The organism is Pseudomonas vranovensis DSM 16006, from assembly GCF_000425805.1.
In the GTDB taxonomy this organism is placed as follows: Bacteria; Pseudomonadota; Gammaproteobacteria; order Pseudomonadales; family Pseudomonadaceae; genus Aquipseudomonas; species Aquipseudomonas vranovensis.
Genome location: NZ_AUED01000003.1, coordinates 56,755 through 286,799, shown reverse-complemented (window position 1 = coordinate 286,799; position 230,045 = coordinate 56,755). Strand labels below are relative to the sequence as shown.

At 61.7% G+C, this 230,045-nt stretch carries 210 protein-coding genes and 1 tRNA gene (2 of these 211 only partly in view); 94 read left to right on the top strand and 117 right to left on the bottom strand.

The window, feature by feature from the left end; all coding sequences use genetic code 11:
* The 6 genes from ydcS to H621_RS0108280 form a co-directional block, all read left to right on the top strand.
* Positions 1-249: the 3' portion of a putative ABC transporter substrate-binding protein YdcS gene (gene ydcS, locus H621_RS0108305; RefSeq protein WP_028942939.1), read on the top strand. The gene continues 903 nt to the left of window position 1, outside the view; 249 of the gene's 1,152 nt are visible here — the last part of the coding sequence; its start codon lies beyond the left edge, outside the window; its stop codon occupies positions 247-249.
* A 64-nt stretch (positions 250-313) separates the two neighbouring features.
* Entirely contained in the window at positions 314-1,354 is a 1,041-nt protein-coding gene (locus tag H621_RS0108300; RefSeq protein WP_028942938.1) for an ABC transporter ATP-binding protein, read from the top strand.
* A 1-nt stretch (position 1,355) separates the two neighbouring features.
* On the top strand, positions 1,356-2,294 hold the full coding sequence (locus tag H621_RS0108295; RefSeq protein WP_028942937.1) for an ABC transporter permease: 939 nt from the start codon (positions 1,356-1,358) through the stop codon (positions 2,292-2,294).
* The gene (locus H621_RS0108290) at positions 2,284-3,090 is read left to right on the top strand and encodes an ABC transporter permease (protein ID WP_028942936.1); all 807 of its coding nucleotides are present in this window, start codon (positions 2,284-2,286) and stop codon (positions 3,088-3,090) included. Before H621_RS0108295 ends, H621_RS0108290 begins: the two co-directional genes overlap by 11 nt.
* An 18-nt stretch (positions 3,091-3,108) precedes the next feature.
* Complete coding sequence (locus tag H621_RS0108285) at positions 3,109-4,533, top strand: gamma-aminobutyraldehyde dehydrogenase (protein ID WP_028942935.1); 1,425 nt, start codon at positions 3,109-3,111, stop codon at positions 4,531-4,533.
* A gap of 13 nt (positions 4,534-4,546) precedes the next feature.
* Entirely contained in the window at positions 4,547-6,409 is a 1,863-nt protein-coding gene (locus tag H621_RS0108280; protein WP_028942934.1) for an NAD(P)-binding protein, read from the top strand.
* Positions 6,410-6,534: 125 nt separating this feature from the next.
* Here the strand turns inward: H621_RS0108280 and H621_RS0108275 are convergent, their stop codons facing one another.
* From H621_RS0108275 to H621_RS0108265, 3 genes are all read right to left on the bottom strand, one after another.
* Positions 6,535-7,641 carry an NADH:flavin oxidoreductase/NADH oxidase gene (locus H621_RS0108275; RefSeq protein WP_028942933.1) on the bottom strand — a complete coding sequence of 369 codons (1,107 nt, stop codon included), beginning with the start codon at positions 7,639-7,641 and terminating at the stop codon, positions 6,535-6,537.
* Between the two features lie 116 nt (positions 7,642-7,757).
* Positions 7,758-9,467 (bottom strand): single-stranded-DNA-specific exonuclease RecJ, encoded by a 1,710-nt coding sequence (gene recJ / locus H621_RS0108270; RefSeq protein ID WP_028942932.1) that lies wholly within the window; start codon positions 9,465-9,467, stop codon positions 7,758-7,760.
* A 54-nt stretch (positions 9,468-9,521) separates the two neighbouring features.
* Complete coding sequence (locus tag H621_RS0108265) at positions 9,522-10,064, bottom strand: YaeQ family protein (protein WP_028942931.1); 543 nt, start codon at positions 10,062-10,064, stop codon at positions 9,522-9,524.
* Positions 10,065-10,193: 129 nt separating this feature from the next.
* Here H621_RS0108265 and H621_RS0108260 point away from each other — a divergent pair, with 129 nt between their 5' ends.
* The 3 genes from H621_RS0108260 (at position 10,194) to H621_RS0108250 (ending at position 13,071) form a co-directional block, all read left to right on the top strand.
* Positions 10,194-11,393, top strand: coding sequence for a CaiB/BaiF CoA transferase family protein (locus tag H621_RS0108260; protein WP_028942930.1), 1,200 nt, complete (start codon positions 10,194-10,196; stop codon positions 11,391-11,393).
* A gap of 74 nt (positions 11,394-11,467) precedes the next feature.
* Entirely contained in the window at positions 11,468-12,319 is an 852-nt protein-coding gene (locus tag H621_RS0108255) for a TIGR02285 family protein (protein ID WP_036989585.1), read from the top strand.
* 101 nt (positions 12,320-12,420) lie between these two features.
* On the top strand, positions 12,421-13,071 hold the full coding sequence (locus H621_RS0108250; RefSeq protein ID WP_028942928.1) for a response regulator: 651 nt from the start codon (positions 12,421-12,423) through the stop codon (positions 13,069-13,071).
* Here H621_RS0108250 and H621_RS26985 read toward each other — a convergent pair.
* From H621_RS26985 to xerD, 6 genes are all read right to left on the bottom strand, one after another.
* Complete coding sequence (locus H621_RS26985; protein ID WP_084167942.1) at positions 13,050-14,300, bottom strand: EAL domain-containing response regulator; 1,251 nt, start codon at positions 14,298-14,300, stop codon at positions 13,050-13,052. The genes H621_RS0108250 and H621_RS26985 overlap by 22 nt on opposite strands.
* An 83-nt stretch (positions 14,301-14,383) precedes the next feature.
* Entirely contained in the window at positions 14,384-17,986 is a 3,603-nt protein-coding gene (locus H621_RS0108240) for a transporter substrate-binding domain-containing protein (RefSeq protein ID WP_167332097.1), read from the bottom strand.
* 91 nt (positions 17,987-18,077) lie between these two features.
* Entirely contained in the window at positions 18,078-19,487 is a 1,410-nt protein-coding gene (gene thrC / locus H621_RS0108235) for a threonine synthase (protein WP_028942926.1), read from the bottom strand.
* A 104-nt stretch (positions 19,488-19,591) separates the two neighbouring features.
* Positions 19,592-20,896 (bottom strand): homoserine dehydrogenase, encoded by a 1,305-nt coding sequence (locus tag H621_RS0108230; RefSeq protein WP_028942925.1) that lies wholly within the window; start codon positions 20,894-20,896, stop codon positions 19,592-19,594.
* 81 nt (positions 20,897-20,977) lie between these two features.
* Complete coding sequence (gene dsbC, locus H621_RS0108225; RefSeq protein ID WP_028942924.1) at positions 20,978-21,712, bottom strand: bifunctional protein-disulfide isomerase/oxidoreductase DsbC; 735 nt, start codon at positions 21,710-21,712, stop codon at positions 20,978-20,980.
* A gap of 138 nt (positions 21,713-21,850) precedes the next feature.
* A complete protein-coding gene (xerD, locus tag H621_RS0108220) occupies positions 21,851-22,747 on the bottom strand; it encodes a site-specific tyrosine recombinase XerD (protein ID WP_028942923.1) in 897 nt (298 codons plus the stop codon).
* 77 nt (positions 22,748-22,824) lie between these two features.
* Here xerD and H621_RS0108215 point away from each other — a divergent pair, with 77 nt between their 5' ends.
* Positions 22,825-24,627, top strand: a complete 1,803-nt coding sequence (locus H621_RS0108215; RefSeq protein WP_028942922.1) for a cation:proton antiporter — start codon at positions 22,825-22,827, stop codon at positions 24,625-24,627.
* A gap of 95 nt (positions 24,628-24,722) precedes the next feature.
* Here H621_RS0108215 and H621_RS0108210 read toward each other — a convergent pair whose 3' ends face one another.
* The 6 genes from H621_RS0108210 to ffh all read right to left on the bottom strand — a co-directional run bounded on the left by H621_RS0108210 (position 24,723) and on the right by ffh (position 28,782).
* Positions 24,723-25,130 carry an acyl-CoA thioesterase gene (locus H621_RS0108210; protein ID WP_028942921.1) on the bottom strand — a complete coding sequence of 136 codons (408 nt, stop codon included), beginning with the start codon at positions 25,128-25,130 and terminating at the stop codon, positions 24,723-24,725.
* A 94-nt stretch (positions 25,131-25,224) separates the two neighbouring features.
* Positions 25,225-25,575 (bottom strand): 50S ribosomal protein L19, encoded by a 351-nt coding sequence (gene rplS, locus H621_RS0108205; RefSeq protein ID WP_010220244.1) that lies wholly within the window; start codon positions 25,573-25,575, stop codon positions 25,225-25,227.
* A 42-nt stretch (positions 25,576-25,617) separates the two neighbouring features.
* The gene (gene trmD / locus H621_RS0108200) at positions 25,618-26,370 is read right to left on the bottom strand and encodes a tRNA (guanosine(37)-N1)-methyltransferase TrmD (protein WP_028942920.1); all 753 of its coding nucleotides are present in this window, start codon (positions 26,368-26,370) and stop codon (positions 25,618-25,620) included.
* Positions 26,371-26,373: 3 nt separating this feature from the next.
* On the bottom strand, positions 26,374-26,910 hold the full coding sequence (rimM, locus tag H621_RS0108195) for a ribosome maturation factor RimM (protein ID WP_028942919.1): 537 nt from the start codon (positions 26,908-26,910) through the stop codon (positions 26,374-26,376).
* Between the two features lie 5 nt (positions 26,911-26,915).
* Entirely contained in the window at positions 26,916-27,167 is a 252-nt protein-coding gene (rpsP, locus tag H621_RS0108190) for a 30S ribosomal protein S16 (RefSeq protein ID WP_028942918.1), read from the bottom strand.
* A 238-nt stretch (positions 27,168-27,405) separates the two neighbouring features.
* Positions 27,406-28,782, bottom strand: a complete 1,377-nt coding sequence (gene ffh, locus H621_RS0108185) for a signal recognition particle protein (protein ID WP_028942917.1) — start codon at positions 28,780-28,782, stop codon at positions 27,406-27,408.
* Between the two features lie 194 nt (positions 28,783-28,976).
* Between ffh and H621_RS0108180 the strand changes: the two genes are divergently transcribed.
* The 3 genes from H621_RS0108180 (at position 28,977) to H621_RS0108170 (ending at position 32,583) form a co-directional block, all read left to right on the top strand.
* Positions 28,977-29,789: a cytochrome C assembly family protein gene (locus tag H621_RS0108180; protein ID WP_028942916.1), complete on the top strand. Its 813-nt coding sequence runs from the start codon at positions 28,977-28,979 to the stop codon at positions 29,787-29,789.
* Between the two features lie 13 nt (positions 29,790-29,802).
* The gene (locus H621_RS0108175; RefSeq protein ID WP_028942915.1) at positions 29,803-31,014 is read left to right on the top strand and encodes a transporter associated domain-containing protein; all 1,212 of its coding nucleotides are present in this window, start codon (positions 29,803-29,805) and stop codon (positions 31,012-31,014) included.
* 264 nt (positions 31,015-31,278) lie between these two features.
* Positions 31,279-32,583: an MFS transporter gene (locus H621_RS0108170; protein WP_028942914.1), complete on the top strand. Its 1,305-nt coding sequence runs from the start codon at positions 31,279-31,281 to the stop codon at positions 32,581-32,583.
* A 41-nt stretch (positions 32,584-32,624) separates the two neighbouring features.
* Here H621_RS0108170 and purT read toward each other — a convergent pair whose 3' ends face one another.
* The 5 genes from purT to H621_RS0108145 form a co-directional block, all read right to left on the bottom strand.
* Positions 32,625-33,806, bottom strand: coding sequence for a formate-dependent phosphoribosylglycinamide formyltransferase (gene purT / locus H621_RS0108165; protein ID WP_028942913.1), 1,182 nt, complete (start codon positions 33,804-33,806; stop codon positions 32,625-32,627).
* 95 nt (positions 33,807-33,901) lie between these two features.
* Positions 33,902-34,369: a VUT family protein gene (locus H621_RS0108160; protein WP_028942912.1), complete on the bottom strand. Its 468-nt coding sequence runs from the start codon at positions 34,367-34,369 to the stop codon at positions 33,902-33,904.
* 63 nt (positions 34,370-34,432) lie between these two features.
* A complete protein-coding gene (locus H621_RS0108155) occupies positions 34,433-34,639 on the bottom strand; it encodes a DUF1289 domain-containing protein (RefSeq protein WP_036989582.1) in 207 nt (68 codons plus the stop codon).
* Positions 34,639-35,163 (bottom strand): gamma carbonic anhydrase family protein, encoded by a 525-nt coding sequence (locus H621_RS0108150; RefSeq protein WP_028942910.1) that lies wholly within the window; start codon positions 35,161-35,163, stop codon positions 34,639-34,641. Before H621_RS0108150 ends, H621_RS0108155 begins: the two co-directional genes overlap by 1 nt.
* A 43-nt stretch (positions 35,164-35,206) precedes the next feature.
* Positions 35,207-35,806 carry a CoA pyrophosphatase gene (locus H621_RS0108145; RefSeq protein ID WP_028942909.1) on the bottom strand — a complete coding sequence of 200 codons (600 nt, stop codon included), beginning with the start codon at positions 35,804-35,806 and terminating at the stop codon, positions 35,207-35,209.
* Between the two features lie 133 nt (positions 35,807-35,939).
* Between H621_RS0108145 and H621_RS0108140 the strand changes: the two genes are divergently transcribed.
* From H621_RS0108140 to H621_RS0108125, 4 genes are all read left to right on the top strand, one after another.
* Complete coding sequence (locus H621_RS0108140) at positions 35,940-36,494, top strand: NUDIX hydrolase (protein WP_028942908.1); 555 nt, start codon at positions 35,940-35,942, stop codon at positions 36,492-36,494.
* Positions 36,495-36,513: 19 nt separating this feature from the next.
* Complete coding sequence (locus H621_RS0108135) at positions 36,514-37,071, top strand: L,D-transpeptidase family protein (RefSeq protein ID WP_028942907.1); 558 nt, start codon at positions 36,514-36,516, stop codon at positions 37,069-37,071.
* 157 nt (positions 37,072-37,228) lie between these two features.
* On the top strand, positions 37,229-38,923 hold the full coding sequence (locus H621_RS0108130; protein ID WP_028942906.1) for a ShlB/FhaC/HecB family hemolysin secretion/activation protein: 1,695 nt from the start codon (positions 37,229-37,231) through the stop codon (positions 38,921-38,923).
* A 25-nt stretch (positions 38,924-38,948) separates the two neighbouring features.
* Positions 38,949-43,523 carry a hemagglutinin repeat-containing protein gene (locus H621_RS0108125; RefSeq protein WP_028942905.1) on the top strand — a complete coding sequence of 1,525 codons (4,575 nt, stop codon included), beginning with the start codon at positions 38,949-38,951 and terminating at the stop codon, positions 43,521-43,523.
* Between the two features lie 59 nt (positions 43,524-43,582).
* Here H621_RS0108125 and H621_RS0108120 read toward each other — a convergent pair whose 3' ends face one another.
* The gene (locus tag H621_RS0108120) at positions 43,583-43,894 is read right to left on the bottom strand and encodes a YqfO family protein (protein WP_028942904.1); all 312 of its coding nucleotides are present in this window, start codon (positions 43,892-43,894) and stop codon (positions 43,583-43,585) included.
* 2 nt (positions 43,895-43,896) lie between these two features.
* Complete coding sequence (gene purL, locus H621_RS0108115; protein ID WP_028942903.1) at positions 43,897-47,796, bottom strand: phosphoribosylformylglycinamidine synthase; 3,900 nt, start codon at positions 47,794-47,796, stop codon at positions 43,897-43,899.
* 246 nt (positions 47,797-48,042) lie between these two features.
* On the opposite strand from purL, the gene mltF reads away from it, so the two are divergent.
* Positions 48,043-49,503 (top strand): membrane-bound lytic murein transglycosylase MltF, encoded by a 1,461-nt coding sequence (mltF, locus tag H621_RS0108110; protein ID WP_028942902.1) that lies wholly within the window; start codon positions 48,043-48,045, stop codon positions 49,501-49,503.
* Between the two features lie 146 nt (positions 49,504-49,649).
* On the opposite strand, the gene tadA is transcribed toward mltF, so the two are convergent.
* The 6 genes from tadA to H621_RS0108080 all read right to left on the bottom strand — a co-directional run bounded on the left by tadA (position 49,650) and on the right by H621_RS0108080 (position 56,279).
* Positions 49,650-50,132, bottom strand: coding sequence for a tRNA adenosine(34) deaminase TadA (gene tadA, locus H621_RS0108105; protein WP_028942901.1), 483 nt, complete (start codon positions 50,130-50,132; stop codon positions 49,650-49,652).
* Positions 50,132-51,511: a multicopper oxidase family protein gene (locus H621_RS0108100; RefSeq protein WP_028942900.1), complete on the bottom strand. Its 1,380-nt coding sequence runs from the start codon at positions 51,509-51,511 to the stop codon at positions 50,132-50,134. Before H621_RS0108100 ends, tadA begins: the two co-directional genes overlap by 1 nt.
* Before the next feature lie 198 nt (positions 51,512-51,709).
* Positions 51,710-53,287 (bottom strand): glutamine-hydrolyzing GMP synthase, encoded by a 1,578-nt coding sequence (gene guaA / locus H621_RS0108095; protein ID WP_028942899.1) that lies wholly within the window; start codon positions 53,285-53,287, stop codon positions 51,710-51,712.
* 79 nt (positions 53,288-53,366) lie between these two features.
* Positions 53,367-54,836: an IMP dehydrogenase gene (gene guaB / locus H621_RS0108090; protein WP_028942898.1), complete on the bottom strand. Its 1,470-nt coding sequence runs from the start codon at positions 54,834-54,836 to the stop codon at positions 53,367-53,369.
* 84 nt (positions 54,837-54,920) lie between these two features.
* On the bottom strand, positions 54,921-55,478 hold the full coding sequence (locus tag H621_RS0108085; RefSeq protein WP_028942897.1) for a sugar ABC transporter ATPase: 558 nt from the start codon (positions 55,476-55,478) through the stop codon (positions 54,921-54,923).
* 18 nt (positions 55,479-55,496) lie between these two features.
* Positions 55,497-56,279 (bottom strand): sulfite exporter TauE/SafE family protein, encoded by a 783-nt coding sequence (locus H621_RS0108080; RefSeq protein ID WP_028942896.1) that lies wholly within the window; start codon positions 56,277-56,279, stop codon positions 55,497-55,499.
* A gap of 105 nt (positions 56,280-56,384) precedes the next feature.
* Here H621_RS0108080 and H621_RS0108075 point away from each other — a divergent pair, with 105 nt between their 5' ends.
* The 4 genes from H621_RS0108075 to leuA all read left to right on the top strand — a co-directional run bounded on the left by H621_RS0108075 (position 56,385) and on the right by leuA (position 61,545).
* Positions 56,385-57,269 (top strand): LysR family transcriptional regulator, encoded by an 885-nt coding sequence (locus tag H621_RS0108075; RefSeq protein ID WP_028942895.1) that lies wholly within the window; start codon positions 56,385-56,387, stop codon positions 57,267-57,269.
* 83 nt (positions 57,270-57,352) lie between these two features.
* Positions 57,353-58,732 carry an exodeoxyribonuclease VII large subunit gene (xseA, locus tag H621_RS0108070; protein ID WP_036989579.1) on the top strand — a complete coding sequence of 460 codons (1,380 nt, stop codon included), beginning with the start codon at positions 57,353-57,355 and terminating at the stop codon, positions 58,730-58,732.
* A gap of 3 nt (positions 58,733-58,735) precedes the next feature.
* Complete coding sequence (locus H621_RS0108065; protein ID WP_028942893.1) at positions 58,736-59,560, top strand: M23 family metallopeptidase; 825 nt, start codon at positions 58,736-58,738, stop codon at positions 59,558-59,560.
* Between the two features lie 311 nt (positions 59,561-59,871).
* Positions 59,872-61,545, top strand: a complete 1,674-nt coding sequence (gene leuA, locus H621_RS0108060) for a 2-isopropylmalate synthase (RefSeq protein ID WP_028942892.1) — start codon at positions 59,872-59,874, stop codon at positions 61,543-61,545.
* Positions 61,546-61,683: 138 nt separating this feature from the next.
* Here leuA and H621_RS0108055 read toward each other — a convergent pair whose 3' ends face one another.
* From H621_RS0108055 to zwf, 3 genes are read right to left on the bottom strand one after another with little or no spacing between them, the layout of a single operon-like run.
* The gene (locus H621_RS0108055) at positions 61,684-62,358 is read right to left on the bottom strand and encodes a bifunctional 4-hydroxy-2-oxoglutarate aldolase/2-dehydro-3-deoxy-phosphogluconate aldolase (protein WP_028942891.1); all 675 of its coding nucleotides are present in this window, start codon (positions 62,356-62,358) and stop codon (positions 61,684-61,686) included.
* A gap of 17 nt (positions 62,359-62,375) precedes the next feature.
* Complete coding sequence (gene pgl, locus H621_RS0108050) at positions 62,376-63,089, bottom strand: 6-phosphogluconolactonase (protein ID WP_028942890.1); 714 nt, start codon at positions 63,087-63,089, stop codon at positions 62,376-62,378.
* Positions 63,076-64,545, bottom strand: coding sequence for a glucose-6-phosphate dehydrogenase (gene zwf, locus H621_RS0108045; RefSeq protein WP_028942889.1), 1,470 nt, complete (start codon positions 64,543-64,545; stop codon positions 63,076-63,078). Before zwf ends, pgl begins: the two co-directional genes overlap by 14 nt.
* A 214-nt stretch (positions 64,546-64,759) precedes the next feature.
* On the opposite strand from zwf, the gene hexR reads away from it, so the two are divergent.
* The gene (gene hexR / locus H621_RS0108040) at positions 64,760-65,620 is read left to right on the top strand and encodes a DNA-binding transcriptional regulator HexR (RefSeq protein ID WP_177431031.1); all 861 of its coding nucleotides are present in this window, start codon (positions 64,760-64,762) and stop codon (positions 65,618-65,620) included.
* Here hexR and H621_RS0108035 read toward each other — a convergent pair.
* From H621_RS0108035 to edd, 10 genes are all read right to left on the bottom strand, one after another.
* On the bottom strand, positions 65,613-66,467 hold the full coding sequence (locus H621_RS0108035; protein WP_028942887.1) for a D-hexose-6-phosphate mutarotase: 855 nt from the start codon (positions 66,465-66,467) through the stop codon (positions 65,613-65,615). The genes hexR and H621_RS0108035 overlap by 8 nt on opposite strands.
* 120 nt (positions 66,468-66,587) lie before the next feature.
* Positions 66,588-67,934, bottom strand: a complete 1,347-nt coding sequence (locus tag H621_RS0108030) for a carbohydrate porin (protein WP_028942886.1) — start codon at positions 67,932-67,934, stop codon at positions 66,588-66,590.
* Between the two features lie 52 nt (positions 67,935-67,986).
* Entirely contained in the window at positions 67,987-69,144 is a 1,158-nt protein-coding gene (locus H621_RS0108025; RefSeq protein ID WP_028942885.1) for an ABC transporter ATP-binding protein, read from the bottom strand.
* A gap of 6 nt (positions 69,145-69,150) precedes the next feature.
* The gene (locus H621_RS0108020; RefSeq protein WP_028942884.1) at positions 69,151-69,996 is read right to left on the bottom strand and encodes a carbohydrate ABC transporter permease; all 846 of its coding nucleotides are present in this window, start codon (positions 69,994-69,996) and stop codon (positions 69,151-69,153) included.
* Positions 69,989-70,897 (bottom strand): carbohydrate ABC transporter permease, encoded by a 909-nt coding sequence (locus H621_RS0108015; protein WP_028942883.1) that lies wholly within the window; start codon positions 70,895-70,897, stop codon positions 69,989-69,991. The genes H621_RS0108020 and H621_RS0108015 overlap by 8 nt, the downstream gene beginning before the upstream one ends.
* A 90-nt stretch (positions 70,898-70,987) precedes the next feature.
* Positions 70,988-72,250, bottom strand: coding sequence for an ABC transporter substrate-binding protein (locus tag H621_RS0108010; RefSeq protein WP_028942882.1), 1,263 nt, complete (start codon positions 72,248-72,250; stop codon positions 70,988-70,990).
* A 145-nt stretch (positions 72,251-72,395) separates the two neighbouring features.
* Positions 72,396-73,790, bottom strand: coding sequence for an ATP-binding protein (locus H621_RS0108005; protein ID WP_280643230.1), 1,395 nt, complete (start codon positions 73,788-73,790; stop codon positions 72,396-72,398).
* A 43-nt stretch (positions 73,791-73,833) separates the two neighbouring features.
* Entirely contained in the window at positions 73,834-74,532 is a 699-nt protein-coding gene (locus H621_RS0108000) for a response regulator (RefSeq protein ID WP_036989630.1), read from the bottom strand.
* A gap of 14 nt (positions 74,533-74,546) precedes the next feature.
* Complete coding sequence (locus H621_RS0107995; RefSeq protein WP_028942879.1) at positions 74,547-75,503, bottom strand: glucokinase; 957 nt, start codon at positions 75,501-75,503, stop codon at positions 74,547-74,549.
* Positions 75,500-77,326, bottom strand: a complete 1,827-nt coding sequence (gene edd / locus H621_RS0107990; protein WP_028942878.1) for a phosphogluconate dehydratase — start codon at positions 77,324-77,326, stop codon at positions 75,500-75,502. Before edd ends, H621_RS0107995 begins: the two co-directional genes overlap by 4 nt.
* A 268-nt stretch (positions 77,327-77,594) precedes the next feature.
* Here edd and gap point away from each other — a divergent pair, with 268 nt between their 5' ends.
* The 6 genes from gap to H621_RS0107960 all read left to right on the top strand — a co-directional run bounded on the left by gap (position 77,595) and on the right by H621_RS0107960 (position 84,351).
* Entirely contained in the window at positions 77,595-78,596 is a 1,002-nt protein-coding gene (gap, locus tag H621_RS0107985; RefSeq protein ID WP_028942877.1) for a type I glyceraldehyde-3-phosphate dehydrogenase, read from the top strand.
* 172 nt (positions 78,597-78,768) lie between these two features.
* Positions 78,769-79,287, top strand: coding sequence for an RNA polymerase sigma factor (locus H621_RS0107980; protein ID WP_028942876.1), 519 nt, complete (start codon positions 78,769-78,771; stop codon positions 79,285-79,287).
* A gap of 68 nt (positions 79,288-79,355) precedes the next feature.
* On the top strand, positions 79,356-80,318 hold the full coding sequence (locus tag H621_RS0107975; protein ID WP_028942875.1) for a FecR family protein: 963 nt from the start codon (positions 79,356-79,358) through the stop codon (positions 80,316-80,318).
* 117 nt (positions 80,319-80,435) lie between these two features.
* Positions 80,436-83,030, top strand: a complete 2,595-nt coding sequence (locus tag H621_RS0107970) for a TonB-dependent receptor (protein ID WP_028942874.1) — start codon at positions 80,436-80,438, stop codon at positions 83,028-83,030.
* 251 nt (positions 83,031-83,281) lie between these two features.
* On the top strand, positions 83,282-83,896 hold the full coding sequence (locus H621_RS0107965; protein ID WP_028942873.1) for a biliverdin-producing heme oxygenase: 615 nt from the start codon (positions 83,282-83,284) through the stop codon (positions 83,894-83,896).
* A gap of 59 nt (positions 83,897-83,955) precedes the next feature.
* On the top strand, positions 83,956-84,351 hold the full coding sequence (locus tag H621_RS0107960; RefSeq protein ID WP_028942872.1) for a YbaN family protein: 396 nt from the start codon (positions 83,956-83,958) through the stop codon (positions 84,349-84,351).
* An 84-nt stretch (positions 84,352-84,435) separates the two neighbouring features.
* Here the strand turns inward: H621_RS0107960 and arcD (H621_RS0107955) are convergent, their stop codons facing one another.
* A complete protein-coding gene (gene arcD / locus H621_RS0107955) occupies positions 84,436-85,863 on the bottom strand; it encodes an arginine-ornithine antiporter (protein ID WP_028942871.1) in 1,428 nt (475 codons plus the stop codon).
* A gap of 442 nt (positions 85,864-86,305) precedes the next feature.
* Here arcD (H621_RS0107955) and arcD (H621_RS0107950) point away from each other — a divergent pair, with 442 nt between their 5' ends.
* From arcD (H621_RS0107950) to H621_RS0107895, 12 genes are all read left to right on the top strand, one after another.
* Positions 86,306-87,733, top strand: coding sequence for an arginine-ornithine antiporter (arcD, locus tag H621_RS0107950; RefSeq protein ID WP_028942870.1), 1,428 nt, complete (start codon positions 86,306-86,308; stop codon positions 87,731-87,733).
* Positions 87,734-87,765: 32 nt separating this feature from the next.
* Positions 87,766-89,022 (top strand): arginine deiminase, encoded by a 1,257-nt coding sequence (arcA, locus tag H621_RS0107945; protein WP_028942869.1) that lies wholly within the window; start codon positions 87,766-87,768, stop codon positions 89,020-89,022.
* 69 nt (positions 89,023-89,091) lie between these two features.
* Entirely contained in the window at positions 89,092-90,102 is a 1,011-nt protein-coding gene (locus H621_RS0107940) for an ornithine carbamoyltransferase (protein ID WP_028942868.1), read from the top strand.
* 85 nt (positions 90,103-90,187) lie between these two features.
* On the top strand, positions 90,188-91,120 hold the full coding sequence (arcC, locus tag H621_RS0107935) for a carbamate kinase (RefSeq protein WP_028942867.1): 933 nt from the start codon (positions 90,188-90,190) through the stop codon (positions 91,118-91,120).
* 54 nt (positions 91,121-91,174) lie between these two features.
* Positions 91,175-91,537 (top strand): DUF5064 family protein, encoded by a 363-nt coding sequence (locus H621_RS0107930; RefSeq protein ID WP_028942866.1) that lies wholly within the window; start codon positions 91,175-91,177, stop codon positions 91,535-91,537.
* A gap of 112 nt (positions 91,538-91,649) precedes the next feature.
* Complete coding sequence (locus tag H621_RS0107925) at positions 91,650-93,158, top strand: sigma-54-dependent transcriptional regulator (protein ID WP_028942865.1); 1,509 nt, start codon at positions 91,650-91,652, stop codon at positions 93,156-93,158.
* Positions 93,159-93,448: 290 nt separating this feature from the next.
* The gene (gcvH, locus tag H621_RS0107920; RefSeq protein WP_028942864.1) at positions 93,449-93,832 is read left to right on the top strand and encodes a glycine cleavage system protein GcvH; all 384 of its coding nucleotides are present in this window, start codon (positions 93,449-93,451) and stop codon (positions 93,830-93,832) included.
* 9 nt (positions 93,833-93,841) lie between these two features.
* The gene (gcvP, locus tag H621_RS0107915) at positions 93,842-96,697 is read left to right on the top strand and encodes an aminomethyl-transferring glycine dehydrogenase (RefSeq protein ID WP_028942863.1); all 2,856 of its coding nucleotides are present in this window, start codon (positions 93,842-93,844) and stop codon (positions 96,695-96,697) included.
* An 86-nt stretch (positions 96,698-96,783) separates the two neighbouring features.
* A complete protein-coding gene (locus H621_RS0107910) occupies positions 96,784-98,160 on the top strand; it encodes an L-serine ammonia-lyase (RefSeq protein ID WP_028942862.1) in 1,377 nt (458 codons plus the stop codon).
* 28 nt (positions 98,161-98,188) lie between these two features.
* Positions 98,189-99,313 (top strand): glycine cleavage system aminomethyltransferase GcvT, encoded by a 1,125-nt coding sequence (gene gcvT / locus H621_RS0107905; RefSeq protein WP_028942861.1) that lies wholly within the window; start codon positions 98,189-98,191, stop codon positions 99,311-99,313.
* A gap of 348 nt (positions 99,314-99,661) precedes the next feature.
* Complete coding sequence (locus tag H621_RS0107900; protein ID WP_010220199.1) at positions 99,662-99,874, top strand: cold-shock protein; 213 nt, start codon at positions 99,662-99,664, stop codon at positions 99,872-99,874.
* Positions 99,875-99,969: 95 nt separating this feature from the next.
* The gene (locus tag H621_RS0107895) at positions 99,970-100,458 is read left to right on the top strand and encodes an RDD family protein (protein ID WP_028942860.1); all 489 of its coding nucleotides are present in this window, start codon (positions 99,970-99,972) and stop codon (positions 100,456-100,458) included.
* Between the two features lie 115 nt (positions 100,459-100,573).
* On the opposite strand, the gene lptG is transcribed toward H621_RS0107895, so the two are convergent.
* Together lptG and lptF are read right to left on the bottom strand one after the other, a co-directional pair.
* Positions 100,574-101,635 carry an LPS export ABC transporter permease LptG gene (lptG, locus tag H621_RS0107890; protein WP_028942859.1) on the bottom strand — a complete coding sequence of 354 codons (1,062 nt, stop codon included), beginning with the start codon at positions 101,633-101,635 and terminating at the stop codon, positions 100,574-100,576.
* Entirely contained in the window at positions 101,628-102,743 is a 1,116-nt protein-coding gene (gene lptF / locus H621_RS0107885; RefSeq protein ID WP_028942858.1) for an LPS export ABC transporter permease LptF, read from the bottom strand. The genes lptG and lptF overlap by 8 nt, the downstream gene beginning before the upstream one ends.
* A 286-nt stretch (positions 102,744-103,029) precedes the next feature.
* Here lptF and H621_RS0107880 point away from each other — a divergent pair, with 286 nt between their 5' ends.
* From H621_RS0107880 to rlmF, 5 genes are all read left to right on the top strand, one after another.
* Entirely contained in the window at positions 103,030-104,523 is a 1,494-nt protein-coding gene (locus H621_RS0107880; protein ID WP_028942857.1) for a leucyl aminopeptidase, read from the top strand.
* A gap of 51 nt (positions 104,524-104,574) precedes the next feature.
* On the top strand, positions 104,575-105,003 hold the full coding sequence (locus H621_RS0107875) for a DNA polymerase III subunit chi (protein WP_028942856.1): 429 nt from the start codon (positions 104,575-104,577) through the stop codon (positions 105,001-105,003).
* Positions 105,004-105,007: 4 nt separating this feature from the next.
* Complete coding sequence (locus H621_RS0107870; protein WP_028942855.1) at positions 105,008-105,370, top strand: hypothetical protein; 363 nt, start codon at positions 105,008-105,010, stop codon at positions 105,368-105,370.
* A gap of 149 nt (positions 105,371-105,519) precedes the next feature.
* A complete protein-coding gene (locus tag H621_RS0107865; protein WP_028942854.1) occupies positions 105,520-108,366 on the top strand; it encodes a valine--tRNA ligase in 2,847 nt (948 codons plus the stop codon).
* A 95-nt stretch (positions 108,367-108,461) separates the two neighbouring features.
* Positions 108,462-109,418: a 23S rRNA (adenine(1618)-N(6))-methyltransferase RlmF gene (rlmF, locus tag H621_RS0107860; protein WP_028942853.1), complete on the top strand. Its 957-nt coding sequence runs from the start codon at positions 108,462-108,464 to the stop codon at positions 109,416-109,418.
* A 61-nt stretch (positions 109,419-109,479) separates the two neighbouring features.
* Here the strand turns inward: rlmF and H621_RS0107855 are convergent, their stop codons facing one another.
* A complete protein-coding gene (locus tag H621_RS0107855; RefSeq protein WP_009398256.1) occupies positions 109,480-109,761 on the bottom strand; it encodes an HU family DNA-binding protein in 282 nt (93 codons plus the stop codon).
* A gap of 408 nt (positions 109,762-110,169) precedes the next feature.
* Here H621_RS0107855 and yejK point away from each other — a divergent pair, with 408 nt between their 5' ends.
* Positions 110,170-111,177: a nucleoid-associated protein YejK gene (yejK, locus tag H621_RS0107850; protein WP_028942852.1), complete on the top strand. Its 1,008-nt coding sequence runs from the start codon at positions 110,170-110,172 to the stop codon at positions 111,175-111,177.
* On the opposite strand, the gene H621_RS0107845 is transcribed toward yejK, so the two are convergent.
* From H621_RS0107845 to H621_RS0107780, 14 genes are all read right to left on the bottom strand, one after another.
* Positions 111,158-111,457, bottom strand: coding sequence for a GIY-YIG nuclease family protein (locus H621_RS0107845; RefSeq protein WP_028942851.1), 300 nt, complete (start codon positions 111,455-111,457; stop codon positions 111,158-111,160). The two genes, yejK and H621_RS0107845, sit on opposite strands and share 20 nt — an antisense overlap.
* A gap of 40 nt (positions 111,458-111,497) precedes the next feature.
* Positions 111,498-111,968 carry a nuclear transport factor 2 family protein gene (locus tag H621_RS0107840; protein ID WP_028942850.1) on the bottom strand — a complete coding sequence of 157 codons (471 nt, stop codon included), beginning with the start codon at positions 111,966-111,968 and terminating at the stop codon, positions 111,498-111,500.
* A gap of 51 nt (positions 111,969-112,019) precedes the next feature.
* Complete coding sequence (locus H621_RS0107835; RefSeq protein ID WP_028942849.1) at positions 112,020-113,303, bottom strand: CynX/NimT family MFS transporter; 1,284 nt, start codon at positions 113,301-113,303, stop codon at positions 112,020-112,022.
* Between the two features lie 15 nt (positions 113,304-113,318).
* Positions 113,319-113,969, bottom strand: coding sequence for a FadR/GntR family transcriptional regulator (locus tag H621_RS0107830; RefSeq protein WP_028942848.1), 651 nt, complete (start codon positions 113,967-113,969; stop codon positions 113,319-113,321).
* Between the two features lie 96 nt (positions 113,970-114,065).
* Positions 114,066-115,112 carry a histidinol-phosphate transaminase gene (gene hisC / locus H621_RS0107825; protein ID WP_028942847.1) on the bottom strand — a complete coding sequence of 349 codons (1,047 nt, stop codon included), beginning with the start codon at positions 115,110-115,112 and terminating at the stop codon, positions 114,066-114,068.
* Positions 115,113-115,114: 2 nt separating this feature from the next.
* Positions 115,115-116,440 carry a histidinol dehydrogenase gene (gene hisD / locus H621_RS0107820; RefSeq protein ID WP_028942846.1) on the bottom strand — a complete coding sequence of 442 codons (1,326 nt, stop codon included), beginning with the start codon at positions 116,438-116,440 and terminating at the stop codon, positions 115,115-115,117.
* 126 nt (positions 116,441-116,566) lie between these two features.
* Positions 116,567-117,202 carry an ATP phosphoribosyltransferase gene (gene hisG / locus H621_RS0107815; protein WP_028942845.1) on the bottom strand — a complete coding sequence of 212 codons (636 nt, stop codon included), beginning with the start codon at positions 117,200-117,202 and terminating at the stop codon, positions 116,567-116,569.
* Between the two features lie 105 nt (positions 117,203-117,307).
* Positions 117,308-118,573: a UDP-N-acetylglucosamine 1-carboxyvinyltransferase gene (gene murA / locus H621_RS0107810; RefSeq protein WP_028942844.1), complete on the bottom strand. Its 1,266-nt coding sequence runs from the start codon at positions 118,571-118,573 to the stop codon at positions 117,308-117,310.
* A gap of 24 nt (positions 118,574-118,597) precedes the next feature.
* Complete coding sequence (locus H621_RS0107805; RefSeq protein WP_028942843.1) at positions 118,598-118,837, bottom strand: BolA family protein; 240 nt, start codon at positions 118,835-118,837, stop codon at positions 118,598-118,600.
* Positions 118,838-118,951: 114 nt separating this feature from the next.
* Positions 118,952-119,257, bottom strand: coding sequence for an STAS domain-containing protein (locus tag H621_RS0107800; RefSeq protein WP_028942842.1), 306 nt, complete (start codon positions 119,255-119,257; stop codon positions 118,952-118,954).
* A complete protein-coding gene (locus H621_RS0107795; protein ID WP_028942841.1) occupies positions 119,254-119,901 on the bottom strand; it encodes an MlaC/ttg2D family ABC transporter substrate-binding protein in 648 nt (215 codons plus the stop codon). Before H621_RS0107795 ends, H621_RS0107800 begins: the two co-directional genes overlap by 4 nt.
* Before the next feature lie 9 nt (positions 119,902-119,910).
* The gene (gene mlaD, locus H621_RS0107790; protein ID WP_028942840.1) at positions 119,911-120,378 is read right to left on the bottom strand and encodes an outer membrane lipid asymmetry maintenance protein MlaD; all 468 of its coding nucleotides are present in this window, start codon (positions 120,376-120,378) and stop codon (positions 119,911-119,913) included.
* On the bottom strand, positions 120,378-121,175 hold the full coding sequence (mlaE, locus tag H621_RS0107785; RefSeq protein ID WP_028942839.1) for a lipid asymmetry maintenance ABC transporter permease subunit MlaE: 798 nt from the start codon (positions 121,173-121,175) through the stop codon (positions 120,378-120,380). The genes mlaD and mlaE overlap by 1 nt, the downstream gene beginning before the upstream one ends.
* Positions 121,175-121,984 carry an ATP-binding cassette domain-containing protein gene (locus H621_RS0107780; RefSeq protein ID WP_028942838.1) on the bottom strand — a complete coding sequence of 270 codons (810 nt, stop codon included), beginning with the start codon at positions 121,982-121,984 and terminating at the stop codon, positions 121,175-121,177. Before H621_RS0107780 ends, mlaE begins: the two co-directional genes overlap by 1 nt.
* 243 nt (positions 121,985-122,227) lie before the next feature.
* Here H621_RS0107780 and H621_RS0107770 point away from each other — a divergent pair, with 243 nt between their 5' ends.
* From H621_RS0107770 to H621_RS0107725, 10 genes are all read left to right on the top strand, one after another.
* Positions 122,228-123,202: a KpsF/GutQ family sugar-phosphate isomerase gene (locus tag H621_RS0107770; RefSeq protein ID WP_028942837.1), complete on the top strand. Its 975-nt coding sequence runs from the start codon at positions 122,228-122,230 to the stop codon at positions 123,200-123,202.
* The gene (locus H621_RS0107765; RefSeq protein ID WP_028942836.1) at positions 123,203-123,727 is read left to right on the top strand and encodes a KdsC family phosphatase; all 525 of its coding nucleotides are present in this window, start codon (positions 123,203-123,205) and stop codon (positions 123,725-123,727) included.
* Positions 123,728-123,735: 8 nt separating this feature from the next.
* Complete coding sequence (gene lptC / locus H621_RS0107760) at positions 123,736-124,305, top strand: LPS export ABC transporter periplasmic protein LptC (protein WP_028942835.1); 570 nt, start codon at positions 123,736-123,738, stop codon at positions 124,303-124,305.
* Positions 124,292-124,816 (top strand): lipopolysaccharide transport periplasmic protein LptA, encoded by a 525-nt coding sequence (lptA, locus tag H621_RS0107755; RefSeq protein WP_028942834.1) that lies wholly within the window; start codon positions 124,292-124,294, stop codon positions 124,814-124,816. Before lptC ends, lptA begins: the two co-directional genes overlap by 14 nt.
* Positions 124,817-125,542 carry an LPS export ABC transporter ATP-binding protein gene (lptB, locus tag H621_RS0107750; RefSeq protein ID WP_028942833.1) on the top strand — a complete coding sequence of 242 codons (726 nt, stop codon included), beginning with the start codon at positions 124,817-124,819 and terminating at the stop codon, positions 125,540-125,542.
* Positions 125,543-125,721: 179 nt separating this feature from the next.
* Positions 125,722-127,215, top strand: coding sequence for an RNA polymerase factor sigma-54 (locus H621_RS0107745; protein WP_028942832.1), 1,494 nt, complete (start codon positions 125,722-125,724; stop codon positions 127,213-127,215).
* Positions 127,216-127,296: 81 nt separating this feature from the next.
* On the top strand, positions 127,297-127,605 hold the full coding sequence (hpf, locus tag H621_RS0107740; protein WP_028942831.1) for a ribosome hibernation-promoting factor, HPF/YfiA family: 309 nt from the start codon (positions 127,297-127,299) through the stop codon (positions 127,603-127,605).
* 12 nt (positions 127,606-127,617) lie between these two features.
* Positions 127,618-128,082 carry a PTS IIA-like nitrogen regulatory protein PtsN gene (ptsN, locus tag H621_RS0107735; RefSeq protein WP_028942830.1) on the top strand — a complete coding sequence of 155 codons (465 nt, stop codon included), beginning with the start codon at positions 127,618-127,620 and terminating at the stop codon, positions 128,080-128,082.
* 3 nt (positions 128,083-128,085) lie between these two features.
* Positions 128,086-128,940 (top strand): RNase adapter RapZ, encoded by an 855-nt coding sequence (rapZ, locus tag H621_RS0107730; RefSeq protein ID WP_028942829.1) that lies wholly within the window; start codon positions 128,086-128,088, stop codon positions 128,938-128,940.
* 20 nt (positions 128,941-128,960) lie between these two features.
* Positions 128,961-129,233, top strand: coding sequence for an HPr family phosphocarrier protein (locus H621_RS0107725; RefSeq protein ID WP_028942828.1), 273 nt, complete (start codon positions 128,961-128,963; stop codon positions 129,231-129,233).
* 16 nt (positions 129,234-129,249) lie between these two features.
* Here H621_RS0107725 and H621_RS0107720 read toward each other — a convergent pair whose 3' ends face one another.
* The 6 genes from H621_RS0107720 to pmbA form a co-directional block, all read right to left on the bottom strand.
* Positions 129,250-130,143, bottom strand: a complete 894-nt coding sequence (locus H621_RS0107720; RefSeq protein ID WP_028942827.1) for a ZIP family metal transporter — start codon at positions 130,141-130,143, stop codon at positions 129,250-129,252.
* A gap of 11 nt (positions 130,144-130,154) precedes the next feature.
* Positions 130,155-130,766 carry a superoxide dismutase gene (locus tag H621_RS0107715; RefSeq protein WP_028942826.1) on the bottom strand — a complete coding sequence of 204 codons (612 nt, stop codon included), beginning with the start codon at positions 130,764-130,766 and terminating at the stop codon, positions 130,155-130,157.
* Between the two features lie 2 nt (positions 130,767-130,768).
* Entirely contained in the window at positions 130,769-131,230 is a 462-nt protein-coding gene (locus tag H621_RS0107710; protein ID WP_028942825.1) for a hypothetical protein, read from the bottom strand.
* A gap of 20 nt (positions 131,231-131,250) precedes the next feature.
* Positions 131,251-132,627, bottom strand: a complete 1,377-nt coding sequence (locus H621_RS0107705) for a class II fumarate hydratase (RefSeq protein WP_028942824.1) — start codon at positions 132,625-132,627, stop codon at positions 131,251-131,253.
* On the bottom strand, positions 132,620-133,021 hold the full coding sequence (locus tag H621_RS0107700) for a hypothetical protein (RefSeq protein WP_028942823.1): 402 nt from the start codon (positions 133,019-133,021) through the stop codon (positions 132,620-132,622). Before H621_RS0107700 ends, H621_RS0107705 begins: the two co-directional genes overlap by 8 nt.
* 188 nt (positions 133,022-133,209) lie before the next feature.
* Positions 133,210-134,556, bottom strand: coding sequence for a metalloprotease PmbA (gene pmbA / locus H621_RS0107695; protein WP_028942822.1), 1,347 nt, complete (start codon positions 134,554-134,556; stop codon positions 133,210-133,212).
* Positions 134,557-134,664: 108 nt separating this feature from the next.
* Here pmbA and yjgA point away from each other — a divergent pair, with 108 nt between their 5' ends.
* Positions 134,665-135,186: a ribosome biogenesis factor YjgA gene (gene yjgA, locus H621_RS0107690; RefSeq protein ID WP_028942821.1), complete on the top strand. Its 522-nt coding sequence runs from the start codon at positions 134,665-134,667 to the stop codon at positions 135,184-135,186.
* A gap of 42 nt (positions 135,187-135,228) precedes the next feature.
* On the opposite strand, the gene tldD is transcribed toward yjgA, so the two are convergent.
* From tldD to mreB, 8 genes are all read right to left on the bottom strand, one after another.
* Entirely contained in the window at positions 135,229-136,668 is a 1,440-nt protein-coding gene (gene tldD / locus H621_RS0107685; RefSeq protein ID WP_028942820.1) for a metalloprotease TldD, read from the bottom strand.
* A 2-nt stretch (positions 136,669-136,670) separates the two neighbouring features.
* Positions 136,671-137,522 carry a carbon-nitrogen hydrolase family protein gene (locus tag H621_RS0107680; RefSeq protein ID WP_028942819.1) on the bottom strand — a complete coding sequence of 284 codons (852 nt, stop codon included), beginning with the start codon at positions 137,520-137,522 and terminating at the stop codon, positions 136,671-136,673.
* Positions 137,523-137,536: 14 nt separating this feature from the next.
* The gene (locus H621_RS0107675) at positions 137,537-141,346 is read right to left on the bottom strand and encodes a YhdP family protein (protein WP_028942818.1); all 3,810 of its coding nucleotides are present in this window, start codon (positions 141,344-141,346) and stop codon (positions 137,537-137,539) included.
* An 88-nt stretch (positions 141,347-141,434) separates the two neighbouring features.
* Complete coding sequence (gene rng / locus H621_RS0107670; protein WP_028942817.1) at positions 141,435-142,892, bottom strand: ribonuclease G; 1,458 nt, start codon at positions 142,890-142,892, stop codon at positions 141,435-141,437.
* A gap of 80 nt (positions 142,893-142,972) precedes the next feature.
* Positions 142,973-143,578, bottom strand: coding sequence for a Maf family protein (locus H621_RS0107665; RefSeq protein WP_028942816.1), 606 nt, complete (start codon positions 143,576-143,578; stop codon positions 142,973-142,975).
* A 34-nt stretch (positions 143,579-143,612) separates the two neighbouring features.
* Entirely contained in the window at positions 143,613-144,101 is a 489-nt protein-coding gene (gene mreD / locus H621_RS0107660; RefSeq protein ID WP_028942815.1) for a rod shape-determining protein MreD, read from the bottom strand.
* The gene (gene mreC / locus H621_RS0107655; protein WP_245219039.1) at positions 144,101-145,138 is read right to left on the bottom strand and encodes a rod shape-determining protein MreC; all 1,038 of its coding nucleotides are present in this window, start codon (positions 145,136-145,138) and stop codon (positions 144,101-144,103) included. The genes mreD and mreC overlap by 1 nt, the downstream gene beginning before the upstream one ends.
* Positions 145,139-145,335: 197 nt before the next feature.
* Positions 145,336-146,373: a rod shape-determining protein MreB gene (gene mreB, locus H621_RS0107650; RefSeq protein WP_008371426.1), complete on the bottom strand. Its 1,038-nt coding sequence runs from the start codon at positions 146,371-146,373 to the stop codon at positions 145,336-145,338.
* 202 nt (positions 146,374-146,575) lie between these two features.
* Between mreB and gatC the strand changes: the two genes are divergently transcribed.
* The 6 genes from gatC (at position 146,576) to H621_RS0107620 (ending at position 151,735) form a co-directional block, all read left to right on the top strand.
* A complete protein-coding gene (gatC, locus tag H621_RS0107645) occupies positions 146,576-146,863 on the top strand; it encodes an Asp-tRNA(Asn)/Glu-tRNA(Gln) amidotransferase subunit GatC (RefSeq protein WP_028942813.1) in 288 nt (95 codons plus the stop codon).
* 16 nt (positions 146,864-146,879) lie between these two features.
* Positions 146,880-148,331, top strand: a complete 1,452-nt coding sequence (gene gatA, locus H621_RS0107640; protein ID WP_028942812.1) for an Asp-tRNA(Asn)/Glu-tRNA(Gln) amidotransferase subunit GatA — start codon at positions 146,880-146,882, stop codon at positions 148,329-148,331.
* 11 nt (positions 148,332-148,342) lie between these two features.
* Positions 148,343-149,788 (top strand): Asp-tRNA(Asn)/Glu-tRNA(Gln) amidotransferase subunit GatB, encoded by a 1,446-nt coding sequence (gatB, locus tag H621_RS0107635; RefSeq protein ID WP_028942811.1) that lies wholly within the window; start codon positions 148,343-148,345, stop codon positions 149,786-149,788.
* Between the two features lie 81 nt (positions 149,789-149,869).
* Positions 149,870-150,241: a septal ring lytic transglycosylase RlpA family protein gene (locus H621_RS0107630; RefSeq protein WP_028942810.1), complete on the top strand. Its 372-nt coding sequence runs from the start codon at positions 149,870-149,872 to the stop codon at positions 150,239-150,241.
* 62 nt (positions 150,242-150,303) lie between these two features.
* Complete coding sequence (locus tag H621_RS0107625; RefSeq protein WP_084167939.1) at positions 150,304-151,347, top strand: calcium/sodium antiporter; 1,044 nt, start codon at positions 150,304-150,306, stop codon at positions 151,345-151,347.
* A 10-nt stretch (positions 151,348-151,357) separates the two neighbouring features.
* Complete coding sequence (locus H621_RS0107620; protein ID WP_028942808.1) at positions 151,358-151,735, top strand: carboxymuconolactone decarboxylase family protein; 378 nt, start codon at positions 151,358-151,360, stop codon at positions 151,733-151,735.
* Positions 151,736-151,758: 23 nt separating this feature from the next.
* Here the strand turns inward: H621_RS0107620 and H621_RS0107615 are convergent, their stop codons facing one another.
* The 4 genes from H621_RS0107615 to H621_RS0107600 form a co-directional block, all read right to left on the bottom strand.
* Positions 151,759-153,132, bottom strand: coding sequence for an amino acid permease (locus H621_RS0107615; protein WP_028942807.1), 1,374 nt, complete (start codon positions 153,130-153,132; stop codon positions 151,759-151,761).
* 50 nt (positions 153,133-153,182) lie between these two features.
* Positions 153,183-154,124: an AEC family transporter gene (locus H621_RS0107610; protein WP_028942806.1), complete on the bottom strand. Its 942-nt coding sequence runs from the start codon at positions 154,122-154,124 to the stop codon at positions 153,183-153,185.
* Between the two features lie 206 nt (positions 154,125-154,330).
* The gene (locus tag H621_RS0107605) at positions 154,331-154,891 is read right to left on the bottom strand and encodes a response regulator transcription factor (RefSeq protein ID WP_028942805.1); all 561 of its coding nucleotides are present in this window, start codon (positions 154,889-154,891) and stop codon (positions 154,331-154,333) included.
* Positions 154,891-156,147 (bottom strand): ATP-binding protein, encoded by a 1,257-nt coding sequence (locus H621_RS0107600; protein WP_028942804.1) that lies wholly within the window; start codon positions 156,145-156,147, stop codon positions 154,891-154,893. The genes H621_RS0107605 and H621_RS0107600 overlap by 1 nt, the downstream gene beginning before the upstream one ends.
* A 203-nt stretch (positions 156,148-156,350) precedes the next feature.
* Between H621_RS0107600 and H621_RS0107595 the strand changes: the two genes are divergently transcribed.
* From H621_RS0107595 to H621_RS0107530, 13 genes are all read left to right on the top strand, one after another.
* A complete protein-coding gene (locus tag H621_RS0107595; protein WP_028942803.1) occupies positions 156,351-157,067 on the top strand; it encodes an SIMPL domain-containing protein in 717 nt (238 codons plus the stop codon).
* A gap of 307 nt (positions 157,068-157,374) precedes the next feature.
* Positions 157,375-159,000: an ABC transporter substrate-binding protein gene (locus H621_RS0107590; RefSeq protein ID WP_028942802.1), complete on the top strand. Its 1,626-nt coding sequence runs from the start codon at positions 157,375-157,377 to the stop codon at positions 158,998-159,000.
* 249 nt (positions 159,001-159,249) lie between these two features.
* Positions 159,250-160,842: an ABC transporter substrate-binding protein gene (locus H621_RS0107580; RefSeq protein ID WP_028942801.1), complete on the top strand. Its 1,593-nt coding sequence runs from the start codon at positions 159,250-159,252 to the stop codon at positions 160,840-160,842.
* Positions 160,843-161,062: 220 nt separating this feature from the next.
* Positions 161,063-162,388 (top strand): OprD family porin, encoded by a 1,326-nt coding sequence (locus H621_RS0107575; RefSeq protein ID WP_051270477.1) that lies wholly within the window; start codon positions 161,063-161,065, stop codon positions 162,386-162,388.
* A 72-nt stretch (positions 162,389-162,460) separates the two neighbouring features.
* Positions 162,461-164,056 (top strand): ABC transporter substrate-binding protein, encoded by a 1,596-nt coding sequence (locus H621_RS0107570; protein ID WP_028942799.1) that lies wholly within the window; start codon positions 162,461-162,463, stop codon positions 164,054-164,056.
* Positions 164,057-164,129: 73 nt separating this feature from the next.
* On the top strand, positions 164,130-165,140 hold the full coding sequence (locus H621_RS0107565) for an ABC transporter permease subunit (RefSeq protein ID WP_028942798.1): 1,011 nt from the start codon (positions 164,130-164,132) through the stop codon (positions 165,138-165,140).
* A 10-nt stretch (positions 165,141-165,150) separates the two neighbouring features.
* Entirely contained in the window at positions 165,151-166,080 is a 930-nt protein-coding gene (locus H621_RS0107560) for an ABC transporter permease subunit (RefSeq protein ID WP_028942797.1), read from the top strand.
* A 10-nt stretch (positions 166,081-166,090) separates the two neighbouring features.
* Positions 166,091-167,059 carry an ABC transporter ATP-binding protein gene (locus H621_RS0107555; protein WP_028942796.1) on the top strand — a complete coding sequence of 323 codons (969 nt, stop codon included), beginning with the start codon at positions 166,091-166,093 and terminating at the stop codon, positions 167,057-167,059.
* The gene (locus H621_RS0107550; protein WP_028942795.1) at positions 167,059-168,027 is read left to right on the top strand and encodes a peptide ABC transporter ATP-binding protein; all 969 of its coding nucleotides are present in this window, start codon (positions 167,059-167,061) and stop codon (positions 168,025-168,027) included. The genes H621_RS0107555 and H621_RS0107550 overlap by 1 nt, the downstream gene beginning before the upstream one ends.
* A 114-nt stretch (positions 168,028-168,141) precedes the next feature.
* Positions 168,142-168,951, top strand: coding sequence for an AraC family transcriptional regulator (locus H621_RS0107545; protein ID WP_028942794.1), 810 nt, complete (start codon positions 168,142-168,144; stop codon positions 168,949-168,951).
* Positions 168,952-169,014: 63 nt separating this feature from the next.
* Positions 169,015-170,421 (top strand): NAD(P)/FAD-dependent oxidoreductase, encoded by a 1,407-nt coding sequence (locus tag H621_RS0107540; RefSeq protein WP_028942793.1) that lies wholly within the window; start codon positions 169,015-169,017, stop codon positions 170,419-170,421.
* 31 nt (positions 170,422-170,452) lie between these two features.
* Positions 170,453-170,794: a cupin domain-containing protein gene (locus tag H621_RS0107535; protein WP_028942792.1), complete on the top strand. Its 342-nt coding sequence runs from the start codon at positions 170,453-170,455 to the stop codon at positions 170,792-170,794.
* A 54-nt stretch (positions 170,795-170,848) separates the two neighbouring features.
* Positions 170,849-171,928 (top strand): polyamine ABC transporter substrate-binding protein, encoded by a 1,080-nt coding sequence (locus H621_RS0107530; protein WP_028942791.1) that lies wholly within the window; start codon positions 170,849-170,851, stop codon positions 171,926-171,928.
* Positions 171,929-172,020: 92 nt separating this feature from the next.
* Here H621_RS0107530 and H621_RS0107525 read toward each other — a convergent pair whose 3' ends face one another.
* Together H621_RS0107525 and H621_RS0107520 are read right to left on the bottom strand one after the other, a co-directional pair.
* Positions 172,021-173,604, bottom strand: a complete 1,584-nt coding sequence (locus H621_RS0107525) for a peptide chain release factor 3 (RefSeq protein ID WP_028942790.1) — start codon at positions 173,602-173,604, stop codon at positions 172,021-172,023.
* A gap of 128 nt (positions 173,605-173,732) precedes the next feature.
* Positions 173,733-174,056 carry an XRE family transcriptional regulator gene (locus H621_RS0107520; protein ID WP_028942789.1) on the bottom strand — a complete coding sequence of 108 codons (324 nt, stop codon included), beginning with the start codon at positions 174,054-174,056 and terminating at the stop codon, positions 173,733-173,735.
* Positions 174,057-174,511: 455 nt separating this feature from the next.
* Between H621_RS0107520 and H621_RS0107515 the strand changes: the two genes are divergently transcribed.
* Genes H621_RS0107515 through H621_RS0107500 form a run of 4 tightly spaced genes read left to right on the top strand, consistent with a single transcriptional unit; the run spans position 174,512 to position 177,949 of the window.
* The gene (locus H621_RS0107515; RefSeq protein ID WP_028942788.1) at positions 174,512-175,225 is read left to right on the top strand and encodes an ABC transporter permease; all 714 of its coding nucleotides are present in this window, start codon (positions 174,512-174,514) and stop codon (positions 175,223-175,225) included.
* A 14-nt stretch (positions 175,226-175,239) separates the two neighbouring features.
* Entirely contained in the window at positions 175,240-176,148 is a 909-nt protein-coding gene (locus H621_RS0107510; RefSeq protein WP_028942787.1) for a glycine betaine ABC transporter substrate-binding protein, read from the top strand.
* Positions 176,145-176,798, top strand: coding sequence for an ABC transporter permease (locus H621_RS0107505; RefSeq protein WP_028942786.1), 654 nt, complete (start codon positions 176,145-176,147; stop codon positions 176,796-176,798). Before H621_RS0107510 ends, H621_RS0107505 begins: the two co-directional genes overlap by 4 nt.
* Complete coding sequence (locus tag H621_RS0107500; protein WP_028942785.1) at positions 176,795-177,949, top strand: osmoprotectant ABC transporter ATP-binding protein OsmV; 1,155 nt, start codon at positions 176,795-176,797, stop codon at positions 177,947-177,949. The genes H621_RS0107505 and H621_RS0107500 overlap by 4 nt, the downstream gene beginning before the upstream one ends.
* 66 nt (positions 177,950-178,015) lie before the next feature.
* Here the strand turns inward: H621_RS0107500 and H621_RS0107495 are convergent, their stop codons facing one another.
* The 3 genes from H621_RS0107495 to H621_RS0107485 all read right to left on the bottom strand — a co-directional run bounded on the left by H621_RS0107495 (position 178,016) and on the right by H621_RS0107485 (position 182,052).
* Positions 178,016-180,463 (bottom strand): TonB-dependent siderophore receptor, encoded by a 2,448-nt coding sequence (locus H621_RS0107495; RefSeq protein ID WP_028942784.1) that lies wholly within the window; start codon positions 180,461-180,463, stop codon positions 178,016-178,018.
* A gap of 108 nt (positions 180,464-180,571) precedes the next feature.
* Complete coding sequence (locus tag H621_RS0107490; protein WP_028942783.1) at positions 180,572-181,546, bottom strand: FecR family protein; 975 nt, start codon at positions 181,544-181,546, stop codon at positions 180,572-180,574.
* 17 nt (positions 181,547-181,563) lie between these two features.
* Entirely contained in the window at positions 181,564-182,052 is a 489-nt protein-coding gene (locus H621_RS0107485; protein WP_028942782.1) for an RNA polymerase sigma factor, read from the bottom strand.
* Positions 182,053-182,699: 647 nt separating this feature from the next.
* Here H621_RS0107485 and H621_RS0107480 point away from each other — a divergent pair.
* On the top strand, positions 182,700-183,863 hold the full coding sequence (locus H621_RS0107480; protein ID WP_027595561.1) for a type III PLP-dependent enzyme: 1,164 nt from the start codon (positions 182,700-182,702) through the stop codon (positions 183,861-183,863).
* An 86-nt stretch (positions 183,864-183,949) separates the two neighbouring features.
* On the opposite strand, the gene H621_RS0107475 is transcribed toward H621_RS0107480, so the two are convergent.
* On the bottom strand, positions 183,950-184,708 hold the full coding sequence (locus H621_RS0107475) for a tetratricopeptide repeat protein (protein ID WP_028942781.1): 759 nt from the start codon (positions 184,706-184,708) through the stop codon (positions 183,950-183,952).
* A 3-nt stretch (positions 184,709-184,711) separates the two neighbouring features.
* Positions 184,712-185,392 (bottom strand): Fe2+-dependent dioxygenase, encoded by a 681-nt coding sequence (locus H621_RS0107470; RefSeq protein ID WP_028942780.1) that lies wholly within the window; start codon positions 185,390-185,392, stop codon positions 184,712-184,714.
* Positions 185,393-185,612: 220 nt separating this feature from the next.
* On the opposite strand from H621_RS0107470, the gene H621_RS0107465 reads away from it, so the two are divergent.
* Positions 185,613-187,889: a TonB-dependent receptor gene (locus H621_RS0107465; RefSeq protein ID WP_028942779.1), complete on the top strand. Its 2,277-nt coding sequence runs from the start codon at positions 185,613-185,615 to the stop codon at positions 187,887-187,889.
* A 104-nt stretch (positions 187,890-187,993) separates the two neighbouring features.
* Positions 187,994-190,546: a PepSY domain-containing protein gene (locus H621_RS0107460; RefSeq protein WP_028942778.1), complete on the top strand. Its 2,553-nt coding sequence runs from the start codon at positions 187,994-187,996 to the stop codon at positions 190,544-190,546.
* Between the two features lie 61 nt (positions 190,547-190,607).
* Here the strand turns inward: H621_RS0107460 and H621_RS0107455 are convergent, their stop codons facing one another.
* The 21 genes from H621_RS0107455 to trmJ all read right to left on the bottom strand — a co-directional run bounded on the left by H621_RS0107455 (position 190,608) and on the right by trmJ (position 209,284).
* Positions 190,608-191,399: an amidohydrolase gene (locus H621_RS0107455; RefSeq protein ID WP_028942777.1), complete on the bottom strand. Its 792-nt coding sequence runs from the start codon at positions 191,397-191,399 to the stop codon at positions 190,608-190,610.
* Complete coding sequence (locus H621_RS0107450) at positions 191,387-192,535, bottom strand: pyridoxal phosphate-dependent aminotransferase (RefSeq protein ID WP_028942776.1); 1,149 nt, start codon at positions 192,533-192,535, stop codon at positions 191,387-191,389. The genes H621_RS0107455 and H621_RS0107450 overlap by 13 nt, the downstream gene beginning before the upstream one ends.
* A 199-nt stretch (positions 192,536-192,734) precedes the next feature.
* Positions 192,735-194,198: a ribosome biogenesis GTPase Der gene (gene der, locus H621_RS0107445; protein WP_028942775.1), complete on the bottom strand. Its 1,464-nt coding sequence runs from the start codon at positions 194,196-194,198 to the stop codon at positions 192,735-192,737.
* Between the two features lie 116 nt (positions 194,199-194,314).
* Positions 194,315-195,457: an outer membrane protein assembly factor BamB gene (gene bamB / locus H621_RS0107440; protein ID WP_028942774.1), complete on the bottom strand. Its 1,143-nt coding sequence runs from the start codon at positions 195,455-195,457 to the stop codon at positions 194,315-194,317.
* Positions 195,458-196,099, bottom strand: a complete 642-nt coding sequence (locus tag H621_RS0107435; RefSeq protein WP_028942773.1) for a YfgM family protein — start codon at positions 196,097-196,099, stop codon at positions 195,458-195,460.
* A gap of 39 nt (positions 196,100-196,138) precedes the next feature.
* Positions 196,139-197,428, bottom strand: a complete 1,290-nt coding sequence (gene hisS, locus H621_RS0107430) for a histidine--tRNA ligase (protein WP_028942772.1) — start codon at positions 197,426-197,428, stop codon at positions 196,139-196,141.
* Positions 197,429-197,452: 24 nt separating this feature from the next.
* Entirely contained in the window at positions 197,453-198,562 is a 1,110-nt protein-coding gene (ispG, locus tag H621_RS0107425) for a flavodoxin-dependent (E)-4-hydroxy-3-methylbut-2-enyl-diphosphate synthase (protein ID WP_028942771.1), read from the bottom strand.
* Positions 198,563-198,565: 3 nt separating this feature from the next.
* Positions 198,566-199,585 (bottom strand): RodZ domain-containing protein, encoded by a 1,020-nt coding sequence (locus tag H621_RS0107420; RefSeq protein WP_028942770.1) that lies wholly within the window; start codon positions 199,583-199,585, stop codon positions 198,566-198,568.
* Complete coding sequence (pilW, locus tag H621_RS0107415) at positions 199,585-200,343, bottom strand: type IV pilus biogenesis/stability protein PilW (RefSeq protein WP_028942769.1); 759 nt, start codon at positions 200,341-200,343, stop codon at positions 199,585-199,587. Before pilW ends, H621_RS0107420 begins: the two co-directional genes overlap by 1 nt.
* A gap of 13 nt (positions 200,344-200,356) precedes the next feature.
* Positions 200,357-201,502, bottom strand: a complete 1,146-nt coding sequence (gene rlmN / locus H621_RS0107410; RefSeq protein ID WP_028942768.1) for a dual-specificity RNA methyltransferase RlmN — start codon at positions 201,500-201,502, stop codon at positions 200,357-200,359.
* Positions 201,503-201,530: 28 nt separating this feature from the next.
* Entirely contained in the window at positions 201,531-201,956 is a 426-nt protein-coding gene (ndk, locus tag H621_RS0107405; RefSeq protein WP_028942767.1) for a nucleoside-diphosphate kinase, read from the bottom strand.
* A gap of 91 nt (positions 201,957-202,047) precedes the next feature.
* On the bottom strand, positions 202,048-202,248 hold the full coding sequence (iscX, locus tag H621_RS0107400) for a Fe-S cluster assembly protein IscX (protein ID WP_028942766.1): 201 nt from the start codon (positions 202,246-202,248) through the stop codon (positions 202,048-202,050).
* A gap of 13 nt (positions 202,249-202,261) precedes the next feature.
* Positions 202,262-202,603 carry an ISC system 2Fe-2S type ferredoxin gene (gene fdx, locus H621_RS0107395; RefSeq protein WP_028942765.1) on the bottom strand — a complete coding sequence of 114 codons (342 nt, stop codon included), beginning with the start codon at positions 202,601-202,603 and terminating at the stop codon, positions 202,262-202,264.
* Positions 202,604-202,606: 3 nt separating this feature from the next.
* A complete protein-coding gene (gene hscA, locus H621_RS0107390) occupies positions 202,607-204,469 on the bottom strand; it encodes a Fe-S protein assembly chaperone HscA (protein ID WP_028942764.1) in 1,863 nt (620 codons plus the stop codon).
* Between the two features lie 42 nt (positions 204,470-204,511).
* Positions 204,512-205,033, bottom strand: a complete 522-nt coding sequence (gene hscB / locus H621_RS0107385) for a co-chaperone HscB (RefSeq protein WP_028942763.1) — start codon at positions 205,031-205,033, stop codon at positions 204,512-204,514.
* 8 nt (positions 205,034-205,041) lie between these two features.
* Positions 205,042-205,365, bottom strand: coding sequence for an iron-sulfur cluster assembly protein IscA (gene iscA / locus H621_RS0107380; protein ID WP_028942762.1), 324 nt, complete (start codon positions 205,363-205,365; stop codon positions 205,042-205,044).
* 28 nt (positions 205,366-205,393) lie between these two features.
* Positions 205,394-205,780 carry a Fe-S cluster assembly scaffold IscU gene (iscU, locus tag H621_RS0107375; RefSeq protein WP_002552476.1) on the bottom strand — a complete coding sequence of 129 codons (387 nt, stop codon included), beginning with the start codon at positions 205,778-205,780 and terminating at the stop codon, positions 205,394-205,396.
* A gap of 46 nt (positions 205,781-205,826) precedes the next feature.
* Positions 205,827-207,041 (bottom strand): IscS subfamily cysteine desulfurase, encoded by a 1,215-nt coding sequence (locus H621_RS0107370; protein WP_028942761.1) that lies wholly within the window; start codon positions 207,039-207,041, stop codon positions 205,827-205,829.
* Between the two features lie 42 nt (positions 207,042-207,083).
* Positions 207,084-207,575: a Fe-S cluster assembly transcriptional regulator IscR gene (iscR, locus tag H621_RS0107365; protein WP_028942760.1), complete on the bottom strand. Its 492-nt coding sequence runs from the start codon at positions 207,573-207,575 to the stop codon at positions 207,084-207,086.
* A gap of 152 nt (positions 207,576-207,727) precedes the next feature.
* Entirely contained in the window at positions 207,728-208,510 is a 783-nt protein-coding gene (gene cysE, locus H621_RS0107360) for a serine O-acetyltransferase (RefSeq protein ID WP_028942759.1), read from the bottom strand.
* Positions 208,511-209,284: a tRNA (cytosine(32)/uridine(32)-2'-O)-methyltransferase TrmJ gene (gene trmJ / locus H621_RS0107355; RefSeq protein WP_028942758.1), complete on the bottom strand. Its 774-nt coding sequence runs from the start codon at positions 209,282-209,284 to the stop codon at positions 208,511-208,513.
* A 145-nt stretch (positions 209,285-209,429) separates the two neighbouring features.
* Here trmJ and suhB point away from each other — a divergent pair, with 145 nt between their 5' ends.
* The gene (gene suhB / locus H621_RS0107350; RefSeq protein WP_028942757.1) at positions 209,430-210,248 is read left to right on the top strand and encodes a type III secretion system regulator SuhB; all 819 of its coding nucleotides are present in this window, start codon (positions 209,430-209,432) and stop codon (positions 210,246-210,248) included.
* Between the two features lie 71 nt (positions 210,249-210,319).
* Here the strand turns inward: suhB and H621_RS0107345 are convergent, their stop codons facing one another.
* The 6 genes from H621_RS0107345 to queA form a co-directional block, all read right to left on the bottom strand.
* The gene (locus H621_RS0107345) at positions 210,320-210,868 is read right to left on the bottom strand and encodes a glycine zipper 2TM domain-containing protein (RefSeq protein WP_028942756.1); all 549 of its coding nucleotides are present in this window, start codon (positions 210,866-210,868) and stop codon (positions 210,320-210,322) included.
* A 120-nt stretch (positions 210,869-210,988) separates the two neighbouring features.
* A complete protein-coding gene (gene secF, locus H621_RS0107340; protein WP_028942755.1) occupies positions 210,989-211,900 on the bottom strand; it encodes a protein translocase subunit SecF in 912 nt (303 codons plus the stop codon).
* Positions 211,901-211,909: 9 nt separating this feature from the next.
* The gene (secD, locus tag H621_RS0107335; RefSeq protein WP_028942754.1) at positions 211,910-213,775 is read right to left on the bottom strand and encodes a protein translocase subunit SecD; all 1,866 of its coding nucleotides are present in this window, start codon (positions 213,773-213,775) and stop codon (positions 211,910-211,912) included.
* 63 nt (positions 213,776-213,838) lie between these two features.
* Positions 213,839-214,180 (bottom strand): preprotein translocase subunit YajC, encoded by a 342-nt coding sequence (gene yajC, locus H621_RS0107330; protein WP_028942753.1) that lies wholly within the window; start codon positions 214,178-214,180, stop codon positions 213,839-213,841.
* Positions 214,181-214,226: 46 nt separating this feature from the next.
* The gene (gene tgt, locus H621_RS0107325) at positions 214,227-215,342 is read right to left on the bottom strand and encodes a tRNA guanosine(34) transglycosylase Tgt (RefSeq protein ID WP_167332098.1); all 1,116 of its coding nucleotides are present in this window, start codon (positions 215,340-215,342) and stop codon (positions 214,227-214,229) included.
* 14 nt (positions 215,343-215,356) lie between these two features.
* Complete coding sequence (gene queA / locus H621_RS0107320) at positions 215,357-216,406, bottom strand: tRNA preQ1(34) S-adenosylmethionine ribosyltransferase-isomerase QueA (RefSeq protein ID WP_028942751.1); 1,050 nt, start codon at positions 216,404-216,406, stop codon at positions 215,357-215,359.
* Positions 216,407-216,514: 108 nt separating this feature from the next.
* Here queA and H621_RS0107315 point away from each other — a divergent pair.
* A tRNA-Leu gene (locus H621_RS0107315) sits at positions 216,515-216,599 on the top strand.
* A gap of 66 nt (positions 216,600-216,665) precedes the next feature.
* On the opposite strand, the gene sodC is transcribed toward H621_RS0107315, so the two are convergent.
* Both sodC and H621_RS0107305 read right to left on the bottom strand, forming a co-directional pair.
* On the bottom strand, positions 216,666-217,178 hold the full coding sequence (gene sodC / locus H621_RS0107310) for a superoxide dismutase family protein (RefSeq protein ID WP_028942750.1): 513 nt from the start codon (positions 217,176-217,178) through the stop codon (positions 216,666-216,668).
* Between the two features lie 193 nt (positions 217,179-217,371).
* On the bottom strand, positions 217,372-217,563 hold the full coding sequence (locus H621_RS0107305; RefSeq protein ID WP_028942749.1) for a YhfL family protein: 192 nt from the start codon (positions 217,561-217,563) through the stop codon (positions 217,372-217,374).
* 300 nt (positions 217,564-217,863) lie between these two features.
* Between H621_RS0107305 and gabP the strand changes: the two genes are divergently transcribed.
* The 7 genes from gabP to H621_RS0107270 all read left to right on the top strand — a co-directional run bounded on the left by gabP (position 217,864) and on the right by H621_RS0107270 (position 225,845).
* Complete coding sequence (gene gabP, locus H621_RS0107300; RefSeq protein WP_028942748.1) at positions 217,864-219,264, top strand: GABA permease; 1,401 nt, start codon at positions 217,864-217,866, stop codon at positions 219,262-219,264.
* 66 nt (positions 219,265-219,330) lie between these two features.
* On the top strand, positions 219,331-219,807 hold the full coding sequence (locus H621_RS0107295; protein WP_028942747.1) for a GNAT family N-acetyltransferase: 477 nt from the start codon (positions 219,331-219,333) through the stop codon (positions 219,805-219,807).
* A gap of 76 nt (positions 219,808-219,883) precedes the next feature.
* Complete coding sequence (locus H621_RS0107290; RefSeq protein WP_028942746.1) at positions 219,884-220,774, top strand: bestrophin family protein; 891 nt, start codon at positions 219,884-219,886, stop codon at positions 220,772-220,774.
* A 96-nt stretch (positions 220,775-220,870) separates the two neighbouring features.
* Complete coding sequence (locus H621_RS0107285) at positions 220,871-221,380, top strand: sigma-70 family RNA polymerase sigma factor (RefSeq protein ID WP_105641246.1); 510 nt, start codon at positions 220,871-220,873, stop codon at positions 221,378-221,380.
* Positions 221,381-221,385: 5 nt separating this feature from the next.
* Positions 221,386-222,378: a FecR domain-containing protein gene (locus H621_RS0107280; RefSeq protein ID WP_036989559.1), complete on the top strand. Its 993-nt coding sequence runs from the start codon at positions 221,386-221,388 to the stop codon at positions 222,376-222,378.
* A 112-nt stretch (positions 222,379-222,490) separates the two neighbouring features.
* A complete protein-coding gene (locus H621_RS0107275) occupies positions 222,491-225,034 on the top strand; it encodes a TonB-dependent siderophore receptor (protein WP_028942743.1) in 2,544 nt (847 codons plus the stop codon).
* A gap of 145 nt (positions 225,035-225,179) precedes the next feature.
* Positions 225,180-225,845: a hypothetical protein gene (locus H621_RS0107270; RefSeq protein WP_028942742.1), complete on the top strand. Its 666-nt coding sequence runs from the start codon at positions 225,180-225,182 to the stop codon at positions 225,843-225,845.
* A 23-nt stretch (positions 225,846-225,868) separates the two neighbouring features.
* Here the strand turns inward: H621_RS0107270 and phnE are convergent, their stop codons facing one another.
* Genes phnE through H621_RS0107250 form a run of 4 tightly spaced genes read right to left on the bottom strand, consistent with a single transcriptional unit; the run spans position 225,869 to position 229,102 of the window.
* The gene (gene phnE / locus H621_RS0107265; RefSeq protein WP_028942741.1) at positions 225,869-226,636 is read right to left on the bottom strand and encodes a phosphonate ABC transporter, permease protein PhnE; all 768 of its coding nucleotides are present in this window, start codon (positions 226,634-226,636) and stop codon (positions 225,869-225,871) included.
* Positions 226,633-227,463, bottom strand: a complete 831-nt coding sequence (locus H621_RS0107260; RefSeq protein ID WP_028942740.1) for a PhnE/PtxC family ABC transporter permease — start codon at positions 227,461-227,463, stop codon at positions 226,633-226,635. The genes phnE and H621_RS0107260 overlap by 4 nt, the downstream gene beginning before the upstream one ends.
* Positions 227,457-228,251: a phosphonate ABC transporter ATP-binding protein gene (locus H621_RS0107255; protein WP_028942739.1), complete on the bottom strand. Its 795-nt coding sequence runs from the start codon at positions 228,249-228,251 to the stop codon at positions 227,457-227,459. The genes H621_RS0107260 and H621_RS0107255 overlap by 7 nt, the downstream gene beginning before the upstream one ends.
* Positions 228,248-229,102, bottom strand: a complete 855-nt coding sequence (locus H621_RS0107250; protein ID WP_028942738.1) for a putative selenate ABC transporter substrate-binding protein — start codon at positions 229,100-229,102, stop codon at positions 228,248-228,250. Before H621_RS0107250 ends, H621_RS0107255 begins: the two co-directional genes overlap by 4 nt.
* A 122-nt stretch (positions 229,103-229,224) precedes the next feature.
* On the opposite strand from H621_RS0107250, the gene selD reads away from it, so the two are divergent.
* Positions 229,225-230,045: the 5' portion of a selenide, water dikinase SelD gene (gene selD, locus H621_RS0107245; RefSeq protein ID WP_028942737.1), read on the top strand. It continues 214 nt past the right edge of the window; only the first 821 of its 1,035 coding nucleotides appear in the window; it begins with the start codon at positions 229,225-229,227; its stop codon lies off the right edge, out of view.

The window sequence follows — 230,045 nt, the reverse complement described above, 5'->3', positions numbered from 1 at the left end:
TACAAGTGGATGGACTGGTCGCTGCAACCCAAGGTCCAGGGCGATGTGGCTGCCTGGTTCGGCTCGCTGCCAGCGGTACCGGCAGCGTGTACCGGCAGTGAGTTGCTGGGGGCAGAGGGCTGCAAGACCAATGGTTTTGACAACTTCGACAAGATCGCCTTCTGGAAGACACCACAGGCCGAGGGTGGCAAGTTCGTGCCCTATAGTCGCTGGACCCAGGACTACATTGCGATCATGGGTGGCCGTTAAGCCCCTATCGCCGGGCAAGTCGAGACATCGCCCCGCGAAAACGCGCAACTTTTCGGAGCACGCTATGACCCTTGCAGTCCAGTTCACCGAGGTATCACGCCACTTCGGCGAGGTGAAGGCCGTTGACCGGGTATCCATCGACATAGAAGACGGCGAGTTCTTCTCGATGCTCGGCCCCTCAGGCTCAGGCAAGACCACCTGCCTGCGCCTGATCGCAGGCTTCGAGCAGCCCAGCGCAGGCTCCATTCGCATTCACGGCGCCGAGGCCGCCGGCCTGCCGCCCTATCAGCGCGACGTCAATACGGTGTTCCAGGATTACGCCCTGTTCCCGCACATGAACGTGCGCGACAACGTCGCCTATGGCCTGAAGGTCAAGGGCGTCGCCAAGCAGGAGCGCTTGGCCCGCGCCGAGGAGGCCCTGGCCATGGTCGCCCTGGATGGCTACGGCCAGCGCAAGCCGGTGCAGTTGTCCGGCGGCCAGCGCCAGCGTGTGGCCCTGGCCCGGGCGCTGGTCAATCGCCCACGGGTATTGCTGCTCGACGAACCTCTCGGTGCCCTCGATTTGAAATTGCGCGAACAGATGCAGGGCGAGTTGAAAAAACTGCAGCGCCAGCTCGGCATTACCTTCATCTTCGTCACCCACGACCAGACCGAAGCCTTGTCGATGTCCGACCGGGTTGCCGTGTTCAACCGTGGCCGCATCGAGCAGGTCGATACGCCGCGCAACCTCTACATGAAGCCGGCCACCACCTTCGTCGCCGAATTCGTCGGCACCTCCAACGTGCTGCGCGGCGAGCTGGCCGTGCAGTTGAGCGGTAGCCCGCAGCCTTTCTCGATTCGCCCCGAACACATACGCCTGGGCGAACAACCTGCGACCAGCGATGACATCCAGGTCAGTGGCCTGCTGCACGACATCCAGTACCAGGGCAGTGCCACCCGCTACGAACTGAAACTGGACAGCGGCCAATTGCTTTGCGTCAGCCAGGCCAATAACCAATGGCAGGCGCAGACCGCTCCCTGGCAGACCGGCCAGCAACTGAAGGCCAGCTGGGCGCGCCAGGCCATGACAGCACTGCAGGAAACCGTGCTGCAGGAGGGGCCGTGACATGAGCCTGGACACCAGCGCCCAGGCCACATCGCCACTGCGGCGCTTCTCCAACCTGCTGTACCGGCGCCCCAATCTGTACCTGGCGCTGCTGTTGATTCCGCCGCTGATCTGGTTCGGCGCGATTTACCTGGGCTCGCTGCTGAGCCTGCTGTGGCAAGGTTTCTACACCTTCGACGACTTCACCATGGCGGTCAGCCCGGAACTGACCCTGGCCAACTTCGCCGCGCTGTTCAACCCCTCGAACTTCGACATCATCCTGCGCACCCTGAGCATGGCCATCGCCGTGTCCATCGCCAGCGCCATCCTGGCCTTCCCCATTGCCTACTACATGGCCCGCTACACCAGCGGCAAGACCAAGGCGTTTTTCTATATCGCGGTGATGATGCCGATGTGGGCCAGCTACATCGTCAAGGCCTATGCCTGGACACTGCTACTGGCCAAGGGCGGCGTGGCCCAGTGGTTCGTCCAGCACATGCACCTGGATTCGGTGCTGTTGTTCATCCTCGGTATTCCGGGAGTGGGCGGCAGCACCTTGTCGACCTCGCACCTGGGGCGCTTCCTGGTGTTCGTCTACATCTGGCTGCCATTCATGATCCTGCCGATCCAGGCCTCCCTGGAACGCTTGCCGCCCTCGCTGTTGCAAGCCTCGGCGGACCTGGGCGCCAAGCCACGGCAAACCTTCGTGCAGGTGATCCTGCCGCTGTCGGTGCCGGGAATTGCCGCGGGCTCCATCTTCACCTTCTCCCTGACCCTGGGCGATTTCATCGTGCCGCAGCTGGTCGGCCCCCCCGGTTACTTCATCGGCAGCATGGTCTACGCCCAGCAAGGCGCCATCGGCAACATGCCGATGGCCGCCGCGTTCACCCTGGTACCGATCGTGCTGATTGCCATCTACCTGTCCATCGTCAAACGCCTGGGGGCCTTCGATGCACTCTGAACGCGCGTCAATGGGGCTGCGCCTGGCGGCCTGGGGCGGGCTGGTGTTCCTGCACTTCCCGATCCTGATCATCTTCCTCTATGCCTTCAACACCGAAGATGCCGCCTTCAGCTTCCCGCCCCAGGGCTTCACCTTGAAGTGGTTCGGCGTGGCGTTCTCCCGGCCCGATGTGCTGGAGTCGATCAAACTGTCGCTGCAAGTGGCCTGCCTGGCCACGCTGATCGCCCTGGTGCTCGGCACCCTGGCCTCGGCTGCCTTGTACCGGCGCAACTTCTTCGGCAAGGAAAGCATCTCGCTGATGCTGATCCTGCCCATCGCCCTGCCCGGCATCATCACCGGTATCGCCCTGCTATCGGCCTTCAAGACCCTGGGAGTCGAGCCTGGCATCTTCACCATCGTGGTCGGCCACGCCACCTTCTGCGTGGTGATCGTCTACAACAACGTCATCGCCCGCCTGCGCCGTACCTCCCAGAACTTGATCGAAGCGTCGATGGACCTCGGTGCCGACGGCTGGCAGACCTTTCGCTACATCATCCTGCCCAACCTCGGTTCGGCCCTGCTGGCGGGTGGCATGCTGGCCTTTGCCCTGTCGTTCGATGAAATCATTGTCACCACCTTCACCGCCGGCCACGAACGAACCTTGCCGATCTGGTTGCTCAACCAGCTCAGCCGCCCACGGGATGTGCCGGTGACCAATGTGGTGGCCATGCTGGTGATGCTGGTGACCATGCTGCCCATTCTGGGCGCCTATTACCTGACCCGCGGCGGCGAAAGCGTTGCCGGCAGCGGCAAATAACGCCTGGAGGACTCAACGATGCAAACCCGACTGCTGATCAATGGCCAACTGGTGGCTGGCGATGGCCCGGCCTTGTCGGTACTGAACCCGGCCCTGGGCAGCGTGCTGGTGGACATCAACGAAGCCAGCGAGGCCCAGGTCGACGCGGCCGTGCGCACCGCCGACCACGCATTTGAAACCTGGTCGCAGACCACACCCAGAGACCGCTCATTGTTATTGCTGAAACTGGCGGACGCCATCGAGGCTCACGCTGAGGAACTGGCGCGCCTGGAGTCGGACAACTGCGGCAAGCCCTACGCTGCGGCGCTCAAGGACGAGATCCCGGCCATCGCCGACGTGTTCCGTTTCTTCGCCGGCGCCACACGCTGCCTGAGCGGCTCGGCGGCCGGTGAATACCTGCCGGGCCATACCTCGATGATCCGTCGCGACCCGCTGGGCGTGATCGCCTCGATTGCCCCCTGGAACTACCCGTTGATGATGGTCGCCTGGAAAATCGCCCCGGCGCTGGCCGCTGGCAACACGGTGGTGCTCAAACCTTCGGAGCAAACGCCGCTGACCGCGCTGCGCCTGGCCGAACTGGCTACCGACATATTTCCCCCGGGGGTGCTCAACATCCTCTTCGGCCGCGGCCCGAGCGTGGGCACCCCGCTGGTTACCCACCCGAAAGTGCGCATGGTCTCGCTGACCGGCTCCATCCCGACCGGAGCCAACATCATCGCCAGCACCGCCGACAGTGTGAAACGCATGCACATGGAACTGGGCGGCAAGGCGCCGGTGATCATCTTCGACGATGCCGATATCGATGCGGCCGTCGAAGGCATTCGCACCTTTGGCTTCTACAACGCCGGGCAAGATTGCACCGCGGCCTGCCGCCTCTACGTCCAAAGCGGCATCTACGAGCAGTTCGTGGAAAAGCTGGGCAAGGCTGTCGCCAGCCTCAAGCACGGCCTGCAGAACGACCCTGACACCGAGCTGGGCCCATTGATAACCGCGCAACATCGCGACCGGGTTGCCGCCATGGTCGAGCGCGCCATCGCCCAACCGCATATCCGCCTGGTGACTGGTGGCAAAGCAGTGCCGGGCGACGGTTACTTCTTCGAGCCGACGGTGCTGGCCGATGCCCAGCAGGATGACGAGATCGTGCAGCGCGAGGTCTTCGGCCCGGTGGTCTCGGTTACCCGCTTCGATGATGAAGCGCAGGCCCTGGCCTGGGCGAACGACTCCGACTACGGCCTGGCCTCGTCACTGTGGACGGCGGATGTCGGACGCGCCCATCGTGTTTCGGCACGCCTGCAATACGGTTGTACCTGGGTCAATACGCATTTTATGCTGGTCAGCGAAATGCCCCACGGCGGTCAGAAACTGTCTGGCTACGGCAAAGACATGTCCATGTACGGACTGGAAGACTACACCTGCATTCGGCATGTGATGTTCAAACACTAAGGTAAGGAAACCCATGGAAATTACCCGGCGCGACTTCATCAATGGAGTCGCCATCGGCATTGCAGCGGGCCTGACCCCGCTGCAACTGCTCCAGGCTGCCCAGGGCGGGCGCTACTATCCTCCGGCGCTGACCGGCTTGCGTGGTAGCCACGTCGGCGCCTTTGAAGTCGCGCACCAGATGGGCTGGGAGAAAAAAGCCTTCGCCACCGATGCCCTGCCGATCAGCGAGACCTATGACCTGGTGGTGGTCGGCGGCGGCATCAGTGGGCTGTCGGCGGCGTATTTCTATCGCCAGAAGCACCCCCAGGCAAAGATTCTGATCCTGGAAAACCACGACGACTTCGGTGGCCATGCCAAGCGCAACGAGTTCACTGCCGGCGGACGGATGATCATCGGCTATGGCGGCAGTGAAGCCTTCCAGTCACCCAACCACCTGTACAGCGCCGAGGTCAATGGCCTGCTCAAAGACCTTGGGGTAGACATCAAGCGCTTTGAAACCGCCTTCGATCGCAGCTTCTACCCGGACCTTGGACTTTCGCGCGGGGTGTTTTTCGACAAGGAGCATTTTGGCGAAGACAAACTGGTGACCGGTGACCCAACCCCCATGGTCGCCGACGATATAGCCCCCGAGCAGCTCAATGCCCGCACGGTGCGCGACTTCATCAACGACTTTCCCTTGTCCGACAGCGACCGCAAGGCTCTGGTCGACCTGCACGAAGCGCCCCGGGACTACCTCGCCGGCAAGTCCCAGGACGAAAAGACCGCCTACCTGGAGCGCACCAGCTACCAGGACTTCCTGCTCAAGGACGTCGGCCTGTCGCCCGTGGCGGTAAAGTACTTCCAGGGGCGCACCAACGATTTCATGGCCCTGAGCATCGATACCGTCGCCGCCGCCGATGCCTATTACGTTGGCTTCCCAGGCTTTGCCGCCATGGACCTGGAGCCGATCAGCGAAGAAGCCAGGGCCGAAATGGAAGAGCCCTACATCTATCACTTCCCTGATGGCAACGCCTCACTGGCGCGCCTGCTGGTGCGCAACCTGATACCTGGTGTCGCGCCGGGCACCGGCATGGAAGACATTGTCCTGGCCAACTTCGACTACAGCCAACTCGACCGCGCAGGCCAGCCAGTACGCCTGCGCCTGAACAGCACCGCAGTCAGCGTGCGCAATCAGGACGGCGCGGTGAATGTCGGCTACAGCCAGGGCGGAAAACTGACCCAGGTCCGCGGCAAGCACTGCATCCTGGCCTGCTACAACATGATGATCCCCTACCTGCTTCGCGACCTGTCGGTTGAACAGGCCCATGCCTTGAGCCAGAACGTGAAGTTCCCGCTGGTGTACACCAAGGTGATCGTGCGCAACTGGCAGGCCTTCAAGAAGCTTCGTGTACACGAGATCTATGCCGCGACCCAGCCCTATAGCCGCATCAAGCTGGATTACCCGGTAAGCATGGGTGGCTATGAGCACCCCCGCGATCCGGCGCAGCCCATTGGCCTGCACATGGTCTACGTACCCACCAGCCCCGACAGCAAGATGAACGGTCGCGACCAGGCACGCGCCGGGCGTGCACGGTTGTACGGCACCCCATTTGAAACCCTGGAGAGCCAACTGCGCGAGCAGTTGCAGCGCATGCTGGGACCTGGCGGTTTCGACCACCAACAGGACATCCTGGCAATCACCGTCAACCGTTGGCCACACGGCTATGCCTGCTTCACCAACACCCTCTATGACGACCCCGAGCAGACCGAACAATGGATGGAACTGGCGCGCAAGCCCGTGGGCAAGGTGAGCATCGCCAACTCCGATGCGGCCTGGAGTGCGTATGCCCATGCGGCCATTGACGAAGCCTGGCGCGCGGTAGGTGAGCTGGCGTAGTACGGAATCAACTGCCTTGCATAGAACCTGTGGGAGCGGGCTTGCCCTCGATCAGCCGCAGAGCGGCCGTATGTAATCCTGGCCCTCATCGCTGGCAAGCTGCCGCCCACAGGTGTCCAACCCCTTCAATCGCGCAGGTCAGACTCGTGAATCGGGTTGGCCCGGCTGGTCGCCCGCTGGTACTGGGCCGGCCAGGTGGCTTTGTTGCCCCCCAGGTCGTCATCGGCATGCAAGGGCCAGTACGGGTCACGCAGCAGTTCCCGAGCCAGGAAGATGATATCGGCCTGGGCCGTACGCAAGATGGTTTCGGCCTGCATCGGGTCGGTGATCATCCCAACCGTGCCGGTGGCGATCCCCGACTCCTCCCGCACCTTCGCCGCAAACTGGGTCTGGTACCCAGGCCCCGTGGGAATTTCGGCATTCACCGACGTCCCGCCGGACGATACATCGATCAAGTCCACACCCAGCTTTCTCAAGCGCTTGGCCAGCTCGACGGTTTCGTCCGGATTCCAGCCATCCTCGACCCAATCAGTGGCCGACAGCCGCACGAACACCGGCAACTCTTCCGGCCAGACCTCACGCACAGCCTCGGTCACCTGCAAGGTCAGGCGAACACGATTGTCAAAGCAGCTGCCGTACTCGTCACGGCGCTGGTTGCTCAGCGGCGAAAGAAACTGATGCAGTAGATAGCCATGCGCCGCATGCACCTCGACCACTTTGAAGCCAGCTTTCAACGCGCGATGCGCCGCATCGACAAAGGCCTGGATCACCTCGTCGATCTGCGCCTTGGTCATCTCGACAGGTGCGGTGTGCTGCGGATCGAAAGCAATTTTCGATGGCCCGATCGGAACCCAGCCACCCTCTTCCGGCTTGACGCTGCCCTGCTTGCCCAACCAGGGTCGATAGGTACTGGCCTTGCGCCCGGCATGGGCCAGTTGAATGCCAGGCACGGCACCCTGGGCCGTAATGAAGCGGGTAATGCGTTGCAGCGCCGGAATTTGGGCGTCGTCCCACAGGCCCAAGTCCTGGGCAGTGATCCGTCCGTCGGCAGTCACCGCCGTGGCTTCGGTGAAGATCAACCCGGCGCCCCCGACCGCGCGGCTACCCAAGTGAACCAGGTGCCAGTCATTGGCCAGGCCATCGACACTGGAATACTGGCACATGGGTGAAACGGCGATTCGGTTGGGCAGGGTCAGATGGCGCAGGGTGTAGGGCTCAAGCAGCAGGCTCATGGGGCACCTCTCAAATCAAGTGGTAAGGCTCCAGATGGTTGACCGGCCGACTACAGAATCTTCCCCGCAGGTTCTTCGACCAATCCTACTGAGCCTAGACCACTTTGCCCCTGGCCTCAGCGCGGCTCCATGTGCGCGATCATCAGTTGCACGCTTTCCTGGCCGCGGAATTCGTTGACGTCGAGCTTGTAGGCAAGCTCCACCCAACGAACCGTCGGGTTAGGCCAGACATCACGATCCACACCAAAGGCGATGCCATCGAGACGGACCGAGCCGCACTCGCTCTTGAGCACCACCTTCAAGTGTCGCTCACCCACCACTCGCTGTTCGACCAGCTGGAACACGCCATGAAACAGCGGCTCAGGGAAGTGCTGGCCCCAAGGGCCGGCTTGACGCAGGGCGCGGGCCAACTCCAGGTGAAACTCTTCGACGGCCAGGGTGCCGTCCGACAGCAGACGCCCGGTCAGGTCATCTTCTTGTAGTTGGCGACGAACTTCTTCATCGAACGCCTGGGCGAATGCCGGAAAGTTGTCGGCGGGCAGTGACAACCCGGCGGCCATGGCGTGGCCGCCGAACTTGCTGATCAACTGCGGATAACGCGCCGCCACCGCATCCAGTGCGTCGCGAATATGAAAACCGGGCACCGAACGCGCCGACCCCTTGAGCATGCCCTCGCCTGCGTCGGCAAAAGCGATGGTAGGCCGGTGATAGCGCTCCTTGAGGCGCGAGGCCAGGATACCGATCACTCCCTGGTGCCAGTCCGGCTCGAACAGGCACAAGCCAAACGGCATCGACTCCAGCGGCAGGTCCTTGAGCTGGGCCAGCGCCTCGCGTTGCATGCCCTGCTCGATAGACTTGCGATCCTGATTGAGATCGTCCAGTTGCCCGGCCATTTCCCGGGCCAGGCCAGGGTCGTCGCTGAGCAGGCATTCGATACCCAGGCTCATGTCATCCAGACGCCCGGCGGCGTTGAGGCGGGGGCCGAGGATAAAGCCAAGGTCCGTGGAGGTGATGCGGGCATGATCGCGCCGCGCCACTTCCAGAATCGCCTTGAGCCCTGGACGGGCGCGCCCGGCACGGATCCGCTCCAGCCCCTGATGCACCAGGATGCGGTTGTTGGCATCCAGTGGTACCACGTCGGCCACACTGCCCAGGGCCACCAGGTCGAGCAACTCACCGATGTTCGGCTGCGGCCGGCTGTCGTAGTGACCCAGGCTGCGCAAGCGTGCGCGCAACGCCATCAGCACGTAGAAGATCACCCCCACTCCGGCCAGGGCCTTGCTGGCAAAGGTACAGCCCGGCTGGTTGGGGTTGACGATGGCATCGGCGGCAGGCAGCTCGTTGCCAGGCAAATGGTGATCGGTCACCAACACCTTGAGCCCGGCGGCCTTGGCTGCGGCCACGCCTTCGACGCTGGAGATACCGTTATCCACGGTAATCAACAGCTGTGGCTGGCGCTCCAGGGCCACCTGAACGATTTCCGGGGTCAGGCCGTAGCCGTACTCGAAACGATTGGGAACCAGGTAATCGACATGGGCAGCGCCCAGCAGGCGCAAGCCCAGCACGCCAACGGTGCTGGCCGTCGCGCCATCGGCATCGAAGTCACCGACGATCAGGATGCGCTGGCGCTGCGTCAGCGCCTCGATCAGCAGGTCGACCGCCACCTCGATACCCTTGAGCTGCTGGTAAGGCAGCAGGCGCGCCAGGCTCTTGTCCAGTTCATCGGCCGATTGCACGCCGCGCGCGGCATACAGGCGAGTCAGCAAGGGCGGCAGATCACCAAGAAACGGCAAGGTGGAGGGCAGCGGGCGGGGTTCGATGCGCATGGGGCGAAGGGGCTTCTCGTGAATCAGGAGTGGACGGCTGTGTGCGAGGCGGCCTTAGCCGCGATCACCCAGGAGCCATTCGAGCTGGACTTCGTGCTGGCCGCGATCATCGGTGACGAAGATCGTGCCTTCACTGATCATCACATCCCACTTGATCGAACGTGGCATGTCGGTGGCCAGGGTCTCGAGGACGTCCTGGGGCACGGCGGCGATATTAAGGTTCTTCAGGCCCTTGACCGCACCGACCACCTTGGTCTCCCACACCCGCAGGCTGCCGTAGGCGAGCAGGCTGGTGCGCTCAGTGCGGCGCGAGCACCAGGTCAAGCGCTCGGCATCGGGTTGACCGACCTCGATCCAGTGCAGGATGCGGTCGTCCAGGCTCTTTTCCCACAGTGCAGCCTCGTCCACATCCGACAGACCACGTCCGAACGACAGCTGCTCGTTGTACCACAGGGCGTAAGCCAACAAGCGTACGGCCATGCGCTCTTCGGTTTCCGAAGGATGGCGGGCAATGGTTTGCTTGACGCTTTCGTACACACCGCGATCGAGATCGGTGAGGTTCAGTTCAAATTTGTAGGTCGTGGACGGCTGGGCCATGGTGAGCATCTTGCGGCAAGAAAAGTCGCCCAGTCTAACCGATCCTGGCAATCCTTGCCCCGCAGCAGTATCTGAGCGCGCCTGCGTATGATAAAAACGGGGGCTCTGACCTGCCGCCACGGATGCCCCATGTCTACGCCCAGCAAACCTCTCGCCGGCCTCAAAGTCATCGAACTCGGCACCCTGATCGCCGGTCCGTTCGCCTCGCGCATCTGCGCCGAATTCGGTGCCCAGGTGATCAAGATCGAGTCCCCCGACGGCGGCGACCCGTTGCGAAAATGGCGCAAGCTGTATGAGGGCACATCGCTGTGGTGGTTCGTCCAGGCCCGCAACAAGCAGTCATTGACGCTCAACCTCAAGCACCCTGAAGGGATCGAGATCCTCAAGAAGCTGTTGGCCGACGCCGATATCCTGATCGAGAACTTTCGTCCCGGCGTGCTGGAAAAACTCGGCCTGGGCTGGGAGACCCTGCACGCGCTGAACCCGAAACTGGTGATGGTACGCCTGTCGGGTTTCGGCCAGACCGGCCCGATGAAGGACCAGCCCGGCTTTGGTGCCGTAGGCGAGTCCATGGGCGGGCTGCGCTACATCACCGGTTTCGAGGATCGCCCGCCGGTACGCACGGGGATCTCCATCGGCGACTCGATTGCAGCGCTGTGGGGCGTGATTGGTGCGTTGATGGCCTTGCGTCATCGAGAGGTCAACGGCGGTGAAGGCCAGGTGGTGGATGTCGCCTTGTACGAGGCGATCTTCGCCATGATGGAGAGCATGGTGCCGGAGTTCGACGTGTTCGGCTTTATCCGCGAGCGCACTGGCAATATCATGCCCGGGATCACGCCCTCCTCGATCCATACCAGTGCCGATGGCAAGCACGTGCAGATCGGCGCCAACGGCGATGCAATCTTCAAGCGTTTCATGCAGGCCATTGGCCGCCCGGACCTGGCGGACGATCCGCAACTGGCCAGCAACGATGGTCGCGACTTGCGCCGCGACGAGTTGTACGGGGTGATCGACCGCTGGGCCCACACCCTGCCGCTGGATGACCTGATGCAAGTGCTCAACGACGCCCAGGTGCCGGCCAGCCGTATCTACAGCGCCGAAGACATGTTCAGCGACCCGCAGTTCCTTGCCCGCGAAATGTTCCTGCAGGCCAAACTGCCGGACGGCAAGCCCTTCAAGATGCCTGGCATCGTACCCAAGCTGTCGCAGACGCCAGGTTCCAGCGAGTGGGTGGGGCCGGAGCTTGGCGCCCATACCGAGCAGCTGCTCGGTGAGTTGGGCTACGACGCCCTGCGAATCGCTCGCTTGCGTGAACAAGGGGCTGTCTAGACCACCGTGCTCAACCCTGCTCCCGGCTCGACGGCGGAGACTCGCAAATGATCAAGTGCAGGCACCGCACCTTAATGGCGATGCTGCTGTGCAGCCTGCTGGGCAGTAGCCTTCCGGGCGTTGTCTGGGCCAAGGAACGGTTGATATGGCTACTGCGCGACCTGCCCCCGCTGACCATTTACGAAGGCGAGCGCAAAGGCCAGGGCGTGATCGACCAACTGCTGCCCATGCTGATCGAGAACATGCCCGAATACGATCACAGCATCGTCCGGGTCAACCGCGCACGCGGCATACAGATGCTGCAGGAGCGCAGTTTCACCTGTGATCCAACCCTGCTGTGGACGGCCGACCGTGCCCGCTACGTGTACTATTCTGTGCCTAGCCTGGGCATGCTCAGCAGCGGCCTCGTCGCTCGCCAGCACGATCAGGCACTATTGGCGCCCTTCATCAAGGATCAGCAGATAGACCTGCAAGCGGTACTCAGCAGCACCTCACTCAAGCTGGGTGTCGTCGCCGAACGCAGCTACAGCCCCCCGGTCGATGCCCTGCTCAAGACGCTGCCCAGCAATACGCTCAGTCGCCATTACGGCAATGATGCGGCCACCAACCTGCTGCAAATGCAACAGCGCGGACGCCTGCAGCTATTGCTCGGCTATTGGCCCGAGGTCCGCTACATGCTTGCGCAACAAGGTTGGTCGGCAGATGACTATCGGTTCTATCCGCTCAAGGGCGCGGCCCCCTATCAGTTCATCCATGTAGGATGCTCCGATACACCGCTGGGTCGTGAAGCCGTCACCCATATCGATCAACTCCTGCAGCCTCTGCGTCGCACTGTCCTGCCCAGGCTTTATGCCCAGTGGCTGGACCCTGACCTGCGCGAGCACTACCTGCAGGACAGCCAGCAGTTTTTCAACGATCAGCCTTGAGCCTTGTCAGTTGCCACGCCGACAGGGGTATCTGCATATCCGGCGTGACCTCGTGGCGCAGCAGTGCTTCACTTGGCAAAGAACATCGAGCGGAGCCAACTTTGAGTACATCCCCCACCCGTGACCTGCGCATAATCCTTGCGGACGATCATCCGATCTTTCGCATTGGCTTGCGGGCTGTGCTGGAACAGATACCTGGCGTGCAGGTGGTTGCTGAAGCTGGCAGCCCCCAGCAACTGATGGAGCATCTGCAGCATATGGCGTGCGATTTGCTGGTCACTGACTTCATGATGCCGGTCGAACAGCAGAACGACGGACTGAAACTGTTGGAGCAGATTCGCCGACACTTTCCGCAGTTGCCCATCCTGGTGGTGACCATGCTCAACAATGCCGGCCTGTTTCGCGCCATGCTCGCCCTGGGGGTAAAGGGGCTGCTGAGCAAGGCGAGCCTCGCCCAGGAACTGCCTCAGGCCATTCGAGGCATACCACGGGGCACGACGTACCTGGCAACCTCGGTCGAGCAATTGCTGTTGCAGGAAGGCGACCGTATCGGCGCCCCCCAGGCCCTGTCACCCAAGGAGCTGGAAGTCTCCCGCCTGCTCGCCGCCGGCCACACCGTGAACGAGATCGCCGTCCTGCTCAATCGCAGCAAGAAAACCGTCAGTACGCAGAAGATCAATGCCATGCGCAAGCTGGGTATAGCCAACGACGCGGCGTTGTTTCTCTACCTTCAGGCGCAGGGCTTGAGCTGACCGGCGGGCTGTGCCGGGCCGCTCAGGGGCGTGCCAGTACGGTTGCGATCATTCATCCATTGCTCAAGCTCGGCCTCCGGCATCGGTCGGGCAAAGAAGTAGCCTTGCATGACCGGACGCCCCAGCGCCTTGATCGCCAGTAGATCATCGACCGTCTCCACGCCTTCGACCACCACACTCAATTCCATGCGCCGGGCCATCATCAGAGCACCAGCCACCACGGCGGCCTTCTTGCCGTCCTGGGCCATGCCGCGGACAAATTCGCTGGGGAGTTTCAACTCACTGAACGGTAGCTCCAGCAGACGCTGCAGGTTGGAAACACCGGTACCAAAATCATCAATGGACAGTTGGCAACCGAGAATGCGCAGGTGCAGCAGCTCTTCGAGCTGCTGGTAATCCAGCGCGCAGCTGTGGGTCTCGACAATTTCCAGGGTCAATGCGCTGGCCGGTACGCCATGACACTCCAGCGCGACGGCAACCAGTGCGCCGAAGTCTTCACGCGCCAGCAGCTGCGGTGCGATGTTCACCGCCACCGGCAAGGCCTGGCCAGTTCTTGAACGGTGTCGAGCACTGAGCGCCAGTGCCTGTTCCAGTACATGCAGGCTCAAGGTGTCGAGCAGATCGGCCCGCTCGATCGCCGGAAAGAACTGGGCCGGAGAAAGCACCCCAAGGACGGGATGGTGCCAGCGAACCAAGGCTTCGACGCCGACCACCTGGCCATCGAAACTGACCTTGGGTTGATAATGCGCGATCCATTGGTCCTGGCTGCGGGCCAGTTCGGTCTCCGACAATGCCTGCAACTCGGGGAACTGTGCCACCGGGGTGACCTTGGGTGGTTCGCTGCCATGCTCCACATAACGCAGCAGCACTTGATGCAGCACGACGTTGCTGGCCATTTTCTGGAAGCCCCCCAGTACGTTCAGGCCCAATTGCCGCGCCAGGTCACCGACGCTGTCGATCACGCATTGTTCGGCGCTGCTATGAATGATCAAAGCAGTGGCCAGCTTGTTGTCCGCCAGGTGCCGGATCATGGCCAAGCCATCGGCGCCCTCGAGCTGCAAGTCACAGATGGCGATGTCGACCGGGCCACGACGCGCCAGGGCCTGGGTGGCATCCTCCACCGACTCGGCCGTCAGCACATCGAAAATACCGATGGCATTGAGCATCTGATGCAGGGCCATCAACTGAAATGGATGGTCCTCCAGAATCAAGACTTTCAAAGATCGCATGTACCCTTCCCCGCAGTAGCCGACATGTGCGATAGCACGGGCTACTCTAGCCAAAGAGCGTTCGGCGACCCATCAGATAAGTCCTAAAGCGCGGGTCGAATCCTAAACAATTCGGCCTCCACGTCACCCTGAAGCTGGAGTAGCACGCGCTGCAATGTCGACCAGGCTTGCTGCGTTGTCTCGGGCTGTTGCCCGTGTCGGGCCATCCCCAGATCGGAACAGGCACGGGCCAGGCCCAATGCATCGACCAGGCAGGCGACCCCTTCGAGCCGATGCAGCGATGCCCTGATACGTTCCCAGTCCAGGTGCGCAACCGCCTCGGCGAGTTGCCCTTGCTCGTCTTGAAGGTTCTTTTGCAACTCTTCAAGCATGCGCAGCATTACCGCGTTGTTGGCCTGGGTCATCTGCTGCAGCGCTTCGATCCGGAAGCTGCAAGGCGGTGCCAGCGCGTCGATCAACGCAGACAAGCGGTCCAGCGAGACCGGCTTGACCAGCAGCTCATCCATACCGGCATCCAGGCAACGTGCGCGTTCTTCTTTCATCGCGTTGGCAGTGCAGCCAACGATCGGAATGGGCGGTCGCAGTAGCTGGGCTTCCCGTTGCCGTATGGTGCGAGTCAATGCACAACCACTCATTCCGGGCATGTTGCAATCGCTCAACAACACGTCGAAGCGTTCGGCCTGCCAAGCCTCCAGTGCAGCCTGGCCAGAGTCGACTGCCAGCACCCGGTGGCCGAGAAACTCAAGCTGCTGGCTGAGGACCATGCGGCTGGCAGAGAGGTCGTCGACGACCAGTATCCTTCGCGCCGGCCCTGCCTGACGCTGAACCTGCACCGCCGCCGATGCATTCTGTGCCTCGGCCACAGGCTCGAGGACCAGCATGACCCTGACCTCGGTCCCTTCGCCGGGCACACTGTGCAAGGTGATAGTGCCCCCCATCAGCTCCACCAGTTGCCGACAGATACTCAAGCCCAGGCCCGAACCGCCGTACTGCGCGGCAGACTGTGCGCTGGCCTGGACAAACGGTGTGAACAACTCGGTCTGTTGCTGCGCGCTGATGCCGATACCGCTGTCGCGCACGCTCAGGCACACGCCGACGCCTTGTGGCAGCAGCGCGCTGGTTCGCGTGACCTGCAGGATGACGTGTCCTTCATGGGTAAACTTCAATGCGTTGCCCAGCACATTGACCAGCACCTGGCGCAAGCGCAACGGATCGAACCAATACGTCCCCTGGGCGTCATCCGCCACCTGTAGCCGCAGGTCCAGCCCTTGTGCCTGAGCCTGGGCGCGAAACAGCGCGATGACACGCTCCACGAACGGCCGCAACGCCGTGGCCTGCTGCGCCAGTTGCAGGCTACCGGCCTCGATCCGCGCAAGGTCCAGACTGTCGCCGATCAGGGCGATCAGTTCGCTGGCCGACTGGTGAGCAGTCTCAAGCCCCGGCGAAGGTGCGGCACCGTTGGCCAGTGCGGTTTCGCGCTCAAGCTCCAGCAAGCCGATAATCACTGCCATCGGTGTGCGTATCTCATGGCTCATGGTGGTCAGGAACGCACTTTTCGCCAGGTTGGCCTGCTCGGCCTGCTGACGGGCCTCCACCAGGTCTGCTTCCAACTGCTTGCGTTCAGTGATGTCGATCCAGCCGCCGAGCAACCCCTGCAACTGGCCGTCGGCGCGGTAGAACGGCACGGTCCACTGGTAGGCATCGATGCGCTGCCCGTGATACTCGATGCGGCGGTCGGCAAACACCGGCTTGGGGTCTTTCAGCAGGCCCAAGTAGTCGGCATGCAGTTGAACAGCCAGCTCTGGCGGGATCACGTCGATGTCGGTCAGGCGCCGCCCCTTGACGTCCGCCAGGTGCAACGAAAAAGCCTGTTCATAGCTCTTGTTGCAGGTGATCAGGCGCCCTTCCAGGTCCCTGACATAGATCGGATTGGGAATGCCGTCGAGCAAGGCGCGTTTGAAGGCCAACTGATCGTTGAGTGCCTCCTCGGCCCTCTCGCGCTGACTGATCTGGGCGCGCAGACGGCTGCTCCAGATCAGCGAAACAAGTGCAAACAACAGCGCCGCGGCCACGGCCCAGTAGACCCAGGGCGCAATGCGTTGCCAGGCCGGTGCCGGTGGGGCCAGTGCCCCCAGCCACTTCATGCGCATGGCGCGCAGTTCGGCGACAGGGAAGGCTTCCAGGGCCTTGTTGAGGATGCTCTCGAGCTCCGGCGCGCTGCGCCGTACCGAAAATCGGTCTGGTGCCCACTTGCCATCGACCCCGCGCCCAACCTTCAGGACCGGGTCATTGCCCAGAATGCTGTACGCCCCGACCTCACTGTCGATGGTCGCCACCGCTTCGCCATTGCGTACTTTCTCTCGCGCCTGCTCCAGGGAGTCCACCCGCAGCAGTCGAACCTCGGGATACTCCTCTCGGATACTGCTTTCCAGCGCGTGCTGGGCAGGGAGCGCCAGTGTCTGCCCAGCCAATTCGCCCAGCGACGCCAGCCCCAGGTGCGACTGCCGCACGACGAACACCCAGCTCTGTCCTCCCAGGGAATGGGTGAAGTCCAGGAACTCCCGTCGCTCCGGGGTTTCACTCAATGTGGTACTCATGTCCGCGTGGCCGCTCCTGAGCAGGTCCAGGCTCTGGGCGATCGACGAGGACGGCGCATACACGAACTGCAGCCCGGTCAGTTGCGCAACGGTTGCCAGGACATCACTGTTCAGGCCCACCCACGCGCCCTGGCGATTTCGAAACAGGTAGGGTGGGTACTGACTGCCCACCACCGTGACCGTTGGATGCCGCGCGATCCAGTCACGCTCCTCAGCCGTCAGCTCGACACGCTGGTGAGCCACATCCGAACCCAGGCCCGAGGTCCAGCGCCCGAGGATCTCGCGCCGCACCGGCGCATCGAGACTGGCCAGCGCCTGGTTCAACATCGCCTTCAACGGCTGATCGTCAGCCCGCACGGCGAATGCGAATCCGATCGGCGGCAAGGCACTGGGGCCAACGACTTGCAGCCCCAGGAACGGACGCAGCGCATTGTAGGCCCGCACGATGATCTCGTTGCCGATAAAGGCGTCGACCTCCCCCTGGTTGAGCGCCTCCAGGGCGCTGCTGAGCGTGGGTGCAAGAATCACCTGGCTTTCGGGATAGACGCGATGCATCACCCGGGTATCGGCATAGCCGTCAAGCAACACGATCTTCAACCCGGCCAGCGAGGTCGGTGGCATGGAAGCACCGCCGCGCACCACCACCATGGAGCGGTCAGGGATGTAGTCCTCGGTGAACGCCAGGCCCGCCACGCTACGTTCAAAGCCATTGGCGCTGGTCAGCACATCGATCACACCATTGTGCAAGGCCTGGATTGCCTCCTCACGCCTGGCGAACGCCAGCACCTGTGTCGTCACGCCCAGGCGCCGGGCAACCAGGCTGAGGTAGTCGGCACTGATCCCCTGGTAGCGATTGCGGTCGATGGTGATGTCGACCGGCTCGTAATCGGCAAAGGAAATACCGACCCGCAAGGTTCGCTCAGGGCCCAGCCATTGCTGCTGCGCAGGGGTCAGCTGCATCGGCTCAAGGTCGGTGAAGGGCGGCACCAGGGTAAAGGGCAGGCTCTGTGCAGCATGGACCCAACTGCCCACGCATAGCCACAGCAAGCAACCCAGCAAAAGCCCCACGGCATGACGTCCTGTACTCATTGATACTCCTGATCCATTGCGGCCGGCCTAAGCCAGTGTAGAAACGAAAAAGCCCGTCTGAGACGGGCTTTTTCGAAGGCCTATCGGTCTGTTACAGCGGTTTGCCGCGGTTGCCGTGCTGGCTGACGAAGGCTTGTACGGCCTTGAGGTCGTTGGCCAGCACCGTGCATTTCTCTTCCCGGGTGAACAGGTCGCTCAGGTGGGCAGGCAGCTCCAGAGCCTTGCCGACGCCGGCTTTTTCCACCGCTTCCGGGAACTTGACCGGGTGGGCGGTACCCAGCACTACCATTGGCGTGTCGAGGCTGCGGCGACATTCGCGCGCGGCCTTGACGCCGATGGCGGTATGCGGGTCGAGCACTTCGCCGGTCTGGGCGAAGACTTCGGCGATGGTCTCGCAGGTTTGTGCGTCATCGACGGCCAGCGAATCGAACAGCTTGCGTGCTTCGGTCCAGCGGTCCTGCTCGACGCTGAAGCCGCCGCCCTGCTTGAAATTGTCCATCAGCCCGGCGATTGCCGCGCCGTTGCGACCGTGCAGGTCGAACAGCAGGCGCTCGAAGTTCGACGAGACCATGATGTCCATCGACGGCGACAGGGTCGCGTGCAGGGTTTCCTTGACGTACTGGTTGCCGCTCATGAAGCGGTGCAGGATGTCGTTGCGGTTGGTGGCAACGATCAGTTGGCTGATCGGCAAGCCCATGTTGCGCGCCAGGTAACCGGCGAAAATATCGCCGAAGTTGCCGGTCGGTACCGAGAACGCCACCGAACGCGCCGGGCCACCCAGCTGCAGGGCTGCATGGAAGTAGTAGACGATCTGGGCCATGATCCGCGCCCAGTTGATCGAGTTCACTGCCACCAGGCGAGTGCCCTTGAGGAAGCCCTGGTCGGCAAAGCTGGCCTTGACCATTTCCTGGCAGTCGTCGAAGTTGCCTTCGATGGCGATGTTGTGGATGTTCTCGCCGAAGATGGTAGTCATCTGGCGGCGCTGAACTTCCGATACACGCTGGTGCGGGTGCAGAATGAAGATGTCGACGTTGTCGCAACGGCGGCAACCCTCGATGGCAGCCGAACCGGTATCACCGCTGGTGGCACCGATGATCACCACGCGCTCGCCGCGCTTGGCCAGCACGTGGTCGAGCAGGCGACCGAGCAGCTGCAGGGCAAAGTCCTTGAACGCCAGGGTCGGGCCGTGGAACAGCTCCAGCACCCATTCGTTGCTGTTCAACTGACGCAGCGGTGCGACCGCAGCGTGGGCGAACTCGCCGTAGGTTTCTTCGAGGATTTTCTTGAAGTCGGCATCGGCAATGCTGCCGGTGACAAACGGGCGCATCACCCGGAAAGCCAGCTCGTGATACGGCAGGCCAGCCCAGGAAGCGATCTCTTCCTGGGTGAAACGCGGCAGGTTTTCCGGCACGTACAAACCGCCGTCGCTGGCAAGGCCTGCCAGCAGCACATCTTCGAAATTCAGGGCCGGAGCCTGGCCACGAGTACTGATATATCGCATGGGTACAAACCTTCGGTTTGAGCTACAAGCTACAAGCTACAAGCTGCACGTCACCGCGATCCGGTTTTGACTTGCAGCTTGGCGCTTACCACTTGCAACTATTGTCAATTCAGTTGTTCGACGCGGATACGCACCACGTTGCCGACCACATCCTGCAGGGCTTCCAAGGCGGTGATGGCATCGTTCATTCGCTGCTCGACCACGCGATGGGTCAGCAGGATCATCGGTACCAGGCCGTCTTGCTCTTCGACTTCTTTCTGCATGATCGATTCGATATTGATACCGCGCTCCGAGAGGATGCTCGCCACCTGGGCCAGCACGCCCGGGTGATCCTTGGCCTGGATCCGCAGGTAGTAGGCGGTTTCGCAGGCGTCGATCGGCAGGATCGGGTGGGCTGACAGCGAATCTGGCTGGAAGGCCAGGTGCGGCACGCGGTTCTCCGGGTCGGAGGTCATGGCACGCACCACGTCCACCAGGTCGGCAACCACCGAGGACGCGGTCGGTTCCATACCGGCGCCAGCACCGTAGAACAGCGTGGAGCCTGCGGCATCGCCGTTGACCATGACGGCATTCATCACACCGTTGACGTTGGCGATCAGGCGGTCGGCCGGGATCAGCGTCGGATGGACGCGCAGCTCGATGCCATTGGCGGTACTGCGGGCCACGCCCAGGTGCTTGATGCGGTAGCCCAGCGCCTCGGCGTAGTTCACGTCGGCGGTGGTCAGCTGCGTGATGCCTTCGGTGTAGGCCTTGTCGAACTGCAGCGGAATACCAAAGGCGATGGAGGCCAGGATGGTCAGCTTGTGCGCGGCATCGATACCTTCGACGTCGAAGGTCGGATCGGCTTCGGCATAACCCAGGGCCTGGGCTTCGGCCAGGACATCGGGGAAAGCTCGGCCTTTTTCACGCATTTCGGTGAGGATGAAGTTGCCGGTACCGTTGATGATCCCCGCCACCCAGTTGATTCGGTTGGCCGACAGGCCTTCGCGGATCGCCTTGATCACCGGGATGCCGCCGGCCACGGCCGCTTCGAAGGCGACGATGACGCCCTTCTCGCGGGCCTTGGCGAAAATCTCGTTGCCATGCACCGCAATCAGCGCCTTGTTGGCGGTGACCACGTGCTTGCCGTTGTCGATGGCCTTGAGCACCAGCTCGCGGGCAATGGTGTAGCCGCCGATCAGCTCGATGACAATGTCGATTTCCGGGTTCGTTGCGACCTCGAATACATCAGCGGTAATGGGGGTACCGGCAATCTGGCAATTCGGGTTTGGCGAACGCATGGCAATCTGTGCCACTTCGATACCACGCCCGGCACGGCGGGCGATCTCCTCGGCGTTACGCTGAAGTACATTGAAGGTACCGCCACCGACGGTCCCCAACCCACAGATGCCTACTTTGACCGGTTTCACTGTGAACTCCCCATTGAACGAACGACGCGCGGCCGTTCGTGAAATCAGCCGTCTCCCCATGGTGACGGCTGGCTTGTTGAATTATTTATTGCCGGCCAGTGCCAGCTTGGCCACTTGTGGCGCCGGTTGATAACCCGGGATCACCTGGCCGTCCTCGAGGACGATGGCCGGGGTACCGTTGACACCGATCGACTGGCCCAGCTGGAATTGCTTGCTGACCGGGTTGGCGCACTTGGCAGCCTTGATTTCCTTGCCGTCGATCATTTTGTCCAGGGCGGCCTTGCGGTCGCTGGAGCACCAGACGGCTTGCAACTGTTCATCACCCGGGGAGCCGAGGCCCTGGCGCGGGAAGGCAACGTAGCGCACTTCGATACCGCGGCGGTTTAGCTCAGGAACTTCGGCATGCAGCTTGTGGCAGTACGGGCAGGTCGTGTCGGTAAACACGGTAATGTGCGATTTGGTTTCGCCCTTGGCAGGATAAACCACCATCTCGGCAGCTGGAATAGCGTTGATGCTCTTGGCGATAGCCTGACGTTCGGCTTTTTCAGTCAGGTTGACCGGTTTGCCGTCCTGGATCTGGAACAGATAGCCCTGCACCACGAACTGGCCGTCGGCGCTTGCATACAGAACACGACCGCCTTCGAGCTTGACCTCATACAGGCCATTCAACGGACTTGAGGCAACGCTTGCAACCGGTACACCCAGCTCAAGCGATTGCAAGGTCTTGCGGATGGTCTGCTCGGCGGTGTCGGCAGCGGCGGCAAAAGTGCTGACCAGCGCCAGGGTGGCGGTGGCGATAAACTGGGTCACGCGCATGGGAACTCCTGAAGGCGGGCAAGGGGCCGCAATGGAACACACGTCCTGAAAAAACGGCGTTCGGGCGAGCCTCGATGCAAACCGGTCAAGCCTACCACATCATGTCCGCGCCAAGCGCCCCCGGCGACGCAAGCACCATCAACCACGCGGGTGATGTTTTGCGTGCAGTTCCTGCAGCCGCGCCCGGGCCACGTGGGTGTAGATCTGCGTGGTGGAAAGGTCGCTATGACCCAGCAGCATTTGCACCACCCGCAGGTCGGCACCGTGATTGAGCAGATGGGTAGCGAAGGCGTGACGCAAGGTATGCGGCGACAGGCTTTTATCGATTCCGGCGACCTGGGCCTGGTGCTTGATCCGGTGCCAGAAGGTCTGGCGGGTCATCTGCTCGCCGCGCTGACTGGGAAACAGCACGTCGCTGGGGCGCCCGCCGAGCATGTCGTTGCGCCCGTCGCGCAGGTAGCGCTCCAACCACACCACGGCTTCCTCGCCCATGGGTACCAGGCGCTCCTTGCTGCCCTTGCCCATCACCCGCAGCACGCCCTGGCGCAAGTTGACCTGATCCAGGGTCAGGCTTACCAGTTCGGTCACCCGAAGGCCGCAGGCGTACAGCACCTCAAGCATGGCGCGGTCGCGCTGGCCGATCGGCTCGCCCAGATCGGGTGCTTGCAACAGGGCTTCGACATCCTCCTCGGACAACGACTTGGGCAAAGGCCGCCCCAGTTGCGGCATCTCGACCTGCAGGGTGGGATCGACGGCAATCAGCTTTTCGCGCAGCAGATAGCGGTAGAAGCCACGCACCCCGGAGAGAAAGCGCGCAGTGGAGCGAGGCTTGTAACCCTGCTCCAGGCGCCAGGCCAGGTGATCGAGGATCAGGTCGCGCCCGGCGTCGGGCAAATGGACGGCACGTTCCTGCAACCAGCCGTTGAACAAAGCCAGGTCGCTGCGATAAGACTCGCGGGTGTTGTCGGCCAGGCCTTTTTCCAGCCACAGGGCATCGAGGAACTGGTCGATCAGGGGATGCTCTAGTGCGGGCATGACAACTCGGTGGGCAGCAGACAAAAATAATGAATTGCCGCTAGTCTTCCACAACATGGAAGGCATAGGGAGCCCGAATGAACGAACAACAGATATTGCTGACTTTCGGTGGCATCGGCGCCGCCGCCCTTGCCTGCCAATGGCTGGCCTGGCGCCTGAAGCTGCCGGCGATTCTATTCCTGCTGCTGAGCGGCATATTGGCAGGCCCCATCCTGGGCTGGCTCGACCCTCAACACATGTTCGGACCACTGCTGATGCCCCTGGTGTCGCTGGCGGTGGCGCTTATCCTGTTTGAAGGCAGCCTCACCCTGCACCTGTCGCAGTGGCGCGAAATTGGAACGGTGGTCCATCGCATGGTGACCATCGGCGCACTGTCGACCTGGGTGATCATCACCCTGGCCACTCACTGGCTGCTGGGCTTCGACTGGATGCTGGCAACCCTGTTCGGCACCCTGACCCTGGTCACGGGCCCCACCGTGATCGTGCCGATGTTGCGGGTGGTGCGACCCAAATCGACCATCGCCAACATCCTGCGCTGGGAAGGCATCGTCATCGATCCGATCGGCGCGTTGCTGGCGGTGGTGGTGTACAGCTTCATCATCGCCAGCGCCGCCGGCAACGGCCTGAGCCAGAGCCTGATGACCTTTGCCGGAGTAATTCTGTGCGGTAGTGCGTTCGGCGCTGCCGGCGGCTGGATCCTGGGCCAGGTGATGCGCGAGCAATGGCTGCCCGAATACCTGCATAACCTGGCGTCCCTGGCAGCGGTGCTGGGCATTTTCATCGCCTCCAACCAGGTCACCCACGAATCCGGGCTGCTGGCGGTGACCATCATGGGCATGTGGCTGGCCAATATGAAGGGCGTGGATGTACGACAGATCCTGCACTTCAAGGAAAACCTCAGCGTGCTGCTGATTTCCGGGCTGTTCATCCTCCTGGCTGCGCGCCTGGACCTGAATGCCCTGATCGGCCTTGGCCCGGCGGTGCTGGCTCTGCTACTGGTGATCCAGCTGATCGCCCGGCCACTGAACGTCGCCCTCTCGACCTGGGGGTCGAACCTGAACTGGCGTGAACGCGCCCTGCTGAGCTGGATCGCCCCCCGCGGAATCGTTGCGGCCGCGGTGTCGGCGATCTTCGCCATCCGCCTGCATGAGGCCGGCCACGAAGGTGCCCTGCTGCTGGTACCGCTGACCTTCGCCGTGATCATCGGCACCGTGGTACTGCAAAGCGCCACGGCCCGGCCACTGGCACGCCTCCTGAAGGTGGCGGAACCTGCGCCCAGCGGCTTTCTGATCGTGGGCGCCAACCCGCCGGCCCGTGCCATCGGCAAGGCCCTGCAGCAATTGGACTGTCGGGTGCTGCTGACCGATTCGAGTTGGGAAAACATCCGCGCGGCGCGCATGGAGGGCCTGCCGACCTATTTTGGCAACCCGGCATCACAGCATGCCGACGCCCACCTGGACCTCGTCGGGCTTGGGCACTTGCTCGGGCTATCGCCGTCCGGCGAACTGAACACGCTGGCTTGCGCACGTTTTCGTCATGACTTTGGCCATGGCAGGCTGTTCGTGCTGGCCAGCGGGCTGGAAGCCAGGCGCAGCGACAAGCATCGGGCCAGTGACGAGCACCGCGGGCACGTGCTGGGTAGCCAGGCACTGACCTATACCCAACTGGCCAACCTGCTGACCAAGGGCGCCGAGCTGTACAGCACCCACCTGACCGAGGGGTTTGGCTGGGAGGACTACCAGGCCCTGCACGATGACCGGGCGACGTTGCTGTTTGCCCGCGACAGCAGTGGCTGGGTGCATGTATTCGGGCCTGACAGCGTGCTCAAGCCCGAGGCGGGATGGACGGTGGTGGCGTTGATCGAGCCTGCGAACGAATGATCACTGCAGGAGCGGGCTTGCCCCACGATGCGATGTAACAGCTGGATGCGCATAGTGGGGCAAGTCGAGACGTCGCACCGCCGCTCCTACACAGTTCAGAAGCCTGGCAACACCGGCACTGGACGCTTGTCTTCATCAATCGCGACAAAGCTGAACAGGCCATGGATGGCCTTCTCGCGGCTGTCGCAGCTCATGCTCTCGACATAGACCTCAACCTCGACCTTGAGGCTGGTGTTGCCCACGGCAGCCACCCGGCCGACCAGCTCGACAATCGAGCCGGCGGCAATCGGGTGCTTGAAGTCGATCCGATCGGTCGACACGGTTACCAGTGGCAACCGGCAAAAACGCGTAGCGGCGATGAACGACACTTCGTCCATCCAGGCCAGGGCGGTGCCGCCGAACAGGGTGTTGTGGTGATTGGTGGTGGACGGGAACACTGCCTTGGTCACGCGGGTTACCGACAATTCGGTACGGCGTTCGATTTCTTGCTCTCTGGAACTCATAAACTCACATCAAAAACAAAAGTGCAGACAACAAAAAAGCAGCCCGAAGGCTGCTTTTTTCGCATGGTGGCCGTAGCCACCGGTCAAACTGTCATCAGGACAGTTTTTCCTTGATGCGAGCGGCTTTACCGGACAGGTCGCGCAGGTAGTACAGCTTGGCTTTACGCACGTCACCACGACGTTTCACGGCCAGGCTGTCGATTTGCGGGCTGTAGGTCTGGAAAGTACGCTCAACGCCAACACCGTTGGAGATCTTGCGAACAGTGAAAGCACTGTTCAGACCACGGTTACGCTTGGCGATTACAACGCCTTCGAAAGCCTGCAGACGCGAACGATCGCCTTCCTTCACTTTCACCTGAACGACGATGGTGTCGCCCGGGGCAAAGGTCGGGATCTCTTTGGACATCTGCTCAGCTTCGATCTGCTGAATGATTTTGTTGGTCATGCTGTGCTCCTAAGGTAAATCGTCGGATCTACCATCGATACGTTAACTATCGTCCCGCTCCCGGAGGTACTCCGCGAGCAGCTTCTTCTCTTCTCCAGAAAGTGAGCGACTTTCCAGAAGATCGGCGCGTCGTTCATAGGTCCGCCCAAGGGACTGCTGTAAACGCCATCGCCGGATGTGTGCATGGTTGCCACTAAGCAACACGTCGGGAACACGCTGATCCGCATACACCTCCGGTCGGGTGTAGTGCGGGCAATCGAGCAGACCATCGGTAAAGGAGTCTTCCTCCGCCGAGTCCGCATGCCCTAAAGCTCCGGGCAGCAGTCGCGTAACCGCATCAATCAGAACCATCGCCGGCAGCTCGCCGCCAGACAATACATAGTCCCCAATCGACCACTCTTCATCGACATGAGCCTCGATAAAACGCTCGTCGATGCCTTCATAACGACCGGCTATCAGAATCAACGATTCATGCTTCACCAGGTCTTTGACCGCCGACTGATCCAGCTTGCGGCCTTGCGGCGAGAGGTAAATAACCTTCGCCTTTCCCCCGGTTGCCTGCCTGGCGTCAACCAGTGCATCTTCCAGAGGCTTGATCTTCATCACCATGCCCGGACCACCGCCAAACGGCCGATCATCCACCGTGTGGTGACGATCTGTGGTGTAGTCCCGCGGGTTCCAGCAGGTCAGTTGCAACAACCCCTGCTTTACCGCACGGCTGGTAATGCCGTACTCACTGATGGCCGAGAACATCTCGGGGAACAACGTAATGACGTCTACGCGCAGGCTAGCCATTGCTTAGAAGTCCGCGTCCCATTCCACCCTCATCTCGCCTGCAGCCAGGTCGATCTTCAACACGCATTGCTCTGTATAGGGCAACAGGCGCTCTCGATCATCCAGACTACCCGCGCAGGGCTTTACCACCATTACATCGTTCGCGCCGGTCTCCAACAGGTGATCAACCTTGCCGAACAGCTGTTCGTCCTGGTTGATGACGTTCAGACCTACCAACTGGTACCAGTAGTACTCGTCGCTAGGCAGGTTGGGCAAAAGGCTTCGCGAGATACAAATCTCATAACCGCTCAGAAGACGAGCTTCATCACGATCATCAAGGCCTTTGAGCTTGGCGACCAGGTCCTTTTGAGTGGATCGGCCACTGACCAGCTCTACCTGTTTTACCTTCCCTTCGTGCCGAAGCGTCCAGTGACGGTAATCCAACAGGTTTTCAATCGGATCGGTAAAGGAAAAGACCTTCACCTCGCCGCGAACGCCGTGAACCGAAAAAATCTTGCCGACAACGATCAGGTCGTCAGCTTTTTCTGGCGTCGCGTTCATACTGTTCAGGCAGCAGCCTTGGCAGCATCTTTCAGCAGTTTTGCAACGCGCTCGGATGGCTGTGCGCCAACGCTCAGCCAGTGAGCAACGCGGTCTTGCTTAACGGACAGACGAACTTCCTGGCCACGAGCGATAGGGTTGAAGAAACCAACCTGCTCGATGTGCGAACCGGTAACTGGGTTACGCGAGTCAGTCACGGTCAGGGTGTAAAATGGGCGCTTTTTGGAGCCGCCACGGGCAAGACGGATGGTTAGCATTGAACATCGTTCCTGTAGTCGGTGCTGCAAATCATAATGCACAGCGGGCACACGGGTGCCCGAAAGGCCGCATATTCTCAAGGAATACACGGACATTTGCAAATGCCTTTTTACGCACGGTAAAAACGCCTGCCTGCTGATCTGCGGTTTGCGCTGCCTCATATATAAGGCAGCAGTGGTCCCGCCGAAGCGGGGATCCGGTCGTCGGCACTTTTATATGCCAACGACCTGAATGGGTTTACAGCTTGGGCATGCCGCCGCCGGGCATCATGCCACCCAGGCCGCGCATCATTTTGGCCATGCCGCCCTTGGCAGAAAACTTCTTCATCATCTTCTGCATCTGCTTGTGCTGCTTGATCAAGCGACCGATGTCCTGCACCTGGGTGCCGGAACCCATGGCGATTCGGCGCTTGCGCGAACCACTGATCAGTTCAGGGTCACGACGCTCGGCCGGAGTCATGGAGTTGATGATCGCTTCCATCTGCTTGAACTGCTTCTCGGCGGCGCCCTGGGCATTGCCCATCTGTGCAAGGTTGACCCCACCGATGCTTGGCAGCTTGTCCATCAGGCCACCGAGGCCGCCCATGTTCTTCATCTGCTGCAGCTGGTCACGGAAGTCTTCGAGGTCGAAGCCCTTGCCCTTCTTCAGCTTCTTGGCCAGTTTGTCGGCCTTTTCCTTGTCGAGGGTCTGTTCGGCCTGCTCGATCAGGCTAAGTACGTCGCCCATGCCCAGGATGCGCGAAGCGATACGGTCGGGATGGAACGGCTCGAGGGCCTCGCTCTTTTCACCCATACCGATGAACTTGATCGGCTTGCCGGTGATGGCACGCACCGACAGTGCGGCACCGCCACGGGCGTCGCCGTCGACCTTGGTCAGGATCACGCCGGTCAGCGGCAGTGCCTCGCCAAACGCCTTGGCGGTGTTGGCGGCATCCTGGCCGGTCATGGCGTCGACCACGAACAGCGTCTCGATCGGCTTGACCGCGGCGTGCAGGTCCTTGATCTCGCTCATCATCTCGGCGTCGATGTGCAGACGACCGGCGGTATCGACGATGACCACGTCGATGAACTTGAGCTTGGCTTCACGGATCGCCGCTTCAGCGATGGCTACTGGCTTCTGGCTGATATCGGACGGGAAGAAGGTAACGCCGATGTCGCCCGCCAGGGTTTCGAGCTGTTTGATGGCCGCCGGACGGTACACGTCGGCCGACACTACCATCACCGACTTCTTCTTGCGCTCCTTGAGGAAGCGCGCCAGCTTGCCGGCGGTAGTGGTCTTGCCCGCACCCTGCAGACCGGCCATCAGGACCACGGCCGGCGGTGCGGTATTGAGCGCCAGGTCTTCGTTGGCGGCGCCCATCAGGCCTTCGAGTTCAGCCTGGACGATCTTCACGAACGCCTGGCCCGGGGTCAGGCTGCGCGACACCTCAGTGCCGACTGCACGTTCCTTGACCTTGTTGACGAAATCCTTGACCACCGGCAGGGCGACGTCAGCCTCGAGCAACGCCATGCGCACTTCGCGCAGGGTGTCTTTGATGTTGTCTTCGGTCAGCTTGGCCTTGCCGGTGACATGGCGCAGCGTCTGTGACAGACGGTCGGTCAGGTTTTCAAACATGGTGATCCTTTCAGGCTCTTCAGAACCGAGGTTTATCAGCTGCCTCTGGCATTTGGGCGGGCCTTGGGCAGGGGCAGGTCGGCGATTATAACCAAGACTCGGGCCAGCGCGCACCTTACGTCGGCTCGCGGTCTTCCTTGGCAGGCGCGTTGTATGCCAAACTCATCCTCTTTCGGGCTTGCCTAACAGGACTTATGCTCCCTTTGTCACCCAGCTTGCTTCCCAATCTGATCGCCGCCTGCCTGTATGCCGCCGCGACCTTCTATCATGGCTCCCGCCTGGCGCAAGGCGCCAAGGCCGACAAGCGCCTGCTCGGGCTGCTCGGCGCACTGGCGGTCATCGCCCAGGGTACCGCGCTGTTCTGGCAGCTGCTGACGCCACTGGGCCTGAGCCTGGACTTCTTCAGCGCTGCCAGCCTGATCGCCACGGCCGTCATTGCCCTGACCCTGCTGGCCTGCCTGCGCATCCCGGTGGAAAACCTGCTGTTGCTGCTATTCCCGCTGGGCATGGCCACGGCCCTGATCGCGCAGTTCGCCCCTTCGGGCACCGTGCCGCTGATCAACGAAGAGCCCGGCATTCTCGCGCATATCCTGCTGTCGATCCTGGCGTACGGGATGTTCACCATTGCCGTGTTCCAGGCCTTGCTGCTGCTGGTGCAGGATCACCAACTCAAACACAAGCACCCCTCGGGCCTGATCCGCAACTTCCCGCCCCTGCAAACCATGGAGAGCCTCCTGTTCGGCTTCCTCTGGACAGGTTGGGGCCTGCTGTCGCTGTCGCTGATTTCCGGCTGGCTGTTCCTCGACAACTTGTTCGCCCAACACCTGGTGCACAAAACCCTGCTTGCCTGCGTGGCCTGGATCGTCTTCAGCGTCCTGCTGTGGGGCCGTACCCGCCTGGGCTGGCGCGGCCACAAGGCAATCCGCTGGACCCTGGCCGGCTTCTGCCTGCTGATGCTGGCCTACTTCGGCAGCAAGCTGGTACGCGAATTCATCCTGCATATCTGACGGGCACGGGTAAATGGACGATCTGCCGTTAGCACCGTTACTCGGCGTACTGGCACTGGCACTGCTCTGGTCGGCCCTGTTTACCGCCGTGGATGCTGCCCAGCAGTCCCTCAATGGTGCTCGGCGCAACGGCCAGACCGACGCGCACCCCGAACTCAAGGTCGCCCCCCAGGCCCTGGTACTCTGCTCCACCCTGGGCAAACTGCTGGTACTGGCCCTGGCCTGCCTGCTGGGGCAGCGCTACAACGGCGAGCACGGTTTCTGGCTCGCCGGCCTTGGCGCCACCACATTGCTGCTGGTGTTCGCCGAATACCTGCCGCGACAATTGGCCCGACGCAATCCACCCGCCTTCATCACCCTGGGCAACACCCTGCTCAAGGTCCCGCTCACGCTGCTCCAGCCTGTGGCCTGGCTACTCGATGGCTGCGCGCGGGTGGTGTTGCGTCCGTTCCGGGTCCAGCCCCATGCCGTTGCGCTGCACGAGCAGGACAGCGACGACGACCTCGATGAAGACCCCCAGGCAGATCATCGCCTGAACCTGCCCGAAAGCCTGCTGGCCCTGGACAAGATCACCGTCAACGACATCCTGGTACCGCGCAACGATGTCGATGGTGTGAACCTCGACGACTCGATTGAGCAGATCATCGAGCAACTGATCATCAGCCGCCACACCCGCCTGCCGGTCTATCACAGCGACATCAATCAAGTCGAAGCCATCCTCAATACCAAGCTGATCAGCCACCTGCTGCCCAAGGCCGAGCTGACCCGTGAAACCCTGCATGCAGCCTGCTACGAACCCTATTTCGTGCCGGAAAGCACCCCCTTGCAGCTGCAACTGCTCAACTTTCACAAGCAGCAGCGGCGCCTGGGCGTTGTCGTCGATGAATACGGCGAGGTACAGGGCATCGTTACCCTGGAAGACATTCTCGAAGAAATTGTCGGCGAATTCGAAGACGAACACGGCCTGGACAACCCGCACATCCACCCGCAGGCAGACGGGCGCTATGTGATCGAAGGCAACGTGTCGATCCGTGAGCTGAACCGCAACCTGGGCTGGCACTTGCCAAGCGACGGCCCCAAGACTCTCAACGGCCTGGTCACCGAAGCGCTGGAAAGCATTCCGGAAAGCGCGGTGTGCCTGAAGATCGGCCGTTATCGCCTGGAAATTCTTGAAACCGAAGACAATTGCGCCAGCCGCATACTGGCCTGGACCGTGACTCGCTAGCTATACTCCCGCTACGCTTACCCAGCCCAGCCGTCTCGCCCGCTACCCGCATCCGGCGTCTCTCGGCCAGTCCGCACGACTGAATACCGCGCGCAAAACCTGCACTGCTTCACACCCCGAACAGTGCCCGCGCCCGCCCCTATCCCCCACGGGCGTATGCTCAGTCACGCGACCAACAACAATTCGCTTCGTTGCCGCTGCCAACGCCTACCCACCCTGCCGGTGGTAACGCCTACGGAGCACTCGACTGTCAGGGATAATCGCATGACAACCAGTAGCACCTACTCCGAAACGGAACAGGCCAGCCCCGGCAACTCGCCGGCCCGGGTGGCGACCGCCAGCTTCATCGGTACCGCCATCGAGTTCTATGACTTCTACGTCTATGCCACCGCTGCTGCCCTGGTCATCGGCCCGGTATTCTTCCCGCAGACCTCGGGTACCGCGCAGATGCTCTCGGCTTTCCTCACCTTCGGCATCGCCTTTCTGGCCAGGCCTCTGGGCTCGGCATTGTTCGGCCACTTCGGTGACCGCATCGGGCGCAAGTCCACTCTGGTGGCCTCGCTGCTGCTGATGGGGGTGTGTACCACGCTGATCGGTGTGCTGCCCGGCTACGACAGCATCGGAGCCTGGGCGCCGATCCTGCTTTGCGTGCTGCGCTTCGGCCAGGGCCTGGGCCTGGGCGGGGAATGGGGCGGCGCCGCGCTGCTGGCGACTGAAAACGCGCCCAAGGGCAAACGCGCCTGGTTCGGCATGTTCCCGCAACTGGGGCCTTCGATCGGTTTCCTGGCGGCCAACGGCCTGTTCCTGACCCTGGCCATGGTGCTGACCGACGAACAGTTTCGCGAGTGGGGCTGGCGGATCCCGTTCCTGCTCAGCGCTGCGCTGGTCATTGTCGGCCTGTATGTGCGCCTGAAGCTTGAAGAAACCCCGGTATTCGCCAAGGCCGTGGCCCGTCACGAGCGAGTGAAAATGCCGGTGGTCGAGCTCTTCTCACAGTACTGGATGCCGGTGCTGCTGGGCGCTTCGGCCATGGTGGTGTGCTACGCGCTGTTCTACATCTCCACCGTGTTCTCGCTCAGCTATGGCGTCTCGACCCTGGGCTACAGTCGCGAAACCTTCCTGGGCCTGTTGTGCTTTGCCGTGCTGTTCATGGCCCTGGCAACGCCATTGTCGGCCTGGCTCAGCGACCGCTACGGGCGCAAGCCGGTGCTGATCGTCGGTGCGGTACTGGCGATACTCTCGGGCTTTACCATGCAACCACTGCTGACCTCGGGCTCCACCGCGGGTGTGGCGCTGTTCCTGGCCATCGAGCTGTTCCTGATGGGCGTGACATTTGCGCCGATGGGCGCGTTGCTGCCCGAGCTGTTTCCGACCCATGTTCGTTACACCGGGGCGTCAGCGGCCTATAACCTGGGCGGCATTGTCGGGGCCTCGGCGGCACCGTTCTTTGCCCAGAAGCTGGTAGCGATGGGGGGGTTGAGCTGGGTGGGGGGCTACGTGTCGGCGGCGGCTGTATTGAGCCTGATCGCTGTACTGTGCCTTAAAGAAACGCGGCATTCGGAGCTCTGAAATGATCGCGGGGCAAGTCAAGACGTTGCCCCGCGATGGGTTTAAAGCTCTACCTGAACAGCCTGCGAAGCACGGGTCGCCTTGGCCCGTGCCGCCTCGATCGACTCGTCACGCGCCAGGCACACGCCCATGCGACGCTGGCCATTGACCTCGGGTTTGCCGAACAAGCGAATGGCCGTGTCCGGCTCGCTCAGGGCAACACCCAGGCTGGCGAAGGCGGTCTGTTGCGACTGACCTTCCACCAGGATAACTGCCGAAGCCGACGGGCCGAACTGGCGAATCAGCGGAATCGGCAGGCCCAGGATCGCCCTCGCATGCAGGGCGAACTGCGACAGGTCCTGCGAGATCAGGGTCACCAGGCCGGTGTCGTGGGGGCGCGGTGAAACTTCGCTGAACCACACCTGATCACCCTTGATGAACAACTCCACGCCAAACAGGCCACGACCACCCAGGGCCTCGGTGACCGCCTTGGCCACGCGCTCGGACTCGGCCAGGGCCACCGTGCTCATGGCCTGGGGCTGCCACGACTCTTGATAGTCGCCCTTCTCCTGGCGATGCCCGACCGGCGCGCAGAAGGTAGTGCCGCCAACATGGCGCACGGTCAGCAGGGTGATTTCGTAGTCGAAATCGATAAAACCTTCGATGATCACCCGGCCCTTGCCAGCGCGACCGCCTTCCTGGGCATAGTCCCAGGCCTTCTGCACGTCATCGGCATTCTTGAGCAGGCTCTGGCCCTTGCCCGATGAGCTCATCACCGGCTTGACCACACAAGGGAAACCGAGGTCTTCGACCGCCTTCGCGTAGTCCTCGAAGGTATCGGCGAAATGGTACGGCGAGGTCGGCAGCTCCAGCTCTTCAGCGGCCAGGCGACGAATGCCTTCGCGATTCATGGTCAGTTGCGTGGCGCGGGCCGTCGGCACCACGTTGAAGCCTTCGTTTTCCAGCTCCACCAGGGTTGCGGTGGCGATGGCTTCGATTTCCGGGACGATGAAGTGCGGCTTTTCAGCCTCGATGACCGCACGCAGCGCGGCGCCGTCGAGCATGTTGATCACGTGGCTGCGATGGGCGACCTGCATGGCCGGGGCATCGGCGTAACGGTCCACGGCAATCACTTCGACACCCAGGCGTTGCAGCTCGATCACCACTTCCTTGCCCAGCTCGCCACAGCCACAGAGCAGTACACGGGTCGCGGTCGGCGACAATGGGGTTCCGATACGAGTCATCTCAGGTCCTCAGAGGGAAGGATTCCAGGCTGCCCCGTATTCGGTGCAACCTGGTGAAAAGGAGCGCCATTTTACATGAACCGGGCCCCGGGGCCTCAGCCGGCGATGGCACGCTTGCGCAAGCGCCAGGCCATGATCAGCCAGACGGCGGTCACGCCGGCAAACTTGGACGCCAGGGCGGTGCCGACCACAGCCGGGGTCAAGGCACCGATCATGCCGAAGAAAATAAAGGTGTCGATGGGGATGCTCAGTGCCGAGCTCAACCACAGACGGTCGTGCAGTGGCCGCTTGGTGATACTGAACACCAGCCAGTCGATCAGTTCCGAGACGGCGAAGGCCGTTGCGCTGGCCAAGGCAATGGCAGGCTCGGAAGTGATATACGAGAGCACCAGGGCAACCAGCATGGCGACCAACGCGCCGTGGCCGAAGCGGGTTTGCACCATGTCGCGCAGGATGAACACCAGCCCGCCCCAGGCGGACCAGATGACGTCCAGGTGCGGGGCGCTGGAAAAGGCGTAGTTGATCAGCACAACGCTGCTGATATAGGCAATCAGAAAGGGCATGGGGTCGACCGTTTGGCAAGCGCTACAGGGTACTTGAGCGGCTGCCTGCGGCCAAGTACCGGATCAGGCGCTGCCAACGTTGAGGATCAGTCCGGCGGCCACCGCGCGCTCGTGGCACAGTTTCAACACCTGACGGCGCTCGCTATTGTCCATCCGCCCCCAACGGGTGATTTCAGCCGCGCTGCGCTGACAGCCGGTGCAGATGTCGTCCTCGTCCAGGGCGCAGATGTGTACGCAGGGTGAGGCGACCGGGCGTTCGAGACTGCTCATCAATCCTCCTGCAGGGCCAGGTCGCGCGCGTAGCGCTCGGCGTTGTGTACGTAATGCGCAGCGCTGGCCTCGAGCATTTTCTTTTGCGCTTCAGTCAGTTCGCGTACCACCTTGCCTGGCGAGCCCATTACCAGCGAACCGTCGGGAATCTCCTTGCCTTCGGGAATCAGCGCATTCGCGCCGATAATGCAGTACTTGCCGATTCGGGCGCCATTGAGGACGACTGCATTGATGCCGACCAGGCTGTAGTCGCCCACGGTGCAGCCGTGGAGCATGGCGTTGTGACCAACAGTGACACTCTTGCCCAGCGTCAGCGGCACGCCCATGTCGGTGTGCATCACTGTGCCGTCCTGTACGTTGCTGTTCTCACCAATGTCGATCAGTTCGTTGTCGCCGCGCAGCACCGCGCCAAACCAGACACTGGCCCCCGCCTGCAGGCGCACCTTGCCGATCAGCGTGGCATTGGGTGCCACCCAGCTGTTGGGATGGGTTTCGACGCACAGGTCGCCCAGACGGTATTTCATGCGTGGTTCCTCACGGTGCGGCAATGGTGGCGGGTGTGCCCGCTCAAATTGGAATGAAGCGTTCAGGCGGTTGGTGCAGGTTGATGCGGGCATCGTAAAGCAAGTTGACCAGCTCGACGATCATGATCGCCGACAACCCCCAGATCTTGTACTCACCATAACGGTAGCTGGGCACATACCAGCTGCGGCCCTGGTAATCGATGCGATGGGTGTGGTCACGCGGGTCCTGGCGGAAGAACTCCAGCGGCACGGTAAAGACCGCGGCGATTTCGGCATCGTTGGCCTGGTACTCGACAAAATCGGGAATCAGGCCGACAAAAGGTGTGACTTTAAGCCCATGCAGCGAGATCAGCGGGCTCAAGGGGCCTATGATTTCCACCAATCCTGGCGGCAGGCCAATCTCTTCCTCGGCCTCGCGCAGGGCGGTAAACACCAGGTCAGGGTCTTCCGGATCGCGGCGCCCACCGGGGAAGGCGACTTCGCCACCATGGGTCGACAGGCCCTTGGCGCGCAGGGTCAATACCAATTCAGGCTCTTCGCTGCGGGTAATGGGCAATAAGACGGCGGCCTCGGGAAAACGACGATCGGTTTCCAGGGTGTCGGGCCTATGACTGCTCACACGGCGAAGTAGCTCGTCCAGCATTGCTCTCTCTCGATTCCAAAGCCTGTCCTGCATGATGCACCAAAGCCGCGAACCGCCCAAGCCCCGAGGTGATCCGGCTTGCAGCCACGGTGACAGTGGCGCCAAGATAGGCGCAACCTACAGGAATAAAAGCATGAAATTCTGCAGTGCGTGCGGCAAACCGGTGATTCAGCGCATTCCCGAGGGCGACACCCGCCTGCGCTATGTCTGCGATCACTGCCAGACCATCCATTACCAGAACCCCAACATCGTTGCCGGCGTGCTGCCGACCCATGGCAGCCGGGTGCTGCTGTGCCGCCGCGCCATCGAGCCGCGCCGGGGTTACTGGACCCTGCCCGCCGGGTTCATGGAGAACGGCGAAACCGTGGAGCAAGCCGCCCGTCGCGAAACCGTCGAGGAAGCCTGTGCACGAGTCGGGTCGATGTGCCTCTACCAACTGTTCGACCTGCCGCACATCAACCAGGTGCACGTGTTCTTTCGCGCCGAACTTGCCGACCTGGACTTTGCCGTCGGGGTCGAGAGCCTGGAAGTGCGACTTTTCGATGAAAGTGAGATTCCGTGGGACGAGCTGGCTTTCAGGACCGTGAGTCGTACCCTAGAATGCTATTATCGTGACCGCATCGAGCAGCGCTATCCGATTGGCAACGAATGTCTGTCGCCATTGCTCATTTCGTCACTCAACACCTAGTTTTCAGGGATATCGTTTCATGCGCTGGTTGTTTGCCCTTTTCTGCCTCAGTGTGGCTTCGGTGTCCCAGGCAGCGTTTACCGAAACCATCGTGACCAAGCCTATTGAAAAGGTCGCGCCCTCGCCTCTCCAACTAAAACCCGCAACCACTGCGCAGATCGACAAGATCCTGGTGCTCAAGTCCGAGCGTCGCCTGCAACTGATCAGTGGCGGCGCCCCGCTCAAGACCTATCGCATCTCCTTGGGCAAGCAGCCCAAGGGGCCCAAGTTGCGCGAAGGCGACAAGCGCACGCCAGAAGGTTTCTACTGGATCGACTGGCGCAAGGAGAGCGACCGCTACAACCTGGCGATGCACGTGTCCTACCCGAACATCAGCGATTCGGCGCGGGCCCGACGCGAAGGCGTGCCACCCGGTGGCATGATCATGATCCATGGCACGCCACTCGATGAAGAGTACCCCGAAGAGGTATTCCACACCCTGGACTGGACTGAAGGCTGCATCGCCATGACCAACCGCGACATGCGCGAAGTGTGGAACATGGTGCCGGACGGCACGATGATCGAAATTCGCCCCTGACAGAACGTCCTACATTCCGGCGCATTGCGCCGGAAGCTCCTCACAAAAGCCTATCTTCCCACCTACCCGCCATCCGGCGCGGGAGTGCATCCAGACAAATAGCAGCGTCCTTAACATCCAGCTGGCCGGATAACCCGCCACGCCTGGACGCCAGCCTATGCCCCGCTCACGCCGCATCCCGTTTCGAACCTTTGCCCTGGTCATGGCGGGCGCCCTGTTGTGGGTCGATCAATCGGCTGCGGCAGATGGCATACCGGTCATGCAGCACCTGCGTGAGCAGCGCCTGCAACAGGAACAACTGGAGCAGTTTCAGCGCCTGCGCACACTGCTGCGGACCGACGACGCCCCCACACAGCCACACACCGCACCGTCCATCGAGCAAGCCCCTGTCGCCTGCTGGCCGCTGAGCGGGATACGCCTGGCGGGCAATCAGCAACTGTCATTGGCGGATCTCGCCCCTGCCCTGCAACCGCTGATCGAACCCTGCATGAGTCCGGCACAGGTCAATCGATTGCTCAAGGCCATCACCCAGCGCTATGTAGATGCCGGTTACCTCACCAGCCGACCCTACCTGAACAGCCGCCCGCAAGCGGGCGGCACGCTGGACATCGTCATCGTCGAAGGCTTCGTCGAGTCCATCGAGCTGAGCAACCCCGACTTGCCGCTGTCGCTGCGCAGCGCCTTCCCGTCCCTGCTCGGCCAGCCGCTGCGCCTGGACGAACTGGAACAGGGCCTGGACCAGCTCAATCGGCTCAAGGCCTTCGACCTGGTCGCCGACCTACTGCCCGGCAGCGTCGAAGGCGCGACCCGGGTACTGATCACGCCGCGCCAGCTCGGTAACCGCTGGCACCTGGGCAGCAACATCGACAACAGGGGCAGCAAAGCGACCGGACGCCAGCGCCTGGGCCTGGGCGTGGGCCTGGACAGCCCGCTTGAACTCAACGACTTCATGCAGCTGTCAGTCAACTCCACGCTCAAGACCGGCTCAAGCTACAGCCGCGGTTACGGTCTGTACTACAGCATTCCCTACGGCCCCTGGCACTACGCCCTGAGCCTCAATCAGCTGCAGTACCAGGCGCAATTGCCTGGCAAGCGCCTGTACAGCAGCGGCCAGAGTGCGTTTTTCAGCCTGGGGCTGGAGCGAAACCTGTGGCGCAACCAGCAAGGCTTGCTCAGCACCAGTTGGCGCCTTGAGCACAAGCGCCTGGACAATCGCCTGGCCGACTATCGCCTGCCCCTGCAGAGCCCGACCCTCACCAGCCTGGAGGCCGGCCTGAACCTGCTATGGCTGGATGACGGTCTGTGGACCGCCTACCTGGGTCTTTCCCAAGGCCTGGACTGGCTCGGCGCCGACCGTACCCAGCGCTTGCGCAATAGCCCCCAGCCGCAGTTTCGCAAGTACCGCGCCAACCTGCTGCACCTGCGGCAAGGCCTCGATCCCGACTGGCCCTGGCGCTGGCAGAGCGAGCTGAACCTGCAATACAGCCCCGACTCCTTGCCTGCCGTCGAACAACAACAAGTGACTGACCACACTGCCGTGCGCGGTTTTCGCCAACAGGTGGTCGCCGGTGCCAGCGCCGCCGTCTGGCGCAACAGCCTGAGCCAGCCGTTGCCGCTGGACCTGCCCCACGGCCTGGTGCTTCGTCCTGCCCTTGGCGTTGACCTGGGCTGGGGCAAATACGACCACGGCAGCACATCACAACGACTGGCCGGCGCCTACGCAGGCCTTGAACTGAGCGTGCCGGGCAGCCAGCTCAAACTCGACTACCAACGCGCACTCCATGCCAGCGGGCAACGTCGCCAAGGCCTAGAACCCGGTTTCTGGCTGCTGGAGTGGATCCTGAACATCTGATGTCACAACCAAAAAAAGAGAGACCATGATGTACACCACACCCACCCCTCCAGCCCCTGCGTGGCTGACGCCCAATCATCTGCGCTGGATGATTGCCGTCAGCCTCCTTGCTCCCTACATGACCCTTGCCGATAACGGCCTGCAGGCCACTGCCGGCCCAGGCGGTAGCCCCGTGATCTCAAACGGCCATGGTGTACCAGTCATCGACATCGTGCCCCCCAACGGAAGTGGCCTGTCGCACAACCAGTTCCTGGACTACAACGTCAACACACCCGGCGTGGTGCTCAACAACGCCCTCCAGGCCGGGCAGTCGCAACTGGCCGGCGCCCTGGCGGCCAACTCGCAATTCCAGGGCCAGGCGGCCTCGACCATTCTTGCCGAAGTCATCAGTAGGAACGCCTCGCGCATCGAGGGGCCCCAGGAGATCTTCGGTCGACCCGCCGACTACATCCTGGCCAACCCCAATGGCATCACCCTCAACGGCGGCAGCTTTATCAACACTACCCGGGCGGGGTTCCTGGTCGGCAATGTCGTAATCGATGGGCAAAGCATCAAACTGCTCGACACCCGCAACGCCAACGGCAGCCTGCAGGTTCTCGAGGGCGGCCAGCGCAACTTGGAGGGCGCCCTCGACCTGATTGCCCCACGCATCGAGACCAAAGGACCACTCACTGCCCGCGATACGCTGCACCTGACGGCGGGACGCAACCTGATTCGCAACAGCGATCAACGACTGCTCGAACACCTGGCGTCCCCCGATGGCAGCATCGATGCCCGTCTGCTCGGTGCCATGCAGGCCGGCCGTATCCGCATCGTCAGCACGGCCGAGGGCGCCGGCGTCAACGTGGGCTCGCGCCAGGTCATCGGCCGTGACGGTATCGAGATCCATTCGGCGGGCGCCCTGCAGCTCCTCGGCAACGCCACACAACCCGGCCTGCTCAACGCCGAACACGGTGCCGTGACCCTGACCGCCGCACAGGATCTTGGCCTGAACGCCGTGAACGTCAAGGCGCAGCAGATCCAGGCCAAGGCCGGCAAGAACCTGAACCTTGATGCCCAGACCCGGGAAAGCCTGAAGAAAGACAACGACAAATATGCAAAAAAATGGTGGTTCGTCACTACCGAAACCTATAACCGCGACACCACGCGCACCGATCGCAAACAGACCGGCGTCGAACTACACGCAAGCCAGGGCATTGCCCTGGAAGCCGGACAGAACATGAACCTGGTAGCCGCAAAGGTGAATACCGACGGTGAACTCAAGGTCAAGGCCGACAACTCACTGACCCTCACAGCTGGCATCGAAAGCCGTCAGGTCGATGAGAAGATCCGCCATCGCAAGTACCTCTGGCGCGGCGACAAGGACAGCAGCAGCTATGAAGAAAGCGCCAAGGCCAGCAGCTTGACCGGTAGGAAAATTGCCCTCGAGTCGGGCGGCGCTACGCGAATACTGGGTAGCAAGGTCATCAGCCCGGGGGATGTCACACTCAAGGCCAGCAGCCTGGAGGTGGCCGAAGTCGCCCTCAAGAGTAGCCAGGCCAGCAAAGACTACCGGGGCGACCTGGTGTCCGGCACCTTCTTTGGCAAGAACGGCAAGACCGAGGGCAAGGGCAACAAAGCCAGTGGCAGTGCGATTCAGGCCGACAGGGCATTGACCGTGGAGGCAGATGACGTGCAAATCAGGGGTTCGAAGGTCAAGAGCAAGGGCGACGCCCTGTTGGTCAGCGAAAAGGCCCAACTGTCGATTGAAACGGCCAGCAACGAGGCCAGCCTCAGCCAACGCGAAGACGATAAAAAACTATTCGGCCTGATAGGCCGCACCACGGAGCGCCAGGAACAACGCAAGGATGTGCTGATCAGCGATGTGTCTTCCGACAGCAACGTGCGCCTGGCCAGTGCCGACGAAATTCGTGTGATTGGCTCAAAACTCGAAGCCGGCAAGCAATTGCAGCTCAAGGCGCAGAAAGACATCACCATCAGCGCCGCCGAACAGCAAGAATCCGTACATTCCAAGCAACAAGACAGAGGCTTCACCGCCAGTGCCAACCAGACCCAGGATGCGGTTGACGGCAAACCTGACTCCCACCAGTACAACGCTTCGGTAGGCTACAACGTCAGCACGGACGACACTCAAAAATCCAACAGAACACACGTCGCCAGCAAGCTCAGCGGTGGTCAGGTGCAACTCATCAGCCAAAGCGATGTATCCGTCAACGGCTCCCAGGTCTCTGCCAATGCCGATGACGTAGAGATCGACGCCAAGAACCTGAACCTGACGGCTGCCCACAACGAGCAATCCAATACGACCAGCACCACGCACAGCGGGGGCGGGCTTAGGCTCACTGGCGGCATGGATGCGGTGGGCAGCGCCTTTGAGGGCTATCACAAGCAACAGGTCAAGGAAGAGACACGCACCCAGCCCCAGGTCAGCAGCCTTGCCTCCAGCCAAAACGTGAAGATCAACACCGGCAAGTTGGTCACTGAAGCCGCCAAGATCAAAGCCGATCAAAGCTTGATAGTGAACGCCGGCAACATTGAGAACCGCGCACAGGCCGATACTCTCAGCAGCAAACTGACCGACAAGAACTGGCAGGCAAGCCTGGGGGCGAGCGTTGTTTATCGTGACATTACCCGGCCGATTGAAAAGCTCGCCAAAGGTGAGGAAGGCAATCGCTTCCAGCAGGCAGGTGTCGAGGATTCACTGGCCCCGCCTACCCTGGGCACCGATATTGATGCGAAGCATCTGAACCGCGAAGAGGTCCATCAAACCACCACCGCCCAAGTGACCGAGCTGACTGGCGGTGCCGTCAAGATCAAGGCCACCACCATTGCAGATACCGGTACCCACTACAGGGCGGAGAAAGACGCGCTGTCAATCGAGGCGCAATCCCATCACCTGGCCGCTGCCTATGACAGCAGCCACAGCAGTCTTGATCGACTGGATGTCGAGGCGGGTATGCGGGTCGAAACCAGCACTGGCAGTGACATCAACCTGCGCCTTGCAGGTAAAGGTGGGCGCCTGCGGACTGATGAGAACACTCAAACGGCGCGACCGGGGAGCCTCTACGGGAAGACCGGCATCCAGGTACAGCTTGGCAGTGACGGTTTCTACGAAGGCACCCCCCTGAATGCCGGTGACGGCTCATTGAAGCTGGAGGCCGCAGGCGACTTGCGCTTGACCCAGGCCCAGGACCAACAACTTGCGCACCTGAACGAGCTCAAAGGCGACGCCTGGGCCAAGGGCGGTAACAGCCCTGCAGGCAAGGGAATGGAATTTCGCGGCTACCTGGACCAGAAAGCGAGCGACCGTGCTGACACCCAGGGCCGGGCGGCGCAAATCGATGCCAAGGGCGATGTACTGCTCAAGTCCGGCCGCACCCTGGAGCTGATCGGCACCAACATCGGCAGCAGGACCCACAAAATAGGCAGTATTACGCTGGACGCCGGTGGTCCCCTGCTGGTCAGGGCGGCCACCGACACCCATCGAGCCCAGGGCAACAGCCTGGGAGGTGGTTTGGAGCTGCTTGGTAAAACTTCTGCTGACGGCAAGGGCGGTGGCTTGGGAGGTCATATCGGTGCAGGACGCATCGACGAGACCAGCACTTCCGCTACCGGCGCCCAATGGTTTGCCACCAATAAAATGGCCATCACCAGTAGCGACCACCAGGACGATGCCGTGCATCTGCAGGGCGTGAACGTCACCGCAGACAAGGTGCTCATTAATGCCGTCAACGGCGGCATCGCGATCGAGGCCTCCAGCAGCACTGAGCACTACAACAACCTCGACTTGACGGCAGGCGCTGGTTTCAACGCCATGCCGGGTGCCACGAAAGACGAAGACAAACGAGGCCTGTACGGCCGCTTCCAGGGACTTATCGATCAGCGTGACAACCTTGCGTACCAGAACAGCCAATGGCGCGCTCAACAGATCACGCTCAACAGCCTCGCCGACACACGCCTGGAAGGCGTACGCATGGAAGGCGTACGCATGGAGGCGGGAATGATTGATGGCGATATAGGTGCAGACCTGCGCGTGGCCAGCGTTCAGGACCGGATCAATACCGTGAAGGTGGAGCTCGACGCCCGCCTTAGCAAGGAGAAAAATCCACAGGGCTACCTAAATGCCACCAAAGCCTTTGCCGGCCCGCTCGGCGGCAAAGTTGAGAATGCCGTCGGACCGACGGCGCAGAAAGTCGATCCGGGCCTGTCGCCCACATTGACCTTCAAGCTTGAAAACACCCAGATCGAATCGGTGGCCAGCCAAAGTACGCTCAGTGGTCACGATGGCATCAACCTGAACGTCGCAGGCGCCACCGAACTGTCCGGCGCCCGGCTTCAGACAGCCAAGGGTAAGGTTGAGCTGGGTTCAAGCCCAGTCACCCAACGAACGCTCACCGGCCGTGACCACCGACGCGACGTGGGCATCAACGCCTCCAACGCGCCGGTGGACCTGGTCACCGGCTTGATCGAAGCCTACAAGCCCGGCAACAGCAGCACCAGCGACGAAACGCCGGTTGACCTGGGACTGGTTCGTACTAGTGGCCACGACCGCACCACAACCGTGACATCGAGCATCCACCAGCCTGGCAATCGCCAATAATCCACAGGCACAAAAAAGCCGCGACCGGCTCAACACCGGTCACGGCTTTTTCAGTGGCTTCAGAAGTCTGCGAGTAGCCAGACCTCATAAGCCGGAGTCTCGTAAGGATGGCTCTGCTTGAGCGCAGCGACCACCGACGCAATCAATGCGTCGGCCACCACCAGCTCCACCCGCCACTCTTCGACCTGCTCGACCATGCCGGCTTGCCCGATGAATGGCTGGCTGCCGTCCAACGGGCGGAACTGACCCTGGCCCAACACCTGCCAGGCGCAGCAATCGTAGTCGCCGATGCGTCCGCCGCCAGCGGCGAACACAGAGGCCTTGACCTCCTCCACATGGCTGGGCGGGACGAAGAAGGCGAGCTTGTACACCCTTAGTTCACCCAGACCCGCGCGTTGCGGAACATGCGCATCCACGCCGCGTCTTCGTTCCAGTCATCCGGACGCCAGGAGTTCTGCACGGCACGGAAGACCCGCTCAGGGTGCGGCATCATGATGGTGACGCGGCCGTCGCGGCTGGTAAGACCGGTGATCCCGCGCGGCGAACCGTTCGGGTTGGCCGGGTAGGTCTCGGTAACCTTGCCGTGATTGTCGACGAAGCGCAGGGCCACGCAACCGGACAGGTCGGCTTCAAGCAGGGCTTCCTGGCTGGCGAACTCGGCATGGCCTTCACCGTGGGCGATAGCGATCGGCATGCGTGAACCGGCCATGCCCTGCAGGAAGATCGAGTTCGACTTCTGCACCTCGACCATGGCCACACGGGCTTCGAACTGCTCGGAACGGTTGCGCACGAAGTGCGGCCAGAACTCGCTGCCGGGAACCAGCTCGTGCAGGTTGGACATCATCTGGCAACCATTGCACACACCCAGGGTGAAGCTGTCGGTACGCTCGAAGAAGCCCTGGAAGGCGTCGCGGGCACGGCTGTTGAACAGCGCAGACTTGGCCCAGCCTTCACCGGCACCCAGTACGTCGCCGTACGAGAAGCCACCGCAGGCCACCAGGCCCTTGAACGCGTTGAGGTCAACGCGACCGGCGAGAATATCGCTCATGTGTACGTCGATGGCGTTGAAACCGGCGCGGTCGAAGGCGGCTGCCATTTCGACCTGACCGTTGACACCCTGCTCACGCAGTACCGCCACCTGGGGACGCACGCCCTTCTTGATGTACGGCGCCGCGATATTGTCGTTGACGTCGAAGCCAAGCTTGACCGACAGGCCCGGGTTGTCTTCTTCGAGCAGGACGTCGAATTCCTGGTCGGCGCATTCGGCGTTGTCGCGCAGGCGCTGGATCTTGTAGCTGGTTTCAGCCCACTGGCGCTGCAGCAGACGACGGTCGCCCTTGAACAGCTCCTCACCGGCCAGCTTGATCAGCACTTCGCCGTTATTGATCGGCTGGCCGATCACTGCGACGCAGTCTTCACCAAGGCCGGCAGCGCTGAACTGTGCCAGGACGTCCGGGGTAGCGTCCTGGCGCACCTGGATCACTGCACCCAGCTCTTCGTTGAAGAGAATGGCAGCGATTTTCTCGCGCTTGCTGGTCAGGGTGTCGAGCTCCAGCTCCAGACCACAATGACCGGCAAAGGCCATTTCCAGCACGGTGGTCATCAGGCCACCGTCGGAACGGTCGTGGTAGGCCAGCAGGTGACCGTCGGCATTCAGGCCCTGGATAACGGCGAAGAAGGCCTTGAGGTCTTCGGCGTCGTCGACGTCCGGCGCCTGGCTGCCGAGCTTGCCATGGGTCTGGGCCAGGATCGAGGCGCCCATGCGGTTCTTGCCGCGGCCAAGGTCGATCAGGATCAGATCGGTCTCGCCCTTGTCCATGCGCAGCTCAGGGGTCAGGGTCTTGCGGATGTCGGTGACCGGTGCGAAGCCGGTGACGATCAGCGACAGCGGCGAGGTGACGGATTTTTCCGCGCCCTCTTCGCTCCAGCGGGTCTTCATCGACATGGAGTCCTTGCCCACCGGAATGGTCAGGCCCAGCTCGGGGCACAGTTCCATGCCCACGGCCTTGACGGTGTCGTACAGACGCGCGTCTTCGCCCGGGTGACCGGCAGCGGACATCCAGTTGGCCGACAGCTTGATGTCGGACAGTTTTTCGATATGCGAGGCGGCCATGTTGGTCAGCGTCTCGCCGATGGCCATGCGGCCCGAAGCCGGGGCGTCGAGCAAGGCCAGCGGGGTACGCTCGCCCATGGCCATGGCTTCACCGGTGTAGACGTCGAAACTGGTGGCGGTGACGGCGACATCAGCCACAGGCACCTGCCAAGGGCCGACCATCTGGTCGCGGGCAACCAGGCCGGTGATGCTGCGGTCGCCGATGGTGATCAGGAAGCTCTTGCTGGCAACTGCCGGGTGACGCAGCACGCGCTCGACGGAGTCTTGCAGCTCCAGGGTGCTTGGGTCGAAATCGTCGCCCAGCTCCGCTTCGCGGGTAACCGAACGGTGCATGCGCGGCGGCTTGCCCAACAGTACGTCAAGCGGCATGTCCACCGGGCTGTTGCCGAAGTGGCTGTCGGTAACGGTCAGGTGTGGCTCGGCAGTCGCTTCGCCAACGACAGCAAACGGGCAGCGTTCGCGCTCGCAGATGGCCTGGAAGCGCTCGAAGTCGGCCGCGTCGACCGCCAGGACGTAACGCTCCTGGGATTCGTTGCTCCATATCTCGTGCGGGGCCATGCCCGGCTCGTCGTTGGGTACGTTGCGCAGCTCGAAGCGGCCACCGCGGCCACCGTCGTTGACCAGCTCAGGGAAAGCGTTGGAGATACCGCCCGCGCCGACGTCGTGGATGAAGGCGATCGGGTTGTTGTCGCCCAACTGCCAGCAACGGTCGATGACCTCCTGGCAGCGGCGCTCCATTTCCGGGTTCTCGCGCTGCACCGAGGCGAAGTCCAGGTCAGCGGAGCTGGCGCCGGTGTCTACCGACGAGGCCGCACCGCCACCCAGGCCGATCAGCATGGCCGGGCCACCGAGGACGATCAGCTTGGCGCCGACGGTGATCTCGGCCTTCTGGACGTGATCTTCACGGATGTTGCCCATGCCGCCAGCGAGCATGATCGGCTTGTGGTAGCCGCGCACTTCTTCGCCGTGGGGAGTGTTGATCGACTGTTCGAAGGTACGGAAGTAGCCGGTCAGCGCCGGACGTCCGAACTCGTTGTTGAACGCCGCGCCGCCGAGCGGACCTTCGATCATGATATCCAGGGCGTTGACGATGCGGTCAGGCTTGCCGTAGGCCTGTTCCCATGGCTGTTCGAAGCCCGGGATGTTCAGGTTGGAGACGGTGAAGCCGGTCAGGCCGGCTTTTGGCTTGGCGCCACGGCCGGTTGCACCTTCGTCGCGGATTTCGCCACCCGAACCGGTGGACGCGCCGGAGAACGGCGAGATGGCGGTCGGGTGGTTGTGGGTCTCGACCTTCATCAGGATATGCACCGGCTCCTGCACCGCACCGTACTGGCGGGTCTCAGGGTTCGGGAAGAAGCGCCCGGCGACGTTACCGACGATCACCGAAGCGTTGTCCTTGTAAGCGGACAGCACACCTTCGCTGTGCATCTGGTAGGTGTTCTTGATCATGCCAAACAGGCTTTTTTCCTGGCTCTGGCCGTCGATATCCCAACTGGCGTTGAAGATCTTGTGACGGCAGTGCTCGGAGTTGGCCTGGGCGAACATCATCAGCTCGATGTCGTTGGGGTTGCGCTTGAGCCCCTGGAAGGCGGCGACCAGGTAGTCGATCTCGTCTTCGGCCAGGGCCAGGCCCAAGTCGACGTTGGCCTTTTCCAGTGCGGCGCGACCGCCGCCAAGGATGTCCACGGAGGTCATCGGCTTGGGCTGGGCATGGCTGAACAGGCCGGCGGCGTCTTCAAGCTTGGTCAGCACCATCTGGGTCATGCGGTCGTGCAATACGTCGGTGACGTTGGCTGCATCGGCGTCGCTCAGTTGGCCGGTGACATAGAACGCAATACCGCGTTCCAGACGACGGATATTTTCCAGGCCGCAGTTGTGGGCGATGTCGCTGGCCTTGCTCGACCAGGGCGAGATGGTGCCGAATCGCGGCATAACCAGGAACAGACGCCCGGTCGGCTCCTGTACCGGTACGCTTGGGCCGTACTTGAGCAAGCGCGCAAGCACGTGCTGTTGGTCGGCGGTCAGCTCGCCGTCAACCTCGGCGAAATGAGCGAATTCAGCATACAAACCACTAACAGCGGGGACTTTCTGGCTCAATTGCTCGAGTAATTTACCGTGGCGAAAGGCAGAAAGGGCAGGAGCGCCGCGCAGGATCAACATCGTCGGGACAGCCTCAGGAAGGGGGTGTGCTTAGAGGCCGTGCATTCTAGCCTAAATCCGATGATTCCGGCACCCGGAACACAGCATTCTGACGCGGCCGCATGTCGGCGGAACAAACCGGACTTGGGGGTCAAAAAAACCACGCAAACGTAGTAACCTGCCACCCACTATCGTAAAGACCGCTAGCAGACAAGCTATCGGTTGTCGAGATATGGCGGGGCCGGTCCTTTGCGTATACTGCAAGCTATGTTCGCCCATACCGCTTTGCGCCAGCGCTGCGCCAGATGGCTCATCGCAACCGGACTCTTCCTGATGCTCGGTGCTTGTGTTGAAAAACCAAGCACGCTGGAGCGCGTCAAGGAGGACGGCGTGCTGCGCGTGATCACCCGCAACAGCCCCGCCACCTACTTCCAGGATCGCAACGGTGAAACCGGCTTCGAGTACGAGCTGGTCAAGCGCTTTGCCGATGACCTTGGCGTGGAACTGAAAGTCGAGACCGCCGACAACCTCGACGAGCTGTTCGACCAGCTCGGCAAGCCGTCCGGCCCGGTCCTGGCAGCAGCGGGCCTGGTCAGCAGCGAACAGCGCAAGTCCCAGGTACGCTTCTCCCACCCTTACCTGGAAGTAACCCCACAGATCATCTACCGCAACGGCCGCTCACGCCCCACCGACGCCAAGGACCTGATCGGCAAGAAGATCATGGTGCTCAAGGGCAGTACCCACGCCGAGCAACTGGCGGAACTCAAAAAGCAATATCCCGCCCTGGAATACGAAGAGTCCGATGCCGTTGAAGTAGTCGACCTGCTGCGCATGGTCGATGAAGGCCAGATCGACCTGACCCTGGTCGACTCCAACGAGCTGGCGATGAACCAGGTGTATTTCCCCAAGGTGCGGGTGGCCTTCGACCTGGGTGATGCCCGCGACCAACGCTGGGCAGTGGCTGCCGGGGAAGACAACAGCCTGCTCAACGAGATCAACGAATTTCTCGACAAGGTGCAGAAAAATGGCACCCTGCAGCGCCTCAAAGACCGCTACTACGGCCATGTCGATGTGCTGGGCTATGTGGGCGCCTACACCTTCGCCCAGCACTTGCAGCAACGCCTGCCCCGCTACGAGAAGCACTTCAAGGAATACGCCAAGAAAGAACAGGTCGACTGGCGCCTGCTGGCCGCCATCGGCTACCAGGAATCGATGTGGCAGGCTGAAGTCACCTCCAAGACCGGCGTACGTGGCCTGATGATGCTGACCCAGCGCACCGCCCAGGCCATGGGCGTTTCCAACCGACTGGACCCGGTGCAAAGCATTCGTGGCGGGGCCAAGTACTTCATGTACGTCAAATCCCTGCTCGACGACGATATCAAGGAACCTGACCGCACCTGGTTTGCCCTGGCAGCTTATAACGTGGGTGGTGGACACCTGGACGATGCCCGCAAGCTGGCCAAGCGTGAAGGCCTGAACCCGAACAAGTGGCTGGACGTGAAGAAAATGCTGCCGCGCCTGTCACAGAAGCAGTGGTACACCAAGACCCGCTACGGCTACGCCCGGGGCGGCGAGCCGGTGCATTTCGTGGCCAACATTCGTCGTTACTACGACATCCTCACCTGGGTGACCCAACCTCAGCTTGAAGGCACCCAGGTGGCCGAAGGTAGCCTGCACATGCCAGGCGTCGACAAGACCAAGCCACCAGAGCCCTCCCCGCCGCTTTAGGAAAAAGTCACGACCGCTGCGCGGCCGATCTCAGCCTCGTTCCTCGGCAGCGGCTACAAATTGTAAAGCCTGACCCCGTAGCCGCTGGCGATAGCCAGCGATCGACCGCAAAGCGGTCGCGATTCAAACAACCGATCCCTACCCATTCAGGACTTTGCCCGACGCGCCCTGAAGAACTCCGACAGAATCGCCCCACACTCCTCGGCCAGTACTCCCCCCTCGAACATCACCCGGTGGTTGAGAAACCCCTGGGTGAAGAACTGTCCCTGGCTCTGTATCACGCCCGCCTTGGGCTCCAGGGCACCGTAGACCACCCGAGCGATGCGCGAGTGAACGATCAGCCCGGCACACATGCTGCAGGGCTCCAGGGTGACGTAGAGGGTGCTACCCGGCAGCCGGTAGTTGCTGGCCGCCTGGGCTGCAGCCCGAATGGCGACCATTTCGGCATGGGCGCTGGGATCGCTGCCGCTGATCGGGCAGTTGAAGCCGCGACCGACGACCTGGCCATGCTGCACCAGCACAGCCCCCACGGGCACCTCGCCCATGGCAGCCCCTTGGGCAGCCAGGTCCAGGGCCAGGCGCATGAATTCCTGATCGCGGCTGCGATCAATGATGAGCGGCTGACGCATCACACCACCTCGATCGCAGCCATCAGGCCGGTTTCCATGTGGTCGATCACGTGGCAATGGAACATCCAGGTGCCCGGGTTATCCGCCACCAGCGCGACCTGGGCACGCTCGTTCTTGCCCAGCAGATAGGTGTCGGTGAACCACGGCTCTTCGATTTTGTGCCGATTGGAGGCGATCACCTTGAAACTCATGCCATGCAGGTGGATCGGATGCTGGTACTGGGTCATGTTCTTCAGTTCGAAGATATAGCTCTTGCCCTTCTTGAGCGTGGCGATCGGGCGGTCGGCGCAGGTCTTGTCGGTGATGTCCCAGGCCTTGCCGTTGATCTGCCACAGGCTCGGTGGCGCACCGTTGTCGGTGTTCACCGACACCGACCCCACCCACTCGAAATTGAAATTGAGCTTCTCGGCATTGGCCAGGTCCGGCTCGGCCACCGGGTTGGCCGGCAGCGCTGGCGGCCAGTCACCCGGGGCTTCGTTGCTGGCCACCGAACGCAGGGTGCCCAGGCGCACGGAGCCATCGCGCAGGGAGATTTCCTCACCCGCAGGCGGCATCTTGATTGCCAGGCAGATTCGCATGCCCGGACCCAGCCAGTAGGCCTTGCCGAGGGGGCGCGGGGTCACAGGGTTGCCATCGAGCGCATACACCTTGGCCTCGAAGTTGCCCTTGAGGTTGATCCGGTAGGTCAGGGTGTTGTCCAGATTGAGCAGGCGCACCCGCACGATCTGCCCGGCCGGCATATCGACCACCGCATTGGGTTGGCCATTGATGGTGATCAGTCGCCCGGCCGTGCCGCCGCGTGCTGCCTCGCGGGGAATACTGAACGGCAGGTAATTGCCCTGCTCGTCCACGTGCCAGTTCTTCAGGCTCAGGGTGCGCTCGTGCTTGAAGCCGGTGGGCTCGCGCTCCTCGACGATCAGCGGCCCCACCAACCCACGGCCCAGCTCCTCGGAACTGTTCACATGAGGGTGGTACCAATAGCTGCCAGCGTCAGGCACGCGGAATTTGTAGTCGAAATACTCACCCGGCAGCACCGGCAGTTGCGAAACATACGGCACCCCGTCCATCTCCAGCGGCAGGCGGATGCCGTGCCAGTGAATCGTGGTCGCTACCGGCAGGTGGTTGATGAAGCGTACCCGCAGCCAGTCACCTTGCCGCGCCCGCAGCTCGGTCCCCGGTGCCGACGGACCAAAGGCCCAGGCTTCGGTGTTGAAACCGGGCACCAGCTCCACATCCAACGGCGCGGCGATCAACTCGTAGTCGTGCCCGGCATTCGGATCGGGACGACCCAGCCAGTAGCGAGCCGCGCCTCCAGCGCCCAGGCCGATCGCCACCAGGCCGCTCAGGCCTCCGAGAATTTGTCGCCGGGTAAAAGACATGCAGCAGGTACCTCGTAATGCCAGGAACAACATGCCGGCACTCATGCGGCCGGCGATGAAGGGCGAATACGATACACCTGCAATTGAGAAAGATTAAGTGAAGAGTTGCCGCAGGCACTGGCTGCGCGGACGGGGACTGCAGCAAAAAAAACGCCATGCCCCCGAAGGGACATGGCGTTTCTCAACCGGCGGGCGGGATCATTCCCACTCGATGGTCGCTGGCGGCTTGCTCGACACGTCGTAGGTGACGCGAGAGATGCCTTCGATTTCGTTGATGATCCGGCCGCTGACGGTTTCCAGCAGCTCGTAAGGCAGGTGCGCCCAACGTGCGGTCATGAAGTCGATGGTTTCTACCGCACGCAGGGCCACGACCCAGGCGTATCGACGGCCGTCACCGACCACGCCCACCGATTTCACCGGCTGGAACACCACAAACGCCTGGCTGACCTTGTGGTACCAGTCGGCCTTGCGCAGTTCTTCGATGAAGATGTGGTCGGCGCGACGCAGCAGGTCGGCGTATTCCTTCTTCACTTCACCAAGGATACGTACACCCAGGCCCGGGCCCGGGAACGGGTGACGGTAGACCATGTCGTACGGCAGGCCCAGCTCCAGACCAAGGCGGCGGACCTCGTCCTTGAACAGCTCGCGCAGCGGCTCGACCAGCTTGAGGTTCATCTCTTCCGGCAGGCCACCGACGTTGTGGTGCGACTTGATCACGTGAGCCTTGCCGCTCTTGGCGCCAGCCGACTCGATCACGTCAGGGTAGATGGTGCCCTGGGCCAGGTACTTGATGTTCTCGAGCTTGTTCGACTCGGCATCGAACACGTCGATGAAAGTGCGACCGATGATCTTGCGCTTCTTCTCTGGGTCGGCTTCGCCGGCCAGGTTGTTCAGGAACTGCTCTTCGGCGTTGGCACGGATCACCTTGACGCCCATGTTCTCGGCGAACATGGCCATCACTTGCTCGCCTTCGTGCAAGCGCAGCAGGCCGTTGTCGACAAAGACACAGGTCAACTGGTCGCCGATGGCCTTGTGCAGCAGGGCTGCAACCACCGAGGAGTCAACGCCGCCGGACAGGCCCAGCAGTACGTTGTCGGTGCCGACCTGGGCGCGGATCTGGGCAATGGCGTCTTCAGCGATGTGCGACGGGGTCCACAGGGCTTCGCAGCCGCAGATGTCGAGGATGAAGCGCGAGAGGATGCGACCACCCTGCTTGGTGTGGGTCACTTCCGGGTGGAACTGCACGCCGTAGTAGCCACGGGTGTCGTCGGCCATGCCGGCGATCGGGCAGCTCGGAGTGCTGGCCAGGATGTGGAAATCTTCGGGGATGCGGGTGACCTTGTCACCGTGGCTCATCCACACGTCAAGGCCGAGGACGCCGTCGGCGTCGACGTGGTCTTCGATACCGTCCAGCAGGCGGCTCTTGCCGACTACGTCAACGCGGGCATAGCCGAATTCGCGCAACTCGGAGCCTTCTACCTTGCCGCCCAGTTGCTCGGCCATGGTCTGCATGCCGTAGCAAATGCCGAATACCGGTACGCCCAGGTCCCAGACGGCCTGCGGGGCACGTGGGCTGTTGGCTTCGTGCACGGACTCGGGGCCGCCGGCGAGGATGATGCCGCGCGGAGCAAATTCGCGAATCGCTTCGTCGTCCATGTCAAACGGGTGCAGTTCGCAGTACACGCCGATCTCGCGCACGCGGCGGGCAATCAGCTGGGTGTACTGGGAACCGAAGTCGAGGATCAGGATTCGGTGAGCGTGAATGTCGAGGGCCATGACTCAATCTCGTCAGTGGAAATCGGAAACGACGCGGGGCTGTCGATAACAGCCCCGCTAGCAAGTGTTGCCTGAAGCATCAACCTACGCGGTAGTTTGGCGCTTCTTTGGTGATCTGTACGTCATGTACGTGGGACTCGGCCATGCCGGCACCAGTAATACGAACGAATTCAGGCTTGGTACGCATCTCTTCGATGTTGGCGCTGCCGGTGTAACCCATCGAGGAACGCAGGCCACCCATCAGTTGGTGGATGATCGCGGTCAGGGTGCCCTTGTACGGCACACGGCCTTCGATACCTTCCGGCACCAGTTTCTCGGCACCGGCCGAGGAGTCCTGGAAGTAACGGTCCGAAGATCCCTGGGCCTGGGACATCGCGCCCAGCGAACCCATGCCGCGATAAGCCTTGTACGAACGGCCCTGGAACAGTTCGATCTCGCCCGGCGCTTCTTCGGTACCGGCGAACATCGAGCCCATCATCACGGCCGAGGCACCGGCAACGATGGCCTTGGACAGGTCACCGGAGAAACGAATGCCACCGTCGGCGATCAGCGGGATGCCCGTGCCTTCGAGTGCCGCGGCAACATTGGCGATGGCGCTGATCTGCGGAACGCCGACACCGGCGACGATACGGGTGGTGCAGATCGAGCCTGGGCCGATACCGACCTTGACCGCGTCGGCGCCGGCTTCGGCCAGGGCCTTGGCAGCGGCGCCGGTGGCGATGTTGCCGCCGATGACCTGAACCTGCGGGAAGTTCTCCTTGACCCAGCGAACGCGGTCGATCACACCCTTGGAGTGACCGTGGGCGGTGTCGACCACCACCACGTCAACACCGGCGGCAACCAGGGCCGAAACGCGGTCAGCGGTGTCTTTACCGGTACCGACGGCAGCGCCGACGCGCAGACGACCTTGATCGTCCTTGCTGGCCAGCGGGTAGGCCTTGGCTTTTTCGATGTCGTTGACGGTCATCATGCCCTTGAGGGCGAACTTGTCGTCGACGATCAGGACGCGCTCGATGCGGTGCTTGTGCAGCAGCTCGCGAGCTTCGTTCTTGTCGGCGCCTTCCATGACCGTGACCAGGCGCTCTTTAGGCGTCATCACTTCACGGACGCTGGCGTCCAGGCGGCTTTCGAAACGTACGTCGCGAGAGGTGACGATACCGACCAGGTCGCCGTTGTGCAGCACCGGTACGCCAGAGATGTTGTTCTGGCTGGTCAGTTCGAACAGGTCACGAACGGTGGCGTCGGCCTCGATGGTGATCGGGTCCTTGACCACGCCGGCTTCGAACTTCTTGACCTTGCGCACTTCGGCAGCTTGCTGCTCGATGGTCATGTTCTTGTGGATAATGCCGATGCCGCCTTCCTGGGCCATGGCAATGGCCAGACGGGCTTCGGTCACGGTATCCATGGCGGCGGAAACCAACGGAATGTTCAGCTCGATGCCACGGGTCAAACGGGTCTTGAGACTGACTTCATTGGGTAGCACCTCTGAATAACCAGGCACTAGGAGAATGTCGTCGAAGGTCAGGGCTTCTTGGCTGATACGCAGCATCGCGGGGGCTCCCGGGCGGGAAAATGGAAGCGCGCCATTATACTCATCCAGAGCCCTTCGCTCAATGCAAAGATGGCCCTTCGGTCAGTTGCCTGCGCGCGCTACCTGCACCACGGCCACCGGCTGGTCCAGCCAGTCGGCGAAGTCGTCGAGAAAAGCCTGCTTGAAACCTGCCGCGCTCCAGTTGTTGAAGATGAATCCCAGGTTGGAAAAGGCGCAGGGCTGCAGGAACAGAAAACCGTTGATGTCGTCCTCATGACCGCACAACGGGCAGATGAAGTTGTCGGTCTGCCCGGGCATCCACTCCTCGAGGCTTTCAAACAGCGCCACGCCTACTTCCTTGCGGCATTCGGCGCAGCCGGCTTCTTCGAGAAAGCCTTCAAGTGGCGTATAGATGCAGCGCTTGGTGATGACCTCAAGACCATTGATCGGCTGACCGAACGGCAGCAGTTCCGGGCGCTCCACCACCTTGCGCGCACCGTCGGCAATCGCATACGCCATGCGATTGCCGGTACTGCCGCAGGTGCTCAGTTGCTCCTCGATGACCTTCTCGCGCACCAGCCAGCGCAGGATCGCCCGGGCGCGGGGCTCATGCACAGGAACGGTGGAGATCTTCGGGACAATGATGCTCTGGGTAATCATGACGGCAGCCAAACATGCTCAAAGCCGCCAGTTTACCTCACTCAGGTAGCGACCGATCAGGGCAATGCCACTGCACAGCACCAACCAGGTCACCAGGCGCACAAAGGTTTCGCGAGGCATGTCCAGGGTCAGGCGACGCGCCAGCCACAGCCCTGCCGCCATCATCGGCACCAGCATCAATGCCAGCAGTAACACGGCACCATCGGCATACACGCCAGCCAGCAGGAACAAGCCCAGGCGAACCACGGTACTGCAACTGATCAGCGCACTCTGGGTCGCCCGCGCCTGCTCGACCGACGCCACACGGGCATTGAGATAAAGCGCATAGAGAAAGCCGCCGCTGCCGAACAAGGCTCCGAACAACCCACCCGCCACACCGGCCGGCACCGACCAGCCCGCCGGCAGGCGCTTGGGCCGAGCCTTTACCGCCAGGCTATAGAGTGCATAAGCGCTGACGAACACACCCATCAATAGCAGCAGCACATCTGACTTGAGCCGAAGCAGGAACACCACTCCCAGGCTGCAACCAATCGCCATGCAGGGCAGCAAGCGCAGCAGCTCGGCGCGCACCACCGCGTTGCGCGAGGGCAACCATTTGCCGAAGGCGGCCACGAAATCCAGCAGCACCAGCAGTGGAATGATCTGAGACAAGGGCATGAAATGGATCAGCACAGGGCCGGCAACCAATGCCGTACCGAATCCTGCAATACCAAAAACAATGTAGGCCGCGCCTGTCCCTAACGCGATGAACACCCAGTCAAACGTGCTAAACGGCAATTGCGCCAGTAAGGTCGAAAACATGGCAGGTTCAGTCCTTGATCAATTCCAGGTCACTTTAGCCATCCACAAGCCATGCCGACCAATATGCAATATCCTCACTAGACATCTTGAAACGGCATAGCTCAGATGACCACTACCCGCCAACTGCGTTACTTCGTCGAAATCGCCGAATGCGGCAGTTTCAGCGCCGCCGCCGAGCGCCTGTATATCGCTCAGTCCGCCCTGAGCCGACAGATCAAGGAACTGGAAACGCAGCTCGACACCCTGCTGTTCGAGCGCACCGCCCGCCAGCCACGCCTGACCGCCGCGGGCCAGGCGTTCCTGCCACGGGCACGCAGCTTGCTGAGCGATCTGGAAAAGGCCGAGCGCCTGGCCCGGGAGATCGGCCAGGGCATGCGTGGCAGCCTGCGCCTGAACCACTCCAGCACGGTGCCCCTCAGTGGTCGATTGCTTGCCAGGCTCGGCAGCTATCTGCACGACAACCCCGGGGTCAGCATGGAGATTGCCCAGCAGTCCTCGGAAGGGCAACTTGAAGCGCTGGCCGAAGGCCGCCTGGAGTTTGGCCTGCTGCGCTTGCCGGTGCTGCGCCAGCACGAAGGCTTGTGTGTGCAACCGCTGTTCGAGGAGCCGTTATTGTTGGCAGTGGCCGAGAATCATCCGCTTGCCGGGGAACGCAGCGTGTGCCTGGCACAGTTGCGTGAAGAGGCCTTCATTTCCATCCCTCATCGTCAGCGTGGCGGGTTGAGCTACCTGTCTGCCGAGCTGTGCATGCGCGAGGGATTCTTCCCCAGGGCGGCGCGAGTGGTGTCGCGCAAAACCACGCAACTGCAACTGATCCAGGCCGGATTCGGAGTGGCACTGCTGCCGCGCTGCATGCAGGACATTGCGCCGGCGGCTGTGAGGTTCGTGGCGCTGGCCGATGAGGATTGCAGCAGCACGGTGGCGCTGGCCTATCGGCGGGATGCCGGAGCGCTGGTGCAAGGCTTCTTGAGCCATATGCACAACGGGTAGGCGCGGGCTTGCCCCGCGATCACGCTCGGTGAGTCACATCGCATCGCGGGACAAGCCCGCTCCTACACTTTATGATGCCGCCCATGATCAAAGACCCCTTCGAAAGACTCGGTCTGGACCGCGAAGTCCTCACCGTCAGCCAACTCAACGGCCGCGCCCGGGTGCTGCTCGAGGACGTATTCCGCAATGTCTGGGTCGAAGGCGAGATCTCCAACCTCGCCCGCCCGGCCTCCGGCCACGTCTATTTCACCCTCAAGGACAGCGGTGCCCAGGTGCGCTGTGCACTGTTCCGCCAGAATGCCGCGCGGGTTCGTCAGGCCCTGCGCGATGGCCTGGCGGTCAAGGTGCGCGGCAAGGTGTCGTTGTTTGAAGGTCGCGGCGACTACCAGTTGATTCTCGACACCGTCGAGCCTGCGGGTGATGGCGCGCTGCGCCTGGCCTTTGAGGCGCTGAAGGAAAAGCTTGGCGCCGAAGGTTTGTTCAGCTCTGAAAACAAGGTAGCCCTGCCCGCCCATCCACAGCGCATCGGCATCGTCAGTTCGCCCACGGGCGCGGTGATCCGCGACATCATCAGTGTGTTCCGCCGCCGCGCGCCACAGGTCGAACTCACCCTGATCCCCACGGCCGTCCAGGGCCGCGAAGCGATCAACCAGATCGTTCGCGCCTTGCAACTGGCCGACAGCCGCGGCTTCGACGCGCTGATCCTGGCCCGTGGCGGCGGCTCGCTGGAAGACCTCTGGTGCTTCAACGAGGAAGCCGTGGCCCGGGCCATTGCTGCCTGCGTCACGCCCATCGTCAGCGCCGTGGGCCATGAAACCGATGTATCGATCAGTGATTTTGTCGCCGACGTTCGCGCCCCTACGCCTTCGGCCGCGGCCGAATTGCTGGCCCCCGACAGCAGCGACCTGCAGCGTCGTATCGACAGCCTCAAGCGTCGCCTGCTGCTGCGCATCCAGAGCCGCCTGGCCCATGACCGCCTGCGCCTGGACAGCCTCACCCGACGCCTGCGTCACCCAGGTGAACGGCTGCGCCAACAGGCCCAGCGCCTGGACGACCTGGACATGCGCCTGCGCCGGGCCTTCGAGCAACGCCTGAACCAGCGCCGCGAGCGCCTGGCCCGTCTCGATACGCGCCTGGCCGCCCAGCATCCCGGACGCACCCTGGCCCTGCTCAAGCAGCGCCTCGACAGCCTGGCCGAACGCCTGCCACGGGCCATGCGCGAAACGCTCAAGGATCGCCGCCAGCGCCTGCAGGCCCAGGTCCAGACCCTGCACGTGGTAAGCCCGCTGGCAACCCTCGGTCGCGGCTACAGCATCCTGCTCGACGAGCGCGGCCAGGCCATTCGCAACGCCGAGCAGACCCGCAACGGCCAACGCCTGACCGCCCGCCTGGGCGATGGCGAGCTGCAGGTGCGGGTCGAAGACAATCACCTGACCCCGGTCACGCTCTCTCTCCTGGATTGAACCATGCCCCGTCTGTTTGCCCCGCTGTTACTGCTGTGCCTGATGTTCGTCGGCAGCGCCCAAGCCAGCTACATCACCCGCCAACTGAACAAGCCCGTACCCGGTGGCGTTGCGGTCATCAACCTCGGGCCGGCCACCCAGGCGCCCAGTGCGCGCTTTGATGGCAAGCCGGTGCTGGTGGTCAAGGAACAGGACACCTGGCTGGCCATCGTCGGCCTGCCCCTGACCCAGAAGCCTGGCCCGGCGCAGCTCACCGAGGGCGCACGGACCCTGAGCTTCACGGTCGGCAGCAAGAAGTACCCCGAGCAGCGCATCACCTTGAAGAACAAGCGCCAGGTCAACCCCGACCCGGCCGACCTCAAGCGCATCGAAGTCGAGCTTGCCGAGCAGCTCAAGGCCTACCGCAGTTTCAGCCCCAACCTGCCGAGCAACCTGATCCTCGACAAGCCGGTCAGTGGTCCGCTGTCGAGCAAGTTCGGCGTGCGCCGCTTCTTCAATGGCGAGGAACGCAACCCCCATGCCGGCCTGGACTTCGCCGTGCCGGCCGGCACCCCGATCAAGACGCCGGCCAACGGCAAGGTGATCCTGGTCGGCAATTACTTCTTCAACGGCAACACCGTGTTCGTCGACCATGGCCAGGGCTTTATCAGCATGTTCTGCCATATGTCGAAGATCGACGTTAAACCAGGGCAGCTGCTCAGCCGTGGCGCCGTGGTCGGCAAGGTCGGCTCCACCGGGCGCGCCACAGGCCCGCACATGCACTGGAACGTCAGCCTCAACGATGCGCGGGTAGACCCGGCAATTTTCATCGGCGCCTTCCAGCCCTGACACCTGGCTTGCGCCATTCAAAAAGACCGCGCAACAGGCGCGGTCTTTTTATTTAAAGCCAGCCATAAAATCTCGATAAATTCTGCTTTTTAAGCATTTCTCTCAATTTTTTTTCAAGGCTTGTCATCTTCAGGTCCACTGGTTAGGGTTGAAGCCATGAAGACCTTTCAAACCCTCATCCTGCTTCGTCAACATCGCAGCCTCTGCCTGGTCAGTGCACGACTACCAAGCTGAATCGCGTCGCCTCGCCCTTTCATCTCGATTTCATTCGGCGGGCCCCTTTCCAGGCCGCACATTCAAGGATTGCTTTCATGACCATGCTCAAAGACCCTTCGAAAAAATACAGCGCCTTCCCTACCGTCAACTTGCCTGACCGTACCTGGCCATCGAAGACCATCACCCAGGCGCCAATCTGGTGCAGCTCCGACCTGCGCGACGGTAACCAGTCGCTGATCGAGCCGATGGATGCGGTAAAGAAGCTGCGTTTCTGGAAAACCCTGGTCAGCGTCGGCGTGAAAGAAATCGAAGCCTCGTTCCCATCGGCCTCGCAAACCGATTTCGACTTCGTGCGCACCCTGATCGAAGACGGTCACATCCCTGACGACACCACCATCCAGGTGTTGACCCAGGCCCGTGAAGACCTCATCGCCCGCACCTTCGAGTCCCTGCGCGGTGCCAAAAAGGCCATCGTCCACCTGTACAACGCCACCAGCCCGTCGTTCCGCCGCATTGTCTTCAACCAGGACAAACAAGGCGTGAAGGACATCGCGGTGAACGCGGCCAAATTGTTCGTCAAATATGCCGCCCAGCAGCCTGAAACACAGTGGACTTTCCAGTACTCGCCTGAAACCTTCAGCGCCACCGAACTGGAGTTCGCCAAGGAAGTCTGCGACGCCGTGATCGAGGTGTGGAACCCGACGCCCGAGCACAAGATCATCCTCAACCTGCCGGCCACCGTCGAAGTCTCGACGCCGAACATCTACGCCGACCAGATCGAGTGGTTCGGCCGCAACGTCAGCCGCCGCGACAGCGTGATCATCAGCCTGCACACCCACAACGACCGTGGCACCGGCGTAGCCGCCACCGAGCTTGGCCTGATGGCCGGCGCCGACCGCGTCGAAGGCTGCCTGTTCGGCAACGGCGAACGTACCGGCAATGTCGACCTGGTGACCCTGGCGTTGAACCTCTACACCCAGGGTGTGAACCCTGAGCTGGACTTCTCCGACATCGACGGCGTGCGCAAAGTGGTCGAGGAATGCAACCAGATTCCGGTGCACCCACGTCATCCGTATGTCGGTGACCTGGTCCACACCGCGTTCTCCGGCTCGCACCAGGACGCCATCCGCAAGGGCTTCACCCAGCAAAAAGAAGACACCAAGTGGGAAGTGCCGTACTTGCCGATCGACCCGGCCGACATCGGCCGCAGCTACGAGGCAGTGATCCGCGTCAACAGCCAGTCGGGCAAGGGCGGTATCACCTACCTGCTCGAACAGGAATACGGCATCAGCCTGCCGCGCCGCATGCAGATCGAATTCAGCCAGGTGGTGCAGGGTGAAACCGACCGCCTGGGCCTGGAGATGACTGCCCAGCAGATCTACAACTTGCTGCACCGCGAGTACTTGCAGGCCAACGCCCCGTACGCGCTGGTCAGCCATCGCCTGCAGGAAGAGAACGGCAACAGCAAGGTCGAAGTGGAAGTGTCGAGCGAAGGCGAGACCACCCTGCACTGGCGCGGCAAGGGCAATGGTGCCCTCGAAGCCTTGGTCGCCGGCCTGCCGGTTGCCGTGGAAATCATGGACTACAACGAGCATGCCATCGGCGCGGGCACCAACGCCAAGGCGGCGGCCTACATCGAACTGCGTGTGGCCGGTGGTCGTCCGGTGCATGGTGTGGGCATCGATGAAAACATCACCACCGCCAGCTTCAAGGCACTGTTCAGCGCCCTGAACCGCTCGTTGAGCCAGCAGGCTGCCAAAGCCGCCTGACCTTGACTAACGTAATCGCGGGGCAAGCCCGCTCCTGCTAGCAGGAGCGGGCTTGCCCCGCGACCGTTTCTGCAGGCCAAAAAAAACGGTGCGCCGACCAAGCGCACCGTAAAGCCGTGTAGCACACAACGATTCAGTTCAGTCCAGCAGCGCCAATGCCTCAGCGCTGCAGGCTTCGATCCTTGCCCAGTCGCCATTCTTGATCCAGCCGCTGTCGAGCATCCAGGTTCCGCCCACGCACATCACATTGGCCAAGGCCATGTAGTTGCGCACATTGCTCGGGTTGACCCCACCGGTCGGGCAGAAGCGCACATCGCCGAACGGCCCGGCGAATGCCTTGATCGCCGCCACGCCGCCGCTGATCTCCGCCGGGAACAGCTTGAAGCGCCGATAACCCAGGGCATAGCCCATCATCAGCTCCGAGGGCGTACTGATCCCCGGGAGCAAGGGCAGCCGGCTCTGCACGCCCGCGTCCAGAATGTCCGGGGTGATGCCCGGGGTGACCACGAATTGCGCGCCCGCCGCTTCAACGGCGGCGAACATCTTGCGATCCAGCACGGTACCGGCACCCACGCACAGTTCCGGGCGCTGCTCGCGCAACACCTCGATAGCCTTGAGACCGTGTTGCGAACGCAGGGTCACTTCCAGGGTCTTGATACCACCGGCCGCCAGGGCGTCCGCCAAGGGCAGGATGTCTGCCTCGCGGGCAATGGTGATCACCGGCAGGATGCGCGCCTGGGTGCAGATCTGATCGATCCGGGCAATTTTGTCGGCCATGGAATCTCCCGGCTGTTTCAGTTCAAGCGTGGTCATGACGGCAGGTCCTTGGCTCATGGGCACCAGTAAATTTCCAGAGGGTCGTGTAAAAACGCACGTATCGGCATCTCGGCCAAATCAGTGCCATCCAGCGCGGCGCGCAGGGTAGCGAGTTTGCCCGGGCCTTGCACGGACAGTGCAGTGAAGCCGGCACGGGCAAGCAGCGAACGAGTCATGCTCAGGCGCTGATGCGGCACGCTCGGTGCCAGCATTGGCAGGCAGCGACGCTTGCCGTGCAGGTCCAGGCCTTCGGTCAGGTTGGGGCTGCCAGGGAACAGCGAGGCGGTATGGCCATCGTCACCCATGCCCAGCACCAGCACGTCGATACCCCGCAGCGCGGCAAGCGCCTGATCGGCTTCCAGCGCAGCCGCCTCAAGGCTTTCAGCAGCACGGTAAAGACCGAGGAATCGGGCGCTGGCCACCTTGCCAACCAGCAGGTAGCGCTTGAGCAGGCCAGCATTGCTGTCGGCATGTTCGACGGGTACCCAGCGCTCGTCGGCCAGCGTGATCAGCACCTTGGACCACTCCAGCGGTTGCTTGCCCAGCGCCTCGAAGAACGCCACCGGACTACGTCCGCCCGACACCACGAGTGTCGCTTCACCCTGACGGGCAATGGCTGCACGCAGCTGCTCGGCAACGACCTTGGCAAGCCCTGCGGCCAGCGCCGGCGCTGCGTTGAATTCATGCACCGTCACAGTTGCCGGCAGCTTCAGTTCAGATATCGCCATACCACGACCTCCCGTCACGGGTAATCAATGCAATCGAGCTCATCGGCCCCCAGGAGCCGGCGGCATAGGGTTTGGGCGCATCGCCGGCGGCTTTCCAACCGGCGATCAGCTGATCGCACCACTTCCACGCGTATTCGATTTCATCCTTGCGTACAAACAGGTTCTGGTTGCCACGCATCACTTCCAGCAACAGGCGCTCATAGGCATCGGGGATCCGTGCGCTGCGCCAGGTGTCGGAAAAATTCAATTGCAAAGGCCCGCTGCGTAGTTGCATGCCTTTATCCAGGCCCTGCTCCTTGGTCATCACCCGCAGGGAAATACCTTCGTCCGGCTGCAGGCGGATAATCAACTTGTTACCGATCTGCAAACGCTGTTCCGGGGCGAAGATGTAGTGCGGTGTTTCCTTGAAATGGATAACGATCTGCGACAGCTTCTGCGGCATGCGCTTGCCTGTGCGCAGGTAGAACGGCACACCGGCCCAGCGCCAGTTGCGGATATCGGCGCGCAGGGCGACGAACGTCTCGGTGTCGCTCTGGGCATTGGCGTTGTCTTCTTCCAGGTAACCGGGCACCGACTTGCCTTCGCTGTAGCCGGCAATGTACTGGCCGCGCACTACACGGGTGCTCAAGCCTTCACCCGTGATCGGTGCCAGGGCCTTGAGAACCTTGACTTTCTCGTTGCGGATGCTGTCGGCCGACAGGTCGCTGGGCGGGTCCATCGCGATCAGACACAACAGCTGCAGCAGGTGGTTCTGGATCATGTCGCGCAGTTGCCCGGCCTTGTCGAAATAGCCCCAGCGCCCCTCGATACCAACCTTCTCGGCCACGGTAATCTCAACGTGGGAGATGGAGTTCTGGTTCCACTGGGTTTCGAACAGGCTGTTGGCAAAGCGCAGGGCGATCAGGTTCTGCACCGTCTCTTTGCCCAGGTAATGGTCTATGCGATAAACGCGATTCTCGGGAAAATACTGGGCAACCGCATCGTTGACCCGGCGCGACGACTCAAGGTCATGGCCAATGGGCTTTTCCAGTACCACCCGGGTGCGGTCGGTGAGACCCGCCTTGTCGAGGTTCTCGCAAATACCGCCGTACACCGCTGCCGGCGTTGCGAAATAAGCGATCAACTGGGTGTCGGCATCGACCTGCTCGGCCAGCGCCTGGTAGTCCTCGGCCTTGAGAAAGTCCACATGCACATAGCTAAGGCGCGACAGAAAACGCTGCAGGACGGGAAATTCGATCTGCCCGGCCGGCACGAACGCCTTCAGGTGCGACTCGATCGAGGCCAGGTGTTGTTCAGCGCCGCCCGGTTCGCGGGCCAGCGCCAGCACGCGGGTGTCGGCGTGCAGCAAGTCGGCACGGTCGAGCTGGTAGAGCGCCGGAAACAGCTTGCGCAAGGCCAGGTCGCCCAGGGCGCCAAACAGGGCAAAGGTGCAAGGTTCAACGCTGATCGCAGCCATGATGTATGTTCTTTTATCAAGTTGACGTAGAAATACCGTTTCCAACCCCAGTTTTCAAGGGGTAATGTAGTAAAAACCACAACATTTTGCCCAGTGGACAGATTCAAGTGGTGTGCCTTCCATGCCATCAGTACGATAGGCCACCGTGTCAAAAGCCCGCTGCCATCACCAGCCGGCTGCCTTATCGACCCAAGGACATATACCCATGGACCGTGTGCGAAACCTCCTGGAGCAGATCCAGGGCCGCCTCGAAGAACTGAACAAAGCCGAACGCAAAGTCGCCGAAGTCATCCTGCTCAACCCCCAGCAAGCCACCCGCTTCAGCATTGCCGCGCTGGCCCAGGCCGCCAAGGTCAGCGAGCCGACCGTCAACCGTTTTTGCCGCTCGTTCGGCGTCAGCGGCTACCCCGAGCTGAAGCTGCAGCTGGCACAGAGCCTGGCCAGCGGCGCGGCCTATGTCAGCCGGGCTGTGGAAGCCGACGATGATCCGGCCTCCTACACCCAGAAGATCTTCGGCAGCGCCATCGCCTCGTTGGACAGCGCCTGCCAGCAACTCGATCCGCAGTTGATCAGCCGTGCCGTCGACATGCTGATCCAGGCCCGCCAGATCCATTTCTTCGGCCTCGGCGCCTCGGCCCCGGTAGCCCTGGATGCCCAGCATAAATTCTTCCGCTTCAATCTCGCCGTCTCCGCCCACGCCGATGTGCTGATGCAGCGCATGCTGGCCTCGGTAGCCCATACCGGCGAGCTGTTCGTGATCATCTCCTACACCGGCCGCACCCGCGAGCTGGTGGAAGTGGCGCGCCTGGCCCGGGAAAACGGTGCCTCGGTACTCGGCCTGACCGCTGCCGACTCACCCCTGGCCAAAGCCTGCAGCCTGAGCCTGAACATCCCACTACCCGAAGACACCGACATCTATATGCCGATGACGTCGCGCATCATTCAACTGACCGTGCTCGACGTATTGGCCACCGGCATGACCCTGCGCCGCGGCGTGGACTTCCAGCCGCACCTGCGCAAGATCAAGGAAAGCCTCAACGCCAGCCGCTACCCGATCGACGACGAACTCAACTGAGCAGGTGCGCCTGCAACCGCAGGTGCGCCTGTTCACCCGGCGCCAGGCTCAGGCTGTCACTGCTGCCGCTGGCCGCCTCGACACAGACGAACCCCAAGGTTTCACTGCCGCTGACGCCCATCAAGGGCCGGCTGCCCGGATGCCAGACCACGGTGTCTTCGCTGTCCCCGGTGTCGATACACAATTGACGCTGCCAGGCCGGGTCGTGCAGTTGCACGGTGGCCGCATTGGGAAACACTCGCTGACAGCCGCCGTGTACCTTCAACGCGCCTTTCTGGCGACAGGCCTGGCGGTTCAAACGGTCGTAACCCTCAATGTTCTCTAGCCCAGATAGCGCTATCTCAGAAACGTCACTAATACGCCAGTAAGCCAGCAGAGCATGACTCAACTGACAAGGCTGGCTGTCTTGATGTTCGGTACTAAGTTGCAATTCCATGCGCTGACCCAGGCGCGCCGAGAGGTTCACCTGCCAGTCCCACAACTGCAGGCGCCAGTTGAGGGTCACGCCCTCCTCATCTTCGCTGCTGTCGATCAGCTTCCAGTCGAGCAAACGCGCCCAACCGTGGGCCGGCCACATGTCTTCGCTGGGGTGACGGCCATACCAGGGCCAGCACACCGGCACACCGCCGCGGATGGCGCCAACCTGGGGCCACTGCGCCGCACACCAGAGCCACGGACGCTCGCCGGTTGGCTGGAAGTGCAACAACTGCGCACCCTGGCGACTAAAAGCCGCCTGGCACCGGGGGTGATCGATGACCAGCACATCGCGCTGCTGGTAACGCTCCCACTCGAAGGTCGGCCTGGGCCGTTGCGAGGTAAAGAAGCGATGGAGCGGGTGCTCGGGCATGGCGTGGAAACTCTTGTTGTTAGTGAGGGCCTCGTCGCAGGGGCAAGCCCCCTCCTACCGTAGGAGCGGGCTTGCCCCGCGATGCGGCCGCAATATGGCGTAAATTTACAACATATTGCCTCAGAACGACGACTGAATCTTCAATCCCGCGACCAGCGCGTTGTCCACCTCATCCACGCCACCCGGGCGCTTGACGTACTGCAGGTTCGGCCGCACGGTCAGCCAGTTAGTCACATGGAAACCGTAATAGAGCTCGGCGTTGTATTCGGTTTCCTGGATCGGGACAAAATTGGGGTTGTCGTAATCGCTGATACCGCTCTGCTGATTGAGCAGTTCGGCCCGGTCTTTCACATCATCGTTGACATGAATGCGTGCCACGCCAAAGCCGATGTCATCCTTGGGCCGCGAATCAAACGCACCTTTGTAGACCAAGCCCACCTGCTGGTAGTTGTCGACCACGTTGGTGGCCTTGTCGTGCACGGTGAAGTTGGCAAACAGACTCAGGCCACGGCTGGCGTCGCCGTTGTGCGCGGTGACCTGCTGCTGGGCCACGACCCACCAGCCGTGCTTGCTGGAATGGGACTTGAAGTCGTTGCCGGTAATAGCCTGGGGCTGGCCGTTCACGTCCTCGTACACATCGTCGGCCTTGGCGGTGCTGTAGTAGTAGCCCAGGCGGTACTCGCCCGGCAGTTCGTTGACCTTGGGCGACCACACCAGCTCCACCGGCAGGATCATGCCCTTGGTGCCGCTGCCGCTGAGTTTGAAACCATTGCCGGTCTCAAGGTTGGAAGGGTTCTGCTCGTACACGCCAACCTGGGCGAAGAACTCGGGGGTGATGTTGTATTTGACCCGCAGCGCCCATTGACTCACCGGCCAGTTGTACCAGATGCCGCCCACCCAGTTGCCCACCTGGGAGCCACAGAACGCCAGGTTCTGGAAGTCGCAGGGAAAGCTGTTGAAGTCCTCGCCCTCGCCGAAACGGCCGAATTTGACATCCAGCGCACCATCGAAGTACTGCTGCTTGATCCACATCTGGGTCAGGCGCCAGGTCTGGCCGCGCCCCCACACCTCCTGCACCGAACTGAACTGGCCGGCGCGTGGGTCACTGATGCGGTCATTGGACAGGTTGCGCCCGCTGCGCTCGGTGATCGCCAACTTGAATTCGGCATCATGCCAACCAAGGATCTTCTCCAGGTCCAGGTGCGCGCCGAGGGCGAACTGGTCGCTGTAGCGCGCTGTCTTGTCGTCGTTGTAGCCACCATCGAGGTTGCCGGCCACTTCACCGACGTAGTCCAGGGTGAAGTCGTAACCCTTCTCCAGAAGCTCGGTACGCGTACCGCCCCAGTCGCCGCTCATCCATTTCGACTCCGGTGCAAAGGCACCGGCAGCCTGCGCGCCACCGCTTGCCCCCAGCGCTGCCAGCAGGGTCAAGGAACCCAGCGGCAAGATGTGTTTGAAGTGATCCATCCCTTGTTTCCTCGTTTTATTGTTCTCGATGGGTTTACGCTCTACTACGAATTCAGCGGCCCTTGAACTGGGCCACGTTGCCTTTGCCTGCCTGCTGCGGCTCGGCCCTCACCCCCAGGCGCTCACCCGTGGCGGCATCGAACAACAGCACCCGCGCCGGATCGAACTGCAGGTTCAAGGTGTCACCAACCCGGGTCGGTACATCCGGCGCCAGACGGCAGCACACCTTGGTCTGGTTGAGCGTGACGAACACCAGCAGGTCGGGGCCGGTAGGCTCGGTGATCTGCACCTGGGCACGAATACCCGGCAAGCCATTGGCCTGGGCCGGCGCCAGGGCGATCTGCTCGGGACGAATGCCAAGGATCACGTCACGTTCCTCAAGGCCCGCATCACTGATCCCCAAGGGTAGTTCGCATCGGGCCTGGCCACTGTCGAGCAAGGCCTGCAGGCGGCCATCCTTGCGTTGCAGTCGCAGGGGAATGAAGTTCATCGGCGGCGAGCCGATGAAGCTTGCGACAAACAGGTTGGCCGGATCGTTGTAGATCTGTTGCGGCGTTCCGAACTGCTGGATCAGGCCATCCTTCATCACCGCCACCTTGTCACCCAGGGTCATGGCCTCGATCTGGTCGTGGGTGACGTACACCGTGGTGGTCTTGAGGCGCTGGTGCATCAGCTTGATCTCGGTGCGCATCTCCACTCGCAGCTTGGCGTCGAGGTTGGACAGCGGCTCGTCGAACAGGTAGATCTTCGGCCGCCGCGCCAGCGCCCGGCCCATGGCCACCCGCTGTTGCTGGCCACCGGAGAGCTGGCCGGGCTTGCGCATGAGCAGGTGCTCGATCTGCAGCAGCTTCGCCACCCGCGCCACCTCTTCGTCGATGGCTGCCGCCGGCATCTTGCGCATCTTCAGGCCGAAGGCGATGTTGTCACGCACGTTCATGGTCGGGTACAGCGCATACGACTGGAACACCATGGCTATGTCGCGGTCCTTGGGGCTCATGCCGCTGATGTCGGCGTCGTCCACCAGGATCGCTCCACCCGTGATCTGTTCGAGCCCTGCGATACAGTTCATCAGGGTCGATTTGCCGCAACCGGAAGGCCCCACGAGGATCAGGAACTCTCCCGCATCGATCAACAGGTCGATATGCTTCAAGGTATCCGGCAGACCACTGCCGTAGGTCTTGTTGACGTTGCGCAGCTCAAGCGTTGCCATAGTGATTCACCCCTTGACCGCGCCGGCCGTGAGCCCGCGCAGGAAATACTTGCCAGCCAGCACATAGACCAACAGGGTCGGTAACCCGGCGATCATCGCCGCCGCCATGTCGACGTTGTATTCCTTGACCCCGGTGCTGGTGTTGACCAGGTTGTTCAGGGCCACGGTGATCGGCTGGGCATCGCCACTGGCGAAGACCACACCGAAGAGAAAATCGTTCCAGATCTGGGTGAACTGCCAGATCAGGCAGACCATGATGATCGGCACCGACATCGGCAGCAGGATCCGCCCGAAAATGGTGAAGAACCCTGCCCCATCCAGCCGCGCCGCCCGCACCAGGGCATCCGGGACGCTGCAGTAGTAGTTGCGGAAAAACAGCGTGGTAAAGGCCAGGCCATAGACGATGTGTACCAGCACAAGGCCCGTGGTGGTGCTGGCCAGCCCCAGCTTGCCGAGAGTGAACGAGGCCGGCAGCAGCACGGTCTGGAACGGCAGGAAACAACCGAACAGCAACAACCCGAAGAACAGTTGCGAACCGCGAAAGCGCCACATCGACAGCACATAGCCATTCAAGGCGCCCAGCAGGGTCGAGATCACCACGGCTGGCACGGTAATCTTCACCGAGTTCCAGAAGTAGCCACCGACGATGTCCCAGGCCTTGATCCAGCCAATCCCGGTGATCATCTCGGGCCAGCTCAGCAGGTTGCCGGTGCGGATGTCCTCTGGTGACTTGAAGCTGGTCAGCAGCATGACAATCAGCGGAACCAGGTACAGCGCGCAGGCCAGCAGCAGCGTCGAGTAGATCGCCAGGCGGCTGAAGGAAAGCGAGCGAGGAGCCAGGGATCTAGTCATGGCGCTTGTTCCTCAGTTCCGAATACAGGTAAGGCACCAGGATCGACAGGATTGCGCCGAGCATCAGGATCGCGCTGGCCGAGCCCATGCCCATCTGCCCACGGCTGAAGGTGAAGGAATACATGAACATTGCCGGCAGGTCCGAGGCATAACCCGGGCCACCTGCGGTCATCGCCGCGACCAGGTCGAAACTCTTGATGGCGATATGCGCAAGAATCATCAGCGCACTGAAGAACACCGGGCGCAGGCTCGGCAGCACAATGCGCAGGTAGATGCTCGGCAGGCTCGCACCATCGACCTGCGCGGCGCGGATGATCGACTGATCGACACTGCGCAACCCCGCCAGGAACAGTGCCATGACAAAGCCCGAGGCCTGCCACACTGCAGCGATAACCAGGCAGTAGACGACCCGATCAGGGTCCACCAGCCAGTCCAGGCGAAAGCCCTCCCAACCCCAGTCGCGCAGCATCTTGTCCAGGCCCAGGCCTGGATTGAGCAACCACTTCCAGGCGGTGCCGGTGACAATCATCGACAGCGCCATCGGGTACAAGTACACGGTGCGGATAAACCCTTCGCGGCGGATGCGCTGGTCGAGCAACACCGCCAGCAGCACGCCGATCACCAGGCTGATGACGATGAACAGGCCGCCGAACACCAGCAGGTTCTTGCTCGCCACCCACCAGCGGTCGTTCTCCATCAGACGCGCATACTGCGCCAGACCCACCCACTTGTAGCTGGGCATGAAGCTCGAGTTGGTGAACGACAGGATGAAGGTCCAGAGGATGTAGCCGTAGAAGCCCACCAGAACGATCAGCATGCTCGGCGCCAGCACCAGTTTCGGTAGCCAGCGCTGCAGGGCGTCGAGGGGGGAGGCCTTGTTGATTGTGGCAACAGTGCTCATCGGAAGTATCTCGTATGGGGTGTTTCGCGGGGCAAGCCCGCTCCTACAAAGAAGTGTGGGAGCAGGGCTTGCGCCGCGATCAGGCCAGATTCACTTGGCCGACTTGATCGCCGAATTCAGTTGTTTGACCGCCGTTGCGGGGTCCGCTTTCGGGTCATTGAGGAAGTTGGTCACCACATCGAAGATCGCCCCCTGCACTGCCAGGGAAGTCGCCATGTTGTGGGCCATGCTCGGCTGCAGGCCATCGCCCTTCTCGGCCTCCTTGAAGTCCTGCGCCGACTTCTGGGTACAGGCATCGAATTGGCTCATGTCCATGTCCTGGCGTACCGGCAGCGAGCCCTTGTTCTGGTTGAACACGGTCTGGAACTGCGGCTCCAGGGCGACCTTGGCCAGGTCGTTCTGGGCCCTGATGTCGTTCTCGTTCTTGAGTTTGAACATCGCCAGCGAGTCGATGTTGTAGGCAAAACTGCCCTGGGTGCCGGGAAAGGCCACGCACTCGTAATCCTTGCCCGCCACCTTGCCGGCAGCGGTCCACTCGCTCTTGGCCCAGTCGCCCATGATCTGCATGCCGGCCTTGCCGCTGATGACCTCGGCAGCGGCAATGTTCCAGTCACGCCCGGCCCGGTTGGGGTCCATGTAGGTGCCCAGGCGTTGCAAGGTCTTGAACACCTCGACCATCTTCTCGCCGGTCAGGGTGCTTTCGTCCAGTTCGACAAAGGCGGCGTAATAATCCTTCGGCCCCAGGATGCTCAAGGCCAGGTCCTCGAACACGGTGCTGTCCTGCCAGGGCTGCCCGCCATGGGCCAGGGGAGTGAAACCGGCAGCCTTGAGCTTGTCGGCGGCGGCGAAGAGTTCGTCAAGGGTGGTGGGCACCTTGGCACCGGCCTTTGCAAACACCTGGGGGTTGATCCACAGCCAGTTGACTCGGTGGATGTTTACCGGCACGGCCACGTAGTGACCGTCGTACTTCATGATCTCGGCCACCTTCCGGGGCAGCAGCGCATCCCAGTTGTTGGCCTTGGAGACGTCATCGAGTTCAGTCAGCAAACCCAGTGCGCCCCACTCCTGGATATCCGGGCCTTTGATCTGTGCGGCGGCCGGTGGATTGCCGGAGATCGCGCGCGTCTTGAGCACGGTCATGGCAGCGGCCCCGCCGCCACCGGCCACGGCGTTGTCCTTCCACACGAAGCCGTCTTTCTGCACCTGCGCCTTGAGCGTTTCGACGGCTTTGGCTTCGCCGCCGGAGGTCCACCAATGCAGCACTTCAACCGTACCGGCATCGGCGGCAACAGCGCTCAGGGGCAACAAGGAGGCAAGGGAAATGACAGCGGCGAGACGATTGATCGCATTCATTGAGGGCAAACCTTTTCTTGTTGTTATGCAGGTGCAAGTCATGCTGCTTGCGCTTGCATCGGAGTCTAAACAGAGGTTGATCGAGGGGACGTAACGAAGGGATGCGCGAATGTCACCAACTGGTGACATTCGCCTGGCCAGCGGCTCAGTCACCGCTGCGCGGCAAGCTCAAGGTCACGCGCAAGCCGCCTTCGCGCAGGTTGCGCATGCTCACCTCACCGCCATGGCTGTGAGCGATATTGCGCGCGATACCCAGGCCCAGGCCGTAGCCCTGTTGCTGGCCCGCCAGGCGAAAATGCGGTTCGAACACTTGCTCCAGGCGTTGCTCGGGCACTCCAGGGCCTTCATCGTCGACCTGCAGAACGAACCCACTGCCGCTGTCGATCACCCGCAGGTGCGCACGCTCACCATACTTCAAGGCGTTGTCGATCAGGTTGCCCATGCAGCGCTTGAGCGCCAGCGGCTTGCCCGGATAGGGCGCCATCGCTCGTCCTTCCAGGGTGATCCTGCCGCTGCTCAGGTACGGCTCGACCAGGCACTCCAGCACCTGGTTCAGGTCGATGCGCTCGATGTTCTCGTGGATGTCGGTGTCTTTCACACATTGCAGCGCACCCTTGACCAGCATTTCCAGTTCATCTAGGTCGCGGCTGAACTTGGCCTGCACGGCCTCGTCATCGAGCAACTCGACGCGCAGGCGCAGGCGGGTGATTGGCGTACGCAAGTCATGGGAGATAGCACTGAACAACTGACTGCGCTCGGTCAGGTAGCGACTGATACGCTCGCGCATGGCATTGAAGGCACGCCCCACCTCCTCTACCTCGCTGCCGCCACCTTCGGTGACCGGCTCGACATCCGCCCCCAGCGACATCTCCCGCGCAGCCAGGGCCAGACGCTTGAGCGGGCGGCTCTGCCAATGCACCAGCAAGCCGATGAACAACAGCAGGAAGAAGCTGGTCAGGAGAATGAACCAGACCTGCTGGGCTGGCAGTTCCTGCTCCTCAAGGCTGGTGTAGGGTTCAGGCAGCAGCGAGGCGATGTACAGCCACTCGCCTTCGCCCAGGTGAATCTGCATCACCAGCACCGGCGGATTGATCGGCTCCAGGGTCAAGGCATAGTGCGCCCAGGAGCGCGGCAGTTCATCGAGTTTCAGGCCGCTGTTGAAGATACGCAGATCCTGAGGACTGACAAACTTCACCGAGATTTCCAGTTGCTGGCCCAGTCGCTGGTGCAGCACCTCATCGACGGCGGTGATCACCGCCTGTTTGCGCACAGTCGAAGGTAGCTCCTGCATCTCCAGGGGTTTGTCATTGAGCGAGACCACAAAACGGGTGCCGCCCATGTTGCGCAACTGGTCCAGCACCATGGGCCGGTAGGCCACCGGCAGCGAGCGAAAATAGCTGACACTGGCGCTCATCGAGTGGGCCAGGCTGCGGGCACTGGCCACCAGTCCTTCCAGTTGGCTGGCGCGCAATTGCGACAGCCAGATCAGGCTCGACAGGCCCTGGGCCAGCAGCACCACCAGCAAGGTCAACAGCAGCATGCGCCCCAGCAGCGAGCGCGGCAGTGGCAGACGCCGGCGCCGCTCAGTGCGCGGGCGCAACGCTGGCCGCCAGCAGGTAACCGCTGCCGCGAATGGTGCGTATCAGCCGCGGCGGCTTGTCAGTGTCGCGCAGGCGCTGGCGCAGGCGGCTGACAGCCATGTCGACGATACGGTCCAGGGGCATGGGTTCGCGCCCGCGGGTGGCGTTGCCGATGGTGTCGCGGTCGAGGATCTGTTGCGGGTTATCGAGAAACAGTTTGAGCAAGGCGAAGTCGGCACCAGAGAGAATTACCTCCTCGCCGTCGCGATGAAACAAGCGGTGGCTGATCGTATCCAGGCGCCACTCGTCAAAGGCCAATACATCGCCCCCGTTGCGCTCCTGGCCGAACCCGGCCCGGCGCAGCAAGGCCTTGATGCGCGCCAGCAATTCGCGTGGGCTGAAGGGTTTGCCCAGGTAGTCATCGGCGCCCAACTCCAGGCCGATCACCCGGTCGGCCTCATCGGAGCTGGCGGTCAACATAATGATCGGCACCTGGGCCAGACGCCCATGCTGGCGCACCCAGCGACACAGGCTGAAGCCGTCTTCATCGGGCAGCATGACGTCGAGAATCACCAGGTCCCACTCGCCGCTATCCAGGGCCTGGCGAAAACCGCGACCGTCGGAGGCGGCAGTGACCTGGAAACCGGCACGGCTGAGGTAAGTGTGCAACAGCTCGCGAATCTCCTGATCGTCGTCGACCATCAGTATCGACTTACTCACGCGTTGACTCCTTCCAGAGCCACGCCTGCGCCGAGCAATCCGGAGAATTCCGCCGTCACCAGCCACACCGGCACGTTCTTGAAGTAACCGCTCATGCAGCCCTTGTCGGCAAAGCTTTCGGCAAACCCGCTGCGCAAGAACAGCTCGGCGAATCGCGGGATCACACCACCAACAATGTAAACACCGCCACGCCCACCCAAGGTAAGTACATTATTGCCCGCCACACGCCCCAGAAAGCGGCAGAACTGCTCGATAACCGCCAACGCCACGGGATCGCCCGCGAGGGCCGCATCGGTAATCGCCGCCGGACTCTGCAGTGTTGCCTGCTGCCCGTCCAGCGCGCAGACAGCCTGGTACAAGCGCAACAGGCCACCGCCACTGAGCACAGTCTCGGCACTGACGTGCCCTGTCTCGAGGGCAATCTGCTGGTGGATCTGCGCCTCACGCGGGGTACTCACCGGCAGATCGACATGCCCGCCCTCCCCGGGCAAGGCCATCCAGCGGCCGTCACCCAGGGCCAGCAAAGTGCCCACGCCCAGCCCCGTACCCGGGCCGATCACCACCGCCGGGCGCCCGGCATCGGCAACACCCGCACATACCTCGCGGCACTCGTCGGCCTGCAACCGGGTCATGCCCAGGGCCATGGCGGTGAAGTCGTTGATCAGTAGCAGTTGTTTGACCTGCAGGGCCCTGCAGAACGCCTGGCGACTGAGCCGCCAGTGGTTGTTGGTGAAGCGAAACTCATCACCGCTCACAGGCCCGGCCACCGCCAGGCAGACGGCCTCGAGCTCGCCCCTGGCCAGGCCCTGGGCCGCCAGGTAGGCGCCAATGGCCTGCTCCGGGCTGGTGTAGTCGGCGGTGGCAAACACCTGCACCGAATGCATGGCGTTGTTTTCCCAGAGGGCGAAGCGTGCGTTGGTACCGCCGATATCACCGACCAGGGCGCGCTTCATTTGAGCGTCTCCAGCGCCGAGGTGAAGGCGCTGGCGCCTTGCTCGGCCGGGCTCAGGGCCATGCGCAGGAAGCCGAACAGTTCACGGCCACAGCCCAGGTCGTTACCGCTGGGCGCCGCGGAAATTTCCCGGTCGGCGAGGGTCGCGGCGTCGAGTTTCACCGTCAGGGTGCCGGCAACGCCGTCGACCCGTACGATATCGCCATCGCGTACCCGCGCCAGCGGCCCGCCGTCAAAGGCTTCGGGGCACACATGTATGGCCGCCGGGATTTTCCCCGAAGCACCCGACATACGCCCATCGGTCACCAACGCCACCTTGAAGCCGCGGTCCTGCAGCACGCCCAGGAACGGAGTCATCTTGTGCAGTTCGGGCATGCCGTTGCAGCGTGGGCCTTGAAAGCGCATCACCGCAACAAAATCACATTCCAGTTCACCCGCCTGGAAGGCATCGGCCAGTGCCTGCTGGTCGTGGAATACGCGCGCCGGCGCTTCGACAACCTGGTGTTCAGGGGCCACGGCGGAGACTTTCATCACACCACGGCCCAGGTTGCCTTCCATCACCCGCAGACCGCCTTCAGGCGAGAACGGTCGCGCGACCGGACGCAGAATGGCTTCATCCAGGCTCGCCTGCGGACCTTCGCGCCACACCAGCTTGCCCTCCTGCAGGAACGGCTCCTGGGTATAACGACGCAGGCCATGACCGGCCACGGTGTTGACGTCTTCGTGCAGCAACCCGGCGTCGAGCAGTTCGCGAATCAGAAACGCCATGCCGCCCGCCGCCTGGAAGTGGTTGATGTCGGCCTTGCCGTTTGGATACACATGGGACAGGGTCGGCACCACCTCTGACAGCTCGGCCATGTCCTGCCAGGTGAGCTGGATCCCGGCTGCCTGAGCAATCGCCGGCATGTGCAGGGTGTGGTTGGTCGAACCACCCGTGGCGTGCAGGGCGACGATGGAGTTGACCAGGGACTTCTCGTCGACAATCTCGCCCAGCGGCATGAAGTCGCCGCTGGCCTTGGTCATGCGCGTGACCTGTTGCGCCGCCTCGATGGTCAGGGCATCGCGCAGCGGCGTGTACGGGTTGACGAACGAGGCACCCGGCAGGTGCAGGCCCATCACTTCCATCAACAACTGGTTGGTGTTGGCGGTGCCATAAAAGGTACAGGTGCCAGGGCTGTGGTAGGACTTCATTTCCGACTCCAGCAACTCCTCGCGGCTGGCCTTGCCCTCGGCATAGCGCTGGCGCACGTCGGCCTTCTGCTTATTGGAAATACCCGAGGGCATCGGCCCGCCCGGCACGAAAATCGTCGGCAGGTGACCAAAGCGCAGCGCGCCCATCAACAGGCCGGGCACAATCTTGTCGCAGATGCCCAGCATCAATGCGGCATCGAACATGTTGTGCGACAGGGCGATGGCGGTGGACATGGCGATCACTTCGCGGCTGGCGATACCCAGCTCCATGCCCGGTTCGCCCTGCGTGACGCCGTCGCACATGGCCGGCACACCGCCGGCGAACTGGCCAACCGAACCAATGTCGCGCAGTGCCTGCTTGATCTGTTCGGGGTAGTGCTCGTAGGGCTGGTGGGCCGAGAGCATATCGTTGTAGGCCGAGACGATGGCGACGTTGGCCGCATTCATCATCCGCAGGCTGTTTTTGTCCTGGGTGCCACAGCCCGCCACACCGTGGGCGAAATTGGCGCATTGCAGCTTGGCGCGCATCGGCCCGTCGCTGGCAGCGCCGCGAATCAACTGCAAGTAGCGTTCGCGGGTGGGACGACTGCGGTCGATCAGCCGTTGGGTGACCTCAAGAATGCGCGGATGCATGTACTGGACTCCAGGCTATCGGTGATTGCGACCTCTGCGGCCGTTTCCCTTATCCGCAATCGCCACCTAGGCTCAAAGGCAGGGGCGAGTGTCGAGGGAGGGACGGCTTGGCCGATCGCTCGTTGTAGATTGAACAAAATACTGCCAGCAAAAAGGCTTGTTTTCTATTTTTTTACGAATAATCTTGTAATTCCAACAACAAAATCAGATGCAGTGAAGCAATTCTTCATTTGCCACGGGCTTAACCCGGTCTGCCAGAGGTAGCTCCATGACCCTTCGCATCGCAATCAATGGCTTTGGCCGCATTGGCCGCAACATCCTCCGCGCACTCTATACCCAAGGCTACCGCCAGGACCTGCAGGTCGTCGCGATCAATGACCTGGGTGACAGCGCGATCAATGCCCATCTGCTCAAGTACGACAGCGTCCACGGCATCTTTGCTGCCGACGTCGAATCCGATCATGAAAGCCTGACCGTCAATGGCGACCGCATTGCTGTCAGTGCCATCCGCAACCCGGCGGAACTGCCGTGGAAAGCCGAAGCCATTGATGTGGTATTCGAGTGCACCGGGCTATTCACCGATCGCGCCAAGGCAGCCGCCCATCTTACTGCCGGGGCGGGCAAAGTCATTATCTCGGCACCGGCCAAGGGTGCCGATGCGACCATTGTGTATGGCGTCAACCACGATATCTTGCGGGCCGGCCACCAGATCATCTCGGCTGCCTCTTGCACCACCAACTGCCTGGCGCCCCTGGCTCAGGTGCTGCACCGCGAACTGGGCATCGAGCAAGGGTTGATGACCACCATTCATGCCTACACCAATGACCAGAGCCTGACCGACGTCTACCACAGCGACCCGTTCCGTGCGCGCTCGGCCACCCAGTCGATGATTCCGAGCAAGACCGGTGCGGCCGAGGCCGTGGGGCTGGTGCTGCCGGAACTGGCGGGCAAACTGACGGGCATGGCAGTGCGCGTACCGGTGATCAACGTATCGCTGGTGGACCTGACCGTGAACCTTGCGCGCGAGACCACTGCCGACGAGGTCAACGCCCTGTTCAAGGAGGCCAGCCGACACTCCAGGGTGCTGGGCTACAACAGCCTGCCGCTGGTGTCGTGCGACTTCAACCACAACCCGCTGTCGTCGATTTTCGACGCCAACCACACCCGCACCAGCGGCCGCATGCTCAAGGTGCTGGCCTGGTATGACAACGAATGGGGTTTCTCCAACCGCATGCTGGATAACTGCCTGGCGCTGTGCAGCGCCCGATAGAACAGGCGCGCGGCAGGAGCGGGCTTGCCCGCGGCCCACCCTTCCAGACCACACGGATTCGGTGGCTGGAATGGCCCCTCGCGGGGCAAGTCCGCTCCTGCAGGCATTACAGACTTGACCTATGCAAAGATGATAAGCATTATCATTCGCTTCGCATTGCTCGGGTATCACTGTGAGCCAGTCCCAGTTCAACACTGTATTTCTCGCCCAGCGAGTCAGCCTGCTGCGCACCCTGCAACGCATGGTTGATAACCCGAGCACCGCCGAAGACCTGCTGCAAGAGACCTACCTGCGCGTCACCCGTGCCCTCGGCGAGCGCCCCATCGAGCACCTTGAGCCTTTTGTTTTCCAGACCGCCCGCAACCTGGCGCTGGACCATTTGCGCGCGCGCCGCGCCCAGGCTCGCAACCTGGTCGATGATGTGCCCGAACAAATTCTGCACAACGTCGCCGCCCCCAGCAGCAGCGCCGAAGACGCCGCCCACGCCGAACAACTGCTCAAGCGCCTGAGTGTCAGCCTCGGCCAGTTGACCCCACGCCAGCAGCGTATTTTCATTCTCAGCCGATTGCACGGCGCCAGTTACCTGGAGATCGCCGAGCAGCTCAACGTTTCCGCCAGTACAGTCCAGAAGGAACTGAAACTGATCATGGCCATCTGTGTAGGTGTCGCCAATCGCCTGAACCGCGACTGACGGTGGGTTGCCAGCGCTGCCATAACGCTTGATCATAAATACAACGACAAGACCTTCCAGGACTCTCCGTGACCGATAGCGCCCCTCATCGCCCTTCGCCGCCAGACTCGGCTGCCTGCGACAGTGCCATGGACCAGGCCCTGGACTGGTTGATCCGCCTGCAATGCGCCACGCCTGAAGACACCCTCGCCTTTGAAGCCTGGCTCGAGGCCGACCCGGCCAATGCCCAGGCTTATGTCGAAGCCGAAGCCCTATGGCAGGGCGACACGCTACGCCAGGCCGCTGCCCAGATTGCCCAGACCAATCGCCCTTCGCGCCTGGCCCGCCTGCGTCCGCACTGGAAGCCGCTGGCAGCTGCCGCTGTGTTGCTGGTCGGGGTTTTCACCGTGGGCAATGTACCGATACGCCTGCAAGCCGATCACCTGACCGTGGTCGGCGAGCGCCAGCGACTGCAACTCGAAGACGGCTCGAAGGTGTTGCTCAACACCAACTCGGCTTTCTCCAGCGATATCGACAATCGCCAGCGCGTCGCCCGCCTCTACCAGGGCGAAGCGTTCTTCGAGGTACCCGCCGGCATGGCCCAACCGTTTGAACTGCAAGCCGGCCCCTTGCGTGCCAGCGTGCGCGACAGCGACTTTGCCGTGCGCTACCTCAACGGCGAGGCCCAGGTCCGCGTGCAGCGTGGCGATATCGACCTGCGCGCCAGCAGCGACCAGCACATCCGCCTGTCCAGCGGCGACAGCATCCGCATCGGTCCCAACGGCTTTGGCCAGCGCGAGCGGGTCGATCCGCAAAAAGACCTGGCCTGGGTCCACGGCCGGCTGATTTTCGAAAACTGCCCACTTGAGCAGGTGCTGGCTGAAATCCGCCGCTATTACCCAGGCATGATCATCTCGCGCAACGAGCGCCTGGAGCAGGTCGCGATCACCGGCAACTACCGCCTGGATCAACCGATCGAGACCTTGCGCGCCCTGGCCCACATCACGTCGGCCCAGTTGCACGAGTTCCCCGCCGTGGTCATTCTCAACTGATCTGCAATTATTTTTACGCGATTCCCTGAACCGAAACGTCTCGTTATAGCCAATGCAACTGATTCTTATTTTTGAATCGGCCATACCTATAACTTCGCGCGACAGGGAGCGCTTTCGATGTCCACTGGTTCTACTCGTCGGTCTTCAGACACTTCTCGTAAACCCGGCCTGCAGCGTTGCACGCTCTCCCTGTTGACCCTGGCGTTGCTCACCAGCGGCGCCTGCAGCTTGCCGGCCCTGGCCGCCGAACCTGCCCAGGCAACTGCGCCGCGCATGGGTGACTACCGCTTTGCCATTGCCCAGCAACCGCTGGTATCGGCCCTCAATGCCTTTACCACCGTTACCGGCTGGCAGGTCGGCCTGTCTGCCGAACTGGCCGAAGGCGTAGCCTCGCCAGGCGTTCAGGGCTCTCTCAAGCCCGAGGCTGCGCTCAAGCGACTGCTGGCCGGCACCGGCCTGAACTATCGCACCCTGGGCAGCGGCAACGTGGTGATCGAGCGCAGCACCTCCAACGTCATCGCCCTGCAGCAGATCACGGTCAGCGCCACCCGTAGCGCCCAGGACATCAGCCAGGTACCGAGCACCGTCAGCGTACATACCCGCGAACAACTGGACCGCCAGAACGTCAACGACATCAAGGAACTGGTGCGCTACGAACCGGGCGTCTCGGTCAGTGGCACCGGCCAGCGCAGTGGCCTGAACGGCTACAACATCCGCGGTATCGACGGTGAGCGAGTACTGACCCAGATCGACGGCGTGTCGATCCCCGACAGCTTCTTCTTCGGCCCCTACGCCCAGACCCAGCGCAACTACGTCGACCCCGAAATCGTCAAGCGCGTGGAAATTCTTCGTGGCCCGGCCTCGGTGCTGTACGGCAGCAACGCCATCGGCGGTGCTGTGAGCTACTTCACCCTCGACCCCGACGACATCATCAAGCCCGGCAAGGATGTCGGCGCACGCCTGAAGACCGGCTACAGCTCGGCCGACGAAAGCTGGTTGAATTCAGCCACCGTCGCCGGCCGCCAGGGCGACTTCGACGGCCTGCTGCACCTGAGCCAGCGCAATGGCCATGAGACCGAGTCCTACGGTGGCCACGGCGGTACCGGCCTCGAGCGCACCGAAGCCAACCCCGAAGATGTGCGCACCACCAACATCCTGGCCAAGGCCGGCTGGAACTACGCCGACGATTCGCGCCTGGCGTTCACCTATGAAAAGTACAAGGATGACCGCGACCTGGAGCAGAAGAGCGCCGTCGGCGGGCCGTTCATCCCGGGCTTCGGTGCCATGAACTCATACCGCGACCGCACCGGCAACGACGTGGTGACCCGCGAGCGCTTCGGCATCAACCATGAGTTCGCCCTGGGCAGCCTGCTGGCCGACAATGTGAAGTGGAGCCTGAACTACCAGATCGGCAAGACCGACCAGCGCACCGATGAAATCTACTTTGCCTCCGGCCGCCAGGTAGCCCGTGACCGCAAGACCACCTACAAGGACCGCCAGTGGGTCTTCGACGCACAGCTGGACAAAGCCTTCAGCGTCGGTGAAACCGAGCACTTGCTGACCTACGGCACCACCCTGAAGAACGAAAAGGTCACGGGCTCGCGCAGCGGCACCGGCACCTGCCTGAACGTCGGTGGTGCGTGCCGCGCCATCGGCCAGATCAGCGTCAACGACAGCCAGGCACTGGTCAGCGACTTCCCGGACCCGACCGTCAACACCTACAGCCTGTTTGCCCAGGACGAGATACGCTGGAACCAATGGACCTTCCTGCCGGGTGTGCGCTACGACTACACCCAGCTCAAGCCGCACATGACCGACGAATTCCTGCGCGGTATCGGTGCGTCGAGCACTGACCCGGTGGACGATGACGAGAAAACCTGGAACCGGGTATCGCCCAAGTTCGGCGTAACCTACGCCTTCGACGACAACTACACCTGGTATGGCCAGTACGCCGAAGGTTTCCGCACCCCCACCGCGAAGTCGCTGTATGGCCGCTTTGAGAACCCGGGCCTGGGCTACAGCGTGCGCGGCAATTCCGACCTTGAGCCGGAAAAGAGCAAGAGCTACGAGACCGGCCTGCGCGGCAACTTCGACGCCGGCAATTTCGACGTGGCGGTGTTCTATAACAAGTATCGCGACTTCATCAACGAAGACGCCGTGCAGGGCAGCAACCTGGGCCAGACCTTCGAGGCCAACAACATCAAGCACGCCACCATCAAGGGTGCCGAGTTCAAGGGCCGCCTGAACCTGGACCACTTCGGTGCCGCGCAAGGTCTCTATACCCAGGGCTCGATCGCCTACGCCCGTGGTCGCAACGACGACACCGGCCAACCGCTCAACAGCGTCAACCCGCTGACCGCCGTGATGGGCCTGGGCTACGAGCAGGAGCAGTACGGCGCGTTGCTGAGCTGGACCCTGGTCAAGCGCAAGGACCGTGTCGACGACACCACCTTCTTCGCCCCCGACGGTGCCAGCCAGCAGTTCCGCACTCCCGGCTACGGCGTGCTCGACCTTGCCGGCTTCTACAAGGTCACCGACGACATCACCGTCAACGCCGGCCTGTACAACCTGACCGACAAAAAATACTGGCAGTGGGATGACGTGCGCGGCTACGACGGCCTGGGTGAAGCGGCGGTGACCTCGCCGGCCAACCTGGATCGCCTGACCATGCCAGGGCGCAATTTCGCCATCAACCTGGTCTGGGACATTTAGTAGAGGTTTCGCAGGCCAGTGCATCCAGCAATCCTGATGGTGCCTGGAATACGGCCGCTGCGCGGCCGATCGCAGCCTCGTTTCTCGCCAGCGGCTACAGATTTACCGATGTAGCCGCTGGCGACAGCCTGCGATCGACCGCGCAGCGGTCGTGGTTCAAGACAGGCCTCCCTAGGGGTGAGGTTTTTTTACTGTCGCGCGTCTTCTGTTTCGTCTAGTCACTAGGCACGCCCACTTCGCAAGGAATCACCATGACCGCCGCAACCACCACCGAACGCGCCAGCCTGCGTTCGCAACGCCTCAACCAGCTGACCCATGCCCCGCATACCGAGCTGGATGCACTGGTCAAATCCCATGCCCCATTCGAGACCCGCGAAAGCTTCGCCCGTTTCGTGGTGGCCCAGTACCTGTTCCAGAACGAACTCAAGGCGCTGTACACCAACCCTGAGTTGACCGCCATCGTCCCCGACCTGGCCGAACGCTGCCGTGCCGAACAGGCTGCCCTCGACCTGGCCGACCTGGACACCGTCATTCCTGACGCCTTCCCGGGTGCGGTGCAAAGCCCGAGCCTGGGTGAAGCCATGGGCTGGATCTTCGTCTCCGAAGGCTCCAAGCTCGGCGCCGCCTTCCTGATCAAGCGTGCAGTTGGACTGGGCCTGTCGGATACTTTCGGCGCTCGTCACCTGGGCGAACCGGCCGGTGGCCGTGCCGAAGGCTGGAAACAATTCACCCGCATCCTCGACGGCCTGGAACTGAGCCCGGAAGAAGAAGCCAAGGCCGAACAAGGCGCCGTGGCTGCCTTCGAGCGCTTCACCGAGTTGCTCAAACATGCCTACGCGACTGCGCCTAAAGCCGAACTGGCCTGATGCACCGTACCCGGTTACCCTCGTGGTAACCGGGCCTTGCCCGTGCACCTGAAAAGCCCATGACCCGCCCTGCCGCCTCCAAACTCTCGCGCCTGCTGTTTGGCCTTCTGGCCTACGTCAGCCTGGCCATCGGCCTGGTCGCCATCGTCGTGCCCGGACTGCCCACCACCGAGTTCATCCTGCTTGCCGCCTGGGCTGCCACCCGCAGTTCTCCGCGCCTGAGCGCCTGGCTGGAGAACCACCGGTTGTTCGGCCCGATCCTGCATAACTGGCGCAACGGCAAGGTCATCCAGCGACGCGCCAAGCTCAGCGCCACCGCCAGCATGGTGCTGTGTGCAACAGTGATGCTGGTGTTCCTGGACCACGGTTGGCCGGTATTCCTGGCCATTGGCGGCATGGCCCTGGGCAACCTGTGGATCTGGTCGCGACCCGAAGCAGCCCCTGAACAGTGCTAAAAGTGACGGTGTTGCCCAGACTTTGTGGGAGGCGGATTTGCCGGCGATCGACCGCAAAGCGGTCGTAACTCGGCGAATCCATTTCTACAGGGTGAGCATTCCGCTATAGAGCGAATACGCCGCCAACACAGCCCCCGCCAGCACTGCAGCAAAAATCACTTTCTCCCAGTGGGTGAACAGCGACTGTCCCTGCTCGTGCTTGGCCCGGGCAAACAGGATCACGCCCGGCGCATACAACAGTGCCGACAACAGCAAGTACTTCAAGCCCCCGGCGTAAAGCAGCCAGACCGCATACACCAGGGCGATGGCGGCAATCACCAGGTCCTTGCGCCGTGCGCCAGGGCTCCCTCCATACGACTCTCCCCGCACCGCCAGCAGCACGGCATACGCGGCCGACCACAGGTACGGCACCAGGATCATCGAGGAAGCCAGGTAAATAAGGCTGGTGTAGGTGCCCGCCGAAAACAGTGTGATCAGCAGGAACAGCTGAATCATGATGTTGGTCAGCCACAGCGCATTGGACGGCACATGGTTGGCGTTTTCATGGGCCAGAAAACGCGGCATGGTCTGGTCACGAGCCGTGGCAAACAGGATCTCGGCACACAGCAATGCCCACGACAACAATGCCCCGAGCAACGAAATCGCCAGGCCGATGCTGATCAGCAATGCCCCCCACGGCCCGACGATGTGCTCCAGCACCGACGCCAGCGACGGGTTCTGCAATGCCGCCAGCTCTGGCTGGGTCATGACGCCCAGCGACAGGACGTTGACCATCACCAGCAAGGCCAGCACGCCGATGAAGCCGATCACCGTGGCCTTGCCCACGTCCGAGCGCTTCTGCGCACGCCCCGAGTACACGCTGGCACCTTCGATACCGATGAACACGAATACCGTCACCAGCATCATATTGCGCACCTGATCGAGCACGCTGCCGAATTTCGGGTTGCTCAAGCCCCAGATGTCACGGGTGAAGATATCGGCGCGAAAGGCCACGGCGGCAATCACGATGAACATCACCAGCGGCACGATCTTGGCCACGGTGGTCACCTGGTTGATGAACGCTGCTTCCTTGATGCCACGCAGCACCAGAAAATGCACTGCCCACAGCAGCAATGAAGCACAGGCAATGGCGATCGGCGTGTTGCCCTCGCCAAACACCGGAAAGTAAAAGCCCAGGGTGCTGAACAGCAGCACGAAGTAACCCACGTTGCCCAGCCAGGCGCTGATCCAGTAGCCCCAGGCAGATGAAAATCCCATGTAGTCGCCAAAACCGGCCTTGGCGTAGGCGTAGACCCCCGAGTCGAGCTCCGGCTTGCGGTTGGCCAGGGTCTGGAACACAAATGCCAGGGCCAGCATACCGACCGCCGTGATCCCCCAACCGATCAATACAGCGCCAACGTCAGCGCGGGCAGCCATGTTCTGCGGCAGGGAAAAAATCCCGCCGCCGATCATCGAGCCGACCACCAGCGCGATCAACGCGCCAAGGCGCAGTTTTTGTCCTGATTCGGACATGCAGATCCCCTCTCTGTCTCGTCTTTGTAACCTCAGGGCGGCACCCTGAGTTAAATAAAGCAGGTACGTTCGCGTTTATATGTTATTGGCCTTTAAGACTATAGCGCTCATAACTATGACGTCTATGCCAGACGAACTATTTGGTGAGTTTTGTGCACTATCTCCACCGCTTCAAGGTAATAAGAAAAATTCTCGCTAAAAATTTGCTAAACCTGTGAAACGGACTAGCTTCAAATCTCGCAGCCTGTCAGAGCGAATGCTCTAAATCACCATGGAGGTGCCAGTGCGCAAGGCTTGCAGTATTGCCGTCGGCATACTCCGGGAGGCTCTTTCAGTCGATGAACTGCAATGGAATGTCCCCATGAACTGACCTGAATCAGCTTATGACTTCGCCGCTGGATTTACTCTAGCGTCATCTCTTCTCCCGGTACGGAGTTATTCAATGTCAGACGCTCCCGGAAAACTACGACTCGGTGCCCTGGTTGCACTTGTCGTCGGCTCGATGATCGGCGGCGGTATCTTTTCGCTGCCACAAAATATGGCTGCCAGTGCCGATGTCGGCGCTGTTCTGATCGGCTGGGGTATCACCGCCATCGGCATGCTGACCCTGGCATTTGTGTTCCAGACCCTGGCCAACCGAAAGCCGGACCTTGATGGCGGGGTGTATGCCTACGCCAAGGCCGGCTTTGGCGATTACATGGGCTTCTCCTCGGCCTGGGGCTACTGGATCAGTGCCTGGCTGGGCAACGTGGGCTACTTCGTCCTGTTGTTCAGTACCCTGGGGTACTTCTTCCCGATCTTTGGCGAGGGCAACACCCCGGCGGCCATCATCGGCGCCTCGGTATTGCTGTGGGCCGTACACTTCCTGGTACTGCGCGGCATCAAGGAGGCGGCCTTCATCAACCTGGTCACCACCGTGGCCAAGGTCGTGCCACTGGCACTGTTCATCCTGATCGCCCTGTTCGCCTTCAAACTGGACATCTTCACCGCTGACATCTGGGGCACCATGAACCCGGACCTGGGCAGCGTGATGAACCAGGTGCGCAACATGATGCTGGTCACCGTCTGGGTGTTCATCGGCATCGAAGGCGCGAGCATCTTCTCGGCACGGGCCGAAAAACGCTCGGACGTGGGCAAGGCCACCGTGATCGGCTTTATCACCGTGCTGCTGTTCCTGGTACTGGTGAACGTGCTGTCGCTGGGCATCATGACTCAGCCTGAGCTGGCCAAACTGCAGAACCCTTCGATGGCAGCCGTGCTTGAGCACGTGGTCGGCCACTGGGGTGCAGTGCTGATCAGCGTCGGCCTGATCATCTCGCTGCTCGGTGCCCTGCTCTCCTGGGTACTGTTGTGCGCCGAGATCATGTTCGCCGCTGCCAAAGACCACACCATGCCGGAGTTCCTGCGCCGCGAGAACGCCAACCATGTGCCGGCCAACGCCCTGTGGCTGACCAACGCCATGGTGCAGATCTTCCTGGTCATCACCCTGTTCTCGGCCAGTACCTACCTGTCGCTGATCTACCTCGCCACCTCGATGATCCTGGTGCCTTACCTCTGGTCGGCGGCCTATGCCTTCCTGCTGGCATGGCGTAGCGAAACCTATGAACAAGCCCTGGCCGAACGCAAGAAAGACCTGATCATCGGCGGCATCGCCCTGGTCTACGCGATCTGGCTGCTGTACGCCGGTGGCGTCAAATACCTGCTGCTCTCGGCCCTGCTCTATGCCCCTGGCGTGATCCTGTTCGCCAAGGCCAAGCGCGAGATCGGCCAACCCATCTTTACCAACGTGGAGAAACTGCTTTTCGCCGCCGTGGTAGTAGGCGCCCTGGTGGCTGCCTATGGTCTCTACGACGGCTTCCTGACTCTGTAACCCCCGTATTCGAAACTTGGAGGAAATGAACCATGTCCACGGAAAAAGTTAAGTACGGCGTACATTCCGAAGCCGGCAAACTGCGCAAAGTAATGGTCTGCTCCCCTGGCCTGGCGCACCAGCGCCTGACGCCGAGCAACTGCGACGAGCTGCTGTTCGACGACGTCATCTGGGTCAACCAGGCCAAGCGCGACCACTTCGATTTCGTCACCAAAATGCGCGAGCGCGGCATCGAAGTGCTGGAGATGCACAACCTGCTGACCGACATCGTCGCGCAACCTGAAGCACTGAAATGGATCCTGGACCGCAAGATCACTTCGGACACCGTCGGTGTCGGCCTGACCAACGAAGTGCGCAGCTGGCTCGAAGGCCTGGAACCACGTCATCTGGCCGAGTTCCTGATCGGCGGCGTGGCCGGTGAAGACCTGCCGGAGAGCGAAGGCTCCGGTGTCATCAAGATGTACCGCGACTACCTGGGCCATTCCAGCTTCCTGCTGGACCCGCTGCCCAACACCCAGTTCACTCGCGACACCACGTGCTGGATCTACGGCGGCGTAACGCTCAACCCGATGTACTGGCCGGCGCGACGTCAGGAAACCCTGCTGACCACCGCCATCTACAAGTTCCACCCCGAGTTCACCGGTGCCGACTTTGAAGTCTGGTACGGCGACCCTGACCAGGACCACGGCAAGGCCACTCTCGAAGGCGGCGACGTCATGCCGATCGGCAACGGCGTGGTACTGATCGGTATGGGTGAGCGCACCTCGCGCCAGGCCATCGGCCAACTGGCGCAATCGCTGTTCGCCAAAGGCGCTGTCGAGAAAGTCGTCGTCGCCGGCCTGCCGAAGTCCCGTGCAGCGATGCACCTGGACACCGTATTCAGCTTCTGCGATCGCGACCTGGTCACTGTCTTCCCTGAAGTGGTCAAGGAAATCGTACCGTTCGTCATCCGTCCAGACAGCAGCAAGCCGTATGGCATGGACGTGCGTCGCGAAAACAAAACCTTCATCGAAGTGGTGGCCGAGTCCCTCAACCTGAAGAAACTGCGCGTCGTCGAAACCGGTGGCAACAGCTTTGCCGCCGAACGCGAGCAGTGGGATGACGGCAACAACGTGGTGGCCGTGGAGCCTGGCGTGGTCATCGGTTACGACCGCAACACCTACACCAACACCCTGCTGCGCAAGGCCGGTATCGAGGTCATCACCATCAGCGCCGGCGAACTGGGCCGGGGCCGGGGCGGCGGTCACTGCATGACCTGCCCAATCGTTCGTGACCCTATCGACTACTAAACGACCATCAACCCGGCCGCACCTACCCGGTGCCGGCCGGGCCGATCACCGCATCCAAGGAGAATCATCATGGCGTTCAACATCCACAACCGTAACCTGCTGAGCCTGGAACACCACACCCCTCGCGAGTTGCGCTACCTGCTGGACCTGTCCCGCGACCTGAAACGTGCCAAGTACACCGGCACCGAGCAGCAGCACCTCAAAGGCAACAACATTGCGCTGATTTTCGAGAAAACCTCGACCCGCACCCGTTGCGCCTTTGAAGTGGCCGCCTACGACCAGGGCGCCAACGTCACCTACATCGACCCCAACTCCTCGCAGATCGGCCACAAAGAAAGCATGAAGGACACCGCCCGTGTCCTGGGCCGCATGTACGACGCCATCGAATACCGTGGCTTCAAGCAGGAAATCGTCGAAGAGCTGGCCAAGTTCGCAGGCGTTCCCGTATTCAACGGACTGACCGACGAATACCACCCGACCCAGATGATCGCCGACGTGCTGACCATGCGTGAGCACGCCGACAAGCCAATCCACGAGATCAGCTACGTCTACTTGGGCGACGCCCGCAACAACATGGGCAACTCGCTGCTGCTGGTCGGTTCCAAGCTGGGCATGGACGTGCGTATCTGCGCCCCCAAAGCCCTGTGGCCCCATGACGACCTGGTCGCACGTTGCAAGAAATACGCGGAAGAAAGTGGCGCACGCATCACCCTGACCGAAGACCCGAAAGCCGCGGTCAAGGGGGTCGACTTCATCCACACCGACGTCTGGGTATCGATGGGCGAGCCGGTTGAAGCCTGGGCCGAGCGTATCCAGCAACTGCTGCCCTACCAGGTCAACGCCGAGCTGATGAAAGCCACCGGCAACCCACGGACCAAGTTCATGCACTGCCTGCCTGCGTTCCACAACTCCGACACCAAGGTCGGCAAGCAGATCGCCGAGCAGTACCCGAACCTGGCCAACGGTATCGAAGTCACCGACGACGTGTTCGAGTCCCCAGCCTGCATCGCCTTCGAGCAAGCGGAGAACCGCATGCACACCATCAAGGCGATTCTGGTTTCGACCCTCGCTGACTTGTAATCCTGTGGGAGCGGGCGTGCCCCACGAAAGCTTTATCGCGGGGCACGCCCGCTCCTACACCCCCCTTTGCTAGAAGGAATCCATCATGCGTATCGTTGTTGCATTGGGCGGTAACGCCCTGCTGCGCCGTGGCGAACCCATGACTGCGGACAATCAGCGCGCCAATATCCGCATCGCCGCCGAGCAGATCGCCAAGATCCATCCGGGCAACGAACTGGTCATTGCCCACGGCAACGGCCCGCAAGTCGGCCTGCTGTCGCTGCAAGCGCAATCCTACAAGCCGGACGAAGCCTATCCACTGGACGTGCTCGGTGCTGAAACCGAAGGCATGATCGGCTACATCATCGAACAGGAACTGGGCAACCTGCTCGAGTTCGAAGTGCCGTTCGCAACGCTCCTGACCCAGGTTGAAGTCGATGGCAAGGACCCGGCCTTTCAGGACCCGACCAAGTTCATCGGCCCGGTCTACAGCAAGGAAGACGCCGAGCGCCTGGCCAAGGAAAAGGGCTGGGTCGTCAAACCCGACGGTGACAAGTACCGCCGAGTGGTCGCCAGCCCACGTCCAAAACGCATTTTTGAAATCCGTCCGATCACCTGGCTGCTGGAAAAGAAAACCGTGGTGATCTGCGCCGGCGGTGGTGGTATCCCGACCATGTACGACGAGAGCGGCAAGAAGCTCAGCGGCGTGGAAGCGGTGATCGACAAAGACCTGTGCTCGTCCTTGCTGGCCCAGGAGCTCAAGTCCGATCTGCTGGTGATCGCCACCGACGTCAATGCGGCTTATATCGACTGGGGCAAACCGACCCAGAAGGCCGTCGCCGAGGCTCACCCTGACGAATTGGAACGCCTGGGCTTTGCCGCTGGTTCCATGGGCCCGAAAGTCCAGGCCGCCTGCGAGTTTGCCCGCAACACCGGCAAGGTCGCGGTGATTGGCTCGCTGGCTGACATCGAAGATATCGTCAAAGGTACTGCCGGTACCCGTGTCAGCACGGCCAAACCTGGAATAAGCTACCGTTGATGCAGTTGGGCGGACTGAAGGTCCGCCCGTTTCAACCTTCCAGAGGAGCCCGCCATGGCCCAGTTCACCCCCGGTCACCTGCATATCGAGCGTCATGCCCTGACCAAGGACGACGTCAGCTACGACCTGAACATCGACTACGAAGTTGCCACCGACCCCAAGGAAGGCAAGGGCATGCAGTTCAAAATGCACGGCTCGATCCAGGGCAAGGACATGAGTGAGTCGTTCTTCCTGCCCAAGGAGCAGGCATACAACTTCGCCAGCAACGTGACCAAGATTGCCGAGAAGTACGGCATCCCCAAGGCCTATAGCAGCATTGGCTCGGTACACAAGCACTACGACGCCATGTTCGAGGACGTCCGCGTACAGCTGAACATGAAATCCGGCGATCCGATCAAACCGGAACATTTCGAGTAAGTTTGCGAATTCGTCGCGGGGCAAGCCCGCTCCTACAGTGTAGGAGCGGGCTTGCCCCGCGATTCGTCTGCACAGCATACTCCCCGCCTTCGTAAGCCTTGACCCCTCCCCCATGCGCATCCACGTCAGCTTCATCGACCGCGTTGGCATCACCCAGGAAGTGCTGGCCCTGCTCGGCGCCCGCAACCTCAACCTGGACGCGGTGGAGATGGTCCCACCCAATGTCTATATCGACGCCCCGACCCTCAGCCCCCATGTACTTGAAGAGCTGCACGACGCCTTGTTGAACGTGCATGGCGTGCAGTCTGTACGGGTCGTGGACATTCTCCCTGGCCAACGCCGCCACCTGCAGCTCGATGCCCTGCTCGCCGCCATGAGCGACCCGGTGCTGGCACTGGACAGCGCCGGCCACGTGCTGCTGGCCAACCCGGCGCTGGTAGACCTGTGCGGCCAGGAGCCCTCCGATCGCTCGGTGGTCGACCTGTTCGACGACCCTGGCCTGCTCGAAGCGCTGATCGAGCAAGGGTTTCGCCTGCCCATGCGCGAAGTGGTGCTCAATGGCCAGACGCTGTTGCTCGACGCCACCCCCATCACCAACGCCGGTGGCCTGCTGACGCTGTACCAGCCCAACCGTATCGGCGAGCGGCTCTCGGCCCTGCACCACGATCACGCTGAGGGTTTTGATGCCCTGCTTGGCGACTCACCACCGATCCGCACCCTCAAGGCCCGCGCCCTGCGCGTCGCAGCCCTGGATGCGCCGTTGCTGATTCATGGCGAGACCGGCACCGGCAAGGAACTGGTGGCCCGCGCCTGCCACGCCATCAGTAGCCGTCACAGCGCGCCATTCCTGGCGCTGAACTGCGCGGCGCTGCCGGAGAACCTCGCCGAAAGCGAGCTGTTCGGCTACGCACCCGGTGCCTTCACCGGCGCTCAGCGTGGCGGCAAGCCGGGGCTGATGGAACTGGCCAACCAGGGCACCGTGTTTCTAGACGAGATCGGCGAAATGTCGCCCTACCTGCAAGCCAAGCTGCTGCGCTTTCTCAACGACGGCAGCTTTCGCCGGGTGGGAGGCGATCGCGAGGTCAAGGTCAACGTTCGTATCCTCAGCGCCACTCATCGCGACCTGGAAAAAATGGTCGCCGAGGGCACCTTCCGCGAAGACCTGTTCTACCGCCTCAACGTGCTCAACCTGCAAGTGCCGCCCCTGCGTGAGCGCGGCCAGGACATCCTCCTGCTGGCCGGCTACTTCATGCAGCAGGCCTGCACCCAGATCCAGCGACCACTGTGCCGCCTGACGGCGGGCACCTACCCGGCACTGCTGGGCAACCGCTGGCCGGGCAATGTGCGCCAGCTGCAGAACGTGATTTTCCGTGCTGCCGCGATCTGTGAAGGCAACCTGGTGGACATCGGCGACCTGGACATCGCCGGCACCTCGGTAGCCCGTGAACACGACGGCGAGGTCGATAGCCTCGAGCAGGCAATGGAAGACTACGAACGCAGCCTGCTGCAGAAGCTCTACACCCGCTACCCGTCCACCCGCCAGCTGGCCAGCAGGCTGCAAACCTCCCACACCGCCATCGCCCATCGCCTGCGCAAGTACGGCATCCCGACCCGATCCTGAATACGCAGGTCGACCGTACTGAAAACGATACAGCGTAACGATATCAATACAGTCGAGTTTCAACGCCGTAGTGCAAGGGTTTGATCCCTTTAAGCTTTTTTTATCACCCCAGGCTGTAGCGATTTCGTTACAGACTGGGATTTCTTGCGTTCAAGATATTTTATAACTAGCTGATTTATAACGATATTTTATAAATGGCCGCGTTATTGCTAATGGATTACTCATTCCAGTGCTCAGCGCCGTTCCTGAGCCATGTCCACTGCCGCCCCCTGCGGCCCCGAGGAGTTTCCATGAGCGAGTTGCGTTTTACCGAAGATCACGAATGGCTGCGTACGGAAGCCGACGGCAGCGTCACCGTCGGAATTACCGCCTTCGCCCAGAATGCCCTGGGTGATGTGGTCTATGTGCAACTGCCGGAGCTGCAAAACTACGACCAGGGCGCCGAAGCCTCCACCGTCGAGTCGGTAAAGGCCGCGAGCGGCGTGTACATGCCCCTGAGCGGTGAAGTAGTGGCTGTCAATGAACAGCTCGAAGCCAACCCTGAGCTGGTCAACGAAGACCCGCTGGGAGAAGGCTGGTTCTTCCGTTTCATCCCGGCCCAAGCCGGCGCCGTCGAGCAACTGCTCGACCAGGACGCCTACGACCGCCTGATCAAAGCCAACGCTGACGCCTGAGGACTCGCCATGACCATCTACCTCGGCACTGCCAACGAATTCATTGCTCGTCACATCGGCCCGCGCCAGGCCGACGAGCAACACATGCTCGCCACCCTGGGCTTTGACTCCCTGGAAGCCATGAGCGCCGCCGTCATCCCTGACAGCATCAAGGGCACCAGCGTGCTGGAGCTCGGCGCTGGCCAGAGCGAAGCCGATGCCCTGGCCTCGCTCAAGGCCATCGCCGGCAATAACCAACTGTTCAAGAGCTTCATTGGCCAGGGTTACTACAACTGCCATACCCCGGCGCCGATCCTGCGCAACCTGCTGGAAAACCCGGCCTGGTATACCGCCTACACCCCGTACCAGCCTGAAATTTCCCAGGGCCGCCTGGAAGCGCTGCTAAACTTCCAGACCCTGATCAGCGACCTCACCGGCCTGCCGATCGCCAACGCCTCCCTGCTCGACGAGGCCACCGCCGCTGCCGAAGCCATGACCTTCTGCAAGCGCCTGAGCAAGAACAAGGGCAGCCACGCCTTCTTCGCCTCGGTGCATTGCCACCCGCAAACCCTGGACGTGCTGCGTACCCGTGCCGAGCCACTGGGTATCGAAGTGGTCGTGGGTGACGAGCGCGAGCTGGACGATGTCAGCGCATTCTTCGGCGCACTGCTGCAGTACCCGGCCAGCAGCGGCGAAGTCTTCGACTACCGCGAGCTGGTCGAGCGCTTCCACGGCGCCAACGCCCTGGTGGCGGTCGCCGCCGACCTGCTGGCCCTGACCCTGCTGACCCCACCAGGCGAGTTCGGTGCAGACGTCGCCATCGGCAGCGCCCAGCGCTTCGGTGTACCGCTGGGCTTTGGTGGTCCGCACGCGGCCTACTTCTCTACCCGCGATGCGTTCAAGCGCGACATGCCGGGCCGCCTGGTCGGCGTGTCCATCGACCGCTTCGGCAAAACGGCCCTGCGCCTGGCCATGCAGACCCGCGAGCAACACATCCGCCGCGAAAAGGCCACCAGCAACATCTGCACCGCGCAGGTGCTGCTGGCCAACATCGCCAGCATGTACGCCGTGTACCACGGCCCGCAGGGCCTGAAGCAGATCGCCCAGCGCACCCATGCCCTGACCGCCATTCTCAAGGCCGGTCTCGAGCAACTGGGCGTCGACGTCGAAGTAGAAGCCTTCTTCGATACCCTGACCCTGGCCACGGGCGACGCCACCGCCGCCCTGCACGACAAGGCCCGCACCCAGCGCCTGAACCTGCGCCAGATCGATGCCCAGCGCCTGGGTCTGTCACTGGATGAAACCAGCACCCAGGCTGACGTCGAGGCCCTGTGGCAACTGTTCGCCGACGGCCAGACTGCCCCGGATTTCAGCGACCTGGCCAACGGCGTCCAGGCCCGGTTGCCTGCCGCTCTGCTGCGCCAGTCGGCCATCCTCGAACACCCGGTGTTCAACCGCTACCACAGCGAAACCGAACTGATGCGCTACCTGCGCAAACTGGCCGACAAGGACCTGGCCCTGGACCGCACCATGATCCCGCTGGGTTCGTGCACCATGAAGCTCAACGCCGCCAGCGAAATGATCCCGGTGACCTGGGCCGAGTTCGGCAATCTGCACCCGTTCGCACCTGCCGAGCAAAGCCAGGGCTACCAGCAACTGACCAACGAGCTGGAAGCCATGCTCTGCGCCGCCACCGGCTACGACGCCGTGTCGCTGCAGCCCAACGCCGGCTCCCAGGGTGAATACGCCGGCCTGCTGGCCATCCGCGCCTATCACCAGAGCCGTGGCGATGCCCGCCGCGACATCTGCCTGATCCCATCCTCGGCCCACGGTACCAACCCGGCCACCGCCCACATGGCTGGCATGCGTGTAGTGGTGACCGCCTGTGACGCCCGCGGCAACGTCGATATCGACGACCTGCGCGCCAAAGCCATCGAGCACCGTGAACACCTCGCCGCGCTGATGATCACCTACCCATCGACCCACGGCGTGTTTGAGGAAGCCATCGGCGAGATCTGCGCGATCATCCACGACAACGGCGGCCAGGTGTACATCGACGGCGCCAACATGAACGCCATGGTCGGCCTGTGCGCCCCTGGCAAGTTCGGTGGCGACGTCTCGCACCTGAACCTGCACAAGACCTTCTGCATTCCCCACGGCGGTGGCGGCCCGGGTGTCGGCCCGATCGGCGTCAAGTCGCACCTGGCACCGTTCCTGCCAGGCCACGGTCATATGGAGAACAAACAGGGCGCGGTCTGCGCAGCGCCATTCGGCAGCGCCAGCATCCTGCCGATCACCTGGATGTACATCCGCATGATGGGCGGTGCCGGCCTCAAGCGCGCCTCGCAAATGGCGATCCTCAACGCCAACTACATCGCCCGCCGCCTGGAAGAGCACTATCCTGTGTTGTACACCGGCAGCAACGGCCTGGTCGCACACGAGTGCATCCTCGACCTGCGTCCACTCAAGGACAGCAGCGGCATCAGCGTCGACGACGTGGCCAAGCGCCTGATCGACTTCGGTTTCCACGCCCCGACCATGTCATTCCCGGTGGCCGGTACGCTGATGATCGAACCGACCGAAAGTGAGTCCAAGGAAGAACTGGACCGTTTCTGCGACGCGATGATCCGCATCCGCGAAGAAATTCGCGCAGTGGAAAACGGCAGCCTGGACAAGGACGACAACCCGCTGAAGAACGCACCACACACCGCCGCTGAAATCGCCGGCGAGTGGAGCCACCCGTACAGCCGCGAACAAGCGGTGTACCCGCTGGCCACCCTGGTTGAAGGCAAGTACTGGCCACCGGTCGGTCGTGTCGACAACGTCTTCGGCGACCGTAACCTGGTCTGCGCCTGCCCGTCGATCGAGAGCTATCAGGACGTCTGAGTCCTGATAGCGGGGCAAGCCCGCTCCTACCCGGTAGGAGCAGGCTCGCCCCGCGATGGCTTCCCACCCAACACGAGGGTACGACCATGTCACTGAGCGTTTTCGACCTGTTCAAGATCGGCATCGGCCCCTCCAGCTCCCATACCGTCGGCCCCATGCGTGCCGCCGCGCGCTTTGCCGAAGGGCTGCGCCGCGACGATCTGCTCAAGGCTACGGTCAGCGTCAAGGCCGAGCTGTACGGCTCGCTCGGCGCCACCGGCAAGGGCCACGGCAGCGACAAGGCCGTGCTGCTCGGGCTTGAAGGCGAACATCCCGACAGCGTCGACACCGAAAGCATTCCTGCCCGCCTGCAGGCTATCCGCAGCAGTGGAAGGCTCAGGTTGCTGGGTGAACACGAGATCGAATTCATCGAGAAGCAGCACCTGGCGATGATTCGCAAACCCCTGGCCTACCACCCCAACGGCATGATCTTTCGCGCCTTTGACACCGCGGGCTTGCAGATTCGTAGCCGCGAGTACTATTCGGTGGGCGGAGGCTTTGTCGTCGATGAAGACGCCGCCGGTGCCGACCGCATTGTCGAAGACAGCACCGTACTGCCCTACCCGTTCAAGACCGCCAAGGAACTGCTCGGCCATTGCGCCGCACAGAACCTTGCAATCAGCCAGGTGATGCTGGCCAACGAGGCGGCCTGGCGACCGGAGAGCGAAACCCGCAGCGGCCTGTTGCACATCTGGCAAGTGATGCAGGACTGCGTCGCCGCCGGCTGTCGCAACGAAGGCATCCTGCCGGGCGGGCTCAAGGTCAAACGTCGAGCGGCAGCGTTGTATCGCCAGTTATGCAGCAACCCGGAAGCCAGCCTGCGCGATGCTCTCTCGGTGCTGGACTGGGTCAACCTGTACGCCCTGGCGGTGAACGAAGAGAACGCCTTTGGCGGGCGCGTGGTCACTGCGCCCACCAACGGCGCCGCCGGCATCGTTCCGGCCGTGTTGCACTACTACATGCGCTTTATCACCGGAGCCAATGAAGATGGCGTGGTGCGCTTTCTCCTCACCGCGGCCGCCATCGGCATTCTCTACAAAGAAAACGCCTCGATCTCCGGTGCCGAAGTCGGCTGCCAGGGCGAAGTGGGCGTGGCTTGTTCGATGGCCGCCGGCGCCCTGTGCGAGGTCATGGGCGGCACGGTGCAGCAGGTCGAGAACGCCGCCGAAATCGGCATGGAACACAACCTGGGCCTGACCTGCGACCCGATTGGCGGGTTGGTCCAGGTGCCCTGCATCGAGCGCAACGCCATGGGTTCGGTCAAGGCCATCAATGCGGTGCGCATGGCGCTGCGGGGAGACGGCCAGCACTTCGTCTCCCTCGACAAGGTCATTCGTACCATGCGCCAGACCGGCGCCGACATGAAAAGCAAATACAAGGAGACCGCCCGCGGCGGTCTGGCCGTCAACATCATCGAATGCTGACACCCTCTCACGCACCAAGGAGTCATCAATGTCCACCGAAACACTGCAAAAGACCCCGCTGCACGCCCTGCACCTTGAACTGGGCGCGCGCATGGTGCCGTTCGCCGGCTACGACATGCCGGTGCAGTACCCGCTTGGGGTCATGAAGGAACATCTGCATACCCGTGAACAGGCCGGGTTGTTCGATGTCTCTCACATGGGCCAGATCCGCCTTCAGGGTGCCGGCGCCGCCAAGGCCCTGGAAACCCTGGTACCGGTGGACATCATCGATCTGCCCGTGGGCATGCAACGCTACGCGATGTTCACCAATGAACACGGTGGCATCCTCGATGACCTGATGGTTGCCAACCTGGGCAACGACGAATTGTTCCTGGTGGTCAACGCCGCCTGCAAGCACCAGGACCTGGCGCACCTGCAAAAGTACATCGGCGAGCACTGCCAGATCGTGCCACTGTTCGAGGAACGCGCCCTGCTGGCCTTGCAAGGCCCGGCGGCGGTAAAGGTGCTGGAGCGCCTGGCGCCCGCGGTTGCGAAGATGACCTTCATGCAGTTCCAGCCCGTGCAACTGCTGGGTGCGGACTGCTTTGTCAGCCGCTCGGGCTACACCGGCGAAGACGGTTTCGAGATTTCGGTACCGGCCGACCAGGCCGAAGCACTTGCCCGTCGCCTGCTGGCCGAACCGGAAGTGGCAGCCATTGGTCTGGGGGCTCGCGACTCCCTTCGCCTGGAAGCCGGCCTGTGCCTCTACGGCCATGACATGAACGCGCAGACCACCCCAATCGAGGCGAGCCTGTTGTGGGCCATCTCCAAGGTGCGACGCGCCGATGGTGGCCGTGCCGGTGGCTTCCCGGGTGCCGAGCAGATCTTCGCCCAACAGCAAAATGGCGTTGCACGCAAACGCGTCGGCCTGCTGCCACAGGAACGTACGCCGGTGCGTGAAGAGGCCGAGATTGTCGATGAGGCCGGTACTGTTATCGGCAAAGTATGCAGCGGTGGTTTTGGCCCGACATTGGCAGGCCCCGTGGCAATGGGATATGTCGATAGCGCATATACCGCAGTCGATACCCCGGTATGGGCCATCGTGCGTGGCAAGCGTGTTGCAATGAAAGTCAGCAAGATGCCATTCGTTGCGCAGCGCTACTACCGCGGCTGAATCGTTAGTTGAAACTTTGTGTCATAGTGCGTTCGGGTTTTCGAATTCGAACGCGTTTTATAACTTTCGAAAAGCATCGCGGCATGGTCTGGAATGAGCCGGAAAAAATCGACCGAACGGACGCTAAAAGGTAGAGCGGGAGCGGCTTTGAGGGCTTGTTTTTGCCGACAGAGTTAGCGTAGAGTCACTGCACTGTGTTTGCATGGGTCGCTATGGTTCGTGACCTGGGCAGTAGCGCTGAGATTGCTACAACCCGTTCGACGTCTCTTACTTTCCTGCAACCCAGCCCAGTACTCTTTCATTTGGAAGAAGCTGTTACTAATTCTAAGTTTCAAAGGAAATAAGACAATGTCCCAACGTCAGAGCGGTACCGTCAAGTGGTTTAACGACGAGAAAGGTTTTGGTTTCATCACTCCAGAAAGCGGTCCGGATCTGTTCGTACACTTCCGCGCTATCCAGGGTAACGGCTTCAAGAGCCTGAAAGAAGGCCAGAAAGTCACCTTCATCGCCGTGCAGGGCCAGAAAGGCATGCAGGCTGACGAAGTTATCGCGGAAGCCTGATTCCCGATATAAAAAGCCCCTGCTGGCAACAGCAGGGGCTTTTTTGTGCGCGCAATTCCGTAGAATGGGCGTTTTGCGCAAGGAGGGCCCCGCGTATGCCCAAGCCGTTGTTACAGCCCCAGGGCGACTTCCCCGCCGTTGGCCTCGGTCGGCGCCTGGCGGCCATGTTCTATGACTTCCTGCTGTGTACTGCACTGCTGATCGTGACCGCTGGCATCTACAAGATGATCCAGATGGCAATCATCGGCGAAACGCGCATGCGTGCCATGACCGACGCCGGCGCCCTGGATGGCGACCCGTTGCTGTCGACGGTGCTGGTGTTCGTCCTGTTCGGCTTCTTCGCCAAGTTCTGGACCCACGGTGGCCAGACCCTGGGCATGCAGGTGTGGGGCATCCGCGTGCAGAATGCCGATGGCAGCGCCATCAGCTTGTGGCAAGCCCTGTTGCGCTTTGTGGTCGCGATTGCCTCGTGGTTGTGCCTGGGGCTGGGTTTTATCTGGTCGTTGTTCGACAAGCGCCAGCGCAGCTGGCATGACATCTACTCCGACACCCAACTGGTACGCGTCCCCAAACGCACCAAATAACCACTGTAGGAACGGGCGTGCCCCGCGATAGCGATCTTCCTGATATTCCGCTATCGCGGGGCAAGCCCGCACCAACGGGCACAAAAAAGCCGACCCTTGGGTCGGCTTTTTTGTGCTATCCAGCGCGTCTCAACATCCACCAGCCGGCGCCGGCGCAGATTGCCGCCGGGATCACCACTGCCAGCAGCGGCGGGAAGCCGAACACCTGGCTCGATGGCCCCAGCAGGTCCTGGGCGATGCGGAATACAAAGCCCACCAGCACGCCGGTGAACACACGCTGGCCCAGGGTTACCGAACGCAACGGGCCGAAGATGAAAGAGATGGCCATCAACACCAGCGCCGCCGTCACCATCGGCTGCAGGACCTTGGTCCAGAACGCCAGCCAATAGCGGGCATTGTTCAGGCCCTGGTCGGACAGGTAGTGGATGTAGTCCCACAGGCCCGTGATCGACAGCGACTCAGGCGCCAGCACCACGGTATTGAGCAGTTGCGGCGTGACGGTTACATCCCAGCGCTCTGCCGGTGCCTTGACCACTTCGGTGTGATCGCCACGGAAGTGGGTGGTGGTCACGTCGCTCAGCTGCCAATGGTCGTCCTGGTACTGCGCCCGGCGGGCAAAGCTGGAGGTGACCAGGTGACGCTCGTTATCGAAGCGATAGCGGGTGACGCCATACAGCAGGCCATTGGGCTGCACGGAGTTGATGTGTACGAACTCCTCGCCCTGGCGGTGCCACATGCCACGCTTGGAACTCTGTGCCTCACCACTGCCCTGGGCCAGCGAACGATCGGCCTGGGCCTTGTTCTCGGTCACAGGGGCTACGTATTCGCCGATCAGGATACCAGCCAGCATCAGCACCAGCATCGGCTTCATGACCGCCCAGACGATCCGCCCGATGGACACACCGGCAGCGCGCATGATGGTCAACTCGCTGCTGCTGGCCAGGCTGCCCAGGCCGATCAGGCAGCCGATCAACGCCGCCATCGGCAGCATGTCGTAGAGCCGGCGCGGTGCCGTCAGCAAGACAAAATTGCCGGCATCCATCAGGGTGTAGCTGTCGCTGATGTCGCCCATTTCGTCGATGAAGGCGAACAGCGAGGCCAGGCCCAGGATGATCCCGAGCACGGCAAGAATGGCCACCAGGACGCTCTTGCCGATGTAGCGGTCGAGCTTAACCATGGGCCACCTCCGCACGGCGAGCGGCACGCTTGAGGCGCATCGGCTCCCAGTACATCAAGCCCAGGCCGATGAACAGGAACAGCCCGTGGACCCACCAGATACCCAGGCCGATCGGCAGCTTGCCTTTCTCCAGGGCGCCACGCACGGCAATCAGCATTGTCAGGTACGCCATATACAGAAGAATCGCCGGCAGCAGCTTGAGGAAGCGGCCCTGGCGCGGGTTGACCCGCGACAGCGGCACTGCCATCAGGGTCACGATGAACACCAGCAGCGGCAGCGACAGGCGCCATTGCAGCTCGGCACGCTCGCGCAGGCCGTCGTGGCCGATCAGATCGGAAGTCGGGATCGCCTCGCGGTCAGTGATTTCTTCGCTGACCTCAGGCTTGGGCAGCAACACGCCATAGGTGTCGTACTTGATCGCGCGGTAGTCGGCCTGGCCTGGGTTGCCATCGTAGCGGTAGCCGTTTTCCAGGATCAGGTAGCGATTGCCGTCGGCACCGACTTCTTGCCGGCCCTTCTCGGCGACCAGTACCGAGGGCGCACGCTCCTTGGTCTTGTCTTCGGAGAAGCGCTTCTCGGAAATGAACACGCCGCCCAGGTTGCCGCGGTCTTCGGACAACTGCTCGGTGTAGGTGACCCGCGTGCCGTCGCGCAAGGTCTGGAATCGCCCTGGCACCAGGGTGTCGAATTCGGTCAGGGCATCCTGCTGGTTGATGATCTGGGCGACCTTGGTCACGCCCTGAGGCGCCAGGCCCAGGCTCAGCCAAGCCACCAGCAAAGCCACCAGTGCCGCAGGCGCCATGGTCATGCGCAGCAGGCGCTGCTGGCTCATGCCGGTCGCCGAGAGCACGGTCATCTCGCTTTCCAGGTAGAGCCGGCCATAGGCCAGGAGAATCCCGAGGAACAGCCCCAGCGGCAGGATCAATTGAAGGAAGCCCGGCAGGCGATACCCCATGATCAGGAACAGCACACCCGGATCGAGGATGCCCTGGGCCGCCTGGGCCAGGTACTTGATGAAGCGCCCGCTCATGATGATGACCAACAGCACGGCGCTGACGGCACTCAGGGTCACCAGGACCTCACGGGACAGATAACGGAAGACGATCAAACCAGACACTCCTGGGTTGTCAGGCTCGGACAGCCGAACAAGGAATACATAACTGCCAAGATAGTTACCGGCTCGCCAATGCGAACCTGGATAAAAGTTGGCGCATTATCCTGTGATTGGCCGTGCCTGTCACTTGGCGGCTTGCAATGCTTCATATCGGGGTTGTCAGGGCAGTCCATGCAGGCTCAAACTGGCAGCTTTATCACTGGCACGCGACCACGCGGCCAGCTCGCTTACTGCGCCTGCACAGACAGCGCGCATAGACAGATCATTCGGGGACCCTGACATGGAACTGGTTGTAAAGAGCGTAGCCGCTGCATCCTTGAAAACCGCAACGCTGGTGCTCACTGTCGGTGAAGGCCGCAAGCTCGGCGCCACCGCCAAAGCTGTGGACGAAGCCAGTGCCGGTGCCCTGAGTGCCGTACTCAAGCGCGGCGACCTGGCCGGCAAGGTTGGTCAGACCCTGCTGCTGCAAGGCCTGGCCAACCTCAAGGCCGAACGCGTGCTGCTGGTGGGTGTCGGCAAAGAAGCCGAACTGGGTGATCGCAGCTGGCGCAAAGTGGTATCCAGCGTGCTGGCGGTGCTCAAGGGCCTGAACGGCAGCGACGCGGTACTGGCCCTCGATGACGTCGCCGTCACTGGCCGCGATGCCTTCTATGGCAAGACGCGCCTGCTGGCCGAGAGCCTGCTCGACGGTGAATATGTCTTCGATCAGTTCAAGAGCCAGAAAGCCGAACCCCGTGCCCTGAAGAAAATCACCCTGCTGGCCGACAAGGCCGGTGCCGGCGAAGTCGAACGTGCCCTCAAGCATGCCCGCGCCATTGCCGCTGGCATGCGCTTCACCCGCGACCTGGGCAACCTGCCCCCGAACGTCTGCCACCCAAGCTACCTGGCCGAACAGGCCAAGGGCCTGGGCAAGGCCTACAAGGGCCTGAAGGTCGAAGTGCTGGACGAGAAGAAAATCAAGGAACTGGGCATGGGCGCGTTCTACGCCGTTGGCCAGGGCAGCGACCAGCCACCACGCCTGATCGTGATGAGCCACCAGGGCGGCAAGAAGTCCGAGAAACCGTTCGTACTGGTGGGCAAGGGCATCACCTTCGACACCGGCGGCATCAGCCTCAAGCCCGGCGCCGGCATGGATGAGATGAAGTACGACATGGGCGGTGCCGCCAGCGTCTTCGGCACCCTGCGCGCCGTGCTCGAACTGCAACTGCCGATCAACCTGGTGTGCCTGCTGGCCTGTGCCGAGAACATGCCGAGCGGCGGCGCCACCCGTCCAGGCGACATCGTCACCACCATGAGCGGCCAGACCGTCGAAATCCTCAACACCGACGCCGAAGGCCGCCTGGTACTGTGCGACACCCTCACCTACGCCGAGCGCTTCAAGCCCCAGGCCGTGATCGACATCGCCACCCTGACCGGTGCCTGCATTGTCGCCCTGGGCAGCCACACGTCGGGCCTGATGGGCAACAACGATGAGCTGGTCGGCCAACTGCTCGACGCCGGCAAGCGTGCCGACGACCGCGCCTGGCAGCTGCCGCTGTTCGACGAGTACCAGGAACAGCTCGACAGCCCGTTCGCCGACATCGCCAACATCGGTGGGCCAAAGGCCGGCACCATCACTGCCGGCTGCTTCCTGTCACGGTTCGCCAAGGCCTACAACTGGGCCCACCTGGACATCGCCGGCACGGCCTGGATCAGCGGCGGCAAGGACAAGGGCGCCACTGGCCGTCCGGTCCCGCTGCTGACCCAGTACCTGCTCGATCGCGCCAACGCCTGAGTGACAGCCGGGCGGTTGCGTCTTCGGACGTAATCGCCCGGCAGGCTGACCATGAGCAAAGTCGATTTCTATATTCTGCCCAGCGACGCGCCCTCGGCGCGCCTGGATTTCGCCTGCAAGCTCTGCGACAAGGCCTGGCGCCTTGGCCACAGGGTTTACCTGCACTGCAGCGATGCCGCCCAGCGCGATGAACTGGACGCGCGCCTGTGGGCCTTCAAGGGCGAGGCCTTCGTGCCCCACAGCCCGGCCGAAGACGACCCGCAAGGCAGTGTGGCCCTCGGCCTTGGCGACGACGCCGGCAGCCATCAGGACCTGTTGATCAACCTGGACCTGAAGGTACCGCCGTTCGCCGCGCGCTTTGCCCGTATTGCCGAGATCGTGGTCGAGGAGCCGACGATTCGTCTGGCTGCCCGAGAGAGTTACCGTTTCTACCGCGAACAGGGCTATGCTCTGCAGAATCACCGCTTACAGCGACTCTGAGACGATGGATAAACCCACTGCCCTGCCCCAATCCGCACACCTGCTGGACGACCTCGAGTCGATTCGCCAGTTGCTGGGCGACGAATCCCTTGAGCCACCGCTGCTGACCGATACCGTCGAGGAGCAAATCCCGCTGTTGCTCGAAGAAGCCATCGTGCCGCCAGCTCCTGCTGCTGCCCCGGTAGTGGCTGACGACCCACAGGCTCGCCGCCAGGAAACCCTGCTGCACCTGGACACCGAGTTGCGTGCCGCCGCGCAGTTGATCATGCAAGATGTGATCAACGACTTTACCCCGCACATCGAGAACGAAATCAAGCGTCGTCTCGATGCTCGCCTGGAGCGGCTGCTCGGCCAGCTTCCAGAGTGAATCGCGGGGCAAGGCCGCTCCTGCCCGGTAGGAGCGGCCTTGCCCCGCGATGTTTTTGCCTCCTGCCATCACCTCGCTCTACGCCCCGGCCCTTATCCCCGTTATACTTACCGGCTTTCCTGAATAAATGCCTAAGGGTCCCGCCGCGCATGGATAAGACCTACCAGCCGCACGCAATTGAAACTTCCTGGTACAACACCTGGGAGTCCGAGAATTATTTCGCCCCGCAAGGCGCGGGCGATTCCTACACCATCATGATTCCGCCGCCGAACGTCACCGGCAGCCTGCACATGGGTCATGGTTTCAACAACGCGATCATGGACGCCCTGATCCGTTTCCGCCGCATGCAGGGTCGCAACACCCTGTGGCAGCCAGGTACCGACCACGCCGGTATCGCCACCCAGATGCTGGTCGAGCGTCAGCTCGAAGCCAAAGGCCAGAACCGCCACGACCTGGGTCGCGAAAAATTCCTGGAAAAGGTCTGGGAGTGGAAGGATCAGTCGGGTGGCAACATCAGCCGCCAGATCCGCCGCCTGGGCTCGTCGGTCGACTGGAGCCGCGAGCGCTTCACCATGGACGATGGCCTGTCTGAAGCTGTCAAGGAAGCCTTCGTGCGCCTGCATGAAGACGGCCTGATCTACCGCGGCAAGCGCCTGGTCAACTGGGACACCAAGCTGCACACGGCGATTTCCGACCTCGAAGTGGAAAACCACGACGAAAAAGGCCACCTGTGGAACCTGCGCTACCCGCTGGCTGACGGCGCCAAGACCGCCGACGGCAAAGACTACCTGATCGTTGCCACTACCCGCCCGGAAACCATGCTCGGCGACGCAGCGGTGGCTGTGAATCCCGAAGACGAGCGCTACAAGGCGCTGATCGGCAAGTTCGTCGAGCTGCCGCTGGTTGGCCGCCGCATCCCGATCATCGGCGACGACTACTGCGACCCCGAGTTCGGCACCGGCTGCGTGAAGATCACCCCGGCCCACGACTTCAATGACTATGAAGTCGGCAAGCGTCACAACCTGCCGCTGCTGAACATCTTCGACAAGAACGCCTTCGTGCTGCCGGCAGCCCAGGTGTTCAACCTCGACGGCAGCGTCAACGAAAGCGTCGACGCCACCCTGCCCGCGCAGTATGCAGGCCTGGACCGCTTCGTCGCGCGCAAGCAGATCGTTGCCGACTTCGACGCCGCGGGCCTGCTGGTCAGCGTCGACGACCACGCCCTGAAGGTACCGAAGGGCGACCGCTCCGGCACCGTCATCGAGCCTTGGCTGACCGACCAGTGGTACGTGTCGACCAAACCGCTGGCCGAGCCTGCCATCGCCGCCGTTGAAGACGGTCGTATCCAGTTCGTGCCTAAACAGTACGAGAACATGTACTTCTCCTGGATGCGCGATATCCAGGACTGGTGCATCAGCCGCCAGCTGTGGTGGGGCCACCGCATTCCGGCCTGGTACGACGAGTCGGGCAAGGTCTATGTCGGGCGCAGCGAAGAAGAAGTCCGCGCCAAGCACAACCTGGGTGCCGACGTGGTCCTGAACCAGGACAACGACGTTCTCGACACCTGGTTCAGCTCGGGCCTGTGGACCTTCTCGACCCTGGGCTGGCCACAGCAGACCGAGTTCCTCAAGACCTTCCACTCCACCGACGTGCTAGTCACCGGTTTCGATATCATTTTCTTCTGGGTCGCCCGGATGATCATGCTCACCATGCACCTGGTGAAGAATGAAGACGGCACCCCGCAGGTTCCGTTCAAGACCGTGTACGTTCACGGCCTGGTCCGCGACGGCCAGGGCCAGAAGATGTCCAAGTCCAAGGGCAACGTCCTTGACCCGCTGGACATCGTCGACGGCATTACCCTGGACGAGCTGCTGGAAAAACGCACCAGTGGCCTGATGCAGCCCAAGCTCGCCGAGAAAATCGCCAAGCAGACCAAGGCCGAGTTCCCCGAAGGCATTGCCAGCTACGGCACCGACGCCCTGCGCTTTACCTTCTGCTCCCTCGCCTCCACCGGGCGCGACATCAAGTTCGACATGGGCCGTGTCGAGGGCTACCGCAACTTCTGCAACAAGATCTGGAACGCCGCCCGCTACGTCCTGGACAAAGGTGAAGACTGCGGCCAGAACGGCGAAGCCTACGAGCTGTCGCTGGCTGATCGCTGGATCATCTCCCAACTGCAGCGCACCGAAGCCGAGGTGACCCGCCAGTTGGAACAGTTCCGCTTCGACCTGGCCGCCCAGGCGCTCTACGAGTTCATCTGGAACCAGTACTGCGACTGGTACCTGGAGCTATCCAAGCCGGTACTGTGGGACGAGAACGCCCCGGTCGAGCGCGCCCGTGGCACCCGCCGCACCCTGGTACGCGTACTGGAAGTGGCCCTGCGCCTGGCGCACCCGTTCATGCCGTTCATCACCGAAGAAATCTGGCAGCGCCTGGCGCCGCTGGCCGGTGCCGAAGGCAAGACCATCATGCTGCAGCCATGGCCGGTGGCCAATGAAAGCCGCATCGATGCCGCTGCCGAAGGCGATATCGAATGGCTCAAGGAACTGATGCTCGGCGTGCGCAACATTCGCGGCGAGATGAACATCGGCCCGGGCAAGCCCCTGCAACTGTTCCTCAAGAACGCCAGTGCCGAAGACCAGCGTCGCCTGCAGGAGAACGAAGCGCTGCTCAAGAAGCTGGCGAAGATCGAGTCCTTCACCGTGCTGGGCGAGCAGGACGAAGCACCGCTGAGCGCCACCGCACTGGTTGGCGACCTGCAAGTGCTGGTGCCGATGGCCGGCCTGATCGACAAGGACGCGGAGCTGGCACGCCTGAACAAGGAAATCCAGCGCCTGCAGGGCGAAGTCCAGCGCGTGGGCGGCAAGCTGTCCAACGCCGCTTTCGTCGACAAGGCTCCGCCGGCGGTGATTGACAAGGAACGCGCCAAGCTGGCTGAGGCCGAACAGGCCCTGGCCAACTTCACCGAGCAGCATGCGCGGATCGCTGCGCTGTAACGATCGCTGATCTCAGTGATGCCATCGCGGGTCAAGCCCGCTCCTGCACCAGCAGGAGCGGGCTTGACCCGCGATGCTTTCCACCGGACACCACGATGACCACACCCGACAAACCGACCCTGCATCCGCGCAACCGCCACCAGGGCCGCTACAACTTTCCCGAGCTGATCAAGAGCAGCCCCGAGCTGGGCCAGTTCATGATCACCAACCCCCACGGCAAGCCCAGCATCGACTTTGCCAACCCCGAAGCCGTACGGGTATTCAACCGTGCCTTGCTCAAGGCCCAGTACGGCATTCAGCACTGGGACATTCCGGCCGACTACCTGTGCCCGCCCATTCCCGGGCGCGCCGACTACATCCATGTGCTGGCCGACCTGCTGGCCGAAGAAAACGGCGGTGAAATACCACGAGGCTCCCAGGTGCGGGCACTGGATATCGGCGTAGGCGCCAACTGCATCTACCCACTGCTGGGCCACAGCGACTACCGCTGGCGCTTCCTGGGCTCCGATATCGACCCCACGGCCCTCGCCGCCGCCAAGGCCATCGTCCAGGCCAACGGCCTGGACAAGGCCATCAGCCTGCGCCAGCAAGGTAATCGCAAACACATCCTGCTAGGCCTGCTCAAAGACGACGAGCGCTACGACCTGACCTTGTGCAACCCGCCCTTCCATGCCTCCCGCGAGGAAGCCACGCGTGGTAGCCAGCGCAAGTGGCGTGCCCTGGGCAAGGCCGACCCCAAGCGCAAGCTGCCGGTGCTGAACTTTGGCGGGCAGAACAACGAGCTTTGGTGCGAAGGCGGCGAGATCCGCTTCGTCAGCCAACTGGTGACAGAGAGCGCGACCTTGGGCCAGCAGGTGCTGTGGTTCACCTCGTTGGTGTCCAAAGCGTCCAACCTACCTGGCATCCAGGCCGTCCTGAAGAAGGCGGGTGCGCAGGTGGTGCGTATCGTCGAGATGGGCCAGGGGCAGAAGCAGAGCCGTATGGTGGCCTGGACCTTCCAGGATCAAGCGTCCCGCCACACATGGCGCCAAACCCGCTGGACACCCCGGTAGGAGCGGGCAAAAAAAACCGCGTCCGGATGAACCGGACGCGGTTTTTTGTAGCTGCTTACAATTACTTGTTTACAGCGTCGGTCAGCACTTTGGCTGGCACGAACTTGACGACTTTCTTGGCAGCGATTTCGATGGCAGCGCCAGTCGAAGGGTTGCGGCCGGTACGGGCAGGACGCTCGGTGATTTTCAGTTTACCAATGCCTGGCAGTGTGATTTCGCTGCCATTTTCCAGTTGATCAGCAACGATCTGACCCAGTTGCTCCAGAGCGTTACGCGCGGTGGTTTTCGGCGCGTCGATAGCTTCGGCGATGTCGGCGATCAGTTGGTCTTTGGTCAATGCCATGGTGGTGTTCCTTCCCTATCAAATTCAGTGAGTATGCAGAGTGCTACGTCAGTCATCGAGCCAGACCTGCGGGGGAACCGGCGGTCCGGTGTTACAGCCACGTCAATCGCGTATGTAGATACGCAAAACGGCGTTTGGTTCGACGTGACGCAAGCGGTCTGCCAGCAATGCGCCACACACGGGGCGCAAGACCGGGCAAAACTACCACAGGAATAGATAAATATCCGCCTCTGGCAGGGCAAATGTGCAGGTTTTTCGGGGGTTTGCGCGAAAAAACGCAAAAAATTGAACAAAAAACGAACAACCGCCATTTCTGCCAACAACTGGCCGCAGAATCACCCTTGGGCTGAGGTACACTTGGCAGCTTTGCAACGCGGCCTGCACCGCCCATTTTCAACCGAGAATCCCATGCCGATCCGTCATTGCATCGTCCACCTGATCGACAAGAAGCCCGATGGCAGCCCCGCTGTGCTGCACGCACGCGACTCGGAACTGACCGAGTCCAGCGCCATCGAAAACCTCCTGGCCGACCTCAACAACAGCTACAACGCCAAGCAAGGCAAAGCCTGGGGCTTCTTCCACGCAGAATCGGGTGCCCACCCGTTCAGCGGCTGGCTCAAGGAGTACCTGGATGCAGGCAGCACCTTCACTGCCTTCAGCCGGGTCGCCGTCGAGCACCTGCAAAAACTGATGGAAGAATCCAACCTGTCGGTCGGCGGCCATGTCTTGTTCGCCCACTATCAGCAAGGCATGACCGAGTACCTGGCCATCGCCCTGCTGCACCACAGCGAAGGGGTAGCGGTAAACGCCGAACTGGACGTCACGCCGTCCCGTCACCTGGACCTGGGCCAGTTGCACCTGGCGGCCCGCATCAACCTGTCCGAATGGCAGAACAACAAGGCCTCCAAGCAGTACATCTCCTTTATCAAGGGCAAGAACGGCAAGAAGGTCTCGGAGTACTTCCGTGACTTCATCGGCTGCCAGGAAGGCGTCGACGGCCCCGGCGAAACACGCACCTTGCTCAAGGCCTTCAGCGACTTCGTCGAAAGTGAAGACCTGCCCGAAGAGGCCGCCCGGGAGAAAACCCAGACCCTGGTCGATTATGCCACCAGCCAGACAAAGGCCGGTGAGCCAGTGACCCTTGAAGAGCTCTCGGGGCTGATCGATGAAGACCGTCCACGCGCCTTCTACGAGCACATCCGCAACAAGGACTACGGCCTGTCGCCGGAAATCCCGGCCGACAAACGCACCCTGAACCAGTTCCGCCGCTTCACCGGCCGTGCCGAGGGACTGTCGATCAGCTTTGAAGCACACCTGCTGGGCTCGAAAATCGAATACGACGAAGAAGCCGGCACGTTGATCATCAAGGGCTTGCCGACACAGCTGACCGATCAGCTCAAGCGTCGCAAGGACTGATCGAGTTGTAGGAGGCCACCAGGGCTTCCTTGGCACCTTTGCGCAACTTCTTCACCAAGCGTTCCTGGCGCAAGGCTTCGGCCTTGCTGGGCCAGGCTTCGATATACACCAGCGCCACGGCCGGGCTGGTACTGAAATAGCGCGCCCCCTGCCCCTTTTGATGGGCGATGAAACGTCGTTGCGGATCATCGCTGATACCACAATAGAGCGAGCCATTGGCGGCCCGTACCAGATAGAGGTACCAGGATTTTGCAGGTGAATCGGCAGTGGCTTGGGTCACGGTGCTGTCTAGTGAACGGCAAAGCCGACAGCTTACCCGTTCAGCGCCCGGCCTGAAACGCACGCAAGCCTTTCAATGCCTGCTGGCGGACCTTGCCTTGTACCAGCGGTGTCCAGCCCAGTAATAGTCCCTTGATACCCAGTGCCTGTCGCGACCAGCGCCACAGGTCAAAGCGGTCGTGATGCTCACAGATCCTGCCGTCACGAACGACAAATCGCGCCTGGATATCGTTGATCACAACTCGGCCAGTCTGACTGAACAGGTAGGTGGCGACCCAGTGGGCGCTGCCGGTTCGCTCATCGGCACGCACGGCGTCGAAGGTCAGGGAGAAGTCCTTGGCGCGAGTGGTGAGCATGCGCCACATATCGCCGGCATCCTTGCCACGCAAGGTTCCGAAGGCTGGATCACTGAAGACGATGTCATCGCTGTAGCAGGCCACCATGGCCTCGGCGTCGAGGCGTTGGAAGGCCTGGTAGAAACGCGTGATCAGGGCGTTGTTGGCATCGCTCATGAGGCGGGTCCATTACCGAGGGAACAGACCCGCACAATAGCATCTGGCAGGTCAGACGCGCTCGCTGACCACCTGCACGTGCAGACTGCGCCCGGCCTTCAAGCCGAAGGCGATAGCACCGATACCCACCAGCGCGAAAATCCAGCCAACGGCTTCCCAGCCGCCGGTCAGGTCATGCACCAGGCCGACCGCGAACGGCCCCAGGGAAGCCAGGGTGTAGCCCACGCCCTGGGCCATGCTCGACAGGTTGGCAGCGACATGCGCGTCCTTTGAGCGCAGCACAATCAAGGTCAAGGCCAGGGCGAAACTGCCACCCTGCCCCAGCCCTAGAATGATTGCCCAACCCCACAGACCCTCGAGTGGTGCATACAGGCAACCGAACAGGCCCGCCAGCACCAACACCATAACGCCGACGATGGCGATGCGCTGATCCTTGCCACGGGTTGCCAACCAGGGGGCAGCCAGCGAGCTGATCAATTGCACAATCACTGAACCTGACAGCACCAGGCCAGCCTGGGTCGGGGTCAGGCCGCGGCCGATCAGGATCGATGGAAGCCAGCCAAACACAATGTAGGCCAGCGACGACTGCAGGCCCATGTACAGCGTCACCTGCCAGGCCAGCGGATCGCGCAACAGGCCACGCACCCGATAGGCGACATGGTGTGCGCCGTGCCCTTCACGCGCCTGGGGCAACCAGATCAAGGCGGCCAGCAGCGCCGGAATCAACCAGAAACCCAACCCCAGGGACCAGCTGTCGCCCAGGTGCTGGCTCAGCGGCACGGTAGCGCCAGCGGCAAGCGCTGCCCCCAGGCACAATGCCATGGTGTAGACGCCCGTGAGGGTGCCAGCGTGCTGCGGGAAATCGCGCTTGACGATCCCTGGCAGCAATACGCCTACCACGCCGATACTGGCCCCGGCCATGATGGTGCCGAGGAACAACCCGGTACTGCCAAAGGCACTGCGCACCGCAATCCCGAGCGCCAGTACCAGAAGAATGCCGAGGACCACCCGCTCACTACCAAAACGACGCGCCAGTACCGGCGCCAATGGCGCGAACAGTCCCAGGCACAGTACCGGCAAGGTGGTCAGCAAGCCGGCCGCAGAAGCACTCAGCCCAAGGCTCTCGGAGACCTGGTTGAGCAACGGTGCCATGCTCGACAGCGCCGGGCGCAGGTTCAGCGCCACCAGCACCAAACCCACCAGCAACAGCCAAGGGCGCTTGAGCAGCACCGGCTGGTGTTGTACCTGTTCATCGTCGGCCTCGGCGTCGATCAGCAGTTCTTCAAGCTCCGGTCCCTGGGTCGGTGGAACATTTCGGGAAGTGTCATGGGCCATGGCAGTCTCGCAAAGTCAGGATTCGTTGATCAGGGTTCGGCTCAGGGCCTTGGCCGTGTCCGAATCGCGTTGTTCGATAGCGTCGAGAATCTGCCCATGCAGGTCGAAGACCGACTGACAGCGCGGCGCGTGGGAAAGGTTGTGGTGCAAGGTGGCCGCCACCACTCCGGAAAAATAGCGGTACAACTCGCTCAAGGCCGGGTTGTGTGCGGCATCCACCATGCGCTGGTGAAACACCAGGTCGCAGCTGATGTAGCGCTCCAGATCGTCGTGATAGTGCGCGCTGCTATGTTCAAGGGCCTCACGCAGGCCTTTGAGGTCTTCGTCTGTACGGCGCAGGGCGGCAAGGCCGATAGCTTCGGCTTCAAGGATATGCCGCGCCTCACGGGCCTGTGCCAGGTCGCAGCGCGACAGTGCCTGCAGCGCCCGCAACGGATCAACCGCAGTACGCAGGTAGCTACCGTCACCCTGGCGCACCTCGACCAGACCACTGAACGCCAGCACCCGCATGGCTTCGCGAACAGTGTTGCGGCTGATGCCAAGCTCGGTTGCCAATTCAGGTTCGGTAGGCAGGCGCTGGCCAACGGCCCAGGCGCCATGGGCGATGCGTTCGCGTAATTGGTCGACGGCTTGTTCGACCAGGGATCGTTTGCTGAGTAATGTCATGACATCCAATCATCGGATGAATTATCTGGAAATACAATCGCGGGACAACCCCGCCCCCACAGTGGCTGTGTGGGAGCGGGCTTGTCCCGCGGTCATTCAGTTCAATGCATCAAGCAACGCTTGGTTCTGCTCCTGCGTACCGATGGTGATACGCAGGAACTGGGCAATGCGCGCCTGCTTGAAATGGCGCACGATCACGCCTTGCTCGCGCAGTTTGGCTGCCAGTTCACCCGCATCGTGTTGCGGGTGACGCGTGAAAATGAAGTTGGCCGCCGAAGGCAGCACTTCAAAGCCACGTGCGGTCAACTCGCCAACCAGCGCATCACGGCTGTCGATCACCTTGCGGCAGGTGTCTTCAAAGTAGGCGCGATCCTGGAAGGCCGCAGCCGCACCGACAATCGCCATGCGATCGAGCGGGTAGGAGTTGAAGCTGTTCTTGATCCGCTCCAGCGCCTCGATCAGGTCCGGGTGCCCGACTGCCAGACCAACCCGCAGCCCGGCCAGCGAGCGCGACTTGGACAGTGTCTGGGTCACCAGCAAGTTGTCATAGCGATCCACCAGGCTGATCGCCGTCTGCCCACCGAAGTCGATATAAGCCTCATCGACCACCACGACCGACTCCGGGCTGGCCTTGAGCAGTTGCTCGATGGCCTCCAGCGCCAACAGGCAGCCGGTCGGTGCGTTGGGGTTGGGAAAGATGATGCCACCATTGGGCCTGGCGTAGTCTTCGACGCGGATCTGGAACTGCTCGTCCAGCGCCACCTGCTCGAAAGGGATGCCATACAGACCGCAGTAAACCGGATAGAAGCTGTAGCTGATGTCCGGGAACAACAACGGCGCACCGTGCTGGAACAGGCCGTGGAAAATGTGCGCCAGCACCTCGTCCGAGCCGTTGCCCAGGAATACCTGGTTCCCTTTGACCCCGTAGTAGTCCGCCACCGCCTGCTTGAGCAGGTCGCTGTTCGGGTCCGGGTACAGGCGCAGGTTATCGTTCAGCTCGCCACGCATGGCCTCCAGCGCCTTGGGTGAGGGGCCATAGGGGTTCTCGTTGGTGTTGAGCTTGACCAGTTTGGCCAGCTTGGGCTGCTCGCCCGGCACGTAAGGCACCAGGTCCTTGACGAAGGGGCTCCAGAATTTACTCATGTTCAGTTCCCCTTCTTGTCAGCAACGATGCGGTATTCAGCGCTGCGGGCGTGGGCGGTGAGCGATTCACCACGGGCCAGGACCGACGCGGTGCGCCCCAGTTCGGAAGCCCCCTGCTCGGAGCAGAAGATGATCGAAGAGCGCTTCTGGAAGTCATAGACCCCCAGTGGTGACGAGAAGCGTGCGGTCCCCGAGGTGGGCAGCACGTGGTTTGGACCGGCGCAGTAGTCGCCCAGGGCTTCGCTGGTGTGGCGACCCATGAAGATCGCGCCGGCGTGGCGGATCTGCGGCAGCCAGGCCTGTGGGTCAGCCACCGATAGCTCCAGGTGCTCTGGCGCGATACGGTTGGCCACCTCCATTGCCTGCTGCATGTCGCGCACCTGGATCAGCGCGCCACGGCCATTGATCGAAGTCTTGATGATCTCGGCACGTTCCATGGTCGGCAGCAGTTTGTCGATGCTGGCCGCAACCTTGTCGAGGAACGCGACATCCGGGCTGACCAGGATCGCCTGGGCATCTTCGTCGTGTTCGGCCTGGGAGAACAGGTCCATGGCGATCCAGTCCGGGTCGGTCTGGCCGTCACACACCACGAGGATTTCCGAAGGACCGGCGATCATGTCGATACCCACCTGACCAAACACATGGCGCTTGGCAGTGGCGACGTAGATGTTGCCCGGCCCGACCACCTTGTCGACCTGCGGCACGCTTTCGGTGCCATAGGCCAGAGCGGCCACCGCCTGGGCGCCACCGATGGTAAAGACGCGATCGACCCCGGCGATGCACGCCGCGGCGAGTACCAGCTCGTTGATCTCGCCCCGCGGGGTCGGCACCACCATCACAACTTCACCCACGCCGGCCACCTTGGCCGGAATGGCGTTCATCAGCACCGACGAAGGATAGGAGGCCTTGCCCCCCGGCACGTACAGGCCAGCACGGTCCAGCGGGGTGACTTTCTGGCCCAGCACCGTGCCGTCGGCTTCCGTGTAGGTCCAGGAATCCTGCTTCTGGCGCTCGTGGTAGCCGCGCACGCGATCGGCGGCTTTTTCCAGGGCTTCGCGCTGGGCCGGGGTGATGCGAGTCAACGCCAGCTCCAGGCGCTCGCGCCCCAGGATCAGGTCGTCAATGGACTTGGCGTCAACCCCGTCGAAACGCTGGGTGAACTCCACCAATGCAGTATCACCGCGCTCGCGCACGGCCTTGATGATGTCCAGCACACGCTGGTTGACCGCGTCGTCAGACACGCTTTCCCAGCTCAGCAGATGATCCAGATGTCGGGCGAAATCCGGGTCGGCGGCATTGAGTCGGGCAATTGCAGTGGACGCGGTCATAGCGAGGGCCTCAATTAATGGCGAATGCTCAGGCACCCTAAGCTACCAGTCGATCCGCGCGGGCACCTGAGAAAATTGGCTATGACGCGGATAGACGGGCGCGACAGCGAAGGTCGCGCGCAGAAGTCAGCCGCGGTGTCGCGATTCGACAGCCTGGCGCAGGGTGTCGATCAGGCTCTGGATGCGGGCGTGCTGCATCTTCATCGAAGCCTTGTTGACCACCAGCCGGGAGCTGATGGTGGCAATCAGCTCCTGGGGTTCCAGGCCGTTGGCACGCAGGGTGTTGCCGGTATCGACAACGTCGATGATCTTGTCGGCCAGGCCAATCAGTGGCGCCAGCTCCATCGAGCCGTAGAGCTTGATGATGTCGACTTGACGACCCTGCTCGGCATAGTAGCGCTTGGCGACGTTGACGAACTTAGTCGCAACGCGCAGGCGCCCCTTGGGCTCGGCCGCGCCGATGGCACCGGCAGTCATGAGCTTGCACTGGGCGATCTGCAGGTCCAGGGGCTCGTACAGGCCCTGGCCGCCGTACTCCATCAACACGTCCTTGCCAGCCACACCCAGATCGGCGGCGCCATGCTCGACATAGGTCGGCACATCGGTAGCCCGCACGATCAGCAGGCGCACATCGTCCTGGGTCGTCGGGATGATCAGTTTGCGGCTCTTGTCCGGGTTCTCGGTCGGCACGATACCGGCCTCAGCCAGCAACGGCAGGGTATCGTCGAGAATCCGACCCTTGGATAGCGCGATGGTCAACATGGGAAACGTCGGTCCTTATGCGGCTACAGCCGGTCGGACCCAGGGGCCCGACCGCGTTCAATTCGGTGCAGCAATTGGCTGGCGCGTCCCTGCGCCGACTACAGACTAGCCCGGTACGCGACGGATCTTGGCGCCCAGCATCTGCAGTTTTTCCTCGATGCATTCGTAACCACGGTCGATGTGGTAGATACGATCGATCAGGGTATCGCCTTCGGCAACCAGTGCCGACAGTACCAGGCTGGCCGAGGCCCGCAGGTCGGTGGCCATCACTGGCGCACCCTTGAGGGTCTTGGTACCGGTGACGATGGCAGTGTTGCCTTCGACCTGGATCAGCGCGCCCATGCGGTGCATTTCGTACACGTGCATGAAACGGTTTTCGAAGATCGTCTCGATCACAGCGCCCGTGCCTTCGGCAATGGCATTGAGCGAGATGAACTGCGCCTGCATGTCGGTCGGGAACGCCGGGTACGGAGCGGTACGCAGGTTAACGGCCTTTGGCCGCTTGCCGTGCATGTCGAGCTCGATCCAGTCTTCACCGGTGGTGATTTCGGCGCCGGCTTCCTTGAGCTTTTCAAGGACAGCTTCAAGGATGGTCGGATCGGTGTCCTTGACCTTGACCCGGCCACCGGTGACCGCTGCCGCAACCAGGTAGGTACCGGTCTCGATACGGTCAGGCATGACGCGGTAGGTTGCCGAACCCAGGCGCTCGACGCCGTCGATGGTGATGGTGTCGGTACCGGCGCCCTGGATCTTGGCACCCATGGCGATCAGGAAGTTGGCCAGGTCGACCACTTCCGGCTCGCGCGCGGCGTTCTGCAGTACGCTGCGGCCCTTGGCCAGGGCAGCGGCCATCATGATGTTCTCGGTACCGGTCACGCTGACGGTATCGAAGAAGAAGTGCGCACCGCGCAGGCCGCCTTCAGGGGCCTTCGCCTTGATGTAGCCGCCTTCGACTTCGATCTTCGCGCCCATGGCTTCCAGGCCACGGATGTGCAGGTCGACCGGACGCGAACCAATGGCGCAACCGCCAGGCAGGGCAACTTCAGCCTCGCCAAAGCGGGCAACCATCGGGCCCAGCACCAGGATCGAGGCACGCATGGTTTTCACCAGCTCGTACGGCGCGACCAGGGTCTTGATGGTACGAGGGTCGATTTCCACCGAGAGTTTTTCGTCGATCACAGGCTCGATGCCCATGCGCCCGAACAACTCGATCATGGTGGTGATGTCGTGCAGGTGCGGCAGGTTGCCGACCGTTACCGGGCCATCGCAGAGCAGGGTTGCCGAGAGAATCGGCAGCGCCGCGTTCTTGGCACCGGAAATGCGGATCTCGCCATCAAGACGAACGCCGCCAGTAATAATCAGTTTGTCCATTTCTGTCTCGCCGCCAATTTAGGCTCAGTTGCGCTCAGCCCAGGCTGCGCTGCTGAAAAATTTCATGGTTACCGCATGGATGCTGCCATCAGTGATCCACGGATTAAGATGAGCATAGATCTGCTGCTGACGCTTGACCGGGCTCAAGGCCGCCAATTCGTCGCTGATCACGTTCAACTGGAAGTTGCAGCCTTCGCCTTCAACTTCGACCCGGGTTCCCGGCAACTTTTCTTCAAGGAAGTTCTTAACTTCTACGGCCTGCATGCTCAACCTCAATCGGCGCCCAGTGCGCGCGGGTCGGCCATGATACAAAAAAGCCCCTCGCCTGCGAACCCCGTAATCGAGGACTCTGACAGAGGGGCCATCATCATCGGGCAGTCACTGCCCCGCCAGTACTTCATCGAGGTCGTAAACCTCGGCGATTTCACGCATGTCCTGAGGCATCGCGCGCACCTCGACGGCCTTGCCGGCCGCCTTGGCATCACGCATGAACGCCAGCAGCAGGGACAACCCGACACTGCTGGACTTCTCGACCTTGGAGCAATCGAGCACCAGCGTCGCACCCTTGCTCGACGCGATCAGCGCCTTGCCCTGCTTGCGCAACGCCGGCCCCGTACGGTAGTCCAGTACGCCAGCGAGGCCGAGTACACCGTCCTCGCTCAGGGTGATGGTGCTATCGATCATTGCGTTTGCTTCTCGGTTTCTTGCTCGGCAGTTTCCTTGGCCTTGGCCACTTCGCCGGCCCAGCCGTCGATGGTCTTGTCCAGGTTATTGCCGTTGCGCTGCATGGCATCGGCGAACTGATCGCGGAACAGCTTGCCGATGTTGATGCCGTTGACGATCACGTTACGCACTTTCCACTCGCCGTCGAGCTTGGTCAGCGTGTAGGAAACCGGATAGATGGCACCATTATTGCCCTTGACGGTCATGTCGACGCTGGCACGGTCGTTGCCGTCCATTTTCTCCGCGCCTACGGTGATACCCTGGTTGTTGTACTCAAGCAAGGCATTGCCATAGAACTGCATCAGGCTGCGCTTGAAGTTCTCCTGGAAGCGCTGCATCTGCTCCGGAGTGGCTTTTCGCGAGTACTTGACCGTCATGATGCTGCGAGAGATGCCGTCGGCATCGACCACAGGCCCCAGGTTGGCATTGAGCGCGTCGTAGAACGCGCTTGGATTGGACTTGTATTGCTCCTTGTTGGCCTTCAGGTCAGCCAGCAATTGGGTAGTCGTACCCTGTATCACTTCTTTGGGCGACTGTGCGGCCACCGCCATCAATGGCAGCGCCGCCAGCAGAACCAGCAAGCCGCGTCGCAGGATAGAGATCATGGAAACTCCTTATTTAGCTTCTTTGCCAACAGTATTGAGCAGGAACTTGCCAATCAGATCTTCCAGTACCAGCGCCGACTGGGTGTCGTGGATAGTTGCACCATCCTTGAGCACCGCGTCATCGCCGCCAACGCTGATACCGATGTACTTCTCGCCGAGCAAACCCGCGGTGAGGATAGAGGCAGTGGAATCGGTAGGCAGGTTGTCTACACGTTTTTCCAGTTGCAACGTCACCCGACCGGTATAGGTATCACGGTCCAGATCGATGGCCGTGACCTTGCCGATGGTCACACCAGCCATGGTCACTTTAGCTCTGACCGTCAAACCGGCGATATTGTCGAAGTAGGCATAAACTTTATAGGTGTCGCTGCTCGGACTGGCAGACAGGCCGCTGACGCGCAATGCCAACAACAGCAGCGCCAGGATCCCGGCCAGGAGGAACAGGCCAACACCGATTTCCAGGGTGCGGTTTTGCATCAGAAATCTCCAAACATCAAGGCGGTCAGAATAAAGTCCAGACCCAGGACTGCCAATGAGGCATAGACCACGGTCTTGGTGGTGGCACGACTGATCCCCTCTGAGGTGGGCTCACAGTCATAGCCCTGGAATACGGCAATCCAGGTGACGACAAAGGCAAAAACCAGGCTTTTGATGACACCGTTGAGTACGTCATCGGTGAACGACACGCTGTTTTGCATGTTGGCCCAGAACGAGCCGTCATAGACGCCCAGCCAGTCAACCGCCACCCAGGAACCACCCCAGATACCGACCACGCTGAAAATCAGCGCCAGCAACGGCAACGAGATGAAACCGGCCCACAGGCGCGGGGCAACGATGTACTTGAGTGGGTCGACGCCGATCATTTCCAGGCTGGAAAGTTGTTCGGTCGACTTCATGTTGCCGATTTCGGCGGTCAGTGCCGAACCTGCTCGACCGGCGAACAGCAGCGCTGTGACGACCGGCCCCAGCTCGCGCAGCAAGGTCAGCGCAACCATCTGCCCCACGGCCTGCTCCGAGCCGTACTTGGCCAGGATGCTGAACCCCTGCAAGGCCAGCACCATCCCGATGAATACCCCCGAGACGACAATGATCGCCAGCGACAGCACGCCGACCGAATAGAGTTGCTTGACCAATAATTGAAAACCGCCACCGATCCCACCGCGCCCCACCAGTGCATGCACCAGGAACAGGCAGGAACGGCCGAGTACGGCCAGCACGTCGATGGCCGAACGGCCGAATCGACGAATGCGTTCGAGCAAGGATTTTCTGCGCATCAACGCTTCCCCAGAAGATCGGCGCGGTAATCAGGCGCAGGAAAGTGAAAGGGCACAGGGCCATCCGGATCGCCCTTCATGAACTGGCGAATGCGCGGGTTATCGGAGCCCATCAGCTCGTCCGGCGTGCCCTGGCCCAGTACCTGCCCGTCACCAACGACGTAAATGTAGTCGGCAATACTGGCGGTCTCGGCCAGATCGTGGGACACCACGATGCTGGTGATACCCAAGGCGTCATTGAGCAGGCGGATCAGGCGCACCAGAACCCCCATGGCAATAGGGTCCTGCCCCACAAAAGGCTCGTCGTACATGAGGATCTGCGGGTCCAGGGCAATGGCCCGGGCCAGCGCGACACGGCGCTTCATGCCACCTGAGAGTTCGTCCGGCATCAGCTCGATGGCACCGCGCAGGCCAACGGCCTGCAGCTTCATCAGTACGATGTCGCGGATCATCTCGTCGGACAGCTGGGTATGCACCCGCAACGGGAACGCCACGTTCTCGAACACATCGAGATCGGTGAACAACGCGCCGCTCTGGAACAACACACCCATTTGCTTGCGCGCATCGAACAAGTCGCCACGCGATAACGTGGGCAGGTTCTGCCCGCCGACCCAGACCTCGCCGCTGGCAGGCCGCAACTGGGCCCCCATCAGACGCAGCAATGTGGTCTTGCCACACCCCGAAGGCCCCATGATCCCGGTAACCTTGCCCCGCGGAATGCGTATATCGACATTATTGAAGATGCTGCGCGTACCGCGCTTGAAGGACACGCCCTTCAACTCGACCGCGTAGGCGTTATCAACGCTCATCTAGACTCCTTGCGATGCAGCCTTCTCACTCAGACGCGCGCCCCCTTCATGGAGGCACGCACGTCCCAAGCGGGCCGAACAGGCGGCGAACTATAGCACCGCTGATAGCAGCGCCCCAAGGCCGCCGCAGCGCTCGTTCAGCTATGGTTAAGCTAGATCGCGGTCTGTTTGACAATCACAAGGTGAGGGTTTTGCGCATTGTCGCTATAATCGGCGCCTTTCATCAGGCAATCGTTTTCCGCCATGAGCCAATCCAGCGAGCTGATTCAATCCGCGCAGCGCACTATCCGCCTTGAAGTAAAGGCGGTAGAGGGCCTGCTGGCCCACATCGACGCCGATTTCGTCAAAGCCTGCGAGCTGATCCAGGCCTGCAAGGGGCGCGTCGTCGTGGTTGGAATGGGCAAGTCCGGTCATATCGGCAGAAAAATTGCCGCCACCCTCGCCAGCACCGGCACGCCATCGTTTTTCGTCCACCCGGCCGAAGCCAGCCATGGTGACATGGGCATGATCACCCGCGAAGACGTGATCCTGGCGCTGTCCAACTCGGGCTCCACCGCCGAAATCGTTACCTTGCTGCCGCTGATCAAGCGCCTGGGCATCCAGCTCATCAGCATGACCGGCAACCCTGATTCAGCACTGGCCAAGGCCGCCGAAGTGAATCTGGACGCCCGTGTCGAGCAGGAAGCCTGCCCGCTGAACCTGGCGCCCACGTCTTCGACCACCGCGGCACTGGTACTGGGGGACGCACTGGCGATCGCCCTGCTTGAAGCCCGTGGATTCACCGCCGAAGACTTCGCGTTTTCGCACCCCGGTGGCGCCCTGGGCCGCCGCCTGCTGCTCAAGGTCGAGAACGTCATGCACGCGGGCGATGAACTGCCCAAGGTAGCGCGCGGCATCCTGCTCAAGGACGCGCTACTTGAAATGTCTCGCAAAGGTTTGGGCATGACCGTCGTCGTTGAACCCGACGGACGGCTTGCCGGTATTTTCACTGACGGCGACCTTCGCCGCAGCCTCGATCGCAACATCGACGTACACAAGACCTTGATCGACGAGGTCATGACCCTCCACGGCAAGACGGCTCGCGCAGAAATGCTTGCCGCCGAAGCCCTGAAGATCATGGAAGACCACAAGATCAACGCCCTGGTGGTGGTCGACAACGACGAACGCCCTATCGGCGCGCTCAACATGCATGACTTGCTGCGCGCTGGAGTGATGTAGATGACCAACGACCTGATGCACCGCGGCAAGGCCATCAAGCTGGCTGTTTTCGACGTTGACGGCGTACTGACCGATGGCCGCCTGTATTTCCTCGAGGACGGCAGCGAATTCAAGACCTTCAACACCCTCGACGGCCACGGCATCAAGATGCTCATGGCGTCGGGCGTGACCACGGCAATCATCAGCGGACGCAAGACTCCGGTGGTGGAGCGACGCGCCAAGAACCTCGGCATCCCTCACCTGTATCAGGGACGGGAAGATAAATTGGTGGTTTTGGACGAGCTTCTCGGCCAGCTCAACCTAAGCTATGAGCAAGTGGCCTATCTGGGTGACGACCTGCCCGACCTGCCGGTGATCCGTCGCGTCGGCCTGGGCATGGCAGTAGCCAACGCCGCAGCGTTCGTTCGCGAACACGCCCACGGTGTCACCCTTGCCCGCGGCGGTGAAGGCGCTGCCCGTGAATTCTGCGAGCTGATCCTGCAAGCCCAGGGCAATCTTGACGCCGCCAACGCCCATTACCTGTAGAGCGACAAATGTTCAAAAAAATCCGCACCATTGCGCTGTTCAGTGTGATTGCCGCGTTGCTGGTAGCCGTCGGCTACTGGAACATCGGCCCCGAGAGCTTTCTCGACAAACCGGTGGCCACTGTCGATGAAAACGCCATCGACTACTACGCAACCAACGCCCACAGCGTGCAGTTCCTGCCTGACGGCAAGCTGCAATATGAAATGACGGCCGACAAGGTCGAACACCTCAAGGTCAGCGAAGTGACCTTGCTGACCAAGCCGGACCTGCAGATGTACCGTGGTACCACATTCCCCTGGCACGTTCAGAGCGAGAAAGGCGAAGTGAACCCGGACGGCAGCGAAGTAGAACTGATCGACTCGGTACGGATTGCCCGCACCGACGAAAAGAATCGCACGACCATTATTACCACCACGCGCATGACCGTGTTCCCACAGAAGCAATATGCGCAAACCGAGCAAGCCGTTAGAATCGACGGCGCCGGTGGCGTGACTACGGGTAACGGAATGAAAGCGTATTTGAAAGACGGCAGGATGGACCTGCTGTCCAACGTAAGAGGACAGTATGAGGCTCGTTAAAACCCTCCCCTTTTTGCTCAGCCTGAGCGCAGCACTGGGAAGCGCGAGCGCCTGGGCCCTGCCGACCGACCGTAACCAGCCAATTCGCATCCAGGCCGACAACGCGCACCTGGACGACAAGAAAGGCGTCGCCACCTATACCGGAGACGTCATCATCACCCAGGGCTCGATGATGATCAAAGGCAACACCGTGACCATCACCCGCGCCGACTCCGGCGACATCGACGTCGTGACTTCGGTGGGCAACCTCGCCTACTTCGAGCAACAGCAGAGCGCCGACAAGCCGGACAAGATGAAAGGCTGGGCCGTCACTATCCAGTACCAGTCGCAAAAAGAACTGGTTGTACTGACCGATCGCGCCAAGGTGGAAAACGAAGGCAACACCACCGAAGGAGAGAAGATCGTCTACAACACCAAGTCCCAGGTAGCGACCGCCGGCCGTGGCAGCAACGTCACCACGCCACGCCAACGCATCGACATGGTGATCCAGCCGAAGAAGAAGGCCGAGTAAATGGCAACCCTCAAAGCCCAGCACCTGGCCAAGAGCTACAAAAGCCGTCAGGTAGTACGTGACGTCAGCCTGTCTATCGACAGCGGCCAGATCGTCGGCCTGCTCGGCCCTAACGGCGCCGGCAAGACCACCTGCTTCTACATGATCGTCGGACTGGTCCAGGCCGACCAGGGACGCGTCCTGATCGACGACCTGGATGTCAGCCACCAGCCGATGCACGGGCGTGCCCGTGCCGGCATCGGCTACCTGCCCCAGGAGGCATCGATCTTTCGCAAGCTGTCGGTGGCCGACAACATCATGGCGATCCTCGAAACCCGCAAGGAGCTCGATGCCGCCGGACGCCGCAAGGAGCTGGAAAGCCTGCTGCAGGAATTCCACATCAGCCATATTCGCGACAACCTCGGCATGAGCCTTTCCGGGGGCGAGCGGCGACGCGTGGAAATCGCCCGGGCACTGGCCACGGCCCCGAAGTTCATCCTGCTCGACGAACCCTTTGCCGGTGTCGACCCGATTTCGGTCGGCGACATCAAGCAGATCATCCACCACCTCAAGGCCAAAGGCATTGGCGTGCTGATCACCGACCATAACGTTCGGGAAACTCTGGATATCTGCGAAACCGCCTACATCGTCAATGATGGCCAACTGATCGCCGAAGGCGATGCGCAGACCATCCTGGCCAACGATCTGGTTAAAGAGGTCTACCTGGGCCACGAGTTCCGCTTGTAAGTTCGAAGCAGCACAGCGTTTGCCATGGGCCGCTGAACCGGCGAAATGCGGCATATTTGTTACCGCACCCTAGGCAAACGCTTCAACTTCAGGCATATAATTTGCTTAAAGTTGGCGCTTCGGTGCCCTTGTAGTGGATGGCGCATGTGCGCCGGCAAATAAGGTGTTAAGCCCCTGCCATGAAACCATCGCTCGTCCTAAGAATGGGCCAGCAACTGACGATGACCCCGCAGTTGCAACAGGCCATCCGTCTGCTCCAGCTATCTACCCTTGATCTCCAGCAGGAGATCCAGGAAGCGCTGGAGTCGAACCCGATGCTCGAACGCCAGGAAGAAGGCGACGATTTCGACAACAGCGACCCGATGGCCGATAACGCCGAAAGCAAGCCTGTCGCCGAAACCCAGGACACCAGCTTCCAGGAAACCACGCAAACAGTGGACAACCTCGAAGAGGGCGAGTGGAGCGAACGCATCCCCAATGAACTGCCAGTCGACACGGCCTGGGAAGACATCTACCAGACCAGCGCCAGCAGCCTGCCCAGCAATGACGATGACGAGTGGGACTTCACCACCCGTACTTCGGTCGGTGAAAGCCTGCAGAGCCACCTGCTCTGGCAGTTGAACCTGGCGCCGATGTCCGACACCGACCGGTTGATCGCCGTGACGCTGATCGACTGCATCAACAACCAGGGCTACCTGGACGAGACACTCGAAGAAGTCTGCGAATCCTTCGATCCCGAGCTGGATATCGAGCTCGATGAAGTCGAGGCCGTACTGCATCGCATCCAGCAATTCGAACCCGCCGGCATCGGCGCGCGCAACCTCGGCGAATGCCTGCTGTTGCAACTGCGCCAACTGCCTGCCACGACGCCGTGGATGGCCGAGGCGCAGCGCCTGGTCAGCGACTATATCGACCTGCTCGGCAGCCGCGACTACAGCCAGCTGATGCGCCGCATGAAGCTCAAGGAAGACGAGTTGCGCCAGGTGATCGAACTGGTCCAGAGCCTCAACCCGCGCCCCGGTTCGCAGATCGAGTCCAGCGAGCCCGAGTACGTTGTCCCGGACGTGATCGTACGCAAGGACAACGAACGCTGGCTGGTCGAGCTGAACCAGGAAGCCGTCCCGCGCCTGCGGGTCAACCCGCAGTACGCAGGCTTCGTCCGTCGTGCCGACACCAGTGCCGACAACACCTTCATGCGCAATCAGTTGCAGGAAGCCCGCTGGTTCATCAAGAGCCTGCAGAGCCGCAACGAGACCCTGATGAAGGTCGCCACCCAGATCGTCGAGCATCAACGGGGCTTTCTCGACCACGGCGACGAAGCGATGAAGCCGCTGGTGCTGCACGACATCGCCGAAGCGGTAGGCATGCACGAGTCGACGATTTCCCGGGTAACCACCCAGAAATACATGCATACCCCACGGGGCATTTACGAGCTGAAGTACTTTTTCTCCAGCCACGTGAGTACCTCCGAAGGCGGCGAATGCTCGTCCACAGCCATCCGCGCGATCATCAAAAAACTGGTTGCAGCTGAAAATCAGAAAAAGCCATTGAGTGACAGCAAGATCGCTGGTTTACTGGAGGCACAAGGCATCCAGGTAGCCCGTCGCACCGTCGCCAAGTACCGCGAGTCCCTCGGCATTGCACCGTCGAGCGAGCGCAAGCGATTGATGTAACGGCCCCTGAGGTGTGCCATCGCAGTTCAGTGGCAGGCGCAACACCTGCCTCTTATGCACCGGCAACAAAGGAGAAGCTGTATGCAAGTCAATATCAGTGGACAGCATGTAGAAGTCACTCAGCCCCTGCGTGAGTATGTCGAACAGAAACTGAAGCGACTGGAGGGGCACTTCGACAAGATTACCAATGTGACGGTAATCATGAAGGTCGAGAAGCTGCAGCAGAAAATCGAAGCAACGCTGTTTATTCCCGGCGGCGAAGTTGTTGCAAATGCCGAACACACAGACATGTATGCAGCGATCGATGCCTTGACTGACAAGCTCGACCGCCAACTGAAAAAACACAAGGAAAAACAGCAAAGCCTGCTGCAAGGTGCAGCGGCCCGCTGATCCCCCTCATCCATGATCCGACTTGAAACCATCCTGACCCCCGGCCGTTCCCTTGTGAACGTGCCGGGCGGCAGTAAAAAGCGCGTCCTCCAGGAAATCGCCACCCTGATCGACCGGGAAGTTACCGACCTGGAGATGCAGGACGTATTTGAAAGCCTGTTTGCCCGGGAGAAACTCGGGTCAACCGGGTTTGGCAATGGCATTGCCATTCCACACTGCCGCCTCAAAGGCTGCTCATCGCCTATCAGCGCCCTGATACACCTGGAAGCACCGATCGACTACGACGCCATTGATGGCGCGCCAGTCGACTTGCTGTTTGTCCTGCTGGTTCCGGAGGCGGCTACCGATGCGCACCTGGAATTGCTGCGCCAGATCGCAAGCATGCTCGACCGCAAGGACGTACGTGACCGGCTACGCGCCGCCAACAGCAGCGAAGCCCTGTACCAGGTCGTACTGGACGCACAGAACGAGCATTGATATATGCGCTTGATCATCGTCAGCGGCCGGTCTGGCTCCGGCAAGAGTACTGCCCTCGCTGTCCTTGAGGACAACGGCTACTACTGTATCGACAACCTGCCCGCCGGGTTGTTGCCCCAACTGGCCGAGAACGCCCTGATCAATACCGAGCTGATGCAGCCCAAGGTGGCCGTATCGATCGATGCCCGCAACCTGCCCAGCCACCTGTCGCGCTTCCCGGAATTACTGGAAGAGGCGCGCGGTCGTCATATCCAGTGTGATGTGCTGTACCTGGATGCCGACGAAGACACACTGCTCAAGCGCTTCTCGGAAACCCGCCGCCGTCACCCGTTGACCAACGCCAACCGTTCCCTGGCCGAAGCCATCAAGGACGAAACCGAGCTGCTGGGCCCTATCGCCGACCTCGCCGACCTTAAAATCGACACCACCAACCTGAACCTGTATCAGCTGCGTGATTCGATCAAGCTGCGCCTGCTCAACCAGCCGGAACCCGGGACTGCCTTCCTCGTCGAATCCTTCGGTTTCAAGCGGGGCATGCCGATTGACGCCGACCTGGTGTTCGACGTGCGCTGCCTGCCCAATCCCTACTGGAAGCCGGAGCTGCGCGAGCACTCGGGTCTGGAGCAACCGGTCATCGACTATCTCGCGGCCCAGCCCGATGTCGAGGAGATGTTCCAGGATATCTCCAGCTACCTGCTCAAATGGCTGCCGCGCTTTGCTGCCAGCAATCGCGCCTATGTCACCATTGCCATTGGCTGCACCGGTGGACACCACCGCTCGGTTTACCTGACCGAGCGCCTGGGCCAGTTGTTGCAACAATCCTTGAAGAACGTCCAGGTCCGCCACCGCGACCTCTAGCCCACAGGACTACCGCCGCGATGCCTGCTCGTGAGATCACCATCATCAACAAGCTGGGGCTGCATGCCCGGGCTGCTGCAAAATTCGTTGGCGTGGCTGGACGCTTCCCCTGCACGGTGCGTGTAGGTCGTGCGCCCGACAAACTGATCGATGGCAAAAGCATCATGGCCGTAATGATGTTGGCGGCTGGAAAAGGTACCCAGGTGCATCTACATACCGAAGGCGAAGACGAGGACGCAGCACTCACAGCACTGGTCGAGCTGATCAACAACTATTTTGACGAGGGCGAGTGATCGCCCTCGTTTTCGTTCAAGACAACGCCGTGTCCATCACCATCATCAGGCAGAAGCCAATGCACAGTCCCAGGCTTGCCAGGCGATGATGGCCGTTGCTGCGTGATTCAGGGATGATCTCCTGAGTCACCACCAGCAACATTGCTCCGGCGGCACACGCCAGCCCCAATGGCAGCAAGAGCTCTGCCACCGTTACCAGCCAGGCGCACAACAGAGCCGCCACCGGCTCGACCAGCCCGGACGCCGCGCCGATCAAAAACGCCTTGAACCGCCCCATTCCCGCCCCGGCGAGCACCAGGGCGATGACCAGGCCTTCAGGCACATCCTGCAGTGCAATACCCATGGCCAGGCTGTCGGCATCTGGCATACCACCGCCAGCTGACACGCCAATAGCCATGCCTTCGGGAATGTTGTGGGCAATGATGGCAATGACGAATACCCAGATCCGTGCAGCTATCACCGGTTGCTGAGCACTTCCCACCAGGGCTTCCGGCGACCCGCCGGAAACCTTGAGATCAACCAGGTACAGGCAAAATGCGCCAAACAGCAGGCCGAAGCTGATCAGCCCGCCCGCTCCCCACTTGTTCAACCCGATAGCCTGGGCCGCATCCAGCCCTGGAATGATCAGCGAGAAGGCCGTGGCCGCCAGCATTACACCGGCACCGAAACCCAACAAGGTATCGGCCAGGGCAACCGCCATGCTGCGGATCACCAGCACCGGCACTGCACCCAGCGCCGTACCCAGCGCGCACAGGGCACCACCCTCGAGCGCGCGCATCATGCGCGGCTCAAGGTCCAGCCAGGCGATTCCCTGCGCCATAAGCAAGGCACAACCGACCAGCAACAGCAGCGTACCGAGGGCCAGGCGAAACAGGCGCACGCCACTGATGGACATCACATCCGTAGGCATACCGGTACGACTCACACCAGGGCGGCTACGTAGCGACGTTCGACTTCGGACCAGTCGATCACGCTGTAGAAGGCATTGATGTATTCAGGTCGGCGATTCTGGTACAGCAAGTAGTAGGCATGTTCCCACACGTCCAACCCAAGGATCGGTGTGTTTCCATTCATCAACGGGCTGTCCTGGTTGCCGCTGCTTTCCACCATGAGCTTTTTCTCAGGTGTCACGCTGAGCCAGGCCCAACCGCTGCCAAAACGGGTCAGGGCTGCCTTGGTGAAAGCATCCTTGAAGGCCTCGAAACCGCCCAGCTGTTCATCAATGGCCTTGGCCACCGCACCCTGCGGCAGACCACCGCCTTTGGGCGACATGATCGTCCAGAACAACGAATGGTTGGCATGCCCGCCACCCTGGTTGATCACAGCCGCCTGCAGCGGTTGCGGCAACTGCTTGACTGCCGCTACCAGTTTTTCTACTGGCCACTCGGCCCACTCGGTGCCTTCGACAGCTGCGTTCAGATTGTTGATGTAGGTCTGGTGGTGCTTGCTGTGGTGAATCTGCATGGTCTGGGTGTCGATGTGCGGCTCAAGCGCATCGTAGGCGTAAGGCAAGGCAGGCAAGGTATAAGGCATGTTCAATGGATTCCGTAGTGGTGAGCCGACGACCCGGCACTTTCCTGACCGGCCATAACCACCGGCTGCGGGCCATGGCTATGGAGCAGGCGTTCGGTACGCGGGTACTGGCCGTACTCGCTGATGAAGTTCAAAAGCTCGGTGTAAGTCTTGCTGCTGTGACGTAGCGCCGCTTCGCGCAGCGCCGGTGCCAGGCGTTGGTCCTGCATGGCCTGCAACAACCGCTGATGGATCGCGCAGAGGTACTCCGCGCTTTCCTGAGGTTGGTTCAGGCGCAAGTGCAGGTCCGCCAGGTTGTGATGAGCGATGACGCACACGGCCACCGCTTCATCGGCGTCATGCCAGCGCTCGAACAACACCTGGGCCAGGGCCAGGGCCTGCAGATACAACTCGCGGGCATCAACCAGCTCGCCCTGATCGAACAGGCGATTGGCGATTTCGGTGGTGCGCTTCCAGTGCTGCATGACAAACCTCCAGTGCGGTATCAGATACCGCCAGCAGTGAGTTTTTCCGGGTCCAGCAGCACTTCCAGCTGGCTGCGCGGCAGGTCGGTGTGCTCCAGGGCGACCTCGATGATCGGCCGCCCCTGCTTGTAGGCGGTCTTGGCAATCTCGGCAGCCTTCTGGTAGCCGATGATCGGGTTCAACGCAGTCACCAGGATCGGGTTGCGCGCCAGGGCTTCCTTGAGCTTGGGTTCGTTGACCTTGAAGCTGGCAATCGCCTTGTCGGCCAACAGGCGGCTGACGTTGGCCATCAACTCGATGCTGCTGAGCAGGTTCTGGGCAATGATCGGCAGCATCACATTGAGTTCGAAGTTGCCCGACTGGCCGGCAACGGCGATGGTCGCGTCGTTGCCGATAACCTGGGCGGCAACCATGGCAGTGGCCTCCGGAATCACCGGATTGACCTTGCCCGGCATGATCGAGGAGCCGGGCTGCAAGCCTTCAAGCTCGATCTCGCCCAGGCCCGCCAATGGCCCCGAGTTCATCCAGCGCAGGTCGTTGGCGATCTTCATCAGCGCCACCGCAGTGGTTTTAAGCTGACCGGAAAGTGCCACGGCGGTGTCCTGGGAGCCGATCAGGGCGAACAGGTTCTGCCCGGGTGTGAACGGTACCTTGGCCAGGCCGCTGAGCTGCTGACTGAAGCGCGCAGCAAACTCTGGATGGGCGTTGATACCGGTACCCACCGCCGTGCCGCCCTGGGCCAGGGACTGCAAGGCCGGCAGGGTGGCCTCGATGTGGCCGATGGCGCCGTTGATCTGGGCGGCCCAACCGCCCAGCACCTGGCTCATGCGTACCGGCATGGCGTCCATCAGGTGGGTGCGGCCAGTCTTGATGAACGGATGCACGGCCTCGGCCTTTTGCTCGATCACCTGTACCAGGTGCTTGAGCGCCGGCAGCAATTGTTCGTGCAGGGCCAGTGCGGCGCTGACATGGATAGTGGTCGGAATGATGTCGTTGCTGCTCTGGCCACAATTGACGTGGTCGTTCGGGTTGACCTTGTCGCCCAGAATCCGGGTGGCCAGTGTGGCAATCACTTCGTTGGCGTTCATGTTCGAGCTGGTGCCGGAACCGGTCTGGTAGATATCCACCGGGAAGTGCTGGATGAAGTCGCCAGCCAACAGCTGTTCCACCGCCTTGACGATGGCCGTGCCCTGCCCTTCTTCCAGTTGCTTGAGTTCGATGTTGGCCTTGGCTGCGGCGGCCTTGGCCAGCAGCAGGGCGCGAATGAACTGCGTGGGCATGCGCTGCTGGCTGATCGGGAAGTTGCTCACCGCGCGCTGGGTCTGGGCACCGTACAGGGCCTCGGCCGGCACCTGCAGTTCACCCATGCTGTCACGCTCGATTCGGGTATTACTCATCATCAAGTCCTTGCATCAGTTCAGCGAAAGAAACAGAAGGCAGCAGCGTGCAGTTCGCCAATTGCAATGCGTAAGGCTGCCAGCGCTGGCCATGCTCGCAACCATCGAGCTTGCGCAGCTGCAATAGCGGCTTCCAGGCCTGGTCCAGGCACAGGCAGCGCCAATGCCAAGGCAGCATGCGATCGCAGGCGGTATCCAGGAGCAGGCGGAAAGAGGTCAAGGCGACGGTCCAGGCAGAGGTGTCGGTGCAACACACCAGATATCGACCCTCGGCCAGGTAGTGTTCGATCAAGCGCGGTTCGTCCGGCTCCATCGCGCAACGGATACGACGACTGAGCCAGCGCCAGTTTTCGAGGTAGGGCAATTCGTGAAGGACGGGTTTCATGAACATCATCGCCTAGATAATGATATTCATTATTAAGTGATAATCAGAATCAGTTCAAGGTTGGCGAAAAAGAAAAACAAAAAAGCCCGACGCATGGGTCGGGCCTCAAATTGATATTTCCTGCAGGAGTGGGCTTGACCCGCCATCACATCTCGTCAGCGACATCGCATCGCGAGGCAAGCCTCTCCTACCTTCGGTCAGCTACCGGCAACGGTCATCCGTTCGATCAGAACGGAACCCGTATGAATGTTGCTGCGGGTTTCAAGATCATTACCGATCGCGACAATCTGCTGGAACATGTCCTTCATATTCCCGGCGATCGTTACCTCCTGGACTGCAAACTGGATCTCGCCGTTCTCAACCCAATACCCCGCCGCGCCACGAGAATAATCGCCGGTCACCATGTTCAAACCGTGTCCCATCAACTCGGTCACCAACAAACCGCGGCCCATGCGTCGAATCAATGCTGCCTGGTCTTCCACGCCATGAGTCACATACAGGTTGTGCACACCACCGGCGTTGGCGGTGCTCGGCAGGCCCAACTTGCGGCCGGAATAGGTACCCAGCACATAGGACACCAACTCACCTTTTTCGACGAACGGCTTGGCATAGGTCGCCAGGCCGTCACCATCGAATGCCGCACTGCCCAATGCACGCTGCAGGTGTGGACGCTCGTCGAGGGTCAACCAGCTGGGAAACAGGCGCTGCCCCATGGCCCCATCGAGGAACGAGGACTTGCGATACAGGTTGCCGCCCGAGATCGCCGACAGAAAGCTACCGAACAGGCCGCCGGCAAGTTCAGCCGAAAACAGCACGGGCACCTCGCAAGTGGGAACCGGGCGCGCGCCCAGGCGGCTGGCCGCCCGTTGTGCGGCGCGCTGGCCGATGCTGCGCGGGTCGGCCAGCAATTCGCCCTGGCGATTGACGTCGTACCAGTAGTCGCGCTGCATCTGCCCGTCAGCCTCAGCAATCATCACACAGCTCAGGCTGTGACGGGTGGAGGCATAGCCGCCGACGAAGCCATGGCTGTTGCCGTAAACCCGGCAGCCCTGGTGGGTATTGAGGGTTGTGCCATCGGCGTTCTTGATCCGGGCATCGGCCTCGAAGGCTGCCGCCTCACAGGCCAGGGCCTTCTCGATTGCTTGCTCGGGAGTAATGTCCCAGGCGTGATACAAGTCGAAATCCGGCAAGTCCCGCGCCATCAGGGCAGGGTCGGCAAGCCCCGCGCATTCGTCTTCAGACGTGTGCTTGGCGATTGCCAACGCTGCAGCGACCGTCTCGCGAATCGCCTCGGCGCCGCTGGCCGAGGTACTGGCCGAGCCTTTGCGCTGGCCCACATACAAGGTGATGCCGAACCCCTGGTCGCGGTTGAACTCGACGGTTTCCACTTCGCGCTGGCGCACCGAGGTCGACAGCCCCTGCTCCAGCGACACCGCCACTTCACAGGCGCTGGCGCCCTGGCGCCTGGCTTCGGCGATGATCTGTTCGACCTGTTCCTGCAACGCCGGCAGGGCCTGTGGACCTACGCTCTGGTCTGCACTCATGGTTTTCTCCACTCAAATTCTGCGTTCGGCGAGGGTCTTGCTACGACCGGGCCGGACAAGCGGCCCCCGACTGGTTATCATGGCGGCGATTCTCAGCGGACTGCCCCCATGGTTGATTCTTACGACAACGCCTTTGATGGCGAAAAAAGCAAAACCCAGGTCAAGCGCGAGATGCAGGCGCTGGTCGATATGGGCGAGCGTCTCACTACGCTCAAGCCCGACACCCTGGCCAAACTGCCCTTGACCGACGAACTGCGCTCGGCACTTGAAGAGCACAAGAAGCACACGGCAAACGAGGCCAAACGGCGACATCGGTCGTTCATCGGCAAGCTGATGCGCGACCAGGACATCGAGGCCATCACTGCGCTTCTTGACCAACTCGACGCGTCCTCCCGCCAGTACAACGAGCGTTTCCACAACCTCGAACGCTGGCGCGACCGGCTGATCGATGGCACCGACGAAGTCCTGGAGAAATTTGTCCAGGAGTACGCCGAGGCGGATCGACAGCAACTGCGCTCGCTGATCCGGCAGGCCCAGCACGAGCTGAAGACCAACAAGACGCCTACCGCCAGCCGCAAGATCTTCAAATACATCCGCGAACTCGACGAAACCCAACGCGGCCTGCGTTGATCTTCGCAACCGGGCAGGCGCCCTGCCCGCCCGGTGTCATTTTCATGCGCCCGTGCCACCCACGGTGATCGCATCGATCTTCAGGGTCGGCTGGCCAACGCCAACCGGTACCGACTGACCGTCCTTGCCGCAGGTACCCACACCGCTGTCCAGGGACAGGTCATTACCGACCATCGACACCCGACTCATGGCTTCCGGACCGTTGCCGATCAGGGTCGCGCCCTTGACGGGAGCGGTAATCTTGCCGTCTTCGATCAGGTAGGCCTCGCTGGTGGAGAACACGAACTTGCCGCTGGTGATATCCACCTGGCCACCGCCGAGGTTGGCGCAGTAGATGCCTTTTTTCACCGAGGCGATGATTTCCGCCGGATCGCTGTCGCCTGCGCGCATGTAGGTGTTGGTCATGCGCGGCATTGGCAGGTGCGCATAAGACTCACGACGCCCGTTGCCGGTGACGGCCATGCCCATCAGGCGAGCATTGAGCTTGTCCTGCATGTAGCCCTTGAGGATGCCGTTCTCGATCAGGGTGGTGCATTCAGTCGGGGTGCCCTCGTCATCCACGCTCAACGAACCGCGGCGACCCTCCAGGGTGCCGTCATCAACGATGGTGCACAGGCTGGACGCAACCTTCTCGCCCATATGGCCACTGTAGGCCGAACTGCCCTTGCGATTGAAGTCACCTTCAAGGCCGTGGCCGACGGCCTCATGCAACAGCACGCCAGACCAGCCTGACCCCAGTACCACAGGCAGGGTGCCTGCCGGCGCTGGAATGGCTTCGAGGTTGACCAGCGCCTGGCGCAACGCTTCACGGGCAAAGCCCATGACCCGTTCATCGGTGAAATAGCGGTAGTCGGTACGGCCGCCCCCCCCGTGGCCGCCGCGCTCCCGCCGGCCATTCTGCTCGACGATCACGCTGACGTTGAAACGCACCAGAGGACGCACATCGGCAGCCAGGCTGCCATCGGCGGCGGCAATCAGGATGCGTTCCCAGACCCCGGCCATGCTCACAGTGACCTGCTGGATACGCGGGTCCAGCGCACGGGTGGCTGCGTCGACACGCTTGAGCAGCTCGACTTTTTCGGCACGGCTGATCACTTCGAGCGGGTTATCGGCGCCATAGAGTTGCGTGACGTCCTGGCTCTTGAACGCCTGGACACTGCCATTCTGCCCCGCACGGGAGATCGAGCGCGCCGCACGGGCTGCCGAGGTCAGGGCTTCGAGGTTGATGGCGTTGCTGTAGGCAAAACCGGTTTTCTCGCCTGACTGGGCCCGTACGCCCACGCCCTGGTCGAGATTGAAACTGCCTTCTTTGACAATCCCGTCTTCGAGTGCCCAGGACTCGGAAATCTGCCCCTGGAAATACAGGTCGGCCGCATCGATGCCCGGCCCGGCCAACTCGCCCAGTACCGACTGCAGGCTGTCGAGGGTCAATCCCCCTGGCGCCAGCAGGTGCTCGCTGACAGTGGATAACATCTCGCTCATAGTCACTCCGAGGTGTGCGCAGGCCGCAAAGCGTCCTGCGAGAAAAAGCGCCGGTGCAACGCCACCGGCATCCGCGCCCGAATGGACGCCTGTTCGCTGCTGTCGCGTTCACCCAGCAGCACCGCTTCGCCGCTGTCCTGTTCGGCGACGATCCGCCCCCAGGGATCGACGATGGCGGCATGACCATAAGTTTCCCGTGGTCCCGGGTGTGTTCCGCCCTGGGCAGCGGCCAGCACATAGCATTGGGTTTCGATCGCCCGGGCACGTATCAACACTTCCCAGTGCGCCGCCCCGGTCACTGCGGTAAACGCCGCAGGCGCGCTGATCAGCTCGGCACCGGCCTGGCGCAAGACACTGTACAGCTCCGGGAAGCGCAGGTCGTAGCACACGCTCAAGCCCAGCCGCCCCACGGGGGTGTCAGCCACCACCACCTGACTGCCATGGGCATAGTCATCAGACTCCCGATAACGGCCACGGTTGTCGGCCACATCGACATCGAACAAGTGCAGCTTGTCGTATCGGGCCACGGTGTCGCCATGTTCGTCGATCAACAGTGAACAGGCATGGGACTTGGCTTCAGGCTGACCGACAGGCGGCAAAGGAATGGTACCGGCCACCACCCATAACTTGAGGTCGCGGGCGGTCTGTTTCAACCAGGGCAGGATCGGCCCTTCTCCCGTGGCTTCGGCGCGCCCGATGGCGGCGCTGTCGCGACGCCCCATGGCGGCAAAATTCTCCGGCAACACGGCCAGCCGGGCGCCACCTGCCGCGGCTTGTTCAAGCAAATGCCTGGCGTGTACCAAGTTGGCCTGAACATCGCTCTGGCTGACCATCTGGATCACCGCTGACTTCATGCACGCTCCTGGCTTCACTTCTCGAAAGGCTTCACAAAGCTGATTTTAGGCTCTTTCCACGGACCTTCGATGCGATAGTGAACGCTGGCATAGCGGGCTACGCGGTCGCCAAGCAGGCGGTCAACGAGAAACAGCGCACCACCGACCGCCGGCGCGCCGACAATCAGGGCAGCCAACGGCAAGTTATTGGTCACCGGCAGCGTGACCTGCAGATTGGCATCGACCCGGTCGCGGACCATGTCGAGCGTGCCATCGAGCTCAAGGTTGCTCGATGGACCGGTCAGGGTAATGGGCTCGCGGGTCACGTACACCCCTTCGCTGGCTACCAGCAGCCCTTTGACCCGGTCATAGCTCAAGCCTTTGTCGACCAGGTCGGAGAAGTCCAGCCGCAGGCGCCGGCCGATCGAGTTGAAGTTGAGCAGGCCAAACACCCGCAGCGCCTGGGCGCCGCCCTCGACCTCGACGAACTGCCCCTTGCGCAACGCCGCATCGAGACTGCCGGAGAATCGACCCAGCCCCACCCAGGCGGGTGAACCCGGCCAGCGGCCGTCGACATCCAGACGAAAATCGCGACTGGTAACGGTCGGGGCGAAATTCCAGGCCTTGAGCACGTCGGCCAGGTTCTTACCTTCCAGACGGCCCTTGTACCAGCTGCTGCTTGCACCCGGGGCGCCCTCCCAGCCCGCATTGCCATCAATGATCAGGCCCTTGAGGCTCAAGTCCAGATCGTTCAGGGCAATCCCCTTGGCCGTGGAACGCACCTTCAGGGCAACACTGCCCAGCAGGTCATCTCCGCGAAACAGCTTGTCGATGGTCAGGTCGATGGAGGGGATTTTACGCGGGTCGATATCGGCCATCGGATCGGGGGCGTTGGGCGAAGCAATTTCGGCAGGATCAGCGGCTGGCAGGTGGATGGTCTGCAGGTTGACCACCATCGGAGCACCCTTGGCGTCGGGAATACGTGCGTTGCCGATAACCTCTCTACTGTCCAGGCGCAGCGCCCAGTTGTTGCTGTTGCGGTCCAGGCGTACCACGGCCTGGTTCAAGGTCAGCCCGCCACCTTGCAGCTTGCCGATGCTCAGGTCAGCACCGCGTAGCAACTGGCGGGCATTACCGCTCGGATCATTGCCGGCCAGTCCGCCCAGCTGTTGCTGCCAAGGCTTGAGGTCAAGCTCGGCCAGCCGTCCACGGACGCTCACTCCCTGGCCGGACGGCAGTTGTGGATTGCCGCCACCGAACAGCAGTTCGCCGCGCCCTTGGTCGAGTTTGTCCATGGGAGCGGCGTAAATCAGGCTGGCAACATTGGCGTAACTGGCGCCAAATCGCCGCTCGGCCCCTTGCAAGGTCATGGTGAACTGGCTGTCTCGGGTTTCATCTGCCGTTTTGCCAATGGGCGCAGGCAGATTGATTGCCAGGCCCTTGAGGCTGGAGTCGACCTTCAGCTCATTGTCGCGGCTCCCCAGCTTCAGCTGCAGTTGGTAGGGCAGATCGCCGGCTATCGGCAAGGTCTGCGTGACCTTCAGCCAGTCGGTCAGCGCCTTGAGTGCAACCTGACCCTTGGCTTCTATGCGGCTTTGTATCTCGCCTGGCTTACCTTCGGCAAAAATCTGCGCGGTCATCGGTTTGTCGAACACTCTGGCACTGATGTTCTGACCGCTGAGCCCCTTGTTGTAATCGAAGCGGAAGGCACCCTTGAGCTGTTTCAACTCAAGCACCGGAGCCGCAATTTTCAGGCGGGCATCGTTGGTGTCGAAATCCACGACCACCTTAGGGTGCTCGCCCTTGGCCAGGGGAATATCCAGCTTCAGCTTGCCCTTGAGGCCGCCCTGCCCCTCCCAGCCCGCAAACATCGCCGCGGTACCGATCGGTGCCTCCTGGAGGATTTTCAAGCCATCGCCCAGGCCTCCATCGAAGCCCCCATCCAGATACATGTGGCTGTTCTGGCCGCTGGGAACATGGGGGATGTTGACCTGCACGTCATTCACTTGGGTATCGAGCAGTTGGCCACGCTTGGCAGTGATCCTCACGCCATTGTCGTCGATATACACGTCACCATCGACCTTCTGGACCTGTGGCCAACCTGGCTGGAAGTCCAGCGCGGCATCATGCACCTTGAAGAACAGGCTGATACTGCGCGCCTGCTCCGCGGCACCATGATTGAGCGAACCTTGATACTGGAAATAACCCTCATCGACCGCGCCTTTGAGAATGGCGGTGCGCAACCATTCATCAAGGGCCGGGCTCAGTACCTCCGGCAGGTACTTGGCGGTGTATCGCCCATCACCCTCGACCAGGCCGACGCGCAGGTCCATGTAGTCTTCCTGCCCCTCTTCAAACAGCAGGCGAATGAGAAAATCACCGGCAATCTTGCCCTCTTCGCCCAGTACCTTCAGGTAGGGCGCGATCAGGGTGAAGCCGTCCTGATCCAGGCGCCAGGTCAGGCGCGCGTTGGCTTTCTGGTATTGCCAAGGTTTGGCGAAGATCGGATACAGGTGCAGCATGAAGGCATCGGTATCCAGGCGCAGTTCGCCATGCCCCAGGTCACCGCTGACACTGCCGCTGACATTCCCCGCCGCCGGGGCACCGTGGTAGGCGTTGAAGCCGATTCGCTCCAGATTGGCGGCAAAATTCAAGCGCTGATCGCCAGCAGCCTTGGGGCGAACATCTACCAGCACATTGCGCAAACTCCCGGTGACTTTCAGCCCCTGGACCACGGCCATGGCCCGTTCCGGCAAAGGTGCCAGAGATTCGACCAGGGGTGTGAGCGGGGTCAGGTTCAGGCGGTCTGCCTGGATTTTCCAGGTTTCCTCGACGCCCTCACTCGCGGCGACCTGATTCAATTGCAGGTGCGACTCCCAGCGCGTTTTGCCCAGGCTCATGGCCAGGGAGTCGAGTTTCACATCGAAACCGTGTGCCTGGCGCTGGAACCAGCCATTGAGCGCTACGTTTTCCACCTTGGCCTCTTCGCGGCCGGTATAAGCACCCCGCAACTGCGGCGCGTTTAGACGTACCGTGGCGTTTTGCAGTTGCCCCTTGCCCCAGTTCAGCCAGAACTCGCCGCCGGCCTTGAGCTCCTTGGCTTGCCATTGACCCAGCAAACGGGGCGGCACCCAGCGCGCCCAATCGCTCTGGGGCAGGCTGAGGTAGGCTTCGACTTCACCGTCACGCCAGTGGGCTGCACGGACACGACTGCGCAGACTCATCGCCACGGGTTGGCCGTCAGGCAAGGTCAGGCGTGCGTCCAGACGCTGGCGTACGCTGCCGGTCTGCAGGCCAACGTTGACATAGGTGAGGGTCATGGGGTCGCGCTGGAACGGCTCGAGGGTGACCTGGCTGTCGACGATCGTGACCTTCGACACCACCTGCATACGCTGCAGCAGTTGCTCAGGGTCCAGAGGCTGGTCATCGGTTTTCGGCAGACCATCAAGTGCCCAGGCGCCGTTTTCATCTTCGTGCAGGCTCAGGTGCAAGCCACCGACTTCGAGATTGGCCAGGCGCACCTGACGCTCGGTCAGGCTGGCCCACAGGTCTGGAACCACTTTGACGCCGTCCAGGCGCAACGCCGTTGTGCCCTCGCCAACCTGGATGTCATTGACCAGCAGCACCGGTGCCAAGCCACTCCAGCGCCCTTCCAGGCTGCCGATGTGCACGGGCAAGCCCAAGGCCTGCTCGGCCTTGTCTTCAACTTCAGCGCGGTATTCGGCTACCAGGGGCACCAGCTGTCGGCCAAGGCTGACATACAGCGCCACCAGCACAGCCAGCAAGGCACAGATCCCCAGGCCCCAGCGGGTCATGGCGCCTAGAACGCGCATCAGACGTTCCATGGCAATGGCCCTCCAAGTCGTGCCTTAACTATGGCCGCAACCGGGCGCTTTGCCACCCGGCCTTGCGGCCAGGTGCAATCAGACTGCGTCAGAGCAGCACCACATCGTATTGTTCCTGGGAATACATGGACTCGACCTGAAAGCGGATGGTTCGTCCGATGAAGGTTTCAAGCTCGGCGACGTTCCCCGACTCCTCATCCAGCAGGCGATCCACCACCTTTTGATTGGCCAGCACTCTATAGCCTTCGGCCTGGTAGGCACGGGCTTCGCGAAGGATTTCGCGGAAAATCTCGTAACAAACTGTCTCGGGAGTTTTCAGCTTGCCGCGACCCTGGCAGCACAGGCACGGCTCACACAACACCTGCTCCAGGCTTTCACGGGTGCGCTTGCGCGTCATCTGCACCAGGCCCAGCTCGGTGATGCCGATGATGTTGGTCTTGGCGTGATCGCGTTCCAGCTGCTTTTCCAGGGTGCGCAGCACCTGGCGCTGGTGCTCCTCATCTTCCATGTCGATGAAGTCGATGATGATGATCCCGCCGATGTTGCGCAGGCGAAGCTGCCGGGCGATGGCGGTGGCCGCTTCCAGGTTGGTCTTGAAGATGGTCTCTTCAAGGTTGCGGTGCCCGACAAAAGCGCCGGTGTTGACGTCGATGGTGGTCATCGCTTCAGCCGGATCGACCACCAGGTAGCCGCCGGATTTGAGCGGTACCTTGCGCTCCAGGGCGCGCTGGATCTCGTCTTCCACACCATAGAGATCGAAGATCGGCCGCTCGCCCGGATAGTGCTCCAGGCGATCGGCGATTTCCGGCATCAGTTCGGCGACGAACTGCGTGGTCTTCTGGAAGGTTTCCCGGGAGTCGATGCGGATTTTCTCGATCTTCGGGTTGACCAGGTCGCGCAACGTGCGCAGGGCCAGGCCCAGGTCTTCGTAGATTTCCGTTGGCGCGCCGACGGTCTTGATCTGGGCGCCGATCTGGTCCCAGAGCCTGCGCAGGTAGCGGATATCCATCAGGATCTCGTCGGCACCGGCACCTTCGGCCGCAGTCCGCAAGATAAAGCCCCCTGCGTCCTGGATGTTCTCCTGGGCCACGCAGTCGGTAACCACCTGCTTGAGGCGTTCCCGTTCGGCTTCGTCTTCGATCTTCAGGGAAATACCAACGTGGCTGGTGCGCGGCATATACACCAGGTAACGCGAGGGAATCGACAGTTGCGTGGTCAGCCGCGCGCCTTTGGAGCCAATCGGATCCTTGGTGACCTGCACCACCAGGCTCTGGCCTTCATGCACCAGGGCACTGATGCTCTCCACGGCCGAGCCTTCGCGCTGGGAAATTTCCGAGGCGTGGATGAAGGCGGCGCGGTCCAGGCCGATGTCGACAAATGCAGCCTGCATTCCAGGCAGCACACGAACCACCTTGCCCTTGTAGATGTTGCCGACAATGCCGCGCCGCTGGGTACGCTCTACATGCACTTCCTGAAGAACACCGTTCTCCACCACCGCCACGCGTGATTCCATCGGTGTGATATTGATCAGAATCTCTTCACTCATGGCAGGCTCTCGTCAAAGGACTTCAGTAATGATGGATCGCTCGCAGGCGACTGGCTAGCAGCTGTCCGGTGTGTCCTCGCTCAACGGGCCGACAACGGTTGCCAGCAAGGAATGGCGAATTGGCTGAGCAGCTCGGCAGTTTCACTCAAGGGTAAACCGACCACCGCTGAATAACTGCCTTCGATTCGCTGCACGAACACCGCGCCCAGACCCTGAATCGCGTAGCTGCCTGCCTTGTCCAGCGGCTCGCCGCTGTCCCAGTAGGCCTGTGCTTCTTGTTGGGTAATGTGACGAAACCGAACCTGGCTGGCAACGCAGACACTCAGGCAACGCTCCCGGTCGGCAACCGCCACGGCGGTCAGTACCTGATGTTCGCGGCCGGACAAGGCCGCCAGCATGGCCAGAGCATCCTCACGGTCGGCGGGCTTGCCCAGAATGCGTCCGTCCAATACCACTGCGGTGTCGGCGCCCAGGACGGCAAACGTTCCGTCCGTGGCCGGGCCTGCCAAGGAGGCCATGCCGGCTGCGGCCTTGTCCCGCGCCAGGCGTTCGACATAGGCAGGCGCGGCTTCGCCCGACAAAGGGCTTTCGTCGATCGAAGCGCTCAACGCAGTAAATGGAATGCCGATCTGGGTCAGCAACTCACGGCGGCGGGGTGAACCAGAGGCCAGGTACAGCAGGGTCATCGTGACTTCTCCCTGTCAACGTCGGGTAGCGGGCTCAGTTGATACCCAGGCGCAATCGCAGTCCGCGCAGGCCATAACTGACCCACGGCCAGAGCAAAGCGCTGATGACCGCCGACCAGATCAGCGCCAGGGTCGGCAGACGATTGCCGGTCAGGGCGCTAAGCCACAGTTGCACCAGCTGTGCCAGACCGAAGATCACCAGGATCACCAGGCTTTGCTGCCACATCGGGAACATCCGCAGGCGTTGCTGCAACGACAGCACCAGGAAGGTAATCAAGGTCAGGACCAGGGCGTTCTGCCCCAGCAAGGTGCCGTACAACACGTCCTCGGCAAGGCCCAGGACAAATGCAGTGGTCATGCCGACTTTATGTGGCAGGGCCAGGGTCCAGAAGGCCAACAGCAGCGCCAGCCACATCGGCCGGAACACCTCCATGAACTGCGGCAACGGCGAAACGCTGAGCAGCAGGCCAACGACAAAGGTCAGCCAGACCACCCAGCCGTTTCGGCTGCGAGTACTTACCATCAGTTTCTCTCCCGGGAAGGGGGTGCCGCAGTGCCGCTGGCCGCTGCCGGCGTTGCTGCGGGCGCTGCCGTTGCAGGCGCCGCTGTCGGTGCCACGTTGGCAGGCGTTGCCGGGGTGCTAGTGGCCGCGGGTGCAGGTGCAGTTGGAGTCGCGCCGGGCGCAACCGGCTCGGTGGCCCCGGGCAGACCTTGTCGATCTGCGGCTTCCTGGGCCATCGCGGCATCGCTCGCGCGCTGCTCGGGGGTGCGGCTGTCGGTGAACACCAGCAACAGGTAGCGGCTGCGATTGAGTGCAGCGGTGGGGATGGCCCGGACAATGGCGAACGGCTGCCCGGAGTCGTGGATCACTTCCTTGACCGTGGCCACCGGATAACCGGCCGGAAAACGCTGCCCCAGGCCAGAACTGACCAACAGGTCGCCTTCCTTGATGTCGGCGGTGTCGGCGACATGGCGCAGTTCCAGGCGCTCGGGATTACCGGTACCACTGGCGATGGCCCGCAAACCGTTGCGATTGACCTGCACAGGAATACTGTGGGTGGTATCGGTCAGCAGCAGGACGCGAGCGGTATAGGGCATCAGCTCCACCACCTGCCCCATCAGGCCACGGGCATCGAGCACCGGCTGGCCCAGGACCACGCCGTCACGCTCGCCCTTGTTGATCAGGATACGGTGGGTGAACGGGTTGGGGTCGACACCGATCAACTCGGCGACCTCGACCTTCTCATTGACCAATGCCGAGGAGTTGAGCAACTCGCGCAGGCGCACGTTCTGCTCGGTCAAGGCCGCGAGCTTCTGCACGCGCCCTTGCATCAGCAAGGCTTCGGTCTTGAGTTTTTCGTTCTCGGCGATCAGCTCGGTACGGCTGCCGAACTGGCCGGCGATACCCTGCCACAGGCTCTGCGGCAAGTCGGTGATGTGGTACGACTCCATCAGGACCAGTCCCATCTGGCTGCGCACCGGTTTGAGCAGGGTGAAGCGCGCATCGACCACCATCAGGGTGATCGACAGCACAACCAGCACCAGCAGGCGTACGCCCAGCGAAGGGCCCTTGGCGAAAAGCGGTTTAATGGGCCGCTCCTCGTGGACGACTATTCAAGAGGTCATTCATACGGCAATGCACCGGCCTGCTTGTGGATTGACGGAAAATGACGCCCACACGGACGTCAGCCCAGCACATACAGGTAGCACTGTGGGCACTACCTGTAAACCGGGGCGGCATGTTTGCTGCAGCCAGCTTATTCGCTGGAGAGCAGGTCCATGGTGTGTTTGTCCATCATTTCCAGGGCGCGACCGCCGCCACGGGCGACACAGGTCAGCGGGTCTTCGGCAACGATGACCGGCAGGCCGGTTTCCTGGGCCAGCAGCTTGTCCAGGTCGCGCAGCAGTGCGCCACCACCGGTCAGCACCAGGCCACGCTCGGCGATGTCCGAGGCGAGTTCCGGCGGCGACTGCTCCAGGGCGCTCTTGACCGCCTGGACGATAGTTGCCAGCGACTCTTGCAGGGCTTCGAGCACTTCGTTGGAGTTCAGGGTGAAGGCACGTGGCACACCCTCGGCGAGGTTACGGCCGCGAACATCGACTTCACGGACTTCGCCACCCGGATAGGCAGTACCGATTTCCTGCTTGATGCGCTCGGCGGTGGATTCGCCGATCAGGCTGCCGTAGTTGCGGCGCACGTAGGTCACGATCGCTTCGTCGAAACGGTCGCCGCCCACCCGTACGGATTCGGCATAGACCACACCATTCAGGGAGATCAGCGCAATTTCAGTGGTGCCGCCACCGATATCGACGACCATCGAACCGCGGGCTTCCTCGACCGGCAGGCCGGCACCGATGGCGGCGGCCATTGGCTCTTCGATCAGGAACACTTCGCGGGCGCCGGCGCCCAGCGCCGACTCACGAATGGCACGACGCTCGACCTGGGTCGATTTGCACGGCACGCAGATCAGCACCCGAGGGCTAGGCTGCAGGAAGCTGTTCTCGTGAACCTTGTTGATAAAATACTGCAGCATTTTTTCGCAGACGCTGAAGTCGGCGATCACGCCGTCCTTCATCGGACGAATGGCAGCAATGTTGCCAGGTGTACGGCCCAACATGCGCTTGGCTTCAGTACCGACAGCGACGACACTTTTCTGGTTGCCGTGAGTACGAATGGCCACAACCGATGGCTCATTCAGGACGATACCGCGCTCACGCACGTAAATAAGGGTGTTGGCAGTGCCCAGGTCGATGGAAAGATCGCTGGAAAACATGCCACGCAGTTTCTTGAACATGGGAAAGTGACCCTAGGCAACGCGTGGGTAAAAAAGTGCGGCAAACTCTAACAACGGCGGGGATTTTGGGCAAGGCGCCAATATGTTAAATTGGCAGTTTTTCCGAGCAAGCCAGCACACGATCGCGGCCTTATGACCGTAAATCTGTCAGCATGTTCCTCATCGCGGACCAATTCCGTTTTTGTTTCCCCAGGAGATCCCCATGGCGCTTGAACGCTGCGACGTGGAAAAGATCGCTCATCTGGCCCGATTGGGCCTCAATGAAGGCGATTTGCCACGCACTACCGATGCCCTGAACAGTATTCTGGGACTGGTCGACCAGATGCAAGCGGTCGACACCACTGGCATCGAGCCATTGGCCCACCCACTTGAAGCCAGTCAGCGCCTGCGCGCCGATGTGGTAACAGAAAGTAACCAGCGCGAATCCTACCAGGCCATCGCCCCGGCGACCGAAAACGGCCTGTACCTGGTTCCGAAAGTCATCGAGTAAGGGAATAGAGCCTGCCATGCATCAACTGACCCTGGCCGAGATCGCCCGCGGACTCGCCGACAAGAAATTCTCTTCCGAAGAGCTGACCCAGAGCCTGCTGGCGCGGATCAAGCAGCTCGATCCGCAGCTGAACAGCTTCATCAGTGTCACCGACGAACTGGCCCTGAGCCAGGCCCGTGCTGCCGACGCCCGTCGCGCCGCCGGTGAAACCGGTGCCCTGCTCGGCGCCCCGCTGGCGCACAAGGACCTGTTCTGCACCGAGGGCGTACGCACCAGTTGCGGCTCGAAGATGCTCGACAACTTCACGGCGCCCTACGACGCCACCGTGGTTGCCAAGCTGGCCGAAGCCGGCACCGTGACCCTGGGCAAGACCAACATGGACGAGTTCGCCATGGGCTCGGCCAACGAGTCGAGCCACTACGGCGCGGTCAAGAACCCGTGGAACCTCGAGCACGTTCCCGGCGGTTCGTCCGGTGGTTCGGCTGCGGCCGTCGCCGCGCGCCTGCTGCCAGCTGCCACCGGCACCGACACTGGCGGTTCCATTCGCCAGCCCGCCGCCCTGACCAACCTCACTGGCCTGAAACCGACGTACGGTCGGGTTTCGCGCTGGGGCATGATCGCCTACGCCTCCAGCCTCGACCAGGGCGGCCCGATGGCCCGCACGGCCGAAGACTGCGCATTGATGCTGCAAGCGATGGCCGGCTTCGACGCCAAGGACTCCACCAGCATCGACGAGCCCGTCCCGGACTACAGCGCCAGCCTGAATAGCTCGCTGCAAGGCCTGCGCATCGGCCTGCCGAAGGAATACTTCGGCGCAGGCCTGGACCCGCGCATCGCCGAGCTGGTCCAGGCCAGCGTCAAGGCGCTGGAAAACCAGGGTGCCGTGATCAAGGAAATCAGCCTGCCGAACATGCAGCACGCCATCGCCGCGTACTATGTGATCGCCCCGGCCGAAGCCTCCTCCAACCTGTCGCGTTTCGACGGCGTGCGCTTCGGCTACCGCTGCGAGAGTCCGGCCGACCTGACCGACCTGTACAAACGCTCCCGTGGCGAGGGTTTCGGCAGCGAAGTGCAACGCCGGATCATGGTCGGTACCTACGCCCTGTCGGCTGGCTACTACGACGCCTACTACCTGAAGGCACAGAAGATCCGCCGCCTGATCAAGAACGACTTCATGGCCGCCTTTGAAGACGTCGACGTGATCATGGGCCCGACCACGCCAAACCTGGCCTGGAAAATCGGCGCCAAGAACAACGATCCGGTCGCCGCGTACCTGGAAGACATCTACACCATCACCGCCAACCTCGCGGGCCTGCCGGGCCTGTCGATGCCAGCCGGTTTTGTCGATGGCCTGCCGGTTGGCGTGCAACTGCTGGCCCCGTATTTCCAGGAAGGCCGCCTGCTCAACGTCGCGCACCGCTATCAGCAAGTCACTGACTGGCACACTCGCGCACCTAACGGCTTCTGAGGGATCACCACATGCAATGGGAAGTTGTCATCGGGTTGGAGATTCATACCCAGCTCGCCACCCAGTCGAAGATTTTCTCCGGCAGCGCCACCACGTTCGGCTCCGAGCCCAACACCCAGGCCAGCCTGATCGACCTGGGCATGCCCGGCGTACTGCCGGTGCTCAACCAGGAAGCAGTGCGCATGGCCTGCATGTTCGGTCTGGCGATTGACGCCGAGATCGGCCATCACAACGTGTTTGCGCGCAAGAACTACTTCTACCCCGACCTGCCCAAGGGCTACCAGATCAGCCAGATGGAGCTGCCGATCGTCGGCAAGGGCCACCTGGACATCGCCCTGGAAGACGGTACCGTCAAGCGCATCGGCATTACCCGTGCGCACCTCGAAGAGGATGCCGGCAAGAGCCTGCACGAAGACTTCAGCGGTTCGACCGGTATCGACCTGAACCGTGCCGGCACTCCGCTGCTGGAAATCGTCTCCGAGCCCGAGATGCGTAGCGCCAAGGAAGCCGTGGCCTACGTCAAGGCCATCCACGCCCTGGTGCGTTACCTGGGCATCTGCGACGGCAACATGGCCGAAGGCTCGCTGCGTTGCGACTGCAACGTCTCGATCCGACCAAAAGGCCAGGTCGAGTTCGGCACCCGCTGCGAGATCAAGAACGTCAACTCGTTCCGCTTCATCGAGCGCGCGATCAACAGCGAGATCCAGCGCCAGATCGAACTGATCGAAGACGGCGGCAAGGTCACCCAGGAAACCCGCCTGTACGACCCGAACAAAGACGAAACCCGTTCCATGCGCAGCAAGGAAGAAGCCAACGACTACCGTTACTTCCCCGACCCGGACCTGCTGCCGGTCGTGATCGAAGGCGCCTACCTCGACACCATCCGCGCCACCCTGCCGGAACTGCCACCGCAAAAGCGCGAGCGTTTCCAGAGCCAGTTCGGCCTCTCTGCCTACGATGCCAACGTGCTGGCCTCCAGCCGCGAGCAAGCCGACTACTTCGAGCAGGTGGTCAGCGTGTGCGGCGATGCCAAGCTTGCCGCCAACTGGGTCATGGTCGAGCTGGGCAGCCTGCTCAACAAGCTCGGTCTCGAGATCGACCAGGCGCCGGTCAGTGCCGAACATCTGGGCGGTATGCTCAAGCGCATCCTCGACAACACCATCAGCGGCAAGATCGCCAAGGTCGTGTTCGAGAAGATGGCCGCCGGTGAAGGCGATGCCGACCAGATCATCGAAGCCGAAGGCCTCAAGCAGGTCACCGACAGCGGTGCAATCGAGAAGGTCCTGGACGAAGTGCTGGCGGCCAATGCCGAGCAGGTCGAGCAGTACCGCGCCGCCGATGAGGCCAAGCGCGGCAAGATGTTCGGCTTCTTCGTCGGCCAGGCCATGAAGGCCTCCAAAGGCAAGGCCAACCCGCAGCAAGTGAACCAATTGCTCAAGAGCAAGCTCGAAGGTTAATTGCTGATCGCGGGCAAGCCCGCTCCTACCTGTAGGAGTGGGCTTGCCCGCGATGGCCACACCCCCGGAGCACTTGCATACATGTGGCGTCCCCTCAGCGCACTCGCGCTCTTTGCCCTGCTGGCCGGCTGCGCCAGCCACGATATCGATCCCCGCGGTTACGACAAGACCGGCACCGCCTCCTATTACGGCTCCCGACACCACGGTAAACGCACTGCCAGTGGCGAGCCCTTCAACAAGAACGCCATGACCGCTGCCCACCGCAGCCTGCCCTTCGGCACCCGGGTCAAGGTCACCAACCTGAAAAACGATCGCACGGTCGTGGTACGCATCAATGACCGCGGCCCGCACACCCGTGGCCGGTTGATTGACCTGTCTCAGGCCGCCGCAGAAAAACTGGGCATGATCCGTAGCGGAACGGCGCGTGTACGGGTACAAAGTCTCAGCGACTGATCCTGTAACGGAGTACGACCATTTTCGACCTGGCCGCTTTACCCACCTTCAGCCTGCTGCAACTGAGCTTCGGCCTGCTGTTGCTGATCGCCGGTGCCGAACTGCTGGTGCGCGCCGCCTTGCGCCTGGCCGCCAGCCTGCAGGTACGCCCGTTGATCATCGGCTTGAGCCTGGTGGCCTTCGGCAGCAGCGCACCGCAACTGACCGTCAGCCTCCAGGCCGCCTATACCGGCGCACCGGATGTGGCGGTGGGCAGCGTGGTCGGCAGCAACATCTTCAACATCCTCGTCACCCTGGGCCTGGCTGCGCTGATCATTCCGCTGCGCGTCTCGCGCCAACTGGTGCGCCTGGACATCCCCCTGATGATCGGCGCCAGCCTGCTGGTCTATCTGCTGGCCCTCAACGAACTGCTCGGACGCCTGGAAGGTGCGCTGCTACTGGCAGGCCTGGTGGGCTACCTGGCAATCCTCTGGCATCAGTCGCGTCACTATGCTCGTACCTACCCTGCCCCCGGCCCACGGCCGCAGCAAGGTGGCGGGTTCTGGATCACCAGCCTTCTGATGATGCTCACGGGCCTGGGCTTGCTCAGCCTTGCCGGGCACCTGTTGCTGGAGGCCGCCGTGGAAGTGGCGGTGGACCTTGGACTGTCGGAGCGGGTGATCGGCCTGACGGTCGTGGCGGTCTGCACCTCGCTACCGGAGCTGGCGACATCGCTGATCGCGGCCCTGCGGGGTGAACGGGAGATCGCCGTGGGCAACGTGATCGGCAGCAACCTCTTCAACCTGCTGGCGGTGCTCGGCCTGACTGCCCTGATTGCGCCCGAGCCCTTGTCCATTTCGCCCAATGCCCTGGATTTCGACCTACCGGTGATGCTTGGCGTCGCCGCCTTGAGCCTCCCGGTGTTCTACTCGGGTTACCGGGTCACCCGCGCCGAAGGTCTGGTGTTTCTCGGTTTGTACCTGGCCTATGGACTGCACGTGGTGGCCTTCACCACGGGCATGCCGTTGGCCACCCGCCTGGAAAAACTGATGCTGTTCTATGCACTGCCAGCGCTGGGAGCCTGCTTGCTGTACACGACCCTGCGCGCCTGGCGCCGCCAACACTAAGGAAAACAACATGGGCGACAACAACAAAACCGGTGAACAAGTCCGCCGCCAGGTCATGGGCGATGCCTTCGTCGATCGTGCGCTGGGCAATGCCACCGACTTCACCCAGCCGCTGCAGGACTTCGTCAACGAACACGCCTGGGGCAGCGTCTGGAGCCGTGAAGGGCTGCCGCTGAAAACCCGCAGCCTGATCACCCTGGCTGCCTTGACCGCGCTCAAGTGCCCGCAAGAACTCAAGGGCCACGTGCGCGGCGCCCTGAACAACGGTTGCACCGTCGAAGAGATTCGTGAAGCGCTGCTGCACTGCGCGGTGTACGCCGGCGTGCCGGCGGCCATCGACGCGTTTCGCGCCGCCCAGGAGGTGATCGACAGCTACCAGCAAGACTGATCGATCACCCCGCGCCCGGGCCGTCAGTCGGCAGCGACGGCGGCCTTGTGGCCCTTCTTCTTCAGCCAGAAGGCCACGCCCAGTACCGCCAGCCATACTGGAATCAGCAGCACCGAAATGCGGATGCCGGGAGTCAGGTACATGATCACCAGGATCAGGGCCAGGAAGGCCAGGCACACATAGTTGGTCAGCGGGTAGCCCCAGCTCTTGTAGAACGTGGTTTCGCCAGCTGCCTGCTTGGCGCGGCGGAACTTCAGGTGGGTGATGCTGATGATCCCCCAGTTGATCACCAGCGACGACACCACCAGCGCCATCAGCAAGCCGAACGCTTCAGCCGGCATCAGGTAGTTGATCACCACACACAATCCCGTCGCCAGCGCCGAGATCCCCAGGGCCGCCAGGGGCACACCACGAGCGTTGACCTTGAGCAGGCTCTTGGGCGCATCGCCCTGCACCGCAAGGCCGAACAGCATGCGGCTGTTGCAGTACACGCAGCTGTTGTAGACCGACAGGGCCGCCGTCAGCACGACCAGGTTGAGGATCGTCGCGACCAGGTTGCTGTCCAGCGCATGAAAGATCATCACGAAGGGGCTGCCCCCCTGCACTACCTTCTGCCACGGGTACAGCGACAGCAGCACAGCCAGCGCGCCGATGTAGAAAATCAGGATGCGGTAGATCACCTGGTTGGTGGCGCGCGGAATGCTGTACTTGGGGTTGTCGGCCTCGGCGGCGGTAATCCCCACCAGTTCCAGGCCGCCAAAGGAAAACATGATCACGGCCAGGGCCATCATCAGGCCACTGACGCCGTTGGGGAAGAAGCCGCCGAACTGCCAGAGGTTGGCAACGCTGGCATCCGGGCCGCCGTTGCCGCTGATCAACAGATAGCCACCAAAGGCAATCATGCTGACGATGGCCACCACCTTGATCAGGGCGAACCAGAACTCCATCTCGCCGTAGACTTTCACCTGGCTGAGGTTAATCAAGTTGATCACGACAAAGAAGATCGCCGCCGTGGCCCACGTCGGAAAACCCGGCCACCAGTACTGGATGTAGATCCCCACGGCCGTCAGTTCGGCCATGCCCACCAGCACATACAGCACCCAGTAGTTCCAGCCCGACATGAACCCGGCGAACTCGCTCCAGTAGCGATGGGCAAAGTGACTGAAGGTGCCGGACACCGGCTCCTCGACCACCATCTCACCCAGCTGGCGCATGATGAAAAAAGCGATCAGGCCTGCAATCGCATAGCCCAGCAGCACCGAAGGGCCCGCCAGCTGGATGGTCTGGGCAATCCCCAGGAACAGGCCTGTACCGATGGCACCACCGAGTGCGATCAACTGGATATGGCGATTCTTCAACCCGCGGTGCAACCGCTCTGGGGTGATCTCGTCTTGCATGAAGTGTCCTCTGAGGGGGAGGCAGTGTTGGAATTATTTTCTTACAGAATCTAGATCCAACCGCCCCACTGCAAGAAAAAGATGCCGATATTGGTGGTAATGGCGGCCATCAGGGTGGTTATGACGATGATTGCCGCCGCCAGCTCGTGGTTGCCATTGGTCGACCTCGCCATTACATAGCTGGCCGCCGCCGTAGGGCTGCCGAAGTACAGGAACAAGATGCCCAGCTCCGCTCCACGAAACCCCCACAGCCAGGCACCCAGGGTAGCCAACAGGGGCAACCACACCATCTTCAACAGGCTGACACTGACCGCCAGCCCCCCGCTTTGACGCAATGACGCCAGCGACAGGGTACCGCCGATACAGATCAGTGCCAGGGGCAGCGTCATCTGCGCCAGATAGTCACCGGAGGTCAGCAACCAGTTCGGCAGGGCCACCTGCCCATAAGCCAGCACCGCCGCCAGCAGCACACTGATGATCAGTGGATTGCGCAGGATGCTCTTGCAGATGCTCCATGGATCGGACTTGGCGCTCGGGCTGTACACCGCCAATACCACCACCGAAAGGGAGTTGTAGAGCAGGATCACCAGGCCCGCGAGGACCGCGCCCAGCGAAATGCCGTAATCGCCATACATACTCGCCGCCAGCGCCAGGCCGATGACCCCGTTATTGCCACGGAATGCGCCCTGGGTGTAGATGCCACGGTCTGCACGGGGGCAGCGCCAGATCGCCAGGCCCCATGCCAGGCCGAATCCGATCAGGGTGGCAAGGGCAAAGTAGATCAACAACCCAGGCTGGACTGCAGTGGTCAGGTCAGCGTGGTAGATCCCCAGGAACAACAATGCCGGCATGCAGACATTGAAGACCAGGGCCGAAGCCGTGTGGATGAAGCCGTCGTTGATGGCATTGATGCGCTTGAGCAGCACGCCCATGAACAACATGGCAAAGACCGGCGCCGTGATGTTCAGCGTCTGGAGAAAGAGGGCGAGCATGCAGGGCGGTCCCGGTGGCTGTCGTTAGGGGGCTAATGATACGCCTGCGCCGCCGGATAAATCGATTGCGGGGCGAGCTCGCTGCACGCTCGATCACAGGCTGTCGGCAGCGGCTACACCGGCGATCTGTAGCCGCTGCCGAGGAACGAGACTGCAATCGACGGAGCAGCAGCCGCCAGGTGGGGCTTGCCCCGCGATTTCAGGGGTTAACGCCGAACCGGCCGCTTCTGCAGTTTGCGCTGCAAGGTACGCCGGTGCATGCCCAGGGCCCGGGCGGTGGCGGAGATATTGCCCTCGTGCTCGGTCAGCACGCGCTGGATGTGCTCCCACTGCAGGCGGTCGACCGACATCGGGTTTTCCGGCACCAGGCTGTCCAGATCGGCATGCTCGGACAGCAATGCCGCCAGCACATCATCGGCATCGGCTGGTTTGCACAGGTAGTTGCAGGCACCGCGCTTGATGGCCTCGACGGCCGTGGCGATGCTCGAGTAACCGGTGAGGATCACCACGCGCATTTCCGGATCGAGCTCCAGGAGCTTGGGCAGCAACACCAGACCCGAGTCGCCGTCCATCTTCAGGTCCAGGGTGGCGTAGTCAGGCACATCCTGCTGGGCCAGTACCAACCCTTCTTCGGCGGAACTGGCCGTACTCACGCGAAAGCCGCGGCGACTCATGGCCCGGGCCATGACCCGGGTAAAGGTGGCGTCGTCATCTACCAGCAACAGGTGTGGCAGCTCTTCGCCTTCAACCTGAATTTCATCACTCATCACACATCTCCTCGCGCGTCACGCGGCAGGCGCAGCTCGGTGAGCGTACCGCCCTCTTCATGACTATAGAGTTTTACCGAGCCGCCAGCACGGGTCACGCTGGCCTTGCTCAAGAACAGGCCAAGGCCGAAGCCCTTGCCCTTGGTGGTAAAGAAGGGTTTGCCGATGGACTCGGCAATGGCCACCGGCACGCCCGGGCCGTGGTCACGGATGCTGATGACCATGTCCTGGGCATCCCAGTCCAGGCGCACTTCAAGCTCGTCGGGGCAGGCATCGGCTGCATTGTTCAGCAGGTTCAGCAACGCCTGGGTGAGGTCGGGTGGCGGCGCCAGGCGCGGCACACTGCCCTGGCCCAGGCGCTGGAAGCGATAACTGGCCTCGGGGCGCATCAGGTGCCAGCGGTTGAGGGCTTCATCCAGCCAGGCGGTCACTTCCTGGTCCTCGACGGCCATGCGCCGATTGGCTTCAGCGGCACGCACCAGGTTCTGCAGGGTTTCCTTGCACAGCTTGACCTGGTCCTGAAGCACCGCCAGGTCTTCCTGCAGCAGTGGGTCGTGGTGGTCCTGGCGCATTTCCTTGATCAGCACGCTCATGGTTGCCAGGGGTGTACCCAGCTCGTGGGCGGCACCGGCAGCCTGGGTCGCCACGGCCAGCAGTTGCTCGTCACGCAGGCCCTCCTCACGTCGCTCGGCGCGCAGTTGCTCCTGGCGGCGCAGCTCTTCGGCCATCTTGGCTGCGAAAAAGGTGATCACCGCAGCGGCCAGGGCGATGCTCAGCCACATGCCGTAGACCTGCATCTTTTCCCGTGCCATGGGGAAGGTTTCCAACGGATAGAACTGCACCAGCAACAGGCTGTAGGCAGCCAGGGCAATACCGGAAAGAATCAGCGAATAGACCCAGGGCAACGTCACCGCAGCAATCGCCAGCGGCACCAGGTAATAGGAGACGAAGGGGTTGGTGGAGCCACCCGAGTAGTAGAGCAAGGCACTGTGAATCAGCAGGTCGCAGGCCAGCTGGAAGGCGTACTCGAGCTCCGTGACCGGCAACGACAGGCGCAGGCGCAATGCCGTGAAGGCACACAGTAGTGACGACAGACCCAGGGTGATTACCAGCGACAACCAGGGCAGCGGCAGCAGGTCGGTCCAGTAGGCAACACCTACTGAGCCTGCCTGGGCGGCCAGCACCAGGATGCGGATGAAGGTCAGGCGCCAGAGGTTCTGGCGAGTGGCGGACAACATTTGTACGGGGGCGAGCATGAGCTCTCCTGATGAGTGCTCCAGGGCGAATCGTGGCGAGTATACCGAAGCTGCAGGCGCGGCTGCTGACATGCGGCAAAGCGCCACACTTTTTTACACAACAATGATGGCCTTTTTGAACCTCACTGCACTCTTGCCAGTCTCATGGGCCATGCGTGGAATGGAGCTCCCAGCGCCCACGCCTTTTTTTCAAGGAGTCATACATGCTCAACCCTCGTCGTAGCGCCGCCCTCGTGATGGCCACCAGCCTGCTCGCCAGCCTTCCGGCACTGGCCGAGGCGCCCCGTTACAACCAGATCTCGCTGCGCGCCGAAGTCAGCAAGGAAGTGGCTCGCGACCTGATGATCGTGACCCTGTACAGCGAAGCGCAGAACACCGACCCGGGCAAGCTGGCCAACGAAATTACCGAGACCATGAACAAGGCGGTGAAGCAGGCCCGTGAAGTCAAGGAAGTGAAGATCAGCCAGGGCAGCCGCAACAGCTACCCGATCTACGACAACAAGGGGCAGAAAATCACCGGCTGGCGCGAGCGTGCCGAACTGCGCCTGGAAAGCGCCGACTTCCCTGCCCTGTCCAAACTGACCGGTGAGCTGCTGCAACAACTGAAAATGGGTGGCATGGACTTCTCCATCGCGCCAGCCACACGCAAATCCAGTGAGGACGAGCTGCTCAAGGACGCGGTCAATGCCTTCAAGACCCGCGCTCAACTGGCCACCGAGGCCCTGGGCGGCAAGGGCTACAAAGTGGTCAACTTGAACCTCAACAGCAGCGGCTACCCGCATCCCTATGCCCGCAGCGCCCCAATGATGATGAAAGCCAGCATGGATGCCGAAGGCGCCGCGCCAAGCCCGGACATCGAGGCGGGCACCAGCCAGGTCAGCCTGAGCGCCGACGGCACCATCGAAGTTCAAATGCCCTGAGCCACGCCTATGCTCTACCGCGGCAGTTTCGGCTGCCGCGATGGCCACACCCGACAACACGCGCACCATCCTGGTGCTTGGCGTGAATCAATCTGCGCACAACGTCTTCGAAACAATCTGAAATACCCACTCGCAAACGATCAACTCCGTAAAATTTACACGGATGCGACATTCCTGTACGTCCGTCCCACTCTTTGTTGTCACACATCCTTTTGACTGTTGCATTGGGTACAGGGCCTGCATAAGTATCCGCAGTACGGCTCACAAGGCCCCCTCAAAATCAAAAATGACAACAAATGAGGCCACCATGCTCAAACACGCGGTCATTCCGTTCCTGGTCGGCGCAGGCTTGCTTGCCGGCGCACCCTCAGCCCTCGCGGCGACTAACCTGGTGTTTTGCTCAGAAGGCAGCCCGGCCGGATTCGATCCCGGCCAATACACCACCGGAACCGACTTCGATGCCTCAGCCGAGACAGTCTTCAACCGCCTGAGCCAGTTCGAACGTGGCGGCACTGCGGTCATCCCGGGCCTTGCGACCCGCTGGGACATCTCCGACGATGGCCTGACCTACACCTTCCACCTGCGTGAAGGCGTCAAGTTCCACACCACCGACTTCTTCAAGCCGACGCGCGAATTCAACGCCGACGACATCCTGTTCACCTTCAACCGCATGCTCGACAAGGACATGCCGTTCCGCAAGGCCTACCCCACCGAGTTCCCTTACTTCACCGACATGGGCATGGACAAGAACATTGCCAAGGTGGAGAAGCTCGACGACCACACCGTCAAGTTCACCCTCAATGAAGTCGATGCCGCGTTCATCCAGAACATGGCCATGAGCTTCGCCTCGATCCAGTCGGCCGAGTACGCCGACCAGTTGCTCAAGCAGGGCAAGGCCGCCGATATCAACCAGAAGCCGATCGGTACCGGCCCGTTCGTGTTCAGCAAGTACCAGAAAGACGCGCAGATCCGCTTCAAGGGCAACAAGGAATACTGGCAACCCGAGGACGTGAAGATCGACAACCTGATTTTCGCCATCACCACCGACGCCTCGGTACGCATGCAAAAGCTCAAGAAGAATGAGTGTCAGGTCACCCTCTTCCCGCGCCCGGCCGACATCGAATCGCTCAAGGCAGACCCAAACCTGAAGATGCCTGACCAGCCCGGCTTCAACCTGGGCTACATCGCCTACAACGTGATGGACAAGATCAAAGGCAGCAATGAGCCCAACCCCATGGCCCAGCTCAAAGTCCGCCAGGCGCTGGACATGGCGGTGAACAAGCAGCAGATCATCAATTCGGTATACCAGGGCGCCGGCCAACTGGCCGTCAACGCCATGCCGCCAACCCAATGGTCGTACGACACCACCATCAAGGACACCCAGTACGATCCGGAGAAAGCCAAGCAGTTGCTCAAGGAAGCTGGCGTCAAGGAAGGCACCGAGATCACGCTCTGGGCCATGCCGGTGCAACGCCCCTACAACCCCAATGCCAAGTTGATGGCAGAAATGCTGCAGTCCGACTGGGCCAAGATCGGCATCAAGGCCAAGATTGTCAGCTACGAGTGGGGCGAGTACATCAAGCGCTCCAAGGGTGGTGAGAACGGCGCCATGCTGATCGGCTGGAGCGGTGACAACGGTGACCCGGACAACTGGCTGGGTACCCTGTATGGCTGTGATGCGATCAACGGCAACAACTTCTCCAAATGGTGCGACCCCGAGTACGACAAGCTGATCAAGCAAGCCAAGGCCACCTCTGACCAGGCCAAGCGTACCGAGCTGTACAAACAAGCCCAGCAGCGCCTCAAGACCCAAGTGCCGATCACGCCGATCGCTCACTCCACGGTGTATCAGCCCATGCGCAAAAACGTGGAGGACTTCAAGATCAGCCCGTTTGCCTTGAACTCCTTCTACGGCGTCAGCGTGTCCAAGTAGCAGCCACTGGCGGCCGCTGTGCAGCACCTTCCGGTGTGCGCAACGGCCTGATGCTGGCCTGGCAGGTCAAGCGCAAGCGCATCGACACGGGAACGTCGGTGCCGCTTTGCGCGGACCTCCTGTACGCCCTCGCGTAACCCCCTTTGCAGCAACGCTTCGATGCCATTTGGCGTCGCGGCATTGCCGTATGTGCCGCCCGAGGACGTGCGCCCCGGACCGCTCAAAAACAACAAGAGATAAGGGATCGTCATGCGCCATACCCCGTTTTTTGCAGCACTGCTGGGCCTGGGCCTGCTCACCCAGGCACCCATGAGCCAGGCCAGGAACCTGGTGTTCTGCTCCGAAGGCAGCCCCGCCGGCTTCGACACCGCCCAATACACCAGCTCCACCGACAACGATGCCGCCGAGCCGATCTACAACCGCCTGGTGGAATTCGAGCGAGGCGCCACGGCCGTCAAACCGGCCTTGGCCAAAAGCTGGGAAGTGTCACCCGACGGGCTGACCTACACCTTCCAATTGCGCGAAGGCGTGAGGTTCCACAGCAACAAGGACTTCAAGCCCACGCGTGAACTCAACGCCGACGACGTGCTGTTCACCTTCAGTCGGATGCTTGATCGAGAGCACCCGTTTCGCAAGGTCTACCCCACCGAGTTTCCCTACTTCGTCGGCATGAGCCTGGACAAGAACATTGCCCGGGTCGAGAAGACCGGCCCGATGACCGTGGAATTCACCCTCAACAGCGTCGATGCCGCCTTTGTACAGAACCTGGCGATGAGTTTTGCCGCCATCCTCTCGGCCGAGTATGCCGACTACCTGATGACCTCCGGACGCCCCAGCGACATCAACCAGAAACCGATCGGCACCGGCCCGTTCGTGTTCCAGCGCTACCAGAAGGACTCGCAGATCCGCTATCGCGGCAACAAGGACTATTGGAACCCCGACCAGGTAAAGCTCGACCAGCTGATTTTCTCGATCAACACCGACCCGTCGGTGCGCATCCAGAAGCTGCGCAAGAACGAATGCCAGGTCACCGTGCATCCACGCCCGGCTGACCTGGAGGCACTCAAGGCCGACCAGAAGCTCCAGGTCATCGAAAAGCCCGGCTTCAACCTGGGCTACATCGCCTACAATGTGCAACACAAACCCTTCGACCAATTGCAGGTACGCCAGGCCATGGACATGGCGGTGAACAAACCGGCCATTGTCCAGGCGGTCTACCAGCATGCCGGGCAACTGGCTGTCGGCAGCATGCCACCCACCCAGTGGTCGTATGACGACAGCATCGAGGATGCCGGCTACAACCCGGACAAGGCCCGCGAACTGCTCCGGGCAGCCGGGGTCAAGGAAGGTACCGAAATCACCCTGTGGGCCATGCCTGTACAAAGGCCCTACAATCCCAATGCCAAGTTGATGGCCGAAATGCTCCAGGCCGACTGGGGCAAGGTCGGCCTGAAGGTCAAGATTGTCAGCTACGAGTGGGGCGAATACCTCAAGCGCACCAAGGACGGTGAGCACGATATCTCGCTGATCGGCTGGACCGGCGACAACGGCGACCCGGACAACTGGCTGGGCACCCTGTACAGCTGTGACGCGATCGGCAGTAACAACTATTCCATGTGGTGCGACCCGCAGTACGACGCACTGGTCAAGCAAGCCAAGACCGTCACCGACCGCGAGCAACGCACTGTGCTCTATCGACAGGCTCAGCAGCGCCTCAAGCAGCAGGTGCCCATCACCCCGATCGCGCACTCGACGGTCAACCAACCGCTCAGTGCCAAGGTCGAGGACTTCAAGGTAAGCCCATTCGGGCGCAACGTCTTTTCCGGCGTCAGCATCCACTAATCCCTGCCATGGCCAAAGGCGTGCGATCCACGCCTTCGGCCCTGTGCAGCCTGGATCTGCCCGATGGCGATCGGGCAAACGTTTGCAACCCCTGTTCCACCGCAAAAGCGCCCAACCCACAAGGCCAGGCGCTCACAAAAAAAAGAAGAAGAAAGGGAGCTTTACCTTGAGACGATCTACCACTGCAGTTCTCGCCTTGTCCCTCACAGGCCTGTCCGTCATGGCCCAGGCTGAACCCGCCAGCCAGGACTTTGTCCCGGTCAGTGTCAAAGACACCAGTGCCCAGAGTCAGGCCAGCGGCTTTATCGAAGGCCAGAGCCTGTCCGGTACTACCCGCAACTGGTACGCCCGCGAACGCGCCACCCGTGCGCCACTGTGGAAGTACTACAAAAGTGACGGCACGCGCCACGACACCCACAGCCGCGACAACTGGGTCCAGGGCACCATCCTCAACTACAGCTCGGGCTTTACCGAAGGCGCCATCGGTTTCGCCACCGAAGTCGCTGCCTACAACGCCATTGCGCTGGAACAGGGGCGCGCGGCCGTCGCCGGCCCCAACAACCGCACCCTCACCCACAGCGACGGCGATGTCATCGGCCAGTGGAGCAAGATGGGCCTGGCCAACGTCAAGGCGCGAGTGTCCAACACCACCCTGACCGCCGGCCGCCAGTCGATGGATACACCGGTCATCGCCTACATCGGCAACCGCGCCCTGCCCTCGAGTTTCCAAGGGGTGAGCGTTCACAGTGAAGAATTCGACAACCTGTCGTTCGACGCCGGGACCTTTGACCGCGTATCACCGCGAACCGAGCAGAGCCTGAGCAAGTTCCGCTCCGAGTACGCCGCCAACGGCTCAGAAACCGATCGCATCAGCATGATCGGCCTCAACTATCAGCCACTGCGCAGCCTGAAAACCAGCCTGTACGCCTCCAAGGTCGAAGACTTCTGGAACCAGTACTACTTCGGCGCCAACCATGAACTGGGCGACAGCGCAGTGTTGAGCCTGACCACCGGCCTCAACTACTACAAGACCAAGGATGAAGGCCGAAGCGAACTCGGTGAAATCGACAACGACACCTACAGCCTGTCGCTGGGCCTGACCCATCAGGCGCACAGCCTGTCCTTCTCGTACCAGCAGGTGAACGGCAACGAGTACTTCGACTACCTGCATGAAACCAACGCCATCTTCCTGGCCAACTCCCTGCTCTCGGACTTCAACGGCCCGAACGAGAAATCCATGCAGATCGCCTATGGCTTGAACATGGCCCAGTACGGCGTGCCGGGTCTCAAGTTCAACCTGTACAACGCCCGCGGCTGGGGCATCGATGGCACCCACTACCGCGGTACTGGCTACGACGTGCAAGGCCAGGATGGCGAAACGCACTACGAGTGGGGTATCGGCACCAGCTATGCCGTGCAGAGCGGTGCGCTCAAGGACACCACCATCCGCGCCACCTACACCGCCCACCGGGCCAGCAAGGCCCAGGCCGACGGTAGCCTGGACGAGCTGCGGATCGTGACCACCATTCCCTTCAACATTCTCTGACGGCTGGCCATGGCCGGTTCACCGAACCGGCCATGGCGACTACGCTGGCTAAATTGATAGCCGGGAGGTTTCATGAAACTGCTACCGCTACAGGCTGCCCTGGCAGCCGTCCTGTTGAGCACTGCGGCGGGGCTTTCGGCCAAGCCGCTGGTGGTGTGTACCGAGGCCAGTCCGGAAGGCTTCGACATCGTCCAGTACACAACGGCCGTGACGGCCGACGCCTCGGCCGAAACCGTCTTCAACCGCCTGGTCGACTTCAAGCCCGGCACCACCGAGATCCAGCCAGCCCTGGCCGAGCGCTGGGAGATCAGCCCGGACGGGCTGACCTACACCTTCCACTTGCGTGAAGGGGTGAAGTTCCATACCACCGACTACTTCACCCCTACCCGGGCAATGAATGCCGACGATGTGCTGTGGAGTTTCCGGCGTCAGCTGGACCCGAACCATCCGTGGCACAACAAGACCAGCGTCGGCTTCCCCTACTTCGAGAGCATGGGCTTCAAGGCACTGCTCAAGAGCGTCGAGAAAACCGACGATCATACCGTGGTATTCACCCTCACCCGCCCCGAGGCGCCGTTCCTGCCTGACCTGGCCATGGCCTTTACTTCGATCTACTCCGCCGAGTACGGCGACCAGTTACTCAGGGCCGGCAAGACCGCCGACCTCAACAGCAAGCCCATTGGCACCGGCCCGTTCATCTTCCAGCGCTACAACAAGGACGCCCAGGTCCGCTACAAGCCCAACCCCGACTACTTTCGCGGCAAGCCGCCGGCCGATGCGCTGATCTTCGCCATCGCCAGCGACAACAACGTGCGCCTGCAGAAGCTCAAGGCCAACGAATGCCAGGTGGCGCTCTACCCCAAGCCTGACGACATCCCCAGCATCAAGGCCGACCCCAAATTGAAAGTGGCCGAGATGGAAGCGCTGACCACCGGCTATATCTCGCTCAACACCCAGCACCAGTACCTGAGCGACGTGCGCGTGCGCAAAGCCATCAACATGGCCTTCGACCGCAAGGTTCACGTCGAACAGCTGTTCGGCAAAGGCAATGCGCTGGTGGGCGTCAACCCTTACCCACCCACCCTGATGGGCTACAACACCGCCAACCAGAACCCGCCGCGCGACCTGGACAAAGCCCGCGCCCTGCTCAAGGAGGCCGGCGTGCCGGAAGGTACGGTACTGACCCTGTTCACCCGCAACGGCGGCGGCCCGACCAACCCCAACCCGCGCCTGAGCGCCGAAATGCTCCAGGCGGACCTGGCCAAAATCGGCTTGAAGGTCGACATCCGCGTGATGGAATGGGCCGAAATGCTGCGCCGCGCCAAGAACGGCGAAGCCGACATGGTGTCGGCAGGCTGGGCCGGCGACAACGGTGACCCGGACAACTTCCTTACCCCGCTGCTCAGTTGTGATGCCGTAAAAAGCGGGGAGAACTATGCACGCTGGTGCAATCAGGCATTCCAGGCGTTGATCGACAAAGCCCGCACCGTGACCGACACGGACGAGCGCGCAGCGCTCTATGTAAAGGCGCTGGCGGTGTACGATGAAGACCAACCGTGGATCAGCATGGCGCATCCGAAGATGTTCACCGCCATGCGCAACAACGTTGAGGGCTACCACATCAACCCCCTCACCAATAACAACTTCGCCACCACCCAGGTGAAGTAGAACAAGAACGACCGCCAGCCCCTACCCGGTTGCTGGCGGGCTTGCCTGACAGGCTGATGAGGTACACCAGAAGATGTTTAGTTTTATTGCCCGGCGCCTGGGACTCTTGATCCCGACCTTTTTCGGCATCACCTTGCTGACCTTTGCGCTCATACGCCTGATACCGGGAGACCCGGTAGAAGTGATGATGGGTGAGCGCCGGGTCGACCCCGAAATGCACGCCCAGGCCATGGAACGCCTTGGCTTGAACAAACCGCTGCCCGAGCAGTACCTGGACTACATCGGCAAACTGGCACAGGGCGACCTGGGTGAGTCGCTGCGTACCCGCGAAAGCGTCTGGCACGAGTTCCTCGCCCTGTTCCCGGCTACTTTGGAACTGGCCCTGGCGGCACTGTTCTTCGCGGGTATCGTCGGCCTGCTGGCCGGGGTGATTGCCGCCCTCAAGCGTGGCTCGCTGTTCGATCACGGGGTCATGGGGATATCCCTGGCCGGCTACTCGATGCCGATCTTCTGGTGGGGCCTGATCCTGATCATGTTCTTCTCGGTGAGCCTGGGCTGGACCCCGGTTTCCGGGCGCATCGACCTGCTTTACGACATCGAGCCGAAAACCGGCTTCATGCTCATCGATACTCTGCTCAGCGATGAAGAAGGCGCCTTCAAGGATGCCGTCATGCACTTGATCCTGCCGGCCATCGTGCTCGGTACTATCCCGCTGGCAGTGATCGCCCGGATGACCCGCTCCTCGATGCTCGAAGTGTTGCGCGAAGACTATATTCGTACGGCCAGGGCCAAGGGCCTGTCGCCTGCCCGCGTGGTATTCGTGCATGGCCTGCGCAATGCGCTGATCCCGGTGCTCACGGTATTCGGCCTGCAGGTCGGTACCTTGCTGGCGGGCGCGGTACTTACCGAAACCATCTTCTCCTGGCCGGGCATCGGCAAATGGCTGATCGAAGCCATCGGCGCTCGTGACTACCCCGTGGTACAGAACGGCATCCTGTTGATTGCCTGCCTGGTGATCCTGGTCAACTTCGTCGTGGACATCCTCTACGGCCTGGCCAACCCACGCATCCGTCATCAGCGCTGAGGGCCATGTCATGACTACCCCACTTGCAAAATCCGTTACCACGTCCGCCACCGCCGTCGACCAGAGCCTGCTCTATCCCTCGCCGTACAAGGAGTTCTGGCACGCGTTCTCGCGCAACAAGGGCGCCGTGGCCGGGCTGATGTTCATGAGCCTGATCGTGTTCTGCGCGCTGTTTGCACCCTGGGTGGCACCGCACAATCCCAGCGAGCAATACCGCGACTTCCTGCTGACCCCGCCGGTATGGCTCGAAGGCGGCAACTGGCAGTTCATCCTGGGTACCGACGAGCTGGGCCGCGACCTGCTCTCACGGTTGATCCAGGGTTCGCGCCTGTCGCTGCTGATCGGCCTGTCTTCGGTGGTGATCTCACTGATTCCGGGGATCTTCCTGGGCCTGTTGGCCGGGTTCTTCCCGCGTATCCTCGGTCCTTCGATCATGCGCCTGATGGACGTGATGCTGGCCCTGCCCTCACTGCTGCTGGCGGTGGCCATCGTCGCCATCCTCGGCCCAGGCCTGATCAACACCGTGATCGCCATCGCCATCGTCTCGTTGCCCTCCTATGTGCGCCTGACTCGCGCCGCGGTAATGGGCGAACTGAACCGTGACTACGTCACCGCCGCACGCCTGGCCGGTGCCAGCCTGCCACGCCTGATGTTCGTCACCGTGCTGCCCAACTGCATGGCGCCGCTGATCGTCCAGGCCACCTTGAGCTTCTCCTCGGCGATCCTCGATGCTGCGGCCCTGGGCTTCCTCGGCCTGGGCGTGCAGCCGCCGACCCCTGAGTGGGGCACCATGCTGGCCTCGGCCCGCGACTACATCGAACGCGCCTGGTGGGTAGTGAGCCTGCCTGGCCTGACCATTTTGCTCAGCGTGCTGGCAATCAACCTGATGGGCGACGGACTGCGCGATGCGCTGGACCCGAAACTCAAGAATGCCGCCTGAGGAGATCGCCATGTCACTTCTGCAAATCAAGAACCTCAATGTGCGCTTTGGCGACGCCAACGCGGTGCCAGTGGTCGATGGGCTGGACCTGAGCGTCGACGAGGGCGAGGTCCTGGCCATCGTCGGCGAATCGGGCTCGGGCAAATCGGTGACCATGATGGCGCTGATGGGCCTGATCGATGCTCCCGGGCGCATCACCGCCGACGCCCTGACGTTCGACGGCACCAACATGCTTACCCTCAGCGGCCGCCAGCGGCGCAAGGTGGTGGGCAAGGATATGGCCATGGTCTTCCAGGACCCGATGACCGCCCTCAACCCCAGCTACACCGTGGGCTTCCAGATCGAGGAAGTCCTGCGCCAGCACCTGGGCCTGCGCGGCAAGGCGGCTCGCCAGCGCGCCCTGGAGCTGCTCAAGAAAGTCGAGATCCCGGCAGCCGAAAGCCGCCTGGATGCCTACCCCCACCAACTCTCCGGTGGCATGAGCCAGCGCGTGGCCATTGCCATGGCCATCGCCGGCGAGCCCAAGCTACTGATCGCCGATGAACCGACTACCGCCCTGGACGTGACTATCCAGGCGCAGATCATGGAGCTGCTGCTCAACCTGCAAAAAGAACAGAACATGGCCCTGATCCTGATCACCCATGACCTGGCCGTGGTTGCCGAGACCGCCAAGCGGGTCTGCGTGATGTATGCAGGCCAGGCCGTGGAAGTCGGCCAGGTGCCGGAGCTGTTCGATGTACCCGCCCACCCCTACAGCGAAGCGCTGCTGGCAGCGATCCCCGAGCACAGCGAAGGCGCCGAACGCCTGGCCACCCTGCCCGGTATCGTCCCGGGCCGCTACGACCGCCCGCAAGGCTGCCTGCTGTCGCCGCGTTGCCCATATGTACAGGACAACTGCCGCCGGCAACGCCCGAGTCTCGATCCCCAGGCCTATAGCCAGGTCCGTTGTTTCTACCCGCTGAACCAGGAGGTGGCGTAATGACCGTCGTTCTTACCGCCCGTGAACTGACACGTCACTACGAAGTCTCCCGTGGCCTGTTCAAGGGTCATGCCCTGGTGCGCGCACTCAACGGCGTGTCGTTCGAGCTTGAGGCTGGCAAGACCCTGGCCGTGGTCGGCGAGTCCGGCTGTGGCAAGTCGACCCTGGCCCGTGCCCTGACCCTGATCGAGGAGCCCTCCTCGGGCTCGCTGAAAATTGCCGGGCAGGAAGTGGCCGGGGCCAACAAGGCCGAGCGCAAGCAACTGCGCAAGGATGTGCAGATGGTCTTCCAGAGCCCCTATGCCTCGCTCAACCCGCGGCAGAAGATCGGCGACCAGCTGGCAGAACCGCTGCTGATCAACACCACGCTGTCCAAGGCCGAGCGCCGCGAAAAGGTCCAGGCCATGATGCAACAGGTCGGCCTGCGCCCGGAGCACTACCAGCGCTACCCGCACATGTTCTCCGGGGGGCAGCGCCAGCGCATCGCCCTGGCGCGGGCGATGATGCTGCAGCCCAAGGTACTGGTGGCCGATGAACCGACCTCGGCGCTGGACGTATCGATCCAGGCCCAGGTGCTGAACCTGTTCATGGACCTGCAGAAGGAGTTCAACACCGCCTATGTGTTCATCTCCCACAACCTGGCAGTAGTGCGCCATGTGGCCGACCAGGTGCTGGTGATGTACCTGGGTCGGCCGGCCGAGATGGGGCCCAAGGAGGACATCTACAACAAGCCCCTGCACCCGTACACCCAGGCGCTGCTGTCGGCCACCCCGACCATCCACCCCGACCCGCTCAAGCCGAAGATCAAGATCGCCGGTGAGCTGCCCAACCCGCTGGACCCGCCGCCGGGTTGCGCCTTCCACAAGCGCTGCCCGTATGCCACCGAGCGCTGTTCGGCCGAGGAGCCGGCGTTCCGGCAGGTAGGCACGCGGCAAGTTGCCTGCCACTACGCCGAGCAGTTCCTGTAGAAGCGGGCCTTGCCCCGCGAGAGCGATGTCACTGACACACCGCTATCGCGGGGCAAGGCTCGCTCCCACTGCTCCCCACTTGACCGGCGAACCACCGCCCATCACTATCGATACATGATCCCCGACCCTATCTCCGACGGCCCGGAACAGACACCGGAAACAGCCACCACCGTGCTGCGTTATCACCTGTGCTGGAAGCATCGCGACCTGGACGGGGTAATGGCCTTGTATCACCCCGATATCCAGTACAACGACTACTTCCAGAACCGCGTACTGCACTTCGATGAGTTGCGTGAATATGTACGCGTGAGCATGCCGCGCGAAGTCGATGAGGATATCGTCCACAGCGACCGCATCCGCGTCGATGGCTGCACCGCATTCATCCAGTACCAGGTCACCCTGCGCGGCGGCGAGGGGCTGGTCGCCTTCCAGTCCAGCGAGGCCATCACCGTGCGCGACGGCCTGGTCTGGCGGGTCAACGAATACGCCTCGCTGGTGCGCGAAGCCAAGCCAGAATCCAGCCCGGGCGATGCGCGCCCGACCATGAGCCGCCTGGGGCTGTCACCCCGGCAACTGAGCTCCATGGCCCAGGACCTGGAGCAGTACTTCCAGCGCCAGCAACCCTACCTCGACCCCGAACTCGACCTGCAACGCGTCGCCCGCGAGAGTGGCTACAGCCGCAACCAGATTTCCTACCTGCTCAACCAGGTGCTGGGCCAGAGCTTCTACCGCTACGTCAACCAGGCACGCCTGCATCACTTGCTCAACGGCCTGGAGCAAGCGCCCGCCACCAGCAAGATCGACGACTTGGCCTTTGCCGCCGGTTTCAATTCGCTCTCGGCGTTCTACAAGTGTTTTCGCCAGCACACCGGGCTCTCGCCCAAGGCCTGGGTGAAGCAGAATTCTCTGCGTGCACGCAGCTAAGACAACACCCCCCGCCAGCTTCTAGGATCGCCACAGACCGTAACGGATGTGGAGCCGAACACAATGCAGCCCTGGCGCAAGATCAGCCTTTGGATGGACCAGCTGGATGAGACACTGAGCACGCGTCCGGCCTTGCACCAGGACCTGGACGTGGATGTCTGCATCATCGGCGCCGGCTACACCGGGCTGTGGACCGCCTACTACCTCAAGCTGCACGCCCCGCACCTGGACATCGCCATTGTCGAGGCCAACATCGCAGGCTTTGGCGCCTCCGGTCGCAATGGCGGCTGGCTGATGGGCAATATGCTCGGTGAAGACCGCTTGCTGGCCGCCAGTTCCCCCTTGCAGCGGCGCGCCTCCTACGACCTGCTACATGGCATTCCCGATGAAGTGCAGCGTGTACTGACGCTCGAAGGCATCGACTGCGACTACCGCAAAGGCGGCGTGCTGTATTGCGCGGCACGCTACCCTGAGCAGGAAACCACCCTGCGCAGCTACCTCGACAAACTCTACAAGCAAGGCTTGACCGAAGCCGACTACCGCTGGATGAGCCCGGCGCAACTGGCCGCCCAGCTGCGTATCAGCAAACCCTACGGCGCCATTTTCAATCCCAATGTCGCCACCATCCAGCCGGCCAAACTGGTGCGTGGCCTGGCCCGCACCGTGGAACGCATGGGCGTGCGCCTGTACGAAAACAGCCCGGTGACCGACTGGCGCGCTGGCGAGGTGCGCACCGCACAGGCACGCATCAAATGCCAATGGCTGGTACCGGCGGTCGAAGGCTACTCGGTCAACCTGCCGCCACTTGGGCATTACCAGATGCCGGTGCAGAGCCTGCTGGTGGCCACCGAACCGCTGCCAGAACACGTCTGGGAAAAGATAGGCCTGAACCAGGGCCAGGCGTTCAGTGAAAACAGCCGCCAGGTCACCTACGGCCAGCGCAGCGCCGACAACCGCCTGGTGTTCGGCGCCCGTGGCGGCTACCGCTTTGCTGGCCGGCTGCGGGAAAACTTCGACCTGACCGAAAGCGAAATCGAGCTGCGTCGCTACTTGTTCGGCGAGCTGTTCCCGCAGCTCAAGGACATCGCCATTACCCACGCCTGGGGTGGCAACCTGGGCATGGCCCGGCGCTTCCAGCCGCACATGCTCTGTGACCGCAAGCAAGGCATCGCCCTGGCCGGTGGCTACGGTGGCGAAGGCGTAGGCGCCAGCGCACTGGGTGGGCGCACCCTGGCCGAGCTGATTCTGGAGCGGCGCAGCGAGTTGACCGAGCAACCCTGGGTTCACCCCGACAGCACCCTGTCCAGCCTCAAGGGCTGGGAGCCCGAGCCCTGTCGCTGGCTGGGCTACAACGCCATCATCAAGAGTTTCGTCCATGAGGACCAGACCCTCGCCAACCCTGCCAGCGCTCCTTGGCGCCGGCGCCTGGCCAGCGGCGTGGCGGACTTCATGGAAGGTTTCATGCACTGACTTTTCGTTCCCCCTGAACAGGACCACTGGTATGAGCATTACCCAGTTCAAGAACACCGACACTGCCGTGCTGCAAGAATCCAATCCGGTTGCCGTGCCGCTCGGCGAGCCGGTGTCGATTGCCTCGGTGACCGCCGTCGAGCGCAGCGATGGCGTCGAAACCGGCATCTGGGAATGCACCCCGGGCCGCTGGCGCCGGCAGATCGTCCAGCAGGAGTTCTGTCACTTCATCAAAGGCCGCTGCACCTTCACCCCTGACGGTGGTGAACCGCTGACCATCGAAGCCGGCGACGCTGTCATGCTGCCGGCAAACAGCACCGGGATCTGGGACATCGAAGAAACCGTGCGCAAAACCTATGTACTGATTTTCTGATCATTCGATCGCCTGCCTCCTTCGATAAAAACAGACAAAGCAAGGAATCCAGACATGCGCCCATTGCTCTTCGCACCCCTCTTGCTGGCGGCGTCCTTCGCCCAGGCGGCCGATTCGGTGAAAATCTACAACTGGTCCAGCTACATTGCCCCGGACACCTTGAAGAACTTCCAGCAAGCCAGCGGCATCGTGCCGACCTACGACGTGTTCGACAGCAACGAAACCCTCGACGGCAAGCTGATGACCGGCAACTCCGGTTACGACGTGGTGTTTCCCTCCAACCACTTCATGGCCCGGCAAATCCAGGGCAAAGCGCTGAAAAAGCTCGACAAGAGCCAACTGCCCAACTGGCAGAACCTCAACCCGGTGCTGCTCAAGGCCCTGGAAGTGAACGACCCGGGCAACCAGTACGGCTTCCCGTACCTGTGGGGCAGTACCGGCATCGGCTACAACATCGACAAGGTCAAGGCGGTGCTGGGCGACAATGCACCGGTGGATTCCTGGGACCTGATCTTCAAGCCCGAGTACATCAGCAAGCTCAAGAGCTGCGGCGTCGCGGTGCTGGACAACGGCCCCGAACTGCTGCCGATTGCCCTGCACTACCTGGGCCTGCCGCACCACAGCCAGGACCCGAAGGACTACGAAAAAGCCAAGGAACTGCTGATGAAGGTGCGCCCGTACATCAGCTACTTCCATTCGTCCAAGTACACGGGTGACCTGGCCAATGGCGATATCTGTGTGGTGGTGGGTTTCTCCGGCGACGTTCTGCAGGCCAAGAACCGTGCAGAAGAAGCCAAGAACGGCGTGAACGTGGGTTACTCGATTCCCAAGGAAGGCGCACCGATGTGGTTCGACATGGTTGCCATGCCGGCCGACGCACCGAACGAGAAAGCGGGTTACGCCTACATGAATTACCTGCTGCAGCCAGAGGTGATGGCCAACATCAGCAACCATGTGCAGTACGCCAACGGCAACCTCAAGGCTGACACCCTCGTGGACCCGGCCCTGAAGGCCAACACCATGATCTACCCGAGCGACGAAATGCTCGGCAAGCTGTATGCGCTGGAGGCAATGCCGGCCAAGATCGACCGCATTCGCACGCGACTCTGGACCAGTATCAAGGCAGGGAACTGAAATGATCGCGGGGCAAGTCGAGACGTCGCACCGCCGCTCCTACCGTAGGAGCGGCGGTGCGACGTCTCGACTTGCCCCGCGATGCTTACAACTTAGTGATGTTCGCGAGTGGCGCGGAACTTCACATCCGGCCAGCGCTCTTCCATCAGCGCCAGGTTGACCCGGGTCGGGGCCAGGTAGGTCAGGTGACCACCGCCGTCGATGGCCAGGTTTTCCACGGCCTTGTTCTTGAATTCCTCAAGCTTCTTCTTGTCGTCACAGCTGATCCAGCGCGCGGACCAGACCGTGATCGGCTCGTAGGCGCATTCGACCTTGTATTCTTCCTTCAGGCGGCTGGCGACCACATCGAACTGCAGCACACCGACGGCGCCGAGGATAATGTCGTTGCTGCGCTCGGGGAAGAACACCTGGGTCGCACCCTCTTCGGCCAACTGCTGCAGGCCCTGGCGCAATTGCTTGGACTTGAGCGGATCCTTCAGGCGCACGCGGCGGAACAGTTCCGGCGCAAAGTGCGGGATACCGGTGAAGCCCAGGGCTTCGCCTTCGGTGAAGGTGTCGCCGATCTGGATGGTGCCGTGGTTGTGCAGACCGATGATGTCGCCCGCCCAGGCTTCTTCCAGCTGCTCACGCTCGGAGGAGAAGAACGTCAACGCGTCGCCGATGCGCAGGTCCTTGCCGGTGCGCACGTGGCGCATCTTCATGCCCTTTTCGTAGCGGCCGGAACAGATACGCATGAAGGCGATACGGTCGCGGTGCTTGGGGTCCATGTTCGCCTGGATCTTGAACACGAAGCCGCTGAACTTCTCTTCGGTCGGCTCGACGCTGCGCTCGTTGGCAACCCGTGGCAGTGGCCGTGGTGCCCAGTCGACCACGGCATCGAGTACATGATCGACACCGAAGTTGCCCAGGGCGGTACCGAAGAACACCGGCGTCAGCTCGCCGCGCATGAACTCGCCCTGGTCGAATTCGTGGCAGGCGCCCTGTACCAGTTCCAGTTGCTCGAGGAAGCGATCGTACTCATCACCCAGGTGGGCGCGGGCTTCGTCGGAGTCGAGCTTCTCGATGATCTTCACCTCGGTACGCTCGTGGCCGTGGCCCGGGGTGTAGACGATGATGTAATCGCCAGAGAGGTGGTAAACACCCTTGAAATCGCGGTAGCAACCAATCGGCCAGGTGATCGGCGCGGCCTTGATCTTCAGGACTGCTTCGATTTCGTCGAGCAGCTCGATCGGGTCGCGGATGTCACGGTCGAGTTTGTTGATGAAGCTGACGATCGGCGTATCACGCAGACGGCACACGTCCATCAGGGCGATGGTCCGTGGCTCGACCCCTTTACCGCCGTCGAGCACCATCAGTGCCGAGTCGACCGCGGTCAGGGTGCGGTAGGTATCTTCAGAGAAGTCTTCGTGGCCCGGGGTGTCGAGCAGGTTGATCATGTGCTCGCGATAGGGGAACTGCATCACCGAGGTAGTGATGGAGATACCACGCTGCTTCTCCATTTCCATCCAGTCGGAGGTGGCATGGCGGTCGGACTTTCGCGATTTCACCGTACCGGCGACGGCAATGGCCTTGCCCATCAGCAGGAGCTTTTCGGTGATGGTGGTCTTACCCGCATCGGGGTGGGAAATGATGGCGAAGGTGCGGCGTTTCGCGACTTCGGCGGCCTGGTTGGTCATGGGAAATCGCCTGGCAGGTGATTCAAAAAGGGCCAGTATCATACCCGAAGTCGCACCGGGACCAAAGTCCGTGCTCCGGACGGTCGTTCAATACGCTTTGCACGGCAAGCTGATCGGAATGACGACTATCACTCTGGTTCGAGGTCGCGAAAACCCTGGAGCAGGACAGGCTCACGACCAGGTATCCGCGCAACAAGCTCCAGTGTCCCCCCCATGGCTTCGATGTAGCCACGCAAGGTGGAAATGAGCATATCGGTGCGCTTCTCGACCTTGGACACATTTGCCTGCTTGATCTCGAGAAGATCGGCCATGGCCTCTTGAGTGAGATGCAACTCTTTGCGCAAGGCTTGCAGAGTCATGTGGTGCTGGATCACTTCATGGCCGCGCTGTTCGATCTTCTGTCTACGCCCTTGTGGGAGCGAATTCATCACCTGATCAAGTGACTTGCCCATTGCTTTACTCTCCTGGCACATGAACATTGACGCTTTGCATGAACATACCCTTAAGAGACTATCCCCTGAAGAGAATATTTTTTCGCCACTCATCCGGCTCCGATCAATACATCACCGAAGCGCCAAATACCGGGGCTTTGCGCACGATGCCCCTGAACGTTTCGTCGGCATTTTCTGCCTCACTGCAGTTCCGTCTGGGCAATGAACACTGGCCAAATGCCGCTTCAGATGGGAACCTTTACGGCTGTGGAGGCGTCCACTCCCCTGATTCGCAATCGGTTTTTACCATTCGTCAGGGGTAGTTTCACCGGCAACACGAGCCTGACGAGGCTTCGCTTATGGCGTGTTTCGCTCCGCTCTCGGACAGCGCGCTGCTTATCGCGATCACACTGCCTGCCGCCTGGAATGGTGGCCGCCACGGGAGTGTGCTCGCCGACAACAAAAGGAGTCCGCCTGTGGCTAAAAGCTATGGCAAGGGGCTGATGGGATGTGCCTTTGTGCTCGTCATCCTGGCCCTGCTGATCCACTGGATCGGCATTGATACGATCGCGCACTATCGCGCCGATCTATGGTTCTACCTGCAAGCACACCTGATGCTGGTGTTGCTCTCGATGGTGGCGGCCTTGGCCGTGGGTATACCCGCTGGCATTGCCTTGAGTCGACCGCACAGGGTCGACCGCGCCGAACGTTTCATGCAGTTTTTCAACATTGGCAACACCATCCCCCCCCTGGCCGTTCTGGCCATTGCCCTGAGTTTCCTGGGCATTGGCGCAGGCCCTGCGATCTTCGCGTTATTCCTCGCCTCCCTCCTGCCTATCGTGCGCAACACATACGAAGGCCTTAAAAACGTTCCCGCCTCGCTCAAGGAAACTGCCACCGGTATCGGCATGACGCCCCGTCAGTGCCTATGGCGTGTCGAGCTGCCCAACGCCGTGCCAATCATCGTCGGCGGTGTACGAGTAGCCCTGGCGATCAACGTCGGCACCGCGCCACTGTCGTTCCTGATCGGTGCCAACAGCCTCGGCAGCCTGATCTTCCCCGGCATTGCCCTGAACAATCAGCCGCAATTGCTGCTGGGCGCTGCCTGCACCGCCCTGCTTGCCCTGTTGCTTGACGCCCTGGTGGCCCAAGGCAGCCGGCGTTGGCTCGAACGCGGCCTGGCCCACTAAGCGAAGGAACTCCAATGAAAAGAATCGCCTTGTTACTGGGCGCGGCCCTGCTGTTCTCGGGATTTGCCCAGGCCGCCACAAAACCTGTGATTCGCCTCGGCGCGCGGGTGTTCACCGAACAGACTGTGCTGGCGGAAATCACCGCGCGGTACCTCAACCAGAACGGTTTTGATGTACGCATCACCGGCGGCCTGGGCAGCAACCTGGCCCGCAGTGCCCATGAAACCGGCCAGTTGGATATGGTCTGGGAATACACCGGGGTTTCGCTGGTGTCCTACAACCACATTGAAGAGCGCATGCCCAGCGCTGCGGCTACTTACGCCAAGGTCAAGGAACTGGATGCGAAGAAAGACCTGATCTGGCTGGCACCCTCGAAGTTCAGCAACACCTACGCCCTGGCCCTGCCACGCAACGTCGCCGAGCAGTACCCCCAGGTGACCAACATCAGCCAGTTGAACCAGGTGCTGCGCGATGAGCGCGAACGCAACCATGTGGTGGCCCTGGACACCGAGTTCGCCAACCGCCCCGATGGCCTGGTCGGCCTCACCGAAACCTATGACCTGCAACTGACCCGCCGCAACATTCGCCAGATGGACGCCGGCCTGGTCTACACCGCGCTGCGCAACGGCCAGGTGTTCAGCGGCCTGGTCTACACCACAGACGGCCGCCTCAGCGCCTTCGACCTCAAACTGCTCGACGACGACAAGCACTACTTCCCCGACTACACCGCAGCACCGGTGGTACGCAAGGAAGTGCTGGACGCCCACCCGCAATTGGCCACCCTGCTCAAGCCGCTGGCCGAGCAACTGGACGATGAAACCATGCGCCAGCTCAACGCCAAGGTCGACGTCGAGCACCAGAGCCCCGGCAAGGTTGCCGACGAATACCTGCGCCAGCACCCACCTGCACAGGAGCAGCCATGAATATGCTCGATACCTTCGTTCACCTGGACTGGGCCCAGGTCCTGCACCTGACCTGGCAGCACATCACTCTGGTCGGCATCGCGGTCAGCCTGGCCATTCTGATCGGTGTGCCATTGGGCATCCTGATGACCCGTTTCCCGGCCCTGGCCGGCCCCCTGCAGGCCAGCGCCACGGTGCTGTTGACCATCCCCTCGATCGCCCTGTTCGGCCTGCTGCTGCCGTTCTATTCCAAGTTTGGCCAGGGGCTTGGCCCCTTGCCGGCGATTACCGCGGTGTTCCTTTATTCACTGCTGCCGATCCTGCGCAACACCTACCTGGCGCTGACCAACGTCGAGCCCGGTATCCGTGAGGCCGCGCGCGGCATCGGCATGACCTTCGGCCAGCGCCTGCGCATGGTCGAACTGCCCATCGCGGTACCGGTGATTCTCGCCGGCGTTCGCACCGCCGTGGTGATGAACATCGGCGTCATGACCATCGCCGCGACCATCGGTGCCGGTGGCCTGGGCGTCCTCATCCTTACTTCCATCAGCCGCAGCGACATGTCGATGCTGCTGGTCGGCGCCGTACTGGTGAGCCTGCTGGCCATCATCGCCGACCTGCTGCTGCAAATCCTGCAACGTGCCCTGACTCCAGAAGGACTGCGCAAATGATCGAACTCCAGAACCTGAGCAAGACCTTTCACGCCAATGGCAAAGACGTCAAAGCCGTCGACTCCGTAAGCCTGACCGTCAACGAAGGCGAGATCTGTGTGTTCCTCGGCCCGTCCGGCTGCGGCAAGAGCACCACGCTTAAAATGATCAACCGCCTGATCGCGCCAACTTCCGGCAAGGTGCTGATCAATGGCGAAGACACCACCGGCCTGGATGAAGTGACCCTGCGTCGACGTATCGGCTATGTGATCCAGCAGATCGGCCTGTTCCCCAACATGACCATCGAGGAAAACATCACGGTGGTCCCGCGCCTGCTGGGCTGGGACAAGCAGAAGTGCCATGACCGCGCCCGCGAGTTGATGAGCATGATCAAGCTCGAACCCAAGCAGTACCTGCAACGCTACCCACGGGAACTCTCCGGCGGCCAGCAACAGCGCATCGGCGTGATCCGCGCCCTGGCGGCCGAAGCACCGCTGCTGCTGATGGACGAACCCTTCGGCGCGGTCGACCCGATCAACCGCGAGATGATCCAGAACGAATTCTTTGAAATGCAGCGAGCGTTGAACAAGACCGTGATCATGGTCAGCCACGACATCGACGAGGCCATCAAGCTGGGCGACAAGATCGCGATTTTCCGCGCTGGCAAATTGATCCAGCTCGACCACCCCGACACCCTGCTGGCCCACCCGGCCGATGACTTTGTCAGCAACTTCGTTGGCCAGGACAGCACCCTCAAGCGCCTGTTGCTGGTACGCGCCGAAGATGCCGCCGACAATGCGCCGTCGGTGAGCCCCTCCACACCGGTGGCTGAAGCGCTGGAACTGATGGACGAAAGCGACCGCCGCAACGTCGTGGTCACTGACGGACAGAACAAGGCCCTGGGGTATGTGCGCCGTCGTGACCTGCACCGTCAGCAGGGCACCTGTGCCGACTTCCTGCGCACCTTCAATGCCACGGCTTCGCACGATGAGCACTTGCGTATCCTGCTGTCGCGAATGTACGAGTTCAACCGTTCGTGGTTGCCGGTGCTCGATGCCGAACAGGTGTTTCTGGGGGAGGTAACGCAGGAGTCGATTGCCGCCTACCTGAGTTCCGGACGCTCGCGCGGGGGCAAGACCAGCATCGTGTCACCGGCTGAAGCCGTCGCCTGATGCGGAAGCCATTGCGGGGCAAGCCCGCTCCTATGCACTAGGAGCGGGCTTGCCCCGCGATCTGGTTCAGAACCCTACACTGGCCTGCACATAGAAGGTGCGCGGTTCGCCCAGGTACAACCCCGCGTTGTTGTCGCTGGAACGGGTGTAGTACTGCTTGTCGAAGATGTTCTTCACCCCCGCCGCCAGCTTCAGGTTCGACAGTTCCTTGCCGAAGTCATAGCCGCCCCGCGTCGCCCAGGTGACATAACCCGGAATGTCGCCGTACTGACCATCGGCACTCGGTTCGGTGATGTAGTTGCCATTGAAGCTGCCATCGGCATTCATCCCGGTACCCGGAGCGCGCTGCTTGGATTGGGCGTAGGCGTCCAGGTTCCAGGTCCAGCGGTTGATTTCATAACGCAGCCCGGCGTTGACGACCTGGCGTGAATAGAACGGCAGGTCACGTCCCTTGAAGCCCGGAATCTCGCCCTCATAGGTGGCGCGGGTATAAGTGAACCCGGCATTGGCGCTCAGCCCCTGCAAGCGCGGATCGAGACCCGACAGGTCGTAGTGCATGGAGGCTTCAATACCCTGGTGCTTGGTAGCGCCCAGGTTGGTCCAGCCAATGTCGTTGCTGATGTATTGCAGCTCGTCATCAAAGTCGATGTAGAACGCCGTCAGCTCGCCACCCCAGGTGCCGTTGTTGTAACGGGTCCCCACTTCGTAGGTCTTGGCTTTTTCCGGTTCCAGGCCATTGGCGGTCTGGTCGCCTGTACCGCCCTGGCCCAGCTGGAAATACTGCAGGCTGCCGAACGAGGTTTCGTAGTTGGCGAACAGCTTCCACTCATCCGACAGGTGATACATCACGCTCAGCGCCGGCAGCGGTTCGTTGCTGGTGATGCTGCGGTTCTTCTCCTGCACAGGTACACCGTTGGCACCCAGTACCGGGCGATCGCGCCAGTCGGTGTTGATGTGCTCGAACCGGATGCCCGGGGTGATGGTCCAGTTGCCGACGTCGATCTTGTCATCGATGTAGTAGGCGCTGGCCTCGGTACCGCCGGTACGGTCCTGGAACACGTGGCCGTCTGAAGTCGGTGTCACGGTCGGCACGTTGTCGATCAGCGCCAGGCGGGTCGACTGCTCGTGCATCGCTTCTTTCAGGTAGCGATAGCCGACGCTGACTTCCTGGGTGGTCGGGCCGGCGAAGAAGATCCGCGACAGGCGCGGCTCGATAGCGAACACGTGGTAGGTGCGCGGGTAGGACGATAGGGTCTTCTGGTCGCGGGCGGCAATGGTGCTGCCACGGAAGCTGTCGGTGTAGTAGGTCTGGACCTCGAACTGGGTCACGTCGTCGATCTGGCGCAGGTACTTGAACGAGACGTCCTTGCGGCGGCCGCTGAAGTCGTCGTAGTCGCGGTCGGACTGGTACGGATCGTCATCGAACTGCACCTGGGTCAGGCCGCCGGGCATATCGGCCTTGGCGTCGTAGTAGTGAAAGTTCAGCCAGAACTCGTCACTGTCGGTGACCGCCCAATGGGTCTTGAGCAGCACGTCATCGATGTCGTTGCCGTTGTTGCTGCTGCGATAGCCGTTGCCGTTCACGCCGGAATACAACAGCGCCGCGCCCAGGCCGTTGTCTGCAGTGCCGCCGAGGAACGCCGACTCGATGTGCTTCCAGCCACCGTGACGGGAGGTTTCCATCGTAGTGGAAAGCTCGCCAGTGGCTTTTTCTGGAATCGCCCGGGTCACGAAGTTGATCACACCGCCCACGTTCTGCGGCCCGTAACGTACCGAGCCGGCCCCACGCACCACGTCGATGCTGTCGAGGTTGCCCGACGAAATCGGCGCCATCGACAGTTGCGGCTGACCGTAGGGGGCGAAGGCTGCCGGGATACCGTCGATGAGCACGGTGGAGCGTGGCGACAGGCGCGAGGTCAGGCCGCGCACACCGACGTTCAGGGCGATATCACTGCCGCCGGTGCCGTTGGAGTCCTGCACCTGCACGCCAGGAATGCCACGCAGCACATCACGCACGTTCATCGCACCCTGCTCGACCATCGCCTCGCGCCGCACCACGGTTCGGGCCCCCGGGTGGTTCTGCACCACAGTTTCGTCAGCATTGCCGAGCCAGTCACCGACCACCTTGACGTCGGTCGGGGCCAGTTCGAGGCTACCGGTGTTGAGGGTGCCTGCGCTTTGTACAGGCTTGAGCACCACGGTGCCCTGGGACATCTCGTAGGTCAGTCCGCTCCCTTGCAGCAAGGTTTCCAGGGCCTGCTCCGGTGCCAGATTGCCAGACACTGCCGGCGCCTGCTTGCCGGCCACCCGTTCCGGGCTGAAGAACAACTGCAGCGAGGTCTGCTGCCCCAACTGGCTCAGGGCCGACGCCAGCGGCTGGGCCTGGACCTGGATGCTGGTCACTGGCTGGTCGGCATAGCTACTGGCGATACCGCCGCTGACGGCCAGGGCCAGGGCCAGCGGCAACCAGCGGGAACGGGAGGCAGAACGCGGGGAAAACTTGTTGTTGTTCACGTCGTCGAGTAATCCTGAAGGTCCGGATAAGTGCCATCTGCATGCAAATGGAAATGCTTGGCAGTTGCAGTTGGCCAGGAAGACGAACAACTGGAAAAAAACCTGAATTTATTTTGCGATTATTTCGCTGGAGCCGTCGGCGAGGGTCTTGATGGCCACCGGCAGGATGCTCGGCAAGGCGCGCAGCAGGGCGTCGGTGTCGTCACTGCTGAAGGTGCTGCTCAGGCGCAGGGAAGCAACTTTGCCCGGCGCAACGCGCAGCGGCTGGGCCCGGTAACGGGACACCTCTTCGACCACTTCACTCAAGGGTGCATCGTTGAACACCAGCTTGCCCTTGCGCCAGGCCGTAAGCGCGGCAGCGTCCACGGCGTAAGGCTCGGCGACCTTGCCCTGGGCGTCGACCTGTGAACCGAGCCCGGCTGTCAGCAGCGCGTGACTGGCGTCGCGACCCTGGACCTTGACCGAGCCCTGCTCCACAGCCACACGGGTGCGGGTCGGGTCCAGGCGCACATCAAAGCGCGTACCGGTGACGGTCACCGTACCGTTGCCGGCGCTCACCACGAAAGGCCGATCGGTGTCGTGGGCGACGTTGAACATCACCTCGCCTGCCGTGAGTTCGATGCGCCGAACACCGGCGCTGAAATCGACCTTCAGTTCGGTGCGTCCGTTGAGTTCCAGTTCCGAACCGTCCGGCAGGCTCAACTGGCGGCGCTCGCCCAGGGCTGTGTGCAACTGGTCCTGGAAATTGAGCTGATGGTGCTGCCAGCCGAACCAGCCAAGCCCCACGGCAGCAACCGCGACACATGCGGCCAGCGCCTGATGGAGAAAACGCCGGCGCGGCATCGCGCGCACCGGATCAGCCTGGCACAACACCTCGAGACGCCCACGCGGAATCACGTCGGCGGCGCTCCAGAGCTTGGTGAGCTGATCGTATTCATATCGGTGCTGGGGGTGCTGCGCCAGCCAGGTCGCCAGTAGCGCCTGCTGGTCCTGGGCCAGTGCGCCGTCACAACTGCGGGCAAACCACTGCGCCGCCTGCTCGCGCACGGCCTCGATGCCACACGGGCACGCCTGCTGATTCATGAAAACATTCGCCTGATTCATCTCGTTGACACATCCAGGTGCTCACGCAGATGCCGGAGCGTGCGGATCATATACTTTTCGACCATGTTCTTGGTCAAGCCCATGCGGTCGGCGATCTCCGCCTGGGTCAGGCCTTCGAGCTTCTGCCAGACGAACACCCGACGGCAATTGAGCGGCAGTTGCGCCAGGGCGCGCTCCACGCTGTCGGCCAGCTCAATGGCATGCATATAGGCCTCCGGGTCGCCATGGGCGTCGGCGCCAGGCGCGAAGGTGTCCTGCTCCAGGGCCTGGCGCCGGTCTTCACGGCGGTAGCCATCGACGGCAATGTTGCGCGCTGTCTGGTGCAGGTAGGCGCGCGGCTGCTCGACCCCGGCCTGGTCATTTTCCAGCACCCGGACAAAGGCATCATGAGCCAGATCCTCGGCTTGCTGGCGATTGCGCAACTTGCGCGTCCAGGTGCCGATCAGTTCATGGTAGTGGTCGAGAAAGCCTTTGTGTCGCGACACGATGCGGGAGTTACGCCAGGCAATGGGGGAAGGCGCGAATAGTAATGTTTCTTATTAAGCGCAGCAATCGAAGATCTTGACCGCCGACGAAGTGTGAACGCGTAAAAATGAGTGAGGCTGGCGCATCTCGTTGCAGCTGTCAGGCCGAAAAAAAATATGAACGGCCGGGGATTTTCGACATCAAGCAGACAGGTGCCAAAATGCGTTTTTCCGAGGCCCTTTGGCGGCTAACTTCGTCGATCATGTGGCTCATGGACCCGTGAGCAGACTAACCACAAAATCCCCGCGCATACGGGTATTTTTAACGCTTTTGTCATCAAATTGAACATCTACTGTTTACCTGGGTCGGTAGCAAAGTGACTGGCCGAAACGCGGCGACAGACGTGTGCAAAATCGCGACATTTTTTGTTGATCTTGAGCCCCTCAGGTCCTAAAGTTCGCGCCGAACGTCCATGCTGGAAACGATCCATCCGGCTCAAGTACTGACGACGAGACAGCAAGGTCACCCGTAGCTCGCTTCAACAGGCACGGTTGACCTTTTTGCTTTCGGCGACATGCCTTGGGAAGTAGGCGAACCAAAGTGGGGATACGGAGGGCGTTCAGTTGCAGCCACTTATTTTTTCAGTTTGCCCATGGAGTCCCTAAGCATGTCGATTCAGGTCGAAGACTACTTCGCGCGCGATACCTTTCAAAAAATGAAAGCCTTCGCCGACAAGCAAGAAACCCCGTTCGTACTCATCGACACCCAGATGATCAGCCAGGCCTACGACGACCTGCGCGCGGGTTTTGAATTCGCCAAGGTCTACTACGCGGTCAAGGCCAACCCTGCCGTGGAGATCATCGACCTGCTCAAGGAAAAGGGCTCGAGCTTCGACATCGCCTCGATCTACGAACTGGACAAGGTCATGGACCGTGGTGTGAGCGCCGACCGCATCAGCTACGGCAACACCATCAAGAAATCCAAGGACATCCGCTACTTCTACGAGAAGGGCGTGCGCCTGTATGCCACCGACTCCGAAGCCGACCTGCGCAACATTGCCAAGGCCGCACCGGGTTCGAAAGTCTACGTGCGTATCCTCACCGAAGGCTCGACCACTGCCGACTGGCCACTGTCGCGCAAGTTCGGCTGCCAGACCGACATGGCCATGGACCTGCTGATCCTGGCCCGTGACCTGGGCCTGGTGCCTTACGGCATTTCCTTCCACGTTGGCTCCCAGCAGCGCGATATCAGCGTCTGGGACGCAGCCATCGCCAAGGTCAAGGTGATCTTCGAGCGCCTGAAAGAAGAAGACGGCATCGAACTCAAGCTGATCAACATGGGTGGGGGCTTCCCGGCCAACTACATCACCCGCACCAACAGCCTGGAAACCTACGCTGAAGAAATCATCCGCTTCCTCAAGGAAGACTTCGGTGACGACCTGCCGGAAATCATCCTTGAGCCGGGCCGCTCGCTGATCGCCAACGCCGGCATCCTGGTCAGTGAAGTGGTGCTGGTGGCGCGCAAGTCGCGCACCGCTGTCGAGCGCTGGGTCTACACCGACGTGGGCAAGTTCTCGGGCCTGATCGAAACCATGGACGAATCGATCAAGTTCCCGATCTGGACCGAGAAGAAAGGCGAGATGGAGGAAGTGGTGATTGCAGGCCCGACCTGCGACAGCGCCGACATCATGTACGAGCACTACAAATACGGCCTGCCGCTGAACCTGGCCATCGGTGACCGCCTGTACTGGCTGTCGACCGGTGCCTATACCACCAGCTACAGCGCCGTGGAATTCAATGGCTTCCCGCCGCTGAAAGCCTACTACCTGTAAGGGCTGTACCGGGCTGCCTTGCAGCCCGACGCGGGGCCAACGGTTACCTGAAGAAGGTTTCAGGTAACCGTTGGCCCCTCTTGCATTCAGGCGAGCGCTTCGAGCCGCGCCAGCCGCGCCCGGTAGTCCACTGCCAGGGCACGGATCTCGGGCTCTCCGGCCTGCTCCAGCGCCGGGCCCGCCACCCTCAGGAAATTCACGTTGCCGGCTGCCAGTGCCCGCTGCAGCCATGCCAGCGCGTCGTGCGTTCGCCCTTGTGCGGCCAGCACGCCGGCGTGACTGAACTGCCCGCGAAAATCCCCGGCTTCGGCCGAACGCTGGTACCAGCGCTGCGCACCCGCCACATCGAGCGGGCAATGCTGGCCTTCTTCCAGATAACGCCCCAGCAGGTTCATTGACTTGGCATGCCCCAGTTCGGCCGCCTGCCGATAACAGGCCAGCGCTGCCAGGTTGTCCCTGGCCACCCCGCGCCCGGTCGCCAGCAGGTTGGCGTAGTTGTACAGGCCCCAATCCAGACCAGCCTGGGCCGCCTGACGATAATGACGCGCAGCCTCGGCCTGGTCGACGCCTCCGCCCCAGCCATGCTCAAGGCAGCGCCCCAGCATGTTGGTGGCCATGGCACTGCCGCCATTGGCCGCGATGGCGAACCAGCGCCGCGCCAGGGCCGGGTCTTTTTCGATACCGCGTCCGTCCAGCAGGATCTGCCCCAGCAACACCTGGGCTTCAACGATCCCCTGCCCGGCTGCCGCCAGCAAGGCCTGCGCCGCCTTGGCGGGGCTGTGCTCGAGCATCTGGGCGAATTGGTCGCTGTCCAGTTCCTGGCGGTTGCGCAACTCGAACGGCATGACTCAGACCTCGACCCAGCGACGCAACAGGTTGTGGTAGGTGCCGGTGAGCTGGATCAACGCCGGATGATCGGGCATGTCAGTGCCGAGCTGCTGGATGGCATTGTCCATTTCGAACAGCAGGGCACGCTGGCTGTCCTCGCGCACCAGGCTCTGGGTCCAGAAGAACGCGGCATAGCGCTCGCCACGGGTGACGGGGTTGACCTTGTGCAGGCTGGTGCCCGGGTACAGCACCAGATCGCCTGCCGCCAGTTTGACCTGCTGCACGCCGTAGGTGTCCTGGATAACCAGTTCGCCGCCGTCATAGTCCTCGGGGTTGCTCAAGAACAGCGTCGACGACAAGTCGGTGCGCACCCGCTCGTGGCTGCCCCGAGGCTGGCGCAGCGCATTGTCGATGTGAAAGCCGAAGTTGCCGCCTTCTCGGTAGCAATTGATCAACGGCGGGAAGACCTTGTGCGGCAGCGCCGCCGACATGAACTGCGGGTGCTGCCACAGGCGCTCGATCAGGGCGGTGCCGACTTCCTTGGCCAGCGGGTGGCCTTCGGGCAATTGCAGGTTGTGCTTGGCCTTGGCCGACTGGTAGCCGGCGGTGATCTTACCGTCTGCCCATTCGGTCTGCTCCAGCGCCTCGCGGATACGCGTGACTTCCTCGGTAGTAAACAACCCGGAAATATGTAGCAGCATGGCGCAGGCACCTGAAGGCGGAAAAGACGTCAATGATATTGATTCCCATTGACTGACTACAAGCCCTTTCGGCAGCGGGGACGTTTCAGCACGTAGAAACAGTTAGATACAAATTGTAAAGATTGTAAATCCGGCGCAATTGGCAATGCTTCTCAATTGTTACTCATATTTGTTTACATTATATTTCGCGGCCTGAATTTCCTGGGGAAGGGGACTACCAATGCCGCGTCACTATGTGCCAACCGCTGTCAGTTCACCACGCTTGCTCGCCTCCGCCATTGGCGTGGCACTCACCGCCACTTCGGCCGCCCACATGGCCTACGCCGCCGAAGAAGCGCCCGCCAAGAACGGCGCCATCGCCCTGGACGCAACCAGCGTTACCGGTGAAGCGCAAGAGAGCACCGACTACAAGGTTGAACGCGCGTCGTCACAGAAGTACACCGCGCCACTGGTAGACACCCCTCGCTCGATCACCGTCATCCCGCAGCAAGTGCTCAAGGACACCGGCGCTGTTTCGTTGCAGGACGCCCTGCGTACTGTCCCTGGCGTCACGTTCGGCGCAGGCGAAGGCGGCAACCCTCAAGGTGACCGTCCGTTCATTCGTGGCTTCGATGCCCAAGGCGATACCTTCCTCGATGGCGTACGCGACACCGGCGCACAAACCCGCGAAATCTTCGCCGTAGAGTCCATCGAAGTCAGTAAAGGGCCAAACTCCGCAATGGGTGGTCGTGGTGCGGCAGGCGGTAGCCTCAACCTCGTGAGCAAAGCGCCGAAACAAGGCGACTTTCTCAACGGCGGCTTTACCTATGGCTCCGACCAGACCCGTCGCTACACCCTGGATGTCAACCGCCAGTTCCTCGACAGCGCCGCGTTCCGCCTGAACCTGATGAGTCATGAGCAGAACGTTGCCGGTCGTGATGCGATCAACTACGACCGTTGGGGTGTTGCCCCCTCGTTGACCTTCGGCTTGGGAACGCCAACCCGGGTCAACCTGAACTACTACCACATGGAAAGTAACGACTTGCCGGATTCGGGCATTCCATATGGCTACAAGCTGCCAGGCGCCAACGCTGCCCACGATCACGACAAGCCGACCGACGGCGGCGACAGCAGCAATTTCTATGGCCTGAAGGATCGCGACTTCCGCAAGACCCGTGCGGATATCAGCACCTTCTCCATCGAGCATGACCTCAATGACTCGATGACCATCAAGAACACCCTCCGCCACGGCAGCACCAGCCAGGACTACGTCCTGACCCAACCTGACGACAGCGCCCACAACGTCAGCCAGTTCGGTACCGTTTGGCGCCGTGCCAACTCCCGTATCAGCAACACCTCCACCACCACCAACCAGACCGATCTGTTTGGAGAGTTCCAGGCACTGGGTTTCAAACACAGCTACTCGACTGGTGTTGAATACAGCCGTGAAGACACAATGGTGAGCGGCTACACCGTCACGCCGAACAGCAAGCTGACCTGCAACCCTGGCACCGCACCGACGTGCACCTCGCTGTCCAATCCGAACCCGAACGATCCGTGGACCGGTTCGGTGGCGCGCAACTACGCCAGCGTGACCGACACCGAGTCCACCACCCGGGCAGCCTATGTCTTTGACACGATCGAACTCGACCCGCAGTGGCTGCTGAACCTGGGCACCCGTTATGACTCGTTCAAGACTGAGGCCGATAGCTCCACCACAGGCGAAGCCAGCAACAACTCGCACTTCTGGAGCTGGCAGGCTGGCCTGGTCTGGAAACCGGCCGACAACGGCAGTATCTATGCCTCCTTCGCCACATCGGCAACCCCACCCGGTGGCGTGACTGATGGCGTCGACAGCAACCCGAACACGCCAGGCAACAGCACTCTGGTCAGCGACCTGGAGCCGGAAACCACCAAGAACTACGAACTGGGCACCAAATGGGACCTGTTCCACGAGCGCCTGTCGTTGACCGCGGCGATCTTCCGCACTGAGAAAGAGAACACCCGCGTCCTGGTTGCCAACAACACCTATGAGAACTCAGGAACCACACGAGTGGACGGTATCGAACTGGGTGCCAGCGGCAAACTGACTGACAAGTGGCAAGTGTTTGCAGGCTACAGCTACCTCAAGAGCGAAGCCGTTGACCCGGGTGAAGCGGGTAACCGCAACGCCCAGCTGACCGGCGGCCCGAATCCGGCCAAAGGAAATGAGTTGCCGAACACACCGAAGAACAGCTTCACCCTGTGGTCGACCTACAACGTGACCGACAAGCTCACCCTGGGAGGCGGCGCCTTCTATGTCGACGATGTCTGGGGTGACCTGAACAACACGGTCTACGTACCGTCCTATGTACGCTACGACGCCATGGCCAGCTACAAGCTGACCAAAAACGTCGACCTGCAGCTCAACGTGCAGAACCTGACCGACGAAACCTACTACGACAAGGCCTACGGCGCGCACTTTGCCAACCAGGCTGCCGGGCGCACTGCCCTGCTGACCACCAGCGTTCACTTCTAAGCACGCTGATCGGCAAGCCCCGTTCACTTAGGTGATCGGGGCTTTCGTATATCAAGGCATAATGCGCGTCGCATTCGCATTTGCGACAAGACAAGGTGATTGATGTGGTGAAAAAATCCCTGTTCCAACTGCACTGGTTCTTCGGGATCACGGCAGGCCTGGTGCTGGCCCTGATGGGCATTACCGGGGCCATCTGGTCGTTTCAGGACGAACTGCTGCGCCTGGTCAATCCGGATGTACTCAAGGTCGAAGTACGCCAGGAAGGCGTACTGCCGCCGGCAGAGCTGGTGCGCAGGATCGAGAACGAGCAAGGGGACAAAGTCGCCATGCTCTGGGTCGATGTGCGCAACGACAACGCTGCGCGGGTGTTCTTTACCCCACCGCCCGGCGAACGTCGTGGCCTGATGCGCTACGCCGACCCTTACACAGGCAAGCTGCAAGGCGATGTCGCGGGCCAGGGTTTCTTCGACCTGATGCTGCGACTGCACCGTTTCCTGGCCATGGGCGACACCGGTCGGCAGATCACTGGCGCCTGTACGCTGATGCTGATTTTCTTCTGCCTCTCGGGCCTGTACCTTCGCTGGCCGCGCAAGGCGCTGAACTGGCGTACCTGGCTGACCCTGGACTGGGCCAAGAAAGGGCGCGCGTTCAACTGGGACCTGCATGCGGTGGCCGGTACCTGGTGCCTGCTGTTCTATCTATTGTTCGCCCTCACCGGCCTGTTCTGGTCGTACGAGTGGTACCGCGAGGGCCTGAACAAACTGCTGGCCGATCAACCTGCCGCAGGACAGCAGCACAAGCGTGGCGAAGGCCGCGGACGCCCTGGCGGCGCACCGGCCAAGGATGCCAAGCCGCTGGTGGTCGACTACGACGCGATCTGGACCAGCCTGCAAGCCGCTGCAGGGCCGGGCCTTGTGACCTACAACCTGCGCCTGCCGCCAGCCGGTGGGCAACCAGCAACGCTGTTCTACCTGCTCGACAGTGCCGAGCATGAACGTGCCTTCAACACCCTGACCCTTGACCCTGCCAACGGCCAGGTGAGCAAGCATGATCGCTACACCGACAAGTCGTTCAAGGCTCAATTGCTGGCCAGCGTCTACGCCCTGCACGTCGGCAGTTACTTCGGCCTGACCGGCCGAATCATTGTCACCATTGCCAGCCTGACCATGCCGCTGTTCTTCTTCACCGGCTGGCTGTTGTACCTCGACCGTCGGCGCAAGAAACGCCAGGTGCGGGCTGCGCGCAGCGGCCTGGTCGCCTCGAATGGCTCGGATAAAGGCTGGCTGGTTGGCTTCGCCAGCCAAAGTGGCTTTGCCGAACAACTGGCCTGGCAAAGCGCCGGCCAATTGCAGGCGGCCGGCTTGCCGGTGCAGGTGCGGCCGTTGGCCGAGCTGACTGAAAACGACCTCAACCGGGCTGAACGCGCGGTGTTCGTGGTCAGCACCTTCGGTGACGGCGAAGCGCCGGACAGCGCCCGCGGCTTCGAGCGCAAGGTGCTCGGGCAGCCCTGGGCCCTGGACAACCTCAACTACGCCCTGCTCGCCCTGGGCGATCGCCAGTACCCGCACTTCTGCGGCTTCGCCCGCCGCTTGCAGGCCTGGCTTGCCGAACGTGGCGCCACCAGCGCCTTCGCCTCGGTGGAAGTCGACAGCGCCGACCCGGCCGCCCTGCAGCAATGGCAACAGCACCTGGCCCAACTGACTGGCAGCAAGCCGCCAGCCACGTGGAAAGCCCCGGAGTTTGCCAACTGGACCCTGGTGAGCCGCGCGCTGATGAACCCGGGCAGCCAAGGCTCGGCTGTGTACCTGCTGGGGCTCAAGCCCGAGCAGCCAGAGCGCTGGGATGCGGGTGACCTGGTAGAGATCCTGCCACGCAACAGCCCTGACAGCCTGGACCTGTTCCTGCGCGGGCTGGGCCTGGACGGCAACGCGCCGGTCGAGGTCGAAGGGCTGCAGGAAACGCTGGTTCAGGCACTGGGCAGCCGTCAGTTGCCCAAAAACCGCGGGCACCTGGTCGGCCTGCATGCCCAGGCGCTGGTTGATGCGCTGATTCCACTGGCGGCACGGGAATACTCGATTGCCTCCATCGCCAGCGATGGCGTGCTGGAGCTGATCGTGCGCCAGGAATGTCATCCCGATGGCAGCCTGGGGCTTGGCTCCGGTTGGCTGACCGAGCATCTGGCGCTGGGCAACAGCGTCAGCCTGCGCCTGCGTCGCAACAGTGGCTTCCACCTGCCGGCGCCGACAACGCCGATGATCCTGATTGGCAATGGCACCGGTATTGCCGGGTTGCGCAGCCTGCTCAAGGGTCGGATTACGGCGAGCGAGCAACGCAACTGGCTGCTGTTTGGTGAGCGCAACCAGGCCCACGACTACTTGTGTGGCAACGAGCTGGGGCGTTGGTTGCGCAGTGGTGATCTGGCCCAACTGGACCTGGCGTTCTCACGGGATCAGGCGCACAAGGTGTATGTTCAGGACCGCTTGCGTGAGCAGGCCAGCGACTTGCGCCGCTGGCTCGATGAGGGTGCCTCGATCTACATCTGCGGCAGCCTGCAGGGCATGGCCAGTGGGGTGGACGAGGTGCTGAACGAAGTACTCGGGGCCGTGGAAGTGGAACGTTTGATCGAGCGTGGGCGATATCGGCGGGATGTGTATTGAAGCCTTCGCGGGGCAAGCCCGCTCCTACGGTGTGTAGGAGCGGGCTTGCCCCGCGAAACGCTCAATGCAGATCGAAAGTATCAGCATCCAGGTTGGCCGGGAACCGCGTGCGGTACGCAGCCAGGTCAGCGGCGCTCAGCACGGCCGTGAACACCCCATCCGCTTCCCCTGCACTGAGCAGGCTCTCCCCCTGGAAATCCAGCACCTGGCTGTCGCCGGTATAGGCAAAGCCCTTGCCGTCCGTGCCCACCCGGTTTACCGCCGCCACATAACACAGGTTTTCGATACCGCGCGCCGGCAGCAGACGATTCCAGTGCTGGCGACGGGCTGCAGGCCAGTTGGCGGTATACAGCAGCAAGTCGGTGTCTTGGGCATCACGGCTCCACACCGGGAAGCGCAGGTCGTAACAGATCAGCGGACGCACCCGCCAGCCCTTGATTTCAAACTGCACCTGGCGCTCGCCCGGGGTGTAATGCTTGTGCTCGCCGGCCATGCGGAACAGGTGCCGCTTGTCGTAGAACAGGATCTCGCCGTCAGGACGCGCCCACAGCAGGCGGTTGCGATGGCTGCCGTCGGCGGCCTGGATGATCACGCTGCCGGTGACCACCGCATCGAGCTTCTTGGCCTGGCTCTTGAGCCATTTGTAGGTCGGACCGTTTTCCGGTTCGGCCAGCGCCTCTGAATCCATGGAAAATCCGGTGGTGAACATCTCCGGCAGGATGATCAGGTCGGCACCACGAGCCTGCTCCAGCAAACTCTCGAAATGTTCGTAGTTGGCCAGGCGGTCCTGCCACGCCAGGGTTGTCTGCACCAGGGCCACTTTCAGGTTGGGCAGTTCACTCAGATCGCGCATAGCTTCTCCGCTGCCTGACGCAGCGTCTCCTCGCGTTTTGCAAAACACAGGCGCACAAGGCGCTGCTCGGGGATGGGTTGCTGGTAGAACACCGACACCGGGATAGTGGCGACACCGTGTTCACGGGTCAGCCACAGCGACATCTCGACGTCGTTCAGGTCCGGGCGAATGGCTGAATAGTCGACCAGCTGAAAATAGGTTCCGGCGGTACGGGTGAAGGTGAAGCGCGAAGGCTCCAGCAAGTCGCAGAACAGATCGCGCTTGGCCTGGTAGAACGCCGGCAACTCCTCGACATGCTCTGGGTGCGCGGCCATGAAGTCGGCCAACGCCCATTGCAACGGGGTCACGCCACAGAAGTTGACGTACTGGTGGACCTTGCGCAGCTCGGCGCTCAGGGCTGGCGGCGCTACCACATAGCCAGTCTTCCAGCCGGTAACGTGATAGGTCTTGCCGAACGAACTCACTACAAAGGCACGTTGGTACAGCGCCTCGATGGCCAGCACGCTGGCGTGCTGCACGCCGTCGAACACCAAGTGCTCGTACACCTCGTCGCTGATCAGGTAGATATCCCGATCGGAGATCAACAGCGCCAGCTTTTCCAGGTCGTCCCGGCTGATCAGCGCACCGCTGGGGTTGTGCGGCGAGTTGAGGATGATCATCCGCGTGCGCAGGCTCAGGGCGTCGGTGAGCTTCTGCCAATCGATCTTGAAGTCACCGTCGCTGAGCTGCACATGGATGCAGCGGCCACCGGCCAGTTCAACCGATGGCTCGTAGCTGTCGTAGCTGGGGTCGAAAACAATGACTTCGTCACCGGCGCGAATGACTGCATGGATGGCACAGAAGATCGCTTCGGTAGCACCGGGGGTGATAGTGATTTCATGGTCGGCATCGACACTCACGCCATAGCTGCGGGCGATCTTGGTCGCCACCTGCTGGCGCAGGGCAGGCAAGCCGGTCATCGGGCAATATTGATTGTGGCCGGCACTGATCGCCCGGCCTGCCGCATCGAGCAGGGCCTGGGGGCCGTTGAAATCGGGAAAACCCTGGGACAGGTTCAAGGCGCCGGTTTGCGCGGCGAGCTGGGACATGGTGGTAAAGATGGTCGTGCCGACGTTCGGCAACTTGCTGCTGATCATGGAGCCCTCTTTCCTGCAATCTTCCGGCTCGAGGCGGCGCGGTCAGAGACCGAGCATAGCGGATTGAGTGGTCAGGAAAAAGGTTGTAACAGTCGCAGGCCTTCCCGGCAGCCCATCGCTGGCAAGCCAGCTCCCACAGGTCGGTAAACATCAAACCTGTGGGAGCTGGCTTGCCAGCGAATGAGGCCCGAAAGCCAGGTCAGCGTTTGTCTTTACGCTTCTTCTCGGCTTTCTTGTGGTGCGACATCAAGCGACGCTTCTTGTTGACCTGGCGGTCGGTCAAGGTGTTCTTGTTGCCTTCGTACGGGTTGTCGCTGCCCTTGTACTCGATGCGGATCGGCGTACCGACCAGCTTGAGCACTCGGCGATAGGTGTTTTCCAGGTAACGCGAGTAGGACTTGGGTACCTTCTCGACCTGGTTGCCGTGAATCACGATGATCGGCGGGTTCGCCCCGCCCAGGTGGGCGTAGCGCAGCTTGATCCGGCGGCTGTTGACCATCGGTGGCTGGTGCTCGCTGACTGCGTCTTCGAGGATCTGCGTCAGGCGGCTGGTTGGCCAGCGGGTAACCGCCGACTTGAACGAGTTCTGAACCGACTGGTACAGGTTGCCCACGCCAGTGCCATGCAGCGCCGAGATGAAGTGAATGTCGGCGAAGTCTACGAAGAACAACCGGCGCTCAAGCTCGGTCTTCACGTAGTCGCGCTCGCTCGGCTGCATGCCGTCCCACTTGTTCAGGGCGATGACAATGGCGCGACCGGCTTCCAGGGCAAAGCCAAGCAGGTTCAAGTCATGGTCAACCACACCTTCGCGGGCGTCCATGACGAAGATCACCACGTTGGCGTCCTTGATCGCCTGCAGGGTTTTCACCACCGAGAACTTTTCGACTTCCTCGTGGATCTTGCCGCGCTTGCGCACACCAGCGGTGTCGATCAGCGTGTACTTCTCTTCGTTACGCTCGAAGGGAATGTAGATACTGTCGCGGGTAGTACCCGGCTGGTCATAGACGATCACCCGGTCTTCACCGAGCATGCGGTTGACCAGGGTCGACTTGCCAACGTTCGGGCGGCCGATGATGGCGATCTTGATGCCATCTTTCTCGCTCGGGCCAGGGATACGCACCGCTTCTTCGCCTTCGGCGACGTTGGTGTCGATCTCTTCCTCTTCCTTGTCGCGCGGGAACTCGCTCAACACCGCTTCAAGCAGGTTGTTGACGCCACGGCCCTGGGCACCGGCGACGCCAATGGCGTTGCCCATGCCCAGTGGCGAGAACTCGGCGATGGCCATCTGCGGATCGATGTTGTCGATCTTGTTGGCCACCAGGAACGAGCGCTTGTTGCGCTTGCGCAAGTGCTCGGAAATCATCTGGTCAGCGGCAGTCAGGCCGGCACGCGCGTCCACCAGGAACAGCACCACATCGGCTTCTTCGATGGCCAGCAGCGACTGCTCGGCCATTTTTTCGTCCATGCCGTGCTCGTCACCGGAAATACCACCGGTGTCGACCAGGATGTACGAACGGCCTTGCCAGCGCGCTTCACCGTACTGACGGTCACGGGTCAGCCCGGACAGGTCGCCGACGATAGCGTCGCGGGTCCTGGTCAGGCGGTTGAACATGGTGGATTTACCGACGTTCGGTCGGCCCACCAGGGCGATTACGGGAACCATGCGGCTCTCCACTTCATAAATTCAAAAAATACAAAGGCCGCTGCACTGCAGCGGCCGGAGTTCGGGCGGCACCCGAAGTGCCGCAGCCCGAGGCCTGCAAGGCCTCAAGCATAGCCTCAGCGGATGGTCAGCGCCTCGAGCTTGCCGCTGTTGCCGTACACATAGATGGTGTCACCCACCACCAGCGGACGGGCGCGCAGGCCATCGCTGTCGATACGCTCACGACCGACGAAGCGACCGTCGACCTGGCTGAGCAGGTGCAGGTAGCCTTCCAGGTCACCTACTGCAACATAGCTTGAGAACACTTCCGGCGCCGACAGCTGGCGACGAGCCAGCGAATCGTTGCTCCACAGCGCGCTGGACGAACGCTCGTCGATGCCTTCCACGGTGCCCGAAGCCAGGCTCACGTAGACATTGCCAAAGCCCTGGGCCACACCGGTGTAGCTGGAAGCATCACGCTGCCACATCACACGGCCGCTTTCCAGGTCAAGGCCGGCAACACGGCCCTGGTAGCTGGCTACATACAGGGTGCCGCCAGACAGCAACAGACCGCCGTCGATATCGACAACGCGATCAAGCTCCGAGCGACCTTGCGGGATGGCAACGCGTTGTTCCCACACGGGCACGCCGTTCTGGGTGTCCAGTGCGACGACCTTGCCAGTCGACAGGCCAGCGATGGCCAGGCGATTGGTCACGATCGGCGCACCAGTACCACGCAGGGTCAGTACTGCCGGGGTGCTTTCGTAGATCCAGCGACGGTCACCGGTGCTGGCGTCCAGGCCAATTACGCGGTCATCCTGGGTCTGTACCACCACCACGTCACCGTTGGTGGCAGGCGGAGCCAGTACTTCACTGGTCACCCGCGAACGCCAGCGCTGTTCACCGGTGGTGGCATCCAGGGCAATGACTTCACCCTTGAGGGTGCCGAGCATGACCATGCCATAACCTACGCCAACAGCGCCGGAAACAGGCAACTCGAGCTCTTTCTTCCAGACCACGTCGCCGGTATTGCGATCAAGGGCCATTACCACGCCAGTGACATCGGCGGCGTAGATGCGGTCGTTCTCGATCGCCGGGACCAGCATGTTGAAGGTTTCGCCCTGACCGTCACCGATCGAGCGGCTCCACTGCTTCTTCAGGACCACCTCTTCGGTGAAACTGGTGAGCTCAGCCGGAGGCAATTCCTTTTTGCTGTTGCTGCTGCAACCCACGGCCAGAAGGGCCAGGGTCAGCACTGCTGCATGTTTCCAACCGATCACTTACGCATCCCCTTTGGCCAGGTCGTCGAGCTTGAGTTGCAGGCCACCGATCGCAGCGTCGTCAGACAGCGCGGCCTTGGCTTTTTCGTAAGCGGCATGCGCATCGGCAGCACGACCCAGTTGCACCAGCAGATCGCCCTTGAGCTCTTCGCGGCTGGCCAGGAACGCCTTGTCAGCGTCGCCTTCAAGCAGTTTCAGGGCTTCGTCGACCTTGTTCTGGGCAGCCAGGACACGGGCCAGGCGCTGACGGGCGATTTCACCCAGGGTGGCATCGGCCGGTTTGTCCATCACCGACTTGAGTTCGGCTGCGGCATCGTCCAGCTTGCCGGCCTCGACCGCGACCTTGGCCACGAACAGGCTGCCGTACTGGGCATAAGCGCTGCCGCCAAACTCGTTCTTGAGCTTGCCCGACAACTCGGCAACCTTGGCCGCATCCGGCTCGCCGCTTGGCGTCAAGGTGGTTTCCAGCAGGGCCTGATAGAGGTTCGAGGCGCCTTGCGACTGGTTGCCCTGGTACTTCTGGAAGGCTTGCCAGCCAAACACTATTACCAGTGCCAGCAGGCCGCCGGTTACCAGTGGCTTGCCGTTACGCTGCCACCAGTCCTTGAATGCCGCCAGCTGTTCATCATCGGTACTCGACACCCCAATACTCCTTTTCACCAAATCGGCTGTTGACCCGCTTCACGCCTGCGCGAGGGAAGCTTCCAGGTGCTCTGCCAGAGCATCCCAGGTAATGTTTTGTTGTTCGCCCTGGCCACGCAGGGGTTTGAAACCTACCACTTGTTGCGCCAGTTCGTCGTCCCCCAGGATCAAGGCGAACAGAGCTGCGCTCTTGTCGGCCTTCTTGAACTGGCTCTTGAAGCTGCCACCACCGGCATTGACCTGCAGGCGCAGGTTCGGCAAGCGATCACGCAGACGCTCGGCCAGGGCCAGGCCAGCCAGCTCCGCCTGCTCGCCGAAGGCGCACAGGTAGACATCGACCTGGCGGTTGATCGACTCGGGAATCTGCCCCAGGGTTTCAAGCAGCAGGATCAGACGCTCGATACCCATGGCGAAGCCAACGCCCGGGGTCGGCTTGCCGCCCATTTGCTCGACCAGGCCATCGTAGCGCCCGCCGGCACAGACAGTGCCCTGGGAGCCAAGCTTGTCGGTGACCCACTCGAATACGGTCTTGCTGTAATAGTCCAGGCCACGTACCAGCTTGGTATTGATCACGAATGGAATGCCGGCCGCATCCAGACGCGCCTTCAGGCCTTCGAAGTGAACACGGGACTCTTCGTCCAGGTAGTCTTCGAGTTTCGGCGCATCGACCAGCACCGCCTGGGTATTGGCGTCCTTGGTATCGAGGATGCGCAGCGGGTTGGTCTTCAGGCGACGCTGGCTGTCTTCGTCCAGCTGGTCCAGACGCGCCGAGAGGAACTCGACCAGCGCATCACGGTAGCGGGCCCGGGCTTCGCTGGTGCCCAGGCTGTTGAGTTCGAGCTTGACCGCATCACGGATTCCCAGCAGTTTCCACAGGCGCCAGGTCAGTACGATCAGCTCGGCGTCGATGTCCGGACCGTCGAGGTTGAACACCTCGAGGCCGATCTGGTGGAACTGGCGATAACGGCCTTTCTGCGGACGCTCATGGCGGAACATCTGGCCGATGTACCAGAGCTTCTGCACCTGGCCGCCGCCACTGATACCGTGTTCGAGCACGGCGCGCACACAGGCCGCGGTACCTTCCGGACGCAGGGTCAGGGAGTCGCCGTTACGGTCGGTAAAGGTGTACATCTCTTTTTCGACGATGTCGGTGACTTCACCAATCGAGCGTTTGAACAGTTCGGTGAACTCGACGATAGGCGTGCGGATCTGGCGGTAGCCATAGGAATCCAGCAGGCCTGCCACGGTGCTTTCGAAATAGCGCCACAGCGGCGTCTGCTCGGGCAGGATGTCATTCATGCCACGGATGGCTTGCAGCGATTTGCTCACGAAAAATCCTTACGAATCTGGGTGTCAGCCACGGGCGATCAAGGCCGCGTCGGCTTCGGCCTTTTCGGCCGCTTTCTGGCGGATGAGCTTTTCCAGCTCATCGACCAGGTTGTCATTGCTCAGCTTCTGCGATGGTTTGCCATCGATGTAGATCAGGTTCGGCGTGCCGCCGGTCAGCCCCACATGGGCTTCCTTGGCTTCACCGGGGCCATTGACCACACAGCCGATCACGGCCACGTCCAGCGGAACCAGCAGGTCTTCCAGGCGACCTTCAAGCTCGTTCATGGTCTTGACCACATCGAAGTTCTGCCGCGAGCAGCTCGGGCAGGCGATGAAGTTGATACCACGCGAACGCAAGTGCAGGGACTTGAGGATGTCGTAACCGACCTTGACCTCTTCGACCGGGTCTGCCGCCAGGGAGATGCGAATAGTATCGCCAATCCCTTCGGCAAGCAGCATACCGAGGCCGACCGCGGATTTCACCGTGCCAGAACGCAGGCCACCGGCTTCGGTGATGCCCAGGTGCAGCGGCTGGATGATCTGCTTGGCCAGCAGGCGGTAGGCTTCGACGGCCATGAACACGTCGGAGGCCTTTACGCTGACCTTGAAGTCCTGGAAATCCAGGCGATCGAGGTGCTCGACGTGGCGCATGGCCGACTCGACCAATGCTGCCGGGGTCGGCTCGCCATACTTTTTCTGCAGGTCTTTTTCCAGGGAACCGGCGTTGACGCCGATGCGGATCGGAATGCCACGGTCGCGGGCGGCATCGACCACCGCGCGAACGCGGTCTTCACGACCGATGTTGCCCGGATTGATGCGCAGGCAGTCGACACCCAGCTCAGCCACACGCAAGGCGATGCGGTAATCGAAGTGGATGTCGGCAACCAGCGGAACGCTGACCTGCTGCTTGATGCGGCCGAAGGCTTCGGCGGCGTCCATGTCCGGCACCGAGACGCGCACGATGTCGACGCCGGCATCGACCAGGCGGTTGATCTGCGCCACGGTAGCGGCGACGTCATTGGTGTCGGTGTTGGTCATGCTCTGGACCGCGATGGGTGCATCGCCGCCGACAGGCACATTTCCAACCCAGATTTTCCGGGATTCGCGACGCTTGATCGGAGATTCGCCGTGCATGACTTATTGCCCCAACTTCAGGCGAGCAGTCTCGCCACTGGTGAACGGCGCAAGGTCGACGGCCTGACCGTTGTAGCTGAGCTGCACGCCCCGGGCAAAGCCCAGGCGTACCGCGAACGGCGGTTTGCCGCTCAGCTGCAGGCTGTCGCCCTTGCGCTTGATGGCGCTGAACAGCACCTTGCCATTGCCGTCGGTGACCGAAGTCCAGCAATCGGCGATGAATTGCATGTGTACCTGGCCGCTGCCGGCAGCGACCGGGGCTGCGGCGGCAGGCGCCGGAGTTGCGGCGGGAGCGCTGGCAACCACTGCAGGCGCTACCGGTGTCGCAGGAACGGGCGCAGGCGCTTGAGCGGGTGCAGGAACCACGGCAGCCGGAGCAGAGGGTACAGGTACTGCCGGGCTGCCGGCAGCTTCAGGCGCAGGCGCCTGAGCGGCTTGATCGGCCGGCGTGGCAGCCTGGTCCAGGTTCAGCGGAGTGGTTTCCGGCTCCTGGCCGGCATTGACAGCCTGATCCTCAGGCTCATCCAGGGGGTGGATCTGGGTAGTACCGTCGGCGCTTTCGACTTCGACATGCTCAAGGGCCATGTTGACCAGGTCCTTGCTGCGCTGGCTGCTTTGATCCTGCCACCAGAAGAAGCCGCCACCGATCACCACTACCAGCATCAATAGGCTGACAATACGCAGGATGTTATGGGAAAGGCGTACAGGTTCTTCGATACGGCCAAGGGCATGCACGTCGCTGCCCTGGGCGTGGGTGCCGGTACACTGGTCGAAGGCCAGCACCAGGGCGGCCTGGTCCATGTCCAGCAATTTGGCATAAGCGCGGATGTAGCCACGGGCAAAGGTGTGCCCGGGTAGCTTGTCGAAGGCGCCGGATTCAAGATTGTTCAGGGAACTCACGGTCAGGTTGAGTTTGCGGGCCACTTCGGCCTGCGACCAGTCCCTGCTCTCGCGGGCCTGACGCAAAGTCTCACCTGGATTCTCGCGAGTCGCTGCTGCTACTTCGGGATGCGCCGCTTTCATCATTGCTCCGACAGGTATTGCTGATATTCCGGCGTACCGGGATAAAGTCGTTGTAATTGCAGGCCCAGATCGGCGGCCTTGTTCCGTTCTTCGAAGACGTTGGCCAGGCGACTGCCCAGCAACAGGCTGCGGGCACTGTGGTCGCTCAGCTGGCTGAAACGATCGTAGTAGTCACGGGCTGGCACATAATGCCTGTCTTCGTAAGACAACTCAGCCATTTCGAGCAACGCATGCGGTTGCTGCTGGTTGAGTCGCAAAGCTTTTACCAGGTGTTGCTGCGCCTGATCACGCTGGCCGAGCCTCAAGGCGGTCAGGCCAAGGCTCTCGAACACCCGGGAACGCTCAGGATACAGCGTATCGGCCGCTGCTTGGGCAAACATCTGCTGCGCCTGCGCGTATTGGCCCCGAGCATAAAGGAAACTGCCGTAGTTATTACGGATCCGCGTATCGTCCGGGCGACTGACCAGCGCCTTGCGATAGTGTGTCTCAGCCAGTTCTGGCTCATCTTCAGCCTGATACACCAAAGCCAGGGCAGCGTTGGCGGCGGCATCCTGGCTATTGAGATCAAGCGCTTTTTTCAGTGGCCCCTTGGCCTGTTCGGTCAAACCTTGTTGCAAATAACCCAGCCCGAGCTGCACATAGGCCTGTCCTGCATGGACCCTGCCCTCGCGACTGGCCAGCGTGTCCGAACTCCCGCCGGACACGCAGCCTGCAAGCAGGGCGAGCGACAGGATCGACAGCGCGGCGCGCAAGGTCATGGAGGTCCTCTCTTCAGTTCCGTACAGCGCTTTCTTGCACATCGCCGTCAGCGTTCAGCTGACGCACGGCGAGTAGGCGTTCGCTGCGACGGGTGCGGTCCATCACCTGACCTACCAGTTGGCCGCACGCCGCGTCGATGTCTTCACCACGGGTGGTGCGCACCGTCACGTTGTAACCGGCGTGATGCAAGTGATCCTGGAAACGGCGGATGGCGTTGTTGCTCGGACGCTCGTAACCGGAATGCGGGAACGGGTTGAACGGGATCAGGTTGATCTTGCACGGAACGTCCTTGAGCAGCTCGGCCATTTCCACGGCGTGTTCGAGCTTGTCGTTGACGTCCTTGAGCAAGGTGTACTCGATGGTCAGTACGCGCTTTTCGCCCAGCTGCGACATGTAGTTCATGCACGCTGCAAGCAATACCTTGAGCGGGTACTTCTTGTTGATCGGCACCAGTTCGTTGCGCAGCGCATCGTTCGGCGCGTGCAGCGACAGGGCCAGGGAAACGTCGATGTGCTTGGCCAGCTCTTCGATCATCGGCACCACGCCGGAAGTGGACAGGGTCACCCGGCGCTTGGAAATGCCATAGCCGAGGTCGTCCATCATCAGGTGCATGGCTGCGACCACGTTGTCGAAGTTCAGCAGCGGCTCGCCCATGCCCATCATCACCACGTTGGTGATGGCACGGTCGATCTTGGCAGGCACAGTGCCGAACGACTTGTTGGCAATCCACACCTGGCCGATGACTTCGGCGGCGGTGAGGTTGCTGTTGAATCCTTGCTTGCCGGTGGAGCAGAAACTGCAGTCCAGGGCGCAACCGGCCTGGGACGAGACACACAACGTGCCACGCTTGCCCTGGGGGATGTACACGGTCTCGACGCAACTGCCGGACGCCACGCGCACCACCCATTTACGGGTGCCGTCGGTGGAGATGTCCTCGCTGACCACTTCCGGACCGCGAACCTCGGCAACTTCCTTGAGCTTTTCACGCAAGGCCTTGCCGACGTTGGTCATGGCGTCGAAATCATCGACGCCAAAGTGGTGAATCCATTTCATTACCTGACCGGCACGGAAACGCTTCTCCCCGATAGAGTCGAAGAATTTTTCCATTTCCGGCTGGGTCAGCCCCAACAGGTTAGTTTTGCCAGTCGATGTCGTCATGGATTCACCCTCACCCGTAAGCTTTCGCTTAGCGAGTGGTTACCTCGGTAGCTGCGAAGAAGTAAGCGATTTCGCGAGCAGCGGCAGCTTCGGAGTCCGAACCGTGAACGGCGTTGGCGTCGATCGACTCGGCGAAGTCGGCACGGATGGTGCCTGGAGCAGCTTCTTTAGGGTTGGTAGCGCCCATCAGCTCACGGTTCAGAGCGATGGCGTTTTCGCCTTCCAGAACCTGAACAACAACTGGACCGGAGGTCATGAAAGCAACCAGGTCACCGAAGAAACCGCGCTCTTTGTGCTCAGCGTAGAAGCCTTCAGCTTCGGCTTTGGACAGTTGCTTGATTTTCGAAGCAACGATGCGCAGGCCAGCGTCTTCGAAGCGAGTGGTGATCTTGCCGATCACGTTCTTGGCAACGGCGTCAGGCTTGATGATGGAGAAAGTACGTTGAACAGCCATGGTGTAACTCCAGAAACGTTGAGTGAAGCGAAAAATTAAACCCGCGAATTATACGCGGGTTCCGGGGGATTGCCTAACCTGCCGAGCGCGCTCAGTCGGCTTCTTCGATCCAGGCCGCCTGGATGGCTTCGAGAACCTTCTCGCCGCCACGCTGCGGATCGTCACTGAATTCCGGCAATGCCAGCACCCACTGGTGCAGATCGACGAAGTTCACATAACGAGGATCGACTTCCGGCTTGCTTTCGGCAAGCTGGATTGCAATTTCAAGTACATCAACCCATTTCAGGCTCATGTCGGCTCCAGGATCAATGCGGCGCTTCGGCTGCGTGGTTGAGCGAATACTTCGGAATCTCGACAGTGATGTCTTCGGTTCCGACCTTGGCCTGGCAGGTCAGGCGCGAGGTAGGCTCCAGGCCCCAGGCGCGGTCCAGGTAGTCCTCTTCCAGCTCGTCGGCTTCATTGAGCGAGTTGAAGCCTTCGCGAATCACGCAGTGGCACGTGGTGCAAGCGCAGACACCACCGCAGGCGCTTTCGATCTCGATGTGGTTATCGTGCGCCACTTCAAGAATGGACTTACCTGTCTCAGCCTCCACCACCATGCCATCCGGGCAGAACTTCTCGTGGGGCAGAAAAATCACCTGCGGCATCAGTTATTCCTCGATCTCATTCAGGTTGCGCCCGGCCAACGCGGCTTTTACCGTCGAATCAAGGCGACGGGCGGCAAAGGCATCGGTCACCTGCGACAGACGCTTGGTCTGTTGCTCGATGGCTGCGCCATCGGTGCCGTTGATCAAATCACGCAAGTCTTGCATTTGTTGTTCGATAGCCAGGCGCTCTTCGGCGTCCAGCAGCCGGTCGCCATCGGCGTCCAGCGCGCCCTGCACAGCTTCAAGCAGGCGCTCGGCGTCGACCTGGTGCTCGCGCAACTGGCGCGCCACCTTGTCAAAACCTGCGTGCTCGAAAGAATCCTTGAGCATGCGGGTAATTTCGCCGTCGGTCAGGCCGTAGGAAGGCTTGACCTGAATACTCGACTCGACGCCCGACCCCAGCTCGCGCGCCGAAACGCTGAGCAGACCATCGGCATCGACCTGGAAGGTGACACGGATCTTCGCGGCACCGGCGACCATCGCAGGGATGCCACGCAGCTCGAAGCGCGCCAGGGAGCGGCAATCGCTGATCAGCTCGCGCTCACCCTGCAGCACATGAATCATCATGGCCGACTGGCCATCCTTGTAAGTGGTGAACTCCTGGGCGCGGGCAACCGGTATGGTGGTGTTACGCGGAATCACCTTCTCCATCAGCCCACCCATGGTCTCAAGCCCAAGGGACAGGGGGATCACGTCGAGCAGCAGCAGTTCGCCACCATCGCGGCGATTGCCGGCCAGGGTATCGGCCTGGATTGCCGCGCCAATGGCAACCACCTGATCGGGGTCGATATCGGTCAGCGGCGTACGGCCAAACAGGGCGCCTACGGCCTCACGTACACGCGGCACACGGGTCGAACCACCGACCATGACCACTGCCGCAACTTCTTCGAGCTCGACACCGCTGTCACGCACGGCGCGACGGCAGGCCTTGAGACTGCGGGCTACCAATGGTTCGATCAGGGCATCGAATGCAGTGCGGGTCAGCTCGGCCTGCCAGTCGCCGTAAGCGACAGTGACCGCGTCAGCGTCGGTCAGGGCTTCCTTGGCGGCGCAAGCGGCTTGCAACAGCTGGCGCTGGGCTCCCGGATCAAGATCCGAAGACAGACCGGCCTGCTCGACAATCCAGCTGGCGATGGCATGGTCGAAATCATCGCCGCCCAGGGCGCTGTCGCCACCGGTGGCAAGCACTTCAAACACGCCGCCGGTCAAGCGCAGGATGGAAATATCGAAGGTACCGCCGCCCAGGTCGTAAATGGCCACCAGGCCTTCAGCGTTCTGGTCCAGGCCATAGGCCACGGCTGCAGCAGTCGGCTCGTTGAGCAGGCGCAGCACGTTCAACCCGGCCAGACGCGCGGCATCCTTGGTAGCCTGGCGCTGGGCGTCGTCGAAATAGGCCGGCACGGTGATTACCGCGCCCACCAACTCGCCACCCAGGGTTTCTTCAGCGCGCTGACGCAGCACCTTGAGGATATCGGCCGAGACTTCCACCGGGCTTTTCGGGCCCTGCACGGTGTCGATGAACGGCATGTGCGACTCACCGCCGACAAAGCGGTACGGCAGTTGCTCACCCAGTTGCTTGACGTCTGCCAGGCCACGGCCCATCAGGCGCTTGACCGACAGCACGGTATTGAGTGGGTCGCTGGATGCGGCGTCACGCGCTACCTGACCGACATCGATGTGGTCGGCATGGTAACGCACGGCCGAAGGCAGGATGACCCGACCTTGAGCGTCGGGCAGGGGCTCGCTGCGGCCGCTGCGCAATGCTGCGACCAGGGAGTTGGTGGTGCCAAGGTCAATCCCCACCGCCAGGCGACGCTGGTGCGGTTGAGGGCTCTGACCGGGTTCGGCGATCTGCAGTAGGGCCATGCTTATCTGAATACCAGGGGCGCCGCCAGGAGCAGCGCCGAGTTAATCGTCGAGGCGCTCTTCCAGCTGGCGCACTTCGTAGGCGAGCTTGTCGAGAAACTGCATGCGGCGCATCAGGCGCTCGGCCTGTTCGCGCTGCGCAGGATCGTTCCAGCAGGCGGCGAAATCCTCGTTGAGCGCTTCCTGGGCGGTTTTCAAGCGACGCTTGAACACGGCGACACCATCGAGGTCGGCACTGTCCTGGAGGTCTTCGAGCTCTTCGCGCAATTGCATCTGCTGCAGCAGGAACTCGGGATCATGGACGGTGACTTCCTGCGGCACTTCATGGCCGCCGATCGCCAACAGGTAGCGGGCACGCCGGGGCGCGCTCTTTAGCGTCTGGTAGGCCTCGTTCAGCGCAGCCGAACGTTCGAGCGCTATGCGCTGTTCACGTTCGGAGGCATCGGCGAAGCGATCCGGGTGGACCTCACGGGCCAGCTCGCGATAGCGAACGGCCAGTTTATCAAGGTCCAGACGGAAGCCAGGTTGCAGGTCAAACAGGGCGAAATGACAAGGAGTACCCACGCGCAGCCTCAGACGTTGAAGCTTTCGCCGCAGCCACACTCACCGCGCACGTTGGGGTTGTTGAACTTGAAGCCTTCGTTCAACCCTTCCTTGACGAAATCGAGCTCGGTACCGTCGAGGTAGGCCAGGCTCTTGGGATCAATGATCACCTTCTCGCCGTGGCTTTCGAAGACCTGGTCTTCGGCGTCTGGCTGATCAACGAACTCCAGCACATAGGCCAGACCCGAGCAGCCGGTGGTACGAACGCCCAAGCGAATGCCAAGACCCTTGCCGCGTCCGTCGAGAGAGCGCCGCACGTGGTTGGCGGCGGCTTCTGTCATGCTGATAGCCATCGAGACTCCTTACCTGCAACAGGCGAACTTAGAGCAAACCTTTCTTCTGCTTGTAATCGCGTACAGCCGCCTTGATGGCGTCTTCGGCGAGTACCGAGCAGTGGATTTTGACCGGCGGCAACGCCAGTTCTTCGGCCAGCTGGGTGTTCTTGATGGTTTCGGCTTCGTCCAGGGTCTTGCCCTTCATCCACTCGGTGGCCAGGGAGCTGGAGGCAATGGCCGAACCACAGCCGTAAGTCTTGAACTTGGCGTCTTCGATGACACCCTGCTCGTTGACCTTGATTTGCAGGCGCATCACGTCGCCGCACGCTGGAGCGCCGACCATGCCGGTCCCGACATCCGGATCCTCGGCATTCATCTTGCCGACGTTGCGTGGGTTTTCGTAATGGTCGATGACCTTTTCACTGTATGCCATGGTGCAATTCCTTCCTCATCAGAGAGCCGCTCTTGCCGGCGACTACTTAGTGCGCAGCCCACTCGATCTTGGAGATGTCGACGCCGTCTTTGTACATATCCCACAGCGGCGACAATTCGCGCAGCTTGGTCACGGCCTCGCAAACTTTCTGCGCGGCGTAGTCGATTTCTTCTTCGGTGGTGAAACGACCGAAGGTGAAGCGGATCGAGCTGTGAGCCAGCTCGTCGTTACGGCCCAGAGCGCGCAGTACGTAGGACGGCTCAAGCGAAGCCGAGGTACACGCCGAACCGGACGACACTGCCAGGTCCTTGAGGGCCATGATCAGCGATTCGCCTTCAACGTAGTTGAAGCTCAGGTTCAGGTTGTGCGGGATACGCGCGGTCATGCTGCCGTTGATGTACAGCTCTTCAAGACCTTCGACCTGCTTGTAGAAGCGGTCGCTCAGGGCCTTGATACGGACGTTCTCGCTGGCCATCTGCTCTTTGGCGATGGCGAACGCTTCACCCATGCCGACGATCTGGTGGGTCGCCAGGGTGCCCGAACGCATGCCGCGCTCGTGACCGCCGCCGTGCATGGTGGCTTCCAGACGCACGCGAGGCTTGCGGCTTACGTACAGCGCGCCGATGCCTTTAGGGCCGTAGGTTTTGTGTGCGGAGAAGGACATCAGGTCGACTTTCAGCTTCTGCAGGTCGATTTCGACCTTGCCGGTGGACTGAGCAGCGTCGACGTGGAACATGACGCCGCGAGCGCGGGTCAGCTCGCCGATGGCAGCGATGTCGTTGATGGTGCCGATTTCGTTGTTCACATGCATGATCGACACCAGGATGGTGTCATCACGCAGGGCAGCTTCAACCATGGCCGGGGTGATCAGGCCATCGGCGCCCGGCTCGATGTAGGTAACCTCGAAGCCTTCACGCTCCAGCTGGCGTGTGCTGTCGAGGACAGCCTTGTGCTCGATCTTGGAGGTGATCAGGTGCTTGCCCTTGGTGCCGTAGAAGTGCGCAACGCCCTTGATTGCCAGGTTGTCGGACTCGGTTGCACCACTGGTCCAGACAATTTCACGCGGATCGGCGTTGACCAGGTCAGCGACCTGGCGGCGAGCGTTCTCAACTGCTTCTTCGGCTTTCCAGCCAAAGACGTGGGAGCGCGACGCCGGGTTACCGAAGTTCCCGTCGACCAGCAGGCAGTCGCTCATCTTCTGGGCAACGCGTGGGTCGACCGGAGTGGTCGCGGAGTAATCGAGGTAGATCGGCAACTTCATTGAATATCTCCTATCAGGCGGTCGCGCCGCGCGTCGAAACGGTCATTCGACGGCTGACGTCTCAATCTTGTCCAGCTGCGGTGCCCGGCTTGCGATACGTCGCAGGTCCTGGCGCTGGGCGACTTCTTGCACCTCACGGCGAGTAACAAGGTCAGCCAGGCTGATACCGCTGAGGAATTCGTGAATCTGCTGGCTCAGGTCGCACCACAAGTGGTGGGTAAGGCAGGTGTCGCCGGCGTGGCAATCACCCAGGCCCTGACAGCGTGTTGCGTCGACCGATTCGTTAACCGCATCGATGACCTGTGCGACCTGAATGCTCTCCATGCTTCGCGACAGCTGATAGCCGCCGCCAGGGCCGCGCACGCTGGATACCAGGCTGCTGCGGCGCAGCTTTGCAAAAAGCTGCTCCAGATAAGAAAGGGAGATGCCTTGGCGCTCGGAAATGTCGGCCAGAGACACCGGCCCATGCTGCGCGTGCAACGCCAGATCAAGCATGGCGGTCACGGCGTATCGGCCTTTTGTAGTCAGTCGCATGGCTAGTAGGTACCACGGGGTTACGGAATGGGAGCGAGTATGCTATTCCCGAGCATTTAAGTCAACTATAAGACCTAGTGCTTTAGTCGGGATTGCCGCGGGAAGGCGGCGGAATCATAGCAAACGAAAGGGCGTATGCGCACGCCCTTCTGTCAATGCGTCGGTGTGTCGCTGCGCGCCTCGCCCTTGACCTCGGCGAAGTCCTCTTGACGCAGGGCCGGCAGCTCCTTGGCACAGTAGTCACTGCCAAGGTTCTTCAGCGCACCGCACATGTCTTCCAGCCGCCCGTCCACCGCCTGCAGGTGATCAAGCAACTGACCGATGGCGCGCGCCACCGGGTCAGGCATGTCTTCACTGACGCCATAGGCATCAAAACCAATCTTCTCGGCCATTGCCTTGCGCTTGGCTTCGACTTCGGCGTCGGTCTTGACGATGATCCGCCCCGGAATACCTACCGCAGTGGCGCCTGCGGGCACCGCCTTGGTGACCACGGCGTTGGAGCCGATCTTGGCCCCGGCACCCACGGTGAACGGGCCCAGCACCTTCGCGCCGGCACCGACGACGACACCATCTTCAAGCGTCGGGTGACGCTTGCCTTTGTTCCAGCTGGTGCCGCCCAGGGTCACGCCCTGGTAAAGCGTGACGTCGTCACCGATCTCGGCGGTTTCACCGATGACAATTCCCATGCCGTGGTCGATGAAAAAACGCCGCCCGACCTTGGCACCGGGATGAATCTCGATACCGGTCATCCAGCGCCCGAAGTTCGATACCAGTCGCGCCAGCCACTTCCAATCGCGCTTCCACAGCGAATGCGCCGCCCGATGCAGCCAGATCGCATGCATGCCCGGGTAGCAGGTCAGCACTTCAAAGGCATTGCGCGCCGCCGGGTCACGGTGGAAAACGCCCTGGATATCTTCACGCAGACGCTCGAACATCTATTGATCCTTGCGTTTATGCGGCTCGCCCCGGGCCACTTTCTGGGTTTCGGTGAGGATGCCGCGCAAAATACTCATTTCCGAACGATTGACCGAGCTGCGCCCATACAGGCGACGTAAACGCGGCATCAGGTGCTTGGGCTTTTCGGGGTCGAGGAAGCCGATGTCCACCAGGGTTTTCTCCAGGTGTTCATAGAACAACTCCATTTCATCCATGGTCGCCAGCTCGCTGCTGCGCACCGACGTCACTTCGAATTTTTCCACCTTGGACGGCTGGCCTTCGGCTGCCAGCCAGGCCATGCGCACCTCATAAGCCAGCACCTGCACGGCCGCCGCCAGGTTCAGCGAGCTGAAATCCGGATTGGAGGGGATATGCACATGGAAATGACAGCGCTGCAGCTCTTCGTTGGTCAGGCCGGCGTATTCACGCCCGAACACCAACGCAATTTCCTGACCCTGGGCTGCGTGCTCGATGGTTTTGCTGCCGCACTCGCGCGGATCGACCAACGGCCACGGGATACGCCGATCCCGGGCGCTGGTACCGAGCACCAGGTTGCAGCCGGCCAACGCCTCTTCGAGGGTCGCGACCACTTGCGCTCCCGCAAGCACGTCATCGGCGCCCGAGGCTCGGGCATCCGCCTCATGGGACGGGAAATCCAGCGGGTCGACCAGCACCAGGCGCGACAAGCCCATGTTTTTCATGGCACGCGCAGCGCCGCCGATATTGCCGGGGTGGCTGGTATTGACCAGAACAACACGAATATTTTGCAGCAAGGCGAGCGCTCACAGACATGGAAATAAGGGAGCAAATCTTACAGAACCGACCAACATTACGCTACGAAAGCAAATGACACACTTCTTCGCGCGAAGTTTTCTGCTAGAATGTTCGGCTTTCTTTAACGACCCAGGTGAAACGTCCATGCAGCCCATGCTGAATATCGCGCTGCGCGCCGCCCGCAGCGCCAGTGAACTGATTTTCCGCTCCATCGAGCGCCTGGATAGCATCAAGGTTGATGAAAAAGACGCCAAGGATTACGTGTCCGAAGTCGACCGTGCTGCCGAGCAAAGCATCATCAACGCTCTGCGCAAGGCCTACCCGAACCACTCCATCTACGGCGAAGAGACCGGCCTGCACGCTGGCAGCGGCGAAGAAGGCAAGGACTACCTGTGGATCATCGATCCTCTGGACGGCACCACCAACTTCCTGCGTGGCGTTCCGCACTTCGCTGTCAGCATCGCCTGCAAATACCGTGGCCGCCTTGAGCACGCCGTGGTACTGGACCCTGTCCGCCAGGAAGAATTCACCGCCAGCCGTGGCCGTGGCGCCCAGCTGAACGGCCGCCGCCTGCGCGTCAGCCCACGCACCAGCCTGGAAGGCGCACTGCTGGGCACCGGCTTCCCGTTCCGCGACAACCAGATGGCTGACCTGGACAACTACCTGGGCATGTTCCGCGCCCTGGTTGGCCAGACCGCCGGCATCCGCCGCGCCGGCGCTGCCAGCCTGGACCTGGCTTACGTCGCCGCCGGTCGCTTCGATGCCTTCTGGGAATCGGGCCTGTCGGAATGGGACATGGCCGCAGGCGCCCTGCTGATTCAGGAAGCTGGCGGCCTGGTGAGCGACTTCACCGGCGGTCATGACTTCCTCGAGAAGGGCCACATCGTCGCCGGCAACACCAAGTGCTTCAAGGCCGTCCTGACTGCTATCCAGCCGCACCTGCCTGCCTCGATCAAGCGTTAAGCTTCGATCGGGCACAAAAAAAGCACCCTTCGGGGTGCTTTTTTGTGGACTCCATCCCTGGAACAGGGAGATTACTGCCCGGACTCCGCCTGGCTCAACACCAGCTTGCCCTCTTTATCCAGCGGGATCTGCGAACCTGGGTCACGGTCCATACGAACCTGGCCAATCTTGTCGCCAATCGAATACTTCACGTCATAACCCACCACCTTCTCGCTCAGGTCGTTGACCGTGTTGCAGCGGGTCTGAGTGGTGGTGTAGGTATCACGCTCCTGCATGCCTTCCTGCACCTTGTTACCGGCATAGCCGCCACCGACCGCGCCGGCCACCGTGGCAATTTTCTTGCCCGTGCCGCCACCAATCTGGTTACCCAGCAAACCACCTGCCACTGCCCCCAGCACAGTACCGGCAATCTGATGCTGATCCTTCACCGGCGCCTGACGCGTGACAGTGACATCCTTGCAGACTTCGCGTGGCGTCTTGACGGTCTGCTTGACCGGCTGCACAGCCACAACCTCGGCGTACTCCGGCCCGCTTTTGACCAGGCTGTAGGTGGCCACAGCACCTCCGGCGGTAACACCGACAGCACCCAGAACCGCACCCACCAGCATTGACTTGTTCACGTGAACCTCCTGATCGTACCCGCGGGACATAGCCCGCCTTCTCCCTGCCTTGGAGCATAAAAAAAGGCGCGAGTTCAATGCTCGCGCCTTCTTCTACGACAAACAGCGTGGGAAAAGCCCTTACGGGCGGTCGTCCACACCTTCTGCCTTGACCGGTGGAATCAGGTCTTCGCTGCTCAGGTTCAGCCAGATCAGCACTACGTTGGCGATGTAGATCGACGAGTAGGTACCCGCCATGACACCAATGAACAGCGCCAGCGAGAAGCCCCACAGGTTGTCACCCCCGAAGAACAGCAGCGCAGCGATGGCCAGCAAGGTGGAGACCGAGGTTGCCACGGTACGCAGCAGGGTCTGGGTGGTCGAGATGTTGATGTTCTCGATCAGCGAAGCCTTGCGCAATACACGGAAGTTCTCGCGCACCCGATCGAACACGACGATGGTGTCGTTGAGCGAGTAGCCGATGATCGCCAGCACCGCTGCCAGCACCGTCAGGTCGAAGGTGATCTGGAAGAACGACAGGATACCCAGGGTCACGACCACGTCGTGGACCAGCGAGAGAATCGCACCCAAGGCGAATTTCCACTGAAAGCGGAAGGCCAGGTACAGCATGATGCCGCCCAGAGCCAACAGCATGCCCAGGCCACCCTGGTCACGCAGCTCCTCGCCGACCTGGGGCCCCACGAACTCGACACGCTTGACCACGGCCGGGTTGTCGGTACTGACCTTCTGCAGGGCTTCGGAAACGCGGTTGCCCAGCATCGGGTCATCGCCCGGCATACGCACCAGCAGGTCGGTGGTTGCACCGAAGCTCTGCACCACAGCGTCCTGGAAGCCGGCCTTGACCAACTCCTCACGCACCTGGCCGAGGTTGGCCGGACGCTCGTAGGTCAGCTCGATGAGCGTACCGCCGGTAAAGTCCAGGCCAAAATTGAGCCCTTTATAGAACCAGCTGAACAGCGCCAGTACGGTAAGAAGCAGGGTGACGCCGAACGCAAAGTTGCGCACACCCATGAAGTTAATGGTACGTAACATGGCAGCCCCTTAAACCCACAACTTCTTGATATCACGCCCACCGCAGGTCAGGTTGACCATTGCGCGGGTAACCATGACGGCCGTGAACATCGAGGTGAAAATCCCGAGGGACATGGTAACTGCGAAGCCTTTGACCGGACCGGTACCCATGGCGAACAGGATGCCGCCCACCAGCAGGGTGGTCAGGTTGGCGTCGACAATCGCGGTGTAGGCACGGTTGAAGCCTTCGTGGATAGCGCGCTGCACCGACATGCCATTGGCCAGCTCTTCGCGAATCCGCGAGAAGATCAGCACGTTGGCGTCGACCGCCATACCCATGGTCAGGACGATACCGGCGATGCCCGGCAGGGTCAGGGTTGCCCCCAGCAGCGACATCAGCGCCAGCAGCATGACCATGTTACCGGCCAGGGCCATAGTGGCGATCAGACCAAAGAAACGGTAGATAGCCATGATGAACAGGGAGACGAACAGCATGCCCCACAGGGAAGCATCGATACCCTTGGTGATGTTGTCGGCACCCAGGCTCGGGCCAATGGTGCGCTCTTCAGCGAAGTACATCGGGGCAGCGAGGCCACCGGCACGCAGCAGCAGGGCCAGCTCTGAGGACTCACCCTGGCCGTTCAGGCCGGTGATGCGGAACTGGCTGCCCAGTGGCGACTGGATGGTTGCCAGGCTGATGATGCGTTTTTCTTCAGTGAAGGTCTGGACAGCGACGTCCTTTTCGACACCATCGACCATCTGCTTCACATAGCGAGTAGTCGGGCGCTGCTCGATGAAGATCACCGCCATGCTGCGACCGACGTTGCTGCGCGTTGCGCGACTCATCAGTTCGCCACCGTGGCCATCCAGGCGGATGTTCACTTGCGGGCGACCCTGCTCGTCGAAGCTTGCCTGGGCGTCGGTAACCTGGTCACCGGTGATGATCAGGCCACGCTCGACAGCGGCCGAACGACCGCCCTCACGGAACTCGAAGGTTTCGGTAGTGGCTTTGGAAGCGCCCGGCTCGGCACCCAGACGGAACTCCAGGTTGGCGGTCTTGCCCAGGATACGCTTGGCTTCGGCAGTGTCCTGCACGCCTGGCAGCTCCACCACGATGCGGTTGGCACCCTGGCGCTGTACCAGCGGCTCGGCAACACCCAGCTCGTTGACCCGGTTACGGACCGTGGTCAAGTTCTGCTTGATCGAGTATTCACGGATTTCCGCGACCTTGGCCGGGGTAATCGCCAGACGCAGCACCGACAGGCCATTGCGCTCGGTGGTGGTCAGCTCGAAATCATTGAAATTCTTGCGGATCAGGCTGCGAGCCTGTTCGCGGGAGGCTTCATCGGAGAAGCCCAACTGAATGTCGCCATCTTGCTGCGGCAGGCTGCGATAACGCACACGCTCTTTACGCAACAGGCTTTTGACTTCGCCTTCGTAGACTTTCAGGCGGGCCGACATGGCCTTGTCCATGTCCACTTCCAGCAGGAAGTGCACACCACCGGAAAGGTCCAGACCCAGCTTCATCGGGCTTGCACCCAGGTTGCGCAGCCATTGCGGGGTGGTCGGGGCCAGGTTCAACGCTACAACGTAGTCATCACCCAGCGCCTTGCGCACGACATCCTTGGCTGGCAGTTGGTCTTCCTGCTTGGTCAGGCGCAGCAGTGCACCCCTGCCCTTTTCGCCCAGGCTTGCAGCCTTGACCTGGATACCGGCGTCGACGAGCGCCTTGCTCGCGCGGTCCAGATCCGCCTGAGTGACCTGCAGCGCCGTGCTGGCACCACTGACCTGAACGGCCGGATCATCAGGATAAAGGTTGGGAGCGGAATAAATAAAACCGATCGCCAGTACCGCCACGATCAATAGGTATTTCCACAGAGGGTATTTGTTCAGCATCACGCCGCCCGTTCAAGACGCGGGGCGCCTTGCGCGCCCCGTCGATTGGTAAAAAACTGAAACTTAGATCGCTTTGAGCGTACCTTTAGGCAGGGTCGCGGCAACGGCGCCCTTCTGGAACTTCAGTTCGACGTTGTCGGATACTTCCAGTACCACGAAGTCGTCGGCCACTTTGACGATCTTGCCGGCGATGCCGCCGTTGGTGACCACTTCATCACCTTTTTGCAGGTTGCTCAGCAGGTTCTTCTGCTCTTTGGCGCGTTTGGCCTGTGGACGCCAGATCATCAGGTAGAAGATGACCAGGAAACCGACCAGGAAAATCCACTCGAAGCCAGTACCGGCAGGGCCGGCGGCAGCGGCTGGGGCAGCGGCGTCCGCGTAAGCGGCGGGGATCAGAAAGCTCATTTAGCACTCCAGTTGCATTCAGTACTTGTTAGGGATCGACAGAACATCAGTCCAAGGGCGGCACAGGCAGCCCGCGCTTGGCGTAAAAGGCATCGACAAAGGCGGCCAATGTACCTTGTTGAATAGCCTCGCGTAAACCAGCCATCAAACGCTGGTAATGGCGCAAGTTATGGATCGTATTCAACATACTGCCCAACATTTCGCCGCACTTGTCCAGGTGATGCAAATAAGCACGGGAGAAGTTCTGGCAGGTGTAGCAGTCACAGGTTGGGTCCAGTGGCGAATCATCATGGCGATGGAACGCGTTACGGATTTTCAGCACGCCGGTATCGACAAACAGATGGCCGTTGCGCGCGTTGCGCGTAGGCATCACGCAATCGAACATGTCGACGCCGCGGCGCACACCCTCAACGAGATCTTCCGGCTTGCCTACCCCCATAAGGTAACGAGGTTTGTCAGCCGGCATCATGCCCGGCAGGTAATCCAGCACCTTGATCATCTCGTGCTTGGGCTCGCCCACCGACAGGCCACCAATGGCCAGCCCATCGAAGCCGATCTTCTCCAGACCTTCGAGCGAGCGCATGCGCAGGTTCTGGTGCATGCCGCCCTGAACGATACCGAACAGCGCCGCAGTGCTGTCGCCGTGGGCGCTCTTCGAGCGCTGGGCCCAGCGCAGCGACAACTCCATCGAGACACGGGCAACGTCTTCATCGGCCGGGTACGGGGTGCATTCGTCGAAGATCATCACCACGTCCGAACCCAGGTCACGCTGGACCTGCATCGACTCCTCGGGGCCCATGAACACCTTGGAGCCATCGACCGGCGAGGCGAAGGTCACGCCCTCCTCCTTGATCTTGCGCATGGCGCCCAGGCTGAACACCTGGAAGCCACCGGAGTCGGTGAGGATCGGGCCTTGCCACTTCATGAAATCGTGCAGGTCGCCGTGGGCCTTGATTACCTCGGTGCCCGGGCGCAGCCACAGGTGGAAGGTATTGCCCAGGATCATGTGCGCGCCGATGGCCTCGATGTCCCGGGGCAGCATGCCCTTGACCGTGCCATAGGTACCCACCGGCATGAACGCCGGGGTCTCGACCACACCACGGGGGAACGTCAGGCGACCACGACGGGCCTTGCCGTCGGTGGCCAGCAACTCGAAGGACATACGACAGGTGCGACTCATGCTTGATCCTCGGGGCCACGCGGCGCCGGATTGCGGGTGATGAACATGGCATCACCGTAACTGAAGAAGCGGTACCCGTTTTCGACTGCCGCCGCGTAGGCAGCCATGGTCTCGGGGTAACCGGCGAAGGCCGAAACCAGCATCAGCAGCGTGGATTCAGGCAGGTGGAAGTTGGTGACCAGGGCATCGACCACATGAAACGGCCGGCCCGGGAAGATAAAGATGTCGGTATCACCGCTGAACGCCTTGAGCACACCATCGCGGGCTGCGCTTTCCAACGAACGCACGCTGGTGGTGCCCACGGCAATCACCCGCCCACCGCGGGCACGGCAGGCGGCCACGGCGTCGACCACGTCCTGGCCGACCTCGAGCCACTCTTTATGCATGTGGTGGTCTTCGATGCGCTCGACCCGCACCGGCTGGAAGGTGCCAGCGCCGACGTGCAAGGTGACAAAGGCGGTTTCCACGCCCTTGGCGGTGATCTTCGCCATCAATTCTTCATCGAAGTGCAGCCCGGCGGTGGGCGCGGCTACGGCACCGGCGCGTTGCGCATAGACCGTCTGATAGCGCTCGCGATCGGCGCCCTCGTCGGGGCGGTCGATATAAGGTGGCAGCGGCATATGCCCGACACGGTCGAGCAGCGGCAGCACGTCTTCGGCAAAGCGCAGTTCGAACAACGTGTCGTGACGGGCAACCATCTCAGCCTCGCCACCACCATCGATGAGGATCTGCGTACCCGGCTTGGGCGACTTGCTCGAACGCACATGGGCCAGCACCCGATGGCTGTCCAGCACACGCTCGACCAGGATTTCCAGCTTGCCGCCACTGGCCTTCTGGCCGAACAGGCGCGCGGGAATCACCCGGGTATTGTTGAACACCATCAGGTCGCCCGGGCGCAGGTGCTCGAGCAGGTCGGTGAACTGGCGATGAGCCAGTGCCCCGCTCGGCCCGTCCAGGGTCAACAGCCGGCTGCTATGGCGCTGCGCCAGCGGATGGCGAGCGATCAGGGAATCAGGGAGCTCAAAGGAAAAATCGGCGACGCGCATGATGGTGTTCGGTTCGACAGGGCCGCAAAGTTTAGCCGAAAAGACAAAAATTGACTATGAAACCTGATTGACCAACGGTAGGCACCTCTTTATACTCCGCCGCCACAAGCCCTGATGGCGGAATTGGTAGACGCGGCGGATTCAAAATCCGTTTTCGAAAGGAGTGGGAGTTCGAGTCTCCCTCGGGGCACCAAACGCATGAAAAAGCCGACTTCAACGTCGGCTTTTTTGTGGGCGCGATTTGTCGCTCACGAACCCATCAGCGCACTACCCCGCACGCAATTCGCGCCCCGCCGCCACCCAGTTCCTGAGGGTGATCACTATGGTTATCACCCCCGGCATGTACCATCAACGCGTGGCCCTCGAACTCATCCATTTTGAGTCGTGGCGCCAGTACCTGGTTAGTTGCCTTGCCATCGCCACCCACGTAGAGGGCAGGCAGGTCGCCTTTATGACCGCTGTCGTCATAGGGCCCTTTGTGCGCCTTGGTCTTGTCAGGGTCCCAGTGCCCTGCCGCTCCACCGGCTGGCGTGCTCTTGCCATCGACCAGCGCCGGCTCGCAGGATGGTTTTTCATGAAGATGAAAGCCATGCACACCCGACGGCAGGTCGCGCAGGTCAGGTGTCAACAATGTGCCATAGCGACTTTGCTCAAGGGTGATAGCGCCTATAGGCTTGGCGCTTCCATCGGCGTTCACCAGGGCGATTTCCACTGTCTGGGCCTGCGCGACGCCTGCAGCGATCATCAAGGCCGTGAAACAAAGTACTTTCATGGTAGAGCTCCATTGTCTGGCCGTGGAACCCAAGCGTCCCACCTTTCCTGTGGAGCCCGACCAACCCTGCGGGTTCCATTTTCCGAGCCGCCGGCGCACGCGCTGTTCGGCCATAAACAAAAACCCCCTGCTACTTCCGTAGCAGGGGGCCTTGGACTAAACCGAAAAGGGTCCAGTCAGTACCGCTCTAAAATTACTGCTGTTGTGGCAGCTTATCGATAGGACCGCAGCCACCAATAACTTTAGATACCGAAACCGAAGGGTGGAACAGGTAGTCGTAAGAGCAATTCTTTTGCTGGTTGTACACCTGGCCAGTGCAGCCGGACAGCAGAGCAACACCAGAAACCATGGCAGTAGCGACCGCTACCTTGAACAGCTTTTTCATACAAAAATCCTTTAATTTATGAAGCGCCCCCTTAATGGAAGCGGCGCGATTATACACAAATCAATCGTTTGTACCTCCCGGACTGTCCACGTTGTGCTTCAGCGCTGCAACTGCGCGACTTGCCCTCCCCCCCGCAACTTCAACTTTCTCCATGTCGCGATCGGACCCGATTGGGGCGCGCTCGACAAACCGGCCAGTTAATACACCTAGGTAATGTGGCCTGGCCTTTGGGAAGGAGTGATGTTCGCCTAATCGTCAGTCAGCACGTCCCAAGATCAAACAACAAAGAGAATAAGCACAATGATCAGTCCGGGCTCCGAAGATACGAAAGGTCAGCTGGCGCAAGGGTTCAAGCCGCGTCACGTCACCATGCTTTCGATTGCCGGCATCATTGGTGCCGGCTTGTTCGTCGGGTCCGGGCACGCCATCGCCGCCGCCGGGCCTGCGGCCATTCTGGCGTATGTATTTTCGGGCATCCTTGTCATTCTGGTCATGCGCATGCTCGGCGAAATGGCCGTTGCCAAGCCCGACACCGGTTCGTTTTCCACCTATGCCGACCAGGCAATCGGACCTTGGGCCGGATTTACCATTGGCTGGATGTATTGGTGGTTCTGGGTGCTGGTCATTCCCATCGAAGCACTGGCTGCCGGCCATGTACTCAACCACTGGTTCCCCCAAATCGACACCTGGTTATTTGCCTTGCTGTCGATCGTTGTCCTGGCCGCAACCAATCTTTTCAGTGTGTCGAAGTACGGAGAGTTCGAGTTCTGGTTCGCCATGTTCAAGGTCATCGCAATCATCGCCTTTATCAGCCTGGGCTTTGCGGTGCTGATGGGCTGGGTGCCCGAACGAGAAGTAAGCGGCCTCAGCCGACTGCTGGATGAACAAGGCGGCTTTGCACCGAATGGCCTCTCTGCAGTCGTTGGCGCGTTTATTACCGTGATGTTCAGCTTTATCGGCACAGAGGCGGTAACCATTGCCGCTGCCGAATCCCGGAGCCCGGCCAAGAACATTGCCAAGGCCACCCGTTCGGTGATCTGGCGTATCGGCGTGTTCTACTTGCTGTCGATCGCCGTGATTATTTCCATCGTGCCCTGGAATGACCCGCTACTGGCGGAAGTAGGGTCTTACCAACGCGCCCTGGAGTTGATGAATATTCCCCACGCCAAGTTCATGATGGATGTAGTGGTGTTGGTCGCCGTGGCCAGTTGCATGAACTCCTCGATCTACATTGCTTCGCGCATGCTGTACTCACTGGGTAAGCGCGGCGAGGCGCCAAAACGTGTAAAAGTCACCTCGTCTGCCGGTGTTCCGCGGACAGCGGTCATCGCCAGCACGGTGCTGGGTGCGGTCATCACCGTAGTCAGCTACTTCGCCCCTGCCGGGCTGTTCCAGTTCCTCTTGGCCAGCTCCGGCGCCATTGCCTTGCTGGTGTACCTGGTCATTGCCGTCTCCCAACTGAGGATGCGCAGGATATTGCGCCGGCAGAATGTACGGCTCGAATTCCAGATGTGGCTGTTCCCCTGGCTTACCTACGCGGTCATCGTCTTTATTATCGCAGCGCTCGGTGTGATGCTGGTGACGCCGGAACATCGCGCGGAGGTAACCACCACCATTGGTCTGGCACTGGCCATTTCCCTCCTCGGCATCGTGCTGACTCGCCAGCACGGGCAGCCAGCAAGGATTCGCTCGGCCGTCTAGGGTTGAAGGTGGATCAGGGATTGTGTTTACGATCCCCGTTACGCCCCTCCTTGAACGAGTCGCCTTATGCAACTGAGCCATCGCCCCGTCCAGGCCCAGGACATCCCCGCCCTCTGCTGCCTTCCACAAGGCCCGGACGAATTGTTCTACATGTTCCCCAAGGCCCGGTATCCGCTGACACCGGCGCAACTGAGCGAGGCCATCGCCCAGCGCAGCGGGTCCACCGTGGTGGAGGGGGACGGCACGGTCCTGGCCTTTGCCAACTTCTACAAGGCAGAAGTCGGCGGTATCTGTGCCCTGGGCAATGTGGTGGTGGCGCCTGCTGCCCGTGGTCATGGCGTGGCGCGTTACCTGGTGCAGTGCATGATCGATCTTGCCCGTAGCCAGTTCGAGGCCCGCGAACTCTGGGTGTCATGTTTCAACCACAATACCGCCGGGCTGTTGCTCTACCCTCAACTGGGATTCGTGCCCTTTGCCATCGAGGAACGCCAGGGCCCTGATAGCACGCGGGTTGCGCTGGTGCAGATGAAGCAAGTGCTGTAGCGCATCGATGAACTGCAGCGAACCTTGAGCGCGCATCGGCGTCCGATCCTGTGCATTCGCCGCTCAAGGTTCTCCAGTGAAAAACGCCATCGCCCGCAAATACCGCTTGATCGTCAAGACGCTTGGCTACGTCGGCTGGTCGCTGTTCTGGCTGCTTATCTGGGACGTGCTGGTCACCATCGACTTCATGCTGTTCTTCAACAGCAAGTTCACCCTGCCGCTGATGCCACTGACCCTGCTGGGCTCGGCGCTGGTGGTGCTGGTAAGTTTTCGTAACAGCAGTGCCTATAGCCGCTGGTGGGAGGCAAGGACCTTGTGGGGAGGCCTGGTGAACAGCTCCCGCAGCTTCGCTCGCCAAGTGCTGACCCTGATCGACGATGAGCGCGATGGGGTCAATCCGATCAAGGCAACATTGCTGCGACGGCATATTGCCTATGTGAATTGCCTGGCCGCCCACCTGCGCGGCGAGCCGTGTCCGGATGAACTGATGGCCTTCATCCCGCCCGACGAGTTCGAACGTCGCAGTCGCTCGAACAACTTCGCCAACGACATCCTCACCGGCTCCGCGACCTTGTTGGCCCGTGAGTACAAGGCGGGGCGCCTGGACAGCATTCGCCTGGCACGGCTGGAATCGACCCTGGTGGACCTGTCCAACAGCCAGGGCGGTATGGAGCGTATTGCCAACACCCCGCTCCCCTACCCCTACGTGTATTTTCCACGGCTGTTCATTTCGCTGTTCTGCCTGATCGTGCCGATCGGGCTGGTCGAATCGCTGGGCTGGTTTACCCCTCTGGCCTCGACTGTGGTGGGTTTCATGCTGTTGGCAATCGAGCGAATCGGTACCGACCTGCAGAGTCCGTTTCGCCTCAGTGAACATCAGATCCAGATGGATGCGATCTGTGAAACGATCGAGCGGAACCTGGAGTCGATGCAGCGTGATGCCCAGAGTGGAGAGCCAGTCTTGTAGCCGTACAAGTCCTTTCCTGGCAGCCATTGCATCTTTCCTGCAGCCTCCAGTAGCATTGAGAACAATTATCAGTAACATACTGGCGCTTGCACTTTCATGGAAATGCCCAAGTCTTTGCCGCGGGATGTCGAACACCTGTATCTCGAATACAACGGCTGGTTGCGCAACTGGCTGCGCAAGCGCTTGGGCGAAAGTGCCGATGCCGACGATCTGGCCCAGGACACCTTCGTGCGGGTGATGCGTTCGCGCCAGCCGATCAGCGAGTTGCGCCAGCCCCTGGCCTACCTGGCCACCATCGCCAATGGTCTGCTGGTCAACCGCTGGCGGCGCCAGGCCGTGGAGCGTGCCTATGCCGAGGCGCTGGCGGCGCAGCCCGAAGCCCTGGCATTGTCTGCCGAGGACCAGTACCTGCTGATTGAAACCCTGGTGGAAGTCGATGCGCTGCTGCACGGCCTGGGCCCCAGGGCGCGGGAGATTTTCCTGTTGTCGCAGCTCGACGGCCTGACCTACAAGCAAATTGCCGTGCAGCTGGGGCTGAGTATCGACCAGGTGCAGAAGTCCATGAGCAAGGCTTTTGCCTTGTGCTACGCCAGTCAGTACGAGTGAGCGCCATGTCACTCCCCGGGCCCGATCAATCACCGATTGCACCCGCCGTCCGTGACCAGGCGATTGCCTGGTTCACACTGGCCCAATCGGGCGATATGACGACCGACGAACATCTCGAGCTGCAGTTGTGGCGCCAGGCCGCCCCTGATCACGAGCGTGCCTGGCAACGCCTGGCGGGCATCCCCTTGCAGTTGCAACAACGCGCCCGGCAATTGAGCACCCCGGTGGCCCGCACCGCCCTGCAGCAAACCCGCACCCTGAATGCCAATCGCCGCCAATTGCTCAAGGCCTTCGTTGGCTTCGGCCTGATCGGCGCCACGGCCTGGGAGTCGCGTGACAGCCTGTGGCTGCAAGGTGCGCTGGCTGACTATCACACCGGCACCGGCGAGCGCCGCCACCACACCCTGGCCGATGGCACGCAGGTCTGGCTCAACACCCGTACGGCACTGGATGTGCGCTACAGCGCCAGCCAGCGCCTGCTGATACTGCATCAAGGCGAACTGGATGTTCTGAGTGCGAGCCGCAACGACAATCGTCCCTTGATTGTGGACACCGCCGAAGCGCGGCTGCGAGCGCTGGGCACCCGTTTCAACGTGCGCAGCGAACCCACCGGCCGTGGTACGTTCGTGGCTGTCAGCAGCGGCCAGGTCGCTGCCAGGCCTGTTGCCGCCGGTATCGAGCAACTGATCCCGAGCGGCCAGCAAACCCGTATCGATCAGTACGGCGTCGCCCCACCCCATCCGCTCGATCAAAGCACAACGGCCTGGATCGACGGGTTTATCGTCGCCCAGCGCATGCGCCTGGGCGACTTCATTACCGAGCTATCGCGCTATCACGTCGGGATACTGCGCTGCGACCCGGCCGTCGCCAATCTCTACCTGACCGGCTCCTTCCCGTTGAACAACATCGAACAGATCTTTGCCCTGCTGGAAAAGAGCTTGCCGGTGCAGTTGCAACGGCGCACCCCGTACTGGATCACGGTGACCACACGCGCCTGAAACGGCAGCAAAAAATATATGAAATAAATCGGCAGGTTTCTCATTCTCGTTTGGCTTAGAGGAAATCCCGCCCTCTACGTGCGGCCCACTCCTCTGAACACGGAAACTTGTCATGATCCTGCGTCCCCACCCGCTGGCCCGCGCCATCGCCATCACCCGTGCCTCCCGGCTAAGCCTGGCCTTGATCGGCGGGTTGAGCTTGAGTTGTCTGGTGACGCCAGCGGCACAGGCCGGCGAAGTACAACAGCAAGCGGGGACGAACTTCAGCATCGCAGCCGGGCCCCTGGACCAGGTGCTCGGCCAGTTCGGTCGCCAGGCAGGTATCGCCTTGTCCACCGACGCCCGGCTCACCGCTGGCAAGGTCAGTTCAGGCCTGCAGGGGCACTATGGAGTCGCCGAAGGCCTGGCCCACGTCCTTGCCGGCAGTGGCTACAGCGCCGAACAACAAGCCGACGGCAGCTACCTGCTGGTGCCCCACGTCACCATCGGCACCGCGCTGGAACTCGGCGCGACCACCATCCAGGGCCAAGGCATGGGTGAGGCCACCGAGAACTCAGGCTCCTACACCACCGGCTTGACCAGCGTCGGCTCCAAGACCCCGATCAGCATCAAGGACACCCCGCAGTCGATCTCGGTGATCAGCCAGCAGGCCATCGAAGACCTGCGCATGACCAACCTGTCCGATGCCATGAAACGCACGCCTGGTATTACCGTGAAAAACGGTAACTTCCGCCTGCCCAAGTTCGCCTCGCGCGGCTTTGGCATCGACAACATCCAGATCGACGGCGCCGCGCCGATGGACATCGGCTCGGGCATCGGTACCTTCTACGGCGACAAGATCTACGACCTGGCCGAGTTCGACCACGTCGAGGTACTGCGCGGCTCGTCCGGCCTGCTGGGCGGTACCGGTGACCCGGGCGGCATCATCAACATGGTACGCAAGCGTCCGATGGATCAGTACCAGCTCAAGCTCAATACCTCGGCAGGCTCCTGGGACAATTACCGCAGCGAGGTCGACGTCACCGGCCCGCTGGCCTTTGACGGCAAGCTGCGCGGGCGCATGGTCGCCGCCTACACCGACCGCCAGTACTTCATGGATAACCGCAGCACCGAAAAGCCGTTCATCTACGGCATTCTCGAAGCAGACCTGACCGACGCCACGATGATCACCGTCGGTGGCAGTTACGAAAAAACCCACGAGAACGGCACCGGCGACGGCCTCCCGCGCTACAGCACCGGTGGCGACGTCAAGCTGCCACGCCACACCTGGTACACCACCAACCAGGCCTACATGGACGGCTATGCCAAGGAACTGTTCGCCAAGATCGACCATCAGTTCAATGAGTTCTGGAGACTCAACACCTCCTACACCTACTCTTACGACAATGCCGACACCGAAGGCGTGATTCCCTACGGCTCGGTGGACGAGACCACCAATACCGGCCCGTACTGGTGGGGCAGCTATGTCTCGTCGTGGAGCAAGCAGTCAGTGTTCGACGTCAACCTCTCGGGTACGTTCGAGGCCTTCGGCCGCGAGCATCAGCTGCTGCTGGGCGCCGACTACCAGAAGGTCACCAGCCGCTGGCGAGCGGCCCGGGGCATGGTCGGCAAAGGCGGCCTGATCAACCTCTGGGACCCGCAGTCGACACCACTGACCTCGGACGCCTCCGATCATGACTACTGGCGCGACTACAGCCCCAACACCCGCGAGCAGTATGGCCTGTACTCGACCTTGCGCCTGCAGATCAGCGACCCGCTGAAACTGATCATCGGTGCCCGCGCCCAGCGCTATAAATACGAGCAGGCCTACCAGACCAAGGCCAACGACGTGTGGACCTACCAGTCGGAGATCAACCATCGCGAACCGACCAAGGTGGTGCCCTACGGTGGCCTGATCTACGCCCTCAACGATGAATGGTCGGCCTACGCCAGCTATGCCGAAGTATTCAAGCCCCAGGCCCAGAAGCTCGAAGGCCCGGTAGGCAACAGCTCGGCGGTCGAGGCCATGACCGGCAAGACCTACGAGACGGGCGTCAAGGGTGAACTGTTCGGCGGCGCGCTGAACCTGACCACCGCCCTGTTCTATACCAAGCGCGAACACGAAGCGATGCAAGACCCGGCCTACCCTCAGGCCCCCTTCAGCTACAGCGGCTCATGCTGTTTCATCGGCCAGGGCGAGGTGATCAGCAAAGGTATCGACATTGAGGCCACGGGCGAGGTGCTTCCGGGGCTGGAGGTGATCGCCGGCTACACGTTGAACCTGATGGACAACCGCACCGAAGAAAGCGACTACACCAGCATTACGCCCAAGCACCTGTTCAAACTCTGGTCGGTCTACACCCTGCCGGACAACTGGTCGGCCTGGCGGATGGGGGGTGGCGTGAACATCCAGAGCAGCAACTACGTCAAAGGCACGGCCTACAACTTCGACGCCGCAGGCAACGTGATCAACGAGAAGCCCTACGACTTCACCCAGAGCGGCTATGCCGTCTACGATGCCATGGTCGAGTACAAGGTCGATGAAAACTGGACCGTGGCCGTCAACGGCAACAACCTGTTCGACCGTCGTTACTACGCCACGGTGGGCACCTCGGAGTACGGCAACTACTACGGCGAACCGCGCAACTTCATGCTGACAGTGCGCGGCGCGTTCTGACCAGGCTTTGCTGCAGGAGCGGCGGTGCGACTTGCCCTGCGATGCGATGGGTCGAATGGATCGCTATCGCGGGGCAAGCCCGGTCCTACAGGCATTGCGATTTCGGCCGTTAACCTTGAGTAAGCCACTTTACCGCGAGGTTTTGATGTTCAAGCAATGGAGCGAAATGCTGCAGCTCTACAAAAGCAGCAGACCCAAATACTGGCGCGCCATCTGTAGCAATCCATTTGCCCTGCATTTGCTGCCTGCCTGGGCGGCGGTGCTGTTAGGCGGGTTGATTCCCCTTGCGGCCGATTCGGTGTACGGTCATCCGTGGGGGTCCTTCGCGCTGATGGCCTGCACCGGCCTGTACACCTGGGCGCTGTTTCTTGCTCGGGAGTATTTTGCCGGCCAGCACTTTTTCGACCACTACCAACGCCACGCCATCGCCGATCAACCCTTCCTGCAACGCGACAGCTATCTGCACTACGCGCATTTTCTCGATGCACTCAAACGCACCGGTACAGACGTGGACCAGATCGCCCGTATGGTTGAATTCGGAAAAATTTCAGGCCATCCGTACAAGCCGCTGAACCTGATGCAGAACACGCTGTTTGTATGGCTGATGACGTTCCTGGCCGCCCTCGCGGTGGAGAAAACCAAGCTGACGCGCTTATGGCAGTTCCAGAACGGTGACCTGGCGATGGTACTGGCTCTGCTTGCGCTGCTGTTGTTTGTGATGTTGCTGATGATGGTCAGCGAGTACAGGCAGCATAAGGGACGGCTGGTTCGCTACCTGGAATGGGCTTGTCATGATTTGAAGCCCGGCTAGAACACTTCGCGGTGCGCCCGCGCCTACGCGCGGACGAAGCGCTGCCGGAGCAGATCACTCAAGGCATCCACCAGCAACACCAGCACCAGCATGGCGATGATCACGGTGCTGGCCTGGGCTTCCTGGAACAGGCTCAGGGTGGTGTAGAGCATCTGCCCCAGGCCGCCCGCCCCGACGAAGCCCAGCACACTGGCCATGCGGATATTGTTCTCCCAGCGGTACAGGCTGTAGGCCAGCAACTGCGGCCAGAGGTTGGGCAAGGTGCCAAAGCAGAACGCAGTCACCTGGCTGCCACCTTGCAAACGGATGGCGGCGGCGGGTTCGGGCGGGGCGTTTTCCAGGGCTTCGGCAAACAACCGGCCCAGCACGCCCGAGGTGTGCAAGGCCAGTGCCAGGGTGCCTGCATTCGGGCCAAGGCCAGCCGCCAGTACAGTAAGCGCCGCCCAGACCAGCTCGGGGATCGCCCGCAAGCCATTGAGCAGCAAACGCGCAGCCCCCTGCAGCGGCCAGCCGAAGCGCCCCGCAGCCGGCAAGGCCAGCAGCATGCCCAGCACCACCGCGAGCAAGGTGCCGAGGCCGGACATGGCCAGGGTCTCCAGTGCGCCCTTGCCGACCGCACGCAGGTGCTCCGAGCTCAGGTCCGGGCTGAGAAATCGTACGGCATAGGCGCCCATCTGGCCCAGGCCGCCATTGCCAAACAAAGCCTGCAGATCAAGGCTCAAGTAGGCGAACGACGCCAGCACTGCAGCCACCAGTGCGAGCACCAGCGAGGCGTTGATCAACCGTTTCATGCCAGCCTCCCGCGCAACAATCGGCTGAGCTGATCAGCCAGCCACACCAGCACCAGGAACGCCAGCAGCATGCTCGCGACCTCGGCGCCGGCAAACATGCGCATCGACAGGTCGATCTGCTGGCCCAAGCCACCCGCCCCCACAAAGCCCATCACCACCGAAGCGCGTATTGCGCATTCCCAGCGGTACACCGTGTACGACACCAGCTCCGCGGCCGCATCGGGCAGGATGCCGTAGAAGAACGCACTCAAGCGGCTGCTGCCGGCCTGCAACAGAGCATGGGCCGGGCGTTGGTTGACCGACTCGAAGATCTCCGCATACACCTTGCCGAGCATGCCGCTGTAGGTAATGGCGATGGCCAGCACCCCGGCGGTGGGGCCCAGGCCTACCGCGCGGACGAACAGCAACGCCCAGACGATCTCCGGCACGCTGCGCAAAAAAATCAGCAGACCGCGCACCGGCAGACGCACCGTCCGGGACCAGAACCCCAGGCGTCCGCCACGGGAGGCGGCGCCCATCGACAACGCGCGACTGGCCAGCAGACTCGCCGGGATCGCCAGCAACAAGGCCAGGGCCATGCCGGCCGTGGCAACTGCCAGGGTCTGCAGCGTGGCCTCCAGCAGCAGTTCCAGAAATGCCGCATCGTGGGCCGGCGGCCAGAAGGCGCTGACAAAATTGCCCATCTCACGACGGTTGTCGGCCTGCAGCAACACGCCTGGATTGAGCTCGCTGAGGTTGATACCCGGCCACAGCACGGCAATCGCCAGCAGGGTCAGCAGCAACCGTGGCAGCGCTGCCGGATCGCGATTGGCGGCGGCCTTCAGCATCGTGGAATCTGCAGGTTCAAGGTCGGTAGTGGCAACACCGGCGAGGCCAGGTGCTCGTTGGCGTACAAGGCATCGAGCATCTCGCTTGAGACTTCGGCAGCAGGCCGGTCAAATGCCACCTGCCCTTCGCGGATGCCGATCACCCGGGGAAAATGCGCCAGCGCCAGGTCCACGGCGTGCAGGCTGGCCACCAGGGTCACATTACGAGACTGCGCATGGCTGTTGAGGACTTTAAGGCTGTGGTCGGCCAGTACCGGGTCCATGGCCGACACCGGTTCGTCCGCCAGCAGCAGTTCCGGCTGCTGGTACAGCGCCCGGGCGATGCCGACCCGCTGTAGCTGCCCTCCGGAGAGCTGCCCGCATTGGGCGAAGATCTTGTCGGCCATGCCAAGGCTGCTCAGCACCTCGCGCACCCCGGGAATGTCCGAGGGGTGCAGCAGGTTGAGCAAGCCACGCAGTGTGCTCCACTGCCCCAACCGCCCTGCCAGTACCGCTGTCACCACCCGTTGGCGCGGGGGCAACGGCGGCGCCTGGTGTACCAGGGCGATACGCGCGCGCAGGCGCTGGCGAGCCGAGGCCGACAACCGCCAGGGCGCCTCGCCGAGCAGTTCGACGTTGCCGGTACTGGGTGCGATGGCGCTGGCCAGCAACTGCAACAAACTGGATTTGCCGGCACCCGACGGGCCGATGATCGCCACCCGCTCGCCGGTGCCGATCTGCACGTCGATTTCATTCAGCGCCTGGACCTGGCCATGGCGCAGGCTGGCGCTTTTAAGCGCAATGGTCACTTGAGCAGCTCAGCAGCGCGAGCAGCCTCCTCGATGCCCTTGTAGTTGTCCGGGCTGGTTTCAATGAAACGGCTGGCCGCCTGCAGGTCGAGGATCGCCTTGTCTTGCGCCTTGGCAGGATCGAGGGCGAGGAAGGCTTGCTTGATCTTCTCTTTCAGGGCTGGGTCGAGGCTGCCGCGCACGGTCCAGTTGTAGTCGTAGTAGCTCGGGGTGGTGGCGAACACCTTGACCTTGTTGGTATCGACCTTGCCCGAGGCGACCAGTTTGTCCCAGACGCTGGCGTTGAGCACACCGGCATCGACTTTGCCCGCCTGCACCCAGGCGGCAGTGGCATCGTGGGCACCGGAATAGGCAACGCGGCTGAAGTAGCTTTCAGGCTTGATGTTGTCGTCCTTGAGCATGAAGTAGCGCGGCATCAGGCTGCCGGAGGTCGACGAGATCGAACCGAAGGCAAAGGTCTTGCCCTTGAGATCCGCCAGGCTCTTGATGTCGGGGTTGGCGGTGATGAACTTGCTGGTGAACTTCGCATCTTGCTCACGCTGTACCAGCGGGGTCGCGGTCGGGCTCTTCAGGTGAACCTGGACGAAGGTGAAGCCGCCCAGCCAGGCCATGTCCAGACGGTCGGTCGCCAGCGCCTCGACCACGGCCGGATAGTCGGCCACCGGTACGAACTGCACCTTCATGCCCAGTTGCTGTTCCAGGTATTCGCCCAGCGGCTTGAACTTGCGCAACAGTTCAGTGGGGGCTTCATCAGGGATGGCACTGACACGCAGGGTGTCGGCTGCCTGGGCCAGATAGGACGTGCAAGACAGCACGAGGCCGGCGAACAGCGCCAGGGGACGTTTGAGCATGGGGGTTCTCCGGTTCAATAGCGGGGAATGAGCCGGCATCAGGCCAGCTCCGGAATTATAAGAGTCATCGGCGCAAAGACCAGCTTTGCTACAATCGGCCCTCACGATTTTTCGAGGTGCGTATGAGCGAGCCGATTCGTCTGACCCAGTACAGCCATGGTGCCGGTTGTGGCTGCAAGATCTCTCCGAAGATGCTGGAAGTGATTCTTGCCGAAAGCGGTACCCAGGCGCTGGACCCGAACCTCTGGGTGGGCAACGCCTCGCGCGACGACGCGGCAGTCTACGCGCTGGACGAAGAGCGCGGTGTAGTTTCGACCACCGATTTCTTCATGCCCATTGTCGACGACCCCTATGACTTTGGTCGCATCGCCGCCACCAATGCCATCAGCGACATCTACGCCATGGGTGGCGACCCGCTGATGGCCATCGCCATTCTTGGCTGGCCGATCAATGTACTGGCCCCGGAAGTCGCCCGCGAAGTGATTCGTGGCGGTCGCGCCGTGTGCGCCGAAGCGGGTATTCCCCTGGCCGGCGGACACTCCATCGATGCCCCCGAGCCGATCTTCGGCCTGGCCGTGACCGGCGTCGTGCAAAAGCGCCACATGAAGCGCAACGACACCGCCACCGTGGGTTGCCGCCTGTACCTGACCAAGCCGCTGGGCATCGGCATCCTCACCACCGCCGAGAAAAAAGCCAAGCTGCGCGATCAGGACAAGGGCCTGGCTCGCGACTGGATGTGTACCCTCAATACCCCCGGCAGCCGCTTCGGCAAGCTCGATGGTGTCAAGGCCATGACCGACGTCACCGGCTTTGGCCTGCTCGGTCACCTGGTGGAACTGGCCGACGGCAGCGGCTTGAGCGCGCGCCTGACCTACAGCACCGTGCCGCGCCTGCCGAGCGTCGAGCACTACCTGGCCGAAGGTTGTGTACCTGGCGGCACCTT

What these genes read in the sequence shown, in the direction of transcription:
- H621_RS0107835 (WP_028942849.1), bottom strand. Translation starts at nt 113,303, where the DNA reads ATGGCCCATGACACTTCCCGAAATGTTCCACCGACCCAGGGACCGGAG.
- H621_RS0108180 (WP_028942916.1), top strand. Translation starts at nt 28,977, where the DNA reads ATGCTCCCTTTGTCACCCAGCTTGCTTCCCAATCTGATCGCCGCCTGC.
- H621_RS0107260 (WP_028942740.1), bottom strand. Translation starts at nt 227,463, where the DNA reads ATGCTGAAGGCCGCCGCCAATCGCGATCCGGCAGCGCTGCCACGGTTG.
- H621_RS0107250 (WP_028942738.1), bottom strand. Translation starts at nt 229,102, where the DNA reads ATGCTCAAACGTCCCCTGGCGCTGTTCGCCGGCCTCGTGCTGTCTTGC.
- H621_RS0107545 (WP_028942794.1), top strand. Translation starts at nt 168,142, where the DNA reads ATGATCCCCGACCCTATCTCCGACGGCCCGGAACAGACACCGGAAACA.
- gcvP (WP_028942863.1), top strand. Translation starts at nt 93,842, where the DNA reads ATGACCATCTACCTCGGCACTGCCAACGAATTCATTGCTCGTCACATC.
- yajC (WP_028942753.1), bottom strand. Translation starts at nt 214,180, where the DNA reads ATGAGCTTTCTGATCCCCGCCGCTTACGCGGACGCCGCTGCCCCAGCC.
- ffh (WP_028942917.1), bottom strand. Translation starts at nt 28,782, where the DNA reads ATGTTTGAAAACCTGACCGACCGTCTGTCACAGACGCTGCGCCATGTC.
- H621_RS0107595 (WP_028942803.1), top strand. Translation starts at nt 156,351, where the DNA reads ATGCTCAACCCTCGTCGTAGCGCCGCCCTCGTGATGGCCACCAGCCTG.
- H621_RS0107880 (WP_028942857.1), top strand. Translation starts at nt 103,030, where the DNA reads ATGGAACTGGTTGTAAAGAGCGTAGCCGCTGCATCCTTGAAAACCGCA.
- H621_RS0107930 (WP_028942866.1), top strand. Translation starts at nt 91,175, where the DNA reads ATGGCCCAGTTCACCCCCGGTCACCTGCATATCGAGCGTCATGCCCTG.
- xseA (WP_036989579.1), top strand. Translation starts at nt 57,353, where the DNA reads ATGATCAAAGACCCCTTCGAAAGACTCGGTCTGGACCGCGAAGTCCTC.
- H621_RS0107505 (WP_028942786.1), top strand. Translation starts at nt 176,145, where the DNA reads ATGAATATGCTCGATACCTTCGTTCACCTGGACTGGGCCCAGGTCCTG.
- H621_RS0108300 (WP_028942938.1), top strand. Translation starts at nt 314, where the DNA reads ATGACCCTTGCAGTCCAGTTCACCGAGGTATCACGCCACTTCGGCGAG.
- H621_RS0107925 (WP_028942865.1), top strand. Translation starts at nt 91,650, where the DNA reads ATGCGCATCCACGTCAGCTTCATCGACCGCGTTGGCATCACCCAGGAA.
- H621_RS0108130 (WP_028942906.1), top strand. Translation starts at nt 37,229, where the DNA reads ATGCCCCGCTCACGCCGCATCCCGTTTCGAACCTTTGCCCTGGTCATG.
- tadA (WP_028942901.1), bottom strand. Translation starts at nt 50,132, where the DNA reads ATGCGTCAGCCGCTCATCATTGATCGCAGCCGCGATCAGGAATTCATG.
- H621_RS0107770 (WP_028942837.1), top strand. Translation starts at nt 122,228, where the DNA reads ATGAGCCAATCCAGCGAGCTGATTCAATCCGCGCAGCGCACTATCCGC.
- cysE (WP_028942759.1), bottom strand. Translation starts at nt 208,510, where the DNA reads ATGTTCGAGCGTCTGCGTGAAGATATCCAGGGCGTTTTCCACCGTGAC.
- H621_RS0108100 (WP_028942900.1), bottom strand. Translation starts at nt 51,511, where the DNA reads ATGTCTTTTACCCGGCGACAAATTCTCGGAGGCCTGAGCGGCCTGGTG.
- H621_RS0107715 (WP_028942826.1), bottom strand. Translation starts at nt 130,766, where the DNA reads ATGCCTTATACCTTGCCTGCCTTGCCTTACGCCTACGATGCGCTTGAG.
- H621_RS0107745 (WP_028942832.1), top strand. Translation starts at nt 125,722, where the DNA reads ATGAAACCATCGCTCGTCCTAAGAATGGGCCAGCAACTGACGATGACC.
- H621_RS0108020 (WP_028942884.1), bottom strand. Translation starts at nt 69,996, where the DNA reads ATGACTAGATCCCTGGCTCCTCGCTCGCTTTCCTTCAGCCGCCTGGCG.
- H621_RS0107900 (WP_010220199.1), top strand. Translation starts at nt 99,662, where the DNA reads ATGTCCCAACGTCAGAGCGGTACCGTCAAGTGGTTTAACGACGAGAAA.
- H621_RS0107550 (WP_028942795.1), top strand. Translation starts at nt 167,059, where the DNA reads ATGACCGTCGTTCTTACCGCCCGTGAACTGACACGTCACTACGAAGTC.
- H621_RS0107600 (WP_028942804.1), bottom strand. Translation starts at nt 156,147, where the DNA reads ATGCTCGCCCCCGTACAAATGTTGTCCGCCACTCGCCAGAACCTCTGG.
- H621_RS0108055 (WP_028942891.1), bottom strand. Translation starts at nt 62,358, where the DNA reads ATGACCACGCTTGAACTGAAACAGCCGGGAGATTCCATGGCCGACAAA.
- gatA (WP_028942812.1), top strand. Translation starts at nt 146,880, where the DNA reads ATGCATCAACTGACCCTGGCCGAGATCGCCCGCGGACTCGCCGACAAG.
- pilW (WP_028942769.1), bottom strand. Translation starts at nt 200,343, where the DNA reads ATGACCTTGCGCGCCGCGCTGTCGATCCTGTCGCTCGCCCTGCTTGCA.
- rplS (WP_010220244.1), bottom strand. Translation starts at nt 25,575, where the DNA reads ATGACCAACAAAATCATTCAGCAGATCGAAGCTGAGCAGATGTCCAAA.
- H621_RS0107570 (WP_028942799.1), top strand. Translation starts at nt 162,461, where the DNA reads ATGAAACTGCTACCGCTACAGGCTGCCCTGGCAGCCGTCCTGTTGAGC.
- H621_RS0108255 (WP_036989585.1), top strand. Translation starts at nt 11,468, where the DNA reads ATGGCGATGCTGCTGTGCAGCCTGCTGGGCAGTAGCCTTCCGGGCGTT.
- H621_RS0107665 (WP_028942816.1), bottom strand. Translation starts at nt 143,578, where the DNA reads ATGACCCTGCTGTACCTGGCCTCTGGTTCACCCCGCCGCCGTGAGTTG.
- arcA (WP_028942869.1), top strand. Translation starts at nt 87,766, where the DNA reads ATGTCCACGGAAAAAGTTAAGTACGGCGTACATTCCGAAGCCGGCAAA.
- H621_RS0107675 (WP_028942818.1), bottom strand. Translation starts at nt 141,346, where the DNA reads ATGGAACGTCTGATGCGCGTTCTAGGCGCCATGACCCGCTGGGGCCTG.
- H621_RS0107725 (WP_028942828.1), top strand. Translation starts at nt 128,961, where the DNA reads ATGCCTGCTCGTGAGATCACCATCATCAACAAGCTGGGGCTGCATGCC.
- H621_RS0108290 (WP_028942936.1), top strand. Translation starts at nt 2,284, where the DNA reads ATGCACTCTGAACGCGCGTCAATGGGGCTGCGCCTGGCGGCCTGGGGC.
- H621_RS0108155 (WP_036989582.1), bottom strand. Translation starts at nt 34,639, where the DNA reads ATGAGCAGTCTCGAACGCCCGGTCGCCTCACCCTGCGTACACATCTGC.
- ispG (WP_028942771.1), bottom strand. Translation starts at nt 198,562, where the DNA reads ATGCACGGCGAATCTCCGATCAAGCGTCGCGAATCCCGGAAAATCTGG.
- secF (WP_028942755.1), bottom strand. Translation starts at nt 211,900, where the DNA reads ATGTTACGTACCATTAACTTCATGGGTGTGCGCAACTTTGCGTTCGGC.
- H621_RS0107840 (WP_028942850.1), bottom strand. Translation starts at nt 111,968, where the DNA reads ATGAGCGATGCCAACAACGCCCTGATCACGCGTTTCTACCAGGCCTTC.
- edd (WP_028942878.1), bottom strand. Translation starts at nt 77,326, where the DNA reads ATGCATCCGCGCATTCTTGAGGTCACCCAACGGCTGATCGACCGCAGT.
- murA (WP_028942844.1), bottom strand. Translation starts at nt 118,573, where the DNA reads ATGGACAAACTGATTATTACTGGCGGCGTTCGTCTTGATGGCGAGATC.
- rlmN (WP_028942768.1), bottom strand. Translation starts at nt 201,502, where the DNA reads ATGACGACATCGACTGGCAAAACTAACCTGTTGGGGCTGACCCAGCCG.
- der (WP_028942775.1), bottom strand. Translation starts at nt 194,198, where the DNA reads ATGGTTCCCGTAATCGCCCTGGTGGGCCGACCGAACGTCGGTAAATCC.
- recJ (WP_028942932.1), bottom strand. Translation starts at nt 9,467, where the DNA reads ATGCGCATCGAACCCCGCCCGCTGCCCTCCACCTTGCCGTTTCTTGGT.
- H621_RS0107575 (WP_051270477.1), top strand. Translation starts at nt 161,063, where the DNA reads ATGGCCCAGGCTGAACCCGCCAGCCAGGACTTTGTCCCGGTCAGTGTC.
- gap (WP_028942877.1), top strand. Translation starts at nt 77,595, where the DNA reads ATGACCCTTCGCATCGCAATCAATGGCTTTGGCCGCATTGGCCGCAAC.
- H621_RS0107605 (WP_028942805.1), bottom strand. Translation starts at nt 154,891, where the DNA reads ATGAGTGATGAAATTCAGGTTGAAGGCGAAGAGCTGCCACACCTGTTG.
- H621_RS0107530 (WP_028942791.1), top strand. Translation starts at nt 170,849, where the DNA reads ATGCGCCCATTGCTCTTCGCACCCCTCTTGCTGGCGGCGTCCTTCGCC.
- H621_RS0107895 (WP_028942860.1), top strand. Translation starts at nt 99,970, where the DNA reads ATGCCCAAGCCGTTGTTACAGCCCCAGGGCGACTTCCCCGCCGTTGGC.
- mlaD (WP_028942840.1), bottom strand. Translation starts at nt 120,378, where the DNA reads ATGCAAAACCGCACCCTGGAAATCGGTGTTGGCCTGTTCCTCCTGGCC.
- lptA (WP_028942834.1), top strand. Translation starts at nt 124,292, where the DNA reads ATGAGGCTCGTTAAAACCCTCCCCTTTTTGCTCAGCCTGAGCGCAGCA.
- H621_RS0107305 (WP_028942749.1), bottom strand. Translation starts at nt 217,563, where the DNA reads ATGAAAAAGCTGTTCAAGGTAGCGGTCGCTACTGCCATGGTTTCTGGT.
- H621_RS0108065 (WP_028942893.1), top strand. Translation starts at nt 58,736, where the DNA reads ATGCCCCGTCTGTTTGCCCCGCTGTTACTGCTGTGCCTGATGTTCGTC.
- H621_RS0108000 (WP_036989630.1), bottom strand. Translation starts at nt 74,532, where the DNA reads ATGGTCGACGACGATCAGGAGATTCGCGAGCTGTTGCACACTTACCTC.
- H621_RS0107680 (WP_028942819.1), bottom strand. Translation starts at nt 137,522, where the DNA reads ATGAAGTCAGCGGTGATCCAGATGGTCAGCCAGAGCGATGTTCAGGCC.
- H621_RS0107560 (WP_028942797.1), top strand. Translation starts at nt 165,151, where the DNA reads ATGACTACCCCACTTGCAAAATCCGTTACCACGTCCGCCACCGCCGTC.
- H621_RS0108285 (WP_028942935.1), top strand. Translation starts at nt 3,109, where the DNA reads ATGCAAACCCGACTGCTGATCAATGGCCAACTGGTGGCTGGCGATGGC.
- H621_RS0107960 (WP_028942872.1), top strand. Translation starts at nt 83,956, where the DNA reads ATGACCCGCCCTGCCGCCTCCAAACTCTCGCGCCTGCTGTTTGGCCTT.
- hisC (WP_028942847.1), bottom strand. Translation starts at nt 115,112, where the DNA reads ATGAGTAAATTCTGGAGCCCCTTCGTCAAGGACCTGGTGCCTTACGTG.
- arcD (WP_028942871.1), bottom strand. Translation starts at nt 85,863, where the DNA reads ATGTCCGAATCAGGACAAAAACTGCGCCTTGGCGCGTTGATCGCGCTG.
- gatC (WP_028942813.1), top strand. Translation starts at nt 146,576, where the DNA reads ATGGCGCTTGAACGCTGCGACGTGGAAAAGATCGCTCATCTGGCCCGA.
- H621_RS0108175 (WP_028942915.1), top strand. Translation starts at nt 29,803, where the DNA reads ATGGACGATCTGCCGTTAGCACCGTTACTCGGCGTACTGGCACTGGCA.
- gcvT (WP_028942861.1), top strand. Translation starts at nt 98,189, where the DNA reads ATGTCCACCGAAACACTGCAAAAGACCCCGCTGCACGCCCTGCACCTT.
- H621_RS0108170 (WP_028942914.1), top strand. Translation starts at nt 31,279, where the DNA reads ATGACAACCAGTAGCACCTACTCCGAAACGGAACAGGCCAGCCCCGGC.
- zwf (WP_028942889.1), bottom strand. Translation starts at nt 64,545, where the DNA reads ATGGCTGCGATCAGCGTTGAACCTTGCACCTTTGCCCTGTTTGGCGCC.
- H621_RS0107580 (WP_028942801.1), top strand. Translation starts at nt 159,250, where the DNA reads ATGCGCCATACCCCGTTTTTTGCAGCACTGCTGGGCCTGGGCCTGCTC.
- H621_RS0108005 (WP_280643230.1), bottom strand. Translation starts at nt 73,790, where the DNA reads ATGCTGCTGTTGACCTTGCTGGTGGTGCTGCTGGCCCAGGGCCTGTCG.
- pgl (WP_028942890.1), bottom strand. Translation starts at nt 63,089, where the DNA reads ATGGCGATATCTGAACTGAAGCTGCCGGCAACTGTGACGGTGCATGAA.
- hisG (WP_028942845.1), bottom strand. Translation starts at nt 117,202, where the DNA reads ATGTTGACCATCGCGCTATCCAAGGGTCGGATTCTCGACGATACCCTG.
- H621_RS0108140 (WP_028942908.1), top strand. Translation starts at nt 35,940, where the DNA reads ATGAAATTCTGCAGTGCGTGCGGCAAACCGGTGATTCAGCGCATTCCC.
- H621_RS0107520 (WP_028942789.1), bottom strand. Translation starts at nt 174,056, where the DNA reads ATGGGCAAGTCACTTGATCAGGTGATGAATTCGCTCCCACAAGGGCGT.
- H621_RS0107705 (WP_028942824.1), bottom strand. Translation starts at nt 132,627, where the DNA reads ATGAGTAATACCCGAATCGAGCGTGACAGCATGGGTGAACTGCAGGTG.
- H621_RS0108125 (WP_028942905.1), top strand. Translation starts at nt 38,949, where the DNA reads ATGATGTACACCACACCCACCCCTCCAGCCCCTGCGTGGCTGACGCCC.
- H621_RS0108215 (WP_028942922.1), top strand. Translation starts at nt 22,825, where the DNA reads ATGAACGAACAACAGATATTGCTGACTTTCGGTGGCATCGGCGCCGCC.
- yejK (WP_028942852.1), top strand. Translation starts at nt 110,170, where the DNA reads ATGCCGATCCGTCATTGCATCGTCCACCTGATCGACAAGAAGCCCGAT.
- hscA (WP_028942764.1), bottom strand. Translation starts at nt 204,469, where the DNA reads ATGGCCCTACTGCAGATCGCCGAACCCGGTCAGAGCCCTCAACCGCAC.
- phnE (WP_028942741.1), bottom strand. Translation starts at nt 226,636, where the DNA reads ATGAAACGGTTGATCAACGCCTCGCTGGTGCTCGCACTGGTGGCTGCA.
- lptG (WP_028942859.1), bottom strand. Translation starts at nt 101,635, where the DNA reads ATGGTTAAGCTCGACCGCTACATCGGCAAGAGCGTCCTGGTGGCCATT.
- H621_RS26985 (WP_084167942.1), bottom strand. Translation starts at nt 14,300, where the DNA reads ATGCGATCTTTGAAAGTCTTGATTCTGGAGGACCATCCATTTCAGTTG.
- H621_RS0108240 (WP_167332097.1), bottom strand. Translation starts at nt 17,986, where the DNA reads ATGAGTACAGGACGTCATGCCGTGGGGCTTTTGCTGGGTTGCTTGCTG.
- H621_RS0107780 (WP_028942838.1), bottom strand. Translation starts at nt 121,984, where the DNA reads ATGAGCGTTGATAACGCCTACGCGGTCGAGTTGAAGGGCGTGTCCTTC.
- purT (WP_028942913.1), bottom strand. Translation starts at nt 33,806, where the DNA reads ATGACTCGTATCGGAACCCCATTGTCGCCGACCGCGACCCGTGTACTG.
- H621_RS0108280 (WP_028942934.1), top strand. Translation starts at nt 4,547, where the DNA reads ATGGAAATTACCCGGCGCGACTTCATCAATGGAGTCGCCATCGGCATT.
- H621_RS0107830 (WP_028942848.1), bottom strand. Translation starts at nt 113,969, where the DNA reads ATGACATTACTCAGCAAACGATCCCTGGTCGAACAAGCCGTCGACCAA.
- H621_RS0107765 (WP_028942836.1), top strand. Translation starts at nt 123,203, where the DNA reads ATGACCAACGACCTGATGCACCGCGGCAAGGCCATCAAGCTGGCTGTT.
- xerD (WP_028942923.1), bottom strand. Translation starts at nt 22,747, where the DNA reads ATGCCCGCACTAGAGCATCCCCTGATCGACCAGTTCCTCGATGCCCTG.
- H621_RS0107620 (WP_028942808.1), top strand. Translation starts at nt 151,358, where the DNA reads ATGGGCGACAACAACAAAACCGGTGAACAAGTCCGCCGCCAGGTCATG.
- ndk (WP_028942767.1), bottom strand. Translation starts at nt 201,956, where the DNA reads ATGGCTGTTCAACGTACTTTCTCCATCATCAAGCCTGACGCCGTTGCC.
- H621_RS0107940 (WP_028942868.1), top strand. Translation starts at nt 89,092, where the DNA reads ATGGCGTTCAACATCCACAACCGTAACCTGCTGAGCCTGGAACACCAC.
- H621_RS0108145 (WP_028942909.1), bottom strand. Translation starts at nt 35,806, where the DNA reads ATGCTGGACGAGCTACTTCGCCGTGTGAGCAGTCATAGGCCCGACACC.
- H621_RS0107535 (WP_028942792.1), top strand. Translation starts at nt 170,453, where the DNA reads ATGAGCATTACCCAGTTCAAGAACACCGACACTGCCGTGCTGCAAGAA.
- purL (WP_028942903.1), bottom strand. Translation starts at nt 47,796, where the DNA reads ATGTTGATCCTGCGCGGCGCTCCTGCCCTTTCTGCCTTTCGCCACGGT.
- H621_RS0107275 (WP_028942743.1), top strand. Translation starts at nt 222,491, where the DNA reads ATGATCCTGCGTCCCCACCCGCTGGCCCGCGCCATCGCCATCACCCGT.
- leuA (WP_028942892.1), top strand. Translation starts at nt 59,872, where the DNA reads ATGACCATGCTCAAAGACCCTTCGAAAAAATACAGCGCCTTCCCTACC.
- H621_RS0107555 (WP_028942796.1), top strand. Translation starts at nt 166,091, where the DNA reads ATGTCACTTCTGCAAATCAAGAACCTCAATGTGCGCTTTGGCGACGCC.
- tgt (WP_167332098.1), bottom strand. Translation starts at nt 215,342, where the DNA reads ATGTCCTTCGAGTTGCTGGCCACCGACGGCAAGGCCCGTCGTGGTCGC.
- H621_RS0107465 (WP_028942779.1), top strand. Translation starts at nt 185,613, where the DNA reads ATGCCGCGTCACTATGTGCCAACCGCTGTCAGTTCACCACGCTTGCTC.
- H621_RS0108010 (WP_028942882.1), bottom strand. Translation starts at nt 72,250, where the DNA reads ATGAATGCGATCAATCGTCTCGCCGCTGTCATTTCCCTTGCCTCCTTG.
- H621_RS0107370 (WP_028942761.1), bottom strand. Translation starts at nt 207,041, where the DNA reads ATGAAGTTGCCGATCTACCTCGATTACTCCGCGACCACTCCGGTCGAC.
- mlaE (WP_028942839.1), bottom strand. Translation starts at nt 121,175, where the DNA reads ATGCGCAGAAAATCCTTGCTCGAACGCATTCGTCGATTCGGCCGTTCG.
- H621_RS0108015 (WP_028942883.1), bottom strand. Translation starts at nt 70,897, where the DNA reads ATGAGCACTGTTGCCACAATCAACAAGGCCTCCCCCCTCGACGCCCTG.
- H621_RS0107475 (WP_028942781.1), bottom strand. Translation starts at nt 184,708, where the DNA reads ATGCCGTTCGAGTTGCGCAACCGCCAGGAACTGGACAGCGACCAATTC.
- mreB (WP_008371426.1), bottom strand. Translation starts at nt 146,373, where the DNA reads ATGTTCAAGAAACTGCGTGGCATGTTTTCCAGCGATCTTTCCATCGAC.
- H621_RS0108260 (WP_028942930.1), top strand. Translation starts at nt 10,194, where the DNA reads ATGTCTACGCCCAGCAAACCTCTCGCCGGCCTCAAAGTCATCGAACTC.
- trmD (WP_028942920.1), bottom strand. Translation starts at nt 26,370, where the DNA reads ATGGCTAGCCTGCGCGTAGACGTCATTACGTTGTTCCCCGAGATGTTC.
- H621_RS0107590 (WP_028942802.1), top strand. Translation starts at nt 157,375, where the DNA reads ATGCTCAAACACGCGGTCATTCCGTTCCTGGTCGGCGCAGGCTTGCTT.
- H621_RS0108080 (WP_028942896.1), bottom strand. Translation starts at nt 56,279, where the DNA reads ATGTTTTCGACCTTACTGGCGCAATTGCCGTTTAGCACGTTTGACTGG.
- lptB (WP_028942833.1), top strand. Translation starts at nt 124,817, where the DNA reads ATGGCAACCCTCAAAGCCCAGCACCTGGCCAAGAGCTACAAAAGCCGT.
- H621_RS0107540 (WP_028942793.1), top strand. Translation starts at nt 169,015, where the DNA reads ATGCAGCCCTGGCGCAAGATCAGCCTTTGGATGGACCAGCTGGATGAG.
- sodC (WP_028942750.1), bottom strand. Translation starts at nt 217,178, where the DNA reads ATGAAAGTACTTTGTTTCACGGCCTTGATGATCGCTGCAGGCGTCGCG.
- H621_RS0107565 (WP_028942798.1), top strand. Translation starts at nt 164,130, where the DNA reads ATGTTTAGTTTTATTGCCCGGCGCCTGGGACTCTTGATCCCGACCTTT.
- H621_RS0107500 (WP_028942785.1), top strand. Translation starts at nt 176,795, where the DNA reads ATGATCGAACTCCAGAACCTGAGCAAGACCTTTCACGCCAATGGCAAA.
- yjgA (WP_028942821.1), top strand. Translation starts at nt 134,665, where the DNA reads ATGGTTGATTCTTACGACAACGCCTTTGATGGCGAAAAAAGCAAAACC.
- H621_RS0107910 (WP_028942862.1), top strand. Translation starts at nt 96,784, where the DNA reads ATGTCACTGAGCGTTTTCGACCTGTTCAAGATCGGCATCGGCCCCTCC.
- H621_RS0107700 (WP_028942823.1), bottom strand. Translation starts at nt 133,021, where the DNA reads ATGATGTTCATGAAACCCGTCCTTCACGAATTGCCCTACCTCGAAAAC.
- mltF (WP_028942902.1), top strand. Translation starts at nt 48,043, where the DNA reads ATGTTCGCCCATACCGCTTTGCGCCAGCGCTGCGCCAGATGGCTCATC.
- H621_RS0107875 (WP_028942856.1), top strand. Translation starts at nt 104,575, where the DNA reads ATGAGCAAAGTCGATTTCTATATTCTGCCCAGCGACGCGCCCTCGGCG.
- H621_RS0107510 (WP_028942787.1), top strand. Translation starts at nt 175,240, where the DNA reads ATGAAAAGAATCGCCTTGTTACTGGGCGCGGCCCTGCTGTTCTCGGGA.
- H621_RS0107490 (WP_028942783.1), bottom strand. Translation starts at nt 181,546, where the DNA reads ATGAATCAGCAGGCGTGCCCGTGTGGCATCGAGGCCGTGCGCGAGCAG.
- H621_RS0107855 (WP_009398256.1), bottom strand. Translation starts at nt 109,761, where the DNA reads ATGGCATTGACCAAAGACCAACTGATCGCCGACATCGCCGAAGCTATC.
- gabP (WP_028942748.1), top strand. Translation starts at nt 217,864, where the DNA reads ATGATCAGTCCGGGCTCCGAAGATACGAAAGGTCAGCTGGCGCAAGGG.
- H621_RS0108210 (WP_028942921.1), bottom strand. Translation starts at nt 25,130, where the DNA reads ATGAGTTCCAGAGAGCAAGAAATCGAACGCCGTACCGAATTGTCGGTA.
- fdx (WP_028942765.1), bottom strand. Translation starts at nt 202,603, where the DNA reads ATGCCGCAGGTGATTTTTCTGCCCCACGAGAAGTTCTGCCCGGATGGC.
- suhB (WP_028942757.1), top strand. Translation starts at nt 209,430, where the DNA reads ATGCAGCCCATGCTGAATATCGCGCTGCGCGCCGCCCGCAGCGCCAGT.
- H621_RS0107480 (WP_027595561.1), top strand. Translation starts at nt 182,700, where the DNA reads ATGTCGATTCAGGTCGAAGACTACTTCGCGCGCGATACCTTTCAAAAA.
- H621_RS0107800 (WP_028942842.1), bottom strand. Translation starts at nt 119,257, where the DNA reads ATGATCGATAGCACCATCACCCTGAGCGAGGACGGTGTACTCGGCCTC.
- iscA (WP_028942762.1), bottom strand. Translation starts at nt 205,365, where the DNA reads ATGGCTATCAGCATGACAGAAGCCGCCGCCAACCACGTGCGGCGCTCT.
- H621_RS0107805 (WP_028942843.1), bottom strand. Translation starts at nt 118,837, where the DNA reads ATGCAGGCCGTAGAAGTTAAGAACTTCCTTGAAGAAAAGTTGCCGGGA.
- rng (WP_028942817.1), bottom strand. Translation starts at nt 142,892, where the DNA reads ATGAGTGAAGAGATTCTGATCAATATCACACCGATGGAATCACGCGTG.
- ptsN (WP_028942830.1), top strand. Translation starts at nt 127,618, where the DNA reads ATGATCCGACTTGAAACCATCCTGACCCCCGGCCGTTCCCTTGTGAAC.
- H621_RS0108295 (WP_028942937.1), top strand. Translation starts at nt 1,356, where the DNA reads ATGAGCCTGGACACCAGCGCCCAGGCCACATCGCCACTGCGGCGCTTC.
- H621_RS0107870 (WP_028942855.1), top strand. Translation starts at nt 105,008, where the DNA reads ATGGATAAACCCACTGCCCTGCCCCAATCCGCACACCTGCTGGACGAC.
- H621_RS0107420 (WP_028942770.1), bottom strand. Translation starts at nt 199,585, where the DNA reads ATGAAAGCGGCGCATCCCGAAGTAGCAGCAGCGACTCGCGAGAATCCA.
- iscR (WP_028942760.1), bottom strand. Translation starts at nt 207,575, where the DNA reads ATGCGACTGACTACAAAAGGCCGATACGCCGTGACCGCCATGCTTGAT.
- H621_RS0108030 (WP_028942886.1), bottom strand. Translation starts at nt 67,934, where the DNA reads ATGGATCACTTCAAACACATCTTGCCGCTGGGTTCCTTGACCCTGCTG.
- H621_RS0107455 (WP_028942777.1), bottom strand. Translation starts at nt 191,399, where the DNA reads ATGCGCGATCTGAGTGAACTGCCCAACCTGAAAGTGGCCCTGGTGCAG.
- rpsP (WP_028942918.1), bottom strand. Translation starts at nt 27,167, where the DNA reads ATGCTAACCATCCGTCTTGCCCGTGGCGGCTCCAAAAAGCGCCCATTT.
- H621_RS0107525 (WP_028942790.1), bottom strand. Translation starts at nt 173,604, where the DNA reads ATGACCAACCAGGCCGCCGAAGTCGCGAAACGCCGCACCTTCGCCATC.
- H621_RS0108085 (WP_028942897.1), bottom strand. Translation starts at nt 55,478, where the DNA reads ATGATTACCCAGAGCATCATTGTCCCGAAGATCTCCACCGTTCCTGTG.
- H621_RS0107720 (WP_028942827.1), bottom strand. Translation starts at nt 130,143, where the DNA reads ATGCCTACGGATGTGATGTCCATCAGTGGCGTGCGCCTGTTTCGCCTG.
- H621_RS0108160 (WP_028942912.1), bottom strand. Translation starts at nt 34,369, where the DNA reads ATGCCCTTTCTGATTGCCTATATCAGCAGCGTTGTGCTGATCAACTAC.
- hisD (WP_028942846.1), bottom strand. Translation starts at nt 116,440, where the DNA reads ATGACCGCGTCCACTGCAATTGCCCGACTCAATGCCGCCGACCCGGAT.
- H621_RS0108035 (WP_028942887.1), bottom strand. Translation starts at nt 66,467, where the DNA reads ATGCCCGAGCACCCGCTCCATCGCTTCTTTACCTCGCAACGGCCCAGG.
- H621_RS0108275 (WP_028942933.1), bottom strand. Translation starts at nt 7,641, where the DNA reads ATGAGCCTGCTGCTTGAGCCCTACACCCTGCGCCATCTGACCCTGCCC.
- lptC (WP_028942835.1), top strand. Translation starts at nt 123,736, where the DNA reads ATGTTCAAAAAAATCCGCACCATTGCGCTGTTCAGTGTGATTGCCGCG.
- H621_RS0107610 (WP_028942806.1), bottom strand. Translation starts at nt 154,124, where the DNA reads ATGCTCGCCCTCTTTCTCCAGACGCTGAACATCACGGCGCCGGTCTTT.
- iscX (WP_028942766.1), bottom strand. Translation starts at nt 202,248, where the DNA reads ATGAGCCTGAAATGGGTTGATGTACTTGAAATTGCAATCCAGCTTGCC.
- arcC (WP_028942867.1), top strand. Translation starts at nt 90,188, where the DNA reads ATGCGTATCGTTGTTGCATTGGGCGGTAACGCCCTGCTGCGCCGTGGC.
- H621_RS0107270 (WP_028942742.1), top strand. Translation starts at nt 225,180, where the DNA reads ATGTTCAAGCAATGGAGCGAAATGCTGCAGCTCTACAAAAGCAGCAGA.
- arcD (WP_028942870.1), top strand. Translation starts at nt 86,306, where the DNA reads ATGTCAGACGCTCCCGGAAAACTACGACTCGGTGCCCTGGTTGCACTT.
- H621_RS0107630 (WP_028942810.1), top strand. Translation starts at nt 149,870, where the DNA reads ATGTGGCGTCCCCTCAGCGCACTCGCGCTCTTTGCCCTGCTGGCCGGC.
- H621_RS0107970 (WP_028942874.1), top strand. Translation starts at nt 80,436, where the DNA reads ATGTCCACTGGTTCTACTCGTCGGTCTTCAGACACTTCTCGTAAACCC.
- H621_RS0108150 (WP_028942910.1), bottom strand. Translation starts at nt 35,163, where the DNA reads ATGAAATACCGTCTGGGCGACCTGTGCGTCGAAACCCATCCCAACAGC.
- H621_RS0107285 (WP_105641246.1), top strand. Translation starts at nt 220,871, where the DNA reads ATGGAAATGCCCAAGTCTTTGCCGCGGGATGTCGAACACCTGTATCTC.
- H621_RS0108075 (WP_028942895.1), top strand. Translation starts at nt 56,385, where the DNA reads ATGACCACTACCCGCCAACTGCGTTACTTCGTCGAAATCGCCGAATGC.
- rapZ (WP_028942829.1), top strand. Translation starts at nt 128,086, where the DNA reads ATGCGCTTGATCATCGTCAGCGGCCGGTCTGGCTCCGGCAAGAGTACT.
- H621_RS0107865 (WP_028942854.1), top strand. Translation starts at nt 105,520, where the DNA reads ATGGATAAGACCTACCAGCCGCACGCAATTGAAACTTCCTGGTACAAC.
- H621_RS0108025 (WP_028942885.1), bottom strand. Translation starts at nt 69,144, where the DNA reads ATGGCAACGCTTGAGCTGCGCAACGTCAACAAGACCTACGGCAGTGGT.
- guaA (WP_028942899.1), bottom strand. Translation starts at nt 53,287, where the DNA reads ATGGCCCTCGACATTCACGCTCACCGAATCCTGATCCTCGACTTCGGT.
- H621_RS0107995 (WP_028942879.1), bottom strand. Translation starts at nt 75,503, where the DNA reads ATGAAGCGCGCCCTGGTCGGTGATATCGGCGGTACCAACGCACGCTTC.
- guaB (WP_028942898.1), bottom strand. Translation starts at nt 54,836, where the DNA reads ATGCTGCGTATCAGCCAAGAAGCCCTGACCTTCGACGACATTCTCCTA.
- rimM (WP_028942919.1), bottom strand. Translation starts at nt 26,910, where the DNA reads ATGAACGCGACGCCAGAAAAAGCTGACGACCTGATCGTTGTCGGCAAG.
- H621_RS0107470 (WP_028942780.1), bottom strand. Translation starts at nt 185,392, where the DNA reads ATGCTGCTACATATTTCCGGGTTGTTTACTACCGAGGAAGTCACGCGT.
- H621_RS0107795 (WP_028942841.1), bottom strand. Translation starts at nt 119,901, where the DNA reads ATGATCTCTATCCTGCGACGCGGCTTGCTGGTTCTGCTGGCGGCGCTG.
- dsbC (WP_028942924.1), bottom strand. Translation starts at nt 21,712, where the DNA reads ATGCGCGTGACCCAGTTTATCGCCACCGCCACCCTGGCGCTGGTCAGC.
- H621_RS0107295 (WP_028942747.1), top strand. Translation starts at nt 219,331, where the DNA reads ATGCAACTGAGCCATCGCCCCGTCCAGGCCCAGGACATCCCCGCCCTC.
- tldD (WP_028942820.1), bottom strand. Translation starts at nt 136,668, where the DNA reads ATGAGCGAGATGTTATCCACTGTCAGCGAGCACCTGCTGGCGCCAGGG.
- gatB (WP_028942811.1), top strand. Translation starts at nt 148,343, where the DNA reads ATGCAATGGGAAGTTGTCATCGGGTTGGAGATTCATACCCAGCTCGCC.
- thrC (WP_028942926.1), bottom strand. Translation starts at nt 19,487, where the DNA reads ATGCGATATATCAGTACTCGTGGCCAGGCTCCGGCCCTGAATTTCGAA.
- queA (WP_028942751.1), bottom strand. Translation starts at nt 216,406, where the DNA reads ATGCGCGTCGCCGATTTTTCCTTTGAGCTCCCTGATTCCCTGATCGCT.
- iscU (WP_002552476.1), bottom strand. Translation starts at nt 205,780, where the DNA reads ATGGCATACAGTGAAAAGGTCATCGACCATTACGAAAACCCACGCAAC.
- hpf (WP_028942831.1), top strand. Translation starts at nt 127,297, where the DNA reads ATGCAAGTCAATATCAGTGGACAGCATGTAGAAGTCACTCAGCCCCTG.
- secD (WP_028942754.1), bottom strand. Translation starts at nt 213,775, where the DNA reads ATGCTGAACAAATACCCTCTGTGGAAATACCTATTGATCGTGGCGGTA.
- mreD (WP_028942815.1), bottom strand. Translation starts at nt 144,101, where the DNA reads ATGGTAAGTACTCGCAGCCGAAACGGCTGGGTGGTCTGGCTGACCTTT.
- H621_RS0107450 (WP_028942776.1), bottom strand. Translation starts at nt 192,535, where the DNA reads ATGATCAGCAGCAAGTTGCCGAACGTCGGCACGACCATCTTTACCACC.
- H621_RS0108135 (WP_028942907.1), top strand. Translation starts at nt 36,514, where the DNA reads ATGCGCTGGTTGTTTGCCCTTTTCTGCCTCAGTGTGGCTTCGGTGTCC.
- pmbA (WP_028942822.1), bottom strand. Translation starts at nt 134,556, where the DNA reads ATGAGTGCAGACCAGAGCGTAGGTCCACAGGCCCTGCCGGCGTTGCAG.
- H621_RS0108265 (WP_028942931.1), bottom strand. Translation starts at nt 10,064, where the DNA reads ATGGCCCAGCCGTCCACGACCTACAAATTTGAACTGAACCTCACCGAT.
- H621_RS0107710 (WP_028942825.1), bottom strand. Translation starts at nt 131,230, where the DNA reads ATGCAGCACTGGAAGCGCACCACCGAAATCGCCAATCGCCTGTTCGAT.
- gcvH (WP_028942864.1), top strand. Translation starts at nt 93,449, where the DNA reads ATGAGCGAGTTGCGTTTTACCGAAGATCACGAATGGCTGCGTACGGAA.
- H621_RS0107615 (WP_028942807.1), bottom strand. Translation starts at nt 153,132, where the DNA reads ATGCAAGACGAGATCACCCCAGAGCGGTTGCACCGCGGGTTGAAGAAT.
- H621_RS0107280 (WP_036989559.1), top strand. Translation starts at nt 221,386, where the DNA reads ATGTCACTCCCCGGGCCCGATCAATCACCGATTGCACCCGCCGTCCGT.
- rlmF (WP_028942853.1), top strand. Translation starts at nt 108,462, where the DNA reads ATGACCACACCCGACAAACCGACCCTGCATCCGCGCAACCGCCACCAG.
- H621_RS0107965 (WP_028942873.1), top strand. Translation starts at nt 83,282, where the DNA reads ATGACCGCCGCAACCACCACCGAACGCGCCAGCCTGCGTTCGCAACGC.